Genomic DNA, 230,686 nt, shown 5'->3' on the forward strand with positions numbered 1-230,686 from the left:
TTACTTTGGAGGAGGTACGCCAAGTGTACTATCTATAGAAGAGTTAAGTTTGCTAATTGGTACAATTTATAAAAACTACAAAGTATCAAAAAATGTGGAGCTTACTTTAGAGGCGAATCCAGATGATTTAGTAGTAGCTCAAGTGGAACAAAAAACGATTTTTAAAGCTTATAGGGAAATAGGGATTAATCGACTAAGTATAGGAGTTCAATCTTTTTTTGAGCAAGATTTGAAAGCTATGAATCGAGCTCATAGCTCAGAAGATGCGAAAAAATGCTTAGAAGAAGCTACTCTTTATTTTGATAATATTACAATTGATTTGATTTATGGGATTCCTGATATGAGTAATGAGCGTTGGAAAGAAAATTTATACAAAGCCTTTGATTTTGGAATTAATCATATTTCTAGCTACGCACTAACTGTTGAGCCTAAAACAGCATTAGAAACCTTTATCAAAACAGGAAAATATAAAAATGTAGAGGAAGATGTAGCCAAAGCACATTTTGATATTTTAGTAAAAGAAACTGCCAAAAGAGGATTTGTACATTATGAAATATCAAATTTTTCAAAACCTCATTATATATCGAGGCATAATACAAGCTATTGGAAAGGAAAGAAATATTTAGGAATAGGTCCTTCCGCTCATTCATTTAATAAAACGCATAGGAGTTGGAATATAGCTAACAATGCAAAGTACATAAAGGCAATTCAGCAAGGAAATTTGCCTAGCCAGTTAGAGCAATTGACTGATGAAGATCGATTTAATGAATATTTAATGACAGGATTGAGAACTGTTTGGGGAGTTTCATTACAATATATAGAAGAAGAGTTTGGAGAAAAAAAGAAAAAAGAACTATTAGCATTAGCAAAAAAGTTTATACACCAAGGTTTGTTGGTAATTGATAAGGGAATACCATCAGATAATGAAAGCGTTTTAAAAACAACAGCAAAAGGAAAATTTTTGGCAGATGGCTTGGCAAGCGCGTTATTTATCTTGAATGGATAGTGGTATTAAAAGCTTCTTTCTTTTTTAACCAAAACAGGTATAAATTGATTAAAAATAGTAACTTGCTGCAAAGTTAATGGTTAATACATATCATTTAAAATTAACTTAAAAGAAAAAGTACTTTTTATTTCGGTTATTGGTATAAGAATAAAATTTAATGAAGTTATGATTGCTAGTATAGCATATAAGTCAAAGAACTATAAGATAGATTTATTAGCACCTATTGATATTTCAATCCCGATAAATACCTCAAAACAATCTATAAACGCATGGTATATTGAAGATCCTAAAATTTATCCCGTATCAACAGGAGAATGGATAGGAAGTGTAGCGGAAGGAGCAGATATTAATTTTAATACGATTCAATTTAATCCGCATTCGCATATTACGCACACTGAATGTGTAGGACATATCACAAAAAAAGTACACTCTATAAATGAGAAATTGCAAAATTTTTTCTTTTTAGCAGAAGTAATTACTGTAGCGCCAGAAATGTTACACGGAGATGAGGTGATTTCTAAAAAGCAATTATCATTTGCATTAGGAAGAAAAAAAAGAGATGCCATTGTTATTAGAACCTTACCCAATTTACCAGATAAAAAATCAAGAAGATATTCAAATACAAATCCACCTTACTTATTAGCAGAAGCAGCTGCTTACCTACAAGAAATAGGAGTACAACATTTATTAATAGATTTACCTTCAGTAGATAAAGAAAAAGATGGAGGGCAGCTACTATCTCACAATGCTTTTTGGAATACGCAAGGAGCTATTCGATTTGATGCTACAATTACAGAATTTATTTATGTGCCAAACGAAGTAAGTGATGGAACTTATTTTTTAAATTTAATGATTGCTCCTTTTGAAAATGATGCCAGTCCAAGTAAGCCAATTTTATATAAGATTATAGTGTAATTTCTGGAAGAGAAGAAATGCATTGTATGCATTGAGTTTGTAAAAAAATAATAGGTAAGCTACTCTTAAGTGTAGTTATAAATTATTTATTTCAAGTTAATTTTGGGCTCGGCTAAAATTTTAAATTTGATGAATACTAGATATAGTAGAAATAGGATATACGTAACACCAGCAGAGCAAGAACTTATAAAGGATTACCCAATTTTATTAGCGGGAGCAGGTATTGGGAGCGCTATAGCAGAATGCGCTTTGCGTTTTGGTTTTGAAAATATAACTATTATTGATGGAGATCAAGTAGAAATGTCAAATTTGAATAGGCAAAACTATGTTGAAAAAGATATTGCAACAGCAAAAGTAGATGCTATAAAAAAGAGATTATTATCTATTAATGAGAAAGCGAAAATTAAAGTACATAATTGTTTTTTGACCACTGACAATGTAGAAAAGTATGTTGCTGAGTGTAAAGTAGCTATTAATGCATTGGATTTTAGCTCTGATATCCCATTGGTATTTGATGAAGTATGCCAACGAAATCACATAACTGTTATGCATCCCTATAATTTAGGTTGGGGAGGGTTGGTAACAATCATTTCTCCGAATGGACTTTCTTTAAAATCAATAACTAAAAAAGGAAAGGAATTTAACGAATTAAGAATGATTGAATATATCTCAAATTATATGAAATTTTGGGGAGAACCACAATTATGGATTGATGAGGTGCTTCGAGAGTATCTTAGTGAAAGAGAAAAGCTATCTCCTCCTCAATTATCTATAGGTTTATGGATGGTAGCAAGTATGTGTACACATCTTCTTTTTAAAATAGTAACAAAGCAAGAACTTAAAATATTTCCTGAATTTTACTTTTCATCTATTAATGAAAGTTAGATGAGCTTATTATTTGTTGCATATACGATAGCTTCAGAAATATTAGTAACATCTAATTTATCAAATAGTTTTCTTCTATGAAATTTAACGGTATCAGGAGATACACACATAGGTACGGCCATTTCATTGATGGTAAAGCCTCTGACAGAGTATCGCAGTATTTCTTTTTCTCTCTTAGAAAGGCCTATTCTTTCTTCGGTTTTCCAAAAGTCACCTTGTAAATCATATTTAAAGGTTTTATTCTCTCCTTTTTTAGAAATTCTAATATTTCCTGAATTTTGCTCATTAGAAAGAGAAATGATGCATATAGCTTTCCATATTTTACCTTCATTGGTGAGAAAAAGAGGAGTTAGTTTTTGATTGATTAAGAAAACTTTTCCCTCTTGGTTTTTTAAATAAAAATCATAAGAAATAGAGTAGTCGATTCGTTCTTTTATAGGGATTTGCTCATAGAAGTCAAACCCAACAGTATTTATCCTAAGAAGCAACTCTATGTCTTCCGGAATGACATAATTAAAATAAAAAAGATAGCCCATCTCTTTAACTTCTTCAGGAGTATGTCCACAAAGAAAAAGAGGGTTTTCAGAAACAAATTCAAAGCCCTTTTTTTGGTAATCGATAACATAAATACTTTTGTAAGTAGTTCTAGCAAAAGCACTAATGGTTTTTAGATAATTTGCAGTTTGTTTTCGCTCATTTTTAGAAACATTAGCCACTGTGTTTCTAGAAGAAAAAAAATCATTAACACCTCTCATAGCTTGTATAAAATTGTTTAAAGCCTTTAAATATAGTCAATTATATTTAAAAAGAGTTTGTGAAACTATTTAAAAAGTTCTTTTTAACCTATTTATACCATTTTATGTTTAAAAACGTTCGTAGGAAAGTAAAAATGTCTGTTAAAGCATCGGTTCCATTACTACTAAATTGTGTAGTGTGTTGAATGCTTTAACTGGATAGTTTTGAAAGTAAACCTATATGTTATGATGTTGACACAAAATTATTTAGAGAAACTGAGCGCAAATGAAATGTATAAATTATCAAAATTTATCGTTGAAGAAAACTTTAAGCACCATCAAAAGAAAAGCAATTTTAAGAAGATAAAAAAAGATATTATCTCTGTATATCAAGAAGAAATTAAGTACATACAAAATTCTGAAATCTTTGTATGTAAAGATAATTTAGGAGATATTATAGGGGCTATTCGGGTGTTGAGATGGAATTATGTAGATAAACTTCCTATACAGAATTTATTCGGAATCAATCCATTATTAGTAGTAGAAGATAGGTCTTTAAATGAGATATGGCATATTGGGAGATTTGCAATAAAGAAAGGAATACAGAAAGCAAATTTATTTAAAAAATTAATGGTTTGCGCTATTGCACCTGTATGCAGTCATGTAGGGAATATTGCTTTTGCAGAGTGTGATAGTAAATTATTACGAGTCATGTCTTTATTAGGAATACGATTTAAAATCGTTGGGAAATCTATCAATTATCTAGGTTCAGAAACCATTCCAGTTAGTTTTTCGTATCATGATTTGATTGGCTTCTATGAGGAAAATAAAAAATTGGTTTTTGGAGTTTAAGTTATTGGAAATGAAGATGTTTTTAAAAAACTACCTGATAGTAAATTATTACGGGTCATGTCTTTATTAGGAATACGATTTAAAATCGTTGGGAAATCTATCAATTATTTAGGTTCAGAAACCATTCCAGTTAGTTTTTCGTATCATGATTTGATTGGCTTCTATGAGGAAAATAAAAAATTGGTTTTTGGAGTTTAAGTTATTGGAAATGAAGATGTTTTTAAAAAACTACCTTTTTGTGTAGCTGAAAATTAGTAGGAAGAGGCTAACTTCATAACTCAAAAATTGAAAGTTCATGTACTTGCCTAAAGCTATCTTTTTAATATTCTTGTTTTCTTATTCGTCATATGCTCAATTACAAATAAGAGGAGTGGTGAGGGATTCTTTAGATGTAGGAATAGCGCTTGCAGAAGTGATATTGGAAACTAAAGAAAATAAAATTGTAAAGGGGCTAGTTACTAATAAGCAAGGAATATTTGAGTGTTCGATAAAAAAAGGGTATTATAAATTATCTATCCGCTTCTTAGGGTATAAGACTTGGAGCACGGATATTTTCTTAGCAGATAATTATGATTTAGGAGTAATAATACTTCATGAAGGTGCTGATACTTTGAATGAGGTAGTCGTCCAATCAAAGAAACCTTTTATAGAAAAGATAGAAGATAAGTTAGTTTTTAACATAGAAAATACCTTTTTAAGTAAAGGAAACACAGTAGCGGAAGTTTTAAGATATACTCCTAATGTTTGGGTAGGTTCCGATGGGGGCATTTTGATAAAACAACAACCCGCGGCAATTCAGGTTAATGGGAGACGAATTCGGTTGAAAGGAGATGCGTTAGTTGATTTTTTAGAAACAATTAATTCAGAGGATATCAAAAAAATAGAGGTTCAGTTGAATAGTTCTGCTGATTTAGACGCTAGTATTGATGTTGGAGTTGTAAATATAATAACGAAAAGAAAGAGTGGGATCAATGGGGGCTTAAGATCATATTATACATATTATGAGCAGTCCCCATATGATTTTTATAACGCTTTGTCATTAAATTATGGTGCGGAGAAATGGAATTTTTATGGAGCTTATAACTTTAAAGAGTCTGATGGGATAGGCGAGTTTAATTCCTCTTTAATGTATAAAAGTAGCAAAGAAAAACAAGTAACTAAAGGAGGTTTTGATAGTTTTTCTAGGAAGCATACCTATAGATTAGGCTTTTATATGGAGGTTTCAGAGAATCAAAATTTAGGAGTTGAATTTTATGGAAATAGCAATAAAAGTAATTTTTTAGGAGATAATCTAGTTTCTTTTAAAGAAACAAAAGGGAGGAATGAAACTAAAGATATAGGAGATAAGTTTTTGAATAGCCTTAGTTTGAATTATCATTACGCTATAAAGCCAATTAAGAGTTCTTTCGCATTTTATGGCGATTTTCTAAAGCATAATTACGATTCGGAAATTTTAAATAATTCTATTTATCCAAGTAATTTTACATCCAATTTTGAAAAAAATAATTCCAATTCGCAAACAAGAGTAGTAAGTGCTCAACTGGATTTTGAAACTGTTTATAATAAAAAGATTACCTCTAAAGTTGGAAGTAAAATTTCTAAAACAAAGAGGCAGAATAAATTGACTTCAAAAGTTTTAGTAGGAAATAGTTTTCAAGATAATATGGAAAGAAATACCAATTTTAATTATGATGAAGATGTCGTTTCTTTTTATGGAATATTAAAATATAAAGAGAATAAGAATTTTTTCAATTTAGGTTTTCGGTTAGAGAGGACTTCATTCTCTAATTTGGATATTTTAATGAATGATTTTGTTTCGAATAGCTTTGTAAATATATTTCCTTCATTTTATTATTCGAGAACATTTTCTAAAAAGAAATCTCTATCCTTTAGTTTTTCTAGAAATATTAACAGACCTTCTTTTAACAGTCTGAATAATAGAATTAATAAAATTAACGATTTCAGGTTTGATATAGGAAATCCTAATCTAGCTCCTGAATTTACTAATAGATACGAGCTAGTGTTTACCCTACCTAAACAGTCTCTTTCTTTATATGTAAACGATACGAAAGATGTTGTCAACGGGGTTTGGCGCATTGAGAATGATATTGCAATTCATCAAAATCAAAATTTTGGAATCAATACGCAATATGGAGTGATCTATAATTATAATGACAAATGGAAAAAGTGGTGGCAATTGAGGTTTTCAGGAGCACTTTTTTATAGGCATTTTAAAAACTCTTTTTTAAGCTTAAGTAAATTGACTTCTTCTTTTTCTTTGGTAAATAGATTCCAAATAAATGCAACTACTTTTTTACATATAGACGCTCATTATACAACTCCTTTTATAAGTTCCAATTATAAAAATTCGGAAAACATTTCAGTTAATTTATATCTGGGTAAATCTTTCTTGGCTAATAAATTAAACTGTAGGCTTTATTTAGATGATCTGCTCAATACGGTAAGGACTAGAAATAATGCAATGTTTGTAGATGCTGACTTTAACTTTTATCAGAAAAGAAATACAAGAGGAATTACATTTTGGGTAGCGTACAATTTTAATTCTAAAAAGAAAATCAGTAATAAAAGAAATACTACTAAAAATATGATTAAAAATAGATTGTAACATGGCGGAATCTGAAAAGCCAGCAATGAGTAAGAATAACTTTTTAAACTATAAAGGATTATGAAATCAAATAAATCATTCAAGGATCTTGCAAAACAAATAACCGCATTAAAAGAAGATCAGTTAGGAAAGATTAAAGGTGGTTTTGCAGCTTTTTCAACTGGTCCAGGCTTGGGAGTTGAAGGATCTGTAACTAATTCAGTTTCTGTTTCAGGAAATTGTAGTTGTAGCTGTACTTGTTCTTCAGGAGGAAAAGAAGTATCGGCTTTATAATTAATTATCAAGGGGAGTGTAAACTCCCCTTAACTTAAAAAGTTAAATACAAATGAAAAAATATAGTCAATTTAATACGATGATCCCCCATGAAGATAAATATGTTTTTTATAATGCTTACGCAAATAAATTTTTATATCTAGAGCCTTTATTAAAGGATTTAATAGAAGCCTCGAAAAGTGAAAATGAATTAGAAGGGCTTGGCGAGATACATCCTGATTTATATGTAGCTCTTAATAATTTGGGGTTTATTATAGATGAAGAGGTAGATGAGATTGAAAAAGTTAGAAAGTTGATAACAACAATAGATCATAATGAAGAGGAATATTATCTGATTATCAACCCTACGATGAATTGTAACTTTAAATGTTATTATTGCTATGAATCTCATATAAAAAGTTCTAAGGTTTCTGATAAAAATTTAGAAAAGATTAAACGATTTATAGGGAATACAATAGATGCTAATAAAAAACTAAAGTTGTTTACAATACAGTTTTTTGGAGGAGAACCGTTGTTGTTTTTTGATAAAACAATTCTTCCTATCATGGAATATGTATATCAAAAGACCAAAGAAACAGGAGTAAAATTAAATCTAAATTTTACAACGAATGCTTATTTGATTAATGATGAAATGATTAGGTTGTTCAAAAGGTATGAGGTAAATAGCTTGCAAATAACCCTAGACGGAAATAGAGAAATGCATAATCAGGTTCGTTTTGTAAATAAAAGTAGAGGATCTTATGATGAAATAGTAACGAATATGAAGAAATTGGTTAAAAGTGGTATTCATGTAACGTTTAGAATTAATTATACGGAAAAGAACTTAAAAGAATTGCACGATATTTTTGAAGATTTTGAAGATTTAGAAAAGGAAGAAAGAGCAAGATTAATGTTGTCAATGAATAAAGTATGGGAAGAAGCAAATGAAAACTTAGGAGAAGAAGTCGTGAAATTTAAAGAAAGAGCAGAGGTGTTTGGGTTTCGCTTGCCTGATGCTGTTTTTTCAGATAGGGTTAGGCATTCCTGTTATGCTGATAAACTGAACCAAGCAACCATAAATTATAATGGAGATGTTTTTAAATGCAATGCGAGAGATTTCCATAAAGATCATAGAGAAGGAGTGCTTACTGAATCTGGTCATATAGAATGGAATGAAAAGCAGTCTATAAGAATGAATGCAAAACTTAAAAATAGTTCTTGCCTATCTTGTAAAATATTACCGATATGTGGAGGAGGATGTAGCCAGCAAGCAATAGAGTATTCTCATGTTGATTACTGTGTGAATCACTATGACGAAAAGAAAAAAGAGGATATTGTCCGAAGTATGTTTTTGTCAAAATTTTTAGAGAAAGTACCTAGCTAAGATGAAGTTTATACCTCAGAAAGATTTAATGGATTGTGGGCCAGCTTGTTTAAGTATGGTGTCTAGTAACTATAATAAAAATTTTTCGTTACAATATTTAAGAGAGCATTCTTTTATATCAAGGGAAGGAGTGTCTTTACTAGGGATTAGTGAAGCAAGTAAAAAAATAGGGTTTGAAACTTTTTCAACAAAATTAACTGTTGATAATCTCGTGGCTCATCAAGAAATGTTTCCTTGTATTCTTCATTGGAATCAAAATCATTTTGTGGTTATATATAAAGTGGGTAAAGGAATCTTCTCCAGAGAAAAAATATTTTATGTAGCAGATCCAGCGCATGGAAAGGTTAAATTAAAAGAAAAAGATTTTAAAAAACACTGGGTTTCGGAAAAAAATAAGGGAATCGCGTTGTTTTTAAATCCAACCGAAAAATTTTTTGAGATGAAGCCTCAAAAATCAGAAAAATTATCTGTACAATATCTTTTTCAACATTTAAAGCCTTATAAAAAAAAGTTGATTACCTTGTTTCTTCTGCTTTTTTTAGGAAGCGTATTAACACTGGTGTTTCCTTTTTTAACACAGGCGTTGATTGATGATGGTGTCAATGCAAAAGATATCAATATTATTTTTCTGATTTTATTAGCGCAGTTAGGTGTTTTTTTAGGGGCCATTACCATTGAAATTCTTAGGAACTGGTTAATGCTGTATATAGGTACTCATTTAAGTATTGATATTATTTCTAGCTTCTTAAAAAAAATGTTACGACTTCCTATTAAGTTTTTTGATACTAAAACAATGGGAGATTTTAACCAACGCATTCAAGATAATGATAGGATAGAAGATTTTTTGACCTCACAGAGCTTGACTACATTTTTTTCTATTATAACCTTTTCTGTTTTTTTTGGAGTGTTATTGTACTATGATTATAAAATATTAGTAGTTTATTTAACCTTAACTTTTGTAGCAATATTATGGTCTTTTTATTGGTTGAGAAAACGTAAAGTTTTAGATTACTACCGCTTTCAACAAAGGAGTGATAATCAGGAGTCTATTTATGAAATGTTGAACGGAGTTATAGAAATGAAAATCAATAACTTTGAGGATTTTAAGAGGAATGAATGGGAGCATATCCAAAAAAAGTTATTTAAGTTAAATATTAGGATTTTAAAAATCAACCAATTGCAACTTTCAGGCTTTGAATTTATCAATCAGCTTAAAAATATCTTGGTTACTTTTCTTGCAGCAAGTTATGTGGTACAAGGAGATATGACGTTAGGAATGTTATTAAGTATTTCTTATATCATTGGGCAAATGAATTCTCCAGTAAATCAATTGGTTAATTTTTTTAGGTCTCTTCAAGATGCCAAATTAAGTCTAGAACGGCTTAATGAAGTCCAAAATCATGTGGAGGAAGAAGCTTCGATTCAAAATGAACAAGGAAATTTGGAAGAGTTGAAAGAAATTAGTGTTCCTAAAGGAAAAATGGAACAAAATGGGATTGAAAGAGGAATTCAATTAAAGGAGGTATCTTTTCAATATGAGGGACCAAAATCTCCTTATATTTTAAAAGATATTGATTTGTTAATTCCTGAAGGGAAAATAACAGCCATTGTAGGTGCTAGTGGTAGTGGAAAAACTACGTTGATGAAATTGTTGTTACGTTTCTATGATCCAATACAGGGAAGTATCTATTATAATTATGATAATATACTAACTTTATCACCTAAAAGCATACGGAAAAATTGCGGAGTTGTCATGCAAGATGGGTATATTTTTTCAGATACGATGGAAAGAAATATTGCTATGAATGATAGAGATATTGATTATCAAAAGTTAGAAAAAGCATTAGAAGTAGCAAATATTCAAGATTTTGTTTATGGACTACCACTACAATTGAAAACGAAAATAGGAGCGGCAGGTAGCGGCATTTCAGGAGGTCAAAAGCAAAGACTTTTGATTGCAAGAGCAGTGTATAAAAATCCGCAATATATCTTTTTTGATGAAGCAACAAGTGCCTTAGATGCTGAAAATGAAAAAATAATTCATGATAACTTGCAAACTTTTTTTCAAGAAAAAACAGTAGTCGTTATTGCACATCGCTTGTCAACCGTAAAGAATGCAGATAAAATTATTGTTTTAAAAAAAGGGCAAGTGATAGAGCAAGGCACTCATATAGAGTTAGTAAATAGTAGATCAGAATATTATCATCTCGTAAAGAACCAATTAGAACTAGGGCAGTAGTTTTTTATCTTGCTTTTACTGGTAAAGCACTTATAAGGGGTAAACTTCTAAATATATTTATGTAATTTCGTAGCTATGGAATTACTTTTTATAGGCTTAATAGCAGGGGCAATAGCATCGTTTTTTATATTTCAACGATTTTCAATATCAAAAAATAAAAGTCTTACAGAAAAACAATCTATTGTATTGTTAGAGAAGATAAAAAAAGTATCGAAACTCATAACGGTAGAAGGTGAGTTTGCTGAAATTTACCACCATCAAAATACACAAGAAAAATTTTTAGGCTTGATATCAAGTAAAAAAAAAGCCATTATATTAATTAATGCAAAAGCGCATATAGGATTTGATTTTAAGAAAATAAAAATGCGTGCAGATAATAAAAAGAAGAAAATCATTTTGTCAGAATTTCCGCAACCAGAAGTGCTATCAATAGAACCTAACATACAATTTTATGACATTCAAAATGGGCTGTTAAATAAATTTAGTTCAGAAGATTTAACACAAGTAAACAAAGAAGCACGAGCACATATTTTGAAAAAAATTCCAGAAAGTAATTTAATGCAAACAGCAAATAATGAAGCTTTAGAAGCTATTGCGTTAATGGAAAGTTTAGTAGAAACAATAGGTTGGAAGTTAGACTATACAGCCTTGGAGCTTTCTAGTACTGCAAATGAATTATTAGAAGCATAATGTTTTTGATAGTAGGTGTTTATTTTTTGGCACTTCTTGTAAAGAAAGCAGCATTTTTTGCTAATTTGGTATAAAAACACAAACATAAAATGCATATAGAGCAACTCAGAGAATACTGTATGGCAAAAAAGGGAGCAACAGAACATTTTCCTTTTGATGAGGTCACTTTAGTCTTTAAAGTTATGGGGAAAATTTTTGCACTAACAAGCTTAGAGCGTTGGGAAAATGGAGAAGCAAAAATAAATTTAAAGTGTAACCCTAGCTGGGCGGAAGAATTAAGAGGGGAATACCAAAGCATTAACCCAGGTTATCATATGAATAAAAAACACTGGAATACTGTTACTTTTAATAATGACGTAGCAGATCATTTTGCGTTTGAACTAATAGATCATTCTTATGATTTAGTAGTACAAGGTTTAACAAGAAAGCAAAAAGAAATATTACAACAAACATAAAAGTAGGAAATTTTTGAAATAAGATCGCGTGTACTTTATAGTACTATTTTTTTGTATTTAGAAGGGGTTGTTTTCTTAACTTCTTTAAACTTTCTGTTGAAATTAGACAAGTTTTTGAATCCGCATAAATAAGCAATTTCACTAATAGATAAGCCTTTATTGGAATTTAATAATTTACAAGCATTTTCTATACGAAGTTCGTTTAAAAAAGAAAAGTAAGATTTATTCGTTCGTTGTTTGAAATACCTACAAAAAGCATTTGGTGCCATATTGGCTTTATTGGCAACTTCTTCTAAACTGATGCTTTTGTCAAAATGGAGAATTGTAAAATCCATTACATCACTCATTCGTTTACCTTCGTTGTCAGTATATTTTTTAGGATAAATAAAGTCAGCCAATTGTTGTCTTTTAGATTGGTTAACGACTTTTAATATTTGAAAAAAGGTAATGAATCTATCTAAATTAGAAGCATTTTGTAAGTCTAAAAAAAGCTTTTGAAGTTTTATGCGATTGTCTAATACTTTAAAACCAGATAAAGATTTTTTAAAGAAAGAAGCTAGTTTGGTAAAATCATCCAATAAGAAAAAATCTTTACCAAAAGATTGATCCGTAAAAAATAAAGAGATCATAAAAGATTCTTTAATATTACTAGTATCACTCTTAAATACGTGAGGTAAATTACTACCAATAACTAGAATATCCCCAGATTTATAATCGTTGATGGTATCTCCAACAATTAAAGTACCTTCTCCTTTATGAATATAACACAGTTGAATTTCTTCATGTTGGTGTAGTTTATCATAAAAATAATGCTCTTTGTCTTCTTGATAAATGACCCCAATGTTCCGGGATTTGGGTATTTTAAAAGGAAAAACTTTCATAATATGTGAAGTGGTTTTGATTGAACTTGTTTTAATAGCCTATGGTTTAACTAGGTTGTAAAACTACGCAAATAATATTCATTTAAAAAAGATAAATTTTCAATTAAGGTAATATAGTATCAATAAGAGGTAATTTTAAAAAACGATACAGCAGAATATCATGCTAAATTTGCACAAAAACAAATACATTATGATCATAGATTGGAAGGGTGTTATGCCGGCGGTAACCACTAAATTTACAAATGAAGATACGTTAGATTTAGAGATGTTTGAAGTAAATATTAATGCACAATTAGAAGCAGGTGTACATGGAATTATTTTAGGAGGTACTTTGGGAGAAGCATCTACTTTATCTGATGAAGAAAAAAGAGTATTGGTAAAAGAAACTGTTAGAATAGTAGCGGGTAAAGTACCTGTTATTATGAATATTGCAGCGCAAACAACTAAAGAAGCCATTGAGGCGGCACGTAAAGCAAAGGAAGATGGAGCTTCTGGCTTAATGATGTTGCCTCCAATGCGTTATAAAGCAGATGCAAGGGAAACCATTGAGTTTTTTAAGCAAACGGCAAAAACTACTGATTTACCTATTATGGTATATAATAATCCAGTAGATTATGGTATTGAAGTTACTTTAGATATGTTTGAAGAACTGTTATCAGACTGTCCAAATATTCAGGCAGTTAAAGAATCAACTAGAGATATTTCAAACGTAACAAGAATGAAAAATCGTTTTGGAGATAGATTGGCTATTTTAAGTGGAGTAGATACGTTAGCACTCGAAAGTTTGGTTTTAGGAGCAGAAGGATGGGTAGCAGGTTTAGTATGTGCTTTTCCTGCTGAAACGGTAGCTATATTTAAGTTGGTAAAAGCAGGGCGATTTGAAGAAGCAGTAGCTATTTATAGATGGTTTTTACCATTGTTAGAATTGGATATAAATGCTAAGTTGGTGCAAAACATAAAGTTAGCAGAGGTAGCAACAGGTATTGGAACAGAGAATGTTCGTGCGCCCAGATTGCCTTTAATAGGAGAAGAACGTAAACGTGTTTTACAAATTATTGAAAATGGATTGAAAGGAAGACCTACGTTGCCTGAATATAAAAGTTTATAAAGTGGTAAAAGGTATTTCCCAACGATCAAATTTTTGAAAAATGTTTTAGAAAAACGTTCAAAAAAAGAGCAACTTTGCCAAGTATAAAAAAACATAAAGTAAAAGGTATTCCCCAATGCATAAAATAGTAAGAGTTACGTTACGTATTTTATAAAGAAAAACTTAAATAATCTGCTAATACTCAGCATAAAAAGAAGTGATATACAATGATTACAGGAAAGAACTATATAGGAAATCGATTGTCAAGTAAAGGAACAATTACGTATAAAACGTTTCATCCAGAATTAAACCAAGAAAATGAGTATGTATTTACAGAAGCAACACAAGAAGAAATTAACACAGCTGTTGATTTAGCTTCGGAAGCATTTCAAGAATTTAAACAAGTTTCAGGAAAAAAGAAGGCCGCCTTCTTAAATGTCATAGCTGATGAAATATTAACCTTAGAAGATGAGTTGATTCAAACATATTGCTCTGAAACAGGATTGCCAGAAGGAAGAGCTATGGGAGAGCGAGGAAGAACTGTTTTCCAATTAAGGAGCTTTGCTGAATTAGTAGCTGAGGGTTCTTGGGTAGAAGCATCCATTGATACAGCAATACCAGATAGAGCACCTTTGCCAAAGTCAGATATTCGAAAAATGAATGTTCCAATAGGCCCTGTAGTAGTATTTGGAGCAAGTAATTTTCCATTAGCGTATTCAACAGCAGGAGGAGATACAGCTGCGGCATTAGCCGCTGGTTGCCCAGTAATTGTAAAGTCGCACCCAATGCATGCAGGAACAGGAGCATTGGTAGCTTCTGCAATAATAAAAGCCGCGGAAAAAACAGGAATGCCTAATGGAGTGTTTTCTAATTTGAATTCAAGTGGTATTGAAGTAGGGCAGCAATTAGTGTCGCATCCAAAAGTAAAGGCCGTTGGTTTTACAGGAAGTATTCGAGGAGGAAGAGCTTTGTTGGATTTAGCAGCAAAAAGAGAAGAACCAATTCCAGTTTTTGCAGAAATGGGAAGTGTCAATCCTGTTGTTATTTTACCAGAAGCTTTGGAAACAAGAGGAGCAGTTTTAGCAGAAACTTATGCCAAATCAATTACTCTAGGAACAGGACAGTTTTGTACCAATCCAGGATTGATTCTAGGAATAAAAAGCGAAGCGTTGACTAATTTTATTGAAAAATTAGCTGTAGAAACTGTAAAAATAAATCCTTCATGTATGTTGCATCCAAATATTGTTGGAGCTTATGAAACAAATAAAAAGAAGTTATTAGCAGAAACAGGCATCGAGGTTGTTGGAGCTTATAAAGAAGCAGTAAAAAATAATTACGCAACGCAAGTAGTAGCTACAGTATCAGGAAGTACTTTTTTAAAGAACCCTACGTTGCATCAAGAAGTATTCGGACCTTTTTCATTAGTAGTTCAATGTGAAGATAAAGCAGCTTTAGAAAAAATAATAGCGGCTTTAGAAGGGCAACTAACAGGAACCATTATAGCCAATGATTCAGAAATTGGAACGTATAATTCACTAATAACAACCTTACAAGATAGAGTAGGACGCATCATTTTCAATGGGGTGCCTACTGGAGTTGAAGTTTGTCCATCTATGGTTCATGGAGGGCCGTACCCAGCATCAACAGACAATCGTTTTACGGCAGTTGGTGTCAATTCAATTAAACGTTGGGTAAGACCGTTTAGTTATCAAGATTTTCCAAATGCATTATTGCCAGAGGAGTTGCAAAATGAAAACCCGCTGCACATTGCTAGGTTACTTAACAATACGATGACACGAGATAAAATTTAATAAGTAGGATTTTGACTCCTCTTTTTTATACCGATTAGTTTAATTTGTAAGCGGTATTAAATTTCATTATGAAAGGGGTTTTTCATTGAGAGGAGCAAAGTCCAAACGATCTTAACGATATAAGCTGCCCTAAAAAACGAATTCATGAGAAAAACATTTTTTTGTATAGATGCCCATACTTGCGGTAATCCAGTAAGAGTAATTGCAGGAGGAGGACCTAATTTAAAAGGGGCCAATATGAGTGAAAAACGCCAGCATTTTTTAAAAGAATATGATTGGATTCGAAAAGGGTTGATGTTTGAGCCAAGAGGGCATGATATGATGAGTGGAGCCATTTTATTTCCTCCTCATGATTCAGAAAATGATTTTTCAATATTATTTATAGAAACTTCGGGTTGTTTACCAATGTGTGGGCATGGAACTATTGGCACGATTACCATAGCTATTGAAGAAGGATTGATTATACCTAAGCAGCCAGGGCTTATAAAAATGGAAGCACCAGCGGGACTAGTGCAAATAGCGTACGGACAAACTGGTAAAAAAGTAGATTGGGTGCGTTTAACGAATGTGAAAAGTTATTTAGCTGCTGAAAATTTAACAATAAGTTGCCCTGAGTTAGGTGAAATAACTTTTGATGTAGCTTATGGAGGAAATTATTATGCCATTGTAGACCCTCAAAAAAACTTTTCAGGAGTGCATGATTTTACAGCTAGTAAAATTATTCAGTATTCTCAAGTAGTTAGAACACGGATCAATAAAAAATACCCTGATTTGTTTATTCATCCTGAAAATGATACTATTAGAGATGTAACACATATGCTATGGACAGGAAATCCGTTAGAGGCATCTTCTTCAGGAAGAAATGCCGTATTTTATGGCGATAAAGCCATTGATAGAAGTCCTTGTGGTACAGGAACATCAGCAAGATTAGCGCAATTATATGCAAAGGGAAAATTGAAAAAAGGAGAAGAATTTATTCATGAAAGTTTTATTGGAAGTAAGTTTATTGGGCGTGTAGAAGAAGAAACTACCTTAGGAGGAAAATTAGCTATTGTTCCAAGCATTCAAGGATGGGCAAAGGTATATGGCTATAATACCATCATTATTGATGAAGAGGAGGATCCGTATGCACATGGTTTTCAGGTAATATAAAACTGAAGCGGTTTCAGCTTTTTTTGAAGTCTGCAAATTGGTCTTATTTCACCTTAATTTTAGCTTTTTAGGGTAAAAGATCCCAAATTTTCGCTTCTAAACAAAAGGTTTAAATCACTTCACTGATGAAAATCAATTACAATACAATTTCTTATAAAAAAATAGAAGGGCTTATTTAAAAATTGGTGAAATAATAGAAAGAAAGTAATCTGTAAAAGAGAAAGAGATTAAATAGATTTGGGAATGCTTTTTATAAGTTGAAATACTTAAAAAGAAGCCTACTAATTAATTAAAATTTATTAGATGTCAAAAGAAGTACTCATTATAGGAGGTGGGATTATAGGGTTATGCGCTGCATATTATTTGCAAAAAGAAGGACATAAAGTAACGATCATTGATAAAGCCGATTTTTCGTCAGGAGCTTCTTTTGTAAACGCAGGATATATCACACCAAGTCATATTATTTCTTTAGCCGCACCAGGAATGATTCGCAAAGGAGTTAAGTGGATGTTAGATGCTTCTAGTCCTTTTTATGTAAAGCCTCGTTTAGATATGGATTTTTTGAAGTGGTCATGGTTGTTTAAAAAATCAGCGACGCAACAAAAGGTAGCTGCTTCCATTCCTGTAATAAAAGAGATCAATCTGTTTAGTCGGGCTTTGTATGAAGAAATGAAACAATCAGAAGATTTTAATTTTTTCTATAAACACAAAGGATTGTTGATGTATTACCAAACAGAAAAAGCAGGAGCAGAAGAATGGGCTATAGGGAAGATGGCTATTAAAGAAGGACTTAAAGTAGAGCATTTAACAAAAGAAGCTGTAAAAAAGATAGAACCTCATGTAAATTTAAATATCAAAGGAGCAATATATTATCATTCAGATGCGCATATGACTCCTCATGAATTTATGCAGCAACTAAAAGTATATCTAGAAAAAAAAGGAGTGACAATACATGCCAATGAGGAGGTGTTAGACCTCCATCTTTCTAAAAATAAGATTACTTCTATACTTACTAATAAACGAACTTTAGAGGCTGATGAAGTAGTAGTGGCAACTGGTGCTTGGACGCAAAAAATAGCGCAAAAGTTAGGAACAACCATTCCTGTTCAGGCAGGGAAAGGATATAGTATTAATACGGATAAAAATACAGGAATTACTGTTCCTGCTATTTTAATGGAAGCAAAGGTAGCAGTAACTCCTATGAACGGATTTACGCGCTTTGCAGGAACTATGGAAATAGGAGGAATTAACCATGATATCAATACAACCCGTGTACGGGCAATAGCCAAGGCAAGCGAAGGGTATTACGAGGGATTGATGCTTTCAGAAAAAGAAAAAGCAGCAGCGCAATGCGGTTTGCGCCCTTGCTCACCAGATGGGTTGCCTTATATAGGGAAACTACCAGATATAAGTAATGCAACTATTGCAACAGGGCATGCTATGATGGGGTGGAGCTTAGGGCCAGCTACAGGAAAATTAGTTGCTGAGATACTTTCAGAAAAAAAGCCTAGTTTAAATTTAGAGCCGTTTCACGTAGCGCGTTTTTCTTAAAAAGCAATCATTTTCTTTTCAAGTAATTTCAAATCATAACTGGTGTAAACAGTGTATCTTTGGAGATCATGGAAAAGCGAGAACTTCGAAAAATATACAAAGAAAAAAGGAGGGCGTTAACAGATTCAGCAATAGCTGCTTTTGAAAAAAACATCTACACCCAAATACAGCAGATGGATTGGTCATCAGTGTCAGTAATCCATATTTTTTTGCCAATAAAACAACAAAAAGAAATTAACACCTACCCGATTATTGATTTTTTAAGAAGTCTTAAAAAATCAATAGTGATTAGCAAAAGTGATTTTAAAACGAATAAACTAAGTCATTTTTTATTTGATGAGGATACCAGCTTAGTGTTGAATTCTTATGGAATACCAGAGCCTGTAAATGCAAAAGAAATAGCGGTGAGCAATATTGACTTGATTTTTGTTCCTTTATTAATTTCGGATGCTCGAAAGTATAGGGTAGGATATGGAAAAGGATTTTACGATCGTTTTATTGCTGATTGTAAAAGGGAAGTGATTACAGTAGGAATAAATTTTTTTCAACCGATACAAAAAATAACAGATATTCATAAATACGACATGGCTTTAAGTCAGGTTATTTATCCAATATAAAATTATGATAGCAAAAAGAATAGCAGCTTTAAGAACTGCAATGAAAAATAAAAATTTAGATGCATATATCATTCCTTCAGCAGATCCGCATCAGTCAGAATATGTATCAGATCATTGGAAGTTAAGAACATACTTTTCTGGATTTACGGGGTCAGCAGGTACCCTAATTATTACCAAGGATATTGCTGGAGTATGGACGGACTCTCGTTATTTCTTACAGTTTGAAGAAGAATGTAAGGATACTGAAGTAGTTTTGTATAAACAATCTATACCACATGCTCCAGAGCACGTAGCATGGTTGTGTAATTTGCTGCATAAGAATGCAGTCATAGGAATTGATTACCGCCAGTTTTCAAAAGCACAGGTAGATTATTTGACGGGTTTTACAAGTCTTAAAAACATTCAATTACAAAATGAAATGCACTTAGTTGATGGTATTTGGAATGATCGCCCAAGCTTGCCAAATACACCTATTCAAGAACATGCTACTGTATTTAGTGGGCTAACTGTAGCGTTTAAACTAAATAAAGTTTATGAAGTGCTGCGGGAAAAGCATGCTGATTTTTACTTCTTTTCAGCACTAGATGAAATAGCATGGTTACTTAATATTCGCGCTAATGATGTAGATTTTACTCCTTTAGTAACGGCGTATCTATTAGTAGGTGAAGCACGTACTATAGTGTTTGCCGATAAGAGTAGGTTTTCAGCGAATTTATTAGCGGTGTTATCCGCTTGTAAAGTTGTAGTAGAAGACTATGAAAGCATTACTGAAATAGTACCTTTGGTAACTAAAAATAAAAAAATAGTTACAGATTCAGCTTCTTTAAATTATGCCATGTACCATGCAATAGCAGGTGAATTTGTATTTGAGAAATCGATTGCAAAAGAATTAAAAGCCGTCAAAAATTCAGTAGAAATTGAAGGAGCAAAAGAATGTATGCTTAAAGATGGGGTGGCATTAACTAAATTTTTTATTTGGTTAGAAAAAGAATTAGAAGAAAATGCGATATCGGAATATGAAATAGGAAAGAAGTTAGAAGAGTTTAGAAGAGAGCAAGCGCATTATGTAGGAGCATCTTTTGCAAGCATTGTAGGTTATAAGGGAAACGGAGCTATTATTCATTATACAGCTCCTAAAGAAGGGTCTGCAATGGTACAAAAAGAAGGCGTTTTGTTGATAGACAGTGGAGCGCAATATAAAAATGGAACTACAGATATTACCAGAACTATTTGGCTAGGAGGAACTCCGACAGAAACTATAAAAAAAGCATACACTTCTGTACTAAAAGGCTATATTGAGTTGGAGCGGTTACAGTTTCCCTTAGGAACTACAGGGGCTCAAATAGATGCCTTTGCACGTGTGCATTTGTGGAAAAATGGGCTGGATTATCCGCATGGAACGGGCCATGGTATAGGAAGTTTTGGTATGGTACATGAACCCGCTCAAGGTTTTACCACGGGAGCTACTACTGAAAGAGGAACTACTGTGCACAAGCCTAATCAATTTACTACAATAGAGCCAGGATGTTATGTAGCAAATGAGTTTGGTATTAGAACGGAAAATGTAGTACTATCAAAAACGGTACGCAAAACGGCTTTTGGAGAATTTATAGGGTTTGAGCCTTTAACATGGTGTTATATAGATACTAGTTTAGTACTGATTACTGAATTAAGCAGTGCAGAAATCACTTGGTTGAATGCATATCATGCACTTGTTTTTAAACAATTATCTCCTTTTTTAAATAAAGAAGAAACAAACTGGTTACAAGAAAAATGTAAGGCAGTATAGTGATACCATTCATAACTATTAAAAAAAATCTCAATATGTTGTTAAGTATTGAGATTTTTTATTGTTTTGTAGTCTTTGTATTGAAAATTCTTAATTGTAACAAGATCAGTACAAGCTATAGCTAATGTAATATTCATCGAATAAGTGTAAAAAATGGGGTATATGAAAAAGATAGTAATCTTATTGTTATTAGTAATAAGTACGGGGTGTCATTGCCCTAGATATACACATTCAGGAAGTGTAAATGGACGCTTGGATTTTAGAGAAGGGAGGTGGTTGCTCAATACTATTGAAGCTCCTAGCCGTATAGAAGATGTATTAACAAAAATAGCAGATAAAGAGTTTACCAATTTAATAGGAAATAGGTTTTCAATTCTAGAAAGAGCAAAAGGAATACTTATGCCTAGCGAAGTTGATGGGTTTAGTAAATCAGTTTTAAGAGATATTAAAAGAGGAACTGGAGTTGATTTTTTGATACATATCAAAGCAGAAAATATAGCTAGTGAAATAGGTGCTTTTCAAATAGGAGGTGTTGATACCCCTGTTAGAAACACAGGAAAGGTACATCTTACAATATACGATTTGAATCTTTTAGAGGAATTTTATACCCATACAATAATAGGCAATTTAATGATATTAAAAGATAGTCAAGATTTTGCATTTGCAAAGAATACAAATGCTATTATAAGGAAAGGACTAAAAAGAATTATTAAAAAAATTAAGAAAAATAAGATACGACGTTAAGGGGGATGCAAGTAATCTCAAAGAGTATAATTATATACTAAGCAATAGTGATTGTCGTAATGAAGTTGTGGAAGAGCGATAGTTATACTATCTAAGACATCGCATTTTATTGAATAGCCAGTTTTTTAAGTTTTTTGTTGTTAAAAAATGAAATTATAACGAAGGCTATACTTGAACTTTTTGCCTAAAACAAGCTTCAAAATAATTCTAGCGATTCCTTATATAGTAGGCAATTTCCTATGTTGTCTTTGATTTTTTGCTTCGTTTTTCCTTCAAAAAAATAGAAAGAAATACAGCTAAAAGATAGTTGTTAGTGCCCACTTTTTTTTCTTGATAAAAATACAACTCATTCATTATCAGTGTTAATATGTACAAGATTTTGAAGCTGCTCTAAAAAGTTTGTACAAGATTTTCCCTTTATTTTCTGTACAAGTTTTTGAAGTTGCTCTAAAAAGTTTGTACAAGATTTTCCCTTTATTTTCTGTACAAGATTTTGAAGTTGCTCTAAAAAGTTTGTACAAGATTTCCCCTTTATTTTCTGTACAAGATTTTGAAGTTGCTCTAAAAAGTTTGTACAAGATTTCTTCTTCATTTTCTGTACAAGATTTTGAAGTTGCTCTAAAAAGTTTGTACAAGATTTCCCCTTTATTTTCTGTACAAGGTTTTGAAGTTGCTCCAAAAAGTTTGTACAAGATTTTTCCTTTATTTTCTGTACAAGTTTTTGAAGTCGCTCTAAAAAGTTTGTACAAGATTTCCCCTTTATTTTCTGTACAAGGTTTTGAAGTTGCTCCAAAAAGTTTGTACAAGATTTCCTCTTCATTTTCTGTACAAGGTTTTGAAGTCGCTCTAAAAAGTTTGTACAAGATTTTTCCTTTATTTTCTGTACAAGGTTTTGAAGTTGTTCTAAAAAGTTTGTACAAGATTTAGTTATCAAGCCTACATATCAATTATTTTGATAAAACGGAAAGCTTTTTCGATTATTTGAGTAGAATCAAATTGGCAGATTATAAGTTGGCTGTCAGTAGTCTTTGTTTACTAAATGCGATTTTTTGTTAGTAAATAATAGTTTTTTCTACGGAAATCCTTTTTGAAAAGACAAACTGTCACTCTTAAATTTTAACATTTCTTTTGGCATGAAGGTTGACAATTTTTTGTAAAGAAAAAAGTCTTAACCTCTAACCGATAAGACTTTTTGATTTTGTAAGGTGGCTTTCAAAAAAGAAAAAGGGTAAGCCACTTTTTTCATGTTTTATGATTGCAAATCTACATTTTTTTTGTTTTTACAAAAACTTTCATCCCTTTTTCTCGGTTTCAACTACTCCAATACCGATTTCTAAATTGGGGTAAACAAATATTTTACATAATTAATGTCATATAAAAACAAAAAAGAGCAAGTTTGGGGCAAAGGAAAGAAAGTCAGAGGTAAAGATCCAAATCTTTACAGAAGAGACGATTTAGGAAATGAAATTTATTATCATTCTTATGGTAAAAATACTCCGATGGGTTGGGAAATAGATCATTCTAAACCTCAATCTAAAGGTGGAACAGATCATTTAAATAATTTGAGACCATTACAAACTAAGGAGAATCGTAAAAAAGGTAATAAATATTAGTAGGTTATGGCGAAAGATTATGAATCGTTAATTAGAAAAGTTAAAAACAGAACTAATCCTGATATTACTAATGAATCTGTTTTATTAGAGAAATCATTTAGAGATGAATTAGGGAGAACTACCGTTAAGGCTAATGAATATGTAAAAAGAGTTATGAGGGGTGTTGAGCCTAGATACACAGAAAGGACTTTTGAAGCGGGTAAAAAAGTAAGAGAACATTTAAAAAAGAATAATCCTAATTTAGATTTTGAGTTTCAAGGCTCAGTAATGACCAATACTCATATTAAAGGGCATAGTGATATTGATCTGGTGCAAATAACCAATAGATTTTATTTTCATGAGGGAAGACAGAACTTTCAAAAAGCTAAAGAATCTTTTGAGTATTCCTATACAGAAAAAGAAAGATTATCTGTTATTGCTGAAGGAACTAGTTTTGAAGGAGATGATAAGATGACTTTAAGAGAGATTAGAATTGATGCTGAAAATGTTTTAAACAGAGAGTATAAATATGTTGATACGACCAAAGGTAAATCTATTGAAGTTAAACCTACAAACCCATCTAGAAAAGTAGATGTAGTAACTGCTTCTTGGTATAAAAATGTAAAAGCAGTAGCAAAAGCAGATAAGGAAGAAAGAGGAATTAAAATTTATGATAAAAATGATCATAAAATTTTACCTGAGGATTTTCCTTTTAGAAAGATAAAACTTGTTAATCAAAAAGACTCTGGAGTTAATGGTCGTTTGAAAAAAATGATCAGATTCCTAAAAAATGTTAAGGTTGATTCAGATTATAAGATTGATCTTACTAGTTTTGATATAACTTCTATATCCTATAATATTCCCACTTATAAATATTATGATAAAAGTTATTTAGAATTAGTTCATGTGATTTACGAAGAGATGTATAAGATTTATTCTGATAAGGTATATAGAGATAGTATTAAATCTGTTGATGATACTGAATATATATTTAGAAATAATCCTGAAAAAGTAGAGCATTTAAGAACTTTATTAACTGAGGTTAATTTAATAAAGAACGATATAATTGTTGCTAGTTTTATTTATTAAAAGATGAGGAAAAGAGTTTTTATAGGTAGTTCTTCAGAGGAACTAGGTACAGCTAAAATAGTCAAAGAAATTTTAGATAAAGATTTTGACGTAGTTATATGGAATGAATCAGTTTGGGATAAATCGGTCTTTAAGTTAAATCAAAATTTCTTAACAGATTTGCTATCAGCTACATTAAAGTTTGATTATGGTATTTTGATTGGTTCCCCTGATGATAAAGTAGAAGTTAGAGGAAAAGAATATCTTCAAGCTAGAGATAACGTCCTTTTTGAATTAGGTCTTTTTATAGGTAGATTAGGAATAGATAAATGCGCTTTTCTCGTTAGTGATGACGTTAAGATACCAACAGATTTCGGGGGAATTAAATTGTCTATGTACAACAAAACAAATCTATTAGATAAGATTAAAGAAATACAAGAATTATTTTTGAAATCCACTCACATAGATTTGAACTTTTTTCCTTCTAGTGTACTTGCCTCAACATATTTCGAAAACTTCATTAAATATGTTAATGAATACTATATTAATAATGGAGGGTTTATTTATGAAGGTAAAAAGTATGGTGATTGTGTTTTTAAAATAATGATTCCCGAAACTTTATCTGATAATTTGAATTTACAGTTTCAAAAAGAACAAAACAGAATAGGTGTTGAAAAAATCTCATTTGGTTCAACTAATAGACCGAGAAATATTGGTGTAGATATTTCTATAACAGATGAAAATAAATTGATATTAATTGATTTTCCAACGACTTTATCAGGAATAAATCATGCTATTTCGTATTTATTACCCAAAGAGTATAGGGAGCACTCTCAAGATTATAAAATTATCTTAGAGAGAGAATTAAATAAGTTTATTGAATCTCTTGAAATTATTTTCCAGAGAAATAACTGTAATGATTTTATAGTTATTGAAAGGTTTTGATAAAGATTCTGATACTATATAAAATAAAGAAGTTAAACAAATGCTATCAAATTCGTTTGATAGCATTTGTTTTTAATTTACTTTTTTGATAATGAGTAATCAAAAGTAAAAGATATAATATTAGGAAGTTACTTTTTTTATTTCCATATGATTGCATCCTCTAATAAGTAGCAGTTAGGTTATTAATATGAACTAAATTTTAATCTTATTGTAAGCTTCCCTATTTTTCAGAAAATCGAAGGCTATACTTGATTTTTTGCCTAAAAGAAGCCTTAAAATAATTCCAGTTGTTTATCAGCAAAACACGATGCCTTATATAGCAGGCAATTTTCTATTTTGCCCTTGATTTTTTGCTTCGTTTTTTATCAAGAAAAAATGAAGAAGCAACCCACTTATATAACTAAAAGGCAGTTATTAAACAGATAATAGCGAAAGCAGTAAGTCAGTAAATGGTTTAATAAAATAATAAGGTTTCTTATGAACTTACGGGCAACTCCAGTAATAGCAATACATTAATTCTAAATACCTTAGAAAAATTAAAAAACTCTTTTGATGATTTTAATATTTAGCGTATTTTCGATAAAATAAAAAAGTATTAGGTATTGTTACTCCAATACTGTTGTATAAACGATGTGTTTTATACATACATACACAAAAAAATGCAAGAAAAATGAATACCGTAGCAAAATTATGTATTGGCAAAGATGAATGGGAACTTCATAATACAGTGATAACATATTATCGTTGCACCCGTGTTACAGGAAGACCAGCCACTGAAACTATGGGAGGTTATGTAGCCGTACGTTTTACTCCAAAAGGCAATGAAGAAATGATGCTAGATTGGATGTTTGCCAACAGAATGGAAGATGGAAAAACAGCATATCCTAGATGTTTATATGTGTTAAAACAAGCTGAAATAGTTTTTTATGAAGGAGATTTTAATGGGCGTATTCTTTTTAAATATAGACTTGAAGATTGTTCGGTCATCTATTTTAAAGAAAGTTTTAATACGTTATTGGGAATGGAAACCAGTGTAGTTTTTTCAGCAGCCATACAATATTATAAAGATACATTTTATATAAAATCGTGGCGCGAAAACTGGAAACCGCCAACAAAAAAAGAGTCTCCTTTTCAAGACTTAACTAATACATTTAATGCCACCCCAAAAATTTTATAATATGCCTTATTTTATACCATTAGGAATTCCTGATTTCAAAGGAAAAAAAGACAGAGATTTTATACAGGTTTCTTATTTAATTGAAGGAAATGACGCTGTAGAATTAACCATACAAATTAGAGACGGCGGAAAAATTATTTACCAAGAAAAAATAACAGATTCTTCTAAACTAACAAAAGGAGAGCACCGTTGGAAATGGAATGGATTTGATAGTAATGGTATCTATGATAGCGCTGTTTTTACAACGGCTAAAGATTTAAATATTTATACGATAGCCATAGATAATGAAGAAAATTATAGCAGAAAACGAGTAGAGTTTACAGCTAAGTATAGTGAAGTTAAATGGGTAGATGTTAAAATCAACAAAAACACCAAACGAATTGATGTAACTCTTCGGGTTAATTTAAAGGATGGTGGAGAAATTGGTACAGAAAAGGATTGCATACAAGTAGGTTCTGGTCAATACTCTTCAATAAAAACAGTTTGCCCTTGGGAGAAAATACCAAAAGAAGATTTAATAGCAGGAAAACCTCCAATAAAATCAAGAACCAAAAGTTTTAAAGATTTAGAACAATTAGCTTTAGAAGGCTTAAGCTATCATTGGGGAAGAAACAAAAATCATTTTATTGCTAAAAATGTAGATATTAACGGAGAACTTTATGAAGTTTTTGTAAATGCGATTAATACAACAAAAAAGGCAATGGATGATGTAGATTTAATTTTCAACACCAATCATAAATGGATGCGTTCAGGAAATCCAGGAACTGTAGAAGACCCAATCTCTTTTGTTGGAAATATTGTTTCAAGGGAAGCTATTTGTTATAATGTGGGGTATATTTATGAGTACTTTTATAAAGATAGTTGGGATTATCAAATTGAAAATTCTGAAAATTTAGAATTTAAGTTCACATCTTCTCACGAAATAGGACACACAATTTTAAAAGCTTACGGAGGCACATTTTATTCTTATGGACATAAGGAGAGTGTAAATACAATAACTCAAAAGATGAAGTCAACAGCACCTGAATATCCTAAAACAGGAGAAATAGATATAATGCCTTATTATCCACAATCTCCACCACCAACCGTTTATAATAGATATATTGCATCAGAAAAGGACGTTTTAAGTCTATTGTGGTTAACAAAATTGAAATTAAAATAATTATGAAATATATCTTATTATTGACCCTAGCTTCTTTTATTTATGCTTGTTCGTCCACAGAAGTAAAATATTTTCACGGGCATATTTATTCAACAAATAAACAACCTCTGAACAATTTAAAAGTTGTAAATCAGTATGATAATAGTATTAATAGTATCACAGACAAAAATGGATATTTCAAAATTCCAAAAGAAAAAAAATTTAAAGGAAGATATTTACATATTTACAATAAAGGTAATAAAATTGATTCAATACCTATCGTAAGCACTCATCCTGAAAGAAAACCTACTTATTATTTTGTAAACGGAAGAAAAGATACCTTATATATAACGCTGCCTAACAATGGCAATAAGTAATTGCCACTTTTGGCAATTTTAGGAGGTTTAGTTTTTACTCGAAGTTAATTTTATACCTTTAAAATAAGTAATAACTCCATGTAACAACTCATGCTCGAAACCGTTAACGGAGAACTTTATGAAGTTTTTGTAAATGCGATTAATACAACAAAAAAGGCAATGGATGATGTAGATTTAATTTTCAACACCAATCATAAATGGATGCGTTCAGGAAATCCAGGAACTGTAGAGGACCCAATCTCTTTTGTAGGAAATATTGTTTCAAGGGAAGCTATTTGTTATAATGTGGGGTATATTAAATATTCTTATGGATGGGATTACCAATATTTAAAAAATGAAGACATTTCTTTTAAAGAAACTTTTGCTCACGAAATTGGGCATGCCATTTTAAAAGCCTATGGAGGCACATTTTATTCTTATGGTCATAAGGGAAGCGTAAATACAATCACTCAATCGGAGAATTCAAAAGCTATAGAGTATTCTAAAAAAGGAGAAATTGATATTATGCCTTATTATACTAATTGGTTAAGCTACAATCAAAGAAATAGAATGGTTGCAGCTATGAAAGATGTATTAAGTTTAATTTGGTTAACAAAAATAGAGTTAAAATGAGAATTATATTTTTATTAGTTTCGATACTTATTATAAGTTCGTGTAGAACAAAACCGAAGTTTTACAGAGGCTATGTGTTTTACGATAAAAAACCTCTATTGAACGTAATTGTAAGAAAAGATAATCTTAATGAATCTACGCAAACTGATTCTACTGGTTTTTTTAAACTACCTAAAGAGCCAAACTCTATACATTCATTAATTTTCGAAAAAACAGGATTTATAACTGACACTATTCCTTCAGTATGGACTCAGCACGGTGAAAAAGTTAATTATACTTTTTTAAACAAAACTATCGATACAATATTTTTAAGAAAAATAACGCTGCCTAACAAAGATAGCTATAAGTAATTACTACTTTTAGTTGTCTTAAAAGCCTATGGAGGCACGCTTTATTCTTATAGTCATAAAGGAAGTGTGAATACAATAACTCAAAATAAAAAATCAAATGCTCCTAAACTTCCTTTAGAAGGAGAAATTGATATTATGCCTTACTATGCAAATGTTATACCTTACTACAAATACGATAATTTTTCTGCTGCTAATAATGATGTAGTTAGTCTAATATGGTTGACAAAAATAGAGTTAAAATGAAGAATATAGTCCTCATATTCGCTTTAATGACTTTTACTCAATGTAAAACAGGGATAAATTATTATCAAGGACATATTTTTAGTGTGAATAATAATCCAATAAAAGGCTTGAAAGTTTATGAGAAGTATAATTATAAGAATTACTCCGTAACAAATAAGGAAGGGTATTTCAGAATAAATATAACTAAAAACAATATAGAGCGCTATTTAATTATTGAAGATAAAAACGAAATAATAGATTCTATACAAGTGATTGGAATTCAAGGGGGTGAGAAAATTAAATATAGTTTCATTCAAGGCAAAAGGGACACTTTATTCTTGAATATTGATAAAAAATAACGTTTGCCTAATAAAATACCTCTCATTAAAACGGGGTTTATACAAGCTGTTAACGGAGAACTTTATGAAGTTTTTGTAAATGCGATTAATACAACAAAAAAGGCAATGGATGATGTAGATTTAATTTTCAACACCAATAATAAATGGATGCGTTCAGGAAATCCAGGAACTGTAGAAGACCCAATCTCTTTTGTTGGAAATATTGTTTCAAGGGAAGCTATTTGTTATAATGTGGGGTATATTTATGAGTACTTTTATAAAGATAGTTGGGATTATCAAATTGAAAATTCTGAAAATTTAGAATTTAAGTTCACATCTTCTCACGAAATAGGACACACAATTTTAAAAGCTTACGGAGGAACATTTTATTCTTATGGACATAAGGAGAGTGTAAATACAATAACTCAAAATCAAAAATCATCTGCTCCAAAATTCCCTTTAGAAGGAGAAATTGATATTATGCCATATCTAAAAGATAATAAATACGGAGGAAAACTAAGGCAACCTAATATTTATAAAAGATTTGTCGCTTCTCAAAAAGATGTTTTAAGTTTACTATGGTTAACCAAATTAGAGTTAAGATGAGAAAAGTGTTTTTTATATTTTTAGTAATAATTATGCAATCTTGTGGGACAAAATATTATGGTTATATATACGATTTTGATAATGAAACCCCTCTAAATAAAGTTAAGGTTTATTCTACGGACTCTTTGAATTATATACTTAGCAACAAAAAAGGGTATTTTGAAATTGATTTTAATAAAGACCTAAAACATTTAACTTTCTCAAAAAAAGGTTATAGGAAATTTAATTTAAGTACTTTTAGCAGACAAAATAAATTTACAAGAGAATTACCTTTTGGCGATACTATTTATTTAATTTCAAAAAACAGTAAATATAGCCGACCAAAAACAACGTTGCCTAATAAAATACCTCTCATTAAAACGGGGTTTATACAAGCTGTTAACGGAGAACTTTATAAAGTTTTTGTAAATGCCATTAATACAACAGAGAATGCTATAGCTCCTTTGTCAACCAAATTTGTAACAAATGGAAGTCCTGGTAGGTCAAGAAATTGGGAGTTATCTAGAATATTATTTTATAATGTCGGATTTTTATTTTACAATGATTGGAAATCACTAAACCCAAACAATCCTGTATTTAAAAATAAAGGTTGGTATTTTGAAAATAATGATGTTGAAGAATTTAAGATGACTTCTGCTCATGAAATAGGTCATGAAATTCTACTAAAATACGGAGGGCATAAATATTCTAAAGGGCATAAAGGGAGTTCCTCTATAATTACTCAAAAAAGCAAAAACATACCACTACCAAAACAAGGAAAAATAGACTTGATGAAATATTACGACAAGTACTATGACAAACAAAGAACGGTCGCTTCTCAAAAAGATGTTTTAAGTTTATTATGGTTGACTAAATTAGAATTAAGATGAAAACATATATATACTTACTTTTTTTCCTATTTTTTATTTCTTGTAATTCTACATATACTTTAATAGAGAGTATTGACGGTACTATTTATGATAAAAAAACAAATATTCCAATTAAAGGAGTGATAATATATACAGACTCATTTGCTTTCAACTTTTTTGGTAAAATTAAAACAAATAAAAAAGGTTTTTTTTTTATCAATAATATGAAAACTAAAGATTATGATTCTTATTATACTGCTCGTAAAAATATTTCTTATAAACTATTTTTTGAATCAAAAGGGTATGCTAAAGATACTATTGATTTAAGAGAATATAATTATGATAAAAAATTAGACAGTATTAAATTAGGTAAAATATATTTAACACCATTAACGCTGCCTAACAATGGTAATAAGTAATTGTTACTTTTAGTTGTCTTAAAAGCCTATGGAGGCACGTTTTATTCTTATGGGCATAAAGGAAGTGTAAATACGATAACTCAATCGGAGAATTCAAAAGCTATAGAGTATCCTAAAAAAGGAGAAATTGATACTATGCCTTATTATACTAATTGGTTAAGCTACAATCAAAGAAATAGAATGGTTGCAGCTATGAAAGATGTATTAAGTTTAATTTGGTTAACAAAAATAGAGTTAAAATGAGAATTATATTTTTATTAGTTTCGATACTTATTATAAGTTCGTGTAGAACAAAACCGAAGTTTTACAGAGGCTATGTGTTTTACGATAAAAAACCTCTATTGAACGTAATTGTAAGAAAAGATAATCTTAATGAATCTACGCAAACTGATTCTACTGGTTTTTTTAAACTACCTAAAGAGCCAAACTCTATACATTCATTAATTTTCGAAAAAACAGGATTTATAACTGACACTATTCCTTCAGTATGGACTCAGCACGGTGAAAAAGTTAATTATACTTTTTTAAACAAAACTATCGATACAATATTTTTAAGAAAAATAACGCTGCCTAACAAAGATGGCTATAAGTAATTGCTACTTTTAGCTGCCTTAAAAGCCTATGGAGGCACATTTTATTCTTATGGTCATAAAGGAAGTGTGAATACAATAACTCAATCGGAGAACTCAAAAGCTATAGAGTATCCTAAAACAGGAGAAATAGATATTATGCCTTACTATGCAAATGTTATACCTTACTACAAATACGATAATTTTTCTGCTGCTAATAATGATGTAGTTAGTCTAATATGGTTGACAAAAATAGAGTTAAAATGAGAAAAATATCTATATACACATTGTTTATTACTATGATATCTTGTTCTAATAAAATCAAATTTTATCATGGATACATATATGATACAGAAAATAAACCATTAAAAAATATAAAAGTAGAAGAAAATGATAATTTAAAAATGTTTTCTTATACAAATGAAAAAGGGTATTTCAAAATTACTGAAAAAAATACTTTTGGGGGAAATTTAATAGTTTCAAAAAAAAACATCATTCTTGATACAATATATGCAGTGTACTCAAGTCATGGGGAAAAATTAAATTACCGTTTTACTAATGGTAGAAATGATACTTTGTTTTTGAGCAAAGAGAAAATAACGCTGCCTAACAAAGATTGTAAGCTTCCAGTAGCTTGCTTTACTCTTATAAATGTATTGTTTTTTTCAATATATAACGGATTCCCAATTCCTTTTTCATAAGGTAAATATTTGTATTGAATGCTCGCAAATGTTTTAGAACTATAAGAATTGTTTGTTAACTGAACTTTTAAAGGGAGTTCAATTAAAGCTATTTTTTTATATTTTTTATTTAGAAGAATTACCACTTTTTGTTGTGACTCCAATAGCGTGGCTTCTAGATTACCTTTGCTTGATTTACAACCAATAAGGCAGATGGTTATTGATAGTGTGATTATTTTAAATCTATTCATTGACAACTATAGAATCTGTTATATTACCATGTTACAGGTATGCTAATAGGTTTTCCTAATTTTTTACCCTCTAAAAATTGTATAGAAATACGATCGTCTTTGGTAAGTTGTTGAAATAACTTAGGGTGTTTTTGTCGAAATTCAGTTACCGTACCAATATGTAAAGTATCTTTATTTGTGGTAAGCATTTTTTTTAGATAAGGTTTTAGTTTTGTTTGAATGGATGTAGAAGTGTCAATAAAGTGCCTTGTTAAGCTTTCAAAAACGATAGCTTCATTAAGATTTATATTCTTTTTTAAGTTATTTGATATTCTAGTATTATTTTTAAAAAGCATAAGTCCCAGTGATTCTTCGGGATTATTGGAGTACTTGTATTTTATTTTTTTAAAAGAAATCTTATGATAAGTATTGTTTCTTATTTTTATTTTGAATGGGATTTTAAAGTATGTTAGCTTTTGCTCTTTTAAATTATTTCTTATAATGATTTGTTTGCTTGATTTTTCTAGTGTTATGTTAATGCTGTTATGATGGGCTGTTTGACAGCAATAAAGAAAAAGGAATACTATTATATACAGGTAATTTTTCATCTTTTAATTATTTATGAATATAGTTTCAATGATGTAGTTGTCGTTTAGTTTATGCTTTTTCTTTATTTCTTTGAAGAGAAAATAAGATTTTTTTGAATGTATATGTTTTTCCTGATAGTCTTCCAACTCCTCAAAAGCTTTACACTTCCCAGCAAGCAACCTCGCAAGAGTTTGGTTAGAAGTATATTTAGTTGACAACTATAGAATCTGTTATATTACCATGTTACAGGTATGCTAATAGGTTTTCCTAATTTTTTACCCTCTAAAAATTGTATAGAAATACGATCGCCTTTGGTAAGTTGTTGAAATAACTTAGGGTGTTTTTGTCGAAATTCAGTTACCGTACCAATATGTAAGGTGTCTTTATTTGTGGTGAGCATTTTTTTTAGATAAGGTTTGAATTGTTGTTGGGTTGATTTAGATGGGTTTAGGAAATGCCTTGTATAATAGATAAATTCTAAACTTTCTCTACCTGCTATGTTTTTTCTCTTGTTATTTGAGATGGGGATTAATGTTTCGTCGTTTATTCGAAATAATTGGATATTTCTATCTGCCCATTTTGATAAAGAGTCTTGATAAAGGTAGTTTATCATGATAAATGACTTTGCAAACAAAGCTTTATTGGTAATCTTTAATCTATTTGGGAGTTTTATTTCATATATGGTGCTATCTTCTAAGGAAGCCCTAATGATAATGGGTTTTTTAGCAGTTTTTTGATGTAAGATGATATTCCTTTTAGTAGAATTGCAGCTTATTATAAGAAGGATAAAGGTAAAAAATTTCAGTGCCTTATATGAGTTATTCATTAGTAAATATGGTTTCGATTATATATATAAATTGATCTCTGTTTTCATTTCTTACTTTTTTATAAAGTACTCTTATAATAGGCTTTTTAGGATTGAAATTATAGTTAGCGAGTTCTTCAAAAGTTTTACACTTCCCAGCAAGCAACTTCGCAAGAGTTTTGTTAGAAATAGCCATTAAATTATAATCCGTATCATAGGTTTGTAAAAAAGCGCTAACAGCCTCCAAACCATTTGTTTTAGCAATTGCTAATGAGGAAGTGTTAATAAAGTGTTTTTTTAAGTTTTCAAAATTATAGTAGTATTAAGAGGGGTATTTTATAAAGCATGAAAATTGTTATTATATTGAGGGGAATGGATAAAAATTACTGTTTTACGGGGAGTTTAATCCGTTTAAAATTATTGCTATTTATTAGCCTAACGACAATACTATCCTCTTTGACTAGGTTCTTGTAAAATTCAGTTTTTTCAAAAGTTGATTTATTGATGTTAAAAATGCTTTTGGATTTTCTTTTTGTTTTTAAAAATGGAATAAAGTGGTTTTGGATATTTTGTAAACTGTCGATTAGGTGCTCTGAATAAATTAGGTATTCCTTTTTTGTAAAAGGAGGCAGCTTTTTTATGCTTGCTAAAGAGATTTTGTTATGTTCATTATTGTTGGTAATCTCAAATAAATCATTTAATAGTCCGCTGTTCTTAATTGAATATTGGTATATGAACGAAGTAATTTTTTGAGTTTTCGAAGAGGTATTTGTAACCTCTAACTTAAAAGGTATTTGAACTCTAAAAACTTTTTTATGCTTAGTGTCGTAGTTTAATATTATAGGCTTATGATTATTAATGATATTTATATCAATAGAAAGTTCATTTTGTGCATTTGAACATTTTAAAAAAAGTAGTGTAGCGAAAATTAAGTATATTTTTTTGCTCATATTTTAAGTTTAGTTATTTATGAATATAGATTCTATGACGTACTTTTCACCTGTAATATTGTCTTTTATTATTTTAATAAGAAGTTCTTTGTTGTTTTTATGGTATATTTTTATTTAAGTCTTTTAATTTTTCCAAGGAACTTAGCTTACCAGCTAGGAGTTTAGCGAGGGTTTTATTAAGAAACAGCCATTAAATTATAATCCGTATCTCCGTATCATAGGTTTGTAAAAAAGCCCTAACAGCTTCTAAACCATTTGTTTTAGCGGTTGCTAATTTAATTTATTTGGTTAATAACTATGTTAAGTGTGAAGCTACCATTTTACAGGGATGCTAATATCATTTTTACTTTTCCATATATTTATATAAATACGGTCTTGTTTTGTTAAAGAAAGTAATAGTTTCCTGTGTTTTTGTTTGAATTGATTGATCGTACCAATGGTTAAAGTATCTGTTTTTTTAGCCATCATCATGTCTATATAGGGTTTGAATTGTTGTTGTATGTATTTACTAGTATCCATACGATGTCTTGTATAAATAATATATTCCTTTTTTTCTAATGGAGCTAGGTACTTTTTGGTAGCTTGCTTTATCCTTATAAGTGTATTGTTTTTTTCAATATATAACGGATTCCCAATTCCTTTTTCATAAGGTAAATATTTGTATTGAATGCTTGCAAATGTTTTAGAGCTATAAGAATTGTTTGTTAACTGAACTTTTAAAGGGAGTTCAATTAAAGCTATTTTTTTATATTTTTTATTTAGAAGAATTACCACTTTTTGTTGTGACTCCAATAGTGTGGCTTCTAGATTGCCTTTGCTTGATTTACAACCAATAAGGCAGATGGTTATTGATAGTGTGATTATTTTAAATCTATTCATTGACAACTATAGAATCTGTTATATTACCATGTTACAGGTATGCTAATAGGTTTTCCTAATTTTTTACCCTCTAAAAATTGTATAGAAATACGATCGTTTTTGGTAAGCTGTTGAAATAACTTAGGGTGTTTTTGTCGAAATTCAGTTACCGTACCAATATGTAAAGTATCTTTATTTGTGGTGAGCATTTTATTAGTGTAAGTTTGAAGCTTTTTTGAAGAAGAAGTCTTTTTGGAAATATAGTGAAGGGTGTAAAGAACATAATTATTATTTGTTTTAGGAAAGAGCGTCTTTTTCTTATTATTGGAAATTTTTTCCAAAACTTTATTTTGCTCTTTATATAATTTAATGAAGTTACCTATTGGAGTAGTAATTGAATTATATTGATAGTTTATTTTGATGAATGATTGTTCGCTTGAGGAAGTGTTTTTGAGATTAACTTTTATCGGAAAACACAATCTAATAATTCTTTGTGTGTCATTGCTAAGTAAGGCATATACAGGTAATATTGTTTCTTTTTGAGTTATTATTATAGTTCTTTTTACCGTTTTGCAAGTAATAAAAAGAAATAAAAGAAGTATTGTAAAATAGTTATTCATTGATAAATATGGTTTCTATTATATAAATATATTCGCTTCGGTTTTGATTCAAAATTTCTAGATATAATATTAGTGAAGACGTTTCAGATAGATCTTTTTGAATATTAAATTTATTTAACTCCTCAAAAGTTTTAAACTTCCCAGCAAGTAACTTCGCAAGAGTTTGGTTAGAAATAGTCATTAAATTATAATCCGTATCATAGGTCTGTAAAAAAGTTCTAACAGCCTCCAAACCATTTGTTTTAGCGGTTGCTAATTTAATTTATTTGGTTAATAACTATGTTAAGTGTGAGGCTACCATTTTACAGGGATGCTAATATCATTTTTACTTTTCCATATATTTATATAAATACGGTCTTGTTTTGTTAAAGAAAGTAATAGTTTCCTGTGTTTTTGTTTGAATTGATTGATCGTACCAATGGTTAAAGTATCTGTTTTTTTAGCCATCATCATGTCTATATAGGGTTTGAATTGCTGTTGTATGTATTTACTAGTATCCATACGATGTCTTGTATAAATAATATATTCCTTTTTTTCTAATGGAGCTAGGTACTTTTTGGTAGCTTGCTTTATTCTTATAAGTGTATTGTTTTTTTCAATATATAACGGATTCCCAATTCCTTTTTCATAAGGTAAATATTTGTATTGAATGCTTGCAAATGTTTTAGAGCTATAAGAATTGTTTGTTAACTGAACTTTTAAAGGGAATTTAATCCGAACAACTTCATTATATTCTTTGTTCATATATAAAATAATAGGATAGGTTGTTGTTAGTTGGGTAAGCTCGATTGTATGTTTATTTGAATTACATCCAGATAAACATAAGATGGTGAATAATGTAAATAGGCTTATTTTATTCATTGATAAATATGGTTTCAATTATATATAATTCTTCTCTTACGTTGTTTTCTATATTTCTATAAAGAACTTGATTGTTAGAGCTATTTCTATTTTTTAAGATGTCTTCAAAATCTAAAAGTTCTTCAAAAGTTTTAAACCTCCCAGCAAGTAACTTCGCAAGAGTTTGGTTAGAAATAGCCATTAAATTATAATCCGTATCATAGGTTTGTAAAAAAGTTCTAACAGCCTCCAAACCATTTGTTTTAGCGGTTGCTAATTTCTCTTCCAAAATGGTATCTACCATAGCCTCTAATTCAGTATGTTGTTTTAAAGCCAAGTGATTTAAAAATTCTACCCACAAACCAACGCTTATAAGAGCACTTTCAGCCAATAAACCTTTCAATAAAAAATCAGGAAAATTAAGAGGGCTAGCTGTTATTTCTTCTAAACTCATCATTGAAAAATTAACCAAACCAAATAAATGGCCTAATGTTTCCTCGGCAGCATCTACACTCATTATAGGATTGATACGCAATGCATTTAAGATTTCTACTTGTTTTCCGTTAGTAGCAAAATATTGCGCTTGATTAATATATTTGGTAGAATTTTTACTACTTGTAAAATTTTTACCTCTTTTAACAATGGTTTCTGTTCCAAATATACGTTCTTTTTTTTCGTATAAGGTTCTTCTTTTAGTATGAATTTTTCCCGTATTATCTACTAAAAAACCTTTTTCTAATTTGATTAAAGCAACGTTTGTTACTGCTGTATGTATTTTAGAATTAACTGCTTTGGTAAGTTTAGAAGCCCCACTTTTTAAAGAACTTTTCACCTTACTAGTAATTTTGTCTTTTACTTTTTCTTGAATTTCCTCAGTTAATACCGTTATCAAAATAGGACTTCCATCAGGAGCAATTAATTCTGGTAAATTATGCCCTGCAATAGGAGGTTTAAAATAAAGCGTTCTGTCAGAAAACTCTACCTCTAAATAAGTACTTTTATTTATAGGCAAATGCTTGGTTTGTTGTTTGTAAGAAACTCGCCAATACAACTCAATATCATAAGCAGTGTCTTTTTTTAAGTTTTCTTCCCAAGTTTCTTGTAACTGTAAAGAAATAACAGCTTTGTTATTTTGTACCTGCAGTTTTCTATCTACTTCCTTTTGATTGAATTTACTGTCGTCAGGATCAAAATAATCAAAAATAAACACATCTAAATCGTAAAGCTTACAATGCAGTTGCTCGCCATTGTCAATATCTTGGGTTTCAATATGAAAATATACGGTATCTCCCAGTTTGGCTTTTTTGATAAGTTGTTTGCTGTCTTTGTTTTTAGACCAATACCCATTTAAAATACGCGGATTACGTACTTTTTTAGGTTGAGGAGCCTCGTAGCTATGAGGCGTAAAGTTTTCTCTCCATGGTTTTATAAGAGGGTAAGCCCCCTTATAATGCTGTATAGCAGCAGAAAACACTACATAAGCCTCCATACCATATATATAGCTAAAATACTCTTTATAAAGTATGCAAGTACAATCATTAAGCTTGTATTCAAACAATACCTCTTCATGAGAATCATCTTTATAAAAAACAATATTCACATTTTTTAAAGTGTAGAGGTTTCTAGGATAAGGAATTTCTGGATGTTTCATTCTATCCGCAGCCATCCACTTTAAAAAGAAATCTTCATCACCTCTAGGGGTAAAGCAAACACTAACAAATCCACCTAAAGTTTCAGTAGCAGGCCTTCCTGTAGCACGAACCATACGTTCGTAATCTAAATCCGTATAATGCAGGTCTCTTTCTTCTTTTCCAATAAATAATTTAGCAGCAATACGCATTTTTTTAATTTTATACCCAATACCATTTAAAAAGCTTTTAAAAGAGAAATATGTTTTAAGAACACTTTAATAAGTAAAGAGAATTGATAACAGTTTTTTTATACAGTTCAAATATATCTAAAAACAATTGTAAAAACAAAATTCTAAAAACAAGTGTTTTTAGGTGTAAACAGTTGTTTTGTAGGTGTTTGTGTTGTCTCTGGTATAAATACGGATGCAAAATAGCGTGTTTATACGTAAATAGTAATATTTTTTGTAGAATATTGTTTCTGTTTTTAAAAAAAAGAGTACCTTAGCCAAGTGCGTAAAATAAGATGCTTTTTTAAAGTAGGTATCAATATTTCTAGAGAAAAATTGGTGTAAAATTGATGCAGATTTATAACTTATTGGTCGTTTGAGTTCGGTTGGTAGTTATAAGTATTAAGAAAAGCGAAGCAATTCTAGTGATGGCAAGGAATAGAAGGTGTAAAATTAGGATTGTTTTCTACGTAATTCTACGAGAATTTAGCTAAGTGTTTTTACGATTTAATAAAAAAAAGAGCATGAAAATCAGGAGGTTACTTTTTTACGCCCTTTTTATTTTTAGAAATGCGAAATAAAAAGGTTTTTTTTTTAGTAATTTTGAACCAAATGTGAAGAGAATATTGTTTTCACTAAAAAAATAAATGAAAGAAGAAAGAGTCTTATTGACTGTAAGGATGCTATGCTTTTGCAGTGATATAAAAAAAACAAGATTGCAGATACAAAGGGTATTTATGATACAGTAAAATTGGTTCAAAGAAGAATAGACGCAGTGTATTTGAAAAAGAACAGGAGTAATGTTGCTATAAAAGAAACACTTCAAAAAAGGATTGCCGATATATTTTTTACAGCCAATAATTATAAATTATTTAAACAAATCAAATATGAAATTAAAAGTACTACTATTATTATTAATTGCTTTTCAAAGCTATTCTCAAGTTTCGGTTGGTCGAAGACATGTAGGTAAATCAAAAAAATTTAAAAAAGGAGTATTAGAAAAATTTAAAAATACAGAAACAATATTTTTATTATCAAATATATACGAAAAAGAAGTATATGAAAAAATACTAAAAGACTCATGGAACGTTACTCCATATAAAGTAGTTGACTTAGAAAGTTTCGAAATTGAAAATTACCTAAGTAGTAAATATTCGGTTGCTCAATTAGCCGGATTAAAGAGGTCTGGAGGAGGAAGTACTTCTTTATTTACATATATTGACTTCAAAATATATGATAGTGATGCAATTTTTAAAAAATTAGAGAAATTATCACCTAAAAAAAGGAAGAAAAAGAAACAAGATATTATAAATAAAAATTCATCAAATATTGCTCGCTTTTATATCTTTCCTAAAGATGATTTTATACGTACTTCTTTATCATCAGATATAGGCAAAATTGTCAATTCTTTATTCACTGATGATGTATTTTTTAATTACAAGCCAGGTTTCTTAAAGAATTACTTTCAAAAAATAAATAATCTCATAAAAAATGAAGATATCTATTGGATGTATGAGGATGATTATTTACCTGAACTTAAAAAATTAACTAATAACAAACTTTACATTCCCTCATATATGACCATTAAGTATAGTGGTTGGATGGGGCAGGACAGCGAAGAAGATGATGAAAACATTAAAGATATTTTCAGAAAATATGATTATGGATATGAAATAATATCAGAAGAAGAAATAAGTAATAAAATATTGAATAATGAAGAGTTTTATTATTTAAGATATGTCAGAATGAATACAGAAAGGTTTTTGCAAGTGGTAAATTCAAAAACTGGAGAAATAATCTACAGAGATTATATTATGGGGCTTTCTTACAGAATAAAATCAAAGCACATAAAAAAATTAAGTAGAAAAATAAAAAAAGTTTCGAAGAAATAAAAGCAATTTATAACAATGGCTATAAGTAATTACTTGTTCTCACTTGCTTTAGAACTTCCTGGAGAATTTCCAACTTAGTGTGTGCTTGTAGTTAAGTGCTAAACCACGCAATTACTCATAGTCGTAACTGTAACCAATCAATATAAGAGAAGTGAATGCGTAAATCTTATTTTACCAATTAAGCAAATTGATAAAGGAAAAGATGGCTTTACAATAATCTGTAGAAAAATGAATAAAATTTGCATTGTTTATGTAGGTAAGAGAATCAAAAATGAAGCACTGTATCATATTGATAAAAAATTGGGCGTTTTATAAAAAAAAATAAATATGTTAGAAAAAGAAAAGTTTGTAAGAATGAGAGAGGAAGAAGAGCTGATGGTAGAAATTTGCGCATTGATCTGGAAGGAAAAACGAATTGCAGATTCATGTATTGAAATGAGGTAGGCGAAGCATAGCTTCATTAGTGTACATAAGAAAAACGTGCATAATTACAATAAAAAATTAGTGGAAGTACTCATAAGAGTTGGTATAAAAAAAGAATATAAATACATGAATAAACTATGGAAAGTATAGAAAACAGAGAAGTAAAAACTTTAGAGATTACAGAAAAGGTACCAAATGAATTAGTAGCAGAGCAGTTAGAAATATATGAAAAGTATTCTAATATAGAAGGTTATGCCATGATTATATTTGTAGCTTTTCCAGTACTGGTTTTAATACATAACTTTTTGATAGCAGGAAGAAGCTACGAATATGAAGTTTATGAAACTATAAAAACGATAGAACTATCAATTGTAGGGGTATTAATTGCTGTTACATTAATCATTGCAATGATAGCTATTCGTCTTCAACGACAGCTTAATAAAAGCTTGGAAGCAACAGCAAAAAAGTATGCTATAAAAATTGAAGTGATGGAGAAAGAATTTAATATACTGAGTGTATATTTGTATGGAGGAAGAGGAGTTACCTTAAAAAAAAGTAGAAAATAGAAGTGCTTTTAAAAATTTAAAAGCTACTTATTTTTAGGAAGTGCCTAATAACGATGTGTACCATTAATTTTCAAATTTATAAATAGAGAGGGCTTTATGATGAAGCGAATTTAACTTTTTGTTTTGAAGTGAAAATTTAGAGTAAAATAAGACCAATTTGCAGGTATTAGAAAAAGTTGAAGTCGCTTCGATGTATCATATGCTCAATAACACCATCTAGTAATCATGTTTAATGTTGAAATAAAAAGTAGTCGAAAAGAAGATATTTGCATTTTAATAAAGGTAGCAAATCATTCATTTAATTATATATGTGATTGTGGAGAGGCTAAAGAGTTAACGGTAAAAGAATGTCAGGATACCAGCGCTATTTTTATTAGCCATACCCATATTGACCATTTTATAAACTTTGGTACTATTTTAAGGCATCAAATAGGGACTGGTAAAAAAGTGGTAGTGTGCGGACCAAAAGGAATTATCAATCAAGTTCAAAGTAATATAAAAAGTTATTGTTGGAATTTGATTGAGAAAGGAGCAATATCTTATGAAGTTAGAGAAATACAAGAAGGCAACATGATAAGGAAGGTAACTTTAAATCCGCCTTTTTGGGAGCAGGAAGAAGAGGAGAGTTACAAGAGCCTTCAAGTGTTTGAAGAAAAAGATTTTGTGGTTGAATTTGAAATCTTAAATCATAAAACAGCTGTAGTTTCTTATTTATTTAAGGCAAAAGATAAGGTTAAAATTTCTTTGCCAGAAGGGATGAACGGTGGGCAATGGGTGGGAGATTTAAAACGTGCTTATGAAATGAATAAGCCCATGAAGCCTATTGAAGTTGGAGGAAAAACGTATCTTTCAAAAGAGTTGTTTTTTATGATAGCTGTTGAAAAAGGAAAGCGGGTAGGAGTCATAATGGATCATGCAGCAAGTATAGAAAATCATCAGAAAATTAAAAGCAAGTATTTGGGGTGTGATGAGGTGTATATCGAATGTTTTTATAAAGATGAAGACAAGGCTTTTGCAGAAAAAAACTACCATAGTTATGCTTCAATGTCGGGAAAGATAATGAGTGAATGCAAGGTTGAAAAAGCAATTCCAGTGCACTTTTCTCGTAAATATAATGATGCAGATATAGTGGAATTAATTGCTCAGTTTGAAAAAGCAATGAAGTCTTAAATTAAAGGAGCTAACTTTATAAAATTCGAACGTGTGAATAACATGATAAATAAAAGCCATTGCAAGGTTAAAAGCATACTTGCAATGGCGTTGTTGTTTATTTCCCTTTATGAAATATGGTTATACAATTTCAGTCTTTGGGTCAGCTCCATATTCGTTGTTGCCAGAATCACCATTAGTAGCAAATAAAATTAATAAGTAAATTCCTCCAATTAAAGGAATGAAAGCAAGTAATAAAAGCCATCCACTTTTTCCAATATCGTGAAGTCGTCTTATACTTAGCGCTATATTAGGAATAAGAACTCCTAGAGAATATATTCCATAGATAGGGCTAAATCCAATAAAACCTAACGCATAGTCTATTGCTATTGCTATGGAAGCAAAAATAAAGTTGAACAATGCGAACATCCAAAATTCTTGTCTTCTTGCTCTGCCGTTAAAGTCTGCATACTGTCGTAATACTTTTAAATACCAATTCATTTTTTTATTGTGTTTAGATTTCCTACTCGTAAGGTTTTTCGGTTCCACCCCGTTTATTTAAGTGGGTTCTGGTCTCCACTTTTTTATGCTTAGAATAAGAAACAGAATTATCAAGCATGCTGTTTTAATATTCTTAGTGACTAAATTAAAAGTGCAATTTTTTTACTCCGCTAAGGGCATTGTAAAAATGATATAAGGTCAATCAGCTACGTTGTTTTTTGTAAAAAATAGCTAGCAATATTTTTCCTAAAGAAGGAGGTAATAGTAATTTTTCATGTGACTTTTTCTTTTGAATTTACAGTTGTATAACTATAAATTAGTTGGGGTTTATTCAATTTTTTACTGAGCAAATCTCAGCGATTCAAAGTTACGGTTTTTAATTTATTTTAAAAAAAATAAGGCGATTTTTTTGCTTATTAGTAGCTGAAATATGAAGTGATTCTAACTTTTTGTTTTGAAGCGAAAATTTAGGGTGAAATAAGACAATTATTTGCAGGTATAAGGAAAAGTTAAAAATTTCTATAAGAACTCATTTAAGCTTTTAGATTCCAATGAAAAATTAGTTGTTAAAAAAATAAATGAGCTCTTTAAGCACAGTAAAAAAGAGTGCATGTTTTTTGTTTCGGTAATTTCAAACAGTACTATATCTTTATTTTCATAAAATCTTCTTGGCATATTTTACGTAAATACCATAGCAATTCAGTGGCATTCTCTTTGGTAAATACAAGGGGAGGTTTTATTTTTAAGACATTATGATCAGGACCGTCAGTACTCATTAAAATACCATGCTCTTTCATTCGGTTAGCCAAGTATGCAGTTTGATCGGGTAGTGGGGTTAAGTTAGCAGTTACCAATTCAATACCCAAAAATAACCCTTCACCACGTACATCACCAATAATAGGAAACTCTTTTGCAAGCTTTTTTAAATTAGTTTTTAAGAACTCGCCAACATCCAATGCATTTTCTTGAAGTTTTTCGCGTTTTATTACTTTAAGAACTTCCGCGCCTATAGCGCATGATACAGGATTGCCACCAAAAGTATTAAAGTACTCCATACCATTGGCAAAGCTATTAGCAATTTCTTGTGTACAAGCTACAGCAGCAATAGGATGCCCATTACCTAATGGTTTACCAATGGTTACAATATCAGGAATTACCTGATGTAATTGAAAGCCCCAAAAAGTTTTGCCCATTCGACCGCAACCTGTTTGTACTTCATCAGAAATGCAAATACCTCCAGCAGCTCTAATTTTAGTATAAACTTCTGCTAAAAAGTGTTCAGGCAACTCTACTTGTCCGCCACAACTAATAATAGGTTCTATGATAAAAGCGCCAACACCACGTCCTTTGCTATGAATTAAATCAATTTGCTTTTGAACCTCTTCAATATATTTTTTAGCAGCATCTTTACCTCGGTATTTACCTCTAAAAGTATCGGGTAAAGGAAAAATATGAGTATGCTCAGGAGCTCCTTGTCCGCCTTTCCCATCAAATTTATAAGAACTAATATCAATACACATATTTGCATTTCCATGATAGCCTACTTCACTAGCAATAATATCACGTTCTCCAGTACTAGCTTTCATCATTCGTATAGCTAACTCATTAGCCTCACTACCAGAATTAACAAAGTGTAATACATTTAGTTGAGGAGGTAATGTTTCTAAGAGTTCTTTGGCAAGTATGTTTATGTTTTCATGTAAATAACGCGAATTGGTATTAATAAGCGCCATTTGTTCTTGACCAGCTTTAACAACTTGGTAATGCTCGTGGCCTACATGAGCAACATTGTTTACCGTATCTAAATATTTCTTACCGTATTGATCCATTAAATATTGGTCAGCTCCACGAACCATTTTGATAGGCGTATTGTATTGCAAGCTTAAGCTTTTACCTAAGTGTTGCTTTCTATAATTAATTAGTTCGTCATTTGTTGGTGTTTTTGCAGGGTCTAAATCACTGATTTTAAATAATAAATTTGGGTTAGGACAAATGCTTTTCCATGTTTCAATTTGACTAAAATAAGCAACTCCTGGAAAATCTTTTGTATAATCAAAAAGAGAAAGCATGAGTTGAAAATGTAGATGAGGTGCCCAATGCCCATTTTCAGAAACCATTCCTAATTCGGCTATTTTTTGCCCTTTTTTAATACCATCGCCAACACGGTGCTTAGCAACGCTAGCAACAGATAAGTGACCATACAAAGAATAAAACACAACAGTAGAGGTGTAGTGTTTTAAAACAATAAGGCCTCCATATTCTTTATAACCAGCATCATTTACTGCAATTACTACTTCTCCGTCGAGTAGCGCATGAACAGGGGTTCTAGCGGGTAACCAATAGTCAATTCCTAAATGAATACTTCTATTTTCTCTCCCCTTATTGCCCACCTTATCATAAGTAGTAGCAGTATATAAAGGACGAGGTTCTAAATATCCACCCGCAATAATTTTTTGAGGAGCTGATTTTTGAAGTTGCGCAATTTTAAATTGAAAAAGATCCAAATTATTAAAGTCTTCTTGATGCCCAATCCATTTGCTAGAAACACTTAAATCCAAATGAGTAACCTCATTTTGAGCAATGCTAGGAAATAAATCAGAAAGTGTAAATTTTTGTGTAGCAGCCCATGTTTGAAAATCGTTTTGCTTGGGATGACCTGAAAAACCACAAGCCGTTCTAAAAGAATAAGTAGCAAATTCACGGTGAATTAGATCCCATTTTTTCAAGACTTCCCAAGCAGGTTTCTCACTAATTAACAAATAGTGGTTATCAGGCTCTTTGATTTTATTAATGGCAGATTTGGTTACAGTAATAATCAATCGCATAGCAATTGCTACGTACAAATGTTCTAGTTCTTTTTCTTGCAAAGGAAAATGCGTATGATAGCCTTTCACAATAGGTAAAGCAGCTTCTAGAGGGTCATGATGATGCATAATTGCATAGGCACAACAAATTGCTAAATCGTTTATGATTTGCGTATAAATAGCGTCTCCATAATCAATAGCAGCCTTTACAGTAGGAAATAAAACATCTTTAGAAACAATAACATTATGATTGTTAGCATCATTGTGTACCACTCCTTTTCGAAGTTGGGAATAACTTTTTTGAGCCGCTTGAAATTGTTTTTGAAATTTCGTGATAATTTGTTGTTCTGAAGAAGTAAACAAATGAAGATAATCAGTCGTCCACAGTGATTGATTAATATCCCAAACAAACATTCTGCGTGCTTTTGGATGATCAAAACCTTGTAAAGCTTTTGTTAATAAACCACATTGCTCTCCTAAACTATTACGTAGTTGATCAGATTGCGGATTTACATTGCTCCAAACTCTACCCGTTATCCAAGTAAGTAATCGCACTTTTCGAGTATGCCCATAAGCATCAACCATGGTAGCAATAGGAGAGTTGTTTTTATCATGAATTACTTTAGGAGCTGTTAAATGATGGCCATTCTTTTCAATAAATTGTAATAATTGCTGTTGAAAATCTAAATATGCGGTATCTTCTTCTGGGCGAGCTATTTTTAGAATATAGCTTTCAGAAGTACTTGTTTTAATTCTAAAGTTAAAGTCAACTTCTCCAGGAAGTTCAGAAGCACTTCCTTTAATATTGTAAAGGTCAAATAAAATTTTTTCTGCTTGTTTTGTAGATATTTTAATTGAATGATAGTCCATCTTAATTGTATTTAGGGTAATGCATTTCAATATTGATACTTTAAAAGTAGTATTTTTTTATATAGCATCATTTACTGTAATCTACTACTTAATAATATTGTATAAATTGTGATTAATATTGTATTGGTAGGTGTTTTTTGGAGCGAGTATATTTAGGAGCTTAAAAAAACAGTAATGAATTGTATTAAACATTTGTGGATTGTAATCTTACTCGGAATAATTTCGTGTAAAAATTCCCCTAAAAAAGAAACTTTAAAGAGTTTTAAAGAACAGCTAACCATATTGTTTCCAAAAGCTAGTATTGACTCTATAGCAGCAAAAGATCATTTTACAGAAGCATATCAAGTAGTCCTTGAAGAAAAATTAAATCCTAAAGATGCATCGGCAGGAACATTTAAACATTATATGTATGTTTCTCATGCTAATTATGAGCAACCTACTGTATTGATTACTGATGGATACTCATCAAGTAATAGAACAACTGAATTGAGTAAACTATTAAAAGGAAATCAAGTTATTGTAGAATACCGTATGTATGGGAAATCACGACCTGATAGCATTCCTTGGCAATATTTAACGAATGACAATGCTATAGAAGATTATCACGGAATAGTAACCAAATTAAAAACATTATACAAAGGAAAATGGTTGTCATCTGGAATTAGTAAGGGAGGAGAAACTACATTAATTTACAAAGCAAAATACCCTAAAGATGTAGATGTGGCAGTGCCTTATGTGGCTCCATTGATTAATGGAGTGGAAGATGTACGAACAAATGATTTAATTGATACAATAGGAACTGAAGCTTGTAGGAAAGCAATTAAAAAAGTACAGCGAAATGCATTGAAGCAACGAAAAGAAGTACTAAATGAAATGCAAGCATTTGCTAAAAAAAATAAGATGCATTTTACAGAAGTTAATATAGAGGAAGCGCTGGAGTATGCAGTACTTGAGTTGCCTTTCTCATTTTGGCAGTGGAATGCTCAATGTGAAAATATCCCTGGAGAAAAAGCAACGGCAAAAGAACTATTTGAATATATAAATGCTATTGTAGGAGTTGATTTTTATAGTGATAATGGTTACAAACGATATTTGCCATCTTTTTACCAACATATGAAAGAATTAGGGTATTATGGATTCGATATTACTCCGGTAAAAGACTTGCTAAAAATTGTAAAAAATACTTCTAATAGCCGTTTTGCTCCTAAAGGAGTTGATTTAACATACAATCCTGAATATATAAAAGAAGTTAGAAATTACATAGAGAATCAAGGAAACCAAATTCTTTATATCTATGGAGAATATGATCCATGGGGAGCTTGTGCTCCAACTCCAAAACCAACAGTAGATGCCTTAAAGATGGTATTAAAAGAAGGGCATCATGGAACAAGAATAGCGTCTTTTTCAAAAGAAAATCAACAAAAAATATATGCAAAATTGCAAGATTGGTTAGGAGAAGGAGTAAAAATATATCCATTAAAATAAAAAAAAATGATAGGAATTGGAGGCGCAACCATAGCGGAAGAATTAAATAAAATTAAAGCAAATAAGAATGCTGTTCAACCCATTCAAAAAGAGGAGTTTAAAGAGCGGATACAGAAAGCTGCTCGTTTGATGAAGGCACAAGAAGTACAAGCTATGTATGTGCATGCGGGTACTAACTTATTTTATTTTACAGGAACTAGGTGGAATCCGAGTGAACGTATGGTAGGGGCTGTTTTATTTCCAGACGGAAAGGTGGTGTACATAGCTCCAGCATTTGAAAAAGGAACCATATTGGATTTTATGCTTATAGAAGGAGCCGTTTCTTGTTGGGAAGAACATGAAAGTCCCTATGAAGCTTTTATTACAGTTTTACATCAAAACAATGTGAGATCGGGAGAAATAATGGTAGATGAAACCACACCTTTTTTTGTTATTGATGGAATAAATAAGGTACAAAATACTTATGCTTTAATCAATGCTAAGCCAATTACGGCAGCATGTAGAATGGTGAAGTCAAAAAATGAAATAGCCATTATTCAAGCGGCAATGGATATTACGATGGAGGTACAAAAAGCAGCTGCAAGAATATTGAGGGTAGGTATCAGTACTAAAGAGGTAGTTGATTTTATTGATGAAGCTCATAAAAGACATGGGATTCCATCAGGCTCTTATTTCTGTATCGTATTATTTGGAGTAGATTCTTCTTTTCCACATGGTGTAAAATCGCCTAAAAACCTAGAAGAAAATGAAGTAGTATTAATTGATACAGGTTGTGTACTACATCATTATATTTCAGATATCACAAGAACCTATGTGTTTGGAGAGGCTAGCGAAGAGCAGCGTACTATTTGGAATATTGAAAAAGAAGTACAGCAAGCAGCTTTTGATGCCGCTCAATTAGGGAATACTGCTGCTGATGTAGATGCTGCTGCCAGAAAAGTATTAGTAAAACATGGGTTAGGGCCTGATTACAAATTACCAGGATTGCCACATAGAACGGGGCATGGAATAGGTTTAGATATTCATGAGTATCCATACATGGTTAAAAATGACGAAACAACTTTAGAGGTAGGGATGTGCTTTAGTAATGAGCCTATGATTTGTATGCCCAATAAGTTTGGAATCCGTCATGAAGATCATATTTACATAACTTCCGAAGGGCCAAGGTGGTTTACATCCCCTGCGTACTCTATCGAGGCTCCTTTTGGAAGAGAATAGATTATGTTCGTTATTTGAAAAGGAAAAAAGAAAAGGCTCGCAATATTATTTTGCGAGCCTTTATTAATATTCTTGATGTTGTTTTTATCCGTTCATAGAAATTAAAAACTCATCGTTATTTTTAGAAAATTTAATTCGATCATTAATAAATTCCATTGCTTCAATAGGGTTCATGTCAGCTAAGTATTTACGCAATACCCACATACGTTGCACTGTTTTCGGATCTAATAGTAAATCATCACGACGCGTACTTGACTTAATCAAATCAATAGCAGGGTAAATTCTACGATTGGCAATATTACGCTCTAATTGTAGTTCCATATTACCAGTACCTTTGAACTCTTCAAAGATTACCTCATCCATTTTAGAGCCAGTTTCTGTTAGAGCAGTTGCAATAATGGTTAAAGAGCCACCTCCTTCTATATTACGAGCTGCTCCAAAAAATCGTTTAGGTTTGTGTAATGCGTTGGCATCAATACCTCCTGATAAAATTTTTCCAGAGGCAGGAGCAACGGTGTTATATGCTCTTGCTAAACGGGTAATGGAATCTAAAAGAATGACTACATCATGCCCACATTCTACTAAACGTTTTGCTTTTTCCAATACAATATTGGCCACACGCACATGTTTTTCTGCAGGCTCATCAAAAGTAGAAGCTACTACTTCACCACGAACACTGCGTTGCATATCAGTAACTTCCTCAGGACGTTCATCAATTAATAATACAATTTGATATACTTCAGGATGGTTTTTAGCGATGGCATTAGCAACGTCTTTCAATAGCATTGTTTTACCCGTTTTAGGTTGGGCTACAATCATTCCACGTTGCCCTTTTCCTAAAGGAGAAAACAAATCGATAATTCTCGTAGAAAGCGAACTCCCCTTTTCTGCTAAATTAAATTTTTCATTAGGAAAAAGAGGCGTTAAGTGTTCAAAAGAAACACGATCTCTAACAATATTAGGGCTAAGTCCATTAATTTTTGATACACGGATTAATGGAAAATATTTTTCGCCTTCTTTAGGAGGTCTCACATTTCCTCTAACGGTATCTCCTGTTTTTAATCCAAATAATTTGATTTGAGACTGTGAAACATAAATATCGTCAGGAGACGACAAATAATTATAGTCAGAGGAACGTAAAAAACCATACCCGTCAGGCATCATTTCTAAAACACCTTCACTATCTATAATGCCATCGAATTCAAAATCAGGATCGCGGTAACGATTGCCACTTTTATTATGGTTCCTGTTATTTTTATCTCTGTTTTTATTTTTATGTTGTTGCTGTTGCTGTTGATTGCGCTGCTTATTATTACCAGTAGGTTTTCCCTCTTCTTTTTTCCCTTCTTGTTTCTTTTGTTCTTGTGGCTTCCCTTCTTGCTTTTTAGGTGTAGCTTTTTTAGCTTCTGGAGTTTTTTCTTCTTTACTAGTTTCTTTAGTAACTTTTTTAGCTACAGGAGCTTTTTTAGCAGGAGTCGCTTTTTGAGGAGGCGTCTCCTTTTCTTCTAAAGGAAGTGCTGTTTGAGTTTCTTCTGTATTTTCAGTAGAAGTAGTTTTTTTAGCAGTTGCTTTTTTTGCAACTCTTTTTCTTTTAGGCTTTTCCGCTTTCTTTTCCTCTACGACAGGTGCAGGTGCAACGGCTTGAGTATCTAAAATTTGATAAACTAAATCTAGCTTTTTTAATTGACTAGTTTTAGTTAATCCTATTTTTTTAGCGATTCCTTGTAGTTCTACAAGTGTTTTTGCTTTTAGTTCAGAAATTTCGAACATTATATATATAAATTTTTATTGCTAATTCTTAAATAACTGTATTAGTGTAAGAATATGTGACTGGTTTTTTTATAATTAAACACTTTGTACTTAATAAGGTATGAGTGTTTTTAGCGTAGTTGAAATTGGCGTAGGCAAATATATGTAATTATTTTAATTTACAAAGTTTCTTTTTCAAAAAGAAAATGCTACTTTTGCTGTCCAATTTTATATAATGATTCAAAGAATACAATCTATTTACTTATTAGCAGCGGCATTAATCTCAGGAGGATTAATCTCCATAGTTAGTTTATGGACTAATTCAAAAACAGAAGTATATGCGTCAAATTTGTTAGCAAGTACTAGTTTAGTAGAAAAATGTATTCCTGTATTATTTTTTATATCGGCTTTAATAGCACTTACCACTTTATTTTTGTTTAAAAATAGAAAACTACAATTTGTATTAAACCGATGCAATATGTTGATCAACCTTTTTTTATTAGGAGTATTGATTTATGTATCACTAATCTTACCTGGAGAAACTTCGGTTTTTAAGAAAGGTATTGGGATGTTCTTACCTATTATTGTTATTTTGCTTTTAGTTTTAGCAAACAAAGCCATTAAAAAGGATGAAGATCTTGTAAAATCTGTTGATAGATTACGATAGCCCTAACATATTAGTATATTTAGTGCGACAAAGCCAAAACAATCGTTTTGGCTTTTTTAAATTTTAACATTTTGTAAACAAGGTAATTACAATTATGTCATCGTATTTATACGTAGATTGATTACAGGTATAAATACGTTTGTTAAAGGTAGTTATACTTAATTATATTTCAGTATTTTTGGGTATTGTGAGGTATATACTTAGCTCTTAAATTTGTAATCGTAAAGTAAATGAAACAGAAGATAAAAGTTCATATAGCAGATGACCACAAGATTTTAATCGAAGGCATCATAGCGTTGTTAAATACTGACGACGAGATTGAGGTGGAAGGATATTCGCTAACAGGAAGAGAGGTTGTTGAATGGTCCAGCTCAAATAAAGTTGATGTGTTGATTTTAGATATTAATATGCCAGAAATGGATGGAATTGATGTTTTAAGAACATTTAAAACCAGAAATACAGAGCAAAAAACCATTATACTATCTAGTTTGAGTGATACAAAGTTAGTACAAGAAATGGTTGAGTTAGGAGCTGACGGATTCTTAGAAAAGAGTTGTGCTAGCGAGCATATTATAAAAGCAATAAAATCAGTCCATCTCGGAGTTCAGTATTTTAGTGATGATATAAAAAATAATTTATTGAATTTATACATTACTAAAAAATCAGACGGAACGAAAGAAGATTCTAATTTAGAAAGAATAAAATCTCTTACGGAAAGAGAGATGGAAGTCTTAAAATTAGTAGCAGCAGAAAAAAATTCTACAGAAATTGCAGATATTTTAAATGTGAGTAGTAGAACAGTTGAAACGTACCGTAGGAGTTTATTAAAGAAATTAAATGTTAGAAATGCAGTAGGTTTAGCAATGTACGCAGTAAAAAATAATATAATATAAAACAAAAACCTTATCCCTTCAAAATCTCCTAATAGGATCCCCCATAACTTTTAAGAGATCGTAAAGTAAGTCCCCCGAATTTATATTGTATTGTTTGTACATTGTTAAAGCCTACTTAATTACTAAAATTATAAAAAATAAAAAATATTAAGTCCCCCCAACCCTTCTGTAAATCGTATTTTTAATTATTTATTCCTCTAAATATTATGAGAAAATTAGCCTTTTATGCACTTGCTGCAGTAACATCGTACGTCCTTATTTCTTGTTCTTCAGATAATGTAGAATTGATTAAAAACCCCCAAAACACAGAGAAACTATTAAAATCGTTCGAAATAAAGAGAGACGCTAATGGGCGTTATAGTATTGATTATAACGTAGATGATAATGTGGTAGTATCTTCAGTAAAAAATAGTACTTCAAAAATTAATGAATTTTATTTATCTTCGGAAAATAAATCAATTGGAAGAAACAACTATAAAGAAGAACTGCCTTTAGAGGAAGATCAATTAAAAATAGGGTTTGTAGAAGACTCCTATGAAAATAATAGAACTATTTTTATAAAAGATCAAGATATTCTATTAGCAAAAGGAGAAGAAAATGAAGAATTTTTAAAAGAGTATAGTCTTGCAGGAAGCGGTACAGATATTTATCAATTAGATTTTACCGTAAATAAGGGGATAACCACTGATTTTGTATATAATAAAGAAGAGATGAGGTATGAGATCCACTTAAAAGAAGGAGATAATAGGAGAAAGAGCTATTCTAAAACATTTATAAAAACAGAAGAAGCTCCTTTGGAAATCCATTTTATCAATCATAGGAATCAAGAACAAAGGCTAGCTGCCGATATAACAGGGAGACCCGTGGTTATAATTAATGATTAATTTAAAGCGATTAATGAATAGATTATTGTTGTTATGCTTTATCTTTAAAGCATTATCATTATATAGTTACCAAATAAAAGGAGGAGTTGTTCTGAGAACAGCTCCTCCTTTTATGCAAAAAGACTCTTTATTATATGAAGAGTATAACAAATTAGATAAATTAGAAAGAGAAGGTCATGAAAAAGAAGCGTTGAAAGTTGGATTAGTATTAGTAGATCGGGCGATAAATAAAAAAGATTATTTTCTAGCAGCGAGATCAAATTTTATTGTAGGAAAAATTTTTAGCAAAGCTAGAGATTATGATAAGTCAATTGAAAGCTACAGAAAGAGTTTAGAGCTAATATCTAGTATGATAGATTATGGAGATTTTACAAAAAGAAATGCAGAGTTAATTTATTTTAGAAAGCAGAGCTACCTTAAAATTGGTACTCAATATTTTAAAATGCACTTGAGTTTAAAGGTTAAGAGATATAAGGATAGTTTTTTAAGGTATAATAAATTAGTTGTAGATAGCGATACATTTGAAAATAAGGAATTACTGAATTTAAAAGCGAAGGCTTATAGTAATTTAGCAGGAGTTTTTGCGCAAGATTCTTTGTATTCGATGGCAGAAAAATATGCTAATGAGGCGATAAAAATTCACCGTAGGCAAAATGATAAATTATCTGAAGCCGCTGCCTTAAGTAATTTAGCCAATATTTTTATTTATCAGAAACACTATAAGAAAGCAAAACGACTTTATAGTAGGGGTCTTAAATTAATAGAAAATAGAAAATCAATTCAAGCTATTGAGTTTAAAGAAAGTTTATATGAAAATTTAGGCTATGCCATGTATATGTTAAAAGATTATAAGGCTTATGAGATACAAGATTTGTCATATGAAATAAAAGATAGTTTAAGGGATATAGATGTTAGAAGAATGATAGAAGAGGTAAATGCAGAATATAATGTAGATAATGTTAGGCAAGCGGAAGAGCTAAAGCGAATTAAAATTGAAAGTGAGAAAGAAGCTTCACAGAAAAATACTTGGCTTGTTGGAGCAATGGGGCTTATTACGGCTTTATTATTATTGTATATAGCAAATTATTATAAATTGCGTCAACAAAAATTGAGTTTAGAATTGTCTAATACTGAGTTTATGCAAAGGGAAAAGTTAGATAAGCTAAAAGCAGAATCTCAGTTAAAAATGCTTAACGCTACCTTAGATGGAAAAGAAGAAGAACGAAAAGAAATCGCTGAAACTTTGCATGATAATGTGAGTGCTTTACTATCATCTGCAAATTTACATTTGCAAGCAAGCCAAAAGCAATTTAACGGAAATACTCCTGTGGAAATAGAAAAAACGCAAAAAATAATCTTAGAAGCTTCTCAAAAGGTAAGAGACCTGTCACATACATTAGTGTCTTCTATTTTATTAAAATTTGGTTTGGCATATGCCATAAAAGATATGGCTAATAAATACACGAATTCAATGCTTAGTATTCATGTTGATTTTAATACGATCAATAGATATACCCAAAAATTAGAAATTAAAATATATAATATTATCCAAGAGTTGGTAAATAACATTATTAAGCATAGTAAGGCTTCTAATGCTTGTGTTCTTTTAAAGGAATCAGGAGAAACCCTACATATAACTATCAGAGATAATGGATGTGGTTTTGATGCTAGTGCTTATAATACGGATGATATTGGGCATGTTAAAAGTGGAATAGGATTGAATCAAATAAGAGCAAGGGTTCAAATAATGAAGGGAACTTTTAAGATTAATTCCAAATTAGGTAAAGGAACTGAAATGGTAATTATATTGCCTATTAAATTTAGAGAAAGCTTTACCCGCGCGTAGCTAGCTCAATAACTTCCATGTTTTTAATATTGCCGTTGTCAAGTTCAAAACGAAGCATGGTACGTATTTTATGAAAGCCATGTTTCCCAGCAGCTCCTGGATTCAAATGTAATAAATTCAATTTTTTGTCAAATTGAACCTTTAAGATATGAGAGTGCCCTGAAATAAAAATTGTAGGAGGAGTTTTATATAAAGAAGCTTTAATACGTTGGTTGTATTTATTAGGATATCCGCCAATATGAGTCATCCATACATTGACGCCTTCAATAGAAAACTTATTGTCTAAAGGAAACTCAGTACGAGCATTTGCATCATCAATATTACCATAAACGGCACGTAAAGGTTTGAGCGCTTTAATAGCATCAGTAACCTCTAAATTACCAATATCACCAGCATGCCAAACTTCATCTGCTTGTTTAACAAATTTTAAAATTTGAGCGTCTATAAAACTATGCGTATCTGAAAGTAATAAAATTTTTTTCACCATACGAAAGTACAAATAATAGTATTTTTTATGGTGAAGTTGTGATAAATAATTTTATTTTTAAGAGAAGCTATTGCAAGATAAAATGGGATAACAAAATAAAATCCGTAATTTTGAAACCTGCAGAAAAACACTATTTTTGAGATACTTCATAGAACTTTCATACAAAGGGAAACATTATCATGGTTGGCAAATACAACCGGATGCAAATTCCGTACAAGAAGAATTAAATAAAGCATTAAGTAAAATAACGCGCAAGCAAATAAGTGTGGTTGGAGCAGGTAGAACAGATGCTGGAGTACATGCTTCGCAAATGTTTGCCCATTTTGATATTGATATTGAACTAAAAGGCGATTATGTACATAAATTAAATTCTTTGTTACCTGATGATATTGTAGTGTATGAAATTGTTTTAGTAAACGACGAAGCACATGTCCGTTTTGATGCTATAAGCAGAAGTTATGAATATAAAATATGGTTAGGGAGAAATCCTTTTTTATTAGATACTACTTGGCAAATTCATTCACAAAAGCTGAATATTCAGTTAATGAATAAAGCTTCGGCTATATTGCTAGAGTATGTAGATTTTCAGTGCTTTTCAAAAGTAAAAACAGAGGTACATACTTTTAATTGTACGGTTACCAATGCGGTATGGAGGCAAGAAGGAGCGGCATTAACCTTTTATATTACAGCAAACCGATTTTTAAGAAATATGGTTCGTGCTATAGTAGGAACCTTAGTAGATGTAGGCTTGGGAAAAACGACAGTACATGAATTTAGAAAAATCATTGAAAGTAAGAATAGAAGCAATGCAGGGTTATCAGTACCAGCAAAAGGATTATTTTTAACAGAAGTAAAATATTAAAAAGTGGGAGAAAAGACAGGAAAAGCCTTTGATATACGAATTTTTGTACGAATAATGAGCTTTGCAAAATTGTATAAATTACAGTTTTTTATAGCAATTATATCAACAATATTACTAGCTATTGCAGCCGCAGCAAGGCCAACGATTATAATTAAAACAGTAAATGATTTTACAGTGCATAAGAATTCAGAGAGTTTGCTGTTTTATGTGATGTTAATGCTAGGAATACTTTTAATTGAAGTATTGCTACAGTTTACCTTTATTTACTTTGCAAATTGGGTAGGGCAACATATAATAAAAGATATACGGCTCAAAATTTTTCATCATATCTTACAATTTAAAATGGCTTATTTTGACAAAAACTCTGTAGGAAAGTTAGTAACTAGAGTAGTGTCTGATATAGAAACAATTGCAGCCTTTTTTAGTCAAGGGCTATTTATGATTGTAAGCGATTTATTAAAAATGCTAGTAATTGTAATAATCATGTTTGTAATTAATTGGAAATTAGCATTGATTGTATTAGCAGTATTACCTATTTTGATTTATGCTACCAAACTATTTCAAATTGCTATCAAAAAAACATTTCAAGATGTAAGAACTCAAGTAGCTAATTTGAATGGTTTTGTACAAGAACGCGTTACAGGAATGAAAATAGTACAGCTATTTAATCGTGAAAAAATAGAGTATGCTAGTTTTGTAGCAATTAATGAAAAACATAAGCAAGCCCATGTAAAAACAGTTTGGTATTATTCTATATTTTTTCCAATTGCAGAAATCTTATCATCTATAGCTATTGGCTTACTGGTTTGGTATGGAGGTTTTCAAGCAATAGGGAATGAGGCTATCACTGTAGGAGCTATCATTGGGTTTATAAAAATGGCACAGATGTTATTTCGACCATTGCGACAAATTGCAGATAAATTCAATCAGCTTCAAATGGGTATTGTTGCAGGGGAGCGAATTTTCAATGTAATGGATACAGAAAGCAGCATAGCAAAAAACGGAACAATTACAGTAGAAAAGTTAAAAGGAATTATTGAATTTAAAGACGTTCATTTTAGTTATATACAAGGAGAGCCTGTTTTAAAAGGAATTTCATTTAAGGTGAAAAAAGGAGAAACAGTAGCTATTGTAGGAGCAACAGGAGCAGGTAAATCAACCATTATTAATTTGATAAATAGGTTTTATGAAATTGATAGTGGAGAAATATGTGTAGATAATATAGCAGTAACGGCATATGATATTGTAACTTTAAGAAACCAAGTAGCTGTAGTATTACAAGATGTGTTTTTATTTTCAGATACTATTTTGAATAATATTACCCTTAAGAATGAACATATATCTTTAGAAGAGGTTCAAAAGGCAGCTAAGCAAATAGGAATACATGACTTTATTATGAGTTTACCTAATGGATATCAATACAATGTAAAAGAACGAGGGGCAATGCTTTCATCAGGGCAACGTCAATTAATAGCTTTTTTAAGAGCTTATGTCAGTAAACCAAGTATTTTAATTTTAGATGAAGCAACATCTTCAGTAGATAATCATTCAGAACAAATGATACAATATGCTACAGATAAGGTTACAAAAGGCAGAACTTCTATCATAATAGCTCATAGATTGGCTACTATAAAAAAAGCCGATAAAATTATTGTGATGGACAAAGGATTTATTGTAGAAGAAGGAACGCATCAAGAATTATTATTAAAAGAAGAAGGGCATTATAAAAATTTATACGAAAAACAGTTTAATGCAGAAGTGCAGTAAAAAACAGGTACTAAAGTTTGTTTGCGTTAAAGTTTCTGCTAAATTTGTTGCTCAATCTAAAAACCTCAAATCAAAATGAAAAAAATCGTTTTATCTGTATTGGTAGCTGGTTCAATGTTAGCAACCTCTTGTAAAGAAGCTAAAAAAGAAGCAAAAGAAGTAACTAAAGAAACCAAAGATGTAGCTGATAAGGCTGCTGAAGTAGCTAAAGAAGCTGCAACAAAAGTTGTAACAGAAGCAAAAGAAACTGCGGGAGAAGTAGCAGAAGGTGCTAAAGAAGCAGTTGAAGGAGCTAAAGAAGCGGTAGAAGGAGTAGCTAAAGAAGCAACTTCAGTATTAGAAGGAGTAAAAATTCCTGAATTTTCTAATCCAGAGGTAACTAAAAATTTAACGGAATATGCTACTTATGCAAAGGAGTATATTGCTGCAAATGGTAATTTAGGAAAAATATCAGCAATGGCTGCCAAAGGAAAAGAGTTGTTAGCTAAAGGAAAAGAGTTAGCTTCTAAATTAGACGCTACTGAATTAGCTAAATATAAGAGTGCATTAGCTGCTATTCAGGCTAAAATGGCTCCAGCTAGATAATTTTTAGAAAAAACTAAAATTAAAAGGCACTCTTAACAAGAGTGCTTTTTTTATTCTGTTAAATCTGTATGTAGCTTTTCGGTAAGTTCTTCAATTGTTTTATAAAAAATAAACTCGCCATCTTTAATATAAGAAATTTCACCTGTTTCTTCTGATACAAGTAAGCAAACAGCATCTGTTTTTTCAGTAACCCCAATGGCAGCTCTATGCCTTAATCCAAATCGTGCAGGTATTTTTGTACTTTCAGAAATAGGTAATATAACGCGAGTAGCTACAATATAATTATCTCTGATAATCGTAGCACCATCATGTAAAGGGCTATTTTTATAAAAAATACTTTGGATAATTGCTTCGTTGATAAGGGCGTTCATACTATCACCAGAGTTAATCAAAAAATCTAAGCTGTTAGTACGCTCTATAACAATCAAAGCACCTGTTTTTGTTTGAGCTAAACTTTTTGAAGCATGCATTAAAGTGTCAATATCAGTATTAACATTAATTTCAGACTTTAAAAATCTTAGTTGCTTTAAGAAATTTCGTTTTGAAGAAAAGTTAGTACTACCAATCATTAATAAAAATTTCCTGATTTCTTGTTGAAATACGATGATTAAAGCAATAACTCCTCCAGATAATAAATAGCCAAGAATACCGCTTAGCATTTCCATATGAAGGTTTTGAGTAATTTTCCAAATAAGGAAGATAAATGTAATTCCTATGACAATATTAATAGCTACCGTTCCTTTTAAGAGTTTATAGGCATAATAAAGTAAAATAGCTACAAGAAAAATATCAAGTACATCAAGAAAGGAAAAGCTGATAAAATCTAAATTCATTGCCTTATAAGTGTTTTGCGTAAATGTACAAAATAACTTTAGCAAGGAAAATAAACGGCATTTATTTCAGTATGAAAAGAGATAGTACTTGTGTTTTTATTGGATTTTTGCTACAATTTTTACCACTTCCATTGCTTCTTTTACATCATGAACACGTAAAATAGAGCTGCCGTTTAATAAGGCAATTGTATTGGCGCAGGTAGTAGCGTTTAAAGCTTCTTTAGCAGAAGTATTTAGTGTTTTATAAAGCATTGATTTTCTAGAGATACCAGTTAAAATAGGAACTTCTAAATTTTCGAAAAGAGCTAAGTTTTTTAATAAATCAAAATTGTGCTCAATGGTTTTTCCAAAGCCAAAACCAACATCAATAATAAGATCATTTACTTGTAGTTGACGAAGCTTAAAAATTTGAGTAGCAAAAAATGAAATTAACTCAGTCGTAATATTTTTATAATGAGGATTCATTTGCATATTTTGAGGAGTTCCTTGCATATGCATTAAGATATAAGGGACTTGTAGCTGTGCTATAGTAGCAAACATTTTGGAATCCATTTTCCCTCCAGAAATATCATTGATTAAGGAAGCCCCTAAATGAATAGTTTCACAAGCAACCTTACTTCTAAAGGTATCAATAGAAATTAGAATTTCAGGAAATTTGCGAATCAATAGTGCTACTACCGGTGTAATTCTTTGTAATTCTTCTTCTTCAGTAATATGTTGAGCTCCTGGTCTAGAAGAATAAGCTCCAATATCAATAAAAGTAGCGCCATCATTTAACATTTTCTCCGTTTGATGAAGAATGGCTGATTCATTTTTATATTTACCTCCATCAAAAAAAGAATCAGGAGTAATATTTAAAATCCCCATAATCCGTGGAGTAGAAAAATCGATTAAGGAACCTTTGCAGTTTATAGTCATCACAATAAAAAAATCTTGGGTAAAAATAAATGAAAAGCTTGTAATATTTACTACTTTTACACAATTACTTTTTTAAGAAATTATATAATTTATGAAGAATACATCTAAACAATACGATGTTATAATAGAAGAATGCAGAAGTTTGTTTGTAAAAAAGATGTCAGATTATAGCAGTGCGTGGCGTATTTTGCGTTTACCCTCTTTAACGGATCAAATTTTTATAAAAGCGCAACGAATAAGGCAGTTGCAAGAAAATTTAGAACGTAAGGTTGATGAAGGAGAAAAGTCAGAATTCATAGGAATTATTAATTATGCGATTATGGCGCTTATTCAGTTGGAATTAGGGGTGGCAGAAACACCTGATTTGTCATTAGAAGCGGCTATAAAACTATATGATAAGCATATACAGATAACAAAGGAGTTGATGGAAAATAAGAATCATGATTATGGAGAAGCATGGAGAGATATGCGTGTTTCTTCTTTGACGGATTTAATTTTACAAAAATTATTACGTGTAAAGCAGATAGAAGATAATAAAGGTAAAACACTTGTTTCAGAAGGAATTGATGCGAATTACCAAGACATGATAAATTATGCTGTTTTTGCACTAATACATTTTTCAGAATCAACATGTTAAAACTATAAATGTAATATATAAAAAACCTTAAACATCCCTAAAATGATATTAAAAATACTTACCTATCTATCAAGATTAATTGTTGGCGCTTTATTTATTTTTTCTGGATTTGTAAAGCTGGTAGATCCTATAGGTTCTCAATATAAATTTGCAGAATACTTTAGTGAAGACGTATTAAATTTAGAGTTTTTAATACCGTATGCATTACCTTTTTCAATTTTATTAATTATTGCAGAAATTTTATTAGGAGTAATGTTGCTTGTTGGATATAGACCTAAATTAACTGTTTGGAGTTTAGCAGGTTTATCTGTCATATTTTTATTTTTAACCTGGTACTCTGCCTATTATAATAAGGTTACTGATTGTGGTTGTTTTGGAGACGCTATTAAGTTGTCAACATGGGGAACATTTTATAAAAATGTTGTTTTAATGGTGTTTATTGTAATTCTAATTTTAGGAGTGCAATATATAAAACCATTGTTTTCAGAAAAATTAGCGGTAGCAACGACTTATGTATCGTTGTTTGCATTTTTATATATAACCTATTATGTGTTGACACATTTACCCATTATTGATTTTAGAGCTTATGCAGTAGGAAAAAATATTCCAGATGGTATGGAGTACAAAGGGAATGGAGAGGAACCTCCAATTCATGATTTTGCTTTGGAAGGAGAAGAAGGAGATGTAACGAAAGAGTTATTGGCAAAAGAAAAACTGATGCTAGTAGTGGTTTATAATTTAGAAAAGGCTGATAAGAATGGATGGAATGCAATAAAGGAGGCTAGCGAAAAAGCAGTAGCAAATGGATATACAGTGTATGGGGTATCAGCTTCTTATATTGATGATTTGGTAGTTGCTCAGAATCAATATGACTTACCTTTTAGTTTTTTGTTTTGTGATGAAACAGCTTTAAAAACGATGATTAGGGCCAACCCTGGTATTATGAAAATAAATAATGGTACCATTACAGGAAAATGGAACTGGACGGATGCTGATGATATAGTATTTTAATAGCGCCTAACATATTTTTTACAAAGAATATAATAAACCTCACAGTTTTAATACCTGTGAGGTTTTCTTATCTTCGCAATAAATGAAAATACAATGAAACAACTGATATTAGTATTTGCTGGAGGTGGCTTTGGAAGTGTTTTAAGATTCTTAATAGGAAAATGGCTTAATGACACCAATACTGGTATTCCTTATGGAACATTTGTAGCAAATATTTTAGGAAGTTTTTTTATCGGTTTTATTCTTGGTTTGGCAACAAAAAATCAAGCATTGACTCAAAATCATACCTTATTGCTGGCTACGGGTTTTTGTGGAGGATTTACTACTTTTTCTACCTTTGCTTATGAAAATCACGTGTTTTTGAAATCGGGAGATTTTATGAGTTTTGCTTTTTATACAATACTGAGTTTTATAATTGGATTTTTAGCTGTTTTTACAGGGATTTTTTTGGTGAAATTAATATAGAAAAATAATATAATGAATGAATTAGTACACTATAAAAGTGAAGAAGGATATGCAATTATTACAATTGCTAACGGAAAAGTAAATGCGATTTCGCATGAAGTAATTGAAGGGTTGAATAGTTGTTTAGACAAAGCAGCTGAAGAAAAAAAAGTGGTTATTTTAACAGGGCAAGCAGGAATACTTTCTGGAGGGTATGATTTGAAGGTAATGACGGCATCTGCTGATTCAGCAAAAGAGTTGGTAGCAAAAGGATCGCAGTTGTCACATAAAATGTTGTCTTTTCCAATGCCTATTATTGTAGCTTGTGGAGGACATGCTGTAGCAAAAGGTGCTTTTTTACTATTGTCTTGTGATTATCGTTTGGGGGTTGATGGAGATTTTAAGATAGGATTGAATGAGGTAATGATTGGCATGACAATGCACCATGCAGGAATTGAAATAGCAAAAGGGCGCTTAGCTCCTGTGTTTTTTGAGAGAAGTGTAAATAATTCAGAAATGTATAGTCCTAAAGACGCAGTATCAGCAGGGTTTTTAGATAAGGTAGTGCCAGCAGAGCATTTACTACCAACTGCTGTAAAAATTGCAGGAATGTTCTCTGCATTGAATAAAAAAGCGCATGCGAGTACAAAGTTAAAACTAAGAAAAGCATATTTAGCTAAGATTGAAGCAGCAATTGAATTGGACTTGAAAGAAGCAATTTCATTGAATCTATAAGTTGTTTGAATAGATAATATGATTTCTGCTAGACGGTTATTTTTCGAATTGTAGCTCGTATAAAAAAGCCTCATGATGATATCTTGAGGCTTTTTTATGTCATTTTGAAAAAAGAATTATTTCTTAAAGTTTTTAATTCCCGCTTCTATAGCAATTGGCAAATGATTTTCTTGAGGAGGCATTGGACATGAGTACTTTTTATTATATGCACAATACGGGTTATAAGTATTATTGAAGTTTAATACAATAGTTCCATCATTTTTTTCATCCGTAGTAAAAAGATCCATATACCTACCTCCACTATAGGAAGTGTTTCCGCTTGTGGCATCTGTAAACGGAAGAAATAGGAGGTTTTTATAAGCAGGGTTTAGCACATTTGATTGATCTTTATAAACTGTTAGTGTGTATGAAGTTTTTTTTAATTCAAATGTAACAACACCATAAGGTTTGTATATAGCTACTCTTTTGGTAGTAGTAGGAAAAGAAATGGGCATTGCTTCGGGTGTTTTTGTAAGTGTGGCATTTACAATATAAGCACTATCTATGGGGAAAAAATCCAGTCCTTTAAAATTCTTTAAATCTTTTTTAGTTAGAGGAGATATGGAAGCATCTTTAAACTCAGCGTTTAATTCTTGTTGATATCTGGTTTTTCCCATCACAGGCCTCTTTCCAGAAGAGTTACAAGAAATAAATATTGAAATAGTTGTTAAAAAAATAAAAAGTTTCATATTAGTGTTTTTGATATGCCATTACTCCTGCTTTGATTTCAGTATTGAGATAATTGTTACTAGGGGTAATAGGGCATGAATATCTATTGTTATATGCGCAATAAGGATTGTACGCTTTGTTAAAGTTAATAATAATGCTGCCATCTTGTTGTTCATCGGTAGTCAAAACGTCTATAAACCTTCCTCCTGAATATGAGGTTGTCCCATTTGTTTTATCTAAAAAAGGTAAAAATAAATGATTTTTATATTTCGGATTAGGAGATTCATTCTGATAAATGTTTAGTTTGAACTCTTGGTTATCAAGGTAGAATGAGATAATGCCATATTTTTTATAAGAAACAATTCTGCGAGTTGTCGTAGGAAATTTAAAAATGCCTGCGTTAGGAGTTTTAGTGATTTTTGCAATAACTCGATATTTTTTGGCTATGGGAAAAAACGCTAGTGCTTTAAACCTTTTTAAATCTTTTTTAGTTAGAGGAGATTTTAATGGATCTTTAAACTTTCGATTCATCTCTTGCTGGAAAGCAAGGCTTTCTGAAACGGCCAGCTTTTCTTGAGCATTCAAATGAAATGTTAAAAAAGAAAATAGAATCAATGCATATACTTTCATACAAGTGTTGTTTTAGAGTTCAAAAATACAATTTTATAAAGTGATCTCATACCAATGTATCAATTGGCCTTTCGTTAAAATTTTAAGATTTTAGTGATGAAGTGGTTTTAACTCTTTCTCAAAAAGTAGTTAAGGCTATGTTGCTAAAAAAAGAATCTATTAGGGTAAAAAAATCTAAATTTTCGCTTCAAAACAAAAAGTTTAAATCACTGCTATAAAAAAAATAATATTTAATGTAAGTATTAATTTTCTTACCGATTAAGGGGAGAGCTAATTGCGGAAAGATAAGGTAAGAGTTATAAATTGTGATTGTTTATTGCTACGAATAAAATAAAAGCTTTTTAATTTAAGCAGACTGTTGTAGATTTATTACAATCTGGAAAAAGTATTCAAGCAGTTTGTCTAGATTACGATTTAAATGACTAAATCATTAACATTTAAAAGAGCCATTCTTCTTACCTCTCTTATTTTTATACCCATAAAAAAGTTTTATGAAAAAGAAAATCTGTCCTAATAAAGTAATGTAAGCCCCCATTTCAATTACAAAACTATTTTCACTATTTAGTTTAAATATTTCAATGAAATACGTTGGGAATAAAATCATGAGTAAACCGGAAAGTGTTACTAAGATAGGAATACTATTTAACCAGTTGTTTTTTTTAAAAGATGATAACTGATTTAATATTAAGTATAATATAAAGAAAAACACAATTAAATAACAGAATAGGAGATAAAAGGCAGCAAGATGCGGTCTTTTTAGGTAAGAACTCTATCTTTGAAAACTTAAAATAAATAACTGTATCATAAATGCATATACAAGACGCACAAAAACAAGTAAACGATTGGATTCAAACACATGGTGTTCGTTATTTTAATGAACTTACCAATATGGCACAGCTTACAGAAGAAGTAGGTGAGGTAGCTCGTATAATAGCTCGCCGTTATGGAGAACAGAGTGAAAAGGAAAGTGATAAAAATAAAGATTTAGGAGAAGAATTAGCAGATGTGATGTTTGTAGTATTGTGTTTGGCTAATCAAACGGGAGTAAACTTACAGGAAGCGTTTGATAAAAAACTGGCTTTAAAAACAAAAAGAGATCATGATCGCCATCATAACAATCAAAAATTAAAATAAATGGCATTTCTAACAAAAATAAAAGAACCTCTTTTTTGGAAGAATGTAACAAGAATTGCAATTCCGTTTTTTATTATAGTAACATTAATTTCATTATTTATGAATAGTTGGAAAGCTATTTTTTCATTCAATTTACATGAAATAAATGAGCTTAATTTTTCAAATGGAAAATGGAAAAGCTTTTGGGGATATAAAATAATATTTAGTTTGCTATATGGTATTTGGCAAACGGCTAAAAACACTAAATAAAGGTGAATTTACAGTTAACTACTCATCATAAAAAGCTTGTTGCTGATATTACTATATCGGGCTCTAAAAGTGAATCCAATAGGTTGTTAATCTTGCAACAATTGTTTCCTAGTATTAAAATAGAAAATTTGTCAGATTCTGATGATTCAAAGCATTTGGAATATGCATTGTCAACGGAGGAGCCTGTCATAAACATAGGTCATGCGGGCACAGCAATGCGATTTTTAACTGCTTTTTTTGCAATGCAAAAAAATAAAGAGGTAATCTTAACAGGATCTGAACGCATGCAAAATAGGCCTATTGAGATTTTGGTGAATGCCTTACAAGATTTAGGAGCAGCAATTTCATACGAAGCTAAAGTAGGGTATCCTCCTATAAAAATAAAAGGAAAAGAATTACAAAAAAGTATAGTTCAAATTCAAGGAAATGTAAGTAGTCAGTATATTTCTGCACTTCTGCTAGTTGCAGCTAGTTTAAAAGATGGATTGCAAATAGAGTTGTTAGGAGAAATTACTTCTATCCCTTATATTAATATGAGCTTAAGTCTGCTAAAAGAAGTAGGAGTGGAGGCGCAATTTATAGGGAATAAGATACAGGTATATCCTAAAAAAGAAGTTGCTAAAAAAACAATTATAGTAGAGTCTGATTGGAGCTCTGCTTCTTATTTTTATTCTTTAATAGCTTTAAGTGAAATGGGGTCAGAAATAACATTAACAGCTTACAAGAAAGAAAGTTTGCAGGGAGATAGCTGTTTGGAACGTATTTATAAGCATTTTGGGGTTACAACAGTTTTTACAAATAATGGTATTCGACTAAAAAAAGAAGAAGCGCCTAAGGTAAGTGAATTGAATGAAAACTTAAAAAACGCTCCAGATATTGCACAAACAATAGCAGTTACTTGCTTTGGTTTAGGAATCTCATGTAATTTATCAGGTTTGCATACATTAAAAATAAAAGAAACGGATAGGTTGGAAGCATTGAAAGAAGAATTGACTAAGTTGGGAGCTGATATACAGGTAACTAATGAAACATTGCATTTGAAAAAAAATAGAGAAATGAAAGCAAATATTTCTATAGCTACTTATAATGATCATAGAATGGCCATGGCTTTTGCTCCATTAGCGCTCAAAAAAAAGATCACTATTTTGAATGCTGAAGTGGTAACGAAATCATATAGAGCTTTTTGGAATGATATGAAAAAGATAGGAATTGAAATAAAAGAATTAAAATAAACGGTTAAACACTTGACAACCCCTATTAGCAAGTTGTATATTTGCCACCCTTACAAGAAAATAGATTTATGAAGTTATCACATTTTGATTTTGAATTGCCAAATGAATTGTTGGCAGAATACCCATCAGAGCATAGAGACGAATCACGTTTAATGGTAGTACATAGAGATACTCAAAAAATTGAACACAAACAGTTTAAAGATTTAATCGAGTATTTTGACGAAGGTGATGTTATGATGTTAAACAACACCAAGGTATTTCCAGCACGTATGTATGGGAATAAAGAGAAAACGGGTGCGCGTATTGAAGTATTCTTGTTAAGAGAATTGAATGCAGAAAACCGTTTATGGGATGTGTTAGTAGATCCAGCACGTAAAATAAGAATAGGAAATAAATTGTTTTTTGGAGAAGATGAAACGCTAGTAGCAGAAGTAATTGATAATACAACTTCAAGAGGTAGGACATTACGATTTTTATTTGATGGTTCTTATGAAGAATTTAGACAAAAATTATTGGAGCTAGGAGAAACGCCATTGCCAAAATACATCAATAGAGAAGTAGAGCCTGAGGATGATGAACGTTACCAAACTATTTTTGCCAAAAATGAAGGAGCAGTAGCTGCGCCAACAGCAGGGCTTCATTTTTCTAAGCACTTAATGAAACGCTTAGAAATAAAAGGAGTTGATTTTGCAGAAATGACATTACATGTAGGATTAGGTACCTTTAACCCAGTAGAGGTAGAAGACTTATCAAAGCATAAAATGGACTCTGAGCAAATTATTATACCAAAAGAAAGTGCAGGGAGAGTTAATTTGGCAAAACAGCAACGAAAAAAAGTATGTGCAGTAGGAACTACAGTTATGAGAACTGTAGAATCATCGGTTTCAGCAAATCAAGAATTAAATGATTTTGAAGGATGGACTAATAAGTTTATTTTTCCACCATATGATTTTAGTATTGCTAACTGTATGATAACGAATTTTCACACTCCTAAATCAACGTTATTAATGATGACAGCTGCTTTTGGAGGGTATGATCTTATCATGGAAGCATATAAAGAAGCAGTAAAGGAAGGGTATAGATTTTACTCGTATGGAGATGCGATGTTAATCTTATAATTGAAAGATAAATTTTAATTCAAAACCTCACAAGGTGATACTTGTGAGGTTTTGTGTATTTTTGCATCAGATGAAAACAAAAAAGAAAGATATACGCGCATTAACAAAAGATCAACTTCGTGATTTTTTTGTAGAGAATGGAGATAAAGCTTTTCGTGGAAACCAGGTATATGAATGGCTATGGAGCAAAACAGCGCATTCCTTTAAAGATATGACTAATATTTCTTTAAAAACAAGAGAAATGTTAGAAGAGAATTTTGTGATTAATCATATAAAAGTTGATGCCATGCAACGAAGCAAGGATGGTACTGTAAAAAATGCAGTACGCTTGCATGATGGATTGGTAGTAGAGTCGGTTTTAATTCCTACTGAAACAAGAACTACGGCTTGTGTTTCTAGCCAGGTAGGATGTAGTTTAGATTGTAAATTTTGTGCGACAGCACGTTTAAAAAGGATGCGTAATTTAAATCCTGATGAAATCTATGATCAAGTGGCTGCTATCAATCAGGAGAGCTTGCTATATCACAATAGAAAATTAACCAATATTGTATTTATGGGGATGGGAGAACCTCTTATGAATTATAAGAATGTAATTACATCGATAGAAAAAATTACATCTCCAGAAGGTTTAGGGATGTCTCCAAAAAGAATCACTGTTTCAACATCAGGTGTGCCAAAAATGATTCAAAAGATGGCAGATGATGAAGTAAAATTCAATTTAGCAGTTTCTTTACATTCAGCAATTGATGAAGTAAGAACCGCTATCATGCCATTTAATAGTAAGATGAATTTAGAAAGCTTAAAAGAAGCACTGATATATTGGTATGAAAAAACAAAACGTATGGTTACCTATGAATACGTTGTTTGGGATGGTATTAATGATCGAAAAGAAGATATTGAAGCGCTAATTAAGTTTTGTAAATACATACCGTGTAAAGTAAATTTAATAGAGTATAATCCTATTGACGATGGAGCTTTTCAACAAGCTAGTTCAGCAGCTATAAATAATTATATATCTAATTTAGAAATGCACGACATTGTAGTCAATGTGAGACGCTCTAGAGGAAAGGATATAGATGCTGCATGTGGGCAATTAGCAAATAAATCTTAATAAGTAAGAAGCTGGCAGAGCATATTTCTGTCGGTATTGCTATACAAGCTAGCTGTAAAATAGGAATCATTTTGTAATTTAAAATCAATGGACTTTAAGGGGGAATTCATTAATATCCTTGATTTTTTAAAGTCAATATATAATTCAGCAATGAGGTTTGAAGAAAGTGTATTCATGTGTTGTATAGCCATATCTGTTCCAAAGGTTATCTTATTAGGAGTATCCACAATATTGATAGGCAATGAATAAGCAAATTTTAATGTATTTTGATGACTGATATAGTTGTTTCTTTGTAAATAAAGATACAGTTCGTTGTCATTTTGCCCTAACGAGGTGTGAAAATTAGGAACGAAGCGCTGTTTTAGTTGAACTATTTTTTTCTTGTTAAAATCGGCGTCGTACTCATAATTGATGATAGAATCTGTTTTTTGGGCAATGTTGATTATGTTAAAAGAAAGGACACCATCCCATTTGTTAAAAATACTATCTATGCTCATTCCCTTAAGACGTATGCCCTTTTGAAGTTTTATTTTTTGTAGTAAAGAATGTTGTTTATTGAAGCAAGCATAACCAAAAGCGGCACTATTACCAGAGGGTTTTAATAAATTACGAGTGCTTTTTTGAAGTATGTTATCATGGAGAACTCCGTGAATATTGAAATTACCTTTATTAAAATTACCAAAAGCGTAGCTTTTAGAATCATTTGCAAAAAAGAAATCATTTGTTCCTATTTTTAGCAGTTCTTTGAAAAGAGTATTTTCTTCTGTCAAGAAATTTACTGATGTTAAGAAATTGGTAATTGTAGTAAAAATAGCTTTAAAATCTTCTGTACTTGCAGCTATTATAGCTTGATTTTCATGAATACCAATACACCATTGGTTTTTAGTATAAAAGGTAATTTCGTTTTTTATAAGCTTATTAAATTGAATACGTTGTAAAGTTTTTTGTAACTCTTGAGGATTTTTAATAGTAATTTTTTCAGAATACCAAGTGGTATTCCATTGTTGGTTTGTTGAATGAAATAGAATACTACTAGGGATTTTTAGTTGTGCTATAAGCTCTTTGTATAAATTTTCTTTGCTTTTTTTAGTAGTATAGGAAAGAGGATTCTTTAAAAAGTCAATTAAGAAATAAGATTCGATATTTCTGAGGTTAACTCCTATAACAGCATTGCTGTAGTTGGGAATTCTATTCTTTAGAGAAAAAGCTTGTTTATACCTAATGTTATAAATAATAAATGCAGTAATAAATAATAAGCTAAGAATAGCAAAGATATAAGCAAGCTTTTTTTTCATAATAAAAGAGGGAGATGTTATCATTCATGCCACTTACCAATTGAAATTACCGAAATAGCTTTTTTCTTTTTTATATTCTATGATAAAGAAAAAACGCATGCTATTTTAATGGTAATTTCAAATGATAGTTAGCATTACATCATAAAATTTTACATATTGTTTTTGAGTCAAAAACTAAAAATAATTCCAATTGATTTATCGGAAGTTCTAAAATATGAGAAGCGTTATTTTATATCTTCAAATAAATCAAGTAATACTTCTAAAGGATTTTTTGAGCTTTCTTTTAAATTGATTTTTAATTCTGATTTCATACGTTTCCCTTTTACACTTCCAGTAGTAATATAAACCTCCTTAAATGTAGTCATTACCTTTGTAGCTAGCTTAACCTCATAGCTATTACTATTGCTAGGAAGCTTGGCTAAAATACCGTTGATGTCTATATAAGCAACAGAAGAATTTTTGCGTAATAAAGATTGATGTTTTTTTACATTACTAACAAAAGTATCATTAGCAATATCTTTTATCTGTTTTTCAGAATTTGTTACAAAAAAGATACCGTCTTTTGTAGTAAAAAATAAGTCGATAGGTAATTTTTCTTTTAAAGAAGATACTTTAAAATACTTATCATAAGTAGTAGTGGTATTGTGTTTAGCACTTAAAAGGCTTAGTTTAGTAATTAGGTCTTTATTCTCAGTTCCTAGCATAAATAAGAAAGAAGGCCTTAGCTCTTTTTTAGTCTTAACATTTTCCGTTTTCTTAAAATCCTTATCATAATCATAAGTAGTATAATTAACTTCCTCTTCTTTTAAGTCATTTAAAATCAAAACGGCATCTCCAGTAACAAGTTTTCCAATAGCTTCCTCATCTAAAAATAGGTTAATTAAATCAGAGGCGACAGTAGCTTCTTCTTTAATTTTAGGAAATAAGCTGCCATAAGTATTGACAATTATATTAGGGTATTCTTTTAAAAGATTAGAAGTGTTTATAGAAAAGCTAAGATAAGAGAGCGCTTTGTTAGTATCAATATAATTTAAAAAACTTTTATTTAATTTAGAGTTGTATATTTTTCGTAAGCTTTTAGCAAGCGCATTGTTAAAGAAGATTTCAGTACTAAACGTAATATCGTTTTTGTTTACAAAAAGATGCGCAACCATACTCTCTACGGTATATTTGTTTTTAAGAGTGTCTTTATCATTGGCAAGTTTTTTAAGGAGAAATCCCATATTTTTTTTAAGAGCAGAATTAACCAAGTCACTATAACTACGGATCCATAAAGAGGCAATCGCTTTTTTATTAATTGATTTTAAATAACTTGAATTATTTCTGATAGATTTATTTTTCTCATTAAAGCTGTTTAGAGCATATTCTTTAGTCCATTTTTTAGCGAGGTGTTTTTTTAATTTGTAGAAAGATTTACTTTCCCAAACATGACTTTTAATAAGGCGCTCTTTATTTTTCCTGAAATAAGAATAGGATCTATCGGCAATGACTAATAATAAAGTGTGGTCATTCCATATAGTAATATCCTTCGTGTTTTGTAGTATGTTTATTCCATTTTCTTTAATAATTTTTTTTTGTTTAGACTCGCCAATGACCTTTTCAAAATCATTAGCACTATTCAAGTTCATTACAAATGTGTGGTAGTTAATACTATCAGTTTGCTTAAAAGCATAATAAGATTTATTCTTTAAACTAAAGCCAATATCAGCCACAGAGTTTACCTTTTCTTTTCTTTTTCGGTTAACAGATTTCAGTACTTTTTTTCCGAAGCTTGAGTTGTCGAATAAATGAATATCTAATAAATCTAAAATATTATTGCCATTAATACTAACAACAAGGTCAGAGCTTTGGGCTATTTTACGATCCAATCGTTGGCTAAACGAAAGTGAGGCATACATTAGACATAAGAATAGTAGTGTTTTTTTCATTGCGTAGGTGTATTATTTAGTTTAAAAAAATTTGGTTTTTGATACTTTCTTTTCCATTAACGAGCTCATTTCCTTTTACCATGAGCAGTATCGCTTTTTTGTTAGGAGACCGTTTAGCTTTGGTATTAGAAAAATGGGTTATTGGACGGCTAAAGCGATATATGGTTGTAAGTGAGGCATTATTAAAAATAGCTTTATCCTTTTTCTTAACCTTAGCAAAAAACTCTTTAACATTGTAATGATAGCTTCTTTTGAATAATCCTTTTTTTGTATTGAAAGAGAAGTGTTTGTGCTTTTTTATTTTAGAGCCATTTTTTTGATTGCTAAAGGACGCAATTACTTCATTTAATACTTCAACAGAAGTAAAATTACAAGTAATGCTAAAAATATAATCTTTAAAATTACTAGATACTTTGAGTTCAGAAGTCCCCTTAATTTTGGAAATTTTGTTTTTAATATTATTTAGCTCCCGTTCTATCTCTTTTTGGGAAGGTACTTTGTAATTATGAATACTATCAAGTAACATAATAGAAGCTAATTTTGTACGACTTTGACTTAAGTTGAGGGTGATAGCAATTTTTCCGCTACCATCTTTTGATAAGCTGATTTCCTCTATAGCTTCAAAGCAACTGAAGCAAAAAACTAAAGAGAATAGCAATAGGATTTTGGATATTTTATACATAGCTGTTTTTACTAAACAGGGCAAAGATACAGAATTATTAGAAGAAAGAGAATTAAAAAAAATCTTATGTAACATTTACCAGAAACAATACAAGATAGCATTATGTTTTACGTAAGGCTTCGCAGAATTTTGTACTTTTGTCAGCCAATGAAGCCAGTAGAGCAAATAAAATTACCGATCCAAAATGAAATGGAACTCTTTGAAACAAAATTCAAGGAGGCAATGCTTTCTAAAATTCCATTACTAAACAGAGTAACTTATTATATTATAAGAAGAAAAGGAAAGCAAATGAGGCCTATGTTTGTGTTTTTGGTAGCAAAGATGGTTTCAGATGGAGGATTTGATGAAAGAACCTATAGAGGAGCTTCTGTAGTAGAGCTAATTCATACCGCTACTTTAGTACATGATGATGTTGTAGATGATAGTAATAGAAGAAGAGGCTTTTTTTCGATTAATGCGCTATGGAAAAATAAAATAGCGGTTTTGGTAGGTGATTTTTTATTATCAAAAGGATTGTTGCTATCTATAGATAATGAGGATTTTGATATATTAAAGCTTATTTCAATAGCTGTGAGAGAAATGAGCGAAGGAGAGTTGTTGCAAATTGAAAAGGCTAGAAAATTAGACATTACAGAAGAAGTGTATTTTGAAATTATTCGCCAAAAAACAGCAACTTTGATAGCGGCGTGCTGCGGGATTGGGGCGGCCTCTGTAGGAGCGAGTAACGAAACGGTACAGCAAATGAGAAAATTTGGGGAATACATAGGAATTGCATTTCAAATTAAGGATGATTTGTTTGATTATACTGAAGATAAGATAGGAAAACCGACAGGGATTGACATTAAAGAGCAAAAAATGACGCTTCCTCTAATTTATACATTAAATACCTGTTTAGCTAAAGAAAAAGCATGGTTAATCAATAGTGTTAAAAAGCATAATAAAGATAAAAGAAGAGTGAAAGAAGTAATTGCATTTGTAAAAAAGAATGGAGGATTGGAGTACACAGTTCAAAAAATGCACGACTATAAAAACAAAGCATTGGCTATATTAGAAAATTATCCAGAATCAACATATAAAAAGTCTTTACAGCAAATGATAGACTACGTTGTAGAAAGGAAAATTTAATTTAGGAAAAAGAAAAACTTTCGATTACTAGTAAGAAATTAAGGTAAAAATAAAACCTCGAAGAATTCACTTCGAGGTTTTATTTTTGGTATGTAAATGAATTTAAGATTACATCATTCCTGGCATTCCACCACCCATTGGAGGCATTCCACCAGCAGGAGTTTCTTCTTTGATATCAACTAAGGCACATTCAGTAGTTAAGATCATTCCAGCAACAGAAGCAGCATTTTCCAAGGCTACACGAGTCACTTTTTTAGGATCAATAATTCCTGCTTTAAGCATATTTACATATGCTTCAGACTTAGCATCATAACCAAAGTCTTTTTCGCCTTCTAATACCTTATTGATCACTACAGAACCTTCTCCACCTGCATTCTCAACAATAGTTCTTAAAGGGGCTTCAATAGCTTTATTTACAATTTGAATACCTGTTGTTTCATCTAAGTTTTCAGTAGCAAGAGTTTCTAATGTTTTTTTAGAGCGAACTAAAGCAACACCACCCCCGGCAACAATACCTTCTTCAACAGCTGCACGAGTTGCATGTAAAGCATCATCTACACGATCTTTCTTTTCTTTCATTTCAACCTCAGAGGCCGCTCCTACATATAAAACAGCAACACCTCCAGCTAATTTAGCTAGGCGTTCTTGTAGTTTTTCTTTATCGTAATCAGAAGTAGTAGTTTCTATCTGTGCTTTTATTTGGTTTACTCTAGCTTTAATTTGAGTAGCATCTCCAGCACCATTAACAACAGTCGTATTGTCTTTATCTATAGTTACTGTTTCAGCGGTACCCAATAAATCTAAAGTAGCGTTTTCTAGAGAAAAACCTCTTTCTTCAGAAATTACAGTACCTCCAGTTAAGATAGCGATATCCTCTAGCATGGCTTTTCTTCTATCACCGAAACCAGGAGCCTTTACAGCGGCAATCTTTAAGCCTCCTCTTAATTTATTAACCACTAAAGTAGCCAATGCTTGCCCATCTACATCTTCAGCAATAATCACTAAAGGACGACCAGATTGGGCAACAGGTTCTAATATAGGAAGAATTTCTTGTAGGTTAGAAATTTTCTTATCGAATAATAAAATATATGGGTTTTCTAAGTCAGCAATCATTTTATCAGCGTCAGTCACAAAGTAAGGAGATAAATAACCTCTATCAAACTGCATTCCTTCAACAACATCAACATATGTTTCTGTACCTTTGGCCTCCTCAACAGTAATAACACCTTCTTTTCCTACCTTATTGAAAGCAGTAGCGATTAAGTCACCAATAACACTGTCGTTATTTGCAGAAATAGAGGCTACTTGCTGAATTTTTTCAGAAGAGCTACCCACTTCTTCAGACTGTTTTTCTAAATCATTTACTATAGAAGTTACGGCCTTGTCAATACCTCTTTTTAAATCCATTGGATTTGCGCCAGCAGCTACATTTTTTAATCCTTCTTTAACGATAGCTTGTGCCAATACAGTAGCAGTAGTAGTTCCATCACCAGCCAAATCATTGGTTTTAGAGGCCACTTCTTTTACCATTTGAGCCCCCATGTTTTCAAGGGTGTCTTCTAACTCTATTTCTTTTGCAACAGTAACTCCGTCTTTAGTAACATGAGGAGCTCCAAAAGATTTGGAGATAATTACATTTCTACCTTTTGGACCTAAGGTTACTTTTACCGCGTTTGCTAATGCATCTACTCCGCGTTTTAAACCGTCACGTGCATCTACATCAAATTTTATATCTTTTGCCATTTTCTTTTAAGTTGTTTGCCTTTTCGGCTTAATTTTAATAAATTTCTTTAGTAAGTTATGGAAGATTAAAGAATAGCGAAGATGTCGCTTTCTCTCATTATTAAATAATCTTTCCCTTCTAATTTTAATTCTGTTCCAGCGTACTTTCCATATAAAACAGTATCACCCACTTTTACAGTTAAAGGCTCATCTTTAGTTCCTGTACCTACTGCAACGATAGTGCCTTTTTGTGGCTTTTCTTTTGCATTGTCAGGAATTATGATTCCTGAAGCTGTAGTGGTTTCAGCGGCAGCTGGTTCTACAAGAACTCTGTCTGCTAAAGGTTTTAAGTTTAATCCCATTTTATTGTTTAATTAAGTTATTTATGACCTTGGAAATGTCAGAAATTATGCCATTGTAATCAAGACTGACAATTTATCTAGGTAGTAGTATGAATTTAAAGAAAAATAAAAAAAAATGCCAACGTGAATGACACGTTGGCATTTTTTTTATTTTGAAAATATCTTAATTGACAGAATCCTTAGTAGTAGCTGCAGGTGCTTCTACAGGTGTTGTTTTTTCAACATTCTCTAAAGTATTTTCTAATGAAGGAACTTCACTTGAATTACCTCTAGGGATAGCAAAATTTGCTAATAAAATTAAAACAAACATTGCAATAGCTAATGTCCAAGTAGCTTTATCAAGAAAATTATTGGTATTTTGAACACCACCTAAGCTTTGAGCTCCACCTCCAAAAGATGAAGATAAACCACCCCCTTTAGGATTTTGAACCATAACAATTAAAATTAAGGCAAAAGCCACAATTAATATTAATATTAAAACTAAAGTATAAGCTGTCATTATTTATTTTTTTGTAAAATTTGTATTCTTTTAATTTGGTCTGCAAAGAAACCACTTTTTTCTGGATATTTCAAACTTAATATTTTATAAGCTTTTATAGCATTGTTGTATTTTTTTTGTTCTAGATATACTCTTGCCAAAGTTTCTGTCATGGGAAGTGTACTCTTAGTACTTTCAGTAGTTTTGGGTTCTACCGGAGCATTTTTATTTACTCGTGAAATCTTAGGGTTATTTTTGATAAATTCATCAATAATAAGATCCTTGTGATTTTTTTCTTTGTTTTCTTTTATTCTTATAATCGGTTTTTGGGAGGCCAGTTGCAACCATTGCCCAAAAGAATGTGCTTCGTTATGAGAAAAAGACAATGGTTTTCCAATAGACAACTCTTCTTCAGCCTTTTGAATTTCTTTAGGTTTATTAGCTGAAAAATTCTCTCTTGAATAAGAATTGTTTTTTGGATAGTGTTCTTCAGAACAGATAAAATGGAATAAAATAGTTCTATCAGTAGTATAAGCAGCTGTAACTTTTAATTCTTTGTTGTATTTATAGCTCTCTTGCTTTTTTAAGCTTTTTAAGTGTAAAGAACGAGCAGATTGGAAATAAGGATATTTTTCAATAACTTTTTTTAGTTCCAAAGCATTTTGTTGCCCAACCTTCGTGGGTTTTTTCAATAGTTCTATGAAATTGCTAACTACCATTTAGCTACGGATGCATTAAAAATATCTTGTGTAATACGTTCTAAAATTGTAGATAAAATCCCCTCTAGAGCACTTCCAGAAAGTTGCTGGTTAGCCCCAAAATCGTCATAAAAAGAAAATTGCTTTTCAAAATCATCTTTTTCATTTAAACGATTGGTAAATCGAACATTAACTGTTATCGTGAGTCTGTTTTGAGCAGCTGTTTGCTGTGCGGTGGCACTCATAGGAGTGATTCTGTAATCTGTAATTTCCCCTTCAAAATGTAGGTCGCCTCCAGAAGAAGTAAGCGTAAGATTTGTTTGTCTGGTGAATAAATCTTGTAGGTCTAATGTGAATTTTTGACTCAGTGAAGGTTCAACTAAAGAAGCTTGATTAGGAAAAAAATCTATTTGAATTGTTTTGGCATCTCCCGTATTTCCTCCAGTAAAAGAATATGCTCCACAACTGATGATTGATAATCCTAAAATTATAGAAGCAAAAAATATATAGATGTATGTTTTCATGATATTTTAATATTAGTTTTAAACAAAAAATAAATAGATTATAGATCGTATTGTTTTATTTTTCGGTATAAAGTTCTTTCTGAAATACCCAATTCTTTGGCAGCAAGTTTGCGTTTATTGTTGTTTTTTTCTAGAGATTTTCGAATCATTTCAATTTCTTTTTCTTGCAAAGAAAGATTTTCATCTTCTTCTATAGTTTCTGCAAATTCGTAGTTGTTTTCAAGAGATTTTTGCGGAATTTGAACTACTTCAACAGGATTTGGACTTGCTTTTCTGTGTTGATCTTGGTAGATTTTTTCAATTAATTGATGATTTTCTGCTTGAACTTTTTCAGTGTTCCCATTTTGCATTAAATCTAAGGTTAACTTTTTTAAATCGTTAAGATCATTACGCATGTCAAATAAAATTTTGTACATGATATCTCTTTCTGTAGCAAAATCATTTGAGTTATTTTTACTGCCAACAATAGCAGGTAAATTACCTTTATTATCGGGGAGGTATTGAATGATTTTTTCTAAGGAAACATTTCTGTTTTCTTCAACAACGGAAATTTCTTCAACAATATTTTTTAGTTGACGAATATTCCCTGGAAAATGATAGTTCAATAGTGCCTTAGTAGCATTTTCATCTAAACGAATGGTAGGCATTCTGTATTTCTGAGCAAAATCAGAAGCAAACTTCCTAAATAATAAATGAATATCTTGACCTCTTTCTCTCAAAGGAGGCAAGTGAATTTCTACAGTACTTAAACGGTAATATAAATCTTCTCTAAATTTCTCTTTAGCAATAGCGCTTTGCATTTGTACATTGGTGGCAGCAATGATACGAACATTTGTTTTTTGTACTTGAGAAGATCCTACTTTTATAAATTCTCCATTCTCCAAAACACGCAATAAACGAACCTGAGTTGTTAAAGGCAACTCTCCAACTTCATCTAAAAAGATAGTACCACCATCAGCAACTTCGAAATACCCTTTTCTTGTATTTGTGGCTCCTGTAAAAGCACCTTTTTCATGGCCAAATAATTCACTATCGATAGTTCCTTCAGGAATGGCTCCACAGTTTACAGCAATGTATTTAGCGTGTTTTCTATGAGACAATTGATGAATTATTTTTGGAATACTTTCTTTTCCCACACCACTTTCACCAGTAACCAATACGGAAATATCAGTAGGAGCAACTCTCACGGCTTTTTCCATAGCCCGATGAAGTTGAGGGTCATTACCAATGATACCAAAGCGTTGTTTAATGGTTGTTAAGTTTTCCATTTCTTGTAGAATTTTATATAGGGTTTTTTCTTTTAAGTTTAATTATTGTCAGAGTACCCAACGGCAGTACCTATTAATGTAGCAGAGGTACAATCTTCAATTTTTACATTTACAAAATCGCCTACTTTATAATGTTCTTTAGGGAAAACAATTACCGTGTTTTGAGTATTTCTCCCTTTCCAATGGGTTGTAGATTTTTTTGACTCTCCTTCAATTAAAACTTCTTCGGTTTTTCCTAAATGTTGATTGGTTCTGTATAGGCTGTGTTCTTGTTGTAAATCGATAATTTCTTGTAATCGTCTTTTTTTAACAGCATTAGGAACATCATCTGGCATCTTTTTAGCAGCTAAAGTTCCAGGTCTTTCTGAATAAGCAAACATGAATCCGAAATCATATTTAACATGTCTCATTAAATCTAGTGTGTCTTGATGATCTTGTTCCGTTTCTCCACAAAAACCGGCAATCATATCTTGAGATAAAGCCATTTCGGGAATGATTTTGTAGATAGTATCCACTAACTGAATATATTCCTCTCTGGTATGCTGACGATTCATTGCTTTAAGCATATTATTACTACCACTTTGAACAGGTAGGTGGATGTATTTGCAGATATTTTTGTGCTTTGCCATGGTATGAATCACATCTAAGCTCATGTCTTGCGGGTTTGAAGTGGCAAAGCGGAAACGCATTTTAGGAAACTCAGTAGCTACAATATCTAGTAGTTGTGCAAAGTCAACTGCTGTAGCTTGTGCCATTTCAGAAGCTTTTTTAAAGTCTTTTTTTAAGCCACCTCCATACCACAGATAACTGTCAACGTTTTGACCTAATAGCGTAATTTCTTTAAAATTCTTTTCTTGCATAGTACGAATTTCCTTAGTGATACTTTGAGGATCTCGACTTCGCTCTCGGCCTCTAGTGAATGGAACGACACAAAATGTACACATATTATCGCAACCACGAGTAATAGAAACAAAAGCAGAAACTCCATTTGAATTCAAACGAACAGGAGCAACATCTCCATAAGTTTCTTCCTTTGATAAAATAACATTGATAGCATCTTTACCAGCATCAATTTCCGCGAGTAAATTTGGTAAGTCTCTATAAGCATCAGGGCCAACAACTAGATCGACAATTTTTTCTTCTTCTAAAAACTTTTCTTTTAAACGTTCAGCCATACAGCCTAAAACTCCTACTTTCATTAAGGGGTTTGTTTTTTTAACAGCGTTATATTTCTGTAAACGTTTGCGAATAGTTGTTTCTGCTTTTTCTCTAATAGAACAAGTGTTTACCAATACCAAATCGGCCTCTTCTAAAGATTGCGTTGTGTTAAAACCTTGGTCAGCCAAGATAGAAGCAACAATTTCACTATCATTCATATTCATTTGACAGCCATAACTCTCAATAAAAAGCTTCTTGTTGTTTTCTTTTTTATTTGTTGTAACAAGGGCTTTCCCTTGAATTTTTTCGTCTATTACCTTTTCTACGTGTTCCATAAAATCCTTAAATCATCCTAAAACTAAAACGCAAAGATACAACCAAAAAACAAAACCTATGACATATTGTCAGAAATTTAATAGTAAATGATATATAAAATTATGGTAAAAAATCCTTTAAAAATTTTTTATAAAAAAAAAGTGGCTACTTTTGCAAAATCAAATACCCCATTAAAAAAAGTAGGTATTGTAAAGACAAAGAAACATTATGGCAAAAAACTTAGTAATCGTAGAGTCACCTGCAAAAGCAAAGACAATTGAAAAATTTTTAGGAAAAGATTTTCAAGTTGAATCGAGTTTTGGACACATTGCAGATTTACCCTCGAAGGAATTAGGCGTAGATGTAGAAGGAGATTTTTTGCCCAAGTATATTGTTTCTACTGATAAGAAAGCAGTTGTAAAAAAACTAAAAGATTTAGCAAAGAAAGCAGAAACTGTTTGGTTGGCAAGTGATGAAGATCGAGAAGGAGAGGCAATTGCTTGGCATTTAGCAGAGCAATTAAAACTAAAAGAAGATACTACAAAACGTATTGTTTTTCATGAAATTACTAAGAAAGCAATATTGAAAGCAGTTGATAATCCTAGAGATATTAATTATAATTTAGTAAATGCTCAACAAGCGCGTAGGGTTTTAGATAGGTTAGTAGGTTACGAGTTGTCACCAGTACTGTGGCGAAAAGTAAAAGGAGGTTTGTCAGCTGGTAGAGTCCAATCAGTAGCAGTTCGTTTGATTGTAGAGCGTGAACGAGAAATAGAGTGTTTTGTTCCGGTAGCATCTTACAGGGTTGATGCAGAATTTGTAAGTGCAAATGGTAAAAAATTCAAGGCTAAGTTAGGAAAGAATTTTCCAACGAAAGCAGCAGCTGCTGCTTTTTTGGATTCTTGTATAGAAGCTCAATTTACAGTAGCAGACCTACAAAAAAAGCCCGCTAAAAAATCACCAGCTCCACCTTTTACAACATCAACATTACAGCAAGAAGCTTCAAGAAAATTAGGATTTCCCGTAGCCAAAACAATGATGGTTGCTCAGCGTTTGTATGAAGCAGGGCTTATCACATATATGAGAACAGATAGTGTAAACTTATCTGATGATGCAAAGAATGCAGCGCAAACGGAAATTATTAATTCATACGGAGAAGCATATAGTAAACCACGTAATTTTTCAACAAAATCAAAGGGAGCGCAAGAAGCTCATGAGGCAATCCGTCCAACAAATATGGAGAGCCATGAAATTTCAGGAGAGTACGATCAAGCCAGACTTTATAGTTTAATTTGGAAACGTACTATTGCATCACAAATGAGTGAAGCGCAATTAGAAAGAACAGTTGTTAAAATTGATAATGATAAAAATAAAAAGCAATTTACAGCTAATGGAGAGGTGATTACTTTTGAAGGGTTTTTAAAAGTATATTTAGAAGGAACTGATAATGAAGAAGAGGAAACTGCGGGCATGCTACCAATGATGAAGGTAGATGAATTGTTGAAAAATGAGTATATAACAGCTACGGAGCGTTACACTAGGTCTAAAGGTCGTTTTACAGAGGCTTCTTTGGTAAAGCAACTGGAAGAATTAGGGATCGGTCGTCCATCTACCTATGCGCCAACCATTTCAACAATACAAAGAAGACAATACGTTGAAAAAGGCACGGTAGAAGGAAAAGAAAGACCTTATGCACAATTAATTTTAAAAGAAAATAAGGTTGACGAAAAAAAGCTAGTTGAAAAAGTAGGCTCAGATAAAGGAAAATTAGTTCCAACAGATATAGGAAATATCGTAAATGATTTTTTAGTAGCTAACTTTTCTAATATCCTAGATTTTGGATTTACAGCAAAAGTTGAATCTGATTTTGATAATATAGCAGAAGGTAAGGAAGATTGGATAAGAATGATTAAAGAGTTTTATCAAGATTTTCATCCTACAGTAGAAGACGTAGCAGCTAATGCTGAGAGAGCTAAAGGAGAGCGACTTTTAGGAGTAGATCCCGATAGTGGGAAAAACGTATATGTGCGTTTAGGCCGTTTTGGAGCGATGGTACAAATAGGAGAAGCTACAGATGAAGAAAAACCAAAGTTTGCAAGCTTACAAGGAGATCAAACAATGAACTCTATTACTTATGAGGAAGCAATGGATTTGTTTCAGTTACCAAAAACTTTAGGAACGTATGATAATTTGGAGGTAGTAGTAGCAAATGGTCGTTTTGGACCCTATATTAAGTTTGATGGGAAGTATGTTTCTTTAGACAAAGGAGAAAATCCGATGTCTGTAGATATGGATAGAGCTATTGAACTAATAGAAGCAAAACGTAAAGCAGATGCACCAATAGGTGTGTATGAAGGAATGCCTATCCAAAAAGGAGTAGGTCGTTTTGGTCCTTACATAAAATGGAATTCTATTTTTATTAATGTAAATAAAAAATATGATTTTGAGAACTTATCTAAATCAGATTTGGAGGAATTAATAGAAGATAAGAAGCGAAAAGAACGCGAGAAATTGATCCATAATTTTGAGGAAGTAGGTATTCGTGTAGAGAAGGCCCGTTGGGGACGTTTCAATGTGATAAAAGGGAAAATAAAGGTAGAGTTACCTAAAACAACTGAGATAGAGAAGATGACCCAAGAAGAGGCAGAAAAATTGATAGAAGCCAAAACGCCCAAGAAAAAAACTACTAAGAAAAAAGCAAAGAAAAAAAAATAGTTAGTATATTGCAGCAATCAATTTATTCCCCTAGATAAATGAATTTTGACTTTTTAATCCCTGTAAAAGATTCAGTGACAGTGAATAACGTGTCACAATCTTCTGCTGCCTTAGGGAGAAATATTTTTATCCATACTAAAGAAAATGGCTTCCCTGATTTGGAAGTTGTTCAGGTGGCGATACTAGGAGTTGAAGAAGGTAGAGGAGTAATAAATAACGTAGGTTGTGGTGAAAATTTGAATAAAATTCGAGAAAAATTATACGAGTTATATCTAGGAGATTGGAACCTTCAAATAGCAGATATAGGAAATATTCAAAAGGGAAACACAATCAAAGATACCTATTTTGCGGTATCAGAAATAGTGTTATCTCTTCTTAAAAAAAATATAATTCCAATTATTATAGGAGGAGGCCAAGATATCACTTACGCAAACTATAGAGCTTATGATACATTAGAGCAAACGGTAAATCTAGTAGGAGTAGATAGTCAGTTTGATTTAGGTGATTTAGAAGGAGCATTATCTTCAAAATCATTTTTAAGCAAGGTGATTATGGAAGCTCCGAATAATTTGTTTAATTATAGCAATATAGGCTATCAAACATACTTGAATCCTCAAGAGGAAATAAAATTATTAAATAATTTATTTTTTGATACCTACCGTTTAGGGATGGTGAAAAAAGTAACCTTAGTAGAGCCAATTATGAGAGATGCTGATATCGTAAGTATTGATATCAGTAGTATAAGGCAAAGTGAAGCTCCTGCAAATAATAATGCTTCCCCAAACGGATTTTATGGAGAGGAAATTTGTGCAATAGCTCGTTACGCAGGTATTAGTGATAAAGTGACCTCTTTCGGTATTTACGAGTATAATGCTAGTTTGGATAGAAATAATCAGACAGCTAGTTTAATAGCCCAAATGATCTGGTTTTTTGTTGAAGGGGTGAATTCTAGAGCTAAAGACTATCCTTATGCAACAAAAGAAAGTTACCAAAAATTTACGGTAATGTTGGATAATGATGATCCACTAAACTTCTATAAAAGCGATAAAAGTGGTCGTTGGTGGATGGAAATAAATTTAATAACGAATAATAAACATAAAAGACATGCGTTAATACCATGTGACTATCAGGATTATGAATTAGCCTTAAATCATAAAATTCCTGAAAGATGGTATAAAGCACTGCAAAAGCTTACGTAAAAGCAATTATCTTGATAAAATTAAGTTTAATGATTAGTAAAGAATTGTTTTTTAGCAAAAAAAATAATAGGTTTACGCCTCTTTTATAAGAAAGAATATAGTATGAAGAAAATAGTAGTATTTGCATTATTGGTTTCCATCGTTTACGGATGTGGTTCAAGTAACGATAGAGGAGAGTTAGTTGGAGTGAAGTCCAAAAGAAAATGGTTTGCAGAAAAACCATATGGTATGGCATTAATCCCAGGAGGGTCATTTACCATGGGTAAGCAAGATGAAGATCCTTTAGGAGCAATGAATGCCCCAACAAAAACAGTGACAGTACAGCCATTTTATATGGATGAATCTGAAATCACAAATAGTGAATATAAGAAGTTCGTTGTTTGGGTACGAGATTCTGTTACAAGAACGAAGTTGGCATACCAAGCAGAATTTGCTGCGGGAGATAATGATCCAGCTAATGTAGGAAAGAAAGCACAAGGAATTCAACGATATGCATTTGCTTCTGCTGATACGATTAATGAGTCTCCATATCAAAAATATATGAGAGAAAATTATTATGAGTTAGGAGAAGGAATAGACTCTTTGAAACCTTTAAATTGGGAGGAGAAATTAATTTGGGAAAAAGACGAGTATCCTGATGTTGATTATGTAGAAGTTATGGATTCTTTGTATATCAAGAAGGATGAGGCTTTAAACGGCATAAGAACTTTTAATACAAAACTATTAAATTACAGATACTTTTGGTTTGATAATGAACAAGCTGCGAGAACAGGAAAAAGTAGAAAAGATTTTATGAGAGATGAAGTTTTAAATATTTATCCAGATACTACTGTATGGATTAAAGATTTTAACTATTCTTATAATGATCCAATGCATCAAGAATATTTTGCTCACAAAGCATATGAGGAATACCCTGTTGTAGGAATCAATTGGTACCAAGCAAGAGCTTTTTGTCATTGGAGAACGCAAATAAAAAATACGTATCAGAGATCTAAAAAGAATCTAGGGTTGGTACCATCATTTAGGTTACCAACGGAGGCCGAGTGGGAATATGCTGCTCGTGGAGGTTTGAATTATGCAAAATATCCTTGGGGAGGGCCTAACACAACTAGTGATAGAGGTTGTTTCTTAGCAAACTTTAAACCTGTTCGTGGAGATTATGCCGCAGATGGAGCTTTATATACAATGGAAGCCGTGTCTTTCAATCCAAATGAATATGGATTGTATAATATGGCTGGTAATGTAGCTGAATGGACAAATACAGCATATAATCAAATGTCTTACTACATGGGGTCAACAATGAATCCTAACGTAGAGAATAGAGAGAATCAAAGAAAAATTATTCGAGGAGGTTCATGGAAAGATGTAGCATATTTCTTAGAAGTAGGTTCTAGAGATTGGGAGTATGCAGATACGGCAAGAAGTTATATCGGTTTCAGAACTGTTCAAGATTATTTAGGAACAAAGAAAAATTAATTCAACTTTATAATAAAATTCCCTTAAAAATTAAAAATTATGGCACAATCAAAATCAAGCAAAAAATTAATGAACATGGTTTACGGTCTGGGAGCGTCCGTAGTAATCCTTGGAGCTTTATGTAAAATACAGCACCTTTCATTCGGACCTATAACAGGAGGTATGATTCTTACGATAGGATTAATAGTAGAGGCATTGGTATTTGCAATATCTGCTTTTGAACCTGTAGATGATGAATTGGATTGGACAAAAGTGTACCCAGAATTAGCAGGTGGACAAAGTTTAGGTAATGGAGGCAAAGATGCTTCTACAGGTGATGCACAAAGCATGTTGTCACAAAAGCTTGATGATATATTAAAAGAAGCTAAATTGGATGCAGAATTAATAGGAAGCTTAGGAAGCAGTATTCAAAATTTCCAAGGAGCAGCAGAAGGCTTAACTTCAGCAACAGAAACAGTAGCATCTACCAATAAATATAATGAGCAAATGTCTTTAGCTGCAGTAAAGATGGAGTCATTAAATAGCTTGTATGAAGTACAGGTTGAAAATGCATCAAAGCAAGCAGACTTAAATTCAGCAATGGTAGAGAATTCTCAAAAATTACAAGATCAAATGGAATCTTTAGCAACAAACTTATCATCTCTTAATGGAGTTTATGGTGGTATGTTGTCAGCAATGTCAAAAAATTAATTAGTAAGTAAATAGATATTTAATAACCCTGAAAAAAACTAATTAATATGGCAGGAGGAAAACTATCTCCAAGGCAGAAAATGGTAAACTTAATGTACTTAGTGTTTATTGCAATGTTAGCAATGAACATGAGTAAGGAAGTACTGTCTGCTTTTGGATTGATGAATGGTAAACTAGTAGATTCTAACAAAAGATTAGAAGAGAAAAATGCAAGTGCTTATGACGCTTTGGCTTTAAAGGCAACTGAACAAGCCAAGCAATATGGGCCCGCAAAGGCTAAAACAGATCGAATAAAAGCCATGGCTAATAATCTTTATACTTTCATAGGTGATTTGAAAGACAAGATGATTGTTGGCATAGAAGATGTTACTGCTTTTGAATCAATGGATAAGTCTGATTTTTTAGATCAATATTTTTTTAAAGGAGGAAAAATATCTCCTAATGGAAAAGAGTTTGTTGATAAAATTAATAACTTTAGAGACCAGTCAGCTCAAATATTAGGAGGAAGCGAACTTTCTGAAATTGTCAAAATGCGTTTTTCAACAGCAGATGTAAAAGACAAAGAAGGAATTAAGAAAAATTGGTTAAAATATAATTATGAAGGTTTTCCTTTAATAGCATCTATAACAAAACTAACTCAAATTCAGGCAGATATTAGAGCTACTGAAGCAGAAGCGTTATCTTCTCTATTACAAGGAGAATTGGAAAGTGCCGTTTCGTTAAAAAATTACGAAGCAATGGTACTTTTTGAAAAGAATGCATACTACGCCGGAGAAAAATTATCTGGGAAAATCGTTTTGGGTAAAAAAGATGATAACTTAACTGCTGAAAAGGTAATTGTTAATGGTGAAGAAATTGCTGCAGATAAGATTCAAGCAGGTCAAGTAATTTTAGATGGACCAGCAGGGTCTGTAGGTGATAAAGAATTAAAAGGAGAGTTCCAATTTATGGAAAATGACTCTTTAGTAACAATTCCTATAAAGGGGTCTTACGCTGTAATTCCAAAACCAAACGAGGCTGTAATTTCTGCAGACAAAATGAATGTGGTATATAAAGGGTTAACGAATCCGTTAACAATTTCTATCCCTGGAATTCCTTCGCATAAAGTAGTAGCTTCTGCTCCTGGTTTAACAAGAACTAAAGGTAGTAGTTACGTAATGAGACCAACAGGAAAAGGAGGTAGTAATGTTACGATTAGAGTATCAGGAAAGTTACCTGACGGAACACCTGTAAGCTCAAATAAAAAGTTTAGAATAAAAGATATTCCACCAGCAGTAGGAATGGTAAGAGGGCAGTATGGAGTTGTTAAAATGCCTAAAGCTAGTTTAGGAAGAACTTCGGTAGCCGCTGGATTGCCAGACTTTTTATTCGATTTAAAATTAAATATAAGTAGCTTTAAAGTTAAGGTACCAGGGCAAGTAACTGTTTCAGTTAATGGAACCAAGTTTAATAGTAGAGCTAAACAAGCTTTAAGCAAGGCAAGAAGGGGTGATCAAATTGTGATTTTTGATATTAAAGCAAATGTATCGGGATCTTCTTACCAAATTAAAAAGGTATTGCCTGTAAGTATAGAAATTACAAATTAATAGAAAAATAATAGTAAAGTATGGATTGGAAGCGTTTTTACATAGTGTTATTTGTGTTTGCTGCTACAAGTGTTGCAAATGCCCAAGCTAACCTTTTAAATGCTGTAAAAGCAGATGATATAGGTAAAATAACGGAGGCTCAAAAATCTATTGAAGATGATAAACCATTACCTTATGGTTATATTAGTGATAGAGATGTATTATGGTCTAAAGTAGTATGGGAATACATAGATATAAACCAAAAAATAAACTTGCCTTATTATTATCCAATTGATACGACTAGTACTTCTAACAGAAGACGATCGTTGTTTGATACTTTGTTAAGAGGAATTAATTCAGGTAAAATAACAGAAATTTATACAGATTCTTATTTTACAACGAAAACAACTCCAGAAGAGATTAAAAAAGTGGTTTATAACGAACGTCAGAATGGTGATTATACAGATACATATTCAATTCAATCTGCAGATATTAAAGGATATTTATTAAAAGGACTTTGGTATTTTGATAAGCGTCAGGGGGAACTAAAGTACAGATTGTTGGCAATAGCTCCTATGGGGCCAGATGTTCAAACTATTGGTATAGATGAAATAGATGACAAAGATAGTGTATATGAATTGTTTTGGGTATTTTATCCAGATGCAAGAGATGAGCTACATAAATCTAAAGTATTTAATTCAGAAAACTCAGCGCAACCTATCTCTTATGACAATTTGTTAAATGCTCGTAGATTTAATTCTACGATTGTTAGAGAGGAAAACTTATATGGTGATAGAAAAATTAAAGATTATATTAGAGGAAATTCTTTATTCCAGTTATTAGAAGCTGATAGAATTAAAGAAGGAATTCGTGATAGAGAAATGGATATGTGGAATTATTAATTTAATTGATATATAAAAAGAAAAAGCGTTTGCAATTTGCAAGCGCTTTTTCTTTTTAAAGAAGTATTTTTGAAAAATGAATGTAGATTATATTATTGTTGGCTTAGGTTTAGCAGGATTAGCTTTTACAGAGAAATTGATTGAGCATAAGAAGTCTTTTGTAGTTTATGAAGATCATTCTCAAACCTCATCTTTAGTAGCGGGAGGAGTATATAACCCTGTTGTTTTAAAAAGATTTACACCTGTTTGGAATGGACATGAGCAGCTAGCCTTGGCAATTCCATTTTACAAAAAAATAGCCAATAAATTCAAAGAGAAACTAGATACTCCACTGGTAACTAGAAAAGCTTTTAAATCAATTGAGGATGAAAATAATTGGTTTGTAGCTACTGATAAGCCAGTATTATCTCTATATATGAAACCAACAATATTGCATGAAAAAGTAGCAGGAGTAATAGCTGATTTTGGTTTTGGGGAGCTAAAAGGGACAGGAAGAATAGATACCAAAAAGCTGGTGTCATTATATAGAGCTTATCTTAAAGAAAGAAAAGAAATTTACTTTGAAAAGTTTAATTATGAAGAGATACGTTTTCTAGAAAAGGAGGTGATTTATAAGGGAGTTAAAGCAAAATATATTGTTTTTTGTGAAGGGTTTGGAATCAAAAACAATCCTTATTTTAAAGATTTACCGTTAAAAGAAGCTAAAGGGGAGTTGATAACAATACATGCACCAGCATTAAATATAGATTTTCTTTTAAAATCGGCATTATTTGTATTACCTCTAGGGAATCATCATTATAAGGTAGGTGCAACGTTTAATTGGAAGGATAAGACATCAAAAGTATCAGAGGTAGGAAGAGAAGAGTTGGTGGAAAAATTGAAGAAGGTGATTACGGTTCCATATACGATTGTAGATCAAACGGCAGGAATAAGACCTACTGTAAAAGATAGAAGGCCTTTGGTAGGAGTTCATGAGAAGCATACACAATTAGCCGTTTTAAATGGATTAGGAACTCGTGGAGTAATGATTGCCCCAACAGTGGCTAACAGTTTGTTTCAGCATCTAGAAAAAAAAGAGGAGTTAAGCAAGGATATCGATATTAAAAGGTTTTTAAGCAAAATATAAAGGGAGTTGACTAGGCTCTAAGTAGCACTATTTCTTTTGCGATGAAGTCGAAGAAGTTATGATGAGCGGAGTCGAAAACCTTGGATTTTAAAAGAATTTCAACTCCGCCAAATGTAGTATTAGTGAGTGATACTAGCTATTATTTGAAATAACCTAAAAAAAAGGAGTGTTTAGAAGGTAGTTTCAATTAATAAATAGTATTAAGTCAAATTGCTAGATGACTTTTTCTTTTGAGCTGGTTTTTAAATATTTCTCATCATAGGAAACAAACATATTGATCCAAATAATCCTAGATAAACGAAGTGTTACAGGAATAAGAAGAAATAGTACTAATAAAATAAAAGCAAAAGTTTGCAATAAGCTTAAATTGATGAAAATTTTACCAATGATGAATGCAGCAACTGAAATAGCTACTGTTAATGCATAATTGACATACATAGCCCCATAAAAAAAAGAGGGCTCCATCATATTTTTTAAATCGCATGTAGGACAATGATCATGTATTTGAGTAATTTTCTTTGGATTAAAAGTAAAACCATATCTGAAAAAACTTCCTTCATGACACCTAGGGCATTTTGTTTTGAAAATGCTATATAGTTTAGAACCTTTTTTGAACATATTCTTCTGTGTGTAAATGGGTTTTGGTACGCTGTTTTTTGTAAGTTTGTGCAAAAATCGGCAAAAGCAAAAACAAGTGACGTAACATTAGTTACAAAGTTAAATTAAATAGAAAGAATTTATATGTTAAACGTACATAATTTATCAGTTTCATTTATGGGATCTGATTTATTTTCGGGAATCACTTTTAAGTTGAATAAAGGAGATAGAATAGGATTGATTGGTAAGAATGGAGCAGGGAAATCTACTTTATTAAAAGTACTATCAAAAGATATCGAAAGTAGTGGAGGTACCATGGCATTTGATAAAGATGTACGTATAGGGTTTTTGCGTCAAGATATAGATTTTGTGGCGGGTAGAACCATCTTAGAAGAAGCCTATCAAGCTTTTGAAGAAATTAAAGAAATTGAATTAAAACTCGATGAAATTAATGAAGAACTAGGAAAGAGAACAGATTACGAAAGCAATTCATATGCTGAGTTAATTGAAAGTTTAACGGATTTAACAGAACGCTATGAATTATTAGGAGGCTATAACTATCAGGGAGATACGGAGAAGATTTTACAAGGGTTAGGTTTTCAACGAGAAGATTTTGATAAACTTACAGATACTTTTTCTGGAGGATGGCGTATGCGTATAGAGCTAGCAAAGTTGTTATTACAAGAGAATGATATATTGCTATTAGATGAGCCAACAAACCATCTAGATATAGAATCAATCATTTGGTTGGAAAATTTTTTAAAGAATTATTCAGGAGCAATTGTACTGGTTTCTCATGATAAAATGTTTTTAGATAATGTTACTAACAGAACAATAGAAATATCTTTAGGGCAAATTTATGATTATAAGAAGCCATATTCTCAGTTTTTAAAGTTGAGGGCTGAAATAAAAGAAAAACAACTTCAAGCGCAGAAGAATCAAGAAAAAGAAATTCAGCATACGCAGAAGTTGATTGAAAAGTTCAGGGCTAAAGCAAATAAAGCATCCATGGCACAGTCTTTAATAAAAAAATTGGATAAGGTAGAACGTATAGAGGTGGATGGAGACGATAATGCAACAATGAATGTACGTTTTACTGTTTCTAAAGAACCAGGGAAAATAATTGTAGAAGCTGAAAATTTAAGTAAAAGTTATGGAGACAAACAGGTTTTAGAAAATGTAGATTTATTGATTGAAAGAAATAGTAAGATTGCTTTTGTAGGTCAAAATGGGCAAGGAAAATCAACCCTAGCAAAAATGATGGTAGGAGATGTTTCTTTTAAAGGGGATTTAAAACTAGGACATAATGTAGAAATAGGATATTTTGCTCAAAATCAATCAGAACATTTGCCTCCAGAAAAAACAGTATTAGAAATCATGGAAGATGCAGCTACAGATACTAATAGAATGAAGGTAAGAGATATGTTAGGAGCATTTTTATTTGGAGGGGATGCAGTAGATAAAAAAGCAAAAGTGCTATCAGGAGGTGAGCGTAATCGTTTGGCACTGTGTAAGCTACTTCTATCTCCGTTTAATGTATTAATAATGGATGAGCCTACTAACCATTTAGATATTGCTTCTAAAAATGTATTGAAACAAGCCCTTCAAAATTTTGATGGAACACTAATTATAGTTTCTCATGATCGTGATTTTTTACAAGGATTAACAAAAACTGTTTATGGGTTTAAAGACAAGGTTATTAAAGAGTATTTAGGTGATATTGATTACTTTTTAGAACAACATAAAATGGAAAGCTTGCGAGAAGCAGAAAAAAGAACAGTTGTGAAAGAAGAAAAAGAAACCTCTAAAAAGGAAGCATATCTATTATCGAGAGAAGAAGAAAAAGAGTTGAAAAAATTAAAAAATAGATTGGGTAAAATAGAAACCGAAATTTCTGACTTGGAAGCCGAAATAGAAAAAATAGATTTGGAACTTGCTCAGAATTATGATGAAGTTGCTGCTCGACCAAACTTCTTCGAAAAATACAAAGCAAAGAAGTCAAAAGTAGATCAATTGATGGAGGAGTGGGAGTTGGTAGAGGAAAAGGTGTCAAACTATAAATAAAACTAATTGGATGAAGAATTTCATATCATTATTTTTTGTACTTGCTCTGTGCTCTTGCGATTCTAATGAAGAAGCAATTGTAAATGCTGAAAATATTGAATTAGTAACGGGTATTGAACTGATTAATACTTTAGGAATATCAGAAGGAAAGCTAGGGAATCCAAATACATTAACAAAAGTGAGGGCTGTTGGAGGAGAGGAATCAACAATGTCTGAAATAGAAAGTGAAAAAATATGGGTATATCCAATTCCAACAAGAAATTTGTTATCAATAAGAGGAAAAAGCGATATTAAAAACATATGGATTTTAGAAGGGGTTCTTGCTGTTGATTTTTTAAATATTAATTTTAAAAGATTATTAAAATCGAGTTTATATCCTGAAGCAGCAATTAAGAAAAAAGCGATCTATTCATTTAGAGCAAAGGGTACTAGGAAGTTCAATATTGATATGAGTAACCACAAATCAGGATATTATAGAATATTCATCCAGTTAGAAAATGGTGATATTTATTGGGTTAATACTTATGTAGGAGAACTTTCAGAAATCATAAACCATTGGGAATAATAAATAAGGTATTCGAAAATTAGTAAGGATGATGTCAAAGGTGAATTTAAACGTTAAAAATGAGCAAATAAAGAGTTTGGTACTAGATGCCAAAGAAATTAATTTGTTTATAAAAAGAGAAGATAAGATTCACCCGTTAGTGTCAGGAAATAAATATAGAAAGCTTAAATACAATATAGCGGCAGCAAAAAACACACATAAAGATACCTTATTAACTTTTGGAGGAGCTTTTTCTAATCATATTGTAGCAACTGCTGTTGCAGGAAAATTGTCAGGACTCAAAACTATCGGAGTCATTCGAGGAGATGAATTGGGAACAAACTTAGAAAAAACATTAAACGAAAATAAAACACTTAAAGAAGCTTATGATAATGGAATGAAATTCTATTTTATTTCAAGAGCTAGGTATCGAGAAAAAAGGAGCGCTGATTTTTTAAAAGAATTAAAAAATAAATTTGGAGATTTTTATTTGATCCCAGAGGGAGGTACAAACGAATTAGCAGTAAAAGGTTGCCAAGAAATATTAACAGAAGAAGATGTGAAATTCGATTATATTTGCTGCGCTGTTGGTACAGGAGGAACAATTTCTGGGATAATTAATTCCGTAAAAAAACATCAAAAAGTAATAGGGTTTCCTGCATTAAAAGGAGATTTCTTAAGAGAAGAAATAGCAGTATATATAAAGAATGAACAAAATTGGAGTTTGCAAACAGCGTATCACTTTGGAGGATATGGTAAATATAATGATGCGTTAATTCAATTTATAAATGAATTTAATAAAGAAACGCATATATTATTAGATCCGATTTATACAGGTAAAATGGTATTTGGAATTATGGATTTAATTGAACAAAATCAATTCCCTAAAAAAAGTAATATACTACTCATTCACACAGGAGGTTTGCAAGGAATTCATGGAGTCAATAAGCAATTACAAAGAAAAAATAAAGAAAAAATAATTATTTAATGAAGGTAAAATCTATTTTAATTATTCTGGTCATTTTATTAATAGTTACAAGTTGTAGTACTAGAAGAAGCATCGTTAGGGCATCAAAAACGAAAATTGTTTTGAAAAACACCAATGAACAAAAAACTACAATACCACAAATAACACCTATTAAAAAAGTTCATAAAACAAATGCCAACCACACATTAAGTTATATACAAAAATTTGCTCCAATAGCAGTTAAAGAAATGCATGAATATAAAATACCAGCAAGTATTACATTGGCGCAAGGAGTTTTAGAATCAGGAAGTGGTAGGAGTCCCTTAGCAATACGATCAAATAACCATTTTGGAATAAAATGTCATAAAGGATGGGAAGGTAAGAGAGTAACGCATGATGATGATGAGATCGGAGAGTGCTTTAGGAAATATAAGTACCCAGAAACATCTTATGAAGATCATTCTAAATTTTTGGTAGGAAGAAAACGATATGCAAAATTATTTAAGTTAAGACTTACAGATTATAAAGGATGGGCATATGGATTAAGAAGAGCGGGGTATGCCACCGATAAAAGATACCCGCAAAAGCTAATTCATATTATTAACAAGTATGAATTATATAAGTATGATAAGGTAAAAAAGAAAAGAACAAATACTTCCCAACATAAAACAGCCTTATATCATATTGTAAAGAAAGGAGAAACGCTTTATGGAATAGCAAGAATGTACAATACAAGTGTAGAGAAATTGAAATTGCTTAATAAACTAAATGACGCAACTATTAGCATTGAACAAGAGTTGATTATTAAATAATAAAAAGAATACTTGTTTTTTTCGGTTTGAAAGTAAATGAAGATGAAAAAGACATTAAAATGGATTGCTGACTTTTTAAATATTGATCTTTTATCGGAGGAAAAAGATCAATATTTTGAAGTTGAAAGAATAAAGGAGGAATTTAGCCAAGAATTGCCCGAAGAATTGAGGGTATATATTCAATATGTTGCCCCATTAAATGATTTTTATTTTGACACAGTTGGAAACCCAATGAGACTTTATAGTATTCAGAACTTAAAAAAAATGCAAGATGGGTACAACTACAATACAGTTCAACAAAAGCCAATTGAAGGATGGCCAGAAAATTATTTTATAATTGCTGATGAAGGAGGTGATCCGGTGGTTATAGACCTAGAGTCAGGCACTACAAAGATGAAACAATTGATTCATGGTTCAGAAAGTTGGGCGTATGGTACAACAATAGCAGGCAGTATTGAGCAGTTTTTATTATGTAATTCAGCACTACATTATACCTTAAATGAATTTGAAGAAGAAGTAGTTATAGATGATGAAAATGGTTTTTGTTTGGCTCCGAAAGCGGCTGAGTGGTATTTCAAGAATATGAAAGTTTGGGCAGGAAGTTATTATGAGCAATGGTGTACGATTTTTGACAATTGTTATACTCCATGACAGAAAGTGTAAAAGTTGCTAAAATTCGTATTCGAAACTCAGTTCATAACAAAAACAGCAGTATCATAATATTTTTTAGTGAATATTTGTTAATTTAGTATGTTTTAAAAAGAAAAGAAGTTTCGTATAGGTTATAGAGTTTAAAAATCTCTTTGGAAGGAGATAATTATATTGTAAATACGATCATTCAATATTTATTCGTTTTGCTAGCGAAAATAATCGAAAAACATCTAAGAATAAAGGGAGTGTCCTGTAATGTCTAAAAAATGAAAAGAAATCATAAAATAATTATACTCGTGTTTTTAAATTTAATATTGATATCAGCTACTAAAGAGCCAGCACCAAAAGATTTTCTTTCTGTAGGAAAGAAAATCGAATTTAATCAAGAAGAGTTCGAGCTCAAATGGAGCTCTCATCCATCTCCCGAGTACTATAAACAAGAGTATTTGAGGAAAGATGATAAGCTACCTCAATATAAAAAAATGATGATGGTAGAAGCTGTAAAAGCAACCCTTTCTGTAGCTGAAGTAGTTCATGGAAAACTTTTCGAATTAGAAAATAGAAAAAAAGAAGATCCAGTAGTAAATTATCAAAAGTTTGAAAATAAGCAAAAGGGAGAAATCATGATTGATTTTATGTTAAGTGATGGGCAGGGTACTTACGAATGGAATATTTATCGTTACCAAAATCAAAAAAATGAATCGGGAAATTACGTAGTTTTATATGCCTATTCCTATAGGGAGTATGCATCGAACAAGGAAACTGTAATTCAATTTTTTGAAGAAATCAAAAAGATGAGGATGGGTTTAATTGGTAAGATGGGAAATATGAAAATTCCAAATGTTATGACAAACGAGTAGTCATTTTTTTTGAGTTTAATAATAGATGTGCATGGCAAATCTTATAGAATAATAAAAGAGAGGCCGCTTTTCAAATCGAATATTTCTTTAAGAAAAGAACTTGTTGTATAGGGGGGAGATAAGACGGAGTTAGAAGAATCTTTCTAAAAAAAATAGGAATGAGTAAATAGGTCTTTTCAATACGTAAAAACGACTATTGGTTTTGTTAGGAAGGAAACTTCACCAAAAAAAAGGGTTTTGTAGAGAAGACTTATTTTTTTGAAAGAAATTTTGTTGTTAAGTTTACAAAAAGAACTCGTTGAGAAAAACTTTCTACCTTTGAAGATACTAAGAATTTGTTTAAGGAGAATTAAAAGAATATGAATCGATTTATATGCAAACTTTTTTTATTAATGTTTATTCCTGTAACTCCTATGTTTTCACAGGACGAATTAATAAGTAGTGAGGAGGAGATGTATGTAAATACTTACCAAAGGTTTATAGATTCAGTTGAATTTTATAAGAATAATAATCTAGAGAAAAGTTTACACTTTATAGAAAAGTCTTTAGAAAGCAACCCTAAAAAACAACAGGTAGCAAAAGCGTATAGTTTGTTGGGAGAGGTCTATATGAATTGGAAACAATATGATTTAGCAGAAGATAGCTATCAATTGTCATTAAAAGTAATGAGAAATGAAAAGGTATTGTTTCTTAAAGGGAAATCTCTTTATCTACAAAAAAAATATGATGAAAGTATAGCAGTGCTTCTTCAGTTGGAAATAGAAAAATTAAGTGATTATGAAAAAACACTTAGATTGGAACTTTTAGGGAGTAATTATTTGGGAAAAGGTACATATACCAAAGCAGAAATTCAGTTTAAAAAAGCACTTGAAAAGGCAGAAGCGTATGGTATAGTATCTAAAATAACCGATATAAACTCAGCACTAGCTAATTTGTATGCAAAAAGAGGAGAAGCTACAAAAGCCAATACGTTTTATAATAATTCTTTGAAATTAGCAACAAGTGAAAATAAAAAGAGAGCATTGAAAGAAAAGGAAAAAGTAGCAGATTATTTGAATTCTTCTAATAGATACGATGAAGAAATAGAATTGCGTAAAGAGACGCTAGAAGAAGTGGAAAGTAAAAAAGCTCTTTTAAAAGATTTGAAAACAGAGCGTGATTCGATATCTACTCAAAAAATTAACTATAAAATAGGTCGCGCCTATGCTTTGAAAGAAGAGTATAATAGTGCTATTTCCTATTTAAAAAAGAGTAAAACAGATGCCTATAGAAAAAAGGATTTAATTATAGAAAAAGATGCTACTCGCAAACTTTCGGAGATTTATGCAACGGTTGGAGACTATACGAAGGCACTAAAATCTTATGAAAATTATGTGCAGTTGGTAGATAAATCCTATATAAAAAAAGAGCAAGAGATTCATCGATCTAAGCAATTAAGTCAAAAAAACTTGGAAAACCTAAATAGGATTCTAAGTTTAGAAAAAGATCGAGAATTGACGGAAATTAAAATAAACTTAGCTTATAAAGATCAAGAATTGTCAAAAGAAAATAGTAAGAAACAAAAAATGGCCATCTATTCATTAATAGTAGGGATATTGTTACTTTCAGGAATTATATATTTATTTTATAGAAATATAAAGCAGCAAAAAATAGCAAATAACTTATTAGCTTTAAAGTCAATGCGGTCTCAAATGAATCCTCATTTTATATTCAATGCATTAAATTCTGTAAATAATTTTATTGCGTTAAATGATGAGAGAAGTGCCAATCGGTATTTGTCTGACTTTTCAAAATTAATGAGGTCAGTTTTAGAAAATTCAGAGGAAGATTTTATACCATTGTCTAAAGAAATAGCCTTATTAAGGCTATATGTAAAATTAGAACATGATCGTTTTAAAGATAAATTTGAGTATTCATTATTTATAGATGAAAAAATACAGCAAGATCAGTATTTAATACCACCAATGTTGTTACAACCTTATATAGAAAATGCTATATGGCATGGGTTACGTTATAAAAAAAGCAAAGGGTTGTTAGAGGTTTCAATGAAGCAACAAAAAGAAGGGTACGTAGAAATTGTAATTAAAGATGATGGAGTAGGAAGAGAGAAATCAACCGCATTAAAAACAAAAAACCAACTCAAGCAAAAATCAAAAGGAATGAGTACTATAAAAAAAAGGATTACTATTTTAAATGAAATGTATCAAGATGTAATTGATGTAAAAGTAGCAGACCTTTTTAAAAATGGAGAAGGCACCGAAATCAAAGTTATACTAAAGAAAAAAAGAATATGAAATTACACGCCATAATTGTGGAAGATGAAGAAGTTAGCCGTCAGATACTTAAAAATTATATAAAAAAGTATTGTCCTAATATAAAAGTACTAGGGGAAGCGGGTACTATTGAAGAGGCATATAATTTAATTCAGCAAAACACATTAGATTTGGTATTTTTAGATGTAGAAATGCCTTATGGAAATGCCTTCGATTTATTGGAAAAATTGGAAAACCGAACATTTGAAACTATTTTTGTAACAGCATATGACCATTATGCAATAGAAGCGTTGAATAATAATGCATCATATTATTTATTAAAACCTATTTCTATAGACGATTTAATTAAAGCTGTTAATATAGTTACAGAGATTTGCGAAAAAGAACATCAATTAAAAGCTGAAATTCTAGCACCTCAAAAGGAATGTATAAAAGGAAAGATTACATTGCCACAACAAGATGGTTTTGAAGTACTAGATGTAAATGAGATTCTGTTTTGTAAGGCAGATGATAATTATACCGAAATTTATACGAAAGAAAAGAAAAAGTTAGTTAGTAAAACATTAAAATATTTTGAAGAAGCATTAAAAGATTACCCATTTGTTAGAGTACATAAATCTTACTTGGTTAATGTAAACACGATTACAAAATATAAAAAAGGCAAAGGAGGAAGTGTATTATTATCTAATGGCCAAGAAATAACCGTATCTTCTTCTAAAAAAGCAAAACTATTATCTTATTTTACGTAAATTTTTATAGGAGTATAGATTGAAGATACGTTGAATTTTAGAAATAAATCCAAAACAATAATTTGTTAAAATTATAAAACCAATGAAAGTAATAAAGGAAGTAAGAGGAAAATACCCTCAAATACCAGAAGATTGCTATATCGCAGAAAATGCAACAATAGTAGGAGAAGTAGCTATGGGCAAACAGTGTAGTGTTTGGTTTAATGCGGTAATTCGTGGAGATGTACATTATATCAGAATAGGAGATAAAGTAAACATTCAAGACGGAGCAGTAATTCATGCAACCTATCAAAAATCGCCAACTACAATAGGTAATAACGTATCTATAGGGCATAATGCTATCGTACATGGATGTACAATACAAGATAATGTGTTAATAGGAATGGGAAGTATTGTAATGGATGATTGTATTATTGAAAGTAATTCAATTATTGCAGCAGGAGCCGTAGTAACTAAAAACACTCATGTTAAAAGTGGTAGTATTTATGCAGGAGTACCAGCTAAAAAGGTAAAAGATATTTCGCAAGAGCTTATTTCAGGAGAAATAGATAGAATTTCTGAGAACTATGTAAAATACTCGAGCTGGTTTAAAGAATAATGATAAAAAAAACCCGATGCTGCTGTTGCAGGATCGAGTTTAAAAACCAAAACTAATTAATCAAACTAGTTATCTTCGCTCTTCTTTATATGTTGAGCATATCTTTGTTTCTTTTTATGTCTTTTACGAGTCGCAATTCTTTCGAATTTCTGATATTGTTTTTCGTTTAAAATACGTTTCATATCAGCTTTAAAAGCAATCATTTGATCTAAATGATGGCTTTTTATTTTAAAGCGTTCATCCGCAGATAATTTTTCTCCTTTTTTGCGATGCTCTTTAATAGCTTTTCTCTTTTTATACATTTCTTCTTTTTGCGCTATCTTTTCAAATAATAAAGGCTTAATTTGTTGCTGCTGCTCTTCCGTTAAATCGAGTTTTAAAGTCATTTTTTTAACTTCTAAATCCGTTTTTTGAGCAATAGTCATTCCTTTGCCTTCCCTATACTTATGTCCTTTTTGAGCTTGTGAACTAAAAGAAAAAGTAAATATTAAAATTATTATGAATGCTACTTTTTTCATTGTATCTTATATTTTTCTTATTATTTACACTTCTATGACTGTTAAAAACCAAAAAGGTTTAAATTTGAGTTTTACTTTAACACAAATTAACGTTTTAGTCTTTAAGAAATAAATTAATGAAAAATATACTTGCCATACTCTTATTAATCAGTATCAATACTTTTGCACAAAAGGAGATAACAGTAAATCTTAGCAATCCTAATGCTACCATATACACACATTTATACTTTTTGCAATCAGACTCTTATCAACCAGAAAAGGCGGCTAAAACCATTTTAGATTTGCCAACAAAAGAAGCTGTTAGAAAGGTGAAAAAAATTAAGCAAGTTTTAGATGGAAAAGGCTTGTTTGTTGATTTTAGTAAAGTTCCTACCAACCCTAATTACAACGATACTATAGGATATACAAAATCGTATAAATATGTTTTGTTTCCAGATAGGATGCCACTTATATCGGTAGAAAAAGTAGGCGAAAATTGGTATTATTCAAAAGAAACGATAAGAAATATTGATGCATTGTACAAGGAGGTGTTTCCATGGTATGTACAACAAATTCAAGACAATATTCCAAATGCGGGGCATATAAAACTGCTAGGTGTAGAATTATGGCAAATAATACTTTTATTGTTATTATTATTAGGTGCTTTCATTATTTACAGTATAGCAAAAAGAATTGCTGTTTTTATACTTCAAAAACTCCAGTATAGAATTACTAGAAGTAAGAGCATAGAAATTACATCTGTACTCAAAAAATTAGCCCACCCTGTTAGTTTATTATTGGCAGTTTGGGTTATTGAAAAGATTTTTCCGTCTTTAAGGTTTAACTTAGAAATAAATACTTGGTTTTTCTTAGGGTTGCATATTGTGGCTACTGTTTTTTGGATTTATGTATTTTTAAAGCTAGTTCAAGTAGCAATGAAGGTTTATGAGGAGCTAGCGGAGAAAACACATGGTAGGTTAGACGATCAACTAGTACCTATTTTACGCAATTTTTTAACTGTAATTGTTGTATTTTTAGGAATCTTAAAGCTGCTCACTTTATTAGGTGTAGACACAAGAGCTGTAATAGCAGGAGCATCTATAGGAGGATTAGCAGTAGCATTGGCTTCCCAAGATACGGTTAAGAACCTTATAGGAACTTTTATGATCTTTTTAGATAAACCGTTCCATATAGGAGATTGGGTAGAGGCTGATGGAATTGCAGGAGAAGTAGAAGAGGTGGGTTTCCGATCGAGTAAAATTCGTGCGGCTGATACTTCTATATATCAAATACCCAATAGCAAACTATCTGAAATAACAATTAATAATAAAGGATTAAGGCTGTATAGACGTTATAGAACAACTTTAGGACTACGTTATGATACTCCTCCAGAATTAATAGAAGCTTTTGTAGTGGGAGTAAGAAAAATTATAATAGCACACCCTGAAACTCGATCAGAATCTTACAATGTAGAGTTTACAGGTTTCGGTGATTCTTCTCTATTGATTATGGTAAATGTATATTTTAAATCTTTAGAATGGGGAGTGGAGCAATCATCAAAACATAGGTTTCATATTGCTATTTTAAGATTAGCAGCTGCCCTAGGAGTAGATTTTGCATTTCCGTCATCAACAATTATGGTAGAGCAATTTCCGGGTAAGACCACTACTAATTTAAAATATGAAATTAATCAAGAAAAAATTGATGCAGCGATTGAAAGAACTGTAACTAATTTTTCTAAAAACAAAATGAAATAATGAAGCGTATTTTTCAATTCTTAGGAACAACTATTTTTTTACTATTCATAGCGTCATTGCTATTTTTCGTTTGGGCTTCTTCTCCAACATTAGATGAAAGTGAATATGAGAAGTTGATTAATAAAAAAGGAGATCGGTTAGTGGGTAAAGATTCTGTTTACAGTATTGTTACGTATAATATTGGCTATTTAAGCGGCATGACTAATAATTTGCCAGTGGCAAAGCCTAAAGAGTTATTTACAGAAAATTTAGCACGGGTATTGAAAGAAACGCAGAAGGTAGATCCGGATATTATTGCATTTCAAGAAATTGATTTTGATGCAGCAAGATCGTATCATGTAAATCAGCAAGATGAAATAGCTACATTAGGGTATAATCATATTGCAAAAGCGATTAACTGGGATGAAACATATGTGCCATTTCCTTACTGGCCTCCTAGTATGCATTTTGGAAAAGTAGTTTCAGGGCAATCTATATTGAGTAAGTATCCAATTAAAAATCAGGAACGTATTGTCTTAGAAAGAGTAGAAGACAATCCGTTTTATAGAGATGCCTTATATCTTGAACGCTTGGCACAGGTAGTAACTATTCAGTTAGAAGGAAAAGAGGTGGTTGTGATTAATGTGCATTTAGAGGCTTTTGATAAAGTTACTCGAAAAAAACAATTGGATACAGTTATAGAGATTTTTAAAAAATATGCAGCAACCAATCCTACGATTTTATTAGGAGATTTTAATAGTGATCCTACTTATAAAGAGCCTGTTATTCAAAAGGTATTTGAAATGTTAGATATAGGAAATGCTGCCTTTTCTCCAGGTGATTATGAGTTAACTTTTGATACAAAGCAGCCCTTTGAAAGATTGGATTATATCTTTTATACCAAAAATACAATAGCATATGTAAAAGGAAGGGTTTTAAAAGACTTTGGAGAAGCATCAGATCATCTGCCAGTTGAAATGAGCTTTACACTAAAATAAAGCTTTTGTTTTTGGCAAGATAGTGATGCGTCTCTTTCGTAAGAAATTATAGACGTAATTAGTTTTTACTATTATTTGAGAGGAAAAAAACTTCATAGTATAAACTAAAAAAGTAGTGTTAATAAACTTAAAATCCTCGTTTTATTTTTAAAATGAGGATTTTAAGTTCATAGAGAGTATAATTTATTTGTACTTTTTTAAAAGAGCTTTTAGTATTGCCCATGTTTCATTATCTAAAGTGCCGTCGTGTTTCTCTGGTCTGAAATGATATTGAAAAGCTTTTATTACGCTTTTGGTATCATCATCCCACTCACCAGACTCTTCAATTTTATACCCATACTTTTTAAAATCTCTTTGAACAGATTTGATAAATTCAACTTCATGGGCACTATCTAAAGGAAACTCTTTAATGAATTTGTCTTTATCGAAATAATCATACCAAGCACCAATATTATAATCGTAATATAGTCTTTTCCAAGGAAACTTTGGCCCTGGATCCAACTTTCGAGTAGGAGTTATATCAGCGTGCCCAATTACATTTTCAGGTTTTATTTGATAACGATCAATTATATTCTTTGAAAGTGTAGCAATTTTTTTTACTTGATATTCAGGGAAATCAATAAAAACCTTTTCACCATTTTCAACTAAAAAACCTTTGTTAACAATCTCTATTCCTATGGAACTGAAGTTTAAGTTATTTACCTTACCCCAGTTGCTGGCTCCAGCATGCCATGAACGTTTATTTTCATCTACTAAAAAATGGATTTCTCTATCGTCTTTATCATTTATAAGATAATGAGAGCTCACTTCTCTGGTAGTATTCCCACTTAGAATATTCAAAGAACTGGGGGTGTCAGAAACCGTATAATGAAGTACAAGAAAACGTACTCTATTATCCTGATTTTTAGAAGGGAAATAATCTGTGTTTAACTTATATTCTCGTATTTTTTTTGCATAAGTTATGTTTTTAGGAATTGATTGACAAGATATGACTAAAGCTAAAAGGCTTAAGAGGAAAAGACTATTTTTCATTACCAAATACTTTTGTTTTATTATAAAATAAGATTATTTAAGACAATGAATCCGTTTAAACTAAAGGGGGGTAAAATGAATTTTATGATCTTACTTACAAAAATAGTATTTCGTTTATAGAGCATCTGTTAACAAAAATGCAAAATTAAGTAACTGTCTTTTGAAAAGTAAAAAACCCGAACAAAAGGTTCGGGTTTTATGGTGGTGCCTCCAGGAATCGAACCAGGGACACAAGGATTTTCAGTCCTTTGCTCTACCAACTGAGCTAAGGCACCATGCTTGCTTTCGCTTAGCGGATGCAAATATATAACCTTTTTTTGATTCACCAAATAAAAAAAGATAAAAATAAAAAACCCGAACAAAAAGTTCGGGTTTTATGGTGGTGCCTCCAGGAATCGAACCAGGGACACAAGGATTTTCAGTCCTTTGCTCTACCAACTGAGCTAAGGCACCATGCCTGCTTTCGCTTAGCGGGTGCAAATATATAACCTTTTTTAGCTTTACCAAATAAAATTCTAAAAAATCTATTGTATTTTCGCTATTTCGTAAAACTGAACCAATGAATTTAATAATAGATATAGGTAATACTAGAGGGAAAATAGCTGTTTTTAAGGAAGATATGTTAGTCAAGCTTGCTGTTTTTGAAAAAGAAAAACTCGTTTCAGAAGTGAAAAAAAATATTTCGAAATACGATATCTCAAATAGCATCATATCATCAGTAACGAATATATCTAAGGATATACTTGAAGAAATAAAAAACTTAGGTCCTTTTTTAGAGTTAAATTCAGAAACTCCTGTTCCTTTTACGAACTTATATGAAACGCCAAATACGTTAGGGGTTGATAGGATAGCGTTAGCAGCGGGAGCTGTAGCAAAATATCCTAACCAAAATAAATTAATAATAGATGCGGGCACTTGCATTACTTTTGACTTTGTAAATAAGAAAGATGAATATTTAGGAGGAGCCATATCACTAGGAGTTAAAATACGCTATCAGGCATTGCATACTTTTACGTCAAAATTACCGTTGTTAGAAATGGAATATCCTTCTGCTTTAATTGGAAACAATACAAATAGCGCGATCCATTCAGGTATTATCAATGGAGTTTGTAGTGAAATAGATGGAATTATCAATAAGTATAAAAAGCAATACAGCGATTTAACAGTCGTTTTAACAGGAGGGGACACAAAATTTTTGGCTAAACAATTAAAAAGTAGCATATTTGCGAATCCGAATTTTATTTTGGAGGGATTACGGACTATTTTGATATATAATAAAACGAATGATTAAGAGATCTTTAATTGTATTTTTAATGTTAACAGGAGCAACAATGTTTGCTCAAAGAAATAACTCATCACCTTATTCTTACTTTGGTATAGGAGCCGATTTTAAACCTAAAACAGTAGAACAAGCTTCTATGGGAGGAATTGGAGCGGCTTTAAAGGACACACATCATTTGAATTTTGTAAACCCAGCTTCCAATGCTGATTTGCGTTATGCAACTTATGGATTAGGGGGGGGGACTTCTTTTTTAACGTTGGAAGAGACAAATGCAAGCCAAACAGGTAATTCTACAAGTTTGCGATATATAGCATTGGGGTTTCCTATTGGTAAAAGAGCAGGGCTTTCAGTAGGTTTACAACCACTATCAACTGTTGGATACTCATTGATAAACGAAGAGAAGGATACCGAAGGCAATGTAATAGCATCTACCAAATATACAGGAACAGGGGGAGCTAACAGACTTTATGGAAGTTTTGGTATGTATGTAGCTAAAGGACTTTCTTTAGGGGTTGAAGGAGGTTTTATCTTTGGAAAAATAGATAATAATATTCTGAATAAAAAACTAGATGTTGCATTTGGTACTAAAAATGAAGAAGCAACGACGATAAGAGGAGGAAGGTTAAAAATAGGAGCACAATATGATAAAGAATTGAAAAATAAGTTAAGGTTGACCTTTGGTACTTCTATCCAATTTAAAAACCAATTAAGAACAAGTAGTACAGAAAAGTTGTCAACAGTAGTTGTTGGAGCTGGTGGAGCCGATAGAGATAAGAAATCTATCTTTAGTTCATCAGTAGGAAGCATTGAAAGTCCATTAGAAGTTATTGCAGGTTTTGGAATAGGGAAAACAAATAAATGGTACATTGGTATTGATTCAGAATATCAAAAAGCATTTGAAACAGTAGGTCTAAATAACCAAAGAGGAACTTTGTTTAGATATGAAAATTCTCATACAACTGCTATAGGAGGCTATTATATTCCAAAAATTAACTCCATATCGAGTTATTGGAATAGGGTTACTTATAGAGCTGGTTTGCGCTTTGAAAAAACAGGTTTACAAATAAATGCAGGTAATGGATTTACTTCAATAAAAGACTTTGGCATAAATGTTGGTTTAGGTTTACCACTGCCAAAGCAATTATCTAATGTAAACATTGGATTTGAATACGGTCAAAAGGGGACGACTAATAATAATTTAATAAAGGAAAGCTATTTTAATGTTAGACTCAGTTTATCTCTAAACAGTATAAATTGGTTTAATAAGAGAAAAATAGATTAACGAAAACCAGAAGAATGATGAAAAAAATTACGTATTTACTAGTGGGGCTATCTTTATTCATAGGAATTAAAGTTGTAAATGCTCAAGGAAATCAAGATTGTACAATGAAGTATAACCTTTTTAAAGGGAATGCTATCACCAAAAAATATAATGAAGCGAAACCTGATTTATTATGGTTACTAGATAATTGCCCTACTTTATCTGTAAATATATATAAATATGGAGCTAAAGTAGCAGAAGGAACGTCTGATAAGGAATTAGCAAAGAGAGTTTATGAATCGAGAATAGTAAACTTTCCTAATAAAAAGGCTGCAAAAGCACATAGTGACTACGCAACGTATTTAATTAAGAATAAATTGGCTTCAGATGAAGAGGTGTTTGCTATTTTAGAAAAAGCATACCAGATCTCCCCGAAAGATATGAGTGTGAAAAACATTTATAGATATTTTGAAGGAATTACGAATAACTTTAAAGATAGTAATCCGCAGAAAGTATTTGATACTTATGATGATGTGATGGAATCAGTAGGGGAGAAATTAGATGATTACACTAAAAAAATTAAAAAATTACAAGACAAAAAAGAAGCAGGTAATATAAGTTCTAAAGAAGAAAGAAGATTAAAAGCATATACGATTAATTCGTCTGCTTTAGGTAAAGTAGAAGGAGGGTTGGATGCAATGATTACAGAAATAGCTACTTGTGAAAGGTTAATTCCTATTTATACAAGAGACTTTGATGTAAATAAAGCAGAAACAACATGGTTAAGAAGAGCTGTTTCTAGATTGCATAATAAAGGATGTCAAGAAGATCCATTGTATGAAAAATTAGCGAGAGCTTATGCGGAATCATCTCCTTCTTCAGATGCGTATAATTTCTTAGCGGGAGTTTTAGAAAAAAATGGAGATGCAAGTGGCGCCTCTGAAATGAGAAAAAAAGCATTTGAATTAGAAACAGATCCGTTTAAAAAGGCTAAATTAAAATTAATAGAAGCGCAAGAGGCAAGAAATAGAGGAGGGTTTGGTAAAGCACGAAGTTTAGCAAGGGAAGCATTACAGTTTAATCCAAATATGGGGAAGGCTTATTTGTTAATTGCAGGAATGTATGCTAAAAGCGCAAACTCATGTGGAACTAATGAATTTGAAAAGAAAATGGTATATGTGGCTGCATTAAACATGGCAAGAAAAGCACAGTCTGTAGATCCAGGTTCTAATGCAGGAAGATATATTAGAAGTTATAAAGGTATTATTCCATCTAAAAAATTAGTATTCCAACAAGGGGTTGCTTCAGGGGCATCTTATAAAATAGGATGTTGGATTGGAGAAACAGTTCGCATACCATAATCATTTTTAATGAAAAAATATAAAAAAAATAGGTATATAAACATTGCTGCTATTAGTTTAGTAGCAATGTTTTTTTCTTGTACAAATGATACAAAAAAAGTTAGAGATTTCTTAGCAGATAAGAACTTACCCATAGGTATTGCTAAAAATACGCATCATGTTTATAAAGATTCAGGAAGGGTAAGGTATAAGTTAGTAACACCTTTGTTGTATGATTTTTCGAATAGAAAGGAACATCCTTATAAAGAATTTTTAAAAGGAATTAAAATAGTTACTATTGAAAAGAACGAAAAAGATTCAACCACTATTACAGGAAATTATGCTTTATCATTTGATAAAACAAGAGTTGCAGAGATAAAAGGAAATGTAGTGATTCTTAATCATTCAAAGAGCACGAAACTAGAAACAAACCAATTGTTTTGGGATCAAAAAGAAGGGTATTTCTTTACCGAAGATGGTTTTAGATTGACCACTGAAAAAGATACAATTAATGGTTTTGGCTTTGAGTCTAAGCAAGATTTGTCTAAATGGATAGCAAAGGATATTACAGGTAAAATAGAAACAATAAAAGATTAATGTGATGAATAGAGTTTGGAAATTTTTTCAATATGGTTATTTAATAATAGCAATAATATGTTTGGTAGAAGGGCTGTTAAAATTGAATTCTGACAGGCCAACGGCATATATTTTATTAGCTTTTGCTATATTTATCACTCTAATTTTCTTTTTTAAAAGAAAGTTTAGAAAAAAGGTAGTACAAAGGAATAGTAGTAAGAATTAATGAATATAGAAATTGTTATAATTATAGGGTCAGTACTTCTTTCAGCCTTTTTTTCGGGTATGGAAATAGCTTTCGTTTCTGCAAATAAGTTACATATAGAGTTGGAAAAAAAGCAGCATGGGTTTTTGCCGAAAATTTTAAGAAAGCTTACTCAAAAATCTTCTAAATTCATTACTACAATGCTAGTGGGTAACAATATTTCATTGGTGATTTATAGTTACTTTATGGGAAAAATTTTAATTAATTGGTTTCAACTTTTTTTGCCTTCGGAGTATGGTGTTATAAATTATCTATTGGGCGATTTGAGATTACTGACGCAAACAACAATTTCTACATTATTAATTTTAATTACGGCAGAATTTCTTCCAAAGGCTATTTTTAGAATTTACGCAAATGAAGCATTAAAAATTTTTGCTATTCCAGCGTACTTCTTTTATGTTCTTTTCCATTTTATATCAGAGTTTATAACAAAAATATCAGATTTTTTACTACACTTTTTCTTTAAAGCGAAAGCAAACGAAGAGCAAACAGCATTTAGTAAAGAAGAGTTAGGAAATTATATTACAGAACAACTAGATGGAGGAGGGGAGGCGGAAGAAGTAGATTCTGAGATTCAGATATTTCAAAATGCTTTAGGGTTTCATAAAGTAAAGGCGCGTGAAATTATGGTACCCCGTATAGAAATTACAGCGGTAGATATTCATGAAACAGTAAGTAGTTTAAAAAAACAATTTATAGAAACAGGGTATTCAAAGATTGTAGTTTATAAAAATTCGCTAGATGATATTCTCGGATACGTAAACGCATTTGAATTGTTTAAAAAACCGCGTTCTATAAAAGCCATATTGTTACCTGTAGAAATTGTTCCAGAATCAATGATGGTTAACGATGTTTTAAATACTTTGATAAAGAAAAGAAAAAGTATTGCAGTTGTAGTAGATGAGTATGGAGGAACTTCAGGAATCATCACTGTTGAAGATATTATAGAAGAGCTCTTTGGAGAAATAGAAGACGAACACGATAGTCAAGAATTATTAGAAGAAAAAGTAAATGAAAGAGAATTTAATTTCTCAGCAAGGCTAGAGGTTGATTATTTGAATGAGGAATATAGTTTGTCTTTGTTAAAAGAAGAAGATTATGAAACCTTAGGAGGCTTTATCATTCATCATATAGAAAGCATTCCAAAACAAGGAGATGTTATTACAATAGAGGAATATCATTTCAAAATATTAAAAGTAGGAGCTACTAAAATAGATGAAGTTTATTTAAAAGTGCTAGATAAAGAGGTTTAAAAGTTATTTATTACAGAAAATAAATAGCTAAATTTTAAAAACCTTTGACAACTCAAATCCCCCAAGTTAACTTACAGCAAAACACCTTATAAAAACATTGCATTATTAAATGTGAAATTGTATTTTCGCGTACTGTAAATTAAATAAATGACGTATGGCAATTTTATCGAAGATTAGAGAGCGCTCGATGTTCTTAATTCTTGTAATCGGATTAGCACTTTTTGCTTTTGTATTAGATCCTTCAACGATAGGAGATTTTTTTAACTCATCTAAGCAGAATACTGTTGGGGAAGTAAATGGAGAAGATATTTCTCGACAAGACTTTGCTGAGGCTGTAGAGACTTATAAAGCACAAACAGGTAACAAAGTTTCTGAAATGCAAGCAGCTAAAACTGTTTGGAATAATCTTGTTAGACAAAGAATATATCAAAAGCAATTAGAAGAGGCAGGGATTACAGTTGGAGAATCAGATATTATGAATGCTATATATGAAGCACCATCCATACAAAATGATCCAAGATTTCAGACTGAAGGTGTTTTTGATAAAGAAAAATTAAAGGAACATCTTGCTACCATAAAGGATGAAAATAATGCAGAGTGGAAAGCATGGCAAAATTATATGCTTTCATTAAAGGAAAGTATTGAAAAAAAGACATATGATAATTTAGTATCTGCTGGTTTAGGAGCATCTTTAAAAGAAGGAGAAAACCAGTATTTTACTGAAAATACAAAAGTAGATGCATCATATGTGTATGTTCCTTATACCTCTATTCCTGATAGTACAGTAACTATTAAGAAAAGTGAGGTGAAAAGATACCTAGAAAACCATAGTGCAGATTTTCAAGTAGAGGCTTCAAGAGATATTAGCTTTGTGAAATTTGATGTAGTTCCTACTGCCAAAGATGAAGAAGCTATTAAAAATGAAGTTGCTAAGCTAGTAGAAGATTCTGTAAATGAAAGAAATGTACCTTTAAAAGGGTTGAGAAATACTGTAGATTATGCAGAGTTCTTAGAAGAAAATAAATCGGATTTACCATTGGATGAAAACTTTAAGTTTAAAGTAGAAGTACCTCAGGTAATTGCCGATCAAATTTTTGATGGTAAAAAAGGAGATGTTTTTGGTCCATATAAAGATAAAGAATTCTTTAAATTATCTAAAGTAACAGAAGTTACTAGTATCCCAGATTCAGTAAGAGCAAGTCATATCTTAGTACGATTTGTAGGAACTTCTGGGGCAGCTCCAGAGGTAGTTAAGAGTGAAGAAGAGGCTAAGAAAACAGCGGATAGCTTATTGGCAGTTGTAAAAGCTGACAAAAGTAAATTTGCTGATTTAGCAAAAAAGTTTTCTTCAGATAAAGGGTCTGCGGAAAAAGGAGGAGATTTAGACTGGTTTACTTATAATAGAATGGTTCCTGCTTTTAGAGATTATTGTTTTACTAATAAAAAAGGAGATATTGGAGTAGTAAAGTCACAATTTGGATTTCATATTATTAAGATTGATGACCAAAAGAACTTCCAGAATGTGGTTAAGTTGGTAACTTTGGCTCGTAAAATAGAAGCATCGGAAGAAACTGAAAATGCAATATTTCAAAATGCAGAAACATTTGCTTTAGAGTTAACAAAAGGAGCTAATTTTGATGAATTGGTAAAAGAAAAGAAACTTTCTTCTCAACCAGCCGTAGGGTTGAAGGTGTTAGATGAAAATGTACCAGGAATAGGGGATGAGAGAGAAATTGTAACATGGGCTTTTGGAAAAGATACAGAAATAGGTGCTTTTAAACGTTTTGATATTTCTAATGGAGGACATGTAGTGGCAATCATTACTGGAGTAACTTCTAAAGGTTTAATGCCAGTAGATAAGGCAGTGGCAGAAGTTCGTCCTATTCTAGTAAATGAGAAGAAAGCTAAAATTATAGAAGAAAAAATTAAAGGAGCAACCTTAGCGGATATTGCAGAATCTGTAGGAGTAAGCGTACGTAAAGCAGAAGGAGTTAACTTACAATCACCAACCTTATCAGGTGTTGGATATGAGCCTAAAGTGATTGGAGCAATGATTAATGCAAAAGAAAATGAGGTTTATAAGGATATAGTAGGAGATAGAGGTGTATATGCTTTTGTAGTATCTAAAAAAGAGCTGCCAACGAGTTTAGAGAACTACGATACTTATAGAAAAAGAATAGCAGAGCAGCGAAAAAATCAATCGTATCAAATGTATGAAGCAATTAAAAAAGTTTCTAATATAGAGGATAATGTTTCTGCTTACTACGGAATTCAATAAAAATAAAGAAATAACGTTATAAAAAGACCAGATCATTTTGATCTGGTCTTTTTTGTTTAGGTAGTTTATAAGAAAATTATTGTTTGATAATTTTAAAACTTTTCTTTTTAGCATTGATGGTAATCTTTACAAGATATAGTCCCCTTTGCAATTTATCTGTAGAGATTCTATAAGAGGAATCCGTTCTTATTGATTGGTTATACAGTACTCTTTGACCGTTTAGGTTATAAATTTCGACTATAACTTGATTGTTTTTAGCGCTCGTATTAACTATTTCTAAATGATCTTTAATAAAATTACTTTTTAGCTTAGCAGAAAATTGCGTGCTTTCTTCTGGAGTGCTGAGTGCTTTGATTGGCATATCAGAAATATTTCCTACAGTAAAGCCAGAAACGAGCGACCTGTTAAAATCACTATGAGTACCTGTTAAATGTATGCTATAAACTCCATTATCAAACGAAGAAGTATCCAGGGTAAAGTTATTGGTTACTGAATTATAGGTAAAAGAATATACGTTAGAAGCGTCATTTACTTTGTTGCCATATAAATCAGAAGTTTTGGTAATAATAGCATTTACATCAAAAGTAGCGAGATCAGCTTTGGTATCTTGAAAAGACACTATCAAGTTTTTGTTTTTTTCAAGAGCTTCGTATGTCATTTTCGGACCGTTAGGTTGGTGAATAAAAGCAACAAATTTAGAATTAGCTTCTAGTTGAATAGGGAGTAGCTCTAATTCTTTTTCTTTACTAAGTAGATAGCTACTGTTGTGTTTGTTTGTGGTAAAATCTTTTTTATTTTCAGGAGTTAAATAACCATTGTTAAGAGTTAAGTTAAAGGCATCAGAGCTTACTTTGTGAAAAATATTTAATCTGGCATGTTGATTGCCTTTATCTAAGATTATTTTATCATAAGCGTTTTCAGAGTTGATGATTTGGTAATTACTAATTACTTTACTAGCATAAATAGGAGTATTTCTTGTATTGGGGCTATTTTTTCTTGGATAATAATCCTTTAAGTAGGGTTTTATAAATTTCCAAACATACTGCCCTAAAGCGATATCAATATGGTCTATTTGAGCTTGATTTCGTTTAAAAAGATAATTTCCATTAGGGCGTAAAGTACTGTTATAAGGAGAAACTCCATCATTAGTTCCTTGATGAGTGTATAGGATAGCACCACTAAATAGCATTACAGGAGCTAGTGGAGTACTTCCTTCTGAAAAGGAAGAGCCTCCTAAAATAAAAAACTTTTCAGGTTCATTATAAGGATGATTATCAAAGTATGGGCGAACAACATTATTGCAATAGTAGGTTGTAGAAGTAGCTCCTCCTCCGTTGAGGCTAGTAGCTTTCCAAAGCCAATTAAACCACCATTGTTGGGTTATATCGGCCAGATAGGTTCCCCAATAAGGAGTTCCCAAAGCGAAAACTCGTTTTACTTTATCTTTTTTTCCGTGTGTGTACATTGCTACTTCAGAAGCTTTACCTCCATTGCTGTGAGCTATGATATATAAGTTTTCTACATTGTATTTACGAGTAATAATGTCTATAGATTCGGCTAGCAACTTTCCGTTTACCCACATTCCTTCACCTCTTGTTGTAGCTACAAATACAACTTGATATCCTTCATTAAAAGCATCTTGATAAAAAGTGTTATTTGTAAATAACAGTTGATTTAGGTCAATATACCCATGGTTAAATAAAATAACTTCACCGTTAAAATTAGCGGGTCTAGCTCCGTAATGAATTGTAGATTTTGCTAGTGAGCCTATGAAGAAGGGGCTTACGTTTTCTGGTTTAGGAAGTTGTTTTTCAATAAAACTTTGAGAAAAGGAAGTAAAGGAAATAAGGAAGAAAAAACAAATCCTTAGTAGTTTTGATTTCATTTTGTGTAATTTTTATGTTAACAAATATAAAAATACATAAAAAAAATACATTAAAAATATATTATACGTAAAATTCGTAAATAATCGTTATATACATATTAGATTTGCCATGTAGCTATTTTAAAATAGAACGTATAAAAATATGGCTACAAAACTTAGTTTTGTAGCCATATTTTTATAGGTGATCTTCCAAAAGTTACTACTTATTGCTTTATGAATTTAATAGAAGTTATATTATTAAACTTCAAGAAATAAGTTCCGCTGGCATAGTTGCTGATATCAATTTTTTCTTGATTAGAAATGCTCCCATTCGAAATTGTCACTCCTGATGCGTTAAGAATAGTGTAATTTTTTTTGGATGTTAGATTGGAAAAATATATGAAATCAGTTGAAGGATTTGGGTGTATATTTATTGTTTTATTAAGTGATGATACATCATCGATTGATAGAGTGGTATTTAAACTAACTTTTAAAACTTCACCTTTACTAAAATCAGCAATATAAAGGTTGCTCTCATTTGAGGTTAACGCAGAAGGAAATTCTAATTCTGTTGTAATATCATCAGTAGAAACCGGAGTTGTTTTAGTAGTATCTATTCGTACAACTTTCTTTGCATTTAGTTCAGAAATATAAAGGTAGTTTCCACTTAGAGTTAATGCGTTGGGAAAATTTAGTCCAGTTGTAATTTCTACAGGAGTAGGAGAATTTTCAGCAAGATCTATTTTGAAGATTTTACCTCCATTTATTTCAGAAACATAGAGATCGTTTCCATTTAGGGTTAGCCCATAAGAAGAAGTTAGATTTACCATTAGATTTGTAACAACAGCTGGACTTTCTGTAATATCTATTTTTAAGATTCTATCATTTTGACTAACATAAAGGTAATTTTCGTTTAAAGCTAATGCATTAGGAAAATTTAACCCAGTTACAACATCTGTAGGAGTAGGAGAGGATTCAGTAATGTCTATTTTTGAAATTTTATTGTGATTCTGAGTAAAATAAAGGTTGTTTCCTTTGAATGCTAGTGCAGTAGGAGAACTTAATCCTGTTACAACATCTATAAGAGTAGGAGAAGCTTCCGTAATGTCTATTTTTGAAATTTTATTTCCACCTGATTCAGCAATATAAAGATCCTTTCCGTTTAATACGAGCGCTCTAGGAGAATTTAACCCCGTTATCACGCTAGTTTGCGCAATAATTAGATTTTCATTTAAAATGAAAATTATAGCTAGGAATAAAAAATAAATTTGTTTCATGATTCTTAATTTAGTGTTTGTTAAATTTTGCGGGGCGAATTTACGAATAAACTTGGCATTGAATAATAAGGACGTGAGCATTTTATGAAATTATTAAGAAGTGTTTTTTAAGGTTTACAGCGTCATATTTCTTGCTGATACTAAAGCAACTTTTTGTATTTATACTAGTTATGATTTACAAAAGGAATTAATTTATAAACTAAAAGAGGCTGCCTTTTCAGACAGCCTCTTTTAGTTTATATAATTTTATACTAGGCGTTTAGAGGTTTTCCATCCCAAGCAGCTTTTGCAGCTTCTTTTACCGCTTCTGAATAGGTAGGATGCCCATGGCAAATACGAGCGATATCTTCTGCTGAGGCTCTAAATTCCATAGCTACGGCAGCTTCCATTATTAAATCAGCAGCGCGGGCTCCAACAATGTGGACTCCTAAGACTTCATCAGTATTTTTATCAGCTAATACCTTTACAAAACCATCAATATCTCCGCTTGCGCGTGAGCGACCTAATGCCCTCATAGAAAATTTCCCTGCTTTATATGCGATACCAGCAGTTTTTAATTCGTCTTCTGTTTTGCCAACAGCAGCAACCTCTGGCCAAGTATATACAATACCAGGGATTAAATTATAATCGATATGAGGTTTTTGGCCAGCTAAATACTCCGCAACAACAACGCCTTCTTCTTCTGCTTTATGAGCAAGCATCGCTCCTTCAACAACATCACCGATTGCATATATATTAGAAATATTCGTTTGTAAGTGACTGTTAACGGCTACCTGATTTCTTTCATTTAGTTTTACCCCAGCATTTTCTAAAGCTAAACCTTCCGTGTATGGTTTACGACCAACAGCAACTAAACAATAGTCTCCTTTAAACTCTACTTCAGCTCCTTTTTTATTTGTAGCTTTAACGATGACCTCTTCTCCCTTTCTTTCTACAGCGGTTACACCATGACTTACGTTAAATTTAACACCTTGTTTTTTGAGGACTTTAGTAAGTTCTTTAGAAACATCGGCATCCATTGTTGGAGTAATTTTTGGAGCATACTCAATAACAGTAACTTCGGCTCCTAATCGTTTATAAACAGAACCTAATTCCAATCCAATAACTCCACCACCAATTACTAATAAATGTTTAGGAACTTCTTTTAGTTTCAAAGCTTCTGTAGAAGTAATTATTCTTTCCTTGTCTAGAGAAATAAAAGGTAGTGTTGATGGTTTAGATCCAGTTGCTATAATGGTGTTAGTACCTTCAATGATTTCCTCGGTATCATCATTTTTTGTGATTTTGACATGTGTAGCATCCACAAAAGAACCTAACCCTTCAAAAACAGCTATATTGTTTTTATCCATTAAGTACTTGATTCCTCCCGTAGTTTGTTCAACAACTTTTGCTTTTCGCTCCACCATTTTACCAAAGTCGAATGCAGGATTTTCAACAGAAATTCCATGCTCTTCAAAATGATGAACAGCGTCATAATAGTGATGAGAACTATCTAAAAGAGCCTTTGAAGGAATACATCCAACGTTTAAACAAGTTCCTCCTAAGGTTGCGTATTTTTCAATAATAGCAACTTTTTTTCCTAATTGAGAAGCTCTAACCGCGGCAATATAACCTCCAGGACCAGAACCAATAACGATAATATCGTATTTCATGAGTTATTTTTTATTTTATTTTGAAGTCTCATTTTAAGCTACAAAAATACAATTATTTATATATAAAATTTAATCTTCATAAGAATTACTATATTTAGACGCTAAAATTAATACCATATGAAAATTTCACCAAAAGGGGGCTTGTTAATAGTGCTTGTTTTTGCAGGAATGCAATTTTTTAAACCGAATAAAAATGAAGGAGAATCAAGTTCGTTAACGTATTTTATAACAGAAACGAAAGCAAATAAAGAAGTGGTAGAAGTTCTTAAATCGGCATGTTTTGATTGTCATAGTAGCATTACAAAATACCCTTGGTACTATAATATAACACCTGTTAATTATTGGATGGCGCATCATATTGAAGAAGGAAAGGAGCATTTAAATCTTTCTGAATGGCAGTCTTACTCACTAAAAAAGAAGGCACATAAAATGGAGGAAATTTATGAGGAGATGGAAGAAAGAGAAATGCCTTTAAAATCATATACTTGGACGCATGCAGATGCTAGGTTAACAGAAAACCAGATAAAAACTATTGTAGATTGGGCTAAGGAACAGGAATCTATTTACGAGGCGAAACTAAATTAAATGAATAAGGTTTTAATTATCGGTTATGTTTGGGTAGCACCTAATTCTTCAGCTGCAGGAAGTAGAATGTTGCAATTAATAACATTGTTTCAGAAGGAAGGATATGAAGTTACTTTTGCATCACCAGCTCAAAGAAGTGAAAGAGCAATGGATTTATCATTGTTGCATGTTAAAGAGAGCCCTATAGAGTTGAATGATAGTTCTTTTGATTCCTTTATTCAAAAAATGAAACCCTCTATAGTGTTATTCGATCGTTTTATGATGGAAGAGCAGTTTGGTTGGAGGGTAGCTGAATATTCGCCAAATTCATTACGTATATTAGATACAGAAGATTTACATTGCCTGAGAAAAACACGCCATGAACAGCTTAAGAAGGGAGAAAGTTTTTCAGTAGAAGATTTATTAAGTGCAACTATTGCCAAAAGGGAGATAGCTGCTATTTTACGATGTGACATGTCATTGATTATTTCTAGCTATGAAATGGAGTTACTTCAAACAGTTTTTAAGATAGATAGAAACTTACTGTATTACCTTCCGTTTTTATTACCTAAGGTAGAAAAGGAAAAACGTATTTCTTGGAAGACTTTTGAAGAAAGAAGTCATTTTGTTTGTATAGGAAATTTTTTACACGCTCCTAATGTTGATGCTGTTTTACAAATGAAAAAGAGAATATGGAAAAACATAAGAAAGCAATTGCCTAAAGTAGAGTTACATATTTACGGAGCGTATATGACTCAACAAATAGCTCAATTGCATAATGAAAAAGAGGGCTTTTTAGTAAAAGGATACGCCAAGGAGGCGAAAAAGGTAGTTGAGAACGCGCGAGTAGTAATTGCTCCGTTAAGATTTGGGGCGGGTATAAAAGGAAAGTTAACAGAAGGAATGAGTAATGGTACCCCCAGTATTACTACTTCAATAGGAGCAGAAGGAATGCACGCAAATTTACCGTGGAATGGTTTTGTTGAGGATGATTTTGAAGTATTTTCAGAAAAAGCAGTAACGTTGTATGAGAACGAAAATGTGTGGAAAAAAGCCCAACAAAAAGGAATCGCTATTATTAATCAGGTTTATGACAAAGAGCGCTTAGGAACTTCTTTTATTATGCAGGTGAAGAAGCTTCAAAAAGGTCTGGAATTGCATAGGCAACAAAATTTTTTAGGAAGGGTATTACAGCACCAAACATTGCAAGCTACTAAGTATATGAGTAAGTGGATTGAAGAGAAAAATAAATAAAGTGATTTTGATATGGTTACCTATGCATAATTGTTTTGTAAAAACAAAGGCTTACTATATAAAAATCATAGTTAAGATAAAATAGCCCAGAACCCCAATCTGCCATTAAAAAAGGAATTACCCCAAAAGATAATTCCTTTTAATTTGAGTTATAATTTGCCATGAAGCCTGAAAAATTTTCTTATTTCGGTAATTTCAAATGGTAAATCCGTAATTAAATTAAACCAGCTCGTTTTAACAGAGCATCTGATTTTGGCTCTTTGCCGCGAAAGCGTTTGTATAATTGCATTGGTTTTTCTGTACCTCCCTTTGAAAGTATATGGTTTTTAAATTTATCGGCAACTTCTTTATTGAAAATTCCCTTTTCTAAAAAATATTCAAAAGCATCAGCATCGAGTACCTCTGCCCATTTGTAAGAATAATAACCTGCTGAATAGCCTCCTTGAAAAATATGAGAAAAAGAAGTACTCATACAATTTTCAGTAACATCAGGATATAGTTGTGTTTCTGTAAAAGAAGCCGTTTCAAAATCTTTAACAGAAGTAATCGTTTCTGGAGAGCTGCCAGCATGCCAAGCCATATCTAATAAGCCAAAGCTTAATTGGCGTAAAGTTTGCATTCCTTCCTGGAAACTAGCGGATTCTTTTATTTTTTCAACATATTCCATAGGGATGATTTCTCCAGTTTCGTAATGTTTTGCAAATAATTCTAAAGCTTCCTTCTCATAGCACCAATTTTCGAATATTTGGCTAGGGAGTTCAACAAAATCCCAAGAAACAGAAGTTCCAGACAAGCTACTGTAAGTAGTATTAGCAAGCATTCCATGTAATGCATGACCAAATTCATGGAATAAGGTAGTCACTTCATTAAAGGTTAATAAAGAAGGTTTGGTTTTAGTAGGCTTAGTGAAATTACATACAATAGAAATGTGAGGGCGTTCATTTATTCCATTTTTTATTTGCTGGCTTTTATAGGAAGTCATCCAAGCCCCGTTACGTTTTCCTGCCCTTGGGTGAAAATCAGCATATAGGTAAGCTATAAAGTGCCCATCATTATCTGTTACAGTATATGTTTTTACATCTTTATGATAGGTGTCAATAGTATCTACTTCTTTGAACTGTAAGTCGAATAATTTATGTGCGATTAGAAAAGCACCATTAATAACGTTCTCTAGTTTAAAATAAGGTTTTAAAGTTTCTTGATCTAAGCTAAAAAGTTCTTTTTTAAGTTTTTCAGAATAATAAGCACCGTCCCATTTTTGGAGTTGCTCTATCCCGTCTAACTTTCTCGCATAATTTTCTAAATTGGCAAATTCGCGCTTTGCAGCAGGTTTTGCCTTTTCTAATAAATCATTGGCAAAAGCGAATACTGTTTCTGGTGATGCAGCCATTCTTTCCTCCAAAACAAAATGAGCATGGGTTTCATAACCTAGTAAATTAGCTCTTTTATGACGAAGTTTTACAATATTTAAAACGATTTCCTCATTGTTATGCTCCTTTTTTTGAAAAGCTTTTCTACCAAAAGCGATGGCTAATTTTTTTCGTAGTTCGCGATTATCAGCATAGGTCATAAAAGGAATATAGCTAGGATAGTCTAAGGTAATAATCCAACCTTCTTTTTCTTTAGCTTTGGCAAGTTCTTTTGCTGCTTCTTTAGCACTTTCAGGCAACCCCTTTAGGTCGCTTTCATCAGTTAAGTGCATTTCAAAAGCATTCGTTTCTGCTAACACATTTTCTCCAAATTGAAGAGAAAGTTTTGATAACTCAGCATCTAATTTACGAAGTTTAGCTTTGTCTGCTTCATCTAAATTAGCACCGTTTCTTGCAAAGCTTTTATATTGTTTATCAAGCAAAGTAGCTTGTTCAGGAGTTAAATTTAGTTGTGCTCTTTGGGCATATACGGCTTTTACCCTTTCAAAAAGAGTACGATTTAACATCATGTCGTTTTTAAAATCACTTAACCAAGGCGATATTTCTTTCGCTATTTTTTGAATAGCTTCATTGGTTTCTGCTGAGTTTAAATTAAAGAAAATAGCAGTGATTCTATTTAATCTTTCCCCTACAAAATCTAAAGCAACAATAGTATTTTCAAAAGTAGGAGCTTCAGTATTTTGAGTAATGCTACGTATTTCTTCTTTCGCTATTTTTATTGCCTCGGAAATAGCAGGCATATAATTTTCTGAAGAAATGTTAGAAAAAGGAGCTGTATTAAAATCTAGTAATAATGGATTATTCATTTTTAATTTGACATATTTAATGATATTATTATGCTTTTACTCGTTCAGAAGCCTTTTCAACTTTTAGTTTCAAACCTTCTTTATAAGCTATTATCTTATCTAGAACGCATTTGTCAGAAGTACTAATAATTTGAGCAGCCAAAATTCCTGCATTCTTAGCTCCATTGAGAGCTACGGTAGCAACGGGTACTCCTCCAGGCATTTGGAGTATTGATAAAACAGAATCCCATCCATCAATAGAATTTCTGCTTTTTACAGGAACCCCTATTACAGGTAAAGGGCTCATAGAAGCAACCATTCCTGGTAAATGAGCAGCACCACCGGCCCCTGCAATAATTACTTTTATACCTCTTTTGTGTGCGTTTTTAGAATAATCTACCAATTTTTCAGGAGTCCTATGTGCTGATACGATATCTACTTCTATCTGGATATCAAAACTTTCTAAAATATCAATTGCTTCTTGCATTACTGGAAGATCTGAGTCGCTTCCCATTATAATTCCTATCATCTTATTTGCTAACTACTTTTATGGTTTCTTTAACTATTTGCGCAATTTCTCTTGCTTTATTTATGTCTTTATTAACTATGGTAACATGCCCCATTTTTCGAAAGGGTTTGGTTGTTTTTTTTCCGTAAAGATGAGGAGTAACGCCATCCATTTCTAATATTTTATCTATGTTTTTATAAGTAACATCTCCTGTAAAATTTTCTTCACCAACCAAATTAACCATAATTCCAGCAAGTTTACTTTCTGTACTTCCAAGCGGAAGGTTTAAAATACTTCTCAAGTGTTGCTCAAATTGGCTTGTATAGCTAGCTTCAATAGAGTAGTGCCCTGAATTATGCGTTCTCGGGGCCACTTCGTTTACCAAAATTTCATCATTTTCTGTTAGAAACATCTCAACAGCTAATAAGCCAACAAAGTCAAATGAATTTGCAACTTTTAAGGCAATCTCTTGTGCTTTTTGAGCAATAGTAGGCGCAATTCTCGCAGGGCAAATAACGTACTCTACTTGGTTTGCTTCTGGATGAAACTCCATTTCTACAACGGGGTATGTCTTTATTTCGCCATTTTGGTTCCTTGCAACAATGACGGCTAATTCATTTTTAAATGGGACTAATTTTTCAGCGATGCATTCTCCAGAGGGTAAATTTTCTAAGTCGTCAAAATTGCGAACTATTTTTACCCCTGTTCCGTCATATCCAAATCTGGCAGCTTTCCATACAAAAGGGAATGCTATAATGCCGTTTTGAAAAGAATGTTTTAATTCTTCTAAATAGGCATAGTGAGAATAGGTTGCTGTAGGGATATTATGATCTTTATAAAAATTTTTTTGCTGCGCTTTATTTTGAATAATGCGTATGTTTTTAGGTTTTGGATAGATAATTACCCCTTCTGCTTCTAATTTATCAAGGGCATCAATATTAACATTTTCAATTTCAATGGTGAGAAGATCTACTCTTTTACCAAAATTATAAACAGTATCAAAATCTAATAAATCGCCTTGATGAAATTCATTGCATATTGTTGCGCAAGGAGCTTCAGGGTTTTTATCTAAAATAGCAGTATAGATATCAAGCTTTTGAGTTTCAGAAAGTAACATCCGACCTAATTGTCCGCCACCTAAAACTCCTAGTTTGAAGTTTGAAGAAAAATAATTATTCACGATAAATATGTTAGTGTGTTGTTGTTATCGCAAAAATAAGAATCTAATTTTACTAAAAGCTGATATTAATTAGTTATTTGAATGCTGGTTCCATTTTGATTTACAGTATAGGTTCTAGCTCCGCAATTACAGTCTCCCTTTGTAGGGCATCCGTTAAGCATACTGTACCTACTATTGTCACAAGAACATTCTAAAAAAGGAGCGTTAACAGTCATAGGAGCATTACAGTCTCTTTTAGGGCATTGTCTATCTAAGGCAACTATGTTTGAAAAACTCCCTCCTGTAGTCCCTTTGTTAAAAAGTACAATACCGTTAATGCCTCCTGAAATGACAGCAGTTCCAGAAGGAGTTAATATTCCGTTTAATTGAGGAGTGTTAAGGTCTAAGCTAATAGTAGCAATGGTATTTTGGAAACAATTGTTAATGATTGTATCAGAGCCACAGCTAATTAAAGATGCTAGAATAACCGTAAGAAAGGCTTTTTTCATGTTTAAGCTATTAGGATATTTGTAAAACGAAGGCAAGTTACAAATATTTTGTACATTTGTAAGACAATCTCATTCTGATTAGTCGGTCTGAGATTTTTAAATTTAAAAAGTTATGAGTAACGTATCATATTATACACCAGAAGGACTCAAAAAGTTAAAAGAGGAGTTGGCTCAATTGGAGCAGGTAGAAAGACCAAGAGTTTCGCAGGAAATAGCGGACGCTAGAGATAAAGGAGATCTAAGTGAAAATGCAGAGTATCATGCAGCAAAAGAAGAGCAATCTTTATTAGAATTTAAAATAGCAAAATTAAAAAATGTAGTTTCTAATGCTCGTATTATTGATGAAAGTCAGTTAGATACTTCTAAAATATTAATACATTCTGTTGTAAAGTTGAAAAATACAGCTAATGGAATGGAGTTTGTTTATACGTTAGTAGCAGATTCAGAAACGGATGTTAGTAATGGGAAGTTATCTGTAAACTCTCCTATAGGAAAAGGTTTGTTAGGGAAAAAAGTTGGTGAAACAGCTGAAATTAAGGTGCCTAATGGTATCATGAAGTTTGAAATAGTAGAAATTTCTAGATAAACAACCTAGTTAGATTATTAATCGTTATACATTCGTGTTTTGATAATATTTCAAAACACGAATTCTTTTTTATTTTTACTGAAATTAAAATTATGAGCATATTTACAAAAATTATAACAGGGGAGATTCCTTCATATAAAATAGCAGAGGATGAAAATTTTTACGCTTTTTTTGATATCAATCCGAATGCCAAAGGGCATACCTTAGTAGTGCCAAAAAGAGAAGAAAATAAGTTGTTTGACTTAACTAAGGAAGAGTACGATGGGCTCATGTCTTTTTCTTATAGAGTAGCTAAAGCTTTAGAAAAAACAATTGATTGCAAAAGAATAGGTATGAGTGTAATAGGTTTAGAAGTGCCCCATGTACATGTACATTTAATTCCTATCCACCAAATGGTAGATATGCAATTTACTCAAAAAGTAACATTAACAGCAGAAGAATTTACTTTGTTAGCTCAAAAAGTAGCAGCAAATTTTGCTTAATTAGTTTTTATGAAGCAAAATTTGAAAAGTTGTTCCTTTATTTAGCTCAGATTTGAGAATGGATATTTTTCCGTTATGATAATCGTTGATAATTCTTTTAGATAGCGATAAACCTAAGCCCCAACCTCTTTTTTTAGTGGTAAAACCAGGAGTGAAAACCTGCTTGAATTTTGATTTAGGGATTCCTTTTCCTGTATCAGAGATCGTAATTTTAATGTTTTGGTCGTATTCTTTTATAGAAAGTGTTAGTATCCCTTTACCTTGCATTGCGTCAATAGCATTTTTAACTAAATTTTCGATAACCCAGCCGTAGAGTTCGGTATTTAGGTTTGTTTGTAAGTTATTTTTAGTAGTGATAAAAGAGAACGTTATCTTTTTGGAACTTCTTGATTTTAAATAATCAAATGCTGCCTTTGTAATAGTTACTATATTTTGTGAATCTAATTTAGGAACTGATCCAATTTTAGAAAAGCGATTGGCAATAGTACTTAGTCGATCAATGTCTTTTTGCATTTCCGTAATATAGGAAGCATCTATATTTTCTGTTTTTAAGATTTCAATCCAACCAAGAAGAGAAGATAGCGGAGTACCTATCTGATGTGCAGTTTCTTTAGCCATTCCTGTCCATAGTTTATTTTGCTCAGCCACTTTAGTGGAAGAAAAAAACATATAAATTACAGATAGAAACAATACCATAATTAAAATTAGGGCAATGGGGTAATAGGTTAATTTATTTAGTAAATTGGAGTTGCCGTAGTATATTTTTTGGGTAATACCTTCAAATTCTATCAAGATTGGCTCGTTTTGACTTTTCATTATCGTCATTTTTTCTTGTAAAAAAGAACTTCTAAGAGACTGAATGGAATCCAAATTTTCAAAACTAATGATTTCATCATTTTTATCTACCAAAATTAAAGGGATGTCTGTAATGATATCATAAATTTTAAAATTAAGATTAGTATCCTTGTTTAAGTCAGGGTTGGTAGCAAACTCTTTAATAGAAGCAGCAAAAAGTTCCATCTTTGAACGTTCCTCCTTTTTAAATTTTTGAAAGAAAACATAGGTGTTCCAAAGAATCAAAGAAACAATGCTAAACGAAATGAGAATTGCAATTCGTTTTAACCATAAAATATTTTTAAAAAAGCTCATTAGGGCAAATATAAGTTCATTTTATTTTTGAAAAGGATTGGGGCATAATTCTTTTAGGATATTTTTTAAAGTAAAAAGAATAAAGTAATTTAGTGGTTAACAAAATTTGTAAATAGATAGTATCTTTACCTACCAAAAATAAAATAAAAATGTTATCAATCAACCCAAAAGACATCCCTACTAGTAAGCTGCATGGATATTTATTAGGAGCCGTTGCACCAAGACCTATAGCTTTTGCTAGTACTATCGATGAAAATGGTTGTCCAAATTTATCGCCATTTAGCTTTTTTAATGTATTTAGCGCAAATCCACCTATTATGATTTTTTCTCCAGCAAGGAGGGTAAGAGATAATACCACAAAGCATACATTAGAGAATGTATTAGCTACCAAAGAAGTTGTTATTAATGTTGTGAATTACGATATGGTTCAGCAAATGTCGTTAAGTAGTACAGAATATCCTAATGGGGTTAATGAATTTTTGAAATCGGGGTTTACGATGCTCGCTTCTGAGAAAGTAAAGCCTTTTCGAGTGGCGGAATCTCCAGTGCAATTTGAATGTAAGGTGAATGAAGTAGTTTCACTAGGAAATGAAGGTGGAGCAGGAAATTTGGTGATTTGTGAGGTGATTAAATTACATATTAGTAAATCAGTTTTGAATGAAGATGGAGCAATCGATCAGCATAAAATAGATCTAGTTTCTCGTGCTGGAGGAAGTTATTATTCTAGAGCAAAAGAAGGCTTTTTCGAAATACCCAAGCCTATTTCAACAATGGGAATAGGTGTTGATGCGATTCCTGAAGAGATTAGAAATAGTGAAGTGCTAACAGGAAACAATCTAGGGATGTTAGGAAATGTAGAGGAACTCCCTTCAGAAGAAGCTGTTAATAACTTTGCAAAACTGAATCCTGAATTTATGGGGATAGAACCCGCAAAAAGGCATACATTTGCACAAGGATTTTTAAAAAAGAACGATGTAGAAAGTGCCTGGAAAGTACTTTTAATTAAATAGATTAAGAATATGGAAGTTATAGGGAAGATCAAATTAATAAACCCAGAGCAAACATTTGGTAATAACGGGTTTAGAAAACGTGAGATGGTAGTAACTACCGATGAGCAATATCCACAAATGATATTGATAGAGTTTGTGCAAGACAAATGTGATTTATTGAACAGTTATGCAGTAGGTCAAGATGTAAAGGTGTCTATTAACTTAAGAGGTAGGGAGTGGATTAATCCAGAAGGAGTGGCTAAATATTTTAACTCAGTCCAAGGATGGAGAATTGAAAACTTAGCGCAAGCAGCTCCACAAAATATACCTCCTGTAGATCAGTTTCAACCAGCTCCAGATTTAAATTCTAGTGAGCCAGATGATTTACCTTTCTAAAGAAAAAAGCTATCAAATGAATATAAAACAAAAGCGCGAAATTTTTAAGTTTCGCGCTTTTGTTTTAGGTAGAAAAAAGTAATCAACTTTCTTTTTTGGCAGGCATTGGCCCTCGTAAATGGATGATAAGTCCGTTTAAAAAGTTACGTAAAATTTGATCCCCGCATTCCATATATTTTGGATGGTCTTCTTTTCTGAAAAAGGCTCCCAATTCACCTTTAGTTACTTTAAAATCGACTAAAGCGCAGATTTCTATAATATCAGTATCACGCAATTTATGCGCAACACGAAGTTTTTTAAAAATATCATTATTTGTTAATCCCATGCGATAAAGATAGTATTATTTAGTTAACAACCTTAAAAATAGCCCAAGCATAGATCGCAAAGCGTAAAAATCGGAATAACCCAAATAAAACCACCCCTTTTAAAGGATACTTTATCATTCCTCCCGCCATGCAAGTAATTGAAAAAGGGATAGGGAGCAAAGCACCTACAATGATCAAAAAGCCTCCCCATTTACTAGTGTTTTTTAAGTTTTTAGCCATTTTGACTTCTAAATATTCTTTTACAGATGGAATTTTTAGAGCAGCTTTTCCTATAAAATAGGATAGGATACCCCCAGTATATGATAGGGTTGCTAGTAGAGATAAATTAAGAATTGGTGCTGCGGTCTTTTTTGACCAAGCTATAAAAATCTCTGGAGGAATCAATCCGAGTAATGTTTCAGAAATAAAAAAGGTAGTTAAAATACCAAAGCGAGAAAAAGTTTCAGTAATACTTTGTAGCCCGTCATTAATATTATATACGTAGTTATTAAATAAAACAAGTCCAACTACAACAATGACAACAGGCCAAAAAGCTTTTTTGAGGCTTTCCCAAATAAACATATAAAAACCAGTTCTGGCGTAGTAATTATGTAAAAGTTTTGCTTTTTCTTTTTGTGATTTTTTTCTCTTTTGGGCCATTAAAATTAATTTTCTTTAAAAATAAGTGAACAAAGGTAGTTACTCAATAATTATAAATCAAAAAATAAATCGTTAATTAAATGTTAGAGGTTGCAGCTTCTGCACATCGTTCTCCATCCATAGCGGCAGATATAATTCCACCTGCATATCCACCTCCTTCTCCACAAGGGAATAATCCTTGTATTTGTGGATGTTCTAAGTTTTCTTTTCTAGGAATATTTACGGGAGAAGAGGTTCTTGATTCTACCCCTATGATATTTGCTTCTGAAGTATAGTATCCGTGCATTTTTTTACCAAAAGCAGCAAATCCTTTTCGAAGCCTACCGCCAATTATTTTAGGTAATATAGAGTGTAGTGGGGCAGCATTTAACCCAGGTTGGTAAGAGGTTTCATTTAAAGAGTTAGAGATCTTTCCTTCTACAAAATCTGTAAGTCTTTGTGCAGGAGCTACCTGACTCTTTCCTCCAGCATTAAAAGCTAGTTTTTCCAAATCTCGTTGAAATTCTAAACCTTTAAAAACACCATGTTTTTCATATTTTGGAAGGTCTTTATCAACGTCAATTTCAACAACAATACCTGAATTTGCAAACTTGTTATTTCTTCTTGAAGGAGACATTCCGTTTACTACGACTTCGCCATTTGAGGTAGCAGCAGGAACGATAAATCCGCCAGGGCACATGCAGAAAGAGTACACGCCTCTGTTTCTTACTTGATGCACCAAGCTATAAGCTGCTGCTGGAAGCAATGCATCCCTTTGTCCTGTGCAACTATATTGAATTTGATCTATAATTTCTTGTGGGTGCTCTACGCGAACCCCCATTGCAAATGATTTAGCTTTTAAAGCAATATTCTTTCTATGTAAAAGTTCATAAATATCCCTTGAAGAATGACCAGTAGCCAAGATTACCGCATTAACCTCCATTTCACGCCCATCTTTTAATTGAATTGCTCTAAGCTTATTATCTTGTATGTTAAAATCAGTAACTCTGCTTTCAAAATGAATTTGTCCGCCATATTTTAAGATGTTTTCACGGATATTTTGAATGATTTTTGGCAACTTATTAGTTCCAATATGAGGATGAGCATCCATTAAAATTTGTTCGGTAGCGCCATGATACACAAGATTTTCAAAAATTCTCCGAACATCGCCACGTTTTAAACTACGGGTATATAGTTTTCCGTCTGAATAGGTTCCAGCACCACCTTCGCCAAAGCAGTAATTAGAATCTTCATTGACATCATGAAATTGATTAATAGCGCGTAAGTCTCTCCGTCTATCTTGCACGTTTTTGCCCCGCTCTAACACGATGGGCTTATAACCTAGTTCAATACAGCGGAGAGCAGCATACATTCCAGCGGGACCAAAGCCAACGATGTGTATTTCTTTGGCCTTAGAAACATCTTTGTAGTCAAAAACATAATCAGGTGTATCAGGCAGAGTTTCATTAATATATACAGCAACCTTGTAGTTAAATATAGTTTCTTTTTTACGAGCATCTATAGATTTACGTAATATTTTAATGCCTGTAATTTCAGAAGCTGCTATTTTTAATTTTTTGGCAGCTTTCCATTTTAAAATATTCTCTTTTCTTTCTTCTATTAAATTTACTCGGAGCTGAAGTTCTTTTACCATGTTACAAAATTATGCAAATTTTAGTTGATTCGTTTTGTTTATTTTAGCAAAACAAACAAAGTTCAAGGAACTTTTGTTACTATTGAGTATAAACCCTTGGGCTTTAGTTTTTTTTGTATATTTTCTTATAAAGGAGTTACGTGTTAAAAACGTTTTTAGTAATATTTGTTTTATGATTTGGTTAAGTAAAGAAATTGTATTCCCTCCGCACGAAGTAGCTAATGAGGATGGACTTATAGCTTTGGGAGGTGATTTATCTGTACAACGGTTGATTTGTGCTTATTCAAATGGTATTTTTCCTTGGTATAATGAAGGGGAGCCGATTGTTTGGTATAGTCCTCCAGAAAGAATGGTATTATTTCCAGAAGAGATTAGAGTTTCTAAATCTATGAGAAAGGTATTACGAGATACTTCTTTTATAATAACTGAAAATAAAGCATTTAAGGAGGTAATTCATAAATGCAAGCATATAAGTAGAAAAGGAGAGCTGGGTACTTGGATTACGGATGAAATGGAAGAAGCTTATGTTCATTTATATCTGAAAGGAATAGCTAAATCTATTGAAATTTGGTTAAATGATGAGCTCGTAGGGGGTTTGTATGGAGTTGATTTAGGGAATGGTGTTTTTTGTGGAGAAAGTATGTTTAGTCATGTGAGTAATATGAGTAAGGTCGCTTTTATTCACTTAGCGATAAATGGAGGGTATCGTTTGATAGATTGCCAAGTGTATAATGATCATTTGGCTAGTTTAGGAGCTCGCGAAATAAATAGAGATTCTTTTTTGAGGATGTTATAGCAACAGTTTACTATAAAAAAAACTTGGAGCTTATAACAGCTCCAAGTTTACTTTTTTTGATATTAGCCTTCTTGCTTATATTCACTGTGCCATACAGCTTCCTCTGGACCATCACCTTTGTGACCATCTAGTTGAATAACAAAGCTTTTTGCAGGAAAATAAGGAGTGATATGAATATCTAGCAATACCCTATCTTTTTGATTAGGATCTTGTTCTATTTTCATTACTTTAAATCGTTCGATTAGTTTAGTAGGACCTTGAATACTGTCTAAGAATTTTACAATTTGGCTTCTTAAGTCAGATTCTGTTCTGGTGGTCCAGTTTTCAAATGCACGTCTATTTAAAAAGTCAAATAACACTTTCGTGATATAGTCAAAAACGCGTACTACAGAATAAGTTTGCAACCCTAAATTGTCACCATTAAATAAAGTCTTAGCAGAAAAAGCCATTACCTTACTATACTCATTAACCATCGGTACGAGCCCCATTTTTTCAAGTTCTGAAATTTCGCTCTTTTTTAGGTCAAAACGAACACTTTCTACTTCATTGATACCTCCAAACTTTTTACCAGCAACTACTTGAGACATTAAGGTGTTGTATATTTTACCAGCTAAAGCAGAAGAAGGTGGAACGTATAGGTTTTCTTCTTCTCCTACGATATCATTTCTCTTTCTACCTAATAACCAATTACAAGTCATTAAAGTATTTGATTTAAATACATCACCAGCAGTATGGTTTGCATTGAAGAAAATATCGACAACATCATCAGGAGTTTCTAAGTTTTGGAAATCCGTTAATAAAGTTGCTTTATTTTCATGAGCTACTTTAGACCATTTATCTAATACTGCATTAGAACCTAAATAGCCAGGAACTACTAACAAAGAATAATTTTTTCTTAAATCAAGTCGATCAAAGTTTTGCTTTAATTCATTACTAACATAATCAATAAATAAAGTGTTATCTAAATCTTTTAATTGATCGATATCAGCATTAACAATAGTGATATTTTTTACTTTGTCACTTTCTGTATTTTTATAGAAAAGAGCAACAGATCTGTAAGATGTTTCTAGTTCGTTAGTACGTTCTAATGCTTGTTTTAAGTTAGCGTTTAATGTTTCTTCAGCTTTTAATGCCTTATTTTTGGCAATATCACGCATTTTTTCAACATCAGCATTATTTTTTAACAAATCTAACCAAACAGATAAACGATTGATCAACGTTTTTCTTTCGTTATTCCATTGTGCATCAGTTAAAAATATATTTCTTCTAGCTTTTCTATTAGGGTTTAGGTTAGAATAACCATCGATCATATTTTCTAAAAAAGAAAAACCACCGTATTCTTTTAAAAGATCTAATACGCTAGAAGCATCTTGTACTAGCTGTTCTGATTGAGTTTTTGTTGACTTTTGCGCTTGAGTTTTTGTTGACATAGCTTAATTAGTTTTTAGATTAGTTATTTGCTTGTTTGATTTCTTCGATAGAATTCTCAAGCATTTGCACAATTGCATTTCTGGTATCAGGATTTTCCAAAGCTTTTAGTAGCGCTCTATTAGAAGATAGCTGACGAGAAATTTTCATGTTTTGTTCTTTTTCAACGTCTAATTTACTCAAAAAGTCACTATTTTCTTTTATTTTCTTAGCATCAAAATCTCCGAGATTATTAAAAGACATCGTCTCCTTAACTTCGGCTCCATTTTCATCTTTGTGTTCAAGTTGAACTGTTGGAGAAAATTTTTCAAAGACATCCTCAACTGTTTGCAAGCCGTAAATAGCCTCAGGAGTAACAGGAGCTTTGTCTGTTAATTTTTGAATTAGAAGGGTGCGGTTTGATGGGATGTCAGCGATTGATTCATTAGCATCCACTTTAACTTCATTACCACCAATACCGTAATTGTACATTGCCATAATAATTTTTTTTTAAGGGTTAAATATTAAATATATAGAATTTTTCCTGTACGAATGTATAGAATAATTTCTAGATAAAAAAAATATATTTAGCATATGTTCTTGTTTTTTTTTACTAAATTACTCCGAAATTTTAATGAAAAATGAATTACATAAAGTTACCCCTCGACTTTTCGCAGCTTACTAAAGGAATAAGCGTTGACCGATGTTCCAAAGAAGAATCCATAGCACAAAACATAATGATGATCATCACTTCCAGGTACGGTGAAATCGTAGGAAGAGAAGATTATGGTTCCGATATTTGGGAATTGGAATTTAGTCAATTGGTGAAAATAAATGAATGGGAGGAGCAGGTGAGGCTCTCTTTGGACGCTTCTATTAAGAAATATGAAGAAAGATTAAGAGATATAGAAGTAGGTGTTGTACTCTCTGAAGTAGATGATGATTTATCAAATACCAATAACTCGCAAGTAAGAAGAAAAGCAAAAATAACAATTAATGCAGTAATGGTTGAGAATGACATACCGTTTAATTTTAGCACATTACTATATATAAGCCCCTTATCACAATAAAACTATGAGAAACAAAATTTTTTCAGAAATTAAAGAACGAATGCTCGATCGCTCTATGGAGCTTTGGGGAATTAAGGATACAGCTAGCATTGACCCTATTTTAGAGTTACTTATAGATGTTTTTGCATATGAAAAAGCAAAGCTTCATCAAGAAATTGAAGTGTCAGATTCACAATTACTTCATCGGCTTTCTAGGATACTGGTGAGTAACAAATGGTCGTTGCCAGCACCAGCACACGGTTTATTGAATGTATATCCTACAGAAGAATATTGCCAACTAACAGCTAAAGACCATTTTTATGTGAACAGAAGTCAGTTTGGAAAAAATACTACGAGTATTTATTTTACCTCATTGATTGATACGGAAATCATCAATGCCGCTGTTAAATGTAAGGTTTTTAAAAATGAAATTAGTTATTATGAAGATAAATATGATACCCAAAGTACTTTTTTAAATGAAGACTCGGCTATTGAAGATTATACTTGTTGGGTAGGAATCGGATTGTCAGAAGAAGTATTAGAGAGAACAAAGAATTTATCGTTGTGTGTATTATTAGAAGACCTATCGTTGTATCCTTATTTAAATACTTTAACGATACATGATGGTAAAGAAAAACCGCTAAGTTATCATAAAGGACTATCCTATAAAAAGGAAGCAAGTGAAGCACATTATTTTGAGGATGTAATGTCTTATTATAGTGATTATTTTTATACAATAGGACTAGCGCGCGCGCAGGAATTAAAGTCAATAGAGGAACAATTTCCTAAAGGGAAGAAAGACATAGAGGGGGTGAATTATGAAGAAAAGTTACTCTGGCTAAAAATAACACTCCCAGAAGTTTTTTCATCAGCAAAAATAGAAGCAATGAAATTTGCAGTAAATACAATTCCTATAGTAAATAGGAAGAATATTTATGTACAGCATAATTTTATAACTAATGGAAAAATAGCTTCTTTACCTAGTGAAATGGAAAACTATTTTTTAAATGTAAAAGAAGTATATGATGATAAAGGAAATTTGTTGAAAAATGCATTGAAAAGTAATGAAAGTAGCTTGGAAGGAACGTATTCTCTTTATTTTGGAGATATCGAAAGGTTTGATTCAAGAAGTGCAAAAGTTTTGGTAGACAAGGTAGCTCATTTGATTAGAGAAGAAGGAAATGCTTTTGCAGCAATGAATCCAGAGAAATTAAATAAATACTTGCATGGTATTGTAGAGCGATTGGAAGAAATAGAAGAAAAATCTATAGAAAAATTAAAGCATATAAATATTAGTAATGAAAGAGCTTTTTTATTAACCTATCCATATGAAAATACAACGAATTACGAAATAGAATATTGGTTATCTAATGCTGAATTAGGAAATGGATTTGATGATAGTTTTGAGTTTGGGCAATATGGAACCAACTTATTTGATGTTAAAAAGGTAAAACTTTTAACGAAAACGATTGGAGGAAAAACAAGGAGAGGAGAAAGAGAGCAAATAGATAGTTTGCGATATGGATTGTTAACTAGAGAGCGAATAGTATCTACAAAAGATGTAGAGAGCTTTATGAAGCAACAAATAGGAGCGCATATAAAACATATAACAGTAAAACCTGGAATGATGATTTCTCCAGAAAAGAAAAAAGGAATTGTAAGAACAGTAGAGGTTGTTGTTGAGCTGAAAGAATTGTTTCTATCAACATTGAATCTACAGCGCTTAAGTGCATTTTTAGAAAAAGAATTAACTCAAAAATCAATAGGGAATACCCCTTATAAAGTAATATTAAAGTGATATGAAAGAAATAGATTATAGTCCAAGTTTACTTGCTTCATTAAAAATAGCAAAAACCATGGCAAACCATGAGAAACATGCCACCTATGGCGTTGCTCATGTAGTAATGGCAATGTTTATAGAACCAACAGGGCTGAAAGAAATATTAGAAAGTTTAGGTAAAGATGCAGGTTACATTGCTGAATGGTTTGAGGTGCGAAAAGAAATGTACACCTCAGAAGTAATTTTTGAAGGAGACATAGAGCAAGATGATGCCTTAAAAAAAGTGATAGAGGAAGCAGAACGCTCAAAAATAAAATTAGGGACAGATACCATTGATGCAGTATGTGTTTTTACTGCAATAGTGAGAGAAGGAGTGGTGTATTCCAAACAACAAATAGATTCATTAGGAATAAAAGAAGAGGATATTTTAAACCAGTATAACGTTCCTAAAAATAATTTGATCCTTTCTTCAGAAGGAGAAAGTGAACTGGTATCTTCTGCTTTGTTTGCCATCAATTTAAAAACAGAAAAAATAATAAAAGAAGGAGTATTAGTTTTAGGAAGAGAAAAAGAAGTAAGATCCATTCTTGAAAATTTGGAGCGTTCTGAGAATAAAGGAACTTTATTGGTGGGAGATTCAGGAGTTGGAAAAACAGCTGTGATCAATGCGTTTGTAAAAGAATTATCAGGAAATCAAGATGATTATATTCAAAATACATTGATTTTTGGATTAAATGTTCCAAAATTATTAGCCAATAGTACTTCTGAAAATGATGTGTCAAAAAAAATTGTAGAGCTTTTTGAAAAATTAAACAAGTTAGAAAATCAATGCATACTAGTGATTGATGATTTGCAAGTATTGTTAGAGAATTCAAGCGGAAAATCAAATATGGTTTCTAATGTTCTAAATGCACAGTTAAATGATGGAGCCGTAAATTTAATTTTTACGATTACCTCAGATGCATACCGAAAAAATTTAGAAAAGCACCCTATAAAAAGTAAATTGGAAATAGTTCAATTAGAAGAGCTAGAGCATTTTGTATTGGTTAAATGTTTAGAAAAGCATAAAGAGCGCTTAGAAAATCATTCTGAGATAAAAATATCGGAAAAAGCTATGGAAGAAACCATACACTTATCTAAGCGATATTTTAAAGAAAAAAAACTTCCTTATGGTGCCATAGATTTATTAGATAGAACAGTTGCAGCGGTAAAAATGAGTAATCATAGTGCAGAAGGGGAGGTAGAAAAGTTACGCGAGCAATTTCAACAAATTATAGAAGAAGAGGTTTTTGCTTGGCCAGATCTCCATTTGTTGTTTCGCTCTGTCTTTAAAAAGGTAAGTGTAGTAGTAACGTCTAAATTAACTAAGAATTATGTGTTTTTAGAGGAAGATACTAAGGAGGTTAAAATAGAGAAAACTCGTGAATTGCTAAAAGAATTGGCCATCGTGGCCACAGAAAAAATAACAGTAATTACACCTGTAGAAATAGAAGCTATTGTAGCTGATTTGACAGGGATCCCTATCGGTAAAATTCAAGCAGAAGAAAAAGAACGATTATTAGGAATTGAAACAAAGTTACAAGAAAGAGTCAAAGGGCAAGACAATGCTATCGTAACCCTTTCTGATGCTATTATAGAATCAAGAAGTGGTTTGAGTAACCCAAAGCAACCTATTGGATCATTTTTCTTTTTAGGACCAACAGGAACAGGAAAAACAGAGCTCACAAAATCATTAGCAGAATTGCTGTTTGATGATGAAAACGCAATGATACGATTTGATATGTCAGAGTTTAAAGAAGAGCATTCAGCAGCACTACTGTATGGAGCACCTCCAGGGTATGTGGGCTACGAAGAAGGAGGGATGCTTGTTAATAAGATTCGAGAAAAGCCATATGCAGTAGTGTTGTTTGATGAAATAGAAAAGGCGCATAGTTCCGTATATGATGTATTTCTTCAAATAATGGACGAAGGAACTATTCATGATAAATTAGGTAGAAGTGGAGATTTTTCAAATGCAATTATCATATTTACGTCTAATATAGGAAGTCAATGGATTGCAGAACAGATGGAAAAAGGAATCAAACCTTCTTCTAATGAATTGATAGAAGTGATGGCGCAGCATTTTAGGCCAGAATTTTTAGGGCGTTTAACAGAGGTGGTTCCTTTTGCGCCTATTGATGAAAAGGTTGCTAGAGACATCTTTAAATTACATTTTGCGAAGCTACAAGCACAGCTAAAAAAGCAAAAGAATATTCGTCTTAATTTATCAGAGGAGGCATTGGGCTTCTTGGCTAAGAAAGGTTATTCGAAGAAGTATGGGGCAAGACCTATTGCTGGGGTCATTAGAACTTATATAAAAAAGGTAGTATCTAAATTTATTGTTTCTGAACAAGTGAAAAATGGGGAGGGAATTTTATTAGATTATAAAGACGAACAATTAATCTGGGAGCAATGCTAGAGGATGAATTTGAAATAGATAAATTAAAAAGAAGTGAAGCAACTAACTTTATTGCAGAGGTTTTTTATGGAGAACTGGCATTTATTTTAGGTAGAGAGCTTGATGATATGCTAATGGTTCGAAAGCATGGAATGAATAGTAGAGCCATGTCAAAAGATGTATTAGATATTACTACGAAATATGTAGCTATTGAAGATAGGTATAAAGAGTTTTTAGTACTTCATTTAGGGCAAAATAGTATTTACCACCAATTACCAGAAATACTATTTCACCCATTAGTAATTAGCGCGCCTTCTATGAGTAATCAAGAAGTGGTGGAAGCTATTCGTGAGAATAGAAAAAGAGAAGAACGAAATATTAATTTTTTTCTGCCTTTTGATACAGAATTGTTCAAGGAAAAGGTGAAAATTGTAAACAGACACTTAAACTTTTTAACGGACAAAGCATCGAAGGAAAATCTATTCCGCATTGCTCAAAAGATTTTAGATGTAGATTTAGATATTCCAAAGCAAGGAATTTATAAATTATTCTTAAATTTGTGTAGAGCAGAGTTTTTTAAAGAAAACTTTCCAGAAATAGAAGACTTAATAGAGGTTGTTTTAGGGTTGAAGATTGAATTAAAATATGTGCCTAACTATTTTGAAATGGTTCCGTTTTTAGGAATCGGAACTGCAAAATTGGGTATTGATTCAGGATTGGTAGGAAAAACAAAAAGTGAAATAGATGATGTACATGCAATCATCATACTTTCAGAGCCTACTGATGATTATGATGGATTGCTAAAAAATATGGCATCTCTAAAAACGATACTAGAGTTTTTTATCATGGCAAATAGAAAAATAACAATAGCATATAAAATAGAAAGAGATAAAACATTTGCACTAGGAGAAAGATACTTAGGTTATGATACCTATGTGGTATAATTAAAAATTGATTTTTAAAGAAAAAAATGTCCCCCAAAATATTTAACATCTTATTACAAAATACTTCCAATCGTTTTTTAAAATATTTAAGAGAAACCAACATTGAGATATATTCATGTCTCAATAAGGTTTCCTTTGATAGATATTAAGGAGACCAGCACTATCAACAACAATTAAGAAGGTGGTAGCTAACTAGAGTCAATGTTAGCCACGTACAAAATAGTAGAGGAAGTTTCTTTTAGAGAGGACCATATGACATATCAAATATTTTGACCTATTTTTTTAGGAAGGGCAAAATTAGAGAGATGTTGGTGTTGTTGAACTAGTGCAATTTTATACGAATAGAATAGGTGTAAAATGCCACTGTTTAAATGGTGCAGATTAAACATTCAAGAATAAGAATATAACGATAAATAAATACAATTATGTTAAAGGAAAACCCTTGTAAAATAGCGATAGATGGTATATCTATAGCGCACTATGTAAGTTTGCAATTAGTGCAGAAAATAAACGAACATCATCATTTTGAAATAGCATTAGATAATGAAATATTTATACTAAAGGAAGGAACGGATATTTTTAGTTCGAAGGAATATATAGGAAAGTCCATTTATATAGAAATAGAAGATTATGATTTTTTGGGGAGAATAACTGCTATGGATTTTGAAATGTCTAAAGGAGAGTTTGGACATACCTTATTAAAGGGGTATTCTAAAACTATTCTACTAGAATCAGGAAACCGATTAAAGTCTTGGACAGATAAAACCATGCCTCAAATAGTAAAAAGCATTTTGGAAGCCTCTAATATGAGAGGTATGATTGCTCCAAAAACAACGTTTGCGATTCCTTACCAATGCCAATATAATGAGAGCGATTTTGCCTATTTAAAACGTTTAGCAAACCAGTACAATGAATGGTTTTATTATGAAGGGGAATACCTTGTTTTTGGAAAACCCAAAGAAGAAAAAAGTCCGATACAATTAGAGTACAATCAAGAGGTTTATGAAATAAAAATAGCAACCAAAACAGCTGCGGTATCCCAAAGGGCATATGATTTTAGCTATGAAGGAAATAACATGTTAACAGCTTCCTCTAAAAATGACAAGGTTACGAGCACTCTTTCTGAATATGCATTGAATGCTGCCATGAAATTATATCCTAAAGAATCATTAGGGATGCCTGAAACGGTTTTAGCAGATCAATATGAGGTAGATCGTTATTTGCTAGGGAAAACAGAAAGCGTTTTAAGTGAATTTGATGTATTGGAAGCCAAAAGTAAGTACGTAGGTTTAGAAATAGGGAGCGTTATTAGGCTTTCTAGTGGAGAAAAATACATTGGAGGAAACTATTTGATTACAGAAATTACTCATACACAAGCCCAAGATAAAGAATATGAAAATCATTTTAAAGCTATTTCATCCAATAGCAGGTATTTACCAGCACCCAAAGTAACTCCGTTAATGGCAGGTACTCAAAGAGCTATGGTAATAGATCATGCAGATCCGTTACATAAAGGACGAGTAAAAGTGAAAATGCTATGGCAAGAAAATGAAATGGCTACAAATTGGATTCAAGTGTTAGCACCTGATGCAGGAAGTAGTGCTGTTGTAGGTACTAATCGAGGCTATGTTTTTATTCCTGAAATAGGAGATCAAGTGCTTATAGGTTTTCATCATAATGACCCTAACCGTCCTTTTGTATTAGGAAATTTACACCATGCTGATAGTGCTGGAGGTGGGCAGGTTAATAATAATATAAAGAGCATTAAAACTCGTAGCGGACATACAATTGCGTTTAATGATACCGAAAGAGCAGAAAGTATAAGTATAACAGATCGTAAGGGAAATCATATTATAATCAATACAAAAGAGGAAACGATTAGTATTAAGGCATTAAGAGATATTAACTTAAAAGCAGTTGAGAATATAAACATTGAAGCGGGTAAAGATATTAATGTTACCGCAGGAAATGATATGGTAGCGTCTATAACTAAAAATAATATTGTAAATACAGGTGCTCATAATACCATATCTACAGCAGGGGATTATAAGTTGATGGCGGCTAATATTTATGAGAGTGCAGATGGTAATTATGAAGGGCAAGCTGAAAATATAACAAAAAATGCAGCGAATAACCTTTCTATTAGTGCAGTAGCAGGAAATGTAACCAAACATGCAACGCAACTAAATAATAATAGTAATGAAAATACTAATTTTTCTTAAAAGATAGGTCATGGGAGGCACAATATTGAAGACTGCTAGTGGTAATTATATAGAAAAAGCAACTAAAGATATTACGTATTATGGTAGAAATATAAATACGATGGCAGGAAAAGGGATTTATGAAAAGGCAGAGGTGATAACTATTGGAGATGCCGAAGAGGCTCCAGAATCACTTGTTTTTAAAAAATGTAAGGCAAAAGAACCTGATGCTGCTGATCCTAGTATAATAGGTACGTGTTCATATTATAAATTTCGGTTTGAAAATTTTATGAAGCGTCATGAAAATTGTAAACATGATCCTCCTGGATATTATTATGGAGTTATGAGAAAAATTGAAGGAGGGCTAGGGATTGTAGATGGAATTAATGAATGGTGGACTCCTTCACTCGAAAAAGAGATGGGGAATGAAGAATTGCAGGAGTATAAACGCGAACATGGATTATTTAAGGCAGTGCCCTCTAAAAGTTATGGATATAAATACTGTATTAGGTTTACCCATGTATTAATGCCTGTATTGAGTGAAAAGGGGAAATTATGGTTGGTTAGGGCTAAAGGTAATTTGCAGAGGTATATGGAAATGGGGGTTGTTGGCAAAGCATTTTATTCTATTTATAATGACGATTTTAATGAAAGGTATGATTTACCTGATAAGAATGAACAGTTTTATACAAAAATAGAGGACAGAAATAATGAGTTTAGAGATTTTGCTTTTGCAACCCACCCAGATGCATATTTAGATGCAGGGCTAGCTGGTATTCCAATCGCAGATAAAATAAAAGTGGCAATGACACCTGATTTTAAAGAATGGGGAGAAGGAGATACTTGGGAACAAGCAATAATTGTTATGGATGAGCAAATAAACTATTGGTATGAAGAAGCTGAAAATGGGGTTAAAGCAGCGCAAGAGGAAATAGAGAATGCTGTTAGAGAAGCAGAAGAATATTTAAAGATATTCAAGAGTGCTATAGACGCTTGGGAGTGGGCAAACCAGCAATTAAATAAGTATAGAGGAATGCCATGGCTAAGATAGCTCATATTGTGTTAATAGGCGGGCTTTTATGTGCTTTGAATGAAAAAGCATATAAGTAACCTATTTTATATATAGGAGGTTTAATAGTTTGAAACAAAAAATAAAATAAATGATTTTAAATAAGGCGTATAGTATTGCATTAAGTTGGCTAATTATTTTTATTACAAGTTGTAATTCAATCGCTAAAAAGAATATTAAAAATAGGAATTCAATGCATTGGGGAATCACAAAAATTTCAAGTGAAACAGGGGCTAATAGTTTTGATTATGAATTTAATCAATATTTTATACAAGACAGTCTTACTGGGTATATCATAGGAGATAATGGAGGAGCAATAAACCATAAAATAGCACTTCAACGGGTTAAAGGGGAAGATGTTACTGAGTCGTATGCGAACTGTGAGGCAATTTTATTTAAAACCGAAGATGGAGGGGTTTCATTTAGGAAGAGGTCTTTAGGAAAAGGTTCGTTGCAAAAAATAACGAGCGACAATGAAAAGAATTTGTATGTGATACAATACAATTATAAAACAGCTACCTTGCCTAAAAGGTATCGTATTATGTATTCTAGAGATTTAGGAGAAACTTGGCAAGAGATGGCTTTTCCACAAGGAAAAAAAATAAAAACAGTTCAATTTTATAATGGGTTAAAAGGGGTTGTAGCTATTGAGGAGGATGGAATGTCTAAGCTATTAAAAACAAAAGATGGCGGAAAAACATGGGAAGAATTGCCTGTAAAGGAAACGAGTTTGAGTTATTATTCGATGCAGTTTATCAATGAAGAAGCGTTGTATGTATATAATTCAACAGAAGGACTCAGGCAAGCGGCTACCATTAATTTTACAACGGGTAAAGTTAAAATACATAACCCTAATCTCCCCAAAGGATATCGGTTCTCTAGTTTTATTAAGGATGAGAGTAATGGAGATTTATTATCTCCTGTTAGAAATTATAAAGAAGGGCATAAGCTTATGGTATATAACCATACTAAGAGAGAATTATTAAGATATGATTTGAATAATGCCAAAGGAGAAAGAGTGTTAGCGGTTCATGTTTATGGAAATTATATAGGAGCTTTACGACGTGATAATGGTAAAACTCATTATTATTATAGTATTGATAATGGGGTACATTGGGTTAAAGAAAGCCTACCAGATTATTTTACAGTAGTAAAGCCGATAGCAATGTATGGAAAAGGATTGGTTTGGGTAAAATCAGCATTCAACCTGTATAATTTACAAGTACGTACAATGGACAATTGATAGGAACACTTTACCGATGTAGTTTGGTTGTTTCTGTATTCAATTGGAAAACATCTGTATTTAGCAAAAAACAAAATAAATGATTTTAAACAGCGCGTATAGTATTGCATTAAGTTGGCTAATTATTTTTATTACAAGTTGTAATTCAATCGCTAAAAAGAATATTAAAAATAGGAATTCAATGCATTGGGGAATCACAAAAATTTCAAGTGAAACAGGGGCTAATAGTTTTGATTATGAATTTAACCAATATTTTATACAAGACAGTCTTACTGGATATATCATAGGAGATAACTCGATAGCGGAAATGTACCGATCTATTATTGAAAAAAGAGTCTTAAAAAGGGAAAACTACGAGGCAATTTTATTTAAAACCCAAGATGGAGGGGTTTCATTTAGGAAGAGGTCTTTAGGAAAAGGTTCGTTGCAAAAAATAACGAACGACAATGAAAAGAATTTGTATGTGATACAATACAATTATAAAACAGCTACCTTGCCTAAAAGGTATCGTATTATGTATTCTAGAGATTTAGGAGAGACTTGGCAAGAGATGGCTTTTCCACAAGGAAAAAAAATAGAAACAGTTCAATTTTATAATGGGTTAAAAGGAGTTGTAGCTATTGAGGAGGATGGAATGTTCAAGCTATTAAAAACAAAAGATGGCGGAAAAACATGGGAAGAATTGCCTGTAAAAGAAACGAGTTTGAATTATTATTCGATGCAGTTTATCAATGAAGAAGCGTTGTATGTATATAATTCAACAGAAGGACTCAGGCAAACGGCTACGATTAATTTTACAACGGGTAAAGTTAAAATACATAACCCTAATCTCCCCAAAGGATATCAGTTTTCTAGTTTTATTAAGGATGATAGTACGGGGAGCTTATACTCAGAGGTATCTAATTATAAAGAGGATCACGATTTGATGTTGTACAGTCATCAAACAAATGAATTGATTTCATACAATATAGAAAACAGTTCTGAACAATATATAATTGATGTTACGGTTTCAGGGGAATATATAGGGCTTTTACGAGCAGATAAAGGAATAGTGAGTTACTATTATAGTAGAGACAAGGGGGAGAATTGGATCAGAGAAAAAATGCCAGAACGTTTGTCGGAATCGTATGCAGCAATGTATGGAAAAGGATTGGTTTGGGTAAAATCAGCATTCAACCTGTATAATTTACAAGTACGTAAAATGGACAATTGATTTTAATAAATAGATAAGCAAGAAGCTTTTAAATAAAAAATGAATGGAAAAGAAATATAGCATATTAGCACCAGAAAAGAGTAAAAAAGACCTGCAAGAAGAGCAATTGTATAGCAATAAACAAGTGAGTTTTTCACAACGATATGCCACTTTTTTAAGAGGACATATGTTTGTTCAATCTTATGGAGTGAGCACAAAAATATACGATGCACAAAAAAATAAAAGGTCAGAAGTGCAATTTGATGCCGAAGTTACCATGCGTCAATTCCCAGATTTAGGCTATTTTGAATACACGATTAAAAAAGAAAAAATATTTATAAATAAGCAAGTACCAAAAACATTGGTAGAAAAGTTAGCTATAATCACTTCAAAAGCGTTGTATCCATTAAAAATAAAAACCTCTTTTAAAAATGAATTATTAAGTATCGTTAATCATGATGAAGTAGTCGCTCGTTGGGAGAACATCAAAATACAACTTCAAAAAGAATATGAAGGAGAGGCCTTTACACTTTATATTAAAAAAATTGAATCGGCTTTATACAAAGAGAGTTCATTGTTAGCATCTTTAAAACGCGAAGCGTTTTATGTGCTCTTGTTTCATGACACATATACAATGTACGATGAAAAGTTACAAAAAGAAGCAGAAATACATTTTCCAGTATCGGGTTTTAAAGTGCCTTTGGTATTTAAAGGAATTCAAAAAATTAGCAAGTATAGAACTTACTATGATATGGTATTAACGCGATTTGAATCAATGGTAAGTAATACAACTACACAAGCTACATTAAATGTGGAGTTTGATTTGGATAACAATACCTTTTTACTAAAAAATGCAATAGCTAATTGTAATATAAAGAATAACGAAACAATATTAAAAACACTAACAACTACAGTATATCACTTAACAGAAAAACCAACAAAATACTACTCTTTTGAAGAGCAAAAAAAAGATATAAAACAACGACAAAAAGCAATACAAAAAGAAAAAAACAAAGATTTAACCTTAAAACAACGTTTTTACAATTGGTTAAATAATTAAATAAAAATAATATGGGATTACAAGGAAAATTAGTCTGCCACGGAGCAGAATGCAAATGCAAAAATGGGAATATGCCTGACAAGCTTGTTGTAAAAACGCAAAGCAAGCGATATATAAATGATCCAGAAGGAAGTGAAAAGTTAATGGCAACTGATAAGGAAATAGGGCAGCCTTTTGAGAAAAAAACTTTTGGACAATGTAAATTGCAACCTACGCCAAGTGGTTATAAACCATGCCAACCGAATATTACAGAATGGACAGATTTTTATCGTAAAATAAAGTTACAAGAAAATGGGGGTTCTCCATTATTAGAAGGTAGTAAAGCTACTTGTGCAATAGCTGGAGCTCCTTGTGTATGCATTACTTTTCATGGGCAAGTAGGAGTGCCTGCTGCTACTAGTTTTGAAGAAGCTGAAGAAGATGTCATCAGTCAAATAAATCCTGTAATAAACCCAACCACTTTAAAAGAAGAAGATCCTTTTAAAGGTATTGAGGCAGGAGTACATGAAGATACGGTTATAGGATATTTATAAAGAAAAAGGATGGCAAAATTAACATTACGACGAATATTTACTCAAAGAAAAGCGGATAAAGAAATTAATGGATTTCAGTATTTTGAAATACCATTAGGAAAAGAAGGCATTATATTTCATGTAAGTGATCAGTCTTATACTACAGAACCGATATATAGCTTTGCTCAGTTTCAAAATGTCTTAGAAAAGTACAAGAAAGACATGTCACATCCTGTGGATGTTAGAAATGCTTTAGCGAATGTAAAATGGAGTTATATAAATTATGAGCAATTAAAAACAATCCAAACGGTTCCGAAAGGAAGTTTTCATGATGCGTGGGGTGTTTGGAAGAACGAGGGAGGTGATTTTTTAGTAAAAGAATACGGTATCCAAAAGCAATATACACAGGCAAAAAAAGTAAAGGTTTCTTCTAAAGATAAGGCACAGTTAGGAAACATATATTGGATAGAAGCGTATAACCTTTATCCAGAGTTTGACAAACCTAAATTGGGTGCTTTCGTAGCTTTTACAGGAAAACCTCAGGTACTCCGTACTGATTTTTATAGAAATAAGGAAGATATTCAACAAAAAGGAATTTATAAGTATAACGATGAAGTCATATTAAGTATAAAAACACATTTATTACCCGATGTAACCACCCCATATCATGATTTTGCCGTTTTTGAAATAGATATTTATGAGTATTATACTGATATAAAGGTTACTCAGGAACCTATTAGATATGTACAAGAGAAAACAGATAACCAAATAGCATACAATACAAACAATCTTATTCCTATTAAAATAGACGAAGTATGGAGAGAAGCAACAGAACATGAAAGAGAAACGCCTATAAAATATTTTTACGCTAAAATAAGGGTCTTGCACTATAAAAATAAGGATGCAGCATTAGGTAATAAATGGGAGCCTATTAGAACGAATTTATTATCTTCTCATGTTGTAGGTTCTAAAGTGCCTGTTATTGCTCCAAATGGTGAGCAAGTTGTGGTGGAAATAAACAAGGAAGATTGGGCTAAAAAAAAATTTTACCAAATAAGCATATCGGAATCAGAAATAGAGGATGCTGCAAATGTATATACAGAAAAAGTTATTGAGGAGTATGATACTAACAAAGCTGGTAAAGGGCTTTATTCTTTTGGAGTATATTATAATACAAATTCTGAATTACTAGGGCAACGTACTTTTGAAATGCAAAAAATGATTGCAGAAGTTGTAGAAAGGCAATATACGGTTAAAAATAATGAGCCTTGTAAATTTTCTGCAATACAAGTGTCTGTAAATGGAGGAAGTTCTGAGGAAATATTTAATGAGCATAGTATAACCACAAAGCAAGCGGATAACAATATCAACTTGTTTGAAATGATAGCGAGTGATCATAAAAAGGAAAAAGTAACCATTGTACTTGATTGCTTAGAAGCCCAACATTACCAAAGCGAGGGTAAGGCCAAACCGCGGTGTCATGGTATAGGGTTGCCTCCTGGTGAAAAGCATAATGAAACAAATATATTTGATACCGAAAGTTTTTCTAAACAATGGCTAAATAGCAAAAACTATACAATAAAAGAGAATAGAATTGATATAGAAATAGGCTATAAATATGATAGAACAGTTGCACAAGGAACTGTAATTGAAAATGGAGTATTGAATAAATTATGGTTTTTTAATTACTTTTGGTTAAAAGATACCCAAATACAGTCGTATGCAATTCCTATAAGTACTTGTAGATATAGCAATCAAATTGTTAAAATAAATGTATATCCTGATATTACTTGGGGAATTACGTTAACTTTTGGAAGTAATGCATCAGCTTATAGTGATGATTGGAGAAAGGACATAACGGAGGATAGAAAAGAAACGTTAAAGGAAAGAAAAAAATATATAGAGGCTAAAGTAGAAGAAGTAACTCCTTATACAGGGTTTCCTAAAAAACCAAACCCGAACGCAGAGGTGGAGAAGGTATTGAGTAAATTAAAAATAGAATTTGGTGTAAATGTAAAATATGGTGATGAGGTCATAGCATACGGACTGAGTGATATTGAAAGTTTACAAACGCTGATACATACTTTTGGAAAAGCCATGTCTTTTTTTGACAATTTAACAGGGAATGGGGTGGATGAAAAGACGAAAAAAACTAAATTTGAAGAGCGTCAACAAAAGATACAAGAAAAATATAGAAATAAATTTTTGGGTAAGTTAGCAAAGGTACCCATTACCATAACCGTGGATAAACCGAGCTTTGCATTGGAAGCTACTTGGGGGCAATCGGTAGATAAAAATAAGTTTTCAAGAAATATTGACTTGTTTTTTAAAGCGTCGCCTTTGGTGAAGGCTAGTGGAAAGCTAGATCTTATAAATTGTTGTACACTAATACCGTTTGCTGGACAAGTGATTAAATTGGCTGATTTGATATTGGAATATGCAGGGGTTACGCCAAGTTGCTTTATAGAATTGGTAGGGGAAATTTCATTTGAAATGAGCATGAGTTGTAAATTAGGAAACAAGCCGAATGAGCTCAAGGAAAACCTAGATGGCAAATTAAAGCTCCGTATAGAGGCAAGTGTAACGATTGGAGGTGGTGGGTTGGCTGGTTTTATATTTGTAGTGGCTAATGGAGATGTGACGAGTTATTACGATCAAAATACGTATAAGGCAACGGGAGAAACGGGCTTTGTAGGGAATGTTGCTCAAGGAGTGGACGGAGAGGGATTTTACCTTGAAAATAACCTTACTTTTTTAGGGCTAGAGTTTAAAGCAACTAAGGAAAATGAAACGAGATTTAAAGGAGAATATAAAGGAGGGAGATTAAACAAGAAATTAAAAAACCAAAGCCTTAGCCATAAAAAAAGCGAAACAATAGCAACGTTTACAGCTATTAAAGCCAAAGAAATATTAAAAAGCAAAAGATATATAACTCAATAATAAAAATGAAACATTATAAATACTTACTATTATTAACCATTACGGGTTTGCAATTAGCATGTGGACAGCAAACATCCGTTGATACAAAAAAAAGAGAAATGAAACCAATAAATTTAATGAAAGGAAGTTATATAGATGAAACGTTACCTAAGCATGGGTATTACCTACAAATAAACAACCAGAATTGCCATTATGAAATACGAGTGAATGATTTAGAAAGTGCTATATATAAAAAACAAGAACCTGTAATGTCTGTTCGGGTACCTATAAATTTGGAAATTTCAAAAAGTGGCACCCAAAGTTTGTCCATACGTGTATTTCCAATAAAAGGGGCTTTTTTAAGTAAAATGGCAGACCTATCCATAGGTTTGTTTTACTATACAGACATGTCTGATGAGGAAAATAGCTATGGAGAATTGGTACATTTGTTGGATTGGGAATTGCCTAAAATAGAAAATGAAGAAACGCCAATGGTACGATTGGATACTGTTTTTAAAGCCACAGTACCTTATGAGATTAAAGATTTAGACTATGCACTGGATCTATCTAATATGGACAAGGAAGAACTTCTTAAAGAAGCAGAAGAAAAATATAAGGAAATACGGTATTACGTATTAAACGACTATGATAAATTAAATATTTTACAAACTGATAGACCGAGAGGAATAACATTTTATCTTTCTGAAAAAAAGATATTACAAGTTTTAGAGAATAATAAAAAATCATATCAAAATCCAGCAGAAATAAAGTATATTCAGAAAATAGAAAATTTCGAATTAGCATTATATGCTTATGGTAAAATATTAGCCTTAAAAAGAATTGAAGATGGAAGTAATGTAATTTGTAAAGCAGAGATTTTAGAGGAAGACCATCCTCCATATTATAAAAAGGGAGATATAAATATTTATAGTAGTCTTCCTATTTACTTATATAAAGATAAAAGAGACAACCAATGGCATATATGGTAAGGGGGATACTCTTTTTTGGGGGCTTTTTGCTGCTTTGTTTGCAATTAGCATGTGGACAGCAAACATCCGCCGATAGCATAAAAAAAGAGAAACAACCAATGAGAAAGAAATTAGATGTAAATTCAGAAAATACTTTTGATAAAGAAGCTCCTAAACATGGATATTACCTACAAATAAACCATCAAAATTGCCATTACGAGGTTCGTGTAAATGATGAAGAAGCCTACCAGTATAGAGACCGATACCCTGTGATGTCTATAAGACCTCCTTTAAATCCGTTTATACAAAAAAGTGGGGAACAGAGTTTGTCCATACGTGTATTTCCAATAAAAGGGGCTTTTTTAAGTAAAATGGCAGACCTATCCATAGGTTTGTTTTACTATACAGACATGTCTGACGAGGAAAATAGCTATGGGGAATTGGTACATTTGTTGGATTGGGAATTGCCTAAAATAGAAAATGAAGAAACGCCAATGGTACGATTGGATACTGTTTTTAAAGCCACAGTACCTTATGAGATTAAAAACTTAGACCATGCAGTGGATCTATCTAAAATGGACAAAGACGAGCTATTAGCAGAGGTAGTAGCAGAATACAAAGCAATTTTTAAACTGATGGAGAGAGATTACCATCAATATTATATAGAAAGGAATAAACCAGCTTTTGACCGTTCAGACATGTGGGCTTATACAACGGAGGAGAGTAGTAGAAAAGTAAGTGAAAATAATGCTGCCTTTTTTAAGGAGGATTTAGAAGAAATTCAACCTATAGAAAATTATAAGTTAAATCTTTATGCTTATGGGAAAACAGTATCCCTAAGGCGTATGATAGACAATGGAAATGTGATTTGTAAGGCAGAAATTCTAGAGGAAGACCATCCTCCATATTATAAAAAGGGAGAGAAACATTATTATGAAGGAGCACCAGTTCGTTTGTACAAAGATAAAAGAGACAACCAATGGCATATATGGTAAGGGGGATACTCTTTTTTTGGGGCTTTTTACTGCTTTGTTTGCAATTAGCATGTGGACAGCAAACATCCGCTGATAACATAAAAAAAGAGAAACAACCAATGAGAAAGAAATTAGACGTAAATTCAGAAAATACTTTTGATAAAGAAGCTCCTAAACATGGATATTACCTACAAATAAACCATCAAAATTGCCATTACGAGGTTCGTGTAAATGATGAAGAAGCCTACCAGTATAGAGACCGATACCCTGTGATGTCTATAAGACCTCCTTTAAATCCGTTTATACAAAAAAGTGGGGAACAGAGTTTGTCCATACGTGTATTTCCAATAAAAGGGGCTTTTTTAAGTAAAATGGCAGACCTATCCATAGGTTTGTTTTACTATACGGATATGTCTGACGAGGAAAATAGCTATGGGGAATTGGTACATTTGTTGGATTGGGAATTGCCTAAAATAGAAAAAGAAGAAACGCCAATGGTACGATTGGATACTGTTTTTAAAGCCACAGTACCTTATGAGATTAAAAACTTAGACCATGCAGTGGATCTATCTAAAATGGACAAAGACGAGCTATTAGCAGAGGTAGTAGCGGAATACAAAGCAATTTTTAAACTGATGGAGAGAGATTACCATCAATATTATATAGAAAGGAATAAACCAGCTTTTGACCGTTCAGACATGTGGGCTTATACAACGGAGGAGAGTAGTAGAAAAGTAAGTGAAAATAATGCTGCCTTTTTTAAGGAGGATTTAGAAGAAATTCAACCTATAGAAAATTATAAGTTAAATCTTTATGCTTATGGGAAAACAGTATCCCTAAGGCGTATGATAGACAATGGAAATGTGATTTGTAAGGCGCAAACATTAACTGAAGACCATCCTCCATATTATAAAAAGGGAGAGAAACATTATTATGCGGGGTTACCAGTTCGTTTGTACAAAGATAAAAGAGACAACCAATGGCATATATGGTAAGGGGGATACTCTTTTTTGGGGGCTTTTTGCTGCTTTGTTTGCAATTAGCATGTGGGCAGCAAACATCCGTTGATAGCATAAAAAAAGAGAAACAACCAATGACAAAGAAATTAGATGTAAATTCAGAAAATACTTTTGATAAAGAAGCTCCTAAACATGGATATTACCTACAAATAAACCATCAAAATTGCCATTACGAGATTCGTGTAAATGATGAAGAAGCCTACCAGTATAGAGACCGATACCCTGTGATGTCTATAAGACCATCATTAAATCCTCTTATCTATAAAAATGGGAAACAGAGTTTGTCCATACGTGTATTTCCAATAAAAGGGGCTTTTTTAAGTAAAATGGCAGACCTATCCATAGGTTTGTTTTACTATACAGACATGTCTGATGAGGAAAATAGCTATGGGGAATTGGTACATTTGTTGGATTGGGAATTACCTAAAATAGAAAATGAAGAAACGCCAATGGTACGATTGGATACTGTTTTTAAAGCCACAGTACCTTATGAGATTAAAAACTTAGACCATGCAGTGGATCTCTCTAAAATGGACAAAGACCAGCTATTAGCAGAGGTAGTAGCAGAATACAAAGCAATTTTTAAACTGATGGAGAGAGATTACCATCAATACTATATCGAAAGAGATAAACCTTCTTTTGACCGTTCAGACATGTGGGCTTATACAACGGAGGAGAGTAGTAGAAAAGTAAGTGAAGATAATGCTGCCTTTTTTAAGGAGGATTTAGAAGAAATTCAACCTATAGAAAATTATAAGTTAAACCTTTATGCTTATGGGAAAACAGTATCTCTAAGGCGTATGATAGACAATGGAGATGTGATTTGTAAGGCAGAAATTTTAGAGGAAGACCATCCTCCATATTATAAAAAGGGAGAGAAACATTATTATAGAAGTAAGCCTGTTCGTTTGTACAAAGATAAAAGAGACAACCAATGGCATATATGGTAAGGGGGATACTCTTTTTTGGGTGCTTTTTGCTGCTTTGTTTGCAATTAGCATGTGGGCAGCAAACATCCGTTGATAGCATAAAAAAAGAGAAACAACCAATGACAAAGAAATTAGATGTAAATTCAGAAAATACTTTTGATAAAGAAGCTCCTAAACATGGATATTACCTACAAATAAACCATCAAAATTGCCATTACGAGGTTCGTGTAAATGATGAAGAAGCCTACCAGTATAGAGACCGATACCCTGTGATGTCTATAAGACCTCCTTTAAATCCATTTATACAAAAAAGTGGGGAACAGAGTTTGTCCATACGTGTATTTCCAATAAAAGGGGCTTTTTTAAGTAAAATGGCAGACCTATCCATAGGTTTGTTTTACTATACGGATATGTCTGATGAGGAAAATAGCTATGGGGAATTGGTACATTTGTTGGATTGGGAATTGCCTAAAATAGAAAATGAAGAAACGCCAATAGTACGATTGGATACTGTTTTTAAAGCCACAGTACCTTATGAGATTAAAAACTTAGACCATGCAGTGGATCTATCTAAAATGGACAAAGACGAGCTATTAGCAGAGGTAGTAGCGGAATACAAAGCAATTTTTAAACTGATGCAAAGAGATTACCATCAATACTATATCGAAAGAGACAAGCCTTCTTTTGACCGTTCAGACATGTGGTTTTATACGACGGAGGAGAGTAGTAGAAAAGTAAGTGAAAATAATGCTACTTTTTTTACAGATCATATAGAGAATATCCAACCTATAGAAAATTATAAATTAAACCTTTATGCTTATGGGAAAACAGTATCCCTAAGGCGTATGATAGACAATGGAGATGTGATTTGTAAGGCACAAACATTAACTGAAGACCATCCTCCATATTATAAAAAGGGAGAGAAGCATTATTATGAAGGGTTACCAGTTCGTTTGTACAAAGATAAAAGAGACAACCAATGGCATATATGGTAAGGGGGATACTCTTTTTTGGGGGCTTTTTGCTGCTTTGTTTGCAATTAGCATGTGGGCAGCAAACATCCGTTGATACAAAAAAAAGAGAAATGAAATCAATAGATCGAATGAAAGGAAGTTATATAGATGAAAGGTTGCCTAAGCATGGGTATTACTTACAAATAAACCATCAAAATTGCCATTATGAAATACGAGTGAATGATTTAGAAAGTGCGATATATAGAGACCCAGAGCCTGTGATGTCTATTCGGGTACCTATAAACCCGGAAATTTCAAAAAGTGGCACCCAAAGTTTGTCCATACGTGTATTTCCAATAAAAGGGGCTTTTTTAAGTAAAATGGCAGACCTATCCATAGGTTTGTTTTACTATACAGACATGTCTGATGAGGAAAATAGCTATGGGGAATTGGTACATTTGTTGGATTGGGAATTACCTAAAATAGAAAATGAAGAAACGCCAATGGTACGATTGGATACTGTTTTTAAAGCCACAGTACCTTATGAGATTAAAAACTTAGACCATGCAGTGGATCTATCTAAAATGGACAAAGACGAGCTATTAGCAGAGGTAGTAGCGGAATACAAAGCAATTTTTAAACTGATGGAGAGAGATTACCATCAATATTATATCGAAAGAGACAAGCCTTCTTTTGACCGTTCAGACATGTGGTTTTATACAACGGAGGAGAGTAGTAGAAAAGTAAGTGAAAATAATGCTACCTTTTTTAAGGAGGATTTAGAAGAAATTCAACCTATAGAAAATTATAAGTTAAATCTTTATGCTTATGGGAAAACAGTATCTTTAAGGCGTATGATAGATAATGGAGATGTGATTTGTAAGGCGCAAACATTAACTGAAGACCATCCTCCATATTATAAAAAGGGAGAGAAACATTATTATAGAAGTAAGCCTGTTCGTTTGTACAAAGATAAAAGAGACAACCAATGGCATATATGGTAAGGGGGATACTCTTTTTTGGGTGCTTTTTGCTGCTTTGTTTGCAATTAGCATGTGGGCAGCAAACATCCGTTGATAGCATAAAAAAAGAGAAATGAAATCAATAGATCGAATGAAAGGAAGTTATATAGATGAAAGGTTGCCTAAGCATGGGTATTACTTACAAATAAACCATCAAAATTGCCATTATTAAAAAGGAGACTTTAGAGGAGAGGCTTATGCAGGAGGATCCGCGCAGGCAAAAGTGGTTCTTAAAAAGGAAAGCGATAAATGGGTATTTGCCTATGAAGGTCTTTATGTGGTGTTCTCTGCGAATATATTAGTTAAGAATGAGCATTTAGAGAATTTAGGGGATTTACATGAACAAAAAGATAAAACAGGAGACCGTTTTTTAATACAAGGGCCGTTTACTTACGAAATGAAATTTTAAAAGAACCATGAAATATTTAACCATATTCAGTTTATTGATAAGCATTGTTGCTTGTAAAAACATAGAAAAATACAATAAAAAAATAAAAATGAAAGAACTAGTACCCACACAACAAATTACTAAAGAAAAACAATACCGATATTATATAGGGCTAGGGGTTTATTTGCCGTTTGAATTATATGTAAATGATATTTTAATCAAATATGGAACTACAGGAGTAAGTTCGGCAGTAGAATTAAATCCGTGGTTGTTGCGTAATGGTACCCATAAGGTAACCATAAAGTTTTTTCCGGATGTAGGAGGTCGTACGGTGGTAAATATGGGGAAAGAGCAACTGCCATATCGAATAGATTTTAATAAAGTAGTTATAAATGAGTCAAGAGATATTATCAAGCAGGAGAAAGCAATTAAGTTACCTTTATTGACTAAAGACGAGGATTTACCATATTTTGAACAGAGCTGGGATATAGAGATAACAGACCTGCCTTATGTATTAGAAGGTTGGAGTAATGGCCAAGATTTAAGTAAATGGAACCAAGAGGTCTTGGAAAAAAAAGTAGTAGCTTATTATGAGAAATTACGTACGATTTTAAATGATGGTGATGCAGAGAGATGGTTTAAGTTAGATGAAAAAAGAGATATCGAAATAGATGTTTTTGATTATAGTTCACCAGAAACAATTCAGCGAGAGTTCGATAAAAATTCGAGAAGAATTCGCGAATATGCGAAAGGAAATATGATTCCTTTGGAGGATTATAAGATGAAAGTTTATGGAAAAAACAATCAACTGGTAACTTTAGAACGTAATGCTACAAATGGTTTCCGTTCTCATATGGGCACAAATATAAAGTATATGAGTCCAATTATGTTTGATTATGAGGGAGCTATAAGGGGGTATCCAGTAAAACTCTATTTGCCCAAGGGAAGTGATGAATTTGTAATCATACGTAAATAATGAAGTTATTAAGGGTGTATTTGGTTGTTTTTATAAGTTGTATTTCTTGCAATTCTAAAAGCCATCGGGTAGCAATACAAGAACTAGTACCCACACAACAAATTGCTAAAGAAAAGCAATACCGATATTATATAGGACTAGGGGTTTACTTGCCGTTTGAATTATATGTAAATGATATTTTAATCAAGCGGGGAGTTAAAGGAGTGAGTTCGGCAGTAGAATTAAATCCGTGGTTGTTGCGTAATGGTACCCATAAGGTAACCATAAAGTTTTTTCCGGATGTAGGAGGTCATACGGTGGTAAATATGGGGAAAGAGCAACTGCCATATCGAATAGATTTTAATAAGGTAATTATAAATGAGTCAAGAGATATTGTCAAGCAGGAGAAAGCAATTAAGTTACCTTTATTGACTAAAGACGAGGATTTACCATATTTTGAACAGAGCTGGGATATAGAGATAACAGACCTGCCTTATGTATTAGAAGGTTGGAGTAATGGCCAAGATTTAAGTAAATGGGACCAAGAGGTCTTGGAAAAAAAAGTAGTAGCTTATTATGAAAAATTACGTACGATTTTAAATGATGGTGATGCGGAGAGATGGTTTAAGTTAGAAGAAAGAAGAGATTCTGAGACCAATGTTTTTGATTATGTTACATTGGAAGAAATAAAAGAAGCGTTTGAGGAAAATTTTATGGATATTCAAAAATATTCGAAAGGAAATATGATTCCTTTGGAGGACTATAAGATGAAAGTTTATGGAAAAAACAATCAACTGGTAACTTTGCATCGTAATGCTACAAATGGTTTTCGTGCTCATATGGGGTCGAATATAAAATACTGGAGTCCACTGATTTATGATTTTGAAGGTGTTTTGGTAAGTTATTCTGTTACATTGTATTTACCCAAGGGAAGTGATGAATTTGTAATCATACGTAAATAATGAAGTTATTAAGGGTGTATTTGGTTGTTTTTATAAGTTGTATTTCTTGCAATTCTAAAAGCCATCGGGTAGCAATACAAGAACTAGTACCCACACAACAAGTTGCTAAAGAAAAACAATACCGATATTATATAGGGCTAGGGGTTTACTTGCCGTTTGAATTATATGTAAATGATATTTTAATCAAATATGGAACTACAGGAGTGAGTTCGGCAGTAGAATTAAATCCGTGGTTGTTGCGTAATGGTACCCATAAAGTAACCATAAAGTTTTTTCCGGATGTAGGAGGTCATACGGTGGTAAATATGGGGAAAGAGCAACTGCCATATCGAATAGATTTTAATAAAGTAGTTATAAATGAGTCAAGAGATATTGTCAAGCAGGAGAAAGTAATTAAGTTACCTTTATTGACTAAAGATGAGGATTTACCATATTTTGAACAGAGCTGGGATATAGAGATAACAGACCTGCCTTATGTATTAGAAGGTTGGAGTAATGGCCAAGATTTAAGTAAATGGGACCAAGAGGTCTTGGAAAAAAAAGTAGTAGTTTATTATGAGAAATTACGTAGGATTTTAAATGATGGTGATGCTAATACTTGGATGAGTAATTTTACAAGGAGACGAAAAGAAGAAACAAATGTTTTTGATTACGAATATGATAAGGAAAATATAAGAGATAGTTTTGAGGAAAATTCAAAAAAAATTCGTGAATATGCGAAAGGAAATATGATTCCTTTGGAGGACTATAAAATGAAAGTTTATGGAAAAAACAATCAATTGGTAACTTTGCATCGTAATGCTACAAATGGTTTTCGCTCTCATATGGGGGCGAATATAAAATATTGGGGTCCAATTATGTTTGATTATGAGGGAGCTATAAGGGGGTATCCAGTAAAACTCTATTTGCCCAAGGGAAGTGATGAATTTGTAATCATACGTAAATAATGAAGTTATTAAGGGTGTATTTGGTTGTTTTTATAAGTTGTATTTCTTGCAATTCTAAAAGCCATCGGGTAGCAATACAAGAACTAGTACCCACACAACAAGTTGCTAAAGAAAAACAATACCGATATTATATAGGGCTAGGGGTTTACTTGCCGTTTGAATTATATGTAAATGATATTTTAATCAAATATGGAACTACAGGAGTGAGTTCGGCAGTAGAATTAAATCCGTGGTTGTTGCGTAATGGTACCCATAAGGTAACCATAAAGTTTTTTCCGGATGTAGGAGGTCATACGGTGGTAAATATGGGGAAAGAGCAACTGCCATATCGAATAGATTTTAATAAAGTAGTTATAAATGAATCAAGAGATATTGTCAAGCAGGAGAAAGCAATTAAGCTACCTTTGCTGACTAAAGACGAGGATTTACCATATTTTGAACAGAGCTGGGATATAGAGATAACAGACCTGCCTTATGTATTAGAAGGTTGGAGTAATGGCCAAGACTTAAGTAAATGGGACCAAGAGGTCTTGGAAAAAAAAGTAGTAGCTTATTATGAAAAATTACGTAGGATTTTAAATGATGGTGATGCTAATACCTTTAATTATTTCTGTTTAAGACGAGACAAAGAGACAAGTATATTTGAATATAATTATGACTTGCAAATTATATCTGAAGAATTTAGAAGAAGCTCAGAAAAGATTAGAGAAAAAGCAAAAGGAAATATGATAGCTTTGGAAAGTTACGAAATGAAGGTTTATGGAAAAGATAACCAGTTAATATCTCTAGAAAGGAAGGAGAGTAATTTTAGAACAAAAGGGGTACTCCGCACCAAAGAGCCTTCAGGAGCATCGAGAGTTTATAATTTAAAACTCTATTTACCCAAGGGAAGTGATGAATTTGTAATCATACGTAAATAATGAAGTTATTAAGGGTGTATTTGGTTGTTTTTATAAGTTGTATTTCTTGCAATTCTAAAAGCCATCGGGTAGCAATACAAGAACTAGTACCCACACAACAAGTTGCTAAAGAAAAACAATACCGATATTATATAGGGCTAGGGGTTTACTTGCCGTTTGAATTATATGTAAATGATATTTTAATCAAATATGGAACTACAGGAGTGAGTTCGGCAGTAGAATTAAATCCGTGGTTGTTGCGTAATGGTACCCATAAAGTAACCATAAAGTTTTTTCCGGATGTAGGAGGTCATACGGTGGTAAATATGGGGAAAGAGCAACTGCCATATCGAATAGATTTTAATAAAGTAGTTATAAATGAGTCAAGAGATATTGTCAAGCAGGAGAAAGTAATTAAGTTACCTTTATTGACTAAAGACGAGGATTTACCATATTTTGAACAGAGCTGGGATATAGAGATAACAGACCTGCCTTATGTATTAGAAGGCTGGAGTAATGGCCAAGATTTAAGTAAATGGGACCAAGAGGTCTTGGAAAAAAAAGTAGTAGCTTATTATGAGAAATTACGTAGGATTTTAAATGATGGTGATGCTAATACTTGGATGAGTAATTTTACAAGGAGACGAAAAGAAGAAACAAATGTTTTTGATTACGAATATGATAAGGAAAATATAAGAGATAGTTTTGAGGAAAATTCAAAAAAAATTCGTGAATATGCGAAAGGAAATATGATTCCTTTGGAGGATTATAAGATGAAAGTTTATGGAAAAAACAATCAATTGGTAGCGTTGGAGCGTTTTTCTTCCAAAGACTTTGAAGAATGGGGAGAGACAGGAAAAGGTTGGAGCCCTTTAATTAGAATTTACGATGAAGAATATTTAACAAGTTACCCAGTAAAACTCTATTTACCTGAGGGAAGTGATGAATTTGTAATCATACGTAAATAATGAAGTTATTAAGGGTGTATTTGGTTGTTTTTATAAGTTGTATTTCTTGCAATTCTAAAAGCCATCGGGTAGCAATACAAGAACTAGTACCCACACAGCAAATTGCTAAAGGAAAACAATACCGATATTATATAGGACTAGGGGTTTACTTGCCGTTTGAATTATATGTAAATGATATTTTAATCAAATATGGAACTACAGGAGTAAGTTCGGCAGTAGAATTAAATCCGTGGTTGTTGCGTAATGGTACCCATAAAGTAACCATAAAGTTTTTTCCGGATGTAGGAGGTCATACGGTGGTAAATATGGGGAAAGAGCAACTGCCATATCGAATAGATTTTAATAAAGTAGTTATAAATGAATCAAGAGATATTGTCAAGCAGGAGAAAGCAATTAAGTTACCTTTATTGACTAAAGACGAGGATTTACCATATTTTGAACAGAGCTGGGATATAGAGATAACAGACCTGCCTTATGTATTAGAAGGTTGGAGTAATGGCCAAGATTTAAGTAAATGGAACCAAGAGGTCTTGGAAAAAAAAGTAGTAGCTTATTATGAAAAATTACGTAGGATTTTAAATGATGGTGATGCTAATACTTGGATGAATAATTTGACAAGGAGACGAAAAGAAGAAACAAATGTTTTTGATTACGAATATGATAAGGAAAATATAAGAGATAGTTTTGAGGAAAATTCAAAAAAAATTCGTGAATATGCGAAAGGAAATATGATTCCTTTGGAGGATTATAAGATGAAAGTTTATGGAAAAAACAATCAATTGGTAGCGTTGGAGCGTTTTTCTTCCAAAGACTTTGAAGAATGGGGAGAGACAGGAAAAGGTTGGAGCCCTTTAATTAGAATTTACGATGAAGAATATTTGACAAGTTACCCAGTAAAACTCTATTTACCCAAGGGAAGTGATGAATTTGTAATCATACGTAAATAATGAAGTTATTAAGGTTGTATTTGGTTGTTTTTATAAGTTGTATTTCTTGCAATTCTAAAAGCCATCGGGTAGCAATACAAGAACTAGTACCCACACAACAAATTGCTAAGGAAAAAATAATACTAGATAAAGCTAGTGTTAATTTATTCTGGAAAGAATCGTATTTTATAGAAAAAAAATAGTATCTTTGAGAGAGAATTGCTACTCGGATAATTTTTCGTTGAATTATTATAGCTATATGAAATTAATAGATGATCTAGGGATAAAGACATTTATAAGTTATAGAAATTCTAAATTTAAGAAGGCAATAGGTTGGTTTGATTAGTATTGTTATGAATCTATCAGTCAAATTATATAAAAGGAAAAAAATGCTATATTTTTTTACTTGTGTAGGAAAAGAAAGAAAAAAGAAGGTACTCATTTTTCAAAAAAGCAATATCTAGCATTGTAAAATCACCATTTAGATCCAGTATAAAGAGGGGATAGATAGTAGAGGTATATTCTTTTATTTCTAAGACAAATGGGGAAGGTAATTTTAAAAGCGATCAGGTATTGTCAAAAAATATTTTTAAGATAAGGAAAGGAAAAATTGTGGGAAGTGAATCAGAGAATGGGAAAAATACCTATGAAAAGTTAAATAGCTGTGAATAAATATCTTATCTGTTGTTTTTTTTGTAGAAGGAATAAACAATTTTATTGTTTGTTTAGGGTAAAAGAATTAAGTTTTTTTAAGATGTTCAATGTTTGATTACGAGCTTTTTAAAAATTATTTTTACGTATAAATACGTAGTTTAATTTCGGTATAAATACGTATTTTTAAATTGAAATAAAGCTGTATTTTTGTTATGTTCCCAATTCCCTAAAAAGATAATGCTACGGATGAAAGTGCTATTGAATATTATTAAACATTAAAAAAGAAATTATTAAACAAGTTAAAAACCAGCCTTGTAGCTTTTTTAGTTGAGTGCAAGTGGTAATTTAAAAGAGGTTATCCTTATGGAAAACTAATTTTTAAGAGAAAGAAAACAAAAACAAAAAGAAATTAAGCTATGACATTTTTTAATTGCATAAGATGAAAAGTACCATTGTTACTACATTTTTTGTAAGAGAAGCTAGTGTATAGCGAGGTTTTAAATAAATATTATTGGTAAAAAGAATATAATTTTATGGAAGCATTGATCGCTTTTTTCTTACGATACTTATTAGCTCCTATTTTGGTAGTGATTCTATTAGTAGTTATTGGTAATTTGATGAAAATGAGAACAAAAACACTAAAAATGAAAAAAGTAGTGGTTTTTGTACTAGTCCTTTCATTAATATTGTCACTCCCCTCTTTATTAGGTTTTTTAAAAAATGAGTTTGTATGGGGAGGTTTAGCACTTACTATTATCGCATATCTATTGTTAGGAGTAGGCTTTGTACTTATTAGAAATTTGAGTTTTTATAAAAATATAAAAGGAGAAGAAGAAAAAGAAGACAAAGTAGATTTTAATAAGATTACAGAGTTGTTAATTATGCTAGTAGCGGTAATCTTATCAACTTGGATTTACTATCTAATATTCTCTTGGATTAGTAAGTTGCCATACGCTATTTGGGCAATGTTTTCAACAGTTTGGTTTTTTATGCCTTTTTTATATGTGTTATCAAAAGAACTTTTCTTAAAGATAGAAACCCCATTTTATAAGGCATGGAAAGTAGAATTGAATAATGATCATAGAGATTATTGGGAGCATATAGATACATTTAGATTGATACAGGTAACTGTAAAAATAAAAAGGAGATCTGAAGATGAAGAATACTCGTCCTTTTCTGTAAAACTGCCAAGAGAAGTACCATTGGGAGTTTGGTTTAATAAGTTTATAGAAGATCAAAATGTTCGATTTCCAGAAAATATGATAGATCCATTTGGAGGTGGAGGAACGGAAATAGGTTGGATATTTTATACTAGTAAATGGTTTAGCTTTCCATTATTTATTAAAGTGTTAGACTCCAAAGAAGATGGGAAGTTTAATAGAGTTAAAAATAAGCAGGTTATTTATATACGTAGAACAAAAGTAAAATCAGAAGAATAATGAAACATTTACCAATTAATTGGACAGATGGAGTGAAGCTTAGTGAAAAACATTTCTTTGAAAATCATTACAATACTATTGAAACAATAAAAAGTTATAATGTAATAACTCAGAAGAAATATGATTATGGTATTCTGAACAGGTTTGATGGCAATACAGAGGCTTTAAAAATAGATTTGTTAAATGACTCGGGAGACGAATTGGTGATCAGGCTTAGTTTATGTAATGCTATTGCTGAAGATGGATATCGCATTATGTACAATGAAGGATTGTATGGAAATGATCATATGCCAACAAAAATGATCAACACATCAAATTTTGATAAAAATACCAACCAGGTTTTTTATGTCACTCTAGTTGTGAATCCATTTGAGTCCGTTCCTGTAGGAGTACCAGATCCAGAAGTCATTCCTTTGCATCACCCATATGCACTGCCTAAAATTAGTATTGATATTTTACCAGAAGGGAAAACCAATACTTCCTATATTAAAGAAAGCTTTTTAGTAATAGGAAAAGTGATTCTTTCTAATGGTAAATTTTCTCTTGATAACGAATATATTCCACCTGTAAGAAAGATAGATTACAATATCAAATTAAAAACTTTTAGAGAAAGCTTAGTGCAAATGTTACTAAGGGTTAAAAATAATGCTATTCAGATTTTTAGGAAGAATAAAAAGAATAGTAGCGCTAATAAATTGGTAGAGAACACTTTTATTTTATGTAACAATATCAATGATTTCTACAGTCAGAATATTTTTTATTTAGAAGGGATTATAGGAGAGCAGCCTCCAATTCATTTTGTAGAAAAAATATCAATATTAGCAAATTATTTTTCAGTTTCATTAGGAATCATGGACGAGAAAGAACGAGAGATGATGTTGCAGTATTACTATGAATGGACGGATATTAAGCCTTCTAATTTTCTAAATACTATAGGAGAGGTGTTGAGTATTCAATACAACCATATTGAAATATTAGAAACCGTAAATAAGTTGAACAAATTTATGGGAATTGTTGATCGCTTATTTCAAAAAATGAGTGATTTGGAGTATATCGGACAAAGAAAAGATAATATAGTAATAAGTGAAGATAGTACGTTGCGAAGAGAAAAAGTAGGAGACTCAACGTGGTCTATCATTGATTAAAAAAAAATATATGAAACCTTTAAATCATCCAGAAAGAAGAAAACAGATATTAACATTTGGTATTTATTTCACCTTGTTGTTGTTGTTTGTATTTGTTTGTGGGATTCTGACTTTAGTGACTGCTAGAAAAGGAATCTCCTTATTAGAAGAGAAAAAAGATAGATATGAAAGGGTTTTTAGAAAACAAGCAGAAATATCTTTCCAGTTAAAAGGGATTTATAAAAACCTATACAGTCTAAAGAATAAGCGGCGTAATATGGGAGAGCATAAACAAATGCAAAAACTCATAACAGATGCTCGGGTTTTGATAGAACAAGAAATAGATAGTACTGCTGGGGGTAAAAGTGAATATTATAAATTGTATTTAGAATTATTAAATCAAGTAAAAGATTTTCAGGGAATTATGGGGGTTTATGAAAAAGAACAAGATAAACGGAGGCACAATATAGAGCAGTTGGAAAAATGTAAGGAAAAATATCAAGAATTAAGTAAACAAAAAATAAAATAGTTATGGAATTTAGTGAGCTTTTTTGGAGGAAAGTTAGGTTTGTGTTGCTATTCTTATTGTTCGTAAGTACTACGTTTATTATTCTCACTAAGTTTATCTTCAAAATACCCATTATAGAAAGTAAAGACTTATTAGTAAATATTAGTGCTTCTGAAAGAATTCTGGAAGAGCAAGAACGGTATGTTGAAAAGGTAAAAATATTGCATGATTCTATTAGTGTTGTAAAGTTTGAGATCAATCAAGTTCAAAAATTAAACGAAATAAAATCAGACATTCATATGTTGCAAAATGTGTACAAAAAAAATAACATGAATAATAAATACATTTTTGGAGTACAATCATCTAAAATTTTAAAAATATATTTTGATGCTCGCGAAAGTTTAAATAAAGTGAAGAAAAATAATGAAGTTTTAGAAAAAAACTTAAATGAATGTAAAGCAAACATTTAAACTATGAAACTTAAAAACAAAATTATACTGCTAATCCTATTTTTACTCACATTAACAGCAATTATATTGGCCATATTTATGCCGTTTAATTCCAGATTGAGTAATCTAGATTTTTATATTTTTGATAGCAACGATAATTATCATTACGAAAAAAATGAAAAATTAGAGTTTTATGTAAATGATACTCTAGCTATCAAAGGAAGAAAATTAATTTGGCATTTTGGAAATGGAGATACAATTACTCGGAACCATAATGTTGAATATGCGTATAAAAAAGCAGGAAAGTACTTAATCACTTTAGATGTTGATAAAAGATATAAAATATCGAAATATATCAAGATTATTTCTTCGCAAGAAAAAAGAGCAATAGACTCTATTCCGAAAATTCATAGTGTAGATGAAGGGTATGTAGGAGAAGAGTTAGTTTTTTCTTCAGAAGGTCCTGGAATAGATACTTGGTATTGGGAGTTTGGTGAAACAGGTACTGTAGATGCTTATGAACAACAAGTGATATATGTGTATGCTACTCCTGGAAATTATGATATAAAGTTAAAAACAAATACAACCGAATATCCTATTTCACACCGTATTAAAATATTACCCAGATTTGAGAAAGTAGAAGATATCGTAGCAGTTGATTCACTGTCTTTAGCCGAGGAGGATATTAGAAAAAGGTTGCAAGCAATAGCAAATGCAAATGTATCAGATAAAAAAGTGTTTCATAAAAACATTAATTATATTAGAAAAAAGTACATATGTGATGAAGTTAATCAAGTAGTGGTAGTGGTAAATGACAGTAAGTACAACGATTTGTATAGTTACTGCCAAGGATTACATTATTTAGATACAAGAAGAAATCAAAATGTTACGATCAATAAGGTAGAATTAGATACTTTTAATTGTTTTAAAAAGATAAAAGTGGCGCAAAGTATATTAAAATGAGTGGAATTTTAAAAAAGATTGTCATAGTATTCTTTACGATCTTTTTTCTTTTTATTTTTCAGAATAGCTTCGGGCAGTTGTCGAAGTATGAAAAGGTAGAAAAAATAGGAGAAGGAAGATTTAATTATATAAAGAGTAAGTTAGAAAAAGATGCTTTTGAAGCAGATAAAGATGTTAGAATAGTATATTCTGATAGAGAAGCTAATGAAGCTTACTTAGATCCTTATGGACAACAAAAGAATAAAAAACAAAAATTTTTAACTCCTTATTTTATCATAGATGCTGAAAATGGAGCTTATGAATTAGTGGTTGCTGATGCTAGTTTAATAGGGAAACCTAAAGGGTTATTTTCTGTATTTATGGGAAAGAAATACCGTTTTTCGGATACTAAAGGGTTGGTGTACGCAGGATGGATTCCAAAAGAAAGATTGCTGAATTATACAACGTCAATTATTGATGAGGCTAATAATAAAGCCCTAAAGTATAAAATAGGAATTAGTAGGCCTAAAACATTGTTTAAATTACATAGGTTTTTTAAAAAAGATACACTTTCGATTTATAAAGATCCTGTATTGAAAATAAAATCGGATAAAAAGTTATTTATAAATCAAACGGTTTATCCTTATAAATATAATGAAACTCAAAAAGCTGTTTTTGTATCTACAAAACCACAAATGAAAGATACCATTTCACAAATTTCAGGATGGATTCCCGCTGATTTTATTACTCCTATAGGACAAAACGAGGTATTTAAGCTTAAAGATAATTTTTATTTCCAATTAATTACTAAGAAAGGAGATACTATTAATTTAGAACAAGATGACTTAAATTCGAAATATTTTTACCATAACACTCCTAATCAGTTTGTGAGTACAGATTCGATAGTGGATGTAAATATCCCACTTTATGTTTGGAACCACAAGAAGAATAAGTTAATAAATGTAAAGGGGAATGACGTGCTAGTTTCGGAAGCCCGTAGGTTGGCTAAAGAGAGCAAGATGGTTAATTTTCATTTTATTTTTGATGAAACAGATCGTTATAAGATAAAACCTCTCATTAATTCATTGCAGAATATTTGGATATTCTTGTCTCAATACCCAGAAATAGAACTTTCTTTTTCAGTAACTTGTACAGGAAGAAAGAGAAGTTTTTTATTGCCTAAAACGAAATCTTTTCCGAAATGGTTGGACTTTTTACAAGAAGTAGTTGATACCCCAGGCAGATTGAAAGAGTATGGAAGATTAGGGGTAAAAGAAGCAGTGAATGATATATTGCTAGAGAAAGACCAGAAAGGGAAAAACTTTGAAAATAACTTCTTTATTATTGTAGGAAGTAAAGGAAGGGCTAGTTTGAATAATTATCCTGAGGTGATAAGAAAACTATCAGTGAAATCTGCTAAGTTGTTATTTGTTCAGTTGGAAAATAACATACAAGATGATTATCAAAACTATTTGTTAAATGCAAAAGAAACAATGTCAGAAACAGGAGAGGGATATAACGTATTTATAGAAAACTTTATAGTGGATAATAGCTTAATAGTGGGGCATAATAGTTTGAAAAATATTCCGTCAGAAACAGATAATATTTATATCTATGATGCACCAAAAAACAGCTTATTTAATGGAGGTATTATTTTTCCAAAAATCAATGAGAAACTATCAATAGCATCATTAGATATTGCTGTAGATTCAATTTTAACCAATACATATAAAACCAATCAAAAATTAATTAGCTCGCTAAAGCATTATGAAAGTAAGCTAGGTATCCTGAGGTCCAAACCTTCAATAGTTGTCACAAAGGTTTTTGAAGCAGAACAAAAAGGAGAGTCATTGGATATTTCAGAGATTGATAGAAATAATATCAATGAGGTTTATTATCATAAGGTTAGAGTAAATGACACTGTGATGAAACCTTTTGAAAAAGGATATATTTTAACAAAGGAAGAGCTTCTTACTTTGATAGAGGAATACAGAATGCTTTTACCTCGTTTCAAAAAGAAAATTACTAAGAAAAATAGAAAAATACTTCAAAAAATGTATGAACTCCAAATAGATGGAATAAACCAAAAGTTTAAAAGAATGATTCTTGATAGGAGAAATACAATGGCAAAGCTATTTTATAGCAAAACAAGTATTCCAGTAACCGAACATAAATTGTATGAAATTAAAATAAAGCACTTAAAGAGTAGTAAAACAGCAAAGAAAGGTTTTTCGAAATTATACTTTAAGTTGATAAAGAAAGTAGATGTCCTTGAAGAAATGCTGTCAAATAATAAGCTAGAAAAAGCAACAGATAATAGTTATTACATTCCTAAAAAGATGATGATATGAGTATAGAGGAAAAACCTTTGCATGAAGTTGTATTAGATATTATGTTTTTTGCTGATACAGAAAAGCCTATGGCTTTTACTCCAGAGGATGTTTTTTGGAGAATGAAGGATCCTGATATCAGTGAACGTCAAATAAAAGAGGTGTTGAATTGGTTGGTTACAGGCAAAAAGGTGGTGCAGAGATTTGGGAAATATCAGATAGATAAATATGAGTTTGTTGATATGGCCACGAAGTATGAAAAAGAAATTCAAAAAAAACCGAAGGAAGAAAAGGTAGAGCAGAAAAAAGTACAGGTAGTAAAGAAGATAGCTGTTAAAAAACAAGTAAGAGGAAATGAAAAGAGCAATGCAAATTTATTCAAAATAATTTCTTGTTTTTTGTTATTGTTGGTTATGTTGTTACTTGTGGGAGTTATTTACTCTATACAAACAAAGCCGAATAGAGAACTACCTGAAATAAAATTTTCGGAATGGGTGGAATATGAGCCTCCGCACTTGTATGTTTCTGCTCAAGAAAATTCAAAAAACAAAATAGTAGGAAAGCAATTGAAAAATATTTCCTTTTCATTTTGGAAGCAGAATAAAACCAATCAGAAATTTGAAGAAAAACTGAATAGCTTAAATAATAGCATGGTAGTATTAAGAGAGCAATTAGATAAAGTAAAGCATATGTATAAAGAAGAACAAGACTATCATAAGAAAATATTCACAGTTATGGCGTTGGTTTTTATGTTTTTAACTGCTTTTTTATTTTTGTTGATAAAAAAGTTGTTTTAAGTTTTGTAGATATGAAAAAAAAATGTACTTTTACAAGTACATAAAGGCAATGTTTTAGAATTATTCTCTTTTTTCCAAAATAAAATAATGTCAAAAGTGAAGTAAGTCTGTAAGGCTTATACAAGGAGAAAATTTCAAGAAATTTGTTTTTTTGATGCTTTCTTTTTTTAAACAATACTAGTCCCTAAGTAAAAAGAAAAAGCTACTTTAAAATTAAATTATTTATTAATCCATTAAAAAAAATTAAAAATTATGGGATCATTTAGAGCAACATTCACGTTAGCAGGTAAAGAGTTTGATGTACTTTATTCAAACTATGAATTCAGTAGAAATACTGATACAAAAGGAAAGCCATCTTCTAATATTTTAGGAGGTAGAGTAGAGGTTACTTTTGAATCAACGGAAGATACATCTGTTATCGAAGCAATGTTAAATAGTCAGTTTAAACCAGTAGAAGGTAAGATTACTTACAAGAAAACTGAAGAGGATGCCAAGATGAAAGAGATTGAGTTTAAAAATGCATATGTTGTGTACTTTAAAGAAACATTAGATGTGAATAACGAAGTGCCAATGACTAGTAGAGTAGTATTCTCAGCAGAAGAAATCACGGTAGGTAACGCGGCTTTACATAACCGTTGGCCAAGAGCATAAATTACTTTAAAGTAATTACTAGTATTACTTTTCAATAATAGCAAAATGAAGCCTTCGAATAGTGATATTTGAGGGCTTTTTTTGAAATAGTCCCTGCTTAAGGTGAAAAGGGAATCTCTAAAGTTGCAGATAGTGTCAAAAAGAATAGTTGCTGTATTTTTTAGAAATAGTTTTAATAGTTGACTAATTGCTGTTAAGATAATGCATAGTGCCAGTTGTGGTTTGAAATTGACGTAAGAAAAAAAAGTGCTTGCTCTGCGTTAATTATAAAAATAAAAGATAGCTTTTTAAACAAGGAAAAAGTGTATTCGAAAAGACCCCTTTAAAGCTTCTGGACTTATATAGTAAAATTCAAAATTTTTAAGTATTGCCACAATATCTCTTTTAAATTAGGTGACATATTGTTGCATAAGAGGAAAGGTAATTGCCTAGAATGACAGTCTTTTAATGATATGTAAAGAGTTTAATAGATGACAAGGTGTGAGTCTTTTTTTTACTAAAAAATATAGATGCAAGTATTTACAACCTTTTGTTTGTGAGTTTTTTATGAGATTTCTTAAAAAAAGTAATAAGTGTTTTTGTGGATCTTATGCTTGTTATAATTTGAAATTGAGGTAAAATAAAGAAGTTTTTTTATCGCACGGAGATTTCAATTTATAAACAGTATTGTTTTTTATAGTGCGTGGTTAAATGCACATCCCTAAATATATGATAATATAGTAATGGCTTTGCTTTTTATACTAGTTGCGATTTAAAATAAAAATAAGAGAAAGTAAATTTATGCTGATCTTTTTAGTATTAAAAAGAATTAATCTCTTCCTTTCTTCTTTTTATAAACCTTCTTTAGAAGAGGTTCTAGAAAGAAGCATTTTTACTCAAGTGAAAACTAGTGGTTTTAAGCATGGCTAATATAATCGTGATTGATTGCCATGAAAAAGAAGTGAAAAACTCAAAATAGCAGTTTTTGACAAGCTAAAAGGCTCAAATAAGTTCAAGGAATATAATACATCAAATTACTTAAGGAGCTTATTGGTTGATATTGTATAATCAAAATAATTAACACAAGAAATTATGAGTACCGAAAACAAACAAGTAAGTATCAATGGTGAATTTATTAAAGGGTACCAATCAATTCATTTGATACAAAAAATAAACGAACATCATTCTTTTGAAGTAAGTATTGATTTAGAAACTATAGAAAAAGAAGGGGCTTATACAATTGATAAATCCAAGGAATGGCTAGGCAAAACAATAATTATAAGTGTTCATGAAAAAGATTTTACAGGTATTATAACCAATATATCATTAAACCATGATAGAGGACACCACGGGCAAATAGTATTATCAGGATATTCTTCTACCATTGCACTAGAAAATGGAGAACATATGCAGTCATTTTTAAAGAAAAACTTAACGTCAATCGTAGAAACCGTAGCTAAGCATCCTAAAATTACGGCTAGTGTAAAACCTGAATATACTTCTGAAATAATATATGAAACACAATATTTAGAAACTCATTTTCGGTTTTTGCAACGACTGGCAAAGCAATACCATGAATGGTTTTATTATGATGGGGATACCTTGTTTTTTGGAAAACCGAAATTAGACGCTCCTATAGAACTCATTTATGGACCAGATATTAGTGAAATGAAAATTGGTATTCAAACAGATGCAAGAAAATACGAGTCTTTCTCATATAACTCATCTATGGATGAACAGTACTCTTCGAAAAGTCCTGATAGCCCAGCGGGATTAAACGAATTGGGACAATTGGCGTTTAGCGCAGCATTGGATACATATACAGCACCAACAAATTTATATGCTAGAATGCGTATAGGGAACAAATCGGATTTGGATACGCACTTAAAGAAAAAACAGCAAAGTGCTTTTGCTAGTTCTAATTATATCTCTTTAAAAACTTCTAAAAGGGGATTGACGGTAGGTAGCGTAATTGATTTACGTTCTGAAATTGTAGCAGGAAAAGGAAATGTTGCAGCAAAAAGACATGGTACTTATATTATTACTCAAATAGATCATATAGCTAAAGTAGGAAATAGTTATTATAACAATATCATAGCCTTGCCAGCAGATATCAAAGCGCTTCCAGAACCTAGCGTGAATTTTCCTGTAGCAGAAACGCAAATGGCAACAGTAATAGATAATGAAGACCCAGATGGGAAAGGAAGGGTACAGGTGCGTATGCACTGGCAAACAGGAGAAATGAAAACTTGGTGGGTTCGTGTATTAACACCAGATGGAGGAAAGAGTGACAAGGTGTCTATGAATAGAGGTTTTGTATTTATTCCTGAAGTAAATGATCAAGTGCTTGTTTCTTTTAGATATAACGATCCTAATAGGCCGTTTATACTTGGTAGTTTATACAACGGAAGAACGGGTGTAGGTGGAGATAAAGAGAATAAAATAAAGAGTATTACTACGCGTAGTGGAAGCACAGTTACATTTGATGATAATGAAGGAAAAGGTAATATTACCGTTAGCGATCCTAGTGGAAATGCAGTGGTCTTAAATGGAGATGGAACGATTACGATTTCTGCTCCTGAAAAAATAGACATTATCTCAAAAGAAATTAATTTAACAGCAGAAGATAAAATAAATATCAATGGAGATAATGAAGTAAATATAGGGAGTAAAGCAACAAGTGTAGAGGGAACAGATATAGTGAGTTTGCGTAGTGATACACAAATGACAGGAGAAGCCCCAAGTGTATCTATAAAAGGAGCACAAACTACATTGGTAGAAGGAAAATTGATAGATATCAAAGGAGATGCAATGACGAATGTGAAAGGGAAAATTCTAAATTTAAACTAAGGCTATGAATAACGAGCACAATCCTATGGCAGTTAGAATAGGGAATATTCAAATGCTATGGGAAAAAACAAGACAGAAAAATAAACAAGCACGTTTGTTTGCGCTGGTTTCTAAATCTGAAGATTACCCATTGGTAGAGGGCTTTTTTAAATTAGAATCCTCTCCTTATGGGAAATCACCAGATACTTTTGTTGTTTTTTTTATGGAGTTTCAAGGAAAAGAGGCATTTTACCATAGCTTGATACAAAATTGGCTAGATGTTTTTGAGGAAGATTTAAAGAAGCAACCTTCGTGGAATTGGGAGGATTTTCCAGTGTTAAAAGAGGCATTTGAAAAGCTAGATAAAAATGATGAAGAAACTCTAAAGTTATTTTATATAAAACTATTGAGTAGTTTTAAAAAATTTGAAGGTAAACAAGAAAACTTATTGATTGTAAGCTTAATTGTAAAGCAAGTAGTAGCAACTCATAAACTTCATGAAGCTATTAAAGAATTACATGAAGCACTGCCAAAAGATGTAGGGCTATTGTTATATGATTACAAAGGAAGAAGTCTTTATGATGCAGTGATTCAAGAAGAGAAAGGTTGTTTTATAGAGGTGCCTGACCAAGATATTTCGGGTGCATATCAGGAAATTGCTACTCAGGGAGATCCTAATGATCCTCAGGTAAGATTTAGAAAGATTGTTTTCGAAATAGGGGAGGCAGCTAAAGAGCGTAATAAGAAAAAGGTCATTTGCTTGGGAGAGGAATTGATAGCAGTTAGTAAAAAAGTTGGAGATTTGAGCTTTTATGCATCGGCTTACTTAATCTATGGAAGTTTCTTATTTCAATTTAAAAGTGAAAAGGAACGAATACAAGAGCTTTTGGACAAGGGGATTGCTATTGTAAAACCTTCCTATCAAAATAAAAAGGAGTGCGCAGGAGTCATGCTGCAGCTAATGATGTTTAAAGCTTCTCATTATAGTATGATAGGAGAGTCAGATGTAGCAATAGATGCTTTTATGAAGCATATTGGATATGCGAAAGAATTAGAGGAGGGAATTCAGGTAATAACAGGATACAATTATGTGCTGCTTATTGCTATGAAGAAAGAGCGCGCAGTGTATCAACCGATTTTGGAAGAAGCTTTTGAATACGGATATGCAATGGACGACGAATCATTAAAAATAGTAAATTTTACATTGATAGCCGATCATTATTTAAATAAGATATCGGTAGCACCTATAAAAGAAAAAGAAATAATAGAGAGAATGGAAAGTATATATGGAGAAAATTGGCAGGATAGTCCGAAGACAATAGCCAAAAAAATGAGTCAAGAATACCAACTAAAAGCCTAAAATTATGTTATTAGCAGATACTCATTTAACCTTTGTAGTAGGGATTGATATTCATTTTACAACAATGATTCCTTTTAACCCTTTTCATCCTTATGTAGGCATGGTTTTGGATCCTGCGGATTATATTCCATTTATAGGAACCAATGTTCATATCAATGGTTTGAAACGAGGGAATTCAGATACGAGTGGCGTGATTGTACCTTTGGTGCATATACCGCTATTTACACCACCTTGGCTTATGACTTCTATTATCGGCCACGAGAGTATGAATTTTTATGCATCGGATACTGTTTTTTCAGACAGTACGCGTTTGAGCCCTAAAGGTCATATGCTAATGACTTGTAATGATATAGGAATCCCCTTGTCTTTATCAGTAGGAAAGGGAAAGAAATTTAAAATAGTTCCTACATTATTTTCTCCAACGTCATTTTCATTGCCAACTCCTACGGGATTGCCTGTGAATGTGGGAGGTCCTTATGTTCCTGATTGGGGAGGTATGTTAACAGGATTGTTAGCAGGTTTAGGATTTGGCGCCTTGATGAAGTATGGAAAAAAGGTGTTTAATAAGGTATTAAAAAAAGCAATAGGTCCTAATTGGTTGAGTCGTCAGTTGTGTAAAGCTGGTTTTGAACCGATTAATTTAATCAATGGAGCAGTCTTGTATGAGGGGGTTGATTTTGGTTTTAGTGGAGTGCTTGCTTTAAGCTGGGATCGGAGTTGGTATTCTGATTCGGATTATGTGGGTTGGTTAGGTCATGGAGTACATAGTTGTTATGATCGAGCACTGGAGCTGTATCCATCGGAGGATGCTTTGGGCTTGCGTTTGGAAGATGGTCGAATAGTAGGTTTTCCAACATTATTAAAGGAAGAGGAGTTTTATTTGCGTAGTGAGAAAATAACATTAAAGCGTATTTCAGAAGGATATGTAGCGCAGGATCATATGTCGAATACGTATAGTTATTTTACAGCATTTGATGTTAAAAAGCAACAGTACCAGTTAACGCGTATAGCGAATGCTGATGGGTTGGGGATTGATTTTGAGATCGTAAACAATCGCTTGCGACGTATTATAGATAGTGGATCTCGTGAGGTTAATGTGTTTTACAATGATGCTGGATTTATTTCTAAGATGTCATTATTATCTGGAGGGGATTCTGAGGATTTAGTGAGTTATCGCTATGATGATTATGGAAATATGACGGGAATCATAGATGCTTTGGGGCATTGTACAAGCATGGAGTATGTAGGGCATTTAATGGTTAAAAAGGAAGATCGTAATGGACAGTGTTTTTATTGGGAGTATGATGAATGGAATCGATGTGTGCATACTTGGGGAGATGGAGGTTGGCAAGAGGGTTGGATTACTTACCATAAAGAGGAAGGATATAATTTGGTTAAGGATGCAAATCAAGCGGTTACTACGTATTATTATGAACCGAATCAATTGGTAACAGGCGTCAAAGACCCTATGGGAGTGTGTACTTATACGCAATATACGGCATGGATGGAGGTGTATCGAGAAGTAGATGGAGCGGGTCGTGTTACAGGGTATAGTTATGATGATAGAGGAAATAGGACAAGTATTTGTTATGCAGATGGAACAAAGGAGTACTTTATGTATAAATCCAAGGATCTTTTGGAGGTTTGGATCAATCCAGAAGGAGAAAAAACATTGTATGTATATGATGAATTGGCAAGTCATCGTATCAAAAGTATTGTAGGAGAAGATCAAGTAGCCACACACTTTAATTATACTTCCGAGGGATTGCTATCGGAAATTCGTAAGGAGGGTAATGTCTTGAGTTTGTCATATGATGCTAGGTATAATGTAAAAACTTGGCGAGAAAACGGAAAGGTATTGAAGCGATGGGATTACAATGATCGAGGTCGTGTGATTGCGGAGTATATCCCCAATCAAATGCCAAATTATTTTAGTTATGATGCGTTAGATCGAGTGTTGGAAATAACAGGATCTGATGGAAAGGAAATTCATTTTAGATATAATCAATATGATGAAGTAGTGGGAGTTGAAACAGGAGGGCATGAGGTATCTTTTTCATATACGCCAATGGGAAGTTTGTCTAGTAGAACGGAAAATGGGGTAAAGGTATCTTTTGAATATGATAAGATGGAGCAGTTACGAAGTATTCGTAATGAGCGTAATGAGCGTTATTTTTTTACCAGAAACCGATCAGGAAAGATTATAAAAGAGCAAGGATTTGATGGATTGGAGAAGCGTTATAGGTATAATGAAGCGGGAGAGGTCATACATATAGAACGAGGAGGAGGTCGCTATACGTCGTATGAACAGGATGCTTTAGGTCGTATTACACGAGCGAGTTATGAGGATGGTAGTTGGGAAACGTATAGTTATAATAAAAATGGAGCATTGATAGCGGCTTGTAATCAAGATATTAGTATTTATTTAGAGCGAGATGCGAAGGGCCGTGTTGTAAAAGAGATTCAGAGTCCAACTTTAGGAGGAGGAACAGAGCACAGTCATGAGGTGGAGATACGGTATAACAAGTTGGGGCAACGTACACATGTAGTAAGTAGTTTAGGAGCAGAGGTGGTGAGTAGGTATAACCAACAAGGTCTTATAGCATCAATTTCAGCTCAGAGTGAGGCGTTAAAGGAACAGCATAAGGCATGGGAGGCGAGTTTGGAGTACGATAGCCAAGGTAGAGAGTTGGAGCGTTATGTAACAGGAGGAGTTCATAGTAAAATGCGATATCACTTAGGGAATCCAGTGGGGCAGAGCATGTATAGCCATGGAGAGCAGCGAGGATACCGAGGCTATACCTGGGATACGAACCGTCAGTTATTAGAAACAAGAAGCCATTTGAATCAAGATCCGATAGGATTTAGTTACGATGCTTTTGGAAACTTAGCACGAGCAAAATATAGTTATAAAGATATTTTATTTAAGACCCCAGATGCGGTAGGTAATTTATATAAAGAAGAAGACCAATCAGATCGCGTATATGGAAAAGGAGGACGCTTGCTAAAGGATGAAGAGTACCATTATAAATATGATGTTGAGGGTCATTTGATTTTGAAGAGTAAACGAAGGATCAATGAGAAATTGGCAATGCCAAAGCATGACAATATACTAGATAAGTGGTTAGGAAGTGGAAAGCCGAGTAAGGAGGCTCAATTGGCGCATGAGAATTGGCAGTTGGGAGATTGGGGGTATGTTTGGTATGGAAATGGTCGATTAAAAGAGGTGAAGAATCCAGATGGAAGTGTTGTAAAGATGGAGTATGATGCTTTGGGAAGGCGAACGTCTAAACGCGCTCAAGGGAAGGTAACGCGTTTCTTTTGGGATGGGAATGTTTTATTACATGAATGGAATCATAAAGAGGAGGATACTCCAGCAGTAGTGGTAGATGCAATAGGGATGCTAAGCTATGACAAGGTTGCACCTATAGAGAATTTAGTGACATGGGTATATGAATCAGGTCGTTTTGTACCCTCCGCCAAGTTAGTAGGCGGGGAGCGTTATAGTATTTTAAGTGATTACTTAGGTACGCCTATTCAGGCATATGATGCAAGAGGAAATATCGTATGGGAATGTGAGTTGGATATTTATGGAAAAGTACGTAATTTGCATGGAGAAAAAACGTTCATTCCTTTCCGTTACCAAGGGCAATATGAAGATATTGAAACAGGGTTGTATTACAATCGTTTTAGATATTATTCACCTGATACAGGTACGTATATCTCACAAGATCCGATAGGGTTATTAGGTAACAATCCGAATTTTTATGCGTATGTACATGATGTAAATTCAGAAACCGACGTATTTGGACTTAACAAAGCTCCTATTAATTTAGGTGGTGGTTTTAGAGGAAGGCTTGATCAATTTAATATGGGGCATGGAGTAGATTTTGAGTTTCATGTTTATGATAAAAATATGAAAGAAGTAGGTATTTTTGGTAGTGAAGGCTTTATGAATAAACACGGAATCGCAGGGGCTGATGTTGATGTCCCTAAGAGTGTGCAGCAGAGATTAAAAGGAATGGCGGTAGACCAATTGAGAAAAGGAGGAAGATTAGGAGCGAAAGGAACCGAAAATATAAAAGGAAATAAATGGAAACGACCGAGATTAAAAGGTTGTAATTAAATTTTTACGAATGAAGATAATTGAACATGAAACAGTAATGGACGTTTCAAACTACGGGGAATATTTAGAGTCAATTAAAGAACAAATGCCAATTAACGCATATAATTTTGCTTCTGAAAAAGGGCATTATGATTTTTATGGTAGGAATTGCACACATGACCTCCAGTTAGATAAAATAGAGGTTTTTTATAGTTTAGAAAATAGATTACAGTATTTATTACACCTAAAAGGAAATGAGTTTAAGCACGATAAAGATTTGAAAATTGAATATATTGAGGTTCAGTCATTTAAAATCAATTGTAAAAATAACAACCTTAACGAAGATGTACTATATAAAGATGATATAAAAATAGATGAAGTAAGTTTAGACAAATCATCAAATCTGATTTGTCATGAGATACAATTTCATAATTATGAGATTTTAATTTTATGTAAAGATTTAATACACAAGTGGATTTAATAAAATTCTAGATCTTCCCCGCTAGCGCAAGCATCATGCTTGTGTCGAGTGTGAGTAAGCTTAACAAATAATACTAAAAACAAAAAACCACAATGGAAGTTGTGGTTTTTTGTTTGGTTTAAATTTAGGGTATAAAAGTACCCCTATTCAGGCATATGATGCAAGAGGAAATATCGTATGGGAATGTGAGTTGGATATTTATGGAAAAGTACGTAATTTGCATGGAGAAAAAACGTTCATTCCTTTCCGTTTTTCGGGGCAATATGAAGATATTGAAACAGGGTTGTATTACAACCGTTTTAGATATTATTCACCTGATACAGGTACGTATATCTCAAAAGACCCGATAGGGTTATTAGGTAACAACCCCAATTTGTATGCGTATGTAAAGGATAGTAATAGTAGGATTGATCCGTTTGGATTATTTGATTGGAAAGGTCATCTAGAAAAAATATCTGGAACAAAATCTCCTTCTGGTATGGAACGTCCACATGCCCATCATATAGTATTTAAAAAAGGGCATGCTAATCAACAAGCTATACTAAAAGAGAGTAAGTCTATTTTAGAAAAATATAAGATAGATTGGCTTAAAGGTAAAGAAAACCTTACATGGGCTCCTAATAAAAATCATAGTAAAAAAGCTGCTCAAAGAGTACTTGATGCTTTAAAAATAGCCGATAAGAAAGGTACAAGAGAAGCCGTAGTAGATGCACTTTCTGAAATGGGTAAAAAATTTGCTAACGATACTATTTGTAAATAATTTTAAAAATGAAAAAATTCGATTACATAAAATTTCAAGAAGAACTTAAATCTAGCTTGATAAATATTTTCAATGATAATAAAAATGATATTTGTGGTTTTGCATTATCTTCTGATGAAGATGCAAGGAGTGTTACTGTGTCTATAAATACACGATTACACCTAATGAATTGTTGGAAAGAAGATGAAGATGAAGATAATGAGTATTATAAATGGTATCCAGCTGAATGGAAGTTAGAGGCTATTAATGATGATAAAATAAATGAACTAAGTTTAATTATTTTTAATTTGGAGAGAACACAAAACCCTGATGATGATAAGAGGGCTATTTATGAATTATTAGTGGACACTCTAAAACAGCTTAAACAAGAAGGGTTATTTTCTTCAATGGATGATAATTTTGTTTTAGTTTTTAATGTCACTGATAGTGATGATTTAGAACGTGATTTAAGATGGATAAGTGAACTCAATGACAAAAAATTGTTTTCTGAATATAAAAGTTGGTCGGAAACTTGGTAATTCCCGTTGGTACGAATGTTTTCCCCGCTAGCGCAAGCATCATGCTTGTGTCGAGTGTGAGTAAGCTTAACAAATAATACTAAAAACAAAAAAACACAATGGAAGTTGTGTTTTTTTGTTTGGTTTAAATTTAGGGTATAAAAGTACCCCCTATTCAAGCATATGATGCAAGAGGAAATATCGTATGGGAATGTGAGTTGGATATTTATGGAAAAGTACGTAATTTGCATGGAGAAAAAACGTTCATTCCTTTCCGTTACCAAGGACAGTATGAAGATGTTGAAACAGGGCTGTATTATAACCGTTTTAGATATTATTCACCTGATACAGGTACGTATATCTCAAAAGACCCGATTGGGTTATTAGGTAACAATCCGAATTTTTATGCGTATGTAAAGGATAGTAATAGCTGGGTGGATCCGTTTGGACTTTCTCCATGGGGAAATATTAATGATTTTGGAAACTGGTTTGATAGTGCTTCTGTTCAAGATGTATTAAATAATAAGGATGCTGTATCAAGAGCATTAAGAAGTCCTGGAGGTAAACATGAGATGTTCCCTGTTTCTCAAGCAGCAAAAGCAAAAGAATTAGGTTTTACTCATTCTGAGCTTATGGAATTAACTGTAAAAACTAGTGATATTGAGTTTGTTGATGTTCCAGATAGAAAAGGAAATTTACATACAGGTCGCCATGTTTCTAGTGGTGTTCCTAATAATCCCGCCTCTTCTAACTTCCACAAAAGATTGATAAAAGATTTAAAAGGAGCTAAAACAAAAGCGGAAGCAAGAGCTATTATAAAGAAGCATAATGATGCACACATGAGAATTAAAGGATGCAAATAGTTTTTATAGATATAATATATTTAAGTTAAAATGAAAGAAGAGATTTTAAATAGAATTAAAAAATTGGGAGGGAATGTTAACGATGTAAAAAGGATATCCCTACAAAAAGATTTAGAATCCATTAGATTCGAGTTGGTTTTATATCCTAAGCCAAAAGAAGTTCCGTGGGAGATTGGAGAAAATACCCCTATCCATGGAATTAAAGAATTTATTGAAGAAAATAAAAACTTATTGGAGGTTAATAAAGATACTTTTTATAGTAAGTTAGTTACTCACTATTATAAAGATACAGAAGAGAATTTTGGTCAGGTTTTTTTTAAAAATGACCTCTTTACTCCATTTGAAGAAGGAACGGACGATTTTGAAGAATGGGATGGTGAATGGGATGAAAATGATTTTAAAAAGGTTATTAAAGGAGATGAAATGAAATTGATGTTTATTGGTTATTCTTATGGCTTTCCTGATAATTTATTTGTATGTCTTAGTGATCCAGATAAAGAAAACCCCACTGTTTACGGAACAGATCATGAAGTTTATTTTGACGAAATAACTGTACAAGGAACATTGGAAGAGTATTTTAACTCTTTTCTAACTAAGGAGGAGTTAATAGAAATAATAGATAAAAAACTTAAATAATTAGATTTACTCATTTTTGCTTATATCAGTAAAAAGTGAGGTTTTCCCCCGCTAGCGCTAGCATTTTGCTTGTGTCGAGTGCGAGTAAGTTTAACAAATAATACTAAAAACAAAAACCACAATGGAAGTTGTGGTTTTTTGTTTGGTTTAAATTTAGGGTATAAAAGTACGCCTATTCAAGCATATGATGCAAGAGGAAATATCGTATGGGAATGTGAGTTGGATATTTATGGAAAAGTACGTAATTTGCATGGAGAAAAAACGTTCATTCCTTTCCGTTACCAAGGGCAATATGAAGATGTTGAAACAGGGCTGTATTATAACCGTTTTAGATATTACTCACCTGATACAGGTACGTATATATCAAAAGATCCGATTGGGTTATTAGGTAACAATCCGAATTTTTATGCGTATGTAAAGGATAGTAATACTTGGGTTGATCCGTTTGGATTATCTGGGATATTTCCGACATCTATAGTTTGGACGGCAACAAGTCCTAAAGGAACAGGAAATGCATATAAGGTATTTCAACAAGATATTGATTGGGATATAGTTAACCCAAAAACAGGGCTAACAAATTTGGAGGCAGCATTAAAAACAGGTAAAGCACCAATTGGATCTGATGGTAAGTCGATAAATTTGCATCATTCTAAACAGCAAGGACATGGACCTCTATTTGAAGTAACAGATACTATTCATAAAAAGTTTGATAGAACCAATGCTTTACACCCTTATAAGGTAAGCGGAGAGGGGCAAAATCCATTTGATCCAGTTAATAGAAAGGCTTTTGATAATGATAGAACTAATTATTGGAAGTATAGGGGGAGGGAAGAAAAAGCTAGAAGAAATAAACTAAAAGGATGTAAATAATATAGAAATGTTAACAGAAAAAATAAAAAACTATCTAAGTCAATCTAAAGAAGAATTGATAGAGTTTACCCCAATGTATCAAGGCATCTTGCAAGAGTTTGGGAAAAAAGAGAAGTTAGGAGCTTCTTTTGTTGAGTTTATGAGTAAATATGATAGTGAGATTCATGGAGAAGAAGGCTTTATAATTAATGGATTGGATGATGTCTTTGAGTATGAAACTAGTATGACAAAACACTTAATAGATACTTATAATATTCCTATCCAATATATTTCATTATTTAACTTAGAGATAGATGATTACCTTTTATATAACAAAGAAAATGATACCGTAAAGTTAATAGAAGCGAAAAATATAGGAGAATTATCTAATGATGAATACTATGACCAGAAGTGGGGTAGTTTTAATGAGTTTTTAGAGTATTTTTTTAATCTTAATCAGTAATCAATTAATAAAGGATAATAGGTGTTTATTCATGGTTGAAAATAGTTGTCTTGAGAAATATTTTAATTTACATTATTTGTTCAAGGGCAATATGAAGATGTTGAAACAGGGTTGTATTATAACCGTTTTAGATATTACTCACCTGATACAGGTACGTATATATCACAAGACCCGATTGGTTTGGAAGGAGGGAATAATTTTTATGCTTATGTCCCAGATGTAAATAATGATGTTGATGTATTTGGTTTGATGCCTTTGAGTAATCCAGTTAATCAAGGACATCACATAGTTCCTCACAAAGCAGCAACAGATTTAGGAGTTAGACCATTTAATAGCCAAACAGGGGTTCCTAGCATGTATTTTGATGATAGTCAATTTACAGGAATAGAGCATAGTGCTATGCATGGCTATAATGGTATTGGTAGAGAAACAAAGCCTTTGGTAAAAGCTAATCAGATACAAAAGGCAGGAATGGATAACGAAGCTTGGCTTAAAAGTTTAGAAAGACATTATAATAACCCTGCTCTTAAAGATGTTAGAGGAGATTTACATATTATTAATGAAAACGGAACAAAGGGAAGATTGATAAAGAAAAATGTTTCTGCTAGAGAGGCTTGGGAATTGACAAAAAAATGGGCAAAGAATCAAGGGTTTAATGTGTGTAAATAATAAAATGAAAGAAATGGAAGTATTTGGGTTTCGTGGAGGAGAAAATATTTTAAATAATTTAAGTCTAGAAATAGATAATTATGTTAAAGATGTAAATTTCAAACAGAAGTTAAAAGGGGGGTACAATGTAAGATGTATATTCGAAAAAAGTAAAGAAGAGCTTTTGTATAGTGATTCTATCTTAGGAGATCTTGTTTATCATGAAAATATGAAAGTTCACAAAATAAATGAAGTTTCTAAGGTGCTTCTAAAAAGTAATGATTTAATAATAGGGGAGATAGATTTAAGATTAGAGAATAGTTGCTTTGTTGATATAAAAATATTTGTAGATAAACCTGTAAGTAATTACAGTGTATTACAAGCTTTGCCTATTCCAACGGATATACTAACAATCTATATTAATTTTTTAGAAGAAAAAGAATTAAAAAAGGAATTGGTGGTTCATAAGCATTTCGATGCCTACAGCCATTTGGGCTTTTTTTTGGTAGAAATAGATAGAATGAAGGAGGTTTTATATAAAGAGTATGGAAGCAAAGAATTAGATTTAGTTCATGAATTTTCTAATTCTCATATAATAGAAGAACTATTTAAGGAAGAAATAATTATGATAGTTTGGGGTATAAATCCTTATGCCTACCCTATTTATAGTTCAGAAAATCCGAATAATATAATTCCTTTGCTAGGTAGAGAGTTTGAGGAAGAAGGAGTTTTTAATATAAGAGAAGATATAAAAGAATTAAGTTTAATACCAGGTCACGAATTAAGGAGTTACCCAAGTTTTCTAAATAAAGATTGGAAAAAAATTAAATTAGAAGGTAAAGGGAAAAAGACATATCTAAAACCATATCTTCTTGAAGATTCAAATTTAGAAACAGTTTTAACTTCCTTTTTGATTTATAGAGAAGAAGGTACTTTGAAAGAGAGTAAACCATTAGTAAATGTAGATTTGCTCTATTCGTAAGTAACATGGATGTTTAGATTATAGCTGTAATAATATTTTTTAGGAAGAGAATTTAGTGACATGGGTATATGAATCAGGTCGTTTTGTACCCTCCGCCAAGTTAGTAGGAACAGAACGGTATAGCATTTTAAGTGACTACTTAGGCACGCCTATTCAGGCATATGATGCAAGAGGAAATATCGTATGGGAATGTGAGTTGGATATTTATGGAAAAGTACGTAATTTGCATGGAGAAAAAACGTTCATTCCTTTCCGTTACCAAGGGCAATATGAAGATGTTGAAACAGGGCTGTATTACAACCGTTTTAGATATTACTCACCTGATACAGGAATTTATATAAGTCAAGATCCGATTGGGCTGCATGGAGGATTTAAACCTTATGAATACTCAGAAGATACAAATATCTTAATAGATCCATTTGGTTTAATTACTATTGCCAATTTAGACGGTGTTAAAATCATTGCATATCCTGGTCCAGAAGCTACAGATCTTAGACCAGAACATAAACCATATCATGTACATGTTGAAGAAGCAGGTAATAAGACCCGTGTTTTAATGGAAGATTATGAAACTGGCGGAAAAAAACACAAAGTAGGAGATGTTTTTCCAGATGATCCTTCTATGACTAAAAAGATGAAGAAAGTATTAAAAAAACTCAATTTGAGTGACCTAGCAGAAAAAGCAAAAAATGTATTTCATAAAGGATGTGCTTAATGATGAATAAAATTGATTTAAATACGGAGAAAAGTATCCTTAAAGAACTTTACAATAATGGAAATAATACGTTTGATACATTTCCTGATCTAACAACTTCTCTAAGTGATTTTGATATAATTATGCTAATTGAAAAACATATAAATGAAGTATACTCTGATTTAATTATAGAAAAAATACTTCAGAGAAAAGTATCCCAAACTCTTATAAATAGTATTTACGAGAAATTCACTGATAATATTTTTATTCTTAACGAAATAGTTATGTCAGGCAAAGCATCAAAAGAAATTTTGATAAAATTATCTTCCTCTAAGGACAAATATTTATCAGAACATAGTAAATTAGGGTTGCTTATAATTAGATTAAGAGAATCTGATGAAAAGGGATTTCATGAAATCTACAAGGAGTTTGAGTCAGACAGCAGTCAATTAAATATAGCGGCTCGTTATCACATAGCGGCTTTTAGAGATACTCCTGAAAAAATACTAAAAATCCTCCAAAAAGATACCCATAAGCATGTTTCTGAAATGGCTACCATTACTTTAAATAATAAAATAGGAAAGTAAGTAGTAGATATTATAAATGATATTGATGTAGAGTATTAGAATCGGCAATGGGGTCAGGTTAGTTGATGAGTAAAAATTAAAATATAAAACACTGTAAATCAATAAGGTAAAGTTTTTATATATAAATAAAGGATGGGCAATATGCTTATCCTTTATTTTTGTCCCCCGTTAGTAGAAGCATCTTGCTTGTGCCAAGTGCATAAGTTTAACAAATACTAAAAACAAAAACCACAATGCAATTTGTGGTTTTTGTTTTAAATTTAACTTATATTTACGATAGCCTAAAAGACATTTTAGGTTATTCTTTTTCATAGCAATTTACCTCACTTATTTATTACTAGATAAGTGAGGTTTTTTTATTTACTCAATGGTTAGGTTATTGTTAGCTTCTTTGGTTTCATTGCCTCTGTGAAAGCGCCCTGCACCTTGCAGGAAGGTTTCGTTGCTTTATGGAAACATTGGACTATCGAATAAATTTCGCATAGCTATTCAGGCATATGATGCAAGAGGAAATATCGTATGGGAATGTGAGTTGGATATTTATGGAAAAGTACGTAATTTGCATGGAGAAAAAACGTTCATTCCTTTCCGTTTTTCGGGGCAATATGAAGATATTGAAACAGGGTTGTATTACAACCGTTTTAGATATTATTCACCTGATACAGGTACGTATATCTCAAAAGACCCGATTGGGTTATTAGGTAACAATCCAAACTTATATGCGTATGTGCCTGATGTTAATAGTTGGGTAGATGTTTTTGGTTTAGATTGTGGCAAGAAAATCTATAGAGGGACTGATAATGGTCTAGAAAAAGCAATTGCTGAAGAAACAGGTTATATTATGAGTGATGCTGCAAAAAAATACTATATGGAAGCAATGTATTCAGGTATGAGTAAGAATAAGGCAATATCTAATGCTTTGGAAGCTTCCAAGAAAGCTCATAAGACTAATATTGAGTATTTTGGGTCTTTAGAAAATTATATGAAAGCCCATTCTTTAAAGGGAACAGAAATAGGTGGAGCAGCTGAAAGATCGTTAATTTCTTTCACAACAGATCCATCTGTTACTTCTAGGTTTGGTTCAGATGTATTTAAAGCGTCTAAAAGTGATATATTTTCTAAGACACTAGTGGGCGGTAGTGAATCAGAAGTTTTTGTAGCTCACATGGTTAAAGTTTTTTAGAATTATGCATAAAGTAAACATAGAAGGGACATCCTTTTTGTACGATGATAAGTTTGAGTATTATAATAAGAATATTATTCTTTCACAAGATGCCATTGATTTTTTAGATATTAATCAATTAAAAAAAACAGTTAGACCTATTTTGACAGAACATTATAGTAATGATAAATTATATTTTCTGGATTATCTATATTGGTTTAAGACTAAATTAAATTTGGATGACTTAGATTGTAAAATATTATCAAATCTTTATACAAAAGAAGATTTTAAGTTTTCAATTAAAACTAGGTATGTAAATGAATTAATTTGTTCTAGTTGTGGATCTAAACATAAATCATTAGTTGTGGATCCAGTTTTGATTTATCCTGGTAATTTTAATTTAGGAAATGAAAAGAGAAAGTTAATAGAAGGCTTAAATTTGAAATGTCCAAAATGTGATTCAGATTTGACTCAGTTTGTGATACATATATTTAATTAATAGAATTAAAAGTAGGCCTCCGCTAGCGCAAGCATCTTGCTTGTGTCGAGTGCGAGTAAGTTTAACAAATAATACTAAAAACAAAAACCACAATGGAAGTTGTGGTTTTTTGTTTGGTTTAAATTTAGGGTATAAAAGTATCCCTATTCAGGCATATGATGCAAGAGGAAATATCGTATGGGAATGTGAGTTGGATATTTATGGAAAAGTAGGTAATTTGCATGGAGAAAAAACGTTCATTCCTTTCCGTTACCAAGAGCAATATGAAGATGTTGAAACAGGGTTGTATTACAACCGTTTTAGATATTACTCACCTGATACAGGTACGTATATCTCAAAAGACCCGATTGGGTTAGCTGGTGATATGCCAAATATGTATTCTTATGTACCTGATGTTAATAGTTGGGTAGATGTTTTTGGTCTTACAAAGTTTAATCCTATAGAGATATTAGGTAGAAAGGTTTGTCAAAACGCTACTGATTTTGTGACAGGAACTCCAGATTTTGTTGATTCGAGTGTGAATAAATTTATACGAAAAAGGATTTCTAAAGGAGAAATAAATTTAGATTTAATGAAGAAAGGAAACGCTCCTATTGGTGTTGATGGTAAACAAATCAATTTGCATCATGTAATAGGTAGAGAGCCTGGTCCAATGGTAGAATTAACTTCTTCTTTTCATAAAAAGACCATAAAGCATTACACGGGTTAATTGAAAATGGAGGAAGTTTTAGGAATAATAAAGCTTTACATAATGCTTATGAGAGTTTTAGGAAAAAATATTGGAAAGAGAGAGCAAAAGGATTAAGTTGTCATTAATATATAAAAAATGAATTATTACGGTGAAATAAAAAAAATAATAGAAGAAGATGATACTTTTTATATTGAAGGAAAAGTATCAAATATGATTATTAAAGAAAGTGAGGATATACTTCAAGTGAAGTTTCCCACTGAATATAAAAAGTATATTTCAGAATGTGGTTGTATCGGGTTTGGAGATAGTATATTATTCGGATTAGATCCTGATGGAGGAAATGAAGAAAGAGGAACAGTATTAGGAGATACTTTATTTGCTAGGACAGAGTTTTCACTAAGTAAAGAGTATATTGTAGTAGAGTATCAGGATTATGAGAATTTATATGCTTTAAAATGCTCTTTAAATAAAGAGTTAAATGATTCTTCGGTTTATAGTTTTGATATAAATTATGATAATAAGTTAGCTAGTCCAGTTAAAGTGTCAGATAGTTTTAAAGAACATTTTAAATCATTTGTTGATTCATTAAAAGAATAGATTTTTCCCCGCTAGCGCAAGCATCTTGCTTGTGTCGAGTGCGAGTAAGTTTAACAAATAATACTAAAAACAAAAACCACAATGGAAGTTGTGGTTTTTGTTTTTAGTATTTGTTTAAAATATTTTACATTTACAATAGCCTAAAAGACATTTTAGGTTTTTCTTTTTTATAGCAATTTACCTCACTTATTTATTACTAGATAAGTAAGGTTTTTTATTTAATCAACAGTTAGGTTATTATTAGCTTCTTTAGATTCTTCTTGGGTTGTATTATTTGCAGTTCTATTTTCAACTACTTGGTTGTATTGTTTGGCTAATACACTTATTTGTTCTTGTAAAGTGTTATAAGCTCCTTTTGTGCCTAATGTTTGGTGTGCATTAATATGTGCAATAAGTTCTCTATACATATTGGTAGCCTCTGTTCTAAATTCTAAAATATTTTCAGTAGGATTTGCAGCTTGTTCTTCAACACGGGCTAAATAACGTATAGCAAAATTGGTGTTTACTGTTTTTAAATGATCTAGCCAAGCCCTTATATTTAATAATGTTACAGCATTTACAAGTTCTTTTTCGGTTTGCCAGTCAGTAATAATGCTATCTAATACAGCGGTTTCCTCTTGGTAATTTAGTCGTTGTATATTATTACCATGTTTGTTAATATTATTAAACAACGCAGTTGCAGCGTTCACAATGGCAGTATCATAATGTTGTAAATAGGCATTAATAAGATAACGTAAACCTGTTAGTGCTTTATCACGCTGTTCATCAAGATGTACTAATTCTTGAGTAATAATACTACCTTGGTCTTGTTTAAAAACAGTATCAATAGCAGTAACCAAGGGTTGTAAATTGTTTTGTTGCTGCGTAAGTTGTAATGCTGTTACATCTTGCTCAGCAAGTAGTTTTAATACATCTTTAAGGTATTGTAAAAATTCACCGTTACGATAACGGTTTAAAAAAGGAACATTCATAACGTTTTTTTTAAATTAATAAGTATCAAATATACAATAAATAAAAGATTTTACAAAAGATAAGTGACTATATATGAAGCGGTAAGGTTTCGTTACTCCGTGAAAGTACCCTGCAGCTTGCAGGAAGATTTTGTTGCATCCATGAAAGTGCCCTGCAGCTTGCAGGAAGGTTTCGTTGCCCCCATGAAAGCATCCTGCAGCTTGCAGGAAGGTTTCGTTGCTTCGTGAAAGCGTCCTGCAGCTTGCAGGAAGGTTTTGTTGCCCCCATGAAAGCGTCCTGCAGCTTGCAGGAAGATTTTGTTGCATCCATGAAAGCGCCCTGCAGCTTGCAGGAAGGTTTCGTTGCTCCCATGAAAGCATCCTGCACCTTGCAGGAAGGTTTCGTTGCTTTATGGAAACATTGGACTATCGAATAAATTTCGCATAGCTATTCAGGCATATTGATGCAAGAGGAAATATCGTATGGGAATGTGAGTTGGATATCTATGAAAGAGTACGTAATTTGCATGGAGAAAAAACGCTCATTCCTTTCCGTTACCAAGAGCAATATGAAGATATTGAAACAGAGTTGTATTACAACCGTTTTAGATATTACAGCCCTGATATAGGTACATATATACCTAAAGATAGGGTTATTGGGTAACAATCCGAACTTATATGCGTATGTAGAGGATAGTAATAGCTGGGTTAATTCTTTAGGTTTAATACAAATCTATAGGTTATTAAGACCTGATGAGCATCCGTTTAAAGAGTTAGCAGCTAAAAAACTAAGGAAGGATATGACAGTTCATGGGCATGTTGCTACTGGGGTATGGAATAAAGGATCTCAATTTATATCAACGAGTATAGATCCTGATGCATTAAAAAAATGGAGGGAGCTATGACAAAGAATGGTGTCTTTTGATACGGATGATGTTATTCCTGATATAAAAGGAAATAAAAGAATAGTAGGCATTTCTACTATAGATAAAGGAATTTAAAATGGAGTAGGTAGTGTTACAGCAAGATTGTCTGCTTCATCTAGAGAGGTTCTTGTGGAAGGGCATGTTCCATCTAATGCAATTAAACCTTGTAAATAATTATGAATGATATAAGTAAGATAGTAGAATTAGTAGAAGATTATCTTTTAGGAGATAACTCCTTTCCTGTAAGGATTAGGGAAAAAAGAGAAATAAAGCAAGATGAATTTGAAATATTAAAAAAAGGTATAGAAAAACTTTGTGATTATTACAAAGAAGAGGATTTTATTCCTAAAAGAATTGCACTTTGTTTTGTGGATATAAGTAATTTTTTCTTTGTTCCTAATTTAAGTTACTCAGAGAGTGAAATTGAAAGATTTGAAGACTATGGTATTGCGTTATCTGAGTTAGGGAATAAATTATTTTCTAAGCAAAGCATCCGATGAAGAAAATTATAATTGAGAGTAGAAGGGGTTTGGCAAGGTTTAAAAGTATTCGAATCGAGTGATATTGATGTTAAAAAAAATTGAGATAGACTCAATGAAAAATATTACAAGAACTGTTCGTAAAAATGCTAAAGTCTTAGGGCATCTAAAAGGGGTACAAAAAAAATCTAGAACTATTATCTTATATTGATGCTAGAAATCTTATTTATCTTCCATGTTACAATTTTGTGTTAAAAAGGTATCTTGAAGATGAAATACAAAATGGATAATCTATTAATAGAAGGGTGATTATTGAAGGAGGTTGCAGGCGATTTAGCATCAAGAAAATTAGATCCAGATGAATTTATGATAAGATTTGTAGAGTTGCCAAATGGGCAAAAAGGAACGCTAAATAATAGGGAGTTTGCTGTATGATCAATGTCTGGGAAAACTAGATATTCTAGTATTAAAATCAGTACCATGTAAAATACAGGACAAATTATATAAATGATTTTGCTGATGAATTTATTTTATGTATTTTTAGGTTCGATTTAAAAATAAGAAATAGAAGAAGTTGCACTTAACACATAAATTCAAAGCCAGTCAATCAAAAGGCAGTAAGCTTGTAAAAAAACTTCTAAAAGGGAGACCGTCAGATAAAGAACCTTTTTACCCGTTCTAGCCCTTTACTCATTTCAAGTAATATAGATCTCATTAAATCTAAAAATACAAAATCATAGCAAGGTGATGATTTTTTGCGACAAAAGAAAAATAATTAAATAAAAAAAGGATATGAATTTAAAAACAATTGCCATTACAGAAAGCATTTCTTCGTATGAAGAAATAAAGAAAAACCTAAAAGCCTCTTTCTCTAACGATGAAAAAACAATGCTCGCTAACCAGTCGTAATTAACTTTCAAAGAGAAAAAAATATTGAAGTTTAGAAAAGTTTGTAGCTCCCTGTTGGTGCAGCGCTTGGCAAAAAGAAAGGATATTAGAAATTCTTAGTACAATAGCTTTCCCATATTAGCTATACTTTTTAGACATTCATTAAAAACTACAGAAATATTGCTATTGGCACCTTCATAGAAAAATGGAGTGTTAAAGCAATTCATTTAGGATTCAAAATCCATATTCAAGAACAGTGATTAAATAAGTAAAAAGAAAAATAATTAATAAAAAGAAAAGATATGAAAACTACAACTTTATTTTTGGTACTCTCATTAAGTTCATTAAGTGTATTCTCAAAAATTAGAATACCAATTCCTTATGGTACAGAGGAAAAGATTATAAAAATACATGACTTACCAGATGTAGCAGATTTTAGATTAAAAGATGGAAGGTATTTTGATCTTGGAAGCAAATATTCTAAAAATCATATATTATGGCTACCTTATAGTAATACCACACCTGAAATAGTTGGTTTTATACAAGGAGATGAAAATACTTTTTTAGAACTAAGTGCTGAAGATTTAATAAAAATAGAAAAAATAGCAGGAGTTACAATTCCTAAAAAAGGCAAAGTTTCGTTTTTTGATAAATTTGTTGGAAAAGGCCTTTTAGGTCTTTTAGGTTTGTTAGTGCTTTTTGGTATTTATGATCGTTTTTTTGGTAAAGAGGAAGCGTAAAACTAGCTAAAAAACATTTTGCGAGTAACTACTAGGCGCTGCGTAAACTTATCAAGTACTAAAAAAGAAAAACCGCAATATGTTTAGTATTGTGGTTTTATCATGTTTTGCAATGAAAAAAGCACTTTAAAAAATTGCATCCAGTTTATCATGCCCATTTGAAGGATAGAATACGTTAAAAAAATGAGATAAGAAGCTGTTTGACTTATTGAAAAATCGTACCTTTATACATAATTGCTAAATTCATACCAATAAAAATTACTGTTTCATTGAGAAGAGCATCTTGGTCATTGGTTATGCTGGTTGCTTATGGCAAAGAAAATTGAAAAGAGAAGGTTTGTAAAACAACTGTTATGAGAGCTCACTATTATAGCAATAATACTTAAAATACTGGATGCTATGTGAATATTAAATTAGCAGATAAATACCTGTAAAAACATTTAATAAATAATATAAAATATGAGAGGAGAAACATTAAAAATAAATGAGAAAATAAATTCCAATGAATTGATTTGTAAAAAAATAAAAGAACATTTTTTGGGAAATACATATGAGGTAACGATGCCTTATAACCAGTGGACATTAAGAAAAAGCTTAACACATTGTGTACTGGTAAAAAAAAATGCATGGAATGCTGCTTGTATTGAAATTGATTCCAAAAAAGGGGTTGTTGATGTTTTTAGTGTAATTCCTAATAGCTCTTTAGATGCTGTTTTTAGAAGGCAATTAGGAGTTTTAGGAATGCTTTTATTAGAACCTTCTTGGAAAACATTAAGAAAAGAAGTAGCAACTGCTTTAATGAAGTAGAATGCTTTGATAGAATTTTAAAATACAGGAGAATTCTAGAACCCTCCTGTATTTTAAAAATTCATCTATTTATTTTGAAACTTTTAAAGCGGCATTAAAAGCTGGGGCTATAAAAGAGGTTAGAAATTGGTTGACTTCTTCTTGTGTAGGAACTACTTTTTTATCAGGAGTAATACCAATATTTTCTATCACTTCTCCATCTATATTTTTAAAAGCCATTAACGGCGTATAAAAGGCTATATAATCATTATTAGAAAGATTACCACCATTGTAAATGTCTGTTATAAAAGTACCAGCAGTACCACCACCACTGTTATCTCCAATAATGGTTACGTTATTTTTTAAAGATTTAATCATCATAGTACTATATTCTGCCATACTTAGTGATAGCTCATCAATTAAAATAACAATAGGAATGTCTTTAGTAAGTGCAAATTTATGAGGCTTTGCAGAAATAGAAATCCAAGGACTATAATTAAATCTACCATTGCCTTCTTTGGTTCTTTGATAGCCCCAATCACCTTGGCGAGTTATAAATCTTTCTGTGAATACTCGAAAATCAGCTATTGCGCCACCACGATTACCTCTTAGATCGAGAATTATTTTTTTCATAACTCCTTTTGTGATAGGATTATATAATTTTTTATAAATATCGAAAAGATATTTGTTTGATACAGTTCTTAATAAATTATCAAAATCATCCATCATAGGATCTTCAAAAGGAGAGGTAGCCGAACCTGTGAATCCAGAGAGGCTTTTATAATCATTTATTTTCTTTAAATATAAACTATAAAGTTTATTAACATTCTCTTTTTGATTTTGTGTGGTATTTGGTCTAGTAAGGTAATCTCTAAGGAAGGATCTTAAGTTTTCCTCTTTTAATTCAAAAGTATTTTTGGTAGTCGTTATATGACTTGCTAATGGAATTAAATTATTTTGAAGGTCAGTAATAAGCTCTGTATTAATAAATTTATCAAGAGAGGTTAAATAACTTTGGTATTCACTAGATGCAATATTAGTAGAAATTAAACTTTTAAAATCGTTAAGATTAGATGTTATTAAACGTTTAATTTCAGAAGTAATGTTAGGATCAATACCTTTTAAAAGATCGAAATGAGATTCATTGATTCCACTAAGGTTGCTAATGTTTTTCAATTCAGGAAAGGAAGCTCTGTTAAGAGATTGGTCAATAACAAAAAAACCATATATATATGATAATTGGATATTTAACTAAAAATGTGTAGCTTGCAGAGAGTGAGAAAGAAAGTAAATCATATTAAAATTTACAATAGATAAAGAATAGATATAAGTTTAAAAGAACGAAATATTAACTAAACAACACCCCTTCATGTTATTAGCAGATACTCATTTAACCTTTGTAGTAGGGATTGATATTCATTTTACAACAATGATTCCTTTTAATCCTTTTCATCCTTATGTAGGCATGGTTTTGGATCCTGCGGATTATATTCCATTTATAGGAACCAATGTTCATATCAATGGTTTGAAACGAGGGAATTCAGATACGAGTGGCGTGATTGTACCTTTGGTGCATATACCGCTATTTACACCACCTTGGCTTATGACACCTATTATCGGTCATGAGAGTATGAATTTTTATGCATCGGATACTGTTTTTTCAGACAGTACGCGTTTGAGCCCTAAAGGTCATATGCTAATGACTTGTAATGATATAGGAATCCCCTTGTCTTTATCAGTAGGAGGGGGAAAGAAATTTAAAATAGTTCCTACATTATTTTCTCCAACGTCATTTTCATTACCAACTCCTACGGGATTGCCTGTGAATGTGGGAGGTCCTTATGTTCCTGATTGGGGAGGTATGTTAACAGGATTGTTAGCAGGTTTAGGATTTGGCGCCTTGATGAAGTATGGGAAAAAGGTATTTAATAAGGTATTAAAAAAAGCAATAGGTCCTAATTGGTTGAGTCGTCAGTTGTGTAAAGCTGGTTTTGAACCGATTAATTTAATCAATGGAGCAGTCTTGTATGAGGGGGGTGATTTTGGTTTTAGTGGAGTGCTTGCTTTAAGCTGGGATCGGAGTTGGTATTCTGATTCGGATTATGTGGGTTGGTTAGGTCATGGGGTACATAGTTGTTATGATCGAGCACTGGAGCTGTATCCATCGGAGGATGCTTTGGGCTTGCGTTTGGAAGATGGTCGAATAGTAGGTTTTCCAACATTATTAAAGGAAGAGGAGTTTTATTTGCGTAGTGAGAAAATAACATTAAAGCGTATTTCAGAAGGGTATGTAGCGCAGGATCATGTGTCGAATACGTATAGTTATTTTACGGCATTTGATGTTAAAAAGCAACAGTACCAGTTAACGCGTATAGCGAATGCTGATGGGTTGGGGATTGATTTTGAGATCGTAAACAATCGCTTGCAACGTATTATAGATAGTGGATCTCGTGAGGTTAATGTGTTTTACAATGATGCTGGATTTATTTCTAAGATGTCATTATTATCTGGAGGGTATTCTGAGGATTTAGTGAGTTATCGTTATGATGATTATGGAAATATGACGGGAATCATAGATGCTTTGGGGCATTGTACAAGCATGGAGTATGTAGGGCATTTAATGGTTAAAAAGGAAGATCGTAATGGACAGTGTTTTTATTGGGAGTATGATGAATGGAATCGATGTGTGCATACTTGGGGAGATGGAGGTTGGCAAGAGGGTTGGATTACTTACCATAAAGAAGAAGGATATAATTTGGTTAAGGATGCAAATCAAGCGATTACTACGTATTATTATGAACCGAATCAATTGGTAACAGGCGTCAAAGACCCTATGGGAGTGTGTACTTATACGCAATATACGGCATGGATGGAGGTGTATCGAGAACTAGATGGAGCGGGTCGTGTTACAGGGTATAGTTATGATGATAGAGGAAATAGGACAAGTATTTGTTATGCAGATGGAACAAAGGAGTACTTTATGTATAATTCCAAGGATCTTTTGGAGATTTGGATCAATCCAGAAGGAGAAAAAACATTGTATGTATATGATGAATTGGCAAGTCATCGTATCAAGAGTATTGTAGGAGAAGATCAAGTAGCCACACACTTTAATTATACTTCCGAGGGATTGCTATCGGAAATTCGTAAGGAGGGTAATGTCTTGAGTTTGTCATATGATGCTAGGTATAATGTAAAAACTTGGCGAGAAAACGGAAAGGTATTGAAGCGATGGGATTACAATGATCGAGGTCGTGTGATTGCGGAGTATATCCCCAATCAAATGCCAAATTATTTTAGTTATGATGCGTTAGATCGAGTGTTGGAAATAACAGGATCTGATGGAAAGGAAATTCATTTTAGATATAATCAATATGATGAAGTAGTGGGAGTTGAAACAGGAGGGCATGAGGTATCTTTTTCATATACGCCAATGGGAAGTTTGTCTAGTAGAACGGAAAATGGGGTAAAGGTATCTTTTGAATATGATAAGATGGAGCAGTTACGAAGTATTCGTAATGAGCGTAATGAGCGTTATTTTTTTACCAGAAACCGATCAGGAAAGATTATAAAAGAGCAAGGATTTGATGGATTGGAGAAGCGTTATAGGTATAATGAAGCGGGAGAGGTCATACATATAGAACGAGGAGGAGGTCGCTATACGTCGTATGAACAAGATGCTTTAGGTCGTATTACACGAGCGAGTTATGAGGATGGTAGTTGGGAAACGTATAGTTATAATAAAAATGGAGCATTGATAGCAGCTTGCAATCAAGGTATTAGTATTTATTTAGAGCGAGATGCGAAGGGGCGTGTTGTAAAAGAGATTCAGAGTCCAACTTTAGGAGGAGGAACAGAGCACAGTCATGAGGTGGAGATACGGTATAACAAGTTGGGGCAACGTACACATGTAGTAAGTAGTTTAGGAGCAGAGGTGGTGAGTAGGTATAACCAACAAGGTCTTATAGCATCAATTTCAGCTCAGAGTGAGGCATTAAAGGAGCAGCATAAGGCATGGGAGGCGAGTTTGGAGTACGATAGCCAAGGTAGAGAGTTGGAGCGTTATGTAACAGGAGGAGTTCATAGTAAAATGCGATATCACTTAGGGAATCCAGTGGGGCAGAGCATGTATAGCCATGGAGAGCAGCGAGGATACCGAGGCTATACCTGGGATACGAACCGTCAGTTATTAGAAACAAGAAGCCATTTGAATCAAGATCCGATAGGATTTAGTTACGATGCTTTTGGAAACTTAGCACGAGCAAAATATAGTTATAAAGATATTTTATTTAAGACCCCAGATGCGGTAGGTAATTTATATAAAGAAGAAGACCAATCAGATCGCGTATATGGAAAAGGAGGACGCTTGCTAAAGGATGAAGAGTACCATTATAAATATGATGTTGAGGGTCATTTGATTTTGAAGAGTAAACGAAGGATCAATGAGAAATTGGCAATGCCAAAGCATGACAATATACTAGATAAGTGGTTAGGAAGTGGAAAGCCGAGTAAGGAGGCTCAATTGGCGCATGAGAATTGGCAGTTGGGAGATTGGGGGTATGTTTGGTATGGAAATGGTCGATTAAAAGAGGTGAAGAATCCAGATGGAAGTGTTGTAAAGATGGAGTATGATGCTTTGGGGAGGCGAACGTCTAAACGCGCTCAAGGGAAGGTAACGCGTTTCTTTTGGGATGGGAATGTTTTATTACATGAGTGGAATCATAAAGAGGAGGATACTCCAGCAGTAGTGGTAGATGCAATAGGGATGCTAAGCTATGACAAGGTTGCACCTATAGAGAATTTAGTGACATGGGTATATGAATCAGGTCGTTTTGTACCCTCCGCCAAGTTAGTAGGCGGGGAGCGTTATAGTATTTTAAGTGACTACTTAGGTACCCCTATTCAGGCATATGATGCAAGAGGAAATATCGTATGGGAATGTGAGTTGGATATTTATGGAAAAGTACGTAATTTGCATGGAGAAAAAACGTTCATTCCTTTCCGTTACCAAGGGCAATATGAAGATATTGAAACAGGGTTGTATTATAACCGTTTTAGATATTACTCACCTGATACAGGTACGTATATATCACAAGATCCGATTGGGCTAAGAGGAAATAATCCGAACTTTTATGCGTATGTATATGATGCTAACACCGAAGTAGATCTTTTTGGTTTAATTATAGTTTATAGAGCGCTTAATGGAGCACAGGAAGCAAGCGCTTTAGCAGGAGAAGCAATTCAACCAAAAGATATAAATGCTGCATATACTATTCAAGAGCATATTGATGATGGTAAGTTACAAACGCAATTTATATCTACTACTAAAAAGAGAAAAACAGCAAACTTTTATGCAAAACCTTTCCCAAGGAAGGGGAAAATGGAAAAAAGTACGATCATTTCGATAGATACAGATAAATTACCATCAGGAAAAACCTTTGATATGTCTAGCGGTATAAATCCTCAAACAGGAAAAGAATTAACATTACCAGGCTTAGCATATGCGAGAAAGGATGCTGAAGTTTTAATAGAAGGAGAGATTCCGAAATCTGCTTATACTATATGTAAATAAAACATGAATTTTTTAGAAGAATTAAATAAAATCGAAAGAGATATTCTAGCCTATTATGAGAAATCTTTTAATGAAGAAGTAGAAGAATATCAGCAAAATACTTTAGTGAAAAATAAGCTAAAAGAGTTGATTATGAATGTAAGAGAAGATCCTGATAAGGTCAAAGAAGCTTTATTGGTATTGGCAAAATATACAGGATGTGCAGAGGACCAAGAAATAGCAGAGGACATAATTGAAGCTTTGCAAAAGGGCAATTATATTACCAATGAACAAATTGATTATTTTGATGAGAATGCAAGTACAGGAAGATGGTTTTAATATAGAGAAGCGGAAAGAAGTGAGGTATAAAATTGAAAAGGAATATTAATTCATTGTTTTGACGGTATGGAGGAGTTTCAGAAAATAAGGCATTTCACATAGTGTTGAGTAGTAGTTTTTTTAGCCAATAAAACTTTCCTTCAAAACATTATAATGAAGTTACATTATTATAAATCACGGAACTTTATATGATGTTTTAATGAGATTGTTGTATGGAGCTGGTTATTGGAATGCCTCTAATTACAACGCTCTTTCTTTGGATGCATATTATGTACGGGAAGATAATTTTATAAGAAAGATCTTGAAGAAAATGATCTTGCCTATAAGGTGGGGGAATAGGAAAAAGAGCAGGTGTTATTAAAAAATAGTATGTAATAACGCGAATTAAAAAAGAATAGATACCAAGTTATCTTAAAAAAGAAAGGGGAGTCTTATTTAGTATGGAAAGAAGGTATCGTAAAAATCAAAAGGTAGGCAAACCTTTTAACAAATATAATGGGGGTAACCAATAAGGAAATCGATTTAATGATCGAGTTTATTTTAGGTGATATAACGGAACAAGAATTTTTAAAAAATTATCCTATAAACCTGCAGGAGGATAAAACTTATTTATTAAACTTAGTTAAAGAGAAAATAAAAAAGAAAGATGCAAATAACTTAAGTATAGTACTTGACACCATAGCTTTGTTAAATATGTATAAAGATTATGATCGTCAGCTTTTTTATAAAAAGATAATCAAAGAAGAATGGCATGAAATGCATAGAGACTTGATAAATTTATTAGATAAAATAGAAGAAAATGAAGAATACTTTATTGAACCATTGAGTCGCGTATATAGTTATTATAAGGGAGGAATAGAAAACCTTATGAATCCCATTTGGAATACATGTTTATGGAGTTTATATAAAATTAGAACCAAAAGAGCAATGCATGTAATTGAAGCACATTGTAATTCAAAGTATGAATACATTAAGAAAACATCAAATAAGATTATGGAAGAATCAATAGAGGTTTCAGTTGGTTAAAAGAAAAGCTACTAATAAGTAAGAATACAATTAATACATTTTTTTTCATGGCAAAACAACTTTTGGGAGGGCGGATGTAATAATTTAAATTTAAAAGGTCGTATCTTCGCGCGATATGAGGATTAGAAGACTTTCAGATTGGTTACCAACTACAAAAAAGGAGGTGAAATTAAGAGGATGGGATGAATTAGATGTCATCCTTTTTAGTGGAGATGCGTATGTAGATCATCCTTCCTTTGGGCCAGCAGTAATTGGTCGTATTTTAGAGAGCTACGGGCTACGAGTAGGCATTGTACCACAACCAAGTGTACATGATAATTTACAAGATTTTGAAAAGTTAGGAACTCCACGTTTATTTTTTGCAGTAACAGGAGGATGTATGGATTCCATGGTGAGTAATTATACAGCAAGTAAACGTAAACGTGACAAAGATGCTTATACACCTAATGGAGATAAAGGGTTTAGACCTGATTATGCTACCTCGGTTTATACTAAGATTTTAAAGGAGAAGTTTCCAGAAGTTCCAGTACTAATAGGAGGTATTGAAGCCTCATTACGTAGAGTAACTCATTATGATTATTGGTCAGATAAATTATTACCCTCTATTTTAGAAACTTCCAAAGCTGATATGCTAGTATATGGAATGGGAGAGCAACCTTTGAGAGAAATTGTAGGGTTGCTTCAAAAAGGAGTGCCATTTTCAAGCATAAAAACAGTAAAGCAAACAGCATTTCTAATAAAAGAAGAAGAAAAAGTACCAAAGAATAAGAATTGGTCAGATATTGAAATCAATTCGCATGAAGCTTGTTTAAAAGATAAAAAAACATTTGCTTCGAATTTTAAAGTAATTGAGCAAGAATCTAATAAATTACATGCAAGGCGTATTTTTCAACAAATAGGAAACCAAAGACTGGTCATAAATCCGCCATTTCCAACAATGACAGAAAAAGAAATAGATGCCTCATTTGATTTGCCCTTTACGCGTTTACCGCATCCAAAGTATAATAAACGAGGCCCTATTCCTGCATTTGAAATGATTAAGTTTTCTATCAACATTCACCGAGGATGTTTTGGAGGATGTAGCTTTTGCACTATTTCGGCACATCAAGGAAAGTTTATAGCGAGTCGCAGTCAAGAGTCTGTTTTAAAAGAAGTGGATAAGGTAACCCAAATGGATGATTTTAAAGGATATTTATCTGATATTGGAGGCCCTTCAGCAAATATGTATCAAATGAAAGGGAAAGTTCAGTCTATTTGCGATAAATGTGTGGCACCAAGTTGTATTTCTCCAGTCATTTGTAGTAATTTAGATACTTCACATAAGCCATTAACAAAATTATATCAAGCAGTAGATGCACATCCTAAAGTAAAAAAATCATTTATAGGAAGTGGAATTAGGCATGATATGTTAGTGCCTGAATTTAATAAAAATGCAGACCCAAAAGAATTGGATGCTTATACAGAGGAAGTAATGACCAACCATGTTTCTGGGCGTTTAAAAGTAGCACCAGAGCATACCTCTGATCCTGTTTTAAAATTAATGCGTAAACCTTCATTTAAATATTTTCATTTATTTAAAAATAGGTTTGATCGTATCAATATTAAAAAACGATTAAAGCTACAATTGATTCCTTATTTCATTTCTAGCCATCCAGCTTGTGAAGCAGAAGATATGGCAAACTTAGCGGCAGAAACCAAAGATATGGGCTTTCAATTAGAACAAGTTCAAGGTTTTACACCAACACCTATGACGGTAGCTACCGTTATTTATTATAGTGGTTATCATCCTTATACTTTAAAACCGGTAAATACACCAAAGACGAAAAAAGAAAAAGAAGATCAGCATCGTTTTTTCTTTTGGTATAAGAAAGAAAATAAAGCTTGGATTAGAAATACGTTGAACAAAGTTGGACGTACCGATTTATTGCAGAAGCTATTACCAGAGAATAATTCTTGGAAAAAAAATAAGCAAGCAAGGGAAGCGAAAAATACATTTGATGATGCTGTTACTTTTAAGCCAAAATCAACAAGAAGAAATACATCAAGAAACAAATCGAAAAATAAATCAATAAACTTTAAAAACAGAAGAAAATAGTGGATACGCACCACTTTTAATTAAAACCCCATCACATGAAAAAAAAATTTTTAATCTTAGCATTAGGTTTAGTTTGCACTGCAAATTATTCTCAAGAAAAAAAGCAAATCAGTAGCATTGATGCGCAACGTCCAACCTTAACAGAGTCGTACTCTATTGTAGATACTAATATGCTGCAATTAGAAAACGGTATAGATTTTTATGAGACATCAGATACAAGTTACAATACCTTTTTAAGAGGAGCAATATCTGATAGAATAGAGTTAAGAGCGGCTACAGATTATAAAACGTTAAATACTGTTGGCGCAAAGGCGGTTGTTATGGCACCGAATAAGACAGTATTAGGAATTGGAACCTCTTTTATTTACAATAGGAATTTAGATAATAAGTCAAATGATTTTAGATTGGCAATGTCTAAAAGTTTTAATAAACTTTTTGTTACATACAATCTAGGATATGATGTTGATTTTTATAATATATTCCTTGTAGGAGTTCCAATTAGTAAAGAGTTTAATTATTTTGTAGAATATTATAATAATACGTTGATAGATAGAGTACATACTGGAGTTACATGGATTTTTCATAAAGACATTCAAGTAGATATTAATGGAGGATGGATGGAAAATGAAGAATGGTATGGAGGAGTAGGATTATCTTTCAGACTGAGGTAAAAGCAATTGAAAATTATAGAAAAAAGGTTGGGGAATTCCCCAACCTTTTTTAATGGAACAAAAAGAATATTTGGTTTTGATAAGAAAGTATATTATGGACCGAAGTAAAAGCGTTTTTTCTTTTTTTTGATGTGTTAGAAAAAGAAATTAAGAACAAAAACAATACATCATTTTGCAATTTAGATAAAGAAAATAGTCCTCATTTTCTTTTAAGATGATTTTTAAATTGTGTTTTTAATTCTATCTCTGATATCAGTAAGAGTTTGGTCGCTAAGTAGCTTTCCATCCCTAAAAACCTCCTTTAAAGCCCCCTTTTTTTCTTCATTCCAACTTACCTGATCATACAATTTATAAATGCCATTTTCTTTTTCGACTTTCAATAGTCCTTTGGCAGACTTTTTAGTTCCATCATCAGTAATAGGATCTTTAAAAATTTCTCTTCCTTTTCCAGCAACTTCTCCATAAGTGGCTTTCATTGCAAAGCCAAAAGTATCACGAGTATTATACTGATAGGTAAAAGAACCAATGCCTAGTACAACGTTAGTAGAAGCAAAGCCTTTTTGCTTTAGGCGTTCGCAAATTTCGGTAGCCCTTTCAAGGGTAATACTGTCTCCATAAATAGCTCCAATATGACCATCTAATTCTTTATATCCTTTGGTATTTGTACTTCCTCCAAAAGTATCCCAAAGCAGTTGAATGACTCCTTTCTTCTCTGCATTCGTCTTTCCGTTAGGATTTCCACAAATGATAGCAACAGGATCACCACTATCAGGTCTAATGACTACTTTACCGTTACGAGCAACCACTTCTTCTTTCAGATTAGGAAGGTACTCGGTAAGTACTTTCCATAAATCCCAAGTATCAGAAACAATAGAAACAATTCCGCTAGGATATACTTCTGTAATTAGTCGTTTAAAGGTTTCTTGCTCTCCTATATTAGTTCCCATACACATTACAGAATGTTCTGTAGCAGGAACAGACCCACCCACCAACTCTGTGTTAGAATCAGCATGATAATATGTTTCTAAAAAATCTATTGCAGGAATGGTATCAGTTCCGGTAAAACTTAAAAGGTGCCCTGCTGCACTAACGATAGCAGCTTCTAATCCCCCCATTCCTCTCATAGAGAAATCATGGCCTTGCCAATCAACAAGCTCAGGAGTAGAAGAAGTTTCTTCAGCATAGTTATCTAATATTTTTCGATACTCTTTAGCAATAGTGGCAGAATTACAAGGCAGCCAAATTGTAGTAGATAGTAAAGTTTCAAAATAATTAGTTAGCCAGAAGAAGTTAGGCAAAGTATTATACATAGTAAACATTGGTACTTTGATAGGTACTGATGCTCCCTCTGGCAAAGCTTTGATAACCATAGGGATATATCCTAAATCATGTAGCGCTTCAATATGTTTTATTCCTACTGCATTATCTCCTAAGTAATTATTAATTCGTCTGTTGTATTTCTCGCAAATAATTTTTTTAGGTTGTTTAAAGAAATTGTTCTCAAAATCTTCAAGGATATATTTTTTAATAAAGTATTGTAAACCAAAGAAAACAACGTTCTCAATACCTTGGATTCTACTTTTTCTCGGAGTCCAATTAGAATATACTAATGTCGTTTGATTAGGATATTGTCTTCGGTGATCTACTTTATAGCCGTCAGTGTATAGTAAAGGGTTCATAGTACATAATTTAATTTGCGTCAAAATTACGCAAATTAAATTATGTACACAAATTTTTTCTAGAAGGTTTTTAATTTAAATTTTCTTGATATTTCAAGTCAATAATATGCTTCCCTTCGATTGTAATATTATTTTTGGTAACTATTATGATTTTAAAGAGCCAAGTAATATCAAAATCATTATTGCTAATTGAAGTGGGTAGTGATTTTTTAGGGAAAGGAGCAATGTCAATTGCTGAATTTCCTTGAAGAAGTATTCTGTTTATTTTACTTTTAAAGAAAAAGCTTAAAGCGGTAGATCTGTTACTTCCGTTATCGTAGGTTACCATTTCTTGTCCTATTAGCTGGTAGTTGATTTTTTGAATATTAAGAGTTCGTTTTTGAAACCGCAAATGCACTTGATAAGAATCGTTATCTTGATTTGTTAATTTAAAATTAATAGGACCGATGGATTTTGAGGGACCGATTTTGTAATGATAAATACCAGCGGTTAGGAGCCCATAAGAACATATAAGAGCAATTAAGATATATGTGTTTTTAGTACTTATATAAAAAATGATCGCAGCAGTTGCTATTATAGATAAGCCTATAATTAGTATAGTTTTAGCATTTTCCATTCCAGGTTGTATAAGTCCAGTTGCATTCTTTAATTCATAATTGCTATCCCCTTTAGCTATAATTATAGGGGTTTCTTCAAAGAAATCAGGAGAGATAAGTCCACTGATATATCCTCCAATTTTAAAATTAGATAATTTATGATTCCTCAATAATTTTCACTTTCATTGGTAATATCAACTTTGGTTTTGATGAGTATCGATTGTGATACATTGATGCCGTTAAATGTAACATTGTAAATAGGAGAGAAAGAAAAGGGAATGCTTATTGATTGCCCTCTTGATATTTCTTTATATTCATGATTAGTAAAAGAATTTAAGAGGATACTATCGGTTTCTCCTTTTCCATGATGTTTGAGGATTAATGAAATTTGAATGTGCTCTAATTTTAAATTTATAGTACTATTATTTTTTACAGAAACTTTTCCTGTAATTTTTTCATTCGCATAAAATGTTGTTTTGTCAAATATGTTACTTATACTAGCAAAATTTTTATAACTCATAGAAATTTTTTTGGGTTGTTAAGAAAGCATCATAAAGTGAAGCTTGAATGGCTCTTATGTTTTTTTTATATTTATTTAATAAATAGTCTAAATGCTCGTTTTTTATTTTAGGTAGCTCTTTTTCAGAATCAATAGCAGCAAGTTTAATTTTAGAGGAAACAATTTTCTTTAAAAGATTCATATCAAACTCTAATTTATTAAAATTTACTTTTGCGCGAAAATTTTTATGTTTTAATTGGAATAAACTGTGAGAATAATGTGAAGTAATAATTAACTTAGATTGATTATTTAATAGATAAACTTTGTTTGTAGGAGTCAATAATTGAAAAGAATCAATAATTAGAATTTTATCTGTTTTTTCAATGAATTGTTTTTTCTTTTTTTTAAGTAAAACAAATTTAGCTTCTTTAACATATTTAGAATAAAGCAATTGTAAGTGTGTAGATTTACCTAAACCTTTATTTCCATAAAATTCAACAAAGCAAGAATCACTGAGTATTATATTTTTAGAAAGTCTTTCTAAATTTAAGCGTTCATAGGTTACTTGTAATAATTCGTTTTTATTCAGAAAAGAAAAAGGATTATATTTTAAGTTTAGCTTTTGGTAGTGATTATCATTAAGCATATAAATAAGGTTATTGGATTTGCAAATTATCTCTTACTTCCATTAAAGCATATCCTAAAAGGTTTTTTCCTCTCCATAAATTAGGGTTACTAGATTTTTCATTGTTTTGCCCCATGCCAATTCCCCATATACGATCTCTAGGGCTCGCTTCAACAATAATGGCATCTTTTGTATGTAAGAGGAACGTTTTTAAGGCTGAATTTTGAGAAAACTTTGCCATGTTTGCTTTTACCACGATGTCAAACTTATGTTGATCCCAAAGATCGGGAGTAAAGTTTCTTACTTTTCTGCCTAGTTTTTTAGCATTGTGAGGATCGGTTACGTTGAGTATTTTTTCTAAGATTTCGTCATCCTTAAAAAGTATAGCTTTGCTAGCCATCATATAATGTTCGGCAGTAGGGTAGGTAATGCCATCTATTTTAAAAGGCGCTTTCCACCATTGGCTAAAGCAACTTTTACCAATACTTCCATCCTTATTAGGCTGATGTCCCCAAAAGAATAAGAAATTTAATTTTTCCTGTTTATGGTATTTATTGATGATGATTTCATTGGTGTATTTCATGGTATTTTATTTTTTAATTAATTTCTTCCTTTTTCATTAGGATACAGTTCTTTAACAATATCACTTTGCCAAAATTTTTTATGTTTGATATTCATAATAGATAATCTTCCAGTAAAAGCAGCTCCAGTGTCTAAGTTCCATAGATTTGCGACATTGATTGGAGTTGTAGATTGATACCGAATAGTAGGAGTGTGCCCTATGTATATTTCATGATAATGTTTTAAACGATCAGGATAACCGATAGCCTCTTTATGTAGTGCTTTATCCATGGCAAAAGCCATTTCCCATAGTGTACGATCAAAAAAATAATTCATTTTAAAAGTTTCTTTTTCAACTCCGTGGATGGATGTATAGCCAGCATGGATAAATAAACGGTTGTTTGAATCGATATGATAAGGTTTCATTTGCTCAAAAAAAGAAATGTGCTCTTGCTTCTTTGTTACTGAATAAGAAGCATAGCTCTTTAAAGTAGCCTGACCACCATGAGCTAGCCATACAGGTTCTTGCCGTTTTGTTTTCAACCAGTTTTCACACCATAAATCGTGATTTCCTTTTATAAAAATACAATGGGTTGTTTTAGAAAGCGCTATTAGAAAGTCTATTGTTTGAGCGGCTTCGCTCCATCCATCTACATAATCACCCAAAAAAATAAGCGTATCTTTTTCAGTAACGTTAGCTCTTTTTAAAACTTGTGGAAGTGCTTTTAATCCCCCATGTAGATCGCCAATAACAAATGTACTCATTGCATTATTTTTTAAATTCAATAAATTCAGAAGGTACCTTATCTGTCAACCAAACGTCATTTTCAGAAAGGTAAAATAAGAAACCTCTTGTATGCATTTCTAAAGCTTTGATCGTTAATATTACAGGTTTACCTCTTCTAGAAGCTACCTTGTTAGCAGTACTTAAATCAGTGCTCAAATGCACATATTGCCTACCCATTTTTAGCAATCCATCTGAACGAATAGGCGCTAAGAACTTAGCTACTGTTCCATGGTATAGTAGTGAAGGGGGAGTTCTAGGGGAAAGGTTTAAATTGATGTGTTTTATAGAATGTCCTTGGTTAGCTCTAATCTTTGTTTTATCATCATTAAAAGAAAAGCGCTTTTTATCATTAGTAGCTACTACAAATATGAGCTCTTTTATTGAAAAGGGAGTTCCATATTTATGAGTATTTTTGAGTAGCTCACTTATTGTTGCCCATCCATTTTTATCCAGTTTTAAGTGGATTGTTTCAGGGCTATGTCTGAGTATTAGACTTAAATATTTACTAAGTTTTTTACTTCTTTTCTCATTCATTGTTTGTGAATTTATTAAATACTTTTTATTCGTTAAAATTAACATAAAAGAAAGGAATAATCATTTCTTTTTCATGAACAATGATTTTATTGCCCAATCCGATAGGTGCCGTAGCACCTCCTTTTAGATATTTAATTTTTTGCTTAATTTCTTGCATTGTTTTTATTTAAAATAGCGGTAGATGTTGTATAGTTTTCTATGTCAAAACAAACAAAATATACTTCTTTTGCAAAAGTATTTTTTGGAAGGGTCTCGATAGCTATTTCAGTAGTTGTTTGCTATAAAAAACGACAAGTTCCTATACCTATATTAGGAAAAGAAATGGATTTATATCGTTTTCTATAGCAAGTAACATACTGTTGTAATAACAGTTGGCTAATAATTGTTTTTCTTTTTCTACTTTTTTCCCATTATTATATACAGAGCCAACTGTATGAATTACATTTTAGTTGGTAAGTTTCCTACTGTTGTAATAACAGCATTACCAGTTTTACATTTATTTACATAGCCTTTACACAAACTTTCTGCAAGACAAAATGTTAAAGAGCTATCATCAGACCAAGTACCTTTAGGTTGGTAATGAGTGCCGAATGCTCTCATTTCCTTTACAGGGTTTTCCTGTAATTGTTTTCTAGATTGGAACTCCACAGGAACGCCCAATGCATCTGCTAAAGCCAAGCCTAAGAAAGTAGATTCAATTGATTTCGATTTCATTGCTTTATATTTTTAATAATTATTTATAGAATTTATTTTCCAGTAAATGATCGAGCTTTTGTAGGTATTTTTTACCAAAGGTATTGTCTTCTAATTCTTCAAGTAAAAATGACGGAAGTTTTTTATCGCATTCTTCTTTTTGACTTAAAATAGCCATACATAAAGCAGCTACAGTATCAGTATCTCCCCCAAAATCAATAGCATACTTTAAGCAATCTTCCATAGAAGTAGCCTCTGAAACAATTTTAATAACTGCCTTTGTTGTTGGATAGCCATGCATATCTATAGGTGCTAAAACTTCATATATTTCATTTTCGTTTAAAGTAGTGTTGATAAAAGAGATCAAATTTGTTTTTTTATCTAAACCATACCTATAAAAATGAACAGCTAAGGCTATTCGTTTTGCGCATTGAATGCCTTCAATAGTATCATGAGAAACCTTTGCTTGTATTTCACAGAAGGTTAATAGTGTATTTATATCTTTAACATAGCCTATCGGATAAGCTCTCATAGCAGATCCATTACCTGCACTTTTATTATTGATGTTTTTAATAAACTGAACTCCATCGCGACTAGCATTAAGAGCATTGTAAACCCTATTAGAATACCCTCTTCTTTTATCTCTGTGAAAAACCTCGACAAACTTATTGGCAACTAATTCTTCGGTCCAATTATTATTTTCTAGTAGTAATTCGGTAATACCAATTGCCATTTGTGTATCATCCGTATATGTTTTGTATATTTCAGGATACATACCATGTTGGTAGTAAGAAGCTAAATTATTATAATTGTTGATATAGTCTTGATTTTTGAATTCAAATCCAGCTCCATAAGCGTCCCCGATTGCTGCTTCTATAATCATAACATTATTCTTTTAATAGTTGTTCTAATTTAATTTGCGTACTATTATTACCATTAAGTGTCTTAAAACTATCAGTAGTAAATAGTTTAGTAAAATGCTTCTGTAAGTCTTTAAAGCCTTTGCTAAAAATACCATGACTTACAGCTAGGTAGAGGTTTCCTGCATTTTTAGCTTTTAATTCTTTTGCCAAGCCTAAAAAGGTGCCTCCTCCATCGCAAATATCATCAACAATTAAGCAATCTTGTCCTTTTAAATCGTTTTCATACACTTTAAATCCTGAGAGCTGCCCTGTTTCAACATTTCTAGATTTTGAGCATTCTACAACTTTGTATTTTTGTAAATAAGAAGCCACTTTATAAATTTTCTTTAAAGCACCTCCATCAGGAGCGATCAATAGTACATCATTGGCAATTTGACTAGTTACTTCTTGTATGAATTTAAGATTATCGACTACTTTACAGTTATTTAATAAAGCTGGAGCTACTTCAGAATGAGGGTCAAAAATAGTAACCGAACTAAAGTTTTGACTATTAATGATATCAGCATATACTTTTACCGATAAAGGCTCTCCCGAAATCATTAATCGATCCTGTCTTGCCGCAGGAAAATAGGGAAGCAGTATGTGTATGGTATGTATTCCCATATTTTTTAAGGCATTAGATGCTAGTAAAAGCATGCCCATATCGTTAAAAGATTGTATGCGATGTGTAATAGTTACTGCCGTAACATCTTTAAGGTTGGAGGTTATTTTTATATGTGGCTCTCCTCCTGAAAAAATAAAATAATCGTATTCAATAGTATTTCTAGAAGGGTAGGGGTTGAAGTTATTGTCGAGATTTAAAACCATATTGCGTTATTTTTACGCAAATATACTAAAGTTTTATACTTCTAAAAAATATTTTGTGTTTTTTTTACGCAAACTTTATTTCGAAATGAAACCCTTTCTGTTCTAGTTCTTTATATTTAGCAGCATTGAATTGAAATAGTTTGGCAGGCCTTCCGCTTGAAGGTTTGTAAATTTGATCTGTTTCAGTTAGGATACCAAAACTGAGTATTTTCTTTCTGAAATTGCGTCGATCAATTTTTCTGTTTAGGATTGTTTGATATAAATGTTCTAAATCGGAGAAAGGAAAGGTGGTGTTCAAAAGCTCAAAGCCAATCGGTTGATAATTTATTTTGCTTTGTAATCTTTTTAGTGCTACCGCTAGAATTTGATCGTGATCAAAAGCTAATTCTGGTAACTTGCGAATAGGAAACCATTGTGCTTCTACCGCATCTGTAGCTGCTAATATTTTAAAATTAGTAGGGCTTACTAAGCCGAAATAAGTTATAGAAACCACCCGATTTCTAGGGTCTCTCAAAGGTTTCCCAAAAGTATATAGTTGTTCTAAGTAATCAATAGCAACACCTGTTTCTTCTTTTAATTCTCTTTGAACGGCTTCTTCTAATGACTCGTTTTCTAAAACCAATCCACCAGGCAGCGCCCAAGAATCTTTAAAAGGTGCTATGCCTCTTTTGATTAATAAAATAGATAATTCTTTTTTTTCGTAACCAAACACAACAGCATCTACGGCAACTTTAATGTTTTGTGAAATTTTCATTTAGTGTTGAATTTACACAAAACTACAAAAAGTTTTTTAGGAGATTGAATGTTTAAAGGAATGTCGTTGGTTTTGGATATAAGAATTAGGCTATGTTAAGCAGTATCCCATATTGTACTATTTATGAGATACTGTTTTCCAAGGAAGTTTTATATTAATTTACTTTTAACAATTTAATTTCAAATATTAAAACAGCTCCACCAGGGATTCTTGAGTTTCCTGTATTTCCGTAAGCTAAACGAGAAGGAATTAACAGCATACCACTACCTCCTTCTTTAAAATAAGTAAGCCCTTCTGTCCATCCATCAATAACCTGTTGTAATTTAAAAGAAATCCCTTTAGCATCGCTTTGGTCAAAAGTAGTTCCATCTAAAAAATATCCTTTGTAAGAAACGGTTACTTCAGAACTACTAGTAGGTTTTTTACCCATGCCTATTTCGTCGATAACATAATATAAGCCAGTATCAGTTCTATTAGCAAGTAATTTATGCTTAGCAATATATTTGATGATATCAGCTTCATTTTGTACGTCATAGTTAACAGTATCGTCAGTGTCGTTTGTACAAGAAAAGGAAAGTAATAAGGAAAATAGAAATAAAAATAAATGAGATTTCATTATATAGAGGGTTTAAAAAATTTAATTTACAAATTTACTTTACTTTTTCACCGCTAATATAGGTAGCTATGACTTTGGTAGTTGGAATTTCAGCTTCTTTAATGGTCATGACATCCTTATCTAAAATAACGAAATCTGCTAATTTTCCTACCTCGATACTACCTTTCTCCTTTTCCTCGAAATTAGCAAAAGCATTCCATATAGTCATCCCTTTCAAGGTATTTTTTCTAGACAAAGCGTTGTTATTTTGAAAGCCGTCTTTAGGATATCCTTTTAAATCTTTTCGAATAGTAGCGGCATAAAAGGTATATAAAGGGTTTACATTTTCAATAGGGAAGTCTGTTCCTAGCGCTACTTTTCCATATTGTAGTAACAAATCTTTATAAGCATAAGCCCCTTTAACTCTTTTAATGCCTATTCGATCTTTTGCCCAATACATATCAGAAGTAGCATGAGTTGGCTGAATAGAAGGCAGTACATTTTTAAATAATGGGAAATCTTTGGTATCAACAACTTGTGCATGTTCAATTCGCCACCTTCTATTTGTATGGTTTTTAAGAACAGTATGATAGGTTTTGAGCATCACATAATTGGCAGAGTCGCCAATGGCATGGGTATTCATTTGATACATAGAATTGGCTATTTTTTTAGCCAAGGATTGCAAATCGTTATAAGAATTTACAAGAGCCCCAAAGTGCCCTTTTTTATCGGCATATTCTTTTTTTAGAGCAGCACCTCTCGATCCTAAGGCACCATCAGCATATACTTTTACAGAACGGACATGTAGTCTATTAGTTTTAATAATCCCTTTATTAAGATAGTAATCAAGATTTTTTTTAGTATTAGAAATCATTGCGTATATGCGCATTTTTAAATCTCCTTTTTGTTGTAAACTATCTATGAGTTCAATGACTTGCTTGCTTAATCCAGCATCATCAACAGTAGTTAGTCCTAGGTCAAAACAAATTTTTTCAGCATCTTTTAGGGCTTGAATTTGTTCTTGTTTAGAAGGAGAAGGAACTCTTATAAAGTGCATCGCATTATCTATTAAAACCCCTGTTAACGTTCCATTTTTTTTCAAAAACTCACCGCCATCAACAGTCGAATTTACGGTAATATTAGCCATGTCAATAGCAGTTTGATTTACCAGCATAGCATGCCCATCAATTCTTCGAATGGCTACTGGGGTTGTAGGAAAGAGTTTGTCTAGTTTTTCTTTTGTAGGGAATTCTTTTATCTCCCAATCATTTTGATCCCATCCGCGCCCTGTAATAAAAGAACTCTTTTTTTCTTTTTGAAACTCAACTAGTTTTTGGAGTACTTCGTCATAGCTTTTTGTGCCTACTAAGTTTACTTTTTGTTGTTGTAAGCCTAATCCGTAAAAATGACAATGTGCATCTATAAAACCAGGGTAAATAGGGTTGTTTTTAGCATCTATGACTTTAGGAGCATTGTATTTTTTTTGGATTTCTTTATTGGTTCCAATAGCCATAAATTTCCCATGCTTTACAGCAAAACTCTCTGCCTTGTCAAAATTTGAATTCACAGTATAAACAGTAGCATTTACAACAATTAAATCTGCTTTTTCCTGTTGTTGGCAAGACACAAAACAAGTTAAAAAGGATAGGATATTTATGGCTTTTTTCATGGGTAATTATTTTGATTCATTTTTGTAAAGAGCCCAGGGCCAAGCTATAAAAAGAAACTGAACAGCAATTCTTATATATGCAGCTGTTTTAGATCCGATAGCTGGATTTTCTTTAAACGCATCCCAAATATGTAAAGGCATGAATAATAACATTAAAAGAAAGATGCCATAGGCAGCTTTTTTCTGATATCCCTTGATAAAGAGTCCTATTCCTAATAACATTTCTGCCGCTCCAGAAACATAGTTCGTAGCTAGTTTTGGAAGAAAATCAGGAATCAATCCATTGTAGAATTCAGGTTTGTAAAAATGATTAAAGCCTCCATAAATTAAGAAAATGGCTAAAAGAATTTTTAAGATTAAAAAAAGGTATTTCATTGTGGGTAATTTTTAATAAGTATTAATATTTGTATTCATTTTTAGGGATCACAGATTTATATGTTGTATTAAGGTTTTACAGTATTGTTATGGTATAAATATTTATCCATCAAATAAACAATGCTAGCCATAGAAGCACTTCCTAGCTCTAATTCGCGTTTATGCACTTTGTCAAAAGTATCCGTAGTGGCATGATGATAATCAAAATAGCGTTGAGAGTCAGGTCTATACCCTACTAAGGTGATATGTTCATTCTTCAATTGACTAATATCAGGACCGCTTCCTCCCATAATAAGATCATGGAGTCCGTAAGGAGCTAGTATTTTTTTCCAACTTTGTATAAGGTGCAAATTTTTCCGATTTGCATCAATAGAAAAACCTCTAGGGGTATGCCCTCCAGCGTCAGACTCTAAAGCACTGATATGAATTTCTCCATTTTCTTTTGCTAAGCGGGCATATTCTTTAGCACCTCGCATTCCATTTTCTTCATTCATAAAAAATACGATACGTATTGTATGATTTGGCTTAACCTTATTAGACTTAAGTAAATAGGCAACTTCTAAGGCTTGTACAATTCCTGTTCCATCATCATGAGCACCATCTCCTAAATCCCAAGAATCCAAATGTGCTCCTACAACCATAATTTTATCAGGGTATTTATTTCCTTTTATTTCACCAACAACATTAAAAGAGGGGGCATCAGGCAAGTTTTGGCAGTTTTGCTTAAAGTAAAACTTCAATTGAGGATATTCTTTTAAATGTTTACTTAAGTTTTCAGCAGCGAGAGAGCTAATAGCAGCGGCAGGAATATAAGCAGTTTTAGGAAGCTTTCCATAACTCATAGCCCCAGTATGCGGATTATTGTTAATTCCGTTAGTCATAGAACGAACAATCACTCCTTTTGCTCCAAATTTTCCTACAGTAGCAGCTCCAGAGAAACGTTGCTTTACGCAACCTCCATAGGCTTTGAATGTTTGTATAAAGGTATTGTCAAAAGCTCCATTAAAGAAAATAATTTTACCAGCAGCACTGCTTCCTAGTTTTTCCGCTTCTTCAATATTTTTTACTTCTATGACTTCAGCATTAATACCACTTAAAGGAGTAGCTATGGAGCCACCAAGAGCACAAATAGGAACGGTTATTTTTTTATTGTTGACGATATAACTAGCTTCTTCTTTTTCACCTCTTACCCAGTGAGGAACCATGATAGGTTGTAACCATACCGAGTCTAGCCCCACTGCTTCCATTTGTTTTTTACCCCAAATTACAGCTTTTTCAGCTCCTTTAGAACCCGAAAGACGACTGCCTATATTGGTAGTTAAATCTCGTAACCATTCATAGGATTTACCTTTAGTAAGTGCAGTATTGAATAAGTGCTTTACTTGTGTGGAATCTACCTTTTCTTGGTTAGAAGAAAATAGGTTACCTACTTTTTGGGAGGTATTAGGTTTACAAGAAACCAACCATATCCCAATGACTAGGAGTTGAAGAAGTTTGTTCATTTTACGTAATTTAAAGCCTTCAAAATTACGTAAAATGAATGGTTCTAAAAATCAAAATTCCAAGTTATTCCAGCTAAGGCTTGGAAGCCTTGTACATTGAAATTTGTATAACGTTGATAGTTACTGTTTAAGGCATTATTTACTTTAATAAAAGCAGAGAATGAATCACTAAAATAGTATCCTCCACTTAAATTGACGTCTATATAATCTTCAAGAGCGATAGGAGCAGGAACGTAAGGAAAAACGTCTTCGTAAAAAGCTCCTTTACGACCACTTGCAAAGAGTATATTAGCGTTAGCATACCATTTCTTGGTTTTGTATTTAGCAAATAACTCACCTTCAATTTCAGGTAGATTCCAAGGAGCTAATTCCTTGGTTAAGGAAAAATTATTAAATTGACCATTAGCACCAAGTATTAAATTTTTAAATACATTGTACTCTATTTCTCCAAAAAAACTAACAGTGGTAATATTGTCATAAGCAACCTTAAAAGAATTTCCATACTCATAGCCATAGAATAAAAAACCAGTATTAGAGCCAGTTCTGATTCCATTAGATTTAGAGTTGTTAGCTAAAAAGAAAGGTTTGTCTTCTTCTTTTTTGTAGCTTATTTTGGTATTATAATTAACGTCTTGAGAAAGTTTACCTCTAAATCCTCCAAAAAAGTGATAAGCTTCATTTGTTTGTAATATAGTAAGCGTTGGTGAAACAAATGGGTTGGTATTGGCAAATTCTTTATAAGTATTGGAGTGCAGGTCACCAGAAGCACCTATATATAAGTTAGCGTAGTCTTTGATAACAGGGTAAGCGACTTCTACATCAGGATACACAAGAAAAATAGATTCATTATTATGAGTATCAACAGAAAAATATCCTTTTGCCCCTATCTTAATATCAAAATCTTCTGCAAGGAAACGATAATGTGGATTTACGCCCAAAGTAAAAAAACTATATGTTATAGGTTGTAAATCTCTGTAAGAGTAAGCAAAATTTCCTCCTAGGAAATTTACTGAAACATTTAAGGATAGGTCATTTAAATTTCTGTGAATTCGATCAAGAGGAAACGCTAGCTTAGCCTTGAAATCGACATCAAATTCGCTACTATCTAAAACATCAGAGAAATGAGCTATGGATAGATTTCCTTCTTGAATATAAGAATCTTCAAATACCACTTCTCCAAAAACTTTATAAGATTTATAAGTTTGTTCTTCTTCAATGGCTTCTAAAGTACCCTCCGTAAAGTTTATATTGTTAGGTAATCCGTACCAATTGTATTTATTCCGATTTATATTGAGACCAGCTTTCCAGTCAAAGTAGCGCTCTTTCCTTTTATAAAACAAGTTGAGTTTGGTATTGTAAAAGGAGCTGCTTAGTTTACTATTTTCAACAGGGTTTATGGAGAGTAGAAATTTAGCATATACTCCAAATTCATCATCGTAATAAGTTTTTCTTCGTACATAAGCTTCTAGGAGGGGAGTTGTTTTATTTCCCAAACCTAAAGAGAAGTAATTGTTGTATAGATGTTCTTTTTCCCCTAGGTCAATAGTTTTCATAGTTCCACTTTTAGGAATGAAAGTAGAAGCTACCGGAACGGAAAACATAGTATATTCTAATGCTTTTCTTTCTGTGTTTTTAGAATGCTTAATAGCAGGTTTCTTTTTTATTTTGAAAGCATCAGTAACTTTAGGCGCGTAAGAGGTTACTACATTGATGACCTCTGTTTTTATGGTATCTTTTTTTATAGAAGGTTTATCTTGCGCTATTATAAACTGACCAACAAACAAGAGTACAAATAAGATGTGTTTTTTCATTGATTTTAGTTTTGCTGAGGTGTTACCGATTCGTTAGTTTTGGCTTCGTTGTTTTTGATGGTACGCAATTCGTTTTTAGCTTCTCGAATTACATCTTCATACTGTGTAAAGTTTTGAATGATATTTTCTAAAATATAGGTTGCTTGGTAAGCATCTTTCAAAGCATAATAGTTTTTTGCCATAATGATATAGCTTTTAACCCCCCAGTATTTGTACATAGAATAGTTGGCAATTAAGTTTTGAATAATCTTATTGGATAATTCATATTCTTTTGTGTCATGTTTAAAAAAGGCATTATAGTATAGGCTTTCTGCTTTTAATTTGCCTACAGCTTTTTTACCCACTTCATTAAAGTATTCTTCCGCAGTCATATAATCGTTTGTTTGGAAAGCTGCACGGGCAATAATAATTTTAGCATCTTCTTCCACAGAAGGCTCTATTTTTCCGTTGCTTAGCACTTTTTCAGCATACTCAATAGCTTTTAGGTAATCTTTTCCTTGGTAGTATCCTTTCATTAAATTACTTAAAGCGTAAGTCAAATTTTGAGGGTAATTAGCTTCCTGCTCTAATCGTTTTAATAAAGGCATTGCATTATTCCAATCATTTTTTTCAAGATATAGTTGCGATAATTTATTAAGAGACTCTTCGCTATATTCGCTTTTTTGTTGCGTTACAACGAATGTATAGTGAGGAATTGATTGTATAGCTTGATTGGTTTTTAGGTATAATTGAGCTAGATGAAAATGAGCTTTCAATATATGAAGTCCATTCGGGAAAGCTTCGAGGTATTTATGGAATCCTTCAATAGCGGGAGCCGTTTTATTTTCTAAGAATTTGTTTTCAGCAGCTTCAAAAGTGGCATTGTCTAAATCGGCATTTGATACATTTATAAAATTAATGTTTTTAACCCAGTCTGCATACTCATCTACCCTTCCAAGATCAATATATACATTACGAGCATTGGTAACGGCTTGTTTTGCTTCATTTGAATTAGGGTGATTTGCCACTACTTCCTTAAACTTAGAAAGCGCTTTTTCAGTATTGTTTTCACCGTAAAACAGCAATCCTTGACGTAGTAAAACATTGGGTACATAGCTACTTTTAGGGTGATTTGTTAACAAGTCATGATAAGCTTCTTGTGCCTTAGCGTTATTTCCAAGACTAGTATAGGTGCTTGCTAGTTGGAAGCGTGCATCATCTTTTAACTGTGAATGATCATAGTTGTTGATAACTGCCAATAAATCATCTATTTTATTAGTATTATTACCCGCTAGTCCATTACTCATGGCTTTTTGATATTGTGCATAATCTGAACCAATGGCTCCATCTGCTATTACTTTGTCATAAGACTGAATAGCATCATTGTATTGCTTCGTAGCATAAAAAGAATCTCCTAATCTATTTGAAGCATCTCCATTTAAATCAAGATCATTTACTTTATGATTTAAAAAGCGTTGAAAGTAATTGGTTGCTTCTTTGTATTTTTTTAATTTAAAATAAGCATAGGCAATATTATAGTCTAAATTATCAGCTTCTTCAATAGAAGTATTTTTTAGTAATAAGAAGTTTTGCAATGCTTTTTCATACCCTCCTTGCAAATACTCAATTTCTGCATTCCAAAACAAAGCTTTGTCTCGAATATCTTGCGCATTAGAAGTAGCAGCAATGGTAAAAAAGGTACGAGCTTTATTTAGCTTTTGTTCATTGAATAATTGAATTCCTCGATACAAAGCAACTTCACTGGCAAAAGCTTCATTTTCTGGAGATTTATGAGATATTAAATATACCAAAGCACCTTCATAGTCTCCTTGATGTAAGTAAGAGGTAACTAGTAATTGTCTAATTTCATTAGTATTAGGTGTATTAGGGTATTTTATTAGGTATTCTTTGAGTACTTCAGGAACACTTTTGTAGGGATTTCCTTCTTCATAACTTAATTTCGCATAATTGAGAGCAGCTCCTTCTGTAACTTTTACATCAAACCTCATTTCGCTAGCATTCTTAAAGGCGTTTAAAGCTTCAGGTTTTTTGTTTAGTTTTAGATAGCATTCTCCTAAGTGGTAGTAAGCATTTTGAGCAACAATATTTTTAGCCCCAATAATTTTATTAAAATTACGAATAGCATTTTCAAAATCTCCTTGTTTATAATAAGCATAACCTAAATAATAGTAATCCGTGTTATTCCATTTTCCTTTTTTTCCTTTATATTGAGTTAGGTATGGAATAGCTTCTTTGTATTTTTTTAGATTAAAATAGCTTTCTCCAATGATTTTAGATATTTGAGATTGCTGTTTTTTGTCTGCTTTAGGAAGTATGCTTTTTCCTATTTGAATGGATTTTTCAAATTTTCCTGATTTAAAGCTAATATCCAATAAATAATAATTCGCTTTTGATTTATAGGTGGCATTGTCTGCTAAATGACTCAGATTATTTTCAGCTTCTCCAAAGTTTTCTTCTTTGTAAGCAATATATCCATAGTAGTAGCGAGCATCATTTCCGAATTGAGGATCTCCTAGTAAGGTTATAAATTTTTCTTTTGCTTTTTTCAAGTAACCAGAAGCTAGTAAAGCATAACCCATTTTAAAATTTAATACTCTACGATCTTCATTATTCAGTAAATCTTCATTTACCTTTTCGTACCACTTTAAAGCATGAGCAGCTTTTTGGTTAGCGAAATAATAATTTCCAACATTTAAAAAAGCTTTTTCTTTTTTACTACTATAAGGATAGTTTTTGACAAAGTTAAGGACTTTTTGATTTGCATCAATTTGTTTCAGATGAATAGCAGACATGGCTTCATAATAAGCAGCATTTGCTTTGACATTTTGATTAGGCTCAGCTTCTTTTGTTATTTTTTCAAATAATTGCTGTGCTGGAGCATAGCTTTTGTTGAAAAATAATGTGACAGCTTTGTGATAATCAGTGTTTTTATGATAATCTATAGCAGTTGTCTGCGCTACGATATGGCTCATGAAAATGAAAGGAAAAAAGCAGAAAAAGCTCTTTTTAAAATAAATAAATTTCATATTTTTTGCGTTATCTAAAAGGTATAACGTTGTTTTTTTGTTTTTGTTGAAAAAGATTGCATCAAAAATAATAAATGTTATATAATTACGTAATAAAATTTTAGTTTTGTAAGAAAGTATATCATAATGGAGAAACCTGTTTTACATCTTGAAAATGCTGATATATATCAGCGAGATAGCTTAGTGTTATCAAAAGTAAATTTTACCTTGAATAAAGGCGATTTCTATTATTTGATAGGGAAAACGGGTAGTGGTAAAAGTAGCTTATTGAAAACGCTATATGGCGATCTACGTTTGCAACGTGGGTTAGGATCTATTGTAGGGTTTGATTTAAAAAAAATGAGAGAAAAGGATATTCCTTTCTTGAGAAGAAAGTTAGGAATTGTATTTCAGGATTTTAAATTATTAAATGATAGAAATGTATTTGATAATTTAGAGTTTGTATTGAAAGCTACAGGGTGGAAGAACAAACAAGAAATGAAAGAGAAGATTTATGAGGTATTGGACAAGGTAGGAATGAAAGAAAAATATTATAAAAATACTTTTGAGCTTTCAGGAGGAGAACAGCAGCGTGTAGCAATAGCGCGCGCATTATTAAATGATCCTGACTTGATTCTTGCAGACGAACCTACGGGGAATTTAGACCCTAAAACTTCACTGGAGGTAATGGAGCTATTGAATACAATTCATAAGAATGGAAAAACTATTCTAATGGCAACTCATGATTACCAGTTGATTGTGAAATTTAAGCAACATACAATAAAATGTGAAGGGGGAGAATTGTTTGAAGTAGTTCAGCAAACGGTATCATGATTTCTGTTTTGATTCCAGCTTACAATTGGAATGTATATCCTTTAGTACTGGCTCTTTACAACCAACTAGAGGAAGAAGATATTCCTTTTGAAATTTTAGTAATAGATGATGCTTCTGAGTCAGAATTTCATCCTTTAAATCAAAAAATTAATAGTATTGAACATTGTAGTTTTCAGTCTTTAAAAAAGAATATTGGGAGAGGTAGTTTACGTAATTTGTTAGCTTCACAATCCGTATATGATTGGCTGTTATTTTTGGATTGTGATGTAAAACCCATTGGTAGAGGATTTGTTAAAAAATATATAGCGGTAGCTAAAAAAGCTAAAGGAACTGTTTTTTGTGGAGGAATAGCTTATAGAAAGGAAGATAGAAGCAAAGGAGAGTTACGTTATAATTTTGGTGTAAAGAGTGAAGAGGTTGCTTTAAGTGTAAGAGAAAAACGGCCTATTAAGTACTTTTTTACAGCAAACTTTTTTATACATAGAGATATTTTTGACAGAATTCATTTTGAAGAATCTCTTAAAAAGTATGGGAGAGAAGATTTATTATTTGCCAGTACCTTAGAAAAGGAAGGGGTGTTTATAAAACAAATTGAAAATAGGGTATATCATTTAGGAATAGATTCTAATGAAGTTTTTACCATGAAAACGATGCAAGCTACGGAGAACCTGTTTTTTTTAGCTGATAATAAACTTGTTAAAGAAAGAGATCATTTATTGCTAAGAGTAGCATTACTGTTAAATGATTGTAAAATAGGAGTTTTTTTTGGGAAAAAACATGCTTATTTTAAAAAAAAAGCTATTGAAAACTCATCGGTTATTTATTTGAACCTTTTGAAAATGAGTTATTTATGTTTTTTGTTTAATAGGAAGTAAGAGAAATATCAACGTTAATTTATAGTAAAACTTTACCAGAAAAGGAAATCTTAAAAAGACAATTTTTCCATTCTAAAAGAGAAGATAGGTTATTTTTTTACAGATAATTTACTACCTAAAGACTTGGCAATGGAAGTACATAAGAAGTTTCCTAGAAGAGAGGACGCTATTTTAAAAAAGAACTTAAGAGAATATAAATATATTGCTTATCAAATGAACCAATATGATCGTTTGTAGGAAGAAGTAATCTATGCTTTTCAAGAAAGAGAGATGGAGTGAAATTAATCAAAAATATTTGTAGATAAGAAAAAAGATTTGCTAGCAAATATATGTAGGAGGGTTTTCATTGATGGAAGTATAATTTTATTTAAGATTTTTAAAAACGTCATATAAAACTGTTTCTTCATTAGCCCAAATAAGTTGCTCTTTTGCTTTTTTAAGGGCATGGGTGTATTCTTTTGGGCAGAAGCTCTCAATTATTGTGGCTAGCTTTTTAGGAGTTCTATCAGTTACAATTTTACCGATTTGGTATTGAGAAACAATTTGCTTCATTTCAGGTAAATCAGAGGTTAAAACAGGAATTTCTGCTTGAATATAATCAAAAAGTTTATTGGGTAATGCGTATCTGTAATTGAGTCCTAGATCTTCTTCTAAACTAATTCCAATATCAGCGTTTGGGGTAATTTTCTGAAGTTCTATTGGTGTTTTTTTTCCGAGGAATATAACTTTTTTTTGAAGATTTTTACGAGCTACTTTTTGCTGGAGTATTTTTAGTATATCGCCATCTCCTACAATTAAAAAGAGGTGGTTTTTTAGGAAAGGAATCGTATCTATTATTAATTCTAGCCCCCTTCCTATGTTTACAACTCCTTGGTATAGAATTATTTTTTTACCTTCTGTATTAAGAGGGAGAGGTGCTTTAGTATATTTTTTCTTTTGAGGTAGGTTTCTAACTATTTTAAAATTGGTACGGTATTTTGAATTATAGTGTTCAGCAATGCTTTTAGATACGGTATAAGAATTTTTTATTTTAGGTAGCAGCATATTTTCAAGAGATTGCCAAACTTTTTTTATAATGGGTTTATTGATTAGTTCAGGGCTTTCTGAGAAAAGTTCGTGACTATCATATATAAGTTTTTTTTGTTGAACTTTACTAATAAGAAAATTGGCAGGTAAGGTATCTAAGTCATTTGATAAGAGCAGCTCTTTCTTGGTAAATAAGAGCTTGAAAAATAAGCGGATATTGTATTCAGCGTAAAAGAGTATTCCTCTGTTAAATAAAAGTGTAAACCGTATAGTTTGATAAGGTCTATTGATAGGAGTGCTGTGGGGGTGTTTTCTACCGATTAATAAAATCGTATAATTGAGCTTTAATAAAGAGTTACAAACTTTTTCTACACGTTGGTCTGTGGTTAAATCGTTCGTTACAGAGATGATTATTTTCTTCAAGAGGGTATTTTCATTTTAAAGCCTTAAAGATAAAAAAGAAAAACCCACTTCAAGATCGAAGTGGGAAAATTGCTATGAAAAACTATGAAAAAGAAATAGTATTGCTATTTCTTGTACATATAGACGTGTTCTTTCTAAGAAACTTACAGATAAAAAAAAACTCGGGAAAATTTTCCCGAGTTTTTAAAAAAAGATATGTTTTTTTCTAAACGTTTAATGCTAAAGCTTCATTGTTCTTTTTAACAGCCTCCGCAGAAGATGCTAAGTGTTCTTTTTCAGCATCGCTTAGGTTGATTTCTACGATTTCTTCAATACCATTTTTCCCTAAAACAACAGGAACTCCGATACATAAATCAGATAAACCATACTCTCCTTCAAGTAATGTTGAACAAGGGTAAATTTTCTTTTGGTCGCAAGCAATAGCTTGTACCAATCCAGATACGGCAGCACCAGGAGCGTACCAAGCAGAAGTACCTAATAAACCAGTTAGTGTTGCTCCACCAACTTTGGTATCTTCTTTAACTTGATTTAATCTTTCTTCAGATAAGAATTCAGAAACAGGTACTGAGTTTCTAGTTGCTAAGCGAGTCAAAGGTACCATTCCTTTGTCAGAGTGCCCTCCAATAACCATTCCATCTACATCAGAGATAGGAGCTTCTAAAGCTTCAGCTAAACGATATTTAAAACGAGCAGAGTCTAATGCGCCTCCCATTCCAATAATTCTATTTTTAGGCAATCCAGTTGCTTTATGTACTAAATAGGTCATTGTATCCATTGGGTTTGAAACCACAATGATAATTGTGTTAGGAGAATGCTCAATTAAGCTTGAAGCAACTGATTTTACAATACCAGCATTGATTCCTAATAATTCATCACGAGACATCCCTGGTTTACGAGCAATACCAGAAGTAATTACGCAAATATCAGAGTTAGCGGTTTTACTATAATCTCCTGTAGTTCCTGTGATTTTTGTGTCAAAACCATTTAAAGAAGCTGTTTGCATTAAATCCATAGCTTTTCCTTCAGCAAAACCTTCTTTAATATCAACTAGTACAACTTCTGAAGCGAAGTTTTTAATAGCGATGTACTCTGCACAACTTGCACCTACGGCACCTGCTCCTACAACTGTTACTTTCATTTATTTTATTTTTAATTGTGATGATTAATTTATAAGTCATACAAAAATAGGTAATTGGAGGGTGATATGAAAATAATACTGTTTATAATGCTATTTGTCTTTTGAAATAGCTTTTCGTTTAAGATTATTTCAAATCTTAATTTAGCAGATTTGAAAGCGTTGTTATGTTATTGATTTCAGTATAAAAAGAATGTATTAAGGAGAGAAAGTAAAGGGTACGAGGTTACAAAGAGAGCAGGTATAAAAAAACTTCACTCATCTATAGTATTTTCATTTAGATGAATGAAGTTTATGTATTACTTTGCTTAAAGTTATCTTAATCGCGTAAGGCTTAAGTCACCATTATATCTAACGATAAAAAGCCCTTTATTACTTGTAGCTCCAAATAATTGTTTATCATAGTCAAATTTACTAACTAATCTGTATGAGCTTCCGTTTTTGAAAGTTTCTTTTAAGTTATTATCACTCGAAGCAAGTCTTGCTAATATATCGTAAGTGATATCAAAACCTTTGGTAGCATAACTAGAAGGTAATGTATTGTTTTTTAGTTCGTATTTTTTGTTAAAAAACATGCTGTGTTGCGTATTTTCATCGATGTATTCATCTGTAATATAAGTAAAGTTAATTCGCGCTAATTTATTATTATCAATTTTATCAAAAGCATCATTTTTTTCGAGAGTAAATACTTGAGCAGTTACTCTTTCAGGTAAAGATATCATACTGTTCAAAGCATCTGCAACAATGGCATTATCGTCAGAAATAACAATTACCCAGCTATGTGTTTTAGGTTTCATAATTTTGGTAAAACGCTCTTTTTTAATATAGCCTTTTTCAGGTTTTAATACGTGAGCTTTATAAATAGAATCATGTTGCTGTAGCTTATTGGAAATGCGTGCTATTTTAGCATTGGATTCCTTTGTATTGTCGCCAACGATAATAATATTTTCACCATTGAAATGATTTACTAAATAGTTGATTAATGTTTCTTCGTAGTTGATTTTACTCGGTGCTGTTTTCACAAGTTTCGAAGAAGAAAATTTATCTTGATGCTTAGAATACATTGGGAAAATTACTGGAGCCTTTACATTTTTAGCAACTTTTGTGGCCTCTTCAGAATAAAACGGTCCAATGATAACATCGGATTGAGCTAATTTTTCATCTGCTAGGATGGCATTGATGCGACTTCCTTTTCTATTCGTATCAAATACTTGTACATTGACAGTAACTCCCTGTCTTCTAATTGAATCAATTGCAATTTCACTTCCCATATAAAAATCAGTAACGATATTTGCTAATTTATTATCTTCAAAAATACTAGAAGGGCTTTTTGAAGCGTGTTGGTTTGCTCTAAAAGGAAGTAGCAAAGCAAGATTAATGGTTGCCTCTGCTTTAAAATTGTCTTCAAAAAGACTGTTTTCTTCTGTTTCAGTTTCTGTATCAGTAGGTTTGATTCTAATGATTTGCCCAATTTTTAATCCTTCACTTTTAATAGAAGGATTCAGCATGAATAGATCGTCAGGAGAGATGTTATAAAAGTGCGTCAACCCGTAAACAGTTTCCTTAGGTTTTACAACATGAACTACAAAGTTTTTTTTCGCTGTTTTCAATGCCGCATTTTCAGCAGTTTCACTTTTTTGTTCAACGGTATCTATTGGCACTTCCTTTTTTTTAGGAGTTACAGTAGCGGTTGTGTTTTTTGCTATTTGGTTTTGCTCTTTATTTGGGTTAGGAACAATGATGGTAGTATTTTCCTCTGGTTTTCTACCCACATCAGGATTTAAACGTAGTAAATCTTTTGTTTTAATATCAAATTTATTAGCAATATCACGCATTGTTTCTCCTTTTTTTGTTTTGTAAGAAACATAGCGTTTTTGTTGTCCGCAAGAAATAGTGAATGTTAAAATACTTAGTAAAACTAATAACTTTATTCTGTTCATTTAATTGAATCTTTTAATTGCTGTTTTTATTCCCACTCAATAGTTGCTGGTGGTTTAGAGCTTATATCGTAAACAACTCTATTTACTCCTTTTACTTTATTTATAATTTCATTAGATGTTTTTTGTAAGAACTCGTAAGGCAGGTTAACCCAATCAGCAGTCATTCCATCTGTGCTTTCAACAGCTCTTAGTGCAACTACTTTTTCATAAGTTCTTTCATCTCCCATAACTCCAACAGAGTTTACAGGAAGTAATATGGCACCAGCTTGCCAAACTTTGTCATACAATCCATTTTGTCTCAATCCGTTGATAAAGATAGCATCTACTTCTTGTAAAATACGTACTTTTTCAGGAGTAATATCTCCCAATATTCTAATGGCTAAACCAGGTCCTGGGAATGGATGACGTCCTAATAATTCTTTGTCAATTCCCATTGAGGCTCCAACTCTACGAACCTCATCTTTAAAAATCATACGCAATGGTTCTACTACTTTTAATTTCATAAAATCAGGCAATCCGCCAACGTTATGGTGACTTTTAATAGTTGCTGAAGGACCTCCATTGACTGAAACAGATTCTATCACATCAGGATAAATAGTACCTTGAGCTAACCATTTAGCATCTTTAATTTTACTCGCTTCATCATCAAAAACATCTATAAAAATCTTACCAATAGCTTTGCGTTTAGCTTCTGGGTCTGTTAAACTAGAAAGAGCTTCCAAAAAGCGTGCCGAAGCATCTACCCCTTTCACGTTTAATCCCATTCCTTCATATTGTTTTAGCACGTCTGAAAACTCATTTTTACGTAACAATCCATTATTGACGAAAATACAATATAGATTAGCACCAATTGCTTTATGTAATAATACAGCGGCTACGGTAGAATCTACCCCACCAGATAATCCTAAAACGACTTTGTCATTACCTATCTTTTCTTGTAGTTCGGAGACCGTTTTGTCAACAAACGAATCTGGTGTCCAGTTTTGTGAAACTCCTGCTATAGTAACTAAAAAATTTTCTAATAATTGTTTTCCATCAGTAGAATGATATACTTCAGGATGGAATTGAATGGCATAGGTAGTTTCTCCTTCTATTTTATAGGCAGCATTTGTAACGTCTTGAGTACTGGCTAATAAAACTCCGTTAGAAGGAAGTTCTTTGATAGTATCTGAATGGCTCATCCAAACTTGACTTCCTGTAGAGATGGAATTAAAGAAGCTCTCATTTTCTTTAATATAGGATAAATTAGCTCTACCATACTCTCTTGTGTCAGAAGGAGCCACTAATCCACCAGAGAAATGCGCTAAGTATTGGGCTCCATAGCATACCGCTAATAGTGGCTTTTTTCCTCTTATTTTTGATAAGTCTGGATGGGGAGCTACATCTGATCTAACAGAAGAAGGACTTCCTGATAGGATTACTGCCTTAAAATTTTCAAGGGTTGATGGAATTTTGTTATAAGGATGAATTTCACAATAGATGTTTAATTCCCTAACACGGCGCGCAATTAATTGTGTGTACTGCGAGCCGAAATCTAAAATAAGTACGTTGTGTTGTTGCATCCGCAAAAATAGTACTTTGATTTTATTTTTTTTTATAAAAAATACTTTTTTATAAAAACTTGAAAGATAGGTGTTTAAAAGATTTAATATTTATACACAATTGCATTGATGTTCATTCCTGAACCTACTGATGCTAAGATGATTATGTCTCCTTTTTCTACTTTTTGGTTTTCTATTTTACCTTTTAAGACTAAATCTAATAATGTTGGAACTGTGGCAACAGAACTGTTACCTAGTTTATGAATACTCATAGGCATTATTTCTTTTGGGACAGGTTTTTTGTAAAGTCTATAAAAACGTTTTAGGATAGCCTCATCCATTTTTTCATTAGCTTGGTGTATGAATATTTTTTTAACGTCCTCAATAGAAACACCACTTTTGTCTAAAGCAATCTTCATTGCATTGGGTACGTTTGTTAATGCAAATTCGTAGATTTTTCTACCATGCATTTTTATATAGCGTACGTCTGGGTTTTTATTTAGGTCGAAAGATTTTCCAAAAAATAAATAATAAGCTTCGTCTTTGGTGAAAGTTTGGCTTGCATGACTAATGATTCCAGAAGCAGTACTTTCAGAAGCTTCAATAATACAAGCACCAGCTCCGTCACTATAAATCATAGAATCTCTGTCATATTTATCAATAACTCTAGATAAAGTTTCACCTCCAATAACAAGTGCTTTTTTGGCAATACCAGCTTTTATAAAGGCTTGCGCTTGTATAACTCCTTCTACCCATCCAGGACATCCAAATAAAATATCATACGCAACGCAATTAGGATTTTCAATGCCTAGTAAATGTTTAACACGAGTAGCTAAACTAGGAAGGATATCACTTTGAATGGTATCTTTTTTGACATCTCCGAAGTTATGTGCAAAAATGATATAATCTAAATCTTCTATATTGATATTAGCATCTTCAATGGCTTTTCTAGCTGCAAAGTATCCTAAATCAGAGGCATTTAATTCTTTTTTAGCGTAGCGCCTTTCTGCAATACCTGTGATACTTTTAAACTTTTCTATAATTGTTTCATTATCAGTATTAAAGGAGCTTCCGTCTTGATTTAAAAAAAGAGCATCTGAAAAAAGATGATTCTCTT

221 protein-coding genes, 2 tRNA genes and 3 pseudogenes (2 of these 226 cut by a window edge) are annotated in these 230,686 nt (G+C 31.9%); 154 read left to right on the plus strand and 72 right to left on the minus strand.

The window, feature by feature from the left end:
- The 3 genes from hemW to MARIT_RS03195 form a co-directional block, all read left to right on the plus strand.
- Window positions 1–1,006: the 3' portion of a radical SAM family heme chaperone HemW gene (gene hemW, locus MARIT_RS03185; protein ID WP_100210737.1), read on the plus strand. It extends 164 nt beyond the left edge of the window; the window shows 1,006 of its 1,170 coding nt (coding positions 165–1,170); its start codon lies off the left edge, out of view; it ends in the stop codon at window positions 1,004–1,006.
- A gap of 165 nt (window positions 1,007–1,171) precedes the next feature.
- The gene (locus MARIT_RS03190; protein ID WP_100210738.1) at window positions 1,172–1,921 is read left to right on the plus strand and encodes a cyclase family protein; all 750 of its coding nucleotides are present in this window, start codon (window positions 1,172–1,174) and stop codon (window positions 1,919–1,921) included.
- Between the two features lie 129 nt (window positions 1,922–2,050).
- A complete protein-coding gene (locus MARIT_RS03195; protein WP_024741957.1) occupies window positions 2,051–2,806 on the plus strand; it encodes a ThiF family adenylyltransferase in 756 nt (251 codons plus the stop codon).
- Here the strand turns inward: MARIT_RS03195 and MARIT_RS03200 are convergent.
- On the minus strand, window positions 2,803–3,561 hold the full coding sequence (locus MARIT_RS03200) for a response regulator transcription factor (RefSeq protein ID WP_024741958.1): 759 nt from the start codon (window positions 3,559–3,561) through the stop codon (window positions 2,803–2,805). The two genes, MARIT_RS03195 and MARIT_RS03200, sit on opposite strands and share 4 nt — an antisense overlap.
- Window positions 3,562–3,786: 225 nt before the next feature.
- Here MARIT_RS03200 and MARIT_RS03205 point away from each other — a divergent pair, with 225 nt between their 5' ends.
- The 8 genes from MARIT_RS03205 (at window position 3,787) to MARIT_RS03235 (ending at window position 12,038) form a co-directional block, all read left to right on the plus strand.
- Window positions 3,787–4,392, plus strand: coding sequence for a hypothetical protein (locus tag MARIT_RS03205; RefSeq protein ID WP_136437586.1), 606 nt, complete (start codon window positions 3,787–3,789; stop codon window positions 4,390–4,392).
- Window positions 4,393–4,449: 57 nt separating this feature from the next.
- Entirely contained in the window at window positions 4,450–4,590 is a 141-nt protein-coding gene (locus tag MARIT_RS15395) for a hypothetical protein (protein ID WP_157926174.1), read from the plus strand.
- 97 nt (window positions 4,591–4,687) lie between these two features.
- Entirely contained in the window at window positions 4,688–7,018 is a 2,331-nt protein-coding gene (locus tag MARIT_RS03210) for an outer membrane beta-barrel protein (RefSeq protein WP_100210739.1), read from the plus strand.
- Window positions 7,019–7,078: 60 nt separating this feature from the next.
- Window positions 7,079–7,291 carry a hypothetical protein gene (locus MARIT_RS03215; RefSeq protein ID WP_024741961.1) on the plus strand — a complete coding sequence of 71 codons (213 nt, stop codon included), beginning with the start codon at window positions 7,079–7,081 and terminating at the stop codon, window positions 7,289–7,291.
- A gap of 52 nt (window positions 7,292–7,343) precedes the next feature.
- Window positions 7,344–8,654, plus strand: a complete 1,311-nt coding sequence (locus MARIT_RS03220; RefSeq protein WP_084339897.1) for a radical SAM/SPASM domain-containing protein — start codon at window positions 7,344–7,346, stop codon at window positions 8,652–8,654.
- Between the two features lies 1 nt (window position 8,655).
- A complete protein-coding gene (locus MARIT_RS03225) occupies window positions 8,656–10,893 on the plus strand; it encodes a peptidase domain-containing ABC transporter (RefSeq protein ID WP_100210740.1) in 2,238 nt (745 codons plus the stop codon).
- A gap of 75 nt (window positions 10,894–10,968) precedes the next feature.
- On the plus strand, window positions 10,969–11,583 hold the full coding sequence (locus tag MARIT_RS03230; RefSeq protein WP_100210741.1) for a DUF4230 domain-containing protein: 615 nt from the start codon (window positions 10,969–10,971) through the stop codon (window positions 11,581–11,583).
- A gap of 89 nt (window positions 11,584–11,672) precedes the next feature.
- Window positions 11,673–12,038, plus strand: a complete 366-nt coding sequence (locus tag MARIT_RS03235) for an MmcQ/YjbR family DNA-binding protein (RefSeq protein ID WP_024741965.1) — start codon at window positions 11,673–11,675, stop codon at window positions 12,036–12,038.
- Window positions 12,039–12,073: 35 nt separating this feature from the next.
- Here the strand turns inward: MARIT_RS03235 and MARIT_RS03240 are convergent, their stop codons facing one another.
- Window positions 12,074–12,919, minus strand: coding sequence for an AraC family transcriptional regulator (locus MARIT_RS03240; protein WP_024741966.1), 846 nt, complete (start codon window positions 12,917–12,919; stop codon window positions 12,074–12,076).
- A gap of 190 nt (window positions 12,920–13,109) precedes the next feature.
- Here MARIT_RS03240 and MARIT_RS03245 point away from each other — a divergent pair, with 190 nt between their 5' ends.
- The 7 genes from MARIT_RS03245 (at window position 13,110) to MARIT_RS03275 (ending at window position 21,670) form a co-directional block, all read left to right on the plus strand.
- A complete protein-coding gene (locus MARIT_RS03245) occupies window positions 13,110–14,027 on the plus strand; it encodes a dihydrodipicolinate synthase family protein (protein WP_100210742.1) in 918 nt (305 codons plus the stop codon).
- Between the two features lie 206 nt (window positions 14,028–14,233).
- Entirely contained in the window at window positions 14,234–15,817 is a 1,584-nt protein-coding gene (locus MARIT_RS03250) for an aldehyde dehydrogenase (NADP(+)) (RefSeq protein WP_100210743.1), read from the plus strand.
- A gap of 144 nt (window positions 15,818–15,961) precedes the next feature.
- A complete protein-coding gene (locus MARIT_RS03255; protein WP_024741969.1) occupies window positions 15,962–16,969 on the plus strand; it encodes a 4-hydroxyproline epimerase in 1,008 nt (335 codons plus the stop codon).
- Between the two features lie 303 nt (window positions 16,970–17,272).
- Window positions 17,273–18,520: an NAD(P)/FAD-dependent oxidoreductase gene (locus tag MARIT_RS03260; protein WP_024741970.1), complete on the plus strand. Its 1,248-nt coding sequence runs from the start codon at window positions 17,273–17,275 to the stop codon at window positions 18,518–18,520.
- Between the two features lie 68 nt (window positions 18,521–18,588).
- The gene (locus MARIT_RS03265) at window positions 18,589–19,137 is read left to right on the plus strand and encodes a 5-formyltetrahydrofolate cyclo-ligase (RefSeq protein ID WP_024741971.1); all 549 of its coding nucleotides are present in this window, start codon (window positions 18,589–18,591) and stop codon (window positions 19,135–19,137) included.
- 4 nt (window positions 19,138–19,141) lie between these two features.
- Window positions 19,142–20,926: an aminopeptidase P family protein gene (locus tag MARIT_RS03270; protein ID WP_100210744.1), complete on the plus strand. Its 1,785-nt coding sequence runs from the start codon at window positions 19,142–19,144 to the stop codon at window positions 20,924–20,926.
- Window positions 20,927–21,088: 162 nt separating this feature from the next.
- Entirely contained in the window at window positions 21,089–21,670 is a 582-nt protein-coding gene (locus MARIT_RS03275) for a hypothetical protein (protein ID WP_136437594.1), read from the plus strand.
- A gap of 362 nt (window positions 21,671–22,032) precedes the next feature.
- Here MARIT_RS03275 and MARIT_RS03280 read toward each other — a convergent pair whose 3' ends face one another.
- Entirely contained in the window at window positions 22,033–22,590 is a 558-nt protein-coding gene (locus MARIT_RS03280; protein WP_100210745.1) for a hypothetical protein, read from the minus strand.
- Window positions 22,591–23,037: 447 nt separating this feature from the next.
- Between MARIT_RS03280 and MARIT_RS03285 the strand changes: the two genes are divergently transcribed.
- From MARIT_RS03285 to MARIT_RS03360, 17 genes are all read left to right on the plus strand, one after another.
- Complete coding sequence (locus MARIT_RS03285; RefSeq protein WP_024742520.1) at window positions 23,038–23,283, plus strand: HNH endonuclease signature motif containing protein; 246 nt, start codon at window positions 23,038–23,040, stop codon at window positions 23,281–23,283.
- A gap of 6 nt (window positions 23,284–23,289) precedes the next feature.
- On the plus strand, window positions 23,290–24,351 hold the full coding sequence (locus tag MARIT_RS03290) for a nucleotidyltransferase domain-containing protein (protein WP_024742519.1): 1,062 nt from the start codon (window positions 23,290–23,292) through the stop codon (window positions 24,349–24,351).
- A gap of 3 nt (window positions 24,352–24,354) precedes the next feature.
- A complete protein-coding gene (gene cap12 / locus MARIT_RS03295) occupies window positions 24,355–25,275 on the plus strand; it encodes a CBASS system CD-NTase-associated NAD(+) hydrolase Cap12 (protein ID WP_024742518.1) in 921 nt (306 codons plus the stop codon).
- Between the two features lie 670 nt (window positions 25,276–25,945).
- A complete protein-coding gene (gene tssD, locus MARIT_RS03300; protein WP_100210746.1) occupies window positions 25,946–26,452 on the plus strand; it encodes a type VI secretion system tube protein TssD in 507 nt (168 codons plus the stop codon).
- A gap of 1 nt (window position 26,453) precedes the next feature.
- Complete coding sequence (locus tag MARIT_RS03305; protein WP_157926175.1) at window positions 26,454–27,614, plus strand: hypothetical protein; 1,161 nt, start codon at window positions 26,454–26,456, stop codon at window positions 27,612–27,614.
- A 2-nt stretch (window positions 27,615–27,616) separates the two neighbouring features.
- Entirely contained in the window at window positions 27,617–27,970 is a 354-nt protein-coding gene (locus MARIT_RS03310) for a hypothetical protein (protein WP_024742548.1), read from the plus strand.
- A gap of 90 nt (window positions 27,971–28,060) precedes the next feature.
- Window positions 28,061–28,582: a hypothetical protein gene (locus MARIT_RS03315; RefSeq protein WP_100210749.1), complete on the plus strand. Its 522-nt coding sequence runs from the start codon at window positions 28,061–28,063 to the stop codon at window positions 28,580–28,582.
- Window positions 28,579–28,932, plus strand: coding sequence for a peptidase associated/transthyretin-like domain-containing protein (locus tag MARIT_RS03320; RefSeq protein ID WP_100210750.1), 354 nt, complete (start codon window positions 28,579–28,581; stop codon window positions 28,930–28,932). The genes MARIT_RS03315 and MARIT_RS03320 overlap by 4 nt, the downstream gene beginning before the upstream one ends.
- A gap of 66 nt (window positions 28,933–28,998) precedes the next feature.
- Window positions 28,999–29,175 (plus strand): hypothetical protein, encoded by a 177-nt coding sequence (locus tag MARIT_RS15400; RefSeq protein WP_157926176.1) that lies wholly within the window; start codon window positions 28,999–29,001, stop codon window positions 29,173–29,175.
- Entirely contained in the window at window positions 29,172–29,513 is a 342-nt protein-coding gene (locus tag MARIT_RS03325) for a hypothetical protein (protein WP_157926177.1), read from the plus strand. The genes MARIT_RS15400 and MARIT_RS03325 overlap by 4 nt, the downstream gene beginning before the upstream one ends.
- A gap of 3 nt (window positions 29,514–29,516) precedes the next feature.
- The gene (locus MARIT_RS03330; protein ID WP_100210752.1) at window positions 29,517–30,098 is read left to right on the plus strand and encodes a hypothetical protein; all 582 of its coding nucleotides are present in this window, start codon (window positions 29,517–29,519) and stop codon (window positions 30,096–30,098) included.
- A 32-nt stretch (window positions 30,099–30,130) separates the two neighbouring features.
- A complete protein-coding gene (locus MARIT_RS03335; protein ID WP_157926178.1) occupies window positions 30,131–30,967 on the plus strand; it encodes a hypothetical protein in 837 nt (278 codons plus the stop codon).
- On the plus strand, window positions 30,964–31,365 hold the full coding sequence (locus MARIT_RS03340) for a hypothetical protein (protein ID WP_100210754.1): 402 nt from the start codon (window positions 30,964–30,966) through the stop codon (window positions 31,363–31,365). The genes MARIT_RS03335 and MARIT_RS03340 overlap by 4 nt, the downstream gene beginning before the upstream one ends.
- Window positions 31,366–31,608, plus strand: coding sequence for a hypothetical protein (locus MARIT_RS03345; RefSeq protein ID WP_100210755.1), 243 nt, complete (start codon window positions 31,366–31,368; stop codon window positions 31,606–31,608).
- Window positions 31,605–31,958 (plus strand): peptidase associated/transthyretin-like domain-containing protein, encoded by a 354-nt coding sequence (locus MARIT_RS03350; protein ID WP_100210756.1) that lies wholly within the window; start codon window positions 31,605–31,607, stop codon window positions 31,956–31,958. The genes MARIT_RS03345 and MARIT_RS03350 overlap by 4 nt, the downstream gene beginning before the upstream one ends.
- Entirely contained in the window at window positions 31,959–32,201 is a 243-nt protein-coding gene (locus tag MARIT_RS03355; protein ID WP_100210757.1) for a hypothetical protein, read from the plus strand.
- Window positions 32,198–32,635 carry a hypothetical protein gene (locus MARIT_RS03360; RefSeq protein ID WP_157926179.1) on the plus strand — a complete coding sequence of 146 codons (438 nt, stop codon included), beginning with the start codon at window positions 32,198–32,200 and terminating at the stop codon, window positions 32,633–32,635. Before MARIT_RS03355 ends, MARIT_RS03360 begins: the two co-directional genes overlap by 4 nt.
- Window positions 32,636–32,888: 253 nt before the next feature.
- Here the strand turns inward: MARIT_RS03360 and MARIT_RS15405 are convergent, their stop codons facing one another.
- The 7 genes from MARIT_RS15405 to tssD (MARIT_RS03405) form a co-directional block, all read right to left on the minus strand.
- Window positions 32,889–33,200 (minus strand): hypothetical protein, encoded by a 312-nt coding sequence (locus tag MARIT_RS15405; RefSeq protein WP_157926180.1) that lies wholly within the window; start codon window positions 33,198–33,200, stop codon window positions 32,889–32,891.
- Between the two features lie 467 nt (window positions 33,201–33,667).
- Window positions 33,668–34,258 (minus strand): hypothetical protein, encoded by a 591-nt coding sequence (locus MARIT_RS03370; RefSeq protein WP_100210760.1) that lies wholly within the window; start codon window positions 34,256–34,258, stop codon window positions 33,668–33,670.
- Entirely contained in the window at window positions 34,251–34,484 is a 234-nt protein-coding gene (locus MARIT_RS03375; RefSeq protein ID WP_100210761.1) for a hypothetical protein, read from the minus strand. The genes MARIT_RS03370 and MARIT_RS03375 overlap by 8 nt, the downstream gene beginning before the upstream one ends.
- A 1,015-nt stretch (window positions 34,485–35,499) precedes the next feature.
- The gene (locus MARIT_RS03385; protein WP_100210762.1) at window positions 35,500–35,979 is read right to left on the minus strand and encodes a hypothetical protein; all 480 of its coding nucleotides are present in this window, start codon (window positions 35,977–35,979) and stop codon (window positions 35,500–35,502) included.
- A gap of 110 nt (window positions 35,980–36,089) precedes the next feature.
- Window positions 36,090–36,665 carry a hypothetical protein gene (locus tag MARIT_RS03390; protein ID WP_100210763.1) on the minus strand — a complete coding sequence of 192 codons (576 nt, stop codon included), beginning with the start codon at window positions 36,663–36,665 and terminating at the stop codon, window positions 36,090–36,092.
- A gap of 294 nt (window positions 36,666–36,959) precedes the next feature.
- Window positions 36,960–37,526, minus strand: coding sequence for a hypothetical protein (locus MARIT_RS03400; RefSeq protein ID WP_100210764.1), 567 nt, complete (start codon window positions 37,524–37,526; stop codon window positions 36,960–36,962).
- Window positions 37,519–39,345 (minus strand): type VI secretion system tube protein TssD, encoded by a 1,827-nt coding sequence (gene tssD, locus MARIT_RS03405; RefSeq protein WP_100210765.1) that lies wholly within the window; start codon window positions 39,343–39,345, stop codon window positions 37,519–37,521. The genes MARIT_RS03400 and tssD (MARIT_RS03405) overlap by 8 nt, the downstream gene beginning before the upstream one ends.
- 905 nt (window positions 39,346–40,250) lie before the next feature.
- Between tssD (MARIT_RS03405) and MARIT_RS03410 the strand changes: the two genes are divergently transcribed.
- From MARIT_RS03410 to MARIT_RS03420, 3 genes are all read left to right on the plus strand, one after another.
- Entirely contained in the window at window positions 40,251–41,255 is a 1,005-nt protein-coding gene (locus tag MARIT_RS03410) for a hypothetical protein (RefSeq protein WP_100210766.1), read from the plus strand.
- Between the two features lie 560 nt (window positions 41,256–41,815).
- Complete coding sequence (locus MARIT_RS03415; protein WP_100210767.1) at window positions 41,816–42,244, plus strand: hypothetical protein; 429 nt, start codon at window positions 41,816–41,818, stop codon at window positions 42,242–42,244.
- A 225-nt stretch (window positions 42,245–42,469) separates the two neighbouring features.
- Window positions 42,470–43,414 (plus strand): MBL fold metallo-hydrolase, encoded by a 945-nt coding sequence (locus tag MARIT_RS03420; RefSeq protein ID WP_100210768.1) that lies wholly within the window; start codon window positions 42,470–42,472, stop codon window positions 43,412–43,414.
- A 120-nt stretch (window positions 43,415–43,534) separates the two neighbouring features.
- Here MARIT_RS03420 and MARIT_RS03425 read toward each other — a convergent pair whose 3' ends face one another.
- The gene (locus MARIT_RS03425) at window positions 43,535–43,894 is read right to left on the minus strand and encodes a DUF805 domain-containing protein (protein ID WP_024741113.1); all 360 of its coding nucleotides are present in this window, start codon (window positions 43,892–43,894) and stop codon (window positions 43,535–43,537) included.
- 641 nt (window positions 43,895–44,535) lie between these two features.
- On the minus strand, window positions 44,536–47,568 hold the full coding sequence (locus MARIT_RS03430; protein ID WP_100210769.1) for an aminotransferase class III-fold pyridoxal phosphate-dependent enzyme: 3,033 nt from the start codon (window positions 47,566–47,568) through the stop codon (window positions 44,536–44,538).
- 174 nt (window positions 47,569–47,742) lie between these two features.
- Here MARIT_RS03430 and MARIT_RS03435 point away from each other — a divergent pair, with 174 nt between their 5' ends.
- Window positions 47,743–49,053 (plus strand): S28 family serine protease, encoded by a 1,311-nt coding sequence (locus tag MARIT_RS03435; protein ID WP_100210770.1) that lies wholly within the window; start codon window positions 47,743–47,745, stop codon window positions 49,051–49,053.
- 6 nt (window positions 49,054–49,059) lie between these two features.
- Window positions 49,060–50,271: a M24 family metallopeptidase gene (locus MARIT_RS03440; protein WP_024741116.1), complete on the plus strand. Its 1,212-nt coding sequence runs from the start codon at window positions 49,060–49,062 to the stop codon at window positions 50,269–50,271.
- A gap of 84 nt (window positions 50,272–50,355) precedes the next feature.
- On the opposite strand, the gene rho is transcribed toward MARIT_RS03440, so the two are convergent.
- Window positions 50,356–52,041, minus strand: coding sequence for a transcription termination factor Rho (rho, locus tag MARIT_RS03445; RefSeq protein WP_100210771.1), 1,686 nt, complete (start codon window positions 52,039–52,041; stop codon window positions 50,356–50,358).
- A gap of 214 nt (window positions 52,042–52,255) precedes the next feature.
- On the opposite strand from rho, the gene MARIT_RS03450 reads away from it, so the two are divergent.
- From MARIT_RS03450 to MARIT_RS03465, 4 genes are all read left to right on the plus strand, one after another.
- Window positions 52,256–52,687 (plus strand): DUF4293 domain-containing protein, encoded by a 432-nt coding sequence (locus tag MARIT_RS03450; RefSeq protein ID WP_100210772.1) that lies wholly within the window; start codon window positions 52,256–52,258, stop codon window positions 52,685–52,687.
- A gap of 230 nt (window positions 52,688–52,917) precedes the next feature.
- Window positions 52,918–53,580: a response regulator gene (locus MARIT_RS03455; RefSeq protein WP_024741119.1), complete on the plus strand. Its 663-nt coding sequence runs from the start codon at window positions 52,918–52,920 to the stop codon at window positions 53,578–53,580.
- Between the two features lie 206 nt (window positions 53,581–53,786).
- Entirely contained in the window at window positions 53,787–54,464 is a 678-nt protein-coding gene (locus tag MARIT_RS03460) for a hypothetical protein (protein ID WP_100210773.1), read from the plus strand.
- A complete protein-coding gene (locus MARIT_RS03465) occupies window positions 54,457–56,310 on the plus strand; it encodes an ATP-binding protein (RefSeq protein ID WP_100210774.1) in 1,854 nt (617 codons plus the stop codon). The genes MARIT_RS03460 and MARIT_RS03465 overlap by 8 nt, the downstream gene beginning before the upstream one ends.
- Here MARIT_RS03465 and MARIT_RS03470 read toward each other — a convergent pair.
- Entirely contained in the window at window positions 56,297–56,794 is a 498-nt protein-coding gene (locus tag MARIT_RS03470; RefSeq protein ID WP_100211993.1) for a metallophosphoesterase family protein, read from the minus strand. The genes MARIT_RS03465 and MARIT_RS03470 overlap by 14 nt on opposite strands.
- A 139-nt stretch (window positions 56,795–56,933) precedes the next feature.
- On the opposite strand from MARIT_RS03470, the gene truA reads away from it, so the two are divergent.
- The 3 genes from truA (at window position 56,934) to MARIT_RS03485 (ending at window position 60,011) form a co-directional block, all read left to right on the plus strand.
- Window positions 56,934–57,659, plus strand: a complete 726-nt coding sequence (truA, locus tag MARIT_RS03475; RefSeq protein ID WP_024741123.1) for a tRNA pseudouridine(38-40) synthase TruA — start codon at window positions 56,934–56,936, stop codon at window positions 57,657–57,659.
- A gap of 54 nt (window positions 57,660–57,713) precedes the next feature.
- Window positions 57,714–59,426 carry an ABC transporter ATP-binding protein gene (locus tag MARIT_RS03480; protein ID WP_394364680.1) on the plus strand — a complete coding sequence of 571 codons (1,713 nt, stop codon included), beginning with the start codon at window positions 57,714–57,716 and terminating at the stop codon, window positions 59,424–59,426.
- Window positions 59,427–59,501: 75 nt separating this feature from the next.
- Entirely contained in the window at window positions 59,502–60,011 is a 510-nt protein-coding gene (locus MARIT_RS03485) for a hypothetical protein (protein ID WP_024741125.1), read from the plus strand.
- 50 nt (window positions 60,012–60,061) lie between these two features.
- Here MARIT_RS03485 and cdaA read toward each other — a convergent pair whose 3' ends face one another.
- A complete protein-coding gene (gene cdaA, locus MARIT_RS03490; RefSeq protein ID WP_024741126.1) occupies window positions 60,062–60,844 on the minus strand; it encodes a diadenylate cyclase CdaA in 783 nt (260 codons plus the stop codon).
- A gap of 96 nt (window positions 60,845–60,940) precedes the next feature.
- Window positions 60,941–61,762, minus strand: a complete 822-nt coding sequence (gene folP, locus MARIT_RS03495; protein ID WP_024741127.1) for a dihydropteroate synthase — start codon at window positions 61,760–61,762, stop codon at window positions 60,941–60,943.
- A gap of 91 nt (window positions 61,763–61,853) precedes the next feature.
- Here folP and MARIT_RS03500 point away from each other — a divergent pair, with 91 nt between their 5' ends.
- The 4 genes from MARIT_RS03500 (at window position 61,854) to MARIT_RS03515 (ending at window position 64,589) form a co-directional block, all read left to right on the plus strand.
- Window positions 61,854–62,399 carry a DUF1599 domain-containing protein gene (locus MARIT_RS03500; protein ID WP_024741128.1) on the plus strand — a complete coding sequence of 182 codons (546 nt, stop codon included), beginning with the start codon at window positions 61,854–61,856 and terminating at the stop codon, window positions 62,397–62,399.
- Between the two features lie 42 nt (window positions 62,400–62,441).
- Window positions 62,442–63,410: a MauE/DoxX family redox-associated membrane protein gene (locus MARIT_RS03505; protein ID WP_024741129.1), complete on the plus strand. Its 969-nt coding sequence runs from the start codon at window positions 62,442–62,444 to the stop codon at window positions 63,408–63,410.
- A gap of 93 nt (window positions 63,411–63,503) precedes the next feature.
- On the plus strand, window positions 63,504–63,875 hold the full coding sequence (gene crcB / locus MARIT_RS03510) for a fluoride efflux transporter CrcB (RefSeq protein WP_024741130.1): 372 nt from the start codon (window positions 63,504–63,506) through the stop codon (window positions 63,873–63,875).
- A 12-nt stretch (window positions 63,876–63,887) separates the two neighbouring features.
- Window positions 63,888–64,589 (plus strand): crotonase/enoyl-CoA hydratase family protein, encoded by a 702-nt coding sequence (locus MARIT_RS03515; protein WP_024741131.1) that lies wholly within the window; start codon window positions 63,888–63,890, stop codon window positions 64,587–64,589.
- A gap of 116 nt (window positions 64,590–64,705) precedes the next feature.
- On the opposite strand, the gene MARIT_RS03520 is transcribed toward MARIT_RS03515, so the two are convergent.
- On the minus strand, window positions 64,706–65,317 hold the full coding sequence (locus tag MARIT_RS03520; RefSeq protein WP_100210776.1) for a DUF1684 domain-containing protein: 612 nt from the start codon (window positions 65,315–65,317) through the stop codon (window positions 64,706–64,708).
- Window position 65,318: 1 nt separating this feature from the next.
- Window positions 65,319–65,927 (minus strand): DUF1684 domain-containing protein, encoded by a 609-nt coding sequence (locus MARIT_RS03525; protein WP_024741133.1) that lies wholly within the window; start codon window positions 65,925–65,927, stop codon window positions 65,319–65,321.
- A gap of 807 nt (window positions 65,928–66,734) precedes the next feature.
- On the opposite strand from MARIT_RS03525, the gene MARIT_RS03530 reads away from it, so the two are divergent.
- From MARIT_RS03530 to rlmN, 5 genes are all read left to right on the plus strand, one after another.
- Window positions 66,735–67,061, plus strand: a complete 327-nt coding sequence (locus tag MARIT_RS03530) for a nucleotide pyrophosphohydrolase (protein ID WP_024741146.1) — start codon at window positions 66,735–66,737, stop codon at window positions 67,059–67,061.
- A complete protein-coding gene (locus MARIT_RS03535; RefSeq protein WP_024741147.1) occupies window positions 67,062–67,310 on the plus strand; it encodes a hypothetical protein in 249 nt (82 codons plus the stop codon).
- 2 nt (window positions 67,311–67,312) lie between these two features.
- Window positions 67,313–68,542, plus strand: a complete 1,230-nt coding sequence (locus MARIT_RS03540) for a 3-phosphoshikimate 1-carboxyvinyltransferase (RefSeq protein WP_100210777.1) — start codon at window positions 67,313–67,315, stop codon at window positions 68,540–68,542.
- Between the two features lie 68 nt (window positions 68,543–68,610).
- Window positions 68,611–69,660 carry a tRNA preQ1(34) S-adenosylmethionine ribosyltransferase-isomerase QueA gene (gene queA / locus MARIT_RS03545; RefSeq protein ID WP_024741149.1) on the plus strand — a complete coding sequence of 350 codons (1,050 nt, stop codon included), beginning with the start codon at window positions 68,611–68,613 and terminating at the stop codon, window positions 69,658–69,660.
- A gap of 70 nt (window positions 69,661–69,730) precedes the next feature.
- Window positions 69,731–70,771, plus strand: coding sequence for a 23S rRNA (adenine(2503)-C(2))-methyltransferase RlmN (gene rlmN, locus MARIT_RS03550; RefSeq protein ID WP_024741150.1), 1,041 nt, complete (start codon window positions 69,731–69,733; stop codon window positions 70,769–70,771).
- Here the strand turns inward: rlmN and MARIT_RS03555 are convergent.
- From MARIT_RS03555 to MARIT_RS03565, 3 genes are all read right to left on the minus strand, one after another.
- Complete coding sequence (locus tag MARIT_RS03555; protein WP_157926182.1) at window positions 70,768–72,066, minus strand: hypothetical protein; 1,299 nt, start codon at window positions 72,064–72,066, stop codon at window positions 70,768–70,770. The two genes, rlmN and MARIT_RS03555, sit on opposite strands and share 4 nt — an antisense overlap.
- A 224-nt stretch (window positions 72,067–72,290) precedes the next feature.
- On the minus strand, window positions 72,291–73,994 hold the full coding sequence (locus tag MARIT_RS03560; RefSeq protein ID WP_157926183.1) for a hypothetical protein: 1,704 nt from the start codon (window positions 73,992–73,994) through the stop codon (window positions 72,291–72,293).
- Between the two features lie 16 nt (window positions 73,995–74,010).
- Window positions 74,011–74,676: a hypothetical protein gene (locus tag MARIT_RS03565; RefSeq protein WP_100210780.1), complete on the minus strand. Its 666-nt coding sequence runs from the start codon at window positions 74,674–74,676 to the stop codon at window positions 74,011–74,013.
- Window positions 74,677–74,823: 147 nt separating this feature from the next.
- On the opposite strand from MARIT_RS03565, the gene MARIT_RS03570 reads away from it, so the two are divergent.
- Complete coding sequence (locus MARIT_RS03570; protein WP_100210781.1) at window positions 74,824–75,801, plus strand: polyprenyl synthetase family protein; 978 nt, start codon at window positions 74,824–74,826, stop codon at window positions 75,799–75,801.
- Between the two features lie 108 nt (window positions 75,802–75,909).
- On the opposite strand, the gene groL is transcribed toward MARIT_RS03570, so the two are convergent.
- The 7 genes from groL to miaB form a co-directional block, all read right to left on the minus strand.
- Window positions 75,910–77,544, minus strand: a complete 1,635-nt coding sequence (gene groL / locus MARIT_RS03575) for a chaperonin GroEL (RefSeq protein WP_100210782.1) — start codon at window positions 77,542–77,544, stop codon at window positions 75,910–75,912.
- A gap of 65 nt (window positions 77,545–77,609) precedes the next feature.
- Entirely contained in the window at window positions 77,610–77,885 is a 276-nt protein-coding gene (locus MARIT_RS03580) for a co-chaperone GroES (RefSeq protein WP_024741156.1), read from the minus strand.
- A gap of 163 nt (window positions 77,886–78,048) precedes the next feature.
- Complete coding sequence (gene secG / locus MARIT_RS03585; RefSeq protein WP_024741157.1) at window positions 78,049–78,384, minus strand: preprotein translocase subunit SecG; 336 nt, start codon at window positions 78,382–78,384, stop codon at window positions 78,049–78,051.
- Window positions 78,384–79,055, minus strand: a complete 672-nt coding sequence (locus tag MARIT_RS03590; protein ID WP_306301122.1) for a hypothetical protein — start codon at window positions 79,053–79,055, stop codon at window positions 78,384–78,386. The genes secG and MARIT_RS03590 overlap by 1 nt, the downstream gene beginning before the upstream one ends.
- A 20-nt stretch (window positions 79,056–79,075) precedes the next feature.
- Window positions 79,076–79,585, minus strand: a complete 510-nt coding sequence (locus MARIT_RS03595) for an LptE family protein (protein WP_100210783.1) — start codon at window positions 79,583–79,585, stop codon at window positions 79,076–79,078.
- 38 nt (window positions 79,586–79,623) lie between these two features.
- Window positions 79,624–80,853, minus strand: coding sequence for a sigma-54 interaction domain-containing protein (locus MARIT_RS03600; RefSeq protein WP_024741160.1), 1,230 nt, complete (start codon window positions 80,851–80,853; stop codon window positions 79,624–79,626).
- Window positions 80,854–80,891: 38 nt separating this feature from the next.
- Window positions 80,892–82,346 carry a tRNA (N6-isopentenyl adenosine(37)-C2)-methylthiotransferase MiaB gene (miaB, locus tag MARIT_RS03605; protein WP_100210784.1) on the minus strand — a complete coding sequence of 485 codons (1,455 nt, stop codon included), beginning with the start codon at window positions 82,344–82,346 and terminating at the stop codon, window positions 80,892–80,894.
- A gap of 208 nt (window positions 82,347–82,554) precedes the next feature.
- On the opposite strand from miaB, the gene topA reads away from it, so the two are divergent.
- From topA to MARIT_RS03640, 7 genes are all read left to right on the plus strand, one after another.
- Window positions 82,555–85,041, plus strand: coding sequence for a type I DNA topoisomerase (gene topA, locus MARIT_RS03610; RefSeq protein ID WP_038025549.1), 2,487 nt, complete (start codon window positions 82,555–82,557; stop codon window positions 85,039–85,041).
- 38 nt (window positions 85,042–85,079) lie between these two features.
- Window positions 85,080–86,240, plus strand: coding sequence for a formimidoylglutamase (locus MARIT_RS03615; RefSeq protein WP_100210785.1), 1,161 nt, complete (start codon window positions 85,080–85,082; stop codon window positions 86,238–86,240).
- 102 nt (window positions 86,241–86,342) lie between these two features.
- Window positions 86,343–87,716 carry a T9SS ring complex lipoprotein PorK/GldK gene (porK, locus tag MARIT_RS03620; RefSeq protein WP_024741163.1) on the plus strand — a complete coding sequence of 458 codons (1,374 nt, stop codon included), beginning with the start codon at window positions 86,343–86,345 and terminating at the stop codon, window positions 87,714–87,716.
- 39 nt (window positions 87,717–87,755) lie between these two features.
- Complete coding sequence (porL, locus tag MARIT_RS03625) at window positions 87,756–88,406, plus strand: type IX secretion system motor protein PorL/GldL (RefSeq protein ID WP_024741164.1); 651 nt, start codon at window positions 87,756–87,758, stop codon at window positions 88,404–88,406.
- 47 nt (window positions 88,407–88,453) lie between these two features.
- Window positions 88,454–89,992 carry a type IX secretion system motor protein PorM/GldM gene (gene porM, locus MARIT_RS03630; protein ID WP_024741165.1) on the plus strand — a complete coding sequence of 513 codons (1,539 nt, stop codon included), beginning with the start codon at window positions 88,454–88,456 and terminating at the stop codon, window positions 89,990–89,992.
- A 20-nt stretch (window positions 89,993–90,012) separates the two neighbouring features.
- Window positions 90,013–90,873 (plus strand): type IX secretion system ring subunit PorN/GldN, encoded by an 861-nt coding sequence (gene porN, locus MARIT_RS03635; protein ID WP_100210786.1) that lies wholly within the window; start codon window positions 90,013–90,015, stop codon window positions 90,871–90,873.
- Window positions 90,874–90,949: 76 nt separating this feature from the next.
- Window positions 90,950–91,999, plus strand: coding sequence for an NAD(P)/FAD-dependent oxidoreductase (locus tag MARIT_RS03640; RefSeq protein ID WP_100210787.1), 1,050 nt, complete (start codon window positions 90,950–90,952; stop codon window positions 91,997–91,999).
- A 213-nt stretch (window positions 92,000–92,212) separates the two neighbouring features.
- On the opposite strand, the gene MARIT_RS03645 is transcribed toward MARIT_RS03640, so the two are convergent.
- Window positions 92,213–92,617 (minus strand): DUF983 domain-containing protein, encoded by a 405-nt coding sequence (locus tag MARIT_RS03645; RefSeq protein WP_024741168.1) that lies wholly within the window; start codon window positions 92,615–92,617, stop codon window positions 92,213–92,215.
- A 123-nt stretch (window positions 92,618–92,740) separates the two neighbouring features.
- Here MARIT_RS03645 and MARIT_RS03650 point away from each other — a divergent pair, with 123 nt between their 5' ends.
- The 9 genes from MARIT_RS03650 (at window position 92,741) to MARIT_RS03690 (ending at window position 102,114) form a co-directional block, all read left to right on the plus strand.
- Window positions 92,741–94,660, plus strand: a complete 1,920-nt coding sequence (locus MARIT_RS03650) for an ABC-F family ATP-binding cassette domain-containing protein (protein ID WP_024741169.1) — start codon at window positions 92,741–92,743, stop codon at window positions 94,658–94,660.
- Between the two features lie 10 nt (window positions 94,661–94,670).
- The gene (locus tag MARIT_RS03655; protein ID WP_100210788.1) at window positions 94,671–95,225 is read left to right on the plus strand and encodes a hypothetical protein; all 555 of its coding nucleotides are present in this window, start codon (window positions 94,671–94,673) and stop codon (window positions 95,223–95,225) included.
- Between the two features lie 31 nt (window positions 95,226–95,256).
- Complete coding sequence (locus MARIT_RS03660) at window positions 95,257–96,192, plus strand: 1-aminocyclopropane-1-carboxylate deaminase/D-cysteine desulfhydrase (RefSeq protein WP_394364685.1); 936 nt, start codon at window positions 95,257–95,259, stop codon at window positions 96,190–96,192.
- On the plus strand, window positions 96,192–96,983 hold the full coding sequence (locus MARIT_RS03665; RefSeq protein ID WP_024741172.1) for a glucosaminidase domain-containing protein: 792 nt from the start codon (window positions 96,192–96,194) through the stop codon (window positions 96,981–96,983). The genes MARIT_RS03660 and MARIT_RS03665 overlap by 1 nt, the downstream gene beginning before the upstream one ends.
- Before the next feature lie 42 nt (window positions 96,984–97,025).
- Window positions 97,026–97,634: an SMI1/KNR4 family protein gene (locus MARIT_RS03670; RefSeq protein ID WP_024741173.1), complete on the plus strand. Its 609-nt coding sequence runs from the start codon at window positions 97,026–97,028 to the stop codon at window positions 97,632–97,634.
- Window positions 97,635–97,900: 266 nt separating this feature from the next.
- Window positions 97,901–98,494 carry a hypothetical protein gene (locus MARIT_RS03675; protein ID WP_157926184.1) on the plus strand — a complete coding sequence of 198 codons (594 nt, stop codon included), beginning with the start codon at window positions 97,901–97,903 and terminating at the stop codon, window positions 98,492–98,494.
- Window positions 98,495–98,853: 359 nt separating this feature from the next.
- Window positions 98,854–100,788, plus strand: a complete 1,935-nt coding sequence (locus MARIT_RS03680; RefSeq protein WP_100210790.1) for a tetratricopeptide repeat-containing sensor histidine kinase — start codon at window positions 98,854–98,856, stop codon at window positions 100,786–100,788.
- Entirely contained in the window at window positions 100,785–101,516 is a 732-nt protein-coding gene (locus tag MARIT_RS03685; protein WP_100210791.1) for a LytR/AlgR family response regulator transcription factor, read from the plus strand. The genes MARIT_RS03680 and MARIT_RS03685 overlap by 4 nt, the downstream gene beginning before the upstream one ends.
- Window positions 101,517–101,598: 82 nt before the next feature.
- Window positions 101,599–102,114: a gamma carbonic anhydrase family protein gene (locus MARIT_RS03690; RefSeq protein ID WP_024741829.1), complete on the plus strand. Its 516-nt coding sequence runs from the start codon at window positions 101,599–101,601 to the stop codon at window positions 102,112–102,114.
- A 65-nt stretch (window positions 102,115–102,179) separates the two neighbouring features.
- Here MARIT_RS03690 and MARIT_RS03695 read toward each other — a convergent pair whose 3' ends face one another.
- Window positions 102,180–102,632, minus strand: a complete 453-nt coding sequence (locus tag MARIT_RS03695) for a hypothetical protein (protein ID WP_100210792.1) — start codon at window positions 102,630–102,632, stop codon at window positions 102,180–102,182.
- A 116-nt stretch (window positions 102,633–102,748) separates the two neighbouring features.
- Here MARIT_RS03695 and MARIT_RS03700 point away from each other — a divergent pair, with 116 nt between their 5' ends.
- Window positions 102,749–104,368 carry a mechanosensitive ion channel family protein gene (locus MARIT_RS03700; RefSeq protein WP_100210793.1) on the plus strand — a complete coding sequence of 540 codons (1,620 nt, stop codon included), beginning with the start codon at window positions 102,749–102,751 and terminating at the stop codon, window positions 104,366–104,368.
- Window positions 104,368–105,345: an endonuclease/exonuclease/phosphatase family protein gene (locus tag MARIT_RS03705; RefSeq protein ID WP_100210794.1), complete on the plus strand. Its 978-nt coding sequence runs from the start codon at window positions 104,368–104,370 to the stop codon at window positions 105,343–105,345. The genes MARIT_RS03700 and MARIT_RS03705 overlap by 1 nt, the downstream gene beginning before the upstream one ends.
- Before the next feature lie 183 nt (window positions 105,346–105,528).
- Here the strand turns inward: MARIT_RS03705 and MARIT_RS03710 are convergent, their stop codons facing one another.
- The 3 genes from MARIT_RS03710 to MARIT_RS03720 all read right to left on the minus strand — a co-directional run bounded on the left by MARIT_RS03710 (window position 105,529) and on the right by MARIT_RS03720 (window position 106,830).
- Entirely contained in the window at window positions 105,529–106,377 is an 849-nt protein-coding gene (locus MARIT_RS03710) for a peptidoglycan recognition protein family protein (protein ID WP_100210795.1), read from the minus strand.
- Between the two features lie 199 nt (window positions 106,378–106,576).
- Window positions 106,577–106,652, minus strand: a tRNA-Phe gene (locus tag MARIT_RS03715).
- A 102-nt stretch (window positions 106,653–106,754) separates the two neighbouring features.
- Window positions 106,755–106,830: transfer RNA gene (locus MARIT_RS03720), tRNA-Phe, on the minus strand.
- Between the two features lie 106 nt (window positions 106,831–106,936).
- Between MARIT_RS03720 and MARIT_RS03725 the strand changes: the two genes are divergently transcribed.
- The 6 genes from MARIT_RS03725 to MARIT_RS03755 all read left to right on the plus strand — a co-directional run bounded on the left by MARIT_RS03725 (window position 106,937) and on the right by MARIT_RS03755 (window position 114,632).
- On the plus strand, window positions 106,937–107,668 hold the full coding sequence (locus MARIT_RS03725) for a type III pantothenate kinase (RefSeq protein WP_024741825.1): 732 nt from the start codon (window positions 106,937–106,939) through the stop codon (window positions 107,666–107,668).
- A complete protein-coding gene (locus MARIT_RS03730) occupies window positions 107,661–108,941 on the plus strand; it encodes a hypothetical protein (RefSeq protein ID WP_100210796.1) in 1,281 nt (426 codons plus the stop codon). The genes MARIT_RS03725 and MARIT_RS03730 overlap by 8 nt, the downstream gene beginning before the upstream one ends.
- Window positions 108,942–108,955: 14 nt before the next feature.
- Window positions 108,956–110,281: a hypothetical protein gene (locus MARIT_RS03735; protein WP_231975188.1), complete on the plus strand. Its 1,326-nt coding sequence runs from the start codon at window positions 108,956–108,958 to the stop codon at window positions 110,279–110,281.
- Window positions 110,282–110,290: 9 nt separating this feature from the next.
- Entirely contained in the window at window positions 110,291–110,857 is a 567-nt protein-coding gene (gene lptC / locus MARIT_RS03740; RefSeq protein WP_231975189.1) for an LPS export ABC transporter periplasmic protein LptC, read from the plus strand.
- A gap of 204 nt (window positions 110,858–111,061) precedes the next feature.
- Window positions 111,062–112,354, plus strand: a complete 1,293-nt coding sequence (locus MARIT_RS03750; RefSeq protein WP_024741820.1) for a hemolysin family protein — start codon at window positions 111,062–111,064, stop codon at window positions 112,352–112,354.
- 154 nt (window positions 112,355–112,508) lie between these two features.
- A complete protein-coding gene (locus MARIT_RS03755) occupies window positions 112,509–114,632 on the plus strand; it encodes a peptidylprolyl isomerase (protein WP_100210797.1) in 2,124 nt (707 codons plus the stop codon).
- 76 nt (window positions 114,633–114,708) lie between these two features.
- On the opposite strand, the gene MARIT_RS03760 is transcribed toward MARIT_RS03755, so the two are convergent.
- The 3 genes from MARIT_RS03760 to lpdA form a co-directional block, all read right to left on the minus strand.
- On the minus strand, window positions 114,709–116,517 hold the full coding sequence (locus MARIT_RS03760) for a T9SS type A sorting domain-containing protein (RefSeq protein WP_100210798.1): 1,809 nt from the start codon (window positions 116,515–116,517) through the stop codon (window positions 114,709–114,711).
- A 203-nt stretch (window positions 116,518–116,720) separates the two neighbouring features.
- A complete protein-coding gene (locus MARIT_RS03765; RefSeq protein ID WP_157926185.1) occupies window positions 116,721–117,773 on the minus strand; it encodes a DUF6923 family protein in 1,053 nt (350 codons plus the stop codon).
- A gap of 251 nt (window positions 117,774–118,024) precedes the next feature.
- Window positions 118,025–119,425, minus strand: a complete 1,401-nt coding sequence (lpdA, locus tag MARIT_RS03770) for a dihydrolipoyl dehydrogenase (protein ID WP_100210800.1) — start codon at window positions 119,423–119,425, stop codon at window positions 118,025–118,027.
- A gap of 117 nt (window positions 119,426–119,542) precedes the next feature.
- Here lpdA and MARIT_RS03775 point away from each other — a divergent pair, with 117 nt between their 5' ends.
- On the plus strand, window positions 119,543–120,010 hold the full coding sequence (locus MARIT_RS03775; RefSeq protein ID WP_100210801.1) for a heme-binding domain-containing protein: 468 nt from the start codon (window positions 119,543–119,545) through the stop codon (window positions 120,008–120,010).
- Window positions 120,011–121,243 carry a glycosyltransferase family 4 protein gene (locus MARIT_RS03780; protein ID WP_100210802.1) on the plus strand — a complete coding sequence of 411 codons (1,233 nt, stop codon included), beginning with the start codon at window positions 120,011–120,013 and terminating at the stop codon, window positions 121,241–121,243. It abuts the gene before it with no gap.
- Between the two features lie 214 nt (window positions 121,244–121,457).
- Here MARIT_RS03780 and MARIT_RS03785 read toward each other — a convergent pair whose 3' ends face one another.
- From MARIT_RS03785 to MARIT_RS03800, 4 genes are all read right to left on the minus strand, one after another.
- Window positions 121,458–123,479 (minus strand): M3 family metallopeptidase, encoded by a 2,022-nt coding sequence (locus MARIT_RS03785; RefSeq protein WP_100210803.1) that lies wholly within the window; start codon window positions 123,477–123,479, stop codon window positions 121,458–121,460.
- A 28-nt stretch (window positions 123,480–123,507) separates the two neighbouring features.
- A complete protein-coding gene (gene purE / locus MARIT_RS03790; protein WP_024741812.1) occupies window positions 123,508–123,987 on the minus strand; it encodes a 5-(carboxyamino)imidazole ribonucleotide mutase in 480 nt (159 codons plus the stop codon).
- A gap of 1 nt (window position 123,988) precedes the next feature.
- Window positions 123,989–125,146 carry a 5-(carboxyamino)imidazole ribonucleotide synthase gene (locus tag MARIT_RS03795; protein ID WP_024741811.1) on the minus strand — a complete coding sequence of 386 codons (1,158 nt, stop codon included), beginning with the start codon at window positions 125,144–125,146 and terminating at the stop codon, window positions 123,989–123,991.
- 65 nt (window positions 125,147–125,211) lie between these two features.
- The gene (locus MARIT_RS03800; RefSeq protein WP_024741810.1) at window positions 125,212–125,634 is read right to left on the minus strand and encodes a Rieske (2Fe-2S) protein; all 423 of its coding nucleotides are present in this window, start codon (window positions 125,632–125,634) and stop codon (window positions 125,212–125,214) included.
- Window positions 125,635–125,746: 112 nt separating this feature from the next.
- On the opposite strand from MARIT_RS03800, the gene greA reads away from it, so the two are divergent.
- Together greA and MARIT_RS03810 are read left to right on the plus strand one after the other, a co-directional pair.
- Window positions 125,747–126,220, plus strand: coding sequence for a transcription elongation factor GreA (greA, locus tag MARIT_RS03805; RefSeq protein ID WP_024741809.1), 474 nt, complete (start codon window positions 125,747–125,749; stop codon window positions 126,218–126,220).
- Between the two features lie 92 nt (window positions 126,221–126,312).
- Complete coding sequence (locus MARIT_RS03810; RefSeq protein WP_100210804.1) at window positions 126,313–126,702, plus strand: HIT family protein; 390 nt, start codon at window positions 126,313–126,315, stop codon at window positions 126,700–126,702.
- Here MARIT_RS03810 and MARIT_RS03815 read toward each other — a convergent pair whose 3' ends face one another.
- The gene (locus MARIT_RS03815) at window positions 126,703–127,851 is read right to left on the minus strand and encodes an ATP-binding protein (RefSeq protein WP_024741807.1); all 1,149 of its coding nucleotides are present in this window, start codon (window positions 127,849–127,851) and stop codon (window positions 126,703–126,705) included.
- 149 nt (window positions 127,852–128,000) lie between these two features.
- Between MARIT_RS03815 and MARIT_RS03820 the strand changes: the two genes are divergently transcribed.
- Together MARIT_RS03820 and MARIT_RS03825 are read left to right on the plus strand one after the other, a co-directional pair.
- Window positions 128,001–128,861 carry a flavin reductase family protein gene (locus tag MARIT_RS03820; RefSeq protein WP_100210805.1) on the plus strand — a complete coding sequence of 287 codons (861 nt, stop codon included), beginning with the start codon at window positions 128,001–128,003 and terminating at the stop codon, window positions 128,859–128,861.
- A gap of 9 nt (window positions 128,862–128,870) precedes the next feature.
- Window positions 128,871–129,236 carry a DUF3127 domain-containing protein gene (locus MARIT_RS03825; protein WP_100210806.1) on the plus strand — a complete coding sequence of 122 codons (366 nt, stop codon included), beginning with the start codon at window positions 128,871–128,873 and terminating at the stop codon, window positions 129,234–129,236.
- A gap of 82 nt (window positions 129,237–129,318) precedes the next feature.
- Here the strand turns inward: MARIT_RS03825 and MARIT_RS03830 are convergent, their stop codons facing one another.
- The 3 genes from MARIT_RS03830 to MARIT_RS03840 form a co-directional block, all read right to left on the minus strand.
- Window positions 129,319–129,561, minus strand: a complete 243-nt coding sequence (locus MARIT_RS03830) for a DUF1456 family protein (RefSeq protein WP_024741804.1) — start codon at window positions 129,559–129,561, stop codon at window positions 129,319–129,321.
- 19 nt (window positions 129,562–129,580) lie between these two features.
- Window positions 129,581–130,201, minus strand: coding sequence for a YqaA family protein (locus tag MARIT_RS03835; RefSeq protein WP_100210807.1), 621 nt, complete (start codon window positions 130,199–130,201; stop codon window positions 129,581–129,583).
- 76 nt (window positions 130,202–130,277) lie between these two features.
- A complete protein-coding gene (locus MARIT_RS03840; RefSeq protein WP_100210808.1) occupies window positions 130,278–131,834 on the minus strand; it encodes an NAD(P)/FAD-dependent oxidoreductase in 1,557 nt (518 codons plus the stop codon).
- Between the two features lie 172 nt (window positions 131,835–132,006).
- On the opposite strand from MARIT_RS03840, the gene aat reads away from it, so the two are divergent.
- Window positions 132,007–132,630, plus strand: a complete 624-nt coding sequence (aat, locus tag MARIT_RS03845; protein WP_024741801.1) for a leucyl/phenylalanyl-tRNA--protein transferase — start codon at window positions 132,007–132,009, stop codon at window positions 132,628–132,630.
- Between the two features lie 62 nt (window positions 132,631–132,692).
- Here aat and MARIT_RS03850 read toward each other — a convergent pair whose 3' ends face one another.
- On the minus strand, window positions 132,693–134,060 hold the full coding sequence (locus MARIT_RS03850; RefSeq protein WP_024741800.1) for a DUF5458 family protein: 1,368 nt from the start codon (window positions 134,058–134,060) through the stop codon (window positions 132,693–132,695).
- A gap of 19 nt (window positions 134,061–134,079) precedes the next feature.
- Window positions 134,080–134,535, minus strand: coding sequence for a hypothetical protein (locus tag MARIT_RS03855; RefSeq protein ID WP_024741799.1), 456 nt, complete (start codon window positions 134,533–134,535; stop codon window positions 134,080–134,082).
- A gap of 143 nt (window positions 134,536–134,678) precedes the next feature.
- Between MARIT_RS03855 and MARIT_RS03860 the strand changes: the two genes are divergently transcribed.
- The 50 genes and pseudogenes from MARIT_RS03860 (at window position 134,679) to MARIT_RS04110 (ending at window position 189,929) form a co-directional block, all read left to right on the plus strand.
- Entirely contained in the window at window positions 134,679–135,107 is a 429-nt protein-coding gene (locus tag MARIT_RS03860) for a GPW/gp25 family protein (protein WP_024741798.1), read from the plus strand.
- Window positions 135,108–135,111: 4 nt separating this feature from the next.
- Window positions 135,112–136,884 carry a type VI secretion system baseplate subunit TssF gene (locus MARIT_RS03865; protein WP_024741797.1) on the plus strand — a complete coding sequence of 591 codons (1,773 nt, stop codon included), beginning with the start codon at window positions 135,112–135,114 and terminating at the stop codon, window positions 136,882–136,884.
- A 1-nt stretch (window position 136,885) separates the two neighbouring features.
- Window positions 136,886–139,324, plus strand: coding sequence for an AAA family ATPase (locus MARIT_RS03870; RefSeq protein ID WP_100210809.1), 2,439 nt, complete (start codon window positions 136,886–136,888; stop codon window positions 139,322–139,324).
- On the plus strand, window positions 139,318–140,247 hold the full coding sequence (locus MARIT_RS03875) for a hypothetical protein (RefSeq protein ID WP_038025857.1): 930 nt from the start codon (window positions 139,318–139,320) through the stop codon (window positions 140,245–140,247). Before MARIT_RS03870 ends, MARIT_RS03875 begins: the two co-directional genes overlap by 7 nt.
- 425 nt (window positions 140,248–140,672) lie before the next feature.
- Window positions 140,673–142,469: a type VI secretion system Vgr family protein gene (locus MARIT_RS03880; protein WP_100210810.1), complete on the plus strand. Its 1,797-nt coding sequence runs from the start codon at window positions 140,673–140,675 to the stop codon at window positions 142,467–142,469.
- A 10-nt stretch (window positions 142,470–142,479) separates the two neighbouring features.
- Window positions 142,480–143,499 (plus strand): hypothetical protein, encoded by a 1,020-nt coding sequence (locus tag MARIT_RS03885; protein WP_100210811.1) that lies wholly within the window; start codon window positions 142,480–142,482, stop codon window positions 143,497–143,499.
- 109 nt (window positions 143,500–143,608) lie between these two features.
- The gene (locus MARIT_RS03890; protein ID WP_100210812.1) at window positions 143,609–144,760 is read left to right on the plus strand and encodes a WD40/YVTN/BNR-like repeat-containing protein; all 1,152 of its coding nucleotides are present in this window, start codon (window positions 143,609–143,611) and stop codon (window positions 144,758–144,760) included.
- A 79-nt stretch (window positions 144,761–144,839) separates the two neighbouring features.
- The gene (locus MARIT_RS03895; RefSeq protein WP_100210813.1) at window positions 144,840–145,973 is read left to right on the plus strand and encodes a WD40/YVTN/BNR-like repeat-containing protein; all 1,134 of its coding nucleotides are present in this window, start codon (window positions 144,840–144,842) and stop codon (window positions 145,971–145,973) included.
- A gap of 43 nt (window positions 145,974–146,016) precedes the next feature.
- Window positions 146,017–147,012, plus strand: coding sequence for a hypothetical protein (locus tag MARIT_RS03900; RefSeq protein ID WP_100210814.1), 996 nt, complete (start codon window positions 146,017–146,019; stop codon window positions 147,010–147,012).
- Between the two features lie 11 nt (window positions 147,013–147,023).
- Complete coding sequence (locus tag MARIT_RS03905) at window positions 147,024–147,545, plus strand: DUF4280 domain-containing protein (RefSeq protein ID WP_100210815.1); 522 nt, start codon at window positions 147,024–147,026, stop codon at window positions 147,543–147,545.
- A 9-nt stretch (window positions 147,546–147,554) separates the two neighbouring features.
- Window positions 147,555–150,464: a hypothetical protein gene (locus tag MARIT_RS03910; RefSeq protein WP_100210816.1), complete on the plus strand. Its 2,910-nt coding sequence runs from the start codon at window positions 147,555–147,557 to the stop codon at window positions 150,462–150,464.
- Between the two features lie 5 nt (window positions 150,465–150,469).
- Window positions 150,470–151,432, plus strand: coding sequence for a hypothetical protein (locus MARIT_RS03915; protein WP_100210817.1), 963 nt, complete (start codon window positions 150,470–150,472; stop codon window positions 151,430–151,432).
- A complete protein-coding gene (locus MARIT_RS03920) occupies window positions 151,417–152,406 on the plus strand; it encodes a hypothetical protein (protein WP_100210818.1) in 990 nt (329 codons plus the stop codon). The genes MARIT_RS03915 and MARIT_RS03920 overlap by 16 nt, the downstream gene beginning before the upstream one ends.
- Entirely contained in the window at window positions 152,391–153,380 is a 990-nt protein-coding gene (locus MARIT_RS03925; RefSeq protein ID WP_100210819.1) for a hypothetical protein, read from the plus strand. The genes MARIT_RS03920 and MARIT_RS03925 overlap by 16 nt, the downstream gene beginning before the upstream one ends.
- Entirely contained in the window at window positions 153,365–154,354 is a 990-nt protein-coding gene (locus MARIT_RS03930) for a hypothetical protein (RefSeq protein ID WP_100210820.1), read from the plus strand. Before MARIT_RS03925 ends, MARIT_RS03930 begins: the two co-directional genes overlap by 16 nt.
- The gene (locus tag MARIT_RS03935) at window positions 154,339–155,328 is read left to right on the plus strand and encodes a hypothetical protein (RefSeq protein WP_100210821.1); all 990 of its coding nucleotides are present in this window, start codon (window positions 154,339–154,341) and stop codon (window positions 155,326–155,328) included. Before MARIT_RS03930 ends, MARIT_RS03935 begins: the two co-directional genes overlap by 16 nt.
- Window positions 155,329–155,417: 89 nt before the next feature.
- Complete coding sequence (locus tag MARIT_RS03940; RefSeq protein ID WP_162288604.1) at window positions 155,418–156,290, plus strand: hypothetical protein; 873 nt, start codon at window positions 155,418–155,420, stop codon at window positions 156,288–156,290.
- A 434-nt stretch (window positions 156,291–156,724) separates the two neighbouring features.
- Window positions 156,725–157,672 (plus strand): hypothetical protein, encoded by a 948-nt coding sequence (locus MARIT_RS03950; RefSeq protein ID WP_100210824.1) that lies wholly within the window; start codon window positions 156,725–156,727, stop codon window positions 157,670–157,672.
- Window positions 157,672–158,613, plus strand: coding sequence for a hypothetical protein (locus tag MARIT_RS03955; RefSeq protein WP_100210825.1), 942 nt, complete (start codon window positions 157,672–157,674; stop codon window positions 158,611–158,613). The genes MARIT_RS03950 and MARIT_RS03955 overlap by 1 nt, the downstream gene beginning before the upstream one ends.
- Window positions 158,613–159,560, plus strand: a complete 948-nt coding sequence (locus MARIT_RS03960) for a hypothetical protein (protein WP_100210826.1) — start codon at window positions 158,613–158,615, stop codon at window positions 159,558–159,560. The genes MARIT_RS03955 and MARIT_RS03960 overlap by 1 nt, the downstream gene beginning before the upstream one ends.
- Window positions 159,560–160,480: a hypothetical protein gene (locus tag MARIT_RS03965; RefSeq protein WP_100210827.1), complete on the plus strand. Its 921-nt coding sequence runs from the start codon at window positions 159,560–159,562 to the stop codon at window positions 160,478–160,480. Before MARIT_RS03960 ends, MARIT_RS03965 begins: the two co-directional genes overlap by 1 nt.
- Window positions 160,480–161,427 (plus strand): hypothetical protein, encoded by a 948-nt coding sequence (locus tag MARIT_RS03970; protein ID WP_100210828.1) that lies wholly within the window; start codon window positions 160,480–160,482, stop codon window positions 161,425–161,427. The genes MARIT_RS03965 and MARIT_RS03970 overlap by 1 nt, the downstream gene beginning before the upstream one ends.
- Window positions 161,427–162,374 (plus strand): hypothetical protein, encoded by a 948-nt coding sequence (locus MARIT_RS03975; protein WP_100210829.1) that lies wholly within the window; start codon window positions 161,427–161,429, stop codon window positions 162,372–162,374. Before MARIT_RS03970 ends, MARIT_RS03975 begins: the two co-directional genes overlap by 1 nt.
- A complete protein-coding gene (locus MARIT_RS03980; RefSeq protein ID WP_100210830.1) occupies window positions 162,374–162,556 on the plus strand; it encodes a hypothetical protein in 183 nt (60 codons plus the stop codon). The genes MARIT_RS03975 and MARIT_RS03980 overlap by 1 nt, the downstream gene beginning before the upstream one ends.
- A 984-nt stretch (window positions 162,557–163,540) precedes the next feature.
- On the plus strand, window positions 163,541–164,446 hold the full coding sequence (locus tag MARIT_RS03985) for a TssN family type VI secretion system protein (protein WP_100210831.1): 906 nt from the start codon (window positions 163,541–163,543) through the stop codon (window positions 164,444–164,446).
- Window positions 164,446–165,591, plus strand: a complete 1,146-nt coding sequence (locus tag MARIT_RS03990; protein ID WP_100210832.1) for a hypothetical protein — start codon at window positions 164,446–164,448, stop codon at window positions 165,589–165,591. The genes MARIT_RS03985 and MARIT_RS03990 overlap by 1 nt, the downstream gene beginning before the upstream one ends.
- A 10-nt stretch (window positions 165,592–165,601) precedes the next feature.
- Complete coding sequence (tssO, locus tag MARIT_RS03995) at window positions 165,602–166,099, plus strand: type VI secretion system TssO (protein WP_024742415.1); 498 nt, start codon at window positions 165,602–165,604, stop codon at window positions 166,097–166,099.
- Between the two features lie 2 nt (window positions 166,100–166,101).
- Window positions 166,102–166,548 (plus strand): type VI secretion system TssO, encoded by a 447-nt coding sequence (gene tssO / locus MARIT_RS04000; protein WP_024742414.1) that lies wholly within the window; start codon window positions 166,102–166,104, stop codon window positions 166,546–166,548.
- 3 nt (window positions 166,549–166,551) lie between these two features.
- Window positions 166,552–167,490 (plus strand): PKD domain-containing protein, encoded by a 939-nt coding sequence (locus tag MARIT_RS04005; RefSeq protein WP_024742413.1) that lies wholly within the window; start codon window positions 166,552–166,554, stop codon window positions 167,488–167,490.
- Complete coding sequence (gene tssR, locus MARIT_RS04010; protein ID WP_100210833.1) at window positions 167,487–169,820, plus strand: type VI secretion system protein TssR domain-containing protein; 2,334 nt, start codon at window positions 167,487–167,489, stop codon at window positions 169,818–169,820. The genes MARIT_RS04005 and tssR overlap by 4 nt, the downstream gene beginning before the upstream one ends.
- The gene (locus MARIT_RS04015) at window positions 169,817–170,596 is read left to right on the plus strand and encodes a DUF5457 domain-containing protein (protein WP_024742411.1); all 780 of its coding nucleotides are present in this window, start codon (window positions 169,817–169,819) and stop codon (window positions 170,594–170,596) included. Before tssR ends, MARIT_RS04015 begins: the two co-directional genes overlap by 4 nt.
- A 252-nt stretch (window positions 170,597–170,848) precedes the next feature.
- Window positions 170,849–171,247 carry a type VI secretion system tube protein TssD gene (gene tssD, locus MARIT_RS04020; RefSeq protein ID WP_024742410.1) on the plus strand — a complete coding sequence of 133 codons (399 nt, stop codon included), beginning with the start codon at window positions 170,849–170,851 and terminating at the stop codon, window positions 171,245–171,247.
- Between the two features lie 1,071 nt (window positions 171,248–172,318).
- Entirely contained in the window at window positions 172,319–174,076 is a 1,758-nt protein-coding gene (locus tag MARIT_RS04025) for a type VI secretion system Vgr family protein (protein WP_100210834.1), read from the plus strand.
- A 4-nt stretch (window positions 174,077–174,080) separates the two neighbouring features.
- A complete protein-coding gene (locus MARIT_RS04030; RefSeq protein ID WP_100210835.1) occupies window positions 174,081–175,415 on the plus strand; it encodes a hypothetical protein in 1,335 nt (444 codons plus the stop codon).
- Window positions 175,416–175,419: 4 nt separating this feature from the next.
- On the plus strand, window positions 175,420–179,541 hold the full coding sequence (locus tag MARIT_RS15730) for an RHS repeat-associated core domain-containing protein (protein ID WP_100210836.1): 4,122 nt from the start codon (window positions 175,420–175,422) through the stop codon (window positions 179,539–179,541).
- A gap of 10 nt (window positions 179,542–179,551) precedes the next feature.
- Window positions 179,552–180,001, plus strand: a complete 450-nt coding sequence (locus tag MARIT_RS04040; protein WP_100210837.1) for a hypothetical protein — start codon at window positions 179,552–179,554, stop codon at window positions 179,999–180,001.
- Between the two features lie 109 nt (window positions 180,002–180,110).
- Window positions 180,111–180,761: an RHS repeat-associated core domain-containing protein gene (locus MARIT_RS16035; RefSeq protein WP_317042288.1), complete on the plus strand. Its 651-nt coding sequence runs from the start codon at window positions 180,111–180,113 to the stop codon at window positions 180,759–180,761.
- Window positions 180,762–180,769: 8 nt separating this feature from the next.
- Window positions 180,770–181,279, plus strand: coding sequence for a DUF4303 domain-containing protein (locus tag MARIT_RS04050; protein WP_100210839.1), 510 nt, complete (start codon window positions 180,770–180,772; stop codon window positions 181,277–181,279).
- 197 nt (window positions 181,280–181,476) lie between these two features.
- Window positions 181,477–182,121 carry an RHS repeat-associated core domain-containing protein gene (locus MARIT_RS04055; protein WP_262509610.1) on the plus strand — a complete coding sequence of 215 codons (645 nt, stop codon included), beginning with the start codon at window positions 181,477–181,479 and terminating at the stop codon, window positions 182,119–182,121.
- Window positions 182,122–182,151: 30 nt separating this feature from the next.
- On the plus strand, window positions 182,152–182,757 hold the full coding sequence (locus MARIT_RS04060; RefSeq protein ID WP_100210841.1) for a hypothetical protein: 606 nt from the start codon (window positions 182,152–182,154) through the stop codon (window positions 182,755–182,757).
- A gap of 78 nt (window positions 182,758–182,835) precedes the next feature.
- Complete coding sequence (locus MARIT_RS15410; protein ID WP_231975191.1) at window positions 182,836–183,627, plus strand: RHS repeat-associated core domain-containing protein; 792 nt, start codon at window positions 182,836–182,838, stop codon at window positions 183,625–183,627.
- Window positions 183,628–183,634: 7 nt separating this feature from the next.
- Entirely contained in the window at window positions 183,635–184,069 is a 435-nt protein-coding gene (locus MARIT_RS04070) for a hypothetical protein (protein WP_024742393.1), read from the plus strand.
- A 93-nt stretch (window positions 184,070–184,162) separates the two neighbouring features.
- Window positions 184,163–184,738, plus strand: a pseudogene (locus MARIT_RS04075) (RHS repeat-associated core domain-containing protein); the annotation flags it as partial.
- 4 nt (window positions 184,739–184,742) lie between these two features.
- Window positions 184,743–185,699 carry a hypothetical protein gene (locus tag MARIT_RS04080; protein WP_024742569.1) on the plus strand — a complete coding sequence of 319 codons (957 nt, stop codon included), beginning with the start codon at window positions 184,743–184,745 and terminating at the stop codon, window positions 185,697–185,699.
- 55 nt (window positions 185,700–185,754) lie between these two features.
- A complete protein-coding gene (locus MARIT_RS16040) occupies window positions 185,755–186,414 on the plus strand; it encodes an RHS repeat domain-containing protein (protein ID WP_100210843.1) in 660 nt (219 codons plus the stop codon).
- Window positions 186,414–186,980 (plus strand): hypothetical protein, encoded by a 567-nt coding sequence (locus MARIT_RS04090; protein ID WP_100210844.1) that lies wholly within the window; start codon window positions 186,414–186,416, stop codon window positions 186,978–186,980. The genes MARIT_RS16040 and MARIT_RS04090 overlap by 1 nt, the downstream gene beginning before the upstream one ends.
- A 442-nt stretch (window positions 186,981–187,422) precedes the next feature.
- The gene (locus MARIT_RS16045) at window positions 187,423–188,163 is read left to right on the plus strand and encodes an RHS repeat domain-containing protein (protein ID WP_100210845.1); all 741 of its coding nucleotides are present in this window, start codon (window positions 187,423–187,425) and stop codon (window positions 188,161–188,163) included.
- A 4-nt stretch (window positions 188,164–188,167) separates the two neighbouring features.
- Complete coding sequence (locus MARIT_RS04100) at window positions 188,168–188,641, plus strand: hypothetical protein (protein WP_024742521.1); 474 nt, start codon at window positions 188,168–188,170, stop codon at window positions 188,639–188,641.
- Window positions 188,642–188,690: 49 nt separating this feature from the next.
- Window positions 188,691–189,457, plus strand: a pseudogene (locus MARIT_RS16115) (HNH/ENDO VII family nuclease).
- Window positions 189,458–189,467: 10 nt separating this feature from the next.
- Window positions 189,468–189,929 (plus strand): SMI1/KNR4 family protein, encoded by a 462-nt coding sequence (locus MARIT_RS04110; protein WP_100210846.1) that lies wholly within the window; start codon window positions 189,468–189,470, stop codon window positions 189,927–189,929.
- Between the two features lie 218 nt (window positions 189,930–190,147).
- Here the strand turns inward: MARIT_RS04110 and MARIT_RS04115 are convergent, their stop codons facing one another.
- Window positions 190,148–190,900: a DUF6261 family protein gene (locus MARIT_RS04115; protein ID WP_100210847.1), complete on the minus strand. Its 753-nt coding sequence runs from the start codon at window positions 190,898–190,900 to the stop codon at window positions 190,148–190,150.
- Between the two features lie 475 nt (window positions 190,901–191,375).
- Between MARIT_RS04115 and MARIT_RS15740 the strand changes: the two genes are divergently transcribed.
- The 8 genes and pseudogenes from MARIT_RS15740 to MARIT_RS04135 all read left to right on the plus strand — a co-directional run bounded on the left by MARIT_RS15740 (window position 191,376) and on the right by MARIT_RS04135 (window position 194,719).
- Window positions 191,376–191,543 (plus strand): RHS repeat-associated core domain-containing protein, encoded by a 168-nt coding sequence (locus MARIT_RS15740; protein WP_197706282.1) that lies wholly within the window; start codon window positions 191,376–191,378, stop codon window positions 191,541–191,543.
- Entirely contained in the window at window positions 191,536–191,784 is a 249-nt protein-coding gene (locus MARIT_RS15745; RefSeq protein WP_197706283.1) for a hypothetical protein, read from the plus strand. The genes MARIT_RS15740 and MARIT_RS15745 overlap by 8 nt, the downstream gene beginning before the upstream one ends.
- Before the next feature lie 197 nt (window positions 191,785–191,981).
- Window positions 191,982–192,305, plus strand: coding sequence for a hypothetical protein (locus tag MARIT_RS04125; protein ID WP_100210848.1), 324 nt, complete (start codon window positions 191,982–191,984; stop codon window positions 192,303–192,305).
- Between the two features lie 12 nt (window positions 192,306–192,317).
- On the plus strand, window positions 192,318–192,389 hold the full coding sequence (locus MARIT_RS16155) for a DUF6939 family protein (RefSeq protein WP_371394476.1): 72 nt from the start codon (window positions 192,318–192,320) through the stop codon (window positions 192,387–192,389).
- An 89-nt stretch (window positions 192,390–192,478) separates the two neighbouring features.
- Window positions 192,479–192,574: pseudogene (locus tag MARIT_RS16160) on the plus strand (hypothetical protein); the annotation flags it as partial.
- A gap of 22 nt (window positions 192,575–192,596) precedes the next feature.
- Window positions 192,597–192,719 (plus strand): hypothetical protein, encoded by a 123-nt coding sequence (locus tag MARIT_RS16050; RefSeq protein WP_262509611.1) that lies wholly within the window; start codon window positions 192,597–192,599, stop codon window positions 192,717–192,719.
- Window positions 192,720–193,474: 755 nt separating this feature from the next.
- A complete protein-coding gene (locus tag MARIT_RS04130) occupies window positions 193,475–193,912 on the plus strand; it encodes a hypothetical protein (protein WP_024742403.1) in 438 nt (145 codons plus the stop codon).
- A gap of 459 nt (window positions 193,913–194,371) precedes the next feature.
- Window positions 194,372–194,719 (plus strand): hypothetical protein, encoded by a 348-nt coding sequence (locus MARIT_RS04135; protein WP_024742404.1) that lies wholly within the window; start codon window positions 194,372–194,374, stop codon window positions 194,717–194,719.
- A gap of 69 nt (window positions 194,720–194,788) precedes the next feature.
- Here MARIT_RS04135 and MARIT_RS04140 read toward each other — a convergent pair whose 3' ends face one another.
- Complete coding sequence (locus MARIT_RS04140; RefSeq protein WP_100210849.1) at window positions 194,789–195,874, minus strand: S41 family peptidase; 1,086 nt, start codon at window positions 195,872–195,874, stop codon at window positions 194,789–194,791.
- 193 nt (window positions 195,875–196,067) lie between these two features.
- On the opposite strand from MARIT_RS04140, the gene MARIT_RS15885 reads away from it, so the two are divergent.
- The 5 genes from MARIT_RS15885 to MARIT_RS04165 all read left to right on the plus strand — a co-directional run bounded on the left by MARIT_RS15885 (window position 196,068) and on the right by MARIT_RS04165 (window position 204,380).
- On the plus strand, window positions 196,068–200,270 hold the full coding sequence (locus MARIT_RS15885; protein ID WP_100210850.1) for an RHS repeat-associated core domain-containing protein: 4,203 nt from the start codon (window positions 196,068–196,070) through the stop codon (window positions 200,268–200,270).
- A gap of 3 nt (window positions 200,271–200,273) precedes the next feature.
- The gene (locus tag MARIT_RS04150; RefSeq protein WP_100210851.1) at window positions 200,274–200,588 is read left to right on the plus strand and encodes a hypothetical protein; all 315 of its coding nucleotides are present in this window, start codon (window positions 200,274–200,276) and stop codon (window positions 200,586–200,588) included.
- A 495-nt stretch (window positions 200,589–201,083) separates the two neighbouring features.
- Window positions 201,084–201,614, plus strand: a complete 531-nt coding sequence (locus tag MARIT_RS04155; protein WP_024741673.1) for a hypothetical protein — start codon at window positions 201,084–201,086, stop codon at window positions 201,612–201,614.
- A 115-nt stretch (window positions 201,615–201,729) separates the two neighbouring features.
- The gene (locus tag MARIT_RS04160) at window positions 201,730–203,709 is read left to right on the plus strand and encodes a YgiQ family radical SAM protein (protein WP_024741672.1); all 1,980 of its coding nucleotides are present in this window, start codon (window positions 201,730–201,732) and stop codon (window positions 203,707–203,709) included.
- Between the two features lie 35 nt (window positions 203,710–203,744).
- The gene (locus MARIT_RS04165) at window positions 203,745–204,380 is read left to right on the plus strand and encodes a transporter family protein (RefSeq protein ID WP_024741671.1); all 636 of its coding nucleotides are present in this window, start codon (window positions 203,745–203,747) and stop codon (window positions 204,378–204,380) included.
- Between the two features lie 221 nt (window positions 204,381–204,601).
- Here the strand turns inward: MARIT_RS04165 and MARIT_RS04170 are convergent, their stop codons facing one another.
- From MARIT_RS04170 to MARIT_RS16055, 8 genes are all read right to left on the minus strand, one after another.
- Window positions 204,602–206,059 carry a nicotinate phosphoribosyltransferase gene (locus MARIT_RS04170; RefSeq protein WP_100210852.1) on the minus strand — a complete coding sequence of 486 codons (1,458 nt, stop codon included), beginning with the start codon at window positions 206,057–206,059 and terminating at the stop codon, window positions 204,602–204,604.
- Between the two features lie 70 nt (window positions 206,060–206,129).
- Window positions 206,130–206,825, minus strand: a complete 696-nt coding sequence (locus tag MARIT_RS04175) for a hypothetical protein (RefSeq protein ID WP_100210853.1) — start codon at window positions 206,823–206,825, stop codon at window positions 206,130–206,132.
- Window positions 206,822–207,175: a hypothetical protein gene (locus MARIT_RS04180; RefSeq protein WP_100210854.1), complete on the minus strand. Its 354-nt coding sequence runs from the start codon at window positions 207,173–207,175 to the stop codon at window positions 206,822–206,824. The genes MARIT_RS04175 and MARIT_RS04180 overlap by 4 nt, the downstream gene beginning before the upstream one ends.
- Entirely contained in the window at window positions 207,165–207,800 is a 636-nt protein-coding gene (locus tag MARIT_RS04185) for a hypothetical protein (RefSeq protein WP_100210855.1), read from the minus strand. Before MARIT_RS04185 ends, MARIT_RS04180 begins: the two co-directional genes overlap by 11 nt.
- A gap of 10 nt (window positions 207,801–207,810) precedes the next feature.
- Entirely contained in the window at window positions 207,811–208,362 is a 552-nt protein-coding gene (locus tag MARIT_RS04190; protein ID WP_100210856.1) for an NADAR family protein, read from the minus strand.
- A 17-nt stretch (window positions 208,363–208,379) separates the two neighbouring features.
- The gene (locus tag MARIT_RS04195) at window positions 208,380–209,105 is read right to left on the minus strand and encodes a metallophosphoesterase family protein (protein ID WP_100211995.1); all 726 of its coding nucleotides are present in this window, start codon (window positions 209,103–209,105) and stop codon (window positions 208,380–208,382) included.
- Between the two features lie 4 nt (window positions 209,106–209,109).
- Complete coding sequence (locus MARIT_RS04200) at window positions 209,110–209,661, minus strand: RNA 2'-phosphotransferase (RefSeq protein WP_024741668.1); 552 nt, start codon at window positions 209,659–209,661, stop codon at window positions 209,110–209,112.
- 25 nt (window positions 209,662–209,686) lie between these two features.
- Window positions 209,687–209,818 carry a hypothetical protein gene (locus MARIT_RS16055; protein ID WP_262509612.1) on the minus strand — a complete coding sequence of 44 codons (132 nt, stop codon included), beginning with the start codon at window positions 209,816–209,818 and terminating at the stop codon, window positions 209,687–209,689.
- Window positions 209,819–209,859: 41 nt separating this feature from the next.
- Here MARIT_RS16055 and MARIT_RS15605 point away from each other — a divergent pair, with 41 nt between their 5' ends.
- Entirely contained in the window at window positions 209,860–210,006 is a 147-nt protein-coding gene (locus MARIT_RS15605; RefSeq protein WP_159255106.1) for a hypothetical protein, read from the plus strand.
- Here the strand turns inward: MARIT_RS15605 and MARIT_RS16165 are convergent.
- The 11 genes from MARIT_RS16165 to MARIT_RS04255 form a co-directional block, all read right to left on the minus strand.
- Window positions 209,966–210,100 carry a macro domain-containing protein gene (locus MARIT_RS16165; protein WP_100211996.1) on the minus strand — a complete coding sequence of 45 codons (135 nt, stop codon included), beginning with the start codon at window positions 210,098–210,100 and terminating at the stop codon, window positions 209,966–209,968. The two genes, MARIT_RS15605 and MARIT_RS16165, sit on opposite strands and share 41 nt — an antisense overlap.
- Window positions 210,100–210,375, minus strand: coding sequence for an ADP-ribosylglycohydrolase family protein (locus tag MARIT_RS04210; protein WP_100210857.1), 276 nt, complete (start codon window positions 210,373–210,375; stop codon window positions 210,100–210,102). Before MARIT_RS04210 ends, MARIT_RS16165 begins: the two co-directional genes overlap by 1 nt.
- A gap of 19 nt (window positions 210,376–210,394) precedes the next feature.
- Window positions 210,395–211,237, minus strand: coding sequence for an ADP-ribosylglycohydrolase family protein (locus MARIT_RS04215; protein ID WP_100210858.1), 843 nt, complete (start codon window positions 211,235–211,237; stop codon window positions 210,395–210,397).
- Between the two features lie 4 nt (window positions 211,238–211,241).
- Window positions 211,242–212,084 carry a ribose-phosphate diphosphokinase gene (gene prs / locus MARIT_RS04220; protein ID WP_024741666.1) on the minus strand — a complete coding sequence of 281 codons (843 nt, stop codon included), beginning with the start codon at window positions 212,082–212,084 and terminating at the stop codon, window positions 211,242–211,244.
- 64 nt (window positions 212,085–212,148) lie between these two features.
- Entirely contained in the window at window positions 212,149–212,838 is a 690-nt protein-coding gene (locus tag MARIT_RS04225; protein WP_038025778.1) for an NUDIX hydrolase, read from the minus strand.
- A gap of 154 nt (window positions 212,839–212,992) precedes the next feature.
- Window positions 212,993–213,454, minus strand: coding sequence for an FKBP-type peptidyl-prolyl cis-trans isomerase (locus MARIT_RS04230; protein WP_024741664.1), 462 nt, complete (start codon window positions 213,452–213,454; stop codon window positions 212,993–212,995).
- Between the two features lie 34 nt (window positions 213,455–213,488).
- Entirely contained in the window at window positions 213,489–215,102 is a 1,614-nt protein-coding gene (locus MARIT_RS04235; RefSeq protein ID WP_100210859.1) for an amidohydrolase, read from the minus strand.
- A 6-nt stretch (window positions 215,103–215,108) separates the two neighbouring features.
- Window positions 215,109–215,477 (minus strand): DoxX family membrane protein, encoded by a 369-nt coding sequence (locus tag MARIT_RS15680; protein ID WP_100210860.1) that lies wholly within the window; start codon window positions 215,475–215,477, stop codon window positions 215,109–215,111.
- Between the two features lie 68 nt (window positions 215,478–215,545).
- Window positions 215,546–216,979, minus strand: a complete 1,434-nt coding sequence (locus tag MARIT_RS04245; protein ID WP_100210861.1) for a M20/M25/M40 family metallo-hydrolase — start codon at window positions 216,977–216,979, stop codon at window positions 215,546–215,548.
- A 44-nt stretch (window positions 216,980–217,023) separates the two neighbouring features.
- Window positions 217,024–218,790 carry a TonB-dependent receptor gene (locus MARIT_RS04250; protein WP_136437752.1) on the minus strand — a complete coding sequence of 589 codons (1,767 nt, stop codon included), beginning with the start codon at window positions 218,788–218,790 and terminating at the stop codon, window positions 217,024–217,026.
- A gap of 5 nt (window positions 218,791–218,795) precedes the next feature.
- Window positions 218,796–221,762, minus strand: coding sequence for a tetratricopeptide repeat protein (locus MARIT_RS04255; RefSeq protein WP_100210863.1), 2,967 nt, complete (start codon window positions 221,760–221,762; stop codon window positions 218,796–218,798).
- Between the two features lie 180 nt (window positions 221,763–221,942).
- Between MARIT_RS04255 and MARIT_RS04260 the strand changes: the two genes are divergently transcribed.
- Together MARIT_RS04260 and MARIT_RS04265 are read left to right on the plus strand one after the other, a co-directional pair.
- On the plus strand, window positions 221,943–222,629 hold the full coding sequence (locus MARIT_RS04260) for a cell division ATP-binding protein FtsE (protein ID WP_024741658.1): 687 nt from the start codon (window positions 221,943–221,945) through the stop codon (window positions 222,627–222,629).
- The gene (locus MARIT_RS04265; protein ID WP_100210864.1) at window positions 222,626–223,504 is read left to right on the plus strand and encodes a glycosyltransferase family 2 protein; all 879 of its coding nucleotides are present in this window, start codon (window positions 222,626–222,628) and stop codon (window positions 223,502–223,504) included. Before MARIT_RS04260 ends, MARIT_RS04265 begins: the two co-directional genes overlap by 4 nt.
- Window positions 223,505–223,867: 363 nt before the next feature.
- Here MARIT_RS04265 and MARIT_RS04270 read toward each other — a convergent pair whose 3' ends face one another.
- The 5 genes from MARIT_RS04270 to MARIT_RS04290 form a co-directional block, all read right to left on the minus strand.
- Window positions 223,868–224,953 carry a glycosyltransferase gene (locus MARIT_RS04270; RefSeq protein ID WP_100210865.1) on the minus strand — a complete coding sequence of 362 codons (1,086 nt, stop codon included), beginning with the start codon at window positions 224,951–224,953 and terminating at the stop codon, window positions 223,868–223,870.
- A gap of 205 nt (window positions 224,954–225,158) precedes the next feature.
- Complete coding sequence (gene mdh, locus MARIT_RS04275) at window positions 225,159–226,091, minus strand: malate dehydrogenase (RefSeq protein WP_100210866.1); 933 nt, start codon at window positions 226,089–226,091, stop codon at window positions 225,159–225,161.
- Window positions 226,092–226,402: 311 nt separating this feature from the next.
- A complete protein-coding gene (locus MARIT_RS04280) occupies window positions 226,403–228,028 on the minus strand; it encodes an amino acid ABC transporter substrate-binding protein (protein ID WP_024741654.1) in 1,626 nt (541 codons plus the stop codon).
- A gap of 26 nt (window positions 228,029–228,054) precedes the next feature.
- Window positions 228,055–229,590 carry a glutamine-hydrolyzing GMP synthase gene (gene guaA, locus MARIT_RS04285; RefSeq protein WP_024741653.1) on the minus strand — a complete coding sequence of 512 codons (1,536 nt, stop codon included), beginning with the start codon at window positions 229,588–229,590 and terminating at the stop codon, window positions 228,055–228,057.
- An 83-nt stretch (window positions 229,591–229,673) separates the two neighbouring features.
- Window positions 229,674–230,686, minus strand: the 3' portion of a protein-coding gene (locus MARIT_RS04290) for a 3-oxoacyl-ACP synthase III family protein (RefSeq protein ID WP_100210867.1). The gene runs 52 nt beyond the window's last position; the window shows 1,013 of its 1,065 coding nt (coding positions 53–1,065); the start codon falls outside the window, past its right edge; it ends in the stop codon at window positions 229,674–229,676.

This window comes from Tenacibaculum maritimum NCIMB 2154, assembly GCF_900119795.1.
Taxonomy (GTDB): domain Bacteria; phylum Bacteroidota; class Bacteroidia; order Flavobacteriales; family Flavobacteriaceae; genus Polaribacter; species Polaribacter maritimus.

Excerpts from the sequence above, each read along its gene's own strand:
- MARIT_RS03920 (WP_100210818.1), top strand. The coding sequence starts at position 151,417 with ATGGCATATATGGTAAGGGGGATACTCTTTTTTGGGGGCTTTTTGCTG.
- MARIT_RS03435 (WP_100210770.1), top strand. The coding sequence starts at position 47,743 with ATGAATTGTATTAAACATTTGTGGATTGTAATCTTACTCGGAATAATT.
- aat (WP_024741801.1), top strand. The coding sequence starts at position 132,007 with ATGATTTGGTTAAGTAAAGAAATTGTATTCCCTCCGCACGAAGTAGCT.
- MARIT_RS03265 (WP_024741971.1), top strand. The coding sequence starts at position 18,589 with ATGGAAAAGCGAGAACTTCGAAAAATATACAAAGAAAAAAGGAGGGCG.
- MARIT_RS03840 (WP_100210808.1), bottom strand. The coding sequence starts at position 131,834 with ATGGTAAAAGAACTTCAGCTCCGAGTAAATTTAATAGAAGAAAGAAAA.
- MARIT_RS03440 (WP_024741116.1), top strand. The coding sequence starts at position 49,060 with ATGATAGGAATTGGAGGCGCAACCATAGCGGAAGAATTAAATAAAATT.
- MARIT_RS03525 (WP_024741133.1), bottom strand. The coding sequence starts at position 65,927 with ATGAAAGTATATGCATTGATTCTATTTTCTTTTTTAACATTTCATTTG.
- prs (WP_024741666.1), bottom strand. The coding sequence starts at position 212,084 with ATGGTTTTAAATCTCGACAATAACTTCAACCCCTACCCTTCTAGAAAT.
- MARIT_RS04280 (WP_024741654.1), bottom strand. The coding sequence starts at position 228,028 with ATGAACAGAATAAAGTTATTAGTTTTACTAAGTATTTTAACATTCACT.
- MARIT_RS03695 (WP_100210792.1), bottom strand. The coding sequence starts at position 102,632 with ATGAAAAAAGTAGCATTCATAATAATTTTAATATTTACTTTTTCTTTT.
- MARIT_RS15885 (WP_100210850.1), top strand. The coding sequence starts at position 196,068 with ATGTTATTAGCAGATACTCATTTAACCTTTGTAGTAGGGATTGATATT.
- MARIT_RS03560 (WP_157926183.1), bottom strand. The coding sequence starts at position 73,994 with ATGAAAAAAACACTACTATTCTTATGTCTAATGTATGCCTCACTTTCG.
- tssD (WP_100210765.1), bottom strand. The coding sequence starts at position 39,345 with ATGCGTATTGCTGCTAAATTATTTATTGGAAAAGAAGAAAGAGACCTG.
- MARIT_RS03735 (WP_231975188.1), top strand. The coding sequence starts at position 108,956 with ATGATGAAAAAAATTACGTATTTACTAGTGGGGCTATCTTTATTCATA.
- MARIT_RS03455 (WP_024741119.1), top strand. The coding sequence starts at position 52,918 with ATGAAACAGAAGATAAAAGTTCATATAGCAGATGACCACAAGATTTTA.
- MARIT_RS03595 (WP_100210783.1), bottom strand. The coding sequence starts at position 79,585 with ATGAAAACATACATCTATATATTTTTTGCTTCTATAATTTTAGGATTA.
- MARIT_RS03285 (WP_024742520.1), top strand. The coding sequence starts at position 23,038 with ATGTCATATAAAAACAAAAAAGAGCAAGTTTGGGGCAAAGGAAAGAAA.
- MARIT_RS04160 (WP_024741672.1), top strand. The coding sequence starts at position 201,730 with ATGAGGATTAGAAGACTTTCAGATTGGTTACCAACTACAAAAAAGGAG.
- MARIT_RS16055 (WP_262509612.1), bottom strand. The coding sequence starts at position 209,818 with ATGCAAGAAATTAAGCAAAAAATTAAATATCTAAAAGGAGGTGCTACG.
- MARIT_RS04260 (WP_024741658.1), top strand. The coding sequence starts at position 221,943 with ATGGAGAAACCTGTTTTACATCTTGAAAATGCTGATATATATCAGCGA.
- secG (WP_024741157.1), bottom strand. The coding sequence starts at position 78,384 with ATGACAGCTTATACTTTAGTTTTAATATTAATATTAATTGTGGCTTTT.
- MARIT_RS04200 (WP_024741668.1), bottom strand. The coding sequence starts at position 209,661 with ATGAATGAGAAAAGAAGTAAAAAACTTAGTAAATATTTAAGTCTAATA.
- MARIT_RS03680 (WP_100210790.1), top strand. The coding sequence starts at position 98,854 with ATGAATCGATTTATATGCAAACTTTTTTTATTAATGTTTATTCCTGTA.
- MARIT_RS03335 (WP_157926178.1), top strand. The coding sequence starts at position 30,131 with ATGCAATCTTGTGGGACAAAATATTATGGTTATATATACGATTTTGAT.
- MARIT_RS03230 (WP_100210741.1), top strand. The coding sequence starts at position 10,969 with ATGGAATTACTTTTTATAGGCTTAATAGCAGGGGCAATAGCATCGTTT.
- MARIT_RS03860 (WP_024741798.1), top strand. The coding sequence starts at position 134,679 with ATGAATTACATAAAGTTACCCCTCGACTTTTCGCAGCTTACTAAAGGA.
- MARIT_RS04115 (WP_100210847.1), bottom strand. The coding sequence starts at position 190,900 with ATGAATGTTCCTTTTTTAAACCGTTATCGTAACGGTGAATTTTTACAA.
- MARIT_RS03250 (WP_100210743.1), top strand. The coding sequence starts at position 14,234 with ATGATTACAGGAAAGAACTATATAGGAAATCGATTGTCAAGTAAAGGA.
- MARIT_RS03875 (WP_038025857.1), top strand. The coding sequence starts at position 139,318 with ATGCTAGAGGATGAATTTGAAATAGATAAATTAAAAAGAAGTGAAGCA.
- lptC (WP_231975189.1), top strand. The coding sequence starts at position 110,291 with ATGAAAAAATATAAAAAAAATAGGTATATAAACATTGCTGCTATTAGT.
- MARIT_RS03910 (WP_100210816.1), top strand. The coding sequence starts at position 147,555 with ATGGCAAAATTAACATTACGACGAATATTTACTCAAAGAAAAGCGGAT.
- MARIT_RS03195 (WP_024741957.1), top strand. The coding sequence starts at position 2,051 with ATGAATACTAGATATAGTAGAAATAGGATATACGTAACACCAGCAGAG.
- cdaA (WP_024741126.1), bottom strand. The coding sequence starts at position 60,844 with ATGAATTTAGATTTTATCAGCTTTTCCTTTCTTGATGTACTTGATATT.
- MARIT_RS04015 (WP_024742411.1), top strand. The coding sequence starts at position 169,817 with ATGAGTATAGAGGAAAAACCTTTGCATGAAGTTGTATTAGATATTATG.
- MARIT_RS03660 (WP_394364685.1), top strand. The coding sequence starts at position 95,257 with ATGTCAAAGGTGAATTTAAACGTTAAAAATGAGCAAATAAAGAGTTTG.
- MARIT_RS04030 (WP_100210835.1), top strand. The coding sequence starts at position 174,081 with ATGAATAACGAGCACAATCCTATGGCAGTTAGAATAGGGAATATTCAA.
- MARIT_RS15395 (WP_157926174.1), top strand. The coding sequence starts at position 4,450 with ATGTCTTTATTAGGAATACGATTTAAAATCGTTGGGAAATCTATCAAT.
- MARIT_RS04230 (WP_024741664.1), bottom strand. The coding sequence starts at position 213,454 with ATGAAATCTCATTTATTTTTATTTCTATTTTCCTTATTACTTTCCTTT.
- MARIT_RS03425 (WP_024741113.1), bottom strand. The coding sequence starts at position 43,894 with ATGAATTGGTATTTAAAAGTATTACGACAGTATGCAGACTTTAACGGC.
- MARIT_RS03555 (WP_157926182.1), bottom strand. The coding sequence starts at position 72,066 with ATGAAAAAAAAGCTTGCTTATATCTTTGCTATTCTTAGCTTATTATTT.
- MARIT_RS03755 (WP_100210797.1), top strand. The coding sequence starts at position 112,509 with ATGGCAATTTTATCGAAGATTAGAGAGCGCTCGATGTTCTTAATTCTT.
- MARIT_RS03820 (WP_100210805.1), top strand. The coding sequence starts at position 128,001 with ATGTTATCAATCAACCCAAAAGACATCCCTACTAGTAAGCTGCATGGA.
- MARIT_RS03235 (WP_024741965.1), top strand. The coding sequence starts at position 11,673 with ATGCATATAGAGCAACTCAGAGAATACTGTATGGCAAAAAAGGGAGCA.
- porK (WP_024741163.1), top strand. The coding sequence starts at position 86,343 with ATGAAGAAAATAGTAGTATTTGCATTATTGGTTTCCATCGTTTACGGA.
- MARIT_RS03915 (WP_100210817.1), top strand. The coding sequence starts at position 150,470 with ATGAAACATTATAAATACTTACTATTATTAACCATTACGGGTTTGCAA.
- MARIT_RS03760 (WP_100210798.1), bottom strand. The coding sequence starts at position 116,517 with ATGAAATCAAAACTACTAAGGATTTGTTTTTTCTTCCTTATTTCCTTT.
- tssO (WP_024742414.1), top strand. The coding sequence starts at position 166,102 with ATGGAATTTAGTGAGCTTTTTTGGAGGAAAGTTAGGTTTGTGTTGCTA.
- MARIT_RS04195 (WP_100211995.1), bottom strand. The coding sequence starts at position 209,105 with ATGAGTACATTTGTTATTGGCGATCTACATGGGGGATTAAAAGCACTT.
- MARIT_RS03930 (WP_100210820.1), top strand. The coding sequence starts at position 153,365 with ATGGCATATATGGTAAGGGGGATACTCTTTTTTGGGGGCTTTTTGCTG.
- MARIT_RS03565 (WP_100210780.1), bottom strand. The coding sequence starts at position 74,676 with ATGTATAAAATATCCAAAATCCTATTGCTATTCTCTTTAGTTTTTTGC.
- MARIT_RS03305 (WP_157926175.1), top strand. The coding sequence starts at position 26,454 with ATGCCTTATTTTATACCATTAGGAATTCCTGATTTCAAAGGAAAAAAA.
- MARIT_RS03360 (WP_157926179.1), top strand. The coding sequence starts at position 32,198 with ATGAGAAAAATATCTATATACACATTGTTTATTACTATGATATCTTGT.
- tssR (WP_100210833.1), top strand. The coding sequence starts at position 167,487 with ATGAGTGGAATTTTAAAAAAGATTGTCATAGTATTCTTTACGATCTTT.
- MARIT_RS03500 (WP_024741128.1), top strand. The coding sequence starts at position 61,854 with ATGAAGAATACATCTAAACAATACGATGTTATAATAGAAGAATGCAGA.
- MARIT_RS03465 (WP_100210774.1), top strand. The coding sequence starts at position 54,457 with ATGATTAATTTAAAGCGATTAATGAATAGATTATTGTTGTTATGCTTT.
- MARIT_RS03515 (WP_024741131.1), top strand. The coding sequence starts at position 63,888 with ATGAATGAATTAGTACACTATAAAAGTGAAGAAGGATATGCAATTATT.
- MARIT_RS03350 (WP_100210756.1), top strand. The coding sequence starts at position 31,605 with ATGAGAATTATATTTTTATTAGTTTCGATACTTATTATAAGTTCGTGT.
- MARIT_RS03815 (WP_024741807.1), bottom strand. The coding sequence starts at position 127,851 with ATGAGCTTTTTTAAAAATATTTTATGGTTAAAACGAATTGCAATTCTC.
- MARIT_RS03275 (WP_136437594.1), top strand. The coding sequence starts at position 21,089 with ATGAAAAAGATAGTAATCTTATTGTTATTAGTAATAAGTACGGGGTGT.
- MARIT_RS03825 (WP_100210806.1), top strand. The coding sequence starts at position 128,871 with ATGGAAGTTATAGGGAAGATCAAATTAATAAACCCAGAGCAAACATTT.
- purE (WP_024741812.1), bottom strand. The coding sequence starts at position 123,987 with ATGATAGGAATTATAATGGGAAGCGACTCAGATCTTCCAGTAATGCAA.
- porM (WP_024741165.1), top strand. The coding sequence starts at position 88,454 with ATGGCAGGAGGAAAACTATCTCCAAGGCAGAAAATGGTAAACTTAATG.
- lpdA (WP_100210800.1), bottom strand. The coding sequence starts at position 119,425 with ATGAAATACGATATTATCGTTATTGGTTCTGGTCCTGGAGGTTATATT.
- MARIT_RS03935 (WP_100210821.1), top strand. The coding sequence starts at position 154,339 with ATGGCATATATGGTAAGGGGGATACTCTTTTTTGGGTGCTTTTTGCTG.
- MARIT_RS03870 (WP_100210809.1), top strand. The coding sequence starts at position 136,886 with ATGAAAGAAATAGATTATAGTCCAAGTTTACTTGCTTCATTAAAAATA.
- MARIT_RS03905 (WP_100210815.1), top strand. The coding sequence starts at position 147,024 with ATGGGATTACAAGGAAAATTAGTCTGCCACGGAGCAGAATGCAAATGC.
- tssD (WP_024742410.1), top strand. The coding sequence starts at position 170,849 with ATGGGATCATTTAGAGCAACATTCACGTTAGCAGGTAAAGAGTTTGAT.
- greA (WP_024741809.1), top strand. The coding sequence starts at position 125,747 with ATGAGTAACGTATCATATTATACACCAGAAGGACTCAAAAAGTTAAAA.
- porN (WP_100210786.1), top strand. The coding sequence starts at position 90,013 with ATGGATTGGAAGCGTTTTTACATAGTGTTATTTGTGTTTGCTGCTACA.
- MARIT_RS04245 (WP_100210861.1), bottom strand. The coding sequence starts at position 216,979 with ATGAACAAACTTCTTCAACTCCTAGTCATTGGGATATGGTTGGTTTCT.
- MARIT_RS04005 (WP_024742413.1), top strand. The coding sequence starts at position 166,552 with ATGAAACTTAAAAACAAAATTATACTGCTAATCCTATTTTTACTCACA.
- MARIT_RS04265 (WP_100210864.1), top strand. The coding sequence starts at position 222,626 with ATGATTTCTGTTTTGATTCCAGCTTACAATTGGAATGTATATCCTTTA.
- MARIT_RS03645 (WP_024741168.1), bottom strand. The coding sequence starts at position 92,617 with ATGTTCAAAAAAGGTTCTAAACTATATAGCATTTTCAAAACAAAATGC.
- MARIT_RS04170 (WP_100210852.1), bottom strand. The coding sequence starts at position 206,059 with ATGAACCCTTTACTATACACTGACGGCTATAAAGTAGATCACCGAAGA.
- MARIT_RS03725 (WP_024741825.1), top strand. The coding sequence starts at position 106,937 with ATGAATTTAATAATAGATATAGGTAATACTAGAGGGAAAATAGCTGTT.
- MARIT_RS03370 (WP_100210760.1), bottom strand. The coding sequence starts at position 34,258 with ATGAATAACTCATATAAGGCACTGAAATTTTTTACCTTTATCCTTCTT.
- MARIT_RS03220 (WP_084339897.1), top strand. The coding sequence starts at position 7,344 with ATGAAAAAATATAGTCAATTTAATACGATGATCCCCCATGAAGATAAA.
- MARIT_RS03700 (WP_100210793.1), top strand. The coding sequence starts at position 102,749 with ATGAAAAATATACTTGCCATACTCTTATTAATCAGTATCAATACTTTT.
- MARIT_RS04130 (WP_024742403.1), top strand. The coding sequence starts at position 193,475 with ATGAAAACTACAACTTTATTTTTGGTACTCTCATTAAGTTCATTAAGT.
- MARIT_RS04210 (WP_100210857.1), bottom strand. The coding sequence starts at position 210,375 with ATGAAATCGAAATCAATTGAATCTACTTTCTTAGGCTTGGCTTTAGCA.
- MARIT_RS03190 (WP_100210738.1), top strand. The coding sequence starts at position 1,172 with ATGATTGCTAGTATAGCATATAAGTCAAAGAACTATAAGATAGATTTA.
- MARIT_RS03685 (WP_100210791.1), top strand. The coding sequence starts at position 100,785 with ATGAAATTACACGCCATAATTGTGGAAGATGAAGAAGTTAGCCGTCAG.
- MARIT_RS03675 (WP_157926184.1), top strand. The coding sequence starts at position 97,901 with ATGAAAAGAAATCATAAAATAATTATACTCGTGTTTTTAAATTTAATA.
- MARIT_RS03800 (WP_024741810.1), bottom strand. The coding sequence starts at position 125,634 with ATGAAAAAAGCCTTTCTTACGGTTATTCTAGCATCTTTAATTAGCTGT.
- MARIT_RS04135 (WP_024742404.1), top strand. The coding sequence starts at position 194,372 with ATGAGAGGAGAAACATTAAAAATAAATGAGAAAATAAATTCCAATGAA.
- tssD (WP_100210746.1), top strand. The coding sequence starts at position 25,946 with ATGAATACCGTAGCAAAATTATGTATTGGCAAAGATGAATGGGAACTT.
- MARIT_RS03650 (WP_024741169.1), top strand. The coding sequence starts at position 92,741 with ATGTTAAACGTACATAATTTATCAGTTTCATTTATGGGATCTGATTTA.
- MARIT_RS04250 (WP_136437752.1), bottom strand. The coding sequence starts at position 218,790 with ATGAAAAAACACATCTTATTTGTACTCTTGTTTGTTGGTCAGTTTATA.
- MARIT_RS03880 (WP_100210810.1), top strand. The coding sequence starts at position 140,673 with ATGTTAAAGGAAAACCCTTGTAAAATAGCGATAGATGGTATATCTATA.
- MARIT_RS04255 (WP_100210863.1), bottom strand. The coding sequence starts at position 221,762 with ATGAGCCATATCGTAGCGCAGACAACTGCTATAGATTATCATAAAAAC.
- MARIT_RS04040 (WP_100210837.1), top strand. The coding sequence starts at position 179,552 with ATGAAGATAATTGAACATGAAACAGTAATGGACGTTTCAAACTACGGG.
- MARIT_RS03205 (WP_136437586.1), top strand. The coding sequence starts at position 3,787 with ATGATGTTGACACAAAATTATTTAGAGAAACTGAGCGCAAATGAAATG.
- MARIT_RS03570 (WP_100210781.1), top strand. The coding sequence starts at position 74,824 with ATGAAGCCAGTAGAGCAAATAAAATTACCGATCCAAAATGAAATGGAA.
- MARIT_RS03530 (WP_024741146.1), top strand. The coding sequence starts at position 66,735 with ATGCATATACAAGACGCACAAAAACAAGTAAACGATTGGATTCAAACA.
- MARIT_RS03655 (WP_100210788.1), top strand. The coding sequence starts at position 94,671 with ATGAAGAATTTCATATCATTATTTTTTGTACTTGCTCTGTGCTCTTGC.
- rho (WP_100210771.1), bottom strand. The coding sequence starts at position 52,041 with ATGTTCGAAATTTCTGAACTAAAAGCAAAAACACTTGTAGAACTACAA.
- MARIT_RS03980 (WP_100210830.1), top strand. The coding sequence starts at position 162,374 with ATGAAGTTATTAAGGTTGTATTTGGTTGTTTTTATAAGTTGTATTTCT.
- MARIT_RS03890 (WP_100210812.1), top strand. The coding sequence starts at position 143,609 with ATGATTTTAAATAAGGCGTATAGTATTGCATTAAGTTGGCTAATTATT.
- MARIT_RS03450 (WP_100210772.1), top strand. The coding sequence starts at position 52,256 with ATGATTCAAAGAATACAATCTATTTACTTATTAGCAGCGGCATTAATC.
- MARIT_RS03925 (WP_100210819.1), top strand. The coding sequence starts at position 152,391 with ATGGCATATATGGTAAGGGGGATACTCTTTTTTTGGGGCTTTTTACTG.
- MARIT_RS03750 (WP_024741820.1), top strand. The coding sequence starts at position 111,062 with ATGAATATAGAAATTGTTATAATTATAGGGTCAGTACTTCTTTCAGCC.
- MARIT_RS03600 (WP_024741160.1), bottom strand. The coding sequence starts at position 80,853 with ATGGAAAACTTAACAACCATTAAACAACGCTTTGGTATCATTGGTAAT.
- topA (WP_038025549.1), top strand. The coding sequence starts at position 82,555 with ATGGCAAAAAACTTAGTAATCGTAGAGTCACCTGCAAAAGCAAAGACA.
- rlmN (WP_024741150.1), top strand. The coding sequence starts at position 69,731 with ATGAAAACAAAAAAGAAAGATATACGCGCATTAACAAAAGATCAACTT.
- MARIT_RS04150 (WP_100210851.1), top strand. The coding sequence starts at position 200,274 with ATGAATTTTTTAGAAGAATTAAATAAAATCGAAAGAGATATTCTAGCC.
- MARIT_RS04125 (WP_100210848.1), top strand. The coding sequence starts at position 191,982 with ATGAATGATATAAGTAAGATAGTAGAATTAGTAGAAGATTATCTTTTA.
- MARIT_RS03215 (WP_024741961.1), top strand. The coding sequence starts at position 7,079 with ATGAAATCAAATAAATCATTCAAGGATCTTGCAAAACAAATAACCGCA.
- MARIT_RS04185 (WP_100210855.1), bottom strand. The coding sequence starts at position 207,800 with ATGCTTAATGATAATCACTACCAAAAGCTAAACTTAAAATATAATCCT.
- MARIT_RS03460 (WP_100210773.1), top strand. The coding sequence starts at position 53,787 with ATGAGAAAATTAGCCTTTTATGCACTTGCTGCAGTAACATCGTACGTC.
- MARIT_RS03835 (WP_100210807.1), bottom strand. The coding sequence starts at position 130,201 with ATGGCCCAAAAGAGAAAAAAATCACAAAAAGAAAAAGCAAAACTTTTA.
- MARIT_RS03985 (WP_100210831.1), top strand. The coding sequence starts at position 163,541 with ATGGAAGCATTGATCGCTTTTTTCTTACGATACTTATTAGCTCCTATT.
- crcB (WP_024741130.1), top strand. The coding sequence starts at position 63,504 with ATGAAACAACTGATATTAGTATTTGCTGGAGGTGGCTTTGGAAGTGTT.
- MARIT_RS03320 (WP_100210750.1), top strand. The coding sequence starts at position 28,579 with ATGAGAATTATATTTTTATTAGTTTCGATACTTATTATAAGTTCGTGT.
- MARIT_RS03430 (WP_100210769.1), bottom strand. The coding sequence starts at position 47,568 with ATGGACTATCATTCAATTAAAATATCTACAAAACAAGCAGAAAAAATT.
- MARIT_RS03400 (WP_100210764.1), bottom strand. The coding sequence starts at position 37,526 with ATGAATAAAATAAGCCTATTTACATTATTCACCATCTTATGTTTATCT.
- MARIT_RS03690 (WP_024741829.1), top strand. The coding sequence starts at position 101,599 with ATGAAAGTAATAAAGGAAGTAAGAGGAAAATACCCTCAAATACCAGAA.
- guaA (WP_024741653.1), bottom strand. The coding sequence starts at position 229,590 with ATGCAACAACACAACGTACTTATTTTAGATTTCGGCTCGCAGTACACA.
- MARIT_RS03665 (WP_024741172.1), top strand. The coding sequence starts at position 96,192 with ATGAAGGTAAAATCTATTTTAATTATTCTGGTCATTTTATTAATAGTT.
- MARIT_RS04100 (WP_024742521.1), top strand. The coding sequence starts at position 188,168 with ATGCATAAAGTAAACATAGAAGGGACATCCTTTTTGTACGATGATAAG.
- MARIT_RS03485 (WP_024741125.1), top strand. The coding sequence starts at position 59,502 with ATGAAAAAAATCGTTTTATCTGTATTGGTAGCTGGTTCAATGTTAGCA.
- queA (WP_024741149.1), top strand. The coding sequence starts at position 68,611 with ATGAAGTTATCACATTTTGATTTTGAATTGCCAAATGAATTGTTGGCA.
- MARIT_RS04225 (WP_038025778.1), bottom strand. The coding sequence starts at position 212,838 with ATGAAAATTTCACAAAACATTAAAGTTGCCGTAGATGCTGTTGTGTTT.
- MARIT_RS03670 (WP_024741173.1), top strand. The coding sequence starts at position 97,026 with ATGAAAAAGACATTAAAATGGATTGCTGACTTTTTAAATATTGATCTT.
- MARIT_RS04215 (WP_100210858.1), bottom strand. The coding sequence starts at position 211,237 with ATGATTATAGAAGCAGCAATCGGGGACGCTTATGGAGCTGGATTTGAA.
- MARIT_RS03580 (WP_024741156.1), bottom strand. The coding sequence starts at position 77,885 with ATGGGATTAAACTTAAAACCTTTAGCAGACAGAGTTCTTGTAGAACCA.
- MARIT_RS04110 (WP_100210846.1), top strand. The coding sequence starts at position 189,468 with ATGAATTATTACGGTGAAATAAAAAAAATAATAGAAGAAGATGATACT.
- MARIT_RS04050 (WP_100210839.1), top strand. The coding sequence starts at position 180,770 with ATGAAAAAATTCGATTACATAAAATTTCAAGAAGAACTTAAATCTAGC.
- MARIT_RS03775 (WP_100210801.1), top strand. The coding sequence starts at position 119,543 with ATGAAAATTTCACCAAAAGGGGGCTTGTTAATAGTGCTTGTTTTTGCA.
- groL (WP_100210782.1), bottom strand. The coding sequence starts at position 77,544 with ATGGCAAAAGATATAAAATTTGATGTAGATGCACGTGACGGTTTAAAA.
- MARIT_RS15605 (WP_159255106.1), top strand. The coding sequence starts at position 209,860 with ATGTCAAAACAAACAAAATATACTTCTTTTGCAAAAGTATTTTTTGGA.
- MARIT_RS03535 (WP_024741147.1), top strand. The coding sequence starts at position 67,062 with ATGGCATTTCTAACAAAAATAAAAGAACCTCTTTTTTGGAAGAATGTA.
- MARIT_RS03260 (WP_024741970.1), top strand. The coding sequence starts at position 17,273 with ATGTCAAAAGAAGTACTCATTATAGGAGGTGGGATTATAGGGTTATGC.
- MARIT_RS04070 (WP_024742393.1), top strand. The coding sequence starts at position 183,635 with ATGTTAACAGAAAAAATAAAAAACTATCTAAGTCAATCTAAAGAAGAA.
- MARIT_RS03505 (WP_024741129.1), top strand. The coding sequence starts at position 62,442 with ATGATATTAAAAATACTTACCTATCTATCAAGATTAATTGTTGGCGCT.
- MARIT_RS03955 (WP_100210825.1), top strand. The coding sequence starts at position 157,672 with ATGAAGTTATTAAGGGTGTATTTGGTTGTTTTTATAAGTTGTATTTCT.
- MARIT_RS03970 (WP_100210828.1), top strand. The coding sequence starts at position 160,480 with ATGAAGTTATTAAGGGTGTATTTGGTTGTTTTTATAAGTTGTATTTCT.
- MARIT_RS03710 (WP_100210795.1), bottom strand. The coding sequence starts at position 106,377 with ATGAAAAATAGTCTTTTCCTCTTAAGCCTTTTAGCTTTAGTCATATCT.
- MARIT_RS03975 (WP_100210829.1), top strand. The coding sequence starts at position 161,427 with ATGAAGTTATTAAGGGTGTATTTGGTTGTTTTTATAAGTTGTATTTCT.
- MARIT_RS03245 (WP_100210742.1), top strand. The coding sequence starts at position 13,110 with ATGATCATAGATTGGAAGGGTGTTATGCCGGCGGTAACCACTAAATTT.
- MARIT_RS15680 (WP_100210860.1), bottom strand. The coding sequence starts at position 215,477 with ATGAAATACCTTTTTTTAATCTTAAAAATTCTTTTAGCCATTTTCTTA.
- mdh (WP_100210866.1), bottom strand. The coding sequence starts at position 226,091 with ATGAAAGTAACAGTTGTAGGAGCAGGTGCCGTAGGTGCAAGTTGTGCA.
- MARIT_RS03270 (WP_100210744.1), top strand. The coding sequence starts at position 19,142 with ATGATAGCAAAAAGAATAGCAGCTTTAAGAACTGCAATGAAAAATAAA.
- tssO (WP_024742415.1), top strand. The coding sequence starts at position 165,602 with ATGAAACCTTTAAATCATCCAGAAAGAAGAAAACAGATATTAACATTT.
- MARIT_RS03210 (WP_100210739.1), top strand. The coding sequence starts at position 4,688 with ATGTACTTGCCTAAAGCTATCTTTTTAATATTCTTGTTTTCTTATTCG.
- MARIT_RS04155 (WP_024741673.1), top strand. The coding sequence starts at position 201,084 with ATGGGGGTAACCAATAAGGAAATCGATTTAATGATCGAGTTTATTTTA.
- MARIT_RS03410 (WP_100210766.1), top strand. The coding sequence starts at position 40,251 with ATGAAATTAAAAGTACTACTATTATTATTAATTGCTTTTCAAAGCTAT.
- MARIT_RS04180 (WP_100210854.1), bottom strand. The coding sequence starts at position 207,175 with ATGAGTTATAAAAATTTTGCTAGTATAAGTAACATATTTGACAAAACA.
- MARIT_RS03240 (WP_024741966.1), bottom strand. The coding sequence starts at position 12,919 with ATGAAAGTTTTTCCTTTTAAAATACCCAAATCCCGGAACATTGGGGTC.
- MARIT_RS03200 (WP_024741958.1), bottom strand. The coding sequence starts at position 3,561 with ATGAGAGGTGTTAATGATTTTTTTTCTTCTAGAAACACAGTGGCTAAT.
- MARIT_RS03895 (WP_100210813.1), top strand. The coding sequence starts at position 144,840 with ATGATTTTAAACAGCGCGTATAGTATTGCATTAAGTTGGCTAATTATT.
- MARIT_RS03990 (WP_100210832.1), top strand. The coding sequence starts at position 164,446 with ATGAAACATTTACCAATTAATTGGACAGATGGAGTGAAGCTTAGTGAA.
- MARIT_RS03325 (WP_157926177.1), top strand. The coding sequence starts at position 29,172 with ATGAAGAATATAGTCCTCATATTCGCTTTAATGACTTTTACTCAATGT.
- MARIT_RS15730 (WP_100210836.1), top strand. The coding sequence starts at position 175,420 with ATGTTATTAGCAGATACTCATTTAACCTTTGTAGTAGGGATTGATATT.
- MARIT_RS03415 (WP_100210767.1), top strand. The coding sequence starts at position 41,816 with ATGGAAAGTATAGAAAACAGAGAAGTAAAAACTTTAGAGATTACAGAA.
- porL (WP_024741164.1), top strand. The coding sequence starts at position 87,756 with ATGGCACAATCAAAATCAAGCAAAAAATTAATGAACATGGTTTACGGT.
- MARIT_RS03705 (WP_100210794.1), top strand. The coding sequence starts at position 104,368 with ATGAAGCGTATTTTTCAATTCTTAGGAACAACTATTTTTTTACTATTC.
- MARIT_RS04080 (WP_024742569.1), top strand. The coding sequence starts at position 184,743 with ATGAAAGAAATGGAAGTATTTGGGTTTCGTGGAGGAGAAAATATTTTA.
- MARIT_RS03390 (WP_100210763.1), bottom strand. The coding sequence starts at position 36,665 with ATGAATAACTATTTTACAATACTTCTTTTATTTCTTTTTATTACTTGC.
- MARIT_RS03255 (WP_024741969.1), top strand. The coding sequence starts at position 15,962 with ATGAGAAAAACATTTTTTTGTATAGATGCCCATACTTGCGGTAATCCA.
- MARIT_RS03640 (WP_100210787.1), top strand. The coding sequence starts at position 90,950 with ATGAATGTAGATTATATTATTGTTGGCTTAGGTTTAGCAGGATTAGCT.
- MARIT_RS04165 (WP_024741671.1), top strand. The coding sequence starts at position 203,745 with ATGAAAAAAAAATTTTTAATCTTAGCATTAGGTTTAGTTTGCACTGCA.
- MARIT_RS15405 (WP_157926180.1), bottom strand. The coding sequence starts at position 33,200 with ATGCTTTTTAAAAATAATACTAGAATATCAAATAACTTAAAAAAGAAT.
- MARIT_RS03225 (WP_100210740.1), top strand. The coding sequence starts at position 8,656 with ATGAAGTTTATACCTCAGAAAGATTTAATGGATTGTGGGCCAGCTTGT.
- MARIT_RS03615 (WP_100210785.1), top strand. The coding sequence starts at position 85,080 with ATGAATTTTGACTTTTTAATCCCTGTAAAAGATTCAGTGACAGTGAAT.
- MARIT_RS03340 (WP_100210754.1), top strand. The coding sequence starts at position 30,964 with ATGAAAACATATATATACTTACTTTTTTTCCTATTTTTTATTTCTTGT.
- MARIT_RS03780 (WP_100210802.1), top strand. The coding sequence starts at position 120,011 with ATGAATAAGGTTTTAATTATCGGTTATGTTTGGGTAGCACCTAATTCT.
- MARIT_RS04235 (WP_100210859.1), bottom strand. The coding sequence starts at position 215,102 with ATGAAAAAAGCCATAAATATCCTATCCTTTTTAACTTGTTTTGTGTCT.
- MARIT_RS04060 (WP_100210841.1), top strand. The coding sequence starts at position 182,152 with ATGAAAGAAGAGATTTTAAATAGAATTAAAAAATTGGGAGGGAATGTT.
- MARIT_RS03865 (WP_024741797.1), top strand. The coding sequence starts at position 135,112 with ATGAGAAACAAAATTTTTTCAGAAATTAAAGAACGAATGCTCGATCGC.
- MARIT_RS03520 (WP_100210776.1), bottom strand. The coding sequence starts at position 65,317 with ATGAAACTTTTTATTTTTTTAACAACTATTTCAATATTTATTTCTTGT.
- MARIT_RS04090 (WP_100210844.1), top strand. The coding sequence starts at position 186,414 with ATGATGAATAAAATTGATTTAAATACGGAGAAAAGTATCCTTAAAGAA.
- MARIT_RS03900 (WP_100210814.1), top strand. The coding sequence starts at position 146,017 with ATGGAAAAGAAATATAGCATATTAGCACCAGAAAAGAGTAAAAAAGAC.
- MARIT_RS03785 (WP_100210803.1), bottom strand. The coding sequence starts at position 123,479 with ATGAATAATCCATTATTACTAGATTTTAATACAGCTCCTTTTTCTAAC.
- folP (WP_024741127.1), bottom strand. The coding sequence starts at position 61,762 with ATGACTATAAACTGCAAAGGTTCCTTAATCGATTTTTCTACTCCACGG.
- MARIT_RS03315 (WP_100210749.1), top strand. The coding sequence starts at position 28,061 with ATGCTCGAAACCGTTAACGGAGAACTTTATGAAGTTTTTGTAAATGCG.
- MARIT_RS03965 (WP_100210827.1), top strand. The coding sequence starts at position 159,560 with ATGAAGTTATTAAGGGTGTATTTGGTTGTTTTTATAAGTTGTATTTCT.
- MARIT_RS03765 (WP_157926185.1), bottom strand. The coding sequence starts at position 117,773 with ATGAAACAAATTTATTTTTTATTCCTAGCTATAATTTTCATTTTAAAT.
- MARIT_RS03950 (WP_100210824.1), top strand. The coding sequence starts at position 156,725 with ATGAAATATTTAACCATATTCAGTTTATTGATAAGCATTGTTGCTTGT.
- MARIT_RS03885 (WP_100210811.1), top strand. The coding sequence starts at position 142,480 with ATGGGAGGCACAATATTGAAGACTGCTAGTGGTAATTATATAGAAAAA.
- MARIT_RS03420 (WP_100210768.1), top strand. The coding sequence starts at position 42,470 with ATGTTTAATGTTGAAATAAAAAGTAGTCGAAAAGAAGATATTTGCATT.
- MARIT_RS03960 (WP_100210826.1), top strand. The coding sequence starts at position 158,613 with ATGAAGTTATTAAGGGTGTATTTGGTTGTTTTTATAAGTTGTATTTCT.
- MARIT_RS03730 (WP_100210796.1), top strand. The coding sequence starts at position 107,661 with ATGATTAAGAGATCTTTAATTGTATTTTTAATGTTAACAGGAGCAACA.
- MARIT_RS03830 (WP_024741804.1), bottom strand. The coding sequence starts at position 129,561 with ATGGGATTAACAAATAATGATATTTTTAAAAAACTTCGTGTTGCGCAT.
- MARIT_RS03850 (WP_024741800.1), bottom strand. The coding sequence starts at position 134,060 with ATGTCAACAAAAACTCAAGCGCAAAAGTCAACAAAAACTCAATCAGAA.
- MARIT_RS04190 (WP_100210856.1), bottom strand. The coding sequence starts at position 208,362 with ATGAAATACACCAATGAAATCATCATCAATAAATACCATAAACAGGAA.
- MARIT_RS04025 (WP_100210834.1), top strand. The coding sequence starts at position 172,319 with ATGAGTACCGAAAACAAACAAGTAAGTATCAATGGTGAATTTATTAAA.
- MARIT_RS03290 (WP_024742519.1), top strand. The coding sequence starts at position 23,290 with ATGGCGAAAGATTATGAATCGTTAATTAGAAAAGTTAAAAACAGAACT.
- miaB (WP_100210784.1), bottom strand. The coding sequence starts at position 82,346 with ATGGAACACGTAGAAAAGGTAATAGACGAAAAAATTCAAGGGAAAGCC.
- MARIT_RS03310 (WP_024742548.1), top strand. The coding sequence starts at position 27,617 with ATGAAATATATCTTATTATTGACCCTAGCTTCTTTTATTTATGCTTGT.
- MARIT_RS03480 (WP_394364680.1), top strand. The coding sequence starts at position 57,714 with ATGAGCTTTGCAAAATTGTATAAATTACAGTTTTTTATAGCAATTATA.
- MARIT_RS03810 (WP_100210804.1), top strand. The coding sequence starts at position 126,313 with ATGAGCATATTTACAAAAATTATAACAGGGGAGATTCCTTCATATAAA.
- MARIT_RS03940 (WP_162288604.1), top strand. The coding sequence starts at position 155,418 with ATGAAATCAATAGATCGAATGAAAGGAAGTTATATAGATGAAAGGTTG.
- cap12 (WP_024742518.1), top strand. The coding sequence starts at position 24,355 with ATGAGGAAAAGAGTTTTTATAGGTAGTTCTTCAGAGGAACTAGGTACA.
- MARIT_RS03855 (WP_024741799.1), bottom strand. The coding sequence starts at position 134,535 with ATGGCAATGTACAATTACGGTATTGGTGGTAATGAAGTTAAAGTGGAT.